The sequence below is a fragment of the Streptomyces sp. SLBN-118 genome (genome assembly GCF_006715635.1).
Classification (GTDB): Bacteria; Actinomycetota; Actinomycetes; order Streptomycetales; family Streptomycetaceae; genus Streptomyces.
In genome coordinates this window covers 3,152,071-3,380,418 of the sequence record NZ_VFNP01000001.1, presented here as the reverse complement: position 1 = coordinate 3,380,418, position 228,348 = coordinate 3,152,071, and the positions used below count along the sequence as shown (strand labels likewise).

215 protein-coding genes, 4 tRNA genes and 9 pseudogenes (1 of these 228 only partly in view) are annotated in these 228,348 nt (G+C 68.9%); 164 read left to right on the top strand and 64 right to left on the bottom strand.

Annotated features, from left to right (window positions below; genetic code table 11):
• Positions 1-124, top strand: the end of a protein-coding gene (locus FBY35_RS15310; RefSeq protein ID WP_142214323.1) for a TIGR03086 family metal-binding protein. Its footprint begins 443 nt before the window's first position; the window shows 124 of its 567 coding nt (coding positions 444-567); its start codon lies beyond the left edge, outside the window; the stop codon is at positions 122-124.
• A 197-nt stretch (positions 125-321) separates the two neighbouring features.
• On the opposite strand, the gene FBY35_RS15305 is transcribed toward FBY35_RS15310, so the two are convergent.
• The gene (locus tag FBY35_RS15305) at positions 322-882 is read right to left on the bottom strand and encodes a hypothetical protein (RefSeq protein WP_186356942.1); all 561 of its coding nucleotides are present in this window, start codon (positions 880-882) and stop codon (positions 322-324) included.
• Positions 883-1,155: 273 nt separating this feature from the next.
• Between FBY35_RS15305 and hemL the strand changes: the two genes are divergently transcribed.
• From hemL to FBY35_RS15265, 8 genes are all read left to right on the top strand, one after another.
• On the top strand, positions 1,156-2,472 hold the full coding sequence (gene hemL, locus FBY35_RS15300; RefSeq protein ID WP_142214321.1) for a glutamate-1-semialdehyde 2,1-aminomutase: 1,317 nt from the start codon (positions 1,156-1,158) through the stop codon (positions 2,470-2,472).
• Positions 2,469-3,170, top strand: coding sequence for a histidine phosphatase family protein (locus FBY35_RS15295; RefSeq protein ID WP_142214320.1), 702 nt, complete (start codon positions 2,469-2,471; stop codon positions 3,168-3,170). The genes hemL and FBY35_RS15295 overlap by 4 nt, the downstream gene beginning before the upstream one ends.
• 135 nt (positions 3,171-3,305) lie before the next feature.
• The gene (locus FBY35_RS15290; RefSeq protein WP_142215088.1) at positions 3,306-4,544 is read left to right on the top strand and encodes a hypothetical protein; all 1,239 of its coding nucleotides are present in this window, start codon (positions 3,306-3,308) and stop codon (positions 4,542-4,544) included.
• Between the two features lie 68 nt (positions 4,545-4,612).
• On the top strand, positions 4,613-5,218 hold the full coding sequence (locus FBY35_RS15285) for a TlpA disulfide reductase family protein (protein ID WP_142214319.1): 606 nt from the start codon (positions 4,613-4,615) through the stop codon (positions 5,216-5,218).
• 29 nt (positions 5,219-5,247) lie between these two features.
• A complete protein-coding gene (locus FBY35_RS15280; protein WP_142215087.1) occupies positions 5,248-5,985 on the top strand; it encodes a cytochrome c biogenesis CcdA family protein in 738 nt (245 codons plus the stop codon).
• 5 nt (positions 5,986-5,990) lie between these two features.
• Positions 5,991-7,688, top strand: a complete 1,698-nt coding sequence (locus tag FBY35_RS15275; RefSeq protein ID WP_142214318.1) for a cytochrome c biogenesis protein ResB — start codon at positions 5,991-5,993, stop codon at positions 7,686-7,688.
• Complete coding sequence (ccsB, locus tag FBY35_RS15270; protein WP_142214317.1) at positions 7,685-8,767, top strand: c-type cytochrome biogenesis protein CcsB; 1,083 nt, start codon at positions 7,685-7,687, stop codon at positions 8,765-8,767. The genes FBY35_RS15275 and ccsB overlap by 4 nt, the downstream gene beginning before the upstream one ends.
• A 37-nt stretch (positions 8,768-8,804) precedes the next feature.
• On the top strand, positions 8,805-9,314 hold the full coding sequence (locus FBY35_RS15265; RefSeq protein WP_142214316.1) for an SRPBCC domain-containing protein: 510 nt from the start codon (positions 8,805-8,807) through the stop codon (positions 9,312-9,314).
• On the opposite strand, the gene FBY35_RS15260 is transcribed toward FBY35_RS15265, so the two are convergent.
• Both FBY35_RS15260 and FBY35_RS15255 read right to left on the bottom strand, forming a co-directional pair.
• The gene (locus tag FBY35_RS15260; protein ID WP_186356941.1) at positions 9,301-10,230 is read right to left on the bottom strand and encodes an isopenicillin N synthase family oxygenase; all 930 of its coding nucleotides are present in this window, start codon (positions 10,228-10,230) and stop codon (positions 9,301-9,303) included. The genes FBY35_RS15265 and FBY35_RS15260 overlap by 14 nt on opposite strands.
• Positions 10,223-10,672, bottom strand: coding sequence for a nucleoside deaminase (locus FBY35_RS15255; RefSeq protein WP_186356940.1), 450 nt, complete (start codon positions 10,670-10,672; stop codon positions 10,223-10,225). The genes FBY35_RS15260 and FBY35_RS15255 overlap by 8 nt, the downstream gene beginning before the upstream one ends.
• A gap of 108 nt (positions 10,673-10,780) precedes the next feature.
• On the opposite strand from FBY35_RS15255, the gene FBY35_RS15250 reads away from it, so the two are divergent.
• A complete protein-coding gene (locus FBY35_RS15250; protein WP_142214313.1) occupies positions 10,781-11,725 on the top strand; it encodes a DMT family transporter in 945 nt (314 codons plus the stop codon).
• On the opposite strand, the gene FBY35_RS15245 is transcribed toward FBY35_RS15250, so the two are convergent.
• Together FBY35_RS15245 and FBY35_RS15240 are read right to left on the bottom strand one after the other, a co-directional pair.
• Positions 11,655-12,575, bottom strand: a complete 921-nt coding sequence (locus FBY35_RS15245; RefSeq protein ID WP_142214312.1) for a LysR family transcriptional regulator — start codon at positions 12,573-12,575, stop codon at positions 11,655-11,657. The genes FBY35_RS15250 and FBY35_RS15245 overlap by 71 nt on opposite strands.
• Positions 12,576-12,596: 21 nt before the next feature.
• Positions 12,597-13,007: a PLD nuclease N-terminal domain-containing protein gene (locus tag FBY35_RS15240; protein WP_142214311.1), complete on the bottom strand. Its 411-nt coding sequence runs from the start codon at positions 13,005-13,007 to the stop codon at positions 12,597-12,599.
• Between the two features lie 87 nt (positions 13,008-13,094).
• Between FBY35_RS15240 and FBY35_RS15235 the strand changes: the two genes are divergently transcribed.
• The 7 genes from FBY35_RS15235 to FBY35_RS15205 all read left to right on the top strand — a co-directional run bounded on the left by FBY35_RS15235 (position 13,095) and on the right by FBY35_RS15205 (position 20,029).
• On the top strand, positions 13,095-14,546 hold the full coding sequence (locus tag FBY35_RS15235; protein ID WP_142214310.1) for a menaquinone biosynthesis decarboxylase: 1,452 nt from the start codon (positions 13,095-13,097) through the stop codon (positions 14,544-14,546).
• On the top strand, positions 14,543-15,445 hold the full coding sequence (gene mqnP / locus FBY35_RS15230; protein WP_142214309.1) for a menaquinone biosynthesis prenyltransferase MqnP: 903 nt from the start codon (positions 14,543-14,545) through the stop codon (positions 15,443-15,445). The genes FBY35_RS15235 and mqnP overlap by 4 nt, the downstream gene beginning before the upstream one ends.
• 21 nt (positions 15,446-15,466) lie before the next feature.
• Positions 15,467-16,132 carry a UbiX family flavin prenyltransferase gene (locus FBY35_RS15225; protein WP_142214308.1) on the top strand — a complete coding sequence of 222 codons (666 nt, stop codon included), beginning with the start codon at positions 15,467-15,469 and terminating at the stop codon, positions 16,130-16,132.
• 105 nt (positions 16,133-16,237) lie between these two features.
• On the top strand, positions 16,238-16,687 hold the full coding sequence (locus FBY35_RS15220; RefSeq protein WP_142214307.1) for an Lrp/AsnC family transcriptional regulator: 450 nt from the start codon (positions 16,238-16,240) through the stop codon (positions 16,685-16,687).
• 57 nt (positions 16,688-16,744) lie between these two features.
• Positions 16,745-17,923, top strand: a complete 1,179-nt coding sequence (mqnE, locus tag FBY35_RS15215; protein WP_142214306.1) for an aminofutalosine synthase MqnE — start codon at positions 16,745-16,747, stop codon at positions 17,921-17,923.
• Positions 17,924-18,085: 162 nt separating this feature from the next.
• A complete protein-coding gene (locus FBY35_RS15210) occupies positions 18,086-19,609 on the top strand; it encodes a DUF2079 domain-containing protein (RefSeq protein ID WP_142214305.1) in 1,524 nt (507 codons plus the stop codon).
• Positions 19,610-19,735: 126 nt separating this feature from the next.
• On the top strand, positions 19,736-20,029 hold the full coding sequence (locus FBY35_RS15205) for a DUF4229 domain-containing protein (RefSeq protein WP_142214304.1): 294 nt from the start codon (positions 19,736-19,738) through the stop codon (positions 20,027-20,029).
• Between the two features lie 17 nt (positions 20,030-20,046).
• On the opposite strand, the gene FBY35_RS15200 is transcribed toward FBY35_RS15205, so the two are convergent.
• Positions 20,047-21,171, bottom strand: coding sequence for a glycosyltransferase (locus tag FBY35_RS15200; protein ID WP_399208258.1), 1,125 nt, complete (start codon positions 21,169-21,171; stop codon positions 20,047-20,049).
• 250 nt (positions 21,172-21,421) lie between these two features.
• Here FBY35_RS15200 and FBY35_RS15195 point away from each other — a divergent pair, with 250 nt between their 5' ends.
• The 4 genes from FBY35_RS15195 (at position 21,422) to FBY35_RS15180 (ending at position 28,638) form a co-directional block, all read left to right on the top strand.
• Positions 21,422-22,111: a hypothetical protein gene (locus FBY35_RS15195; RefSeq protein WP_142214302.1), complete on the top strand. Its 690-nt coding sequence runs from the start codon at positions 21,422-21,424 to the stop codon at positions 22,109-22,111.
• A gap of 171 nt (positions 22,112-22,282) precedes the next feature.
• The gene (locus FBY35_RS15190) at positions 22,283-22,933 is read left to right on the top strand and encodes a TetR/AcrR family transcriptional regulator (RefSeq protein WP_260848621.1); all 651 of its coding nucleotides are present in this window, start codon (positions 22,283-22,285) and stop codon (positions 22,931-22,933) included.
• A 355-nt stretch (positions 22,934-23,288) separates the two neighbouring features.
• Complete coding sequence (locus FBY35_RS15185) at positions 23,289-27,275, top strand: Pls/PosA family non-ribosomal peptide synthetase (protein ID WP_142214301.1); 3,987 nt, start codon at positions 23,289-23,291, stop codon at positions 27,273-27,275.
• A gap of 55 nt (positions 27,276-27,330) precedes the next feature.
• Positions 27,331-28,638 (top strand): M1 family metallopeptidase, encoded by a 1,308-nt coding sequence (locus tag FBY35_RS15180; protein WP_142214300.1) that lies wholly within the window; start codon positions 27,331-27,333, stop codon positions 28,636-28,638.
• 324 nt (positions 28,639-28,962) lie between these two features.
• Here the strand turns inward: FBY35_RS15180 and FBY35_RS15175 are convergent, their stop codons facing one another.
• The 4 genes and pseudogenes from FBY35_RS15175 to FBY35_RS15160 form a co-directional block, all read right to left on the bottom strand.
• Positions 28,963-29,364 carry a DUF1992 domain-containing protein gene (locus tag FBY35_RS15175; RefSeq protein ID WP_142214299.1) on the bottom strand — a complete coding sequence of 134 codons (402 nt, stop codon included), beginning with the start codon at positions 29,362-29,364 and terminating at the stop codon, positions 28,963-28,965.
• Between the two features lie 59 nt (positions 29,365-29,423).
• On the bottom strand, positions 29,424-32,291 hold the full coding sequence (locus tag FBY35_RS15170) for a poly(A) polymerase (RefSeq protein ID WP_142214298.1): 2,868 nt from the start codon (positions 32,289-32,291) through the stop codon (positions 29,424-29,426).
• A pseudogene (locus FBY35_RS15165) lies at positions 32,292-33,985 on the bottom strand (RNA ligase family protein).
• A gap of 148 nt (positions 33,986-34,133) precedes the next feature.
• Positions 34,134-34,337 (bottom strand): cold-shock protein, encoded by a 204-nt coding sequence (locus FBY35_RS15160; protein ID WP_017948713.1) that lies wholly within the window; start codon positions 34,335-34,337, stop codon positions 34,134-34,136.
• Positions 34,338-34,619: 282 nt separating this feature from the next.
• Between FBY35_RS15160 and FBY35_RS15150 the strand changes: the two genes are divergently transcribed.
• A complete protein-coding gene (locus tag FBY35_RS15150) occupies positions 34,620-35,555 on the top strand; it encodes a menaquinone biosynthetic enzyme MqnA/MqnD family protein (protein ID WP_142214297.1) in 936 nt (311 codons plus the stop codon).
• Here FBY35_RS15150 and FBY35_RS15145 read toward each other — a convergent pair.
• Positions 35,518-36,576 carry an esterase family protein gene (locus FBY35_RS15145; RefSeq protein WP_142214296.1) on the bottom strand — a complete coding sequence of 353 codons (1,059 nt, stop codon included), beginning with the start codon at positions 36,574-36,576 and terminating at the stop codon, positions 35,518-35,520. The two genes, FBY35_RS15150 and FBY35_RS15145, sit on opposite strands and share 38 nt — an antisense overlap.
• 209 nt (positions 36,577-36,785) lie before the next feature.
• Between FBY35_RS15145 and FBY35_RS15140 the strand changes: the two genes are divergently transcribed.
• The 6 genes from FBY35_RS15140 to FBY35_RS15115 all read left to right on the top strand — a co-directional run bounded on the left by FBY35_RS15140 (position 36,786) and on the right by FBY35_RS15115 (position 44,384).
• Positions 36,786-38,375: a serine/threonine-protein kinase gene (locus FBY35_RS15140; RefSeq protein ID WP_142214295.1), complete on the top strand. Its 1,590-nt coding sequence runs from the start codon at positions 36,786-36,788 to the stop codon at positions 38,373-38,375.
• Between the two features lie 92 nt (positions 38,376-38,467).
• On the top strand, positions 38,468-39,667 hold the full coding sequence (gene mqnC, locus FBY35_RS15135; RefSeq protein ID WP_142214294.1) for a cyclic dehypoxanthinyl futalosine synthase: 1,200 nt from the start codon (positions 38,468-38,470) through the stop codon (positions 39,665-39,667).
• Between the two features lie 7 nt (positions 39,668-39,674).
• On the top strand, positions 39,675-40,187 hold the full coding sequence (locus FBY35_RS15130; protein ID WP_142214293.1) for an imidazolonepropionase-like domain-containing protein: 513 nt from the start codon (positions 39,675-39,677) through the stop codon (positions 40,185-40,187).
• A 66-nt stretch (positions 40,188-40,253) separates the two neighbouring features.
• Positions 40,254-40,949 carry a demethylmenaquinone methyltransferase gene (locus tag FBY35_RS15125; RefSeq protein WP_142214292.1) on the top strand — a complete coding sequence of 232 codons (696 nt, stop codon included), beginning with the start codon at positions 40,254-40,256 and terminating at the stop codon, positions 40,947-40,949.
• A 10-nt stretch (positions 40,950-40,959) separates the two neighbouring features.
• Positions 40,960-41,871 carry a glutaminase gene (locus tag FBY35_RS15120; RefSeq protein WP_142214291.1) on the top strand — a complete coding sequence of 304 codons (912 nt, stop codon included), beginning with the start codon at positions 40,960-40,962 and terminating at the stop codon, positions 41,869-41,871.
• 287 nt (positions 41,872-42,158) lie between these two features.
• On the top strand, positions 42,159-44,384 hold the full coding sequence (locus FBY35_RS15115) for a hypothetical protein (RefSeq protein ID WP_222123131.1): 2,226 nt from the start codon (positions 42,159-42,161) through the stop codon (positions 44,382-44,384).
• On the opposite strand, the gene FBY35_RS15110 is transcribed toward FBY35_RS15115, so the two are convergent.
• Positions 44,371-44,889: a GNAT family N-acetyltransferase gene (locus tag FBY35_RS15110; protein WP_142214290.1), complete on the bottom strand. Its 519-nt coding sequence runs from the start codon at positions 44,887-44,889 to the stop codon at positions 44,371-44,373. The genes FBY35_RS15115 and FBY35_RS15110 overlap by 14 nt on opposite strands.
• A gap of 98 nt (positions 44,890-44,987) precedes the next feature.
• On the opposite strand from FBY35_RS15110, the gene FBY35_RS15105 reads away from it, so the two are divergent.
• Entirely contained in the window at positions 44,988-46,274 is a 1,287-nt protein-coding gene (locus FBY35_RS15105) for a geranylgeranyl reductase family protein (protein ID WP_142214289.1), read from the top strand.
• 84 nt (positions 46,275-46,358) lie between these two features.
• On the opposite strand, the gene FBY35_RS15100 is transcribed toward FBY35_RS15105, so the two are convergent.
• A complete protein-coding gene (locus FBY35_RS15100; RefSeq protein ID WP_142214288.1) occupies positions 46,359-47,150 on the bottom strand; it encodes a C40 family peptidase in 792 nt (263 codons plus the stop codon).
• 692 nt (positions 47,151-47,842) lie between these two features.
• On the opposite strand from FBY35_RS15100, the gene FBY35_RS15095 reads away from it, so the two are divergent.
• From FBY35_RS15095 to nuoN, 14 genes are read left to right on the top strand one after another with little or no spacing between them, the layout of a single operon-like run.
• The gene (locus FBY35_RS15095; RefSeq protein ID WP_003992243.1) at positions 47,843-48,202 is read left to right on the top strand and encodes an NADH-quinone oxidoreductase subunit A; all 360 of its coding nucleotides are present in this window, start codon (positions 47,843-47,845) and stop codon (positions 48,200-48,202) included.
• Positions 48,203-48,221: 19 nt separating this feature from the next.
• Positions 48,222-48,776 (top strand): NADH-quinone oxidoreductase subunit B family protein, encoded by a 555-nt coding sequence (locus FBY35_RS15090; RefSeq protein ID WP_108151339.1) that lies wholly within the window; start codon positions 48,222-48,224, stop codon positions 48,774-48,776.
• Positions 48,773-49,489: an NADH-quinone oxidoreductase subunit C gene (locus FBY35_RS15085; RefSeq protein WP_142214287.1), complete on the top strand. Its 717-nt coding sequence runs from the start codon at positions 48,773-48,775 to the stop codon at positions 49,487-49,489. The genes FBY35_RS15090 and FBY35_RS15085 overlap by 4 nt, the downstream gene beginning before the upstream one ends.
• Positions 49,486-50,808 (top strand): NADH-quinone oxidoreductase subunit D, encoded by a 1,323-nt coding sequence (locus FBY35_RS15080; RefSeq protein ID WP_142214286.1) that lies wholly within the window; start codon positions 49,486-49,488, stop codon positions 50,806-50,808. The genes FBY35_RS15085 and FBY35_RS15080 overlap by 4 nt, the downstream gene beginning before the upstream one ends.
• A 17-nt stretch (positions 50,809-50,825) precedes the next feature.
• A complete protein-coding gene (nuoE, locus tag FBY35_RS15075; RefSeq protein WP_186356993.1) occupies positions 50,826-51,638 on the top strand; it encodes an NADH-quinone oxidoreductase subunit NuoE in 813 nt (270 codons plus the stop codon).
• Positions 51,638-53,014, top strand: a complete 1,377-nt coding sequence (nuoF, locus tag FBY35_RS15070) for an NADH-quinone oxidoreductase subunit NuoF (RefSeq protein ID WP_142214284.1) — start codon at positions 51,638-51,640, stop codon at positions 53,012-53,014. Before nuoE ends, nuoF begins: the two co-directional genes overlap by 1 nt.
• Positions 53,011-55,515, top strand: a complete 2,505-nt coding sequence (locus FBY35_RS15065) for an NADH-quinone oxidoreductase subunit G (RefSeq protein ID WP_142214283.1) — start codon at positions 53,011-53,013, stop codon at positions 55,513-55,515. Before nuoF ends, FBY35_RS15065 begins: the two co-directional genes overlap by 4 nt.
• Before the next feature lie 32 nt (positions 55,516-55,547).
• A complete protein-coding gene (gene nuoH / locus FBY35_RS15060) occupies positions 55,548-56,882 on the top strand; it encodes an NADH-quinone oxidoreductase subunit NuoH (protein WP_260848693.1) in 1,335 nt (444 codons plus the stop codon).
• Positions 56,875-57,471, top strand: a complete 597-nt coding sequence (gene nuoI, locus FBY35_RS15055; protein ID WP_142214281.1) for an NADH-quinone oxidoreductase subunit NuoI — start codon at positions 56,875-56,877, stop codon at positions 57,469-57,471. Before nuoH ends, nuoI begins: the two co-directional genes overlap by 8 nt.
• Positions 57,468-58,304: an NADH-quinone oxidoreductase subunit J gene (locus FBY35_RS15050; RefSeq protein ID WP_142214280.1), complete on the top strand. Its 837-nt coding sequence runs from the start codon at positions 57,468-57,470 to the stop codon at positions 58,302-58,304. Before nuoI ends, FBY35_RS15050 begins: the two co-directional genes overlap by 4 nt.
• Positions 58,301-58,600, top strand: a complete 300-nt coding sequence (gene nuoK, locus FBY35_RS15045; RefSeq protein ID WP_142214279.1) for an NADH-quinone oxidoreductase subunit NuoK — start codon at positions 58,301-58,303, stop codon at positions 58,598-58,600. The genes FBY35_RS15050 and nuoK (FBY35_RS15045) overlap by 4 nt, the downstream gene beginning before the upstream one ends.
• Before the next feature lie 14 nt (positions 58,601-58,614).
• Positions 58,615-60,555: an NADH-quinone oxidoreductase subunit L gene (nuoL, locus tag FBY35_RS15040; protein ID WP_142214278.1), complete on the top strand. Its 1,941-nt coding sequence runs from the start codon at positions 58,615-58,617 to the stop codon at positions 60,553-60,555.
• A gap of 1 nt (position 60,556) precedes the next feature.
• Positions 60,557-62,167 carry an NADH-quinone oxidoreductase subunit M gene (locus FBY35_RS15035; RefSeq protein WP_142214277.1) on the top strand — a complete coding sequence of 537 codons (1,611 nt, stop codon included), beginning with the start codon at positions 60,557-60,559 and terminating at the stop codon, positions 62,165-62,167.
• Positions 62,164-63,813, top strand: coding sequence for an NADH-quinone oxidoreductase subunit NuoN (gene nuoN, locus FBY35_RS15030; protein ID WP_142214276.1), 1,650 nt, complete (start codon positions 62,164-62,166; stop codon positions 63,811-63,813). The genes FBY35_RS15035 and nuoN overlap by 4 nt, the downstream gene beginning before the upstream one ends.
• 125 nt (positions 63,814-63,938) lie before the next feature.
• On the opposite strand, the gene FBY35_RS15025 is transcribed toward nuoN, so the two are convergent.
• The 3 genes from FBY35_RS15025 to FBY35_RS15015 are packed head-to-tail and all read right to left on the bottom strand — an operon-like array spanning position 63,939 to position 65,196.
• The gene (locus FBY35_RS15025) at positions 63,939-64,307 is read right to left on the bottom strand and encodes a helix-turn-helix domain-containing protein (RefSeq protein ID WP_142214275.1); all 369 of its coding nucleotides are present in this window, start codon (positions 64,305-64,307) and stop codon (positions 63,939-63,941) included.
• On the bottom strand, positions 64,304-64,678 hold the full coding sequence (locus FBY35_RS15020) for a type II toxin-antitoxin system RelE/ParE family toxin (protein ID WP_142215085.1): 375 nt from the start codon (positions 64,676-64,678) through the stop codon (positions 64,304-64,306). The genes FBY35_RS15025 and FBY35_RS15020 overlap by 4 nt, the downstream gene beginning before the upstream one ends.
• An 8-nt stretch (positions 64,679-64,686) precedes the next feature.
• The gene (locus tag FBY35_RS15015; protein ID WP_260848692.1) at positions 64,687-65,196 is read right to left on the bottom strand and encodes an ATP-binding protein; all 510 of its coding nucleotides are present in this window, start codon (positions 65,194-65,196) and stop codon (positions 64,687-64,689) included.
• A 173-nt stretch (positions 65,197-65,369) separates the two neighbouring features.
• On the opposite strand from FBY35_RS15015, the pseudogene FBY35_RS15010 reads away from it, so the two are divergent.
• Both FBY35_RS15010 and FBY35_RS15005 read left to right on the top strand, forming a co-directional pair.
• Positions 65,370-66,244: pseudogene (locus FBY35_RS15010) on the top strand (helix-turn-helix domain-containing protein).
• Positions 66,241-66,449, top strand: a pseudogene (locus tag FBY35_RS15005) (DUF397 domain-containing protein). The pseudogenes FBY35_RS15010 and FBY35_RS15005 overlap by 4 nt, the downstream one beginning before the upstream one ends.
• 365 nt (positions 66,450-66,814) lie before the next feature.
• On the opposite strand, the gene FBY35_RS14995 reads toward FBY35_RS15005, so the two are convergent.
• From FBY35_RS14995 to FBY35_RS14985, 3 genes are all read right to left on the bottom strand, one after another.
• Positions 66,815-67,561 carry a trans-aconitate 2-methyltransferase gene (locus FBY35_RS14995; RefSeq protein WP_186356938.1) on the bottom strand — a complete coding sequence of 249 codons (747 nt, stop codon included), beginning with the start codon at positions 67,559-67,561 and terminating at the stop codon, positions 66,815-66,817.
• Positions 67,558-69,030 (bottom strand): asparagine synthase-related protein, encoded by a 1,473-nt coding sequence (locus FBY35_RS14990; protein ID WP_186356937.1) that lies wholly within the window; start codon positions 69,028-69,030, stop codon positions 67,558-67,560. The genes FBY35_RS14995 and FBY35_RS14990 overlap by 4 nt, the downstream gene beginning before the upstream one ends.
• A 473-nt stretch (positions 69,031-69,503) precedes the next feature.
• Positions 69,504-69,731 (bottom strand): hypothetical protein, encoded by a 228-nt coding sequence (locus FBY35_RS14985; RefSeq protein ID WP_260848620.1) that lies wholly within the window; start codon positions 69,729-69,731, stop codon positions 69,504-69,506.
• Between the two features lie 149 nt (positions 69,732-69,880).
• On the opposite strand from FBY35_RS14985, the gene FBY35_RS14980 reads away from it, so the two are divergent.
• From FBY35_RS14980 to FBY35_RS14950, 7 genes and pseudogenes are all read left to right on the top strand, one after another.
• The gene (locus FBY35_RS14980) at positions 69,881-71,221 is read left to right on the top strand and encodes a tetratricopeptide repeat protein (protein WP_260848619.1); all 1,341 of its coding nucleotides are present in this window, start codon (positions 69,881-69,883) and stop codon (positions 71,219-71,221) included.
• Between the two features lie 494 nt (positions 71,222-71,715).
• The gene (locus FBY35_RS37730; RefSeq protein ID WP_313904656.1) at positions 71,716-71,898 is read left to right on the top strand and encodes a hypothetical protein; all 183 of its coding nucleotides are present in this window, start codon (positions 71,716-71,718) and stop codon (positions 71,896-71,898) included.
• Positions 71,899-71,993: 95 nt separating this feature from the next.
• Positions 71,994-72,575: pseudogene (locus FBY35_RS14970) on the top strand (cell division protein FtsK); the annotation flags it as partial.
• Positions 72,576-72,640: 65 nt separating this feature from the next.
• Entirely contained in the window at positions 72,641-73,333 is a 693-nt protein-coding gene (locus tag FBY35_RS14965) for a DUF2637 domain-containing protein (RefSeq protein WP_142214272.1), read from the top strand.
• Positions 73,334-73,484: 151 nt separating this feature from the next.
• Entirely contained in the window at positions 73,485-74,930 is a 1,446-nt protein-coding gene (locus FBY35_RS14960) for a replication initiator (RefSeq protein WP_142214271.1), read from the top strand.
• Positions 74,930-75,157 carry a helix-turn-helix domain-containing protein gene (locus FBY35_RS14955; RefSeq protein WP_142214270.1) on the top strand — a complete coding sequence of 76 codons (228 nt, stop codon included), beginning with the start codon at positions 74,930-74,932 and terminating at the stop codon, positions 75,155-75,157. The genes FBY35_RS14960 and FBY35_RS14955 overlap by 1 nt, the downstream gene beginning before the upstream one ends.
• Positions 75,157-76,463 (top strand): annotated as a pseudogene (locus FBY35_RS14950) (tyrosine-type recombinase/integrase). The gene FBY35_RS14955 and the pseudogene FBY35_RS14950 overlap by 1 nt, the downstream one beginning before the upstream one ends.
• Positions 76,464-76,611: 148 nt before the next feature.
• Here the strand turns inward: FBY35_RS14950 and FBY35_RS14945 are convergent.
• On the bottom strand, positions 76,612-76,869 hold the full coding sequence (locus FBY35_RS14945) for a MafI family immunity protein (protein WP_142214269.1): 258 nt from the start codon (positions 76,867-76,869) through the stop codon (positions 76,612-76,614).
• Between the two features lie 10 nt (positions 76,870-76,879).
• Entirely contained in the window at positions 76,880-83,833 is a 6,954-nt protein-coding gene (locus FBY35_RS14940) for a polymorphic toxin-type HINT domain-containing protein (protein ID WP_160159270.1), read from the bottom strand.
• A 721-nt stretch (positions 83,834-84,554) separates the two neighbouring features.
• On the opposite strand from FBY35_RS14940, the gene FBY35_RS14935 reads away from it, so the two are divergent.
• Positions 84,555-87,728, top strand: a complete 3,174-nt coding sequence (locus FBY35_RS14935) for a DNRLRE domain-containing protein (protein ID WP_160159269.1) — start codon at positions 84,555-84,557, stop codon at positions 87,726-87,728.
• Positions 87,729-87,777: 49 nt separating this feature from the next.
• On the opposite strand, the gene FBY35_RS14930 is transcribed toward FBY35_RS14935, so the two are convergent.
• From FBY35_RS14930 to FBY35_RS14915, 4 genes are all read right to left on the bottom strand, one after another.
• Positions 87,778-88,386 (bottom strand): Uma2 family endonuclease, encoded by a 609-nt coding sequence (locus FBY35_RS14930; RefSeq protein ID WP_142214266.1) that lies wholly within the window; start codon positions 88,384-88,386, stop codon positions 87,778-87,780.
• A 287-nt stretch (positions 88,387-88,673) separates the two neighbouring features.
• Entirely contained in the window at positions 88,674-89,381 is a 708-nt protein-coding gene (locus FBY35_RS14925) for a GPP34 family phosphoprotein (RefSeq protein ID WP_142214265.1), read from the bottom strand.
• Positions 89,381-90,610, bottom strand: coding sequence for a fumarylacetoacetase (fahA, locus tag FBY35_RS14920; RefSeq protein WP_142214264.1), 1,230 nt, complete (start codon positions 90,608-90,610; stop codon positions 89,381-89,383). Before fahA ends, FBY35_RS14925 begins: the two co-directional genes overlap by 1 nt.
• 84 nt (positions 90,611-90,694) lie before the next feature.
• A complete protein-coding gene (locus FBY35_RS14915) occupies positions 90,695-92,695 on the bottom strand; it encodes a CocE/NonD family hydrolase (protein WP_142214263.1) in 2,001 nt (666 codons plus the stop codon).
• Between the two features lie 175 nt (positions 92,696-92,870).
• Between FBY35_RS14915 and FBY35_RS14910 the strand changes: the two genes are divergently transcribed.
• The 5 genes from FBY35_RS14910 to FBY35_RS14890 all read left to right on the top strand — a co-directional run bounded on the left by FBY35_RS14910 (position 92,871) and on the right by FBY35_RS14890 (position 97,629).
• Complete coding sequence (locus FBY35_RS14910) at positions 92,871-93,881, top strand: polyprenyl synthetase family protein (protein WP_142214262.1); 1,011 nt, start codon at positions 92,871-92,873, stop codon at positions 93,879-93,881.
• 75 nt (positions 93,882-93,956) lie between these two features.
• On the top strand, positions 93,957-94,433 hold the full coding sequence (locus FBY35_RS14905; protein WP_260848618.1) for a DUF3455 domain-containing protein: 477 nt from the start codon (positions 93,957-93,959) through the stop codon (positions 94,431-94,433).
• Between the two features lie 8 nt (positions 94,434-94,441).
• Positions 94,442-95,716 (top strand): outer membrane lipoprotein carrier protein LolA, encoded by a 1,275-nt coding sequence (locus FBY35_RS14900; protein ID WP_142214261.1) that lies wholly within the window; start codon positions 94,442-94,444, stop codon positions 95,714-95,716.
• A gap of 106 nt (positions 95,717-95,822) precedes the next feature.
• Complete coding sequence (locus tag FBY35_RS14895) at positions 95,823-96,755, top strand: ABC transporter ATP-binding protein (RefSeq protein WP_142214260.1); 933 nt, start codon at positions 95,823-95,825, stop codon at positions 96,753-96,755.
• Positions 96,742-97,629 (top strand): ABC transporter permease, encoded by an 888-nt coding sequence (locus FBY35_RS14890; protein WP_142214259.1) that lies wholly within the window; start codon positions 96,742-96,744, stop codon positions 97,627-97,629. Before FBY35_RS14895 ends, FBY35_RS14890 begins: the two co-directional genes overlap by 14 nt.
• 5 nt (positions 97,630-97,634) lie before the next feature.
• Here the strand turns inward: FBY35_RS14890 and FBY35_RS14885 are convergent, their stop codons facing one another.
• Both FBY35_RS14885 and FBY35_RS14880 read right to left on the bottom strand, forming a co-directional pair.
• Entirely contained in the window at positions 97,635-98,183 is a 549-nt protein-coding gene (locus FBY35_RS14885; RefSeq protein WP_142214258.1) for a flavodoxin family protein, read from the bottom strand.
• A gap of 137 nt (positions 98,184-98,320) precedes the next feature.
• Positions 98,321-99,640, bottom strand: coding sequence for a M28 family metallopeptidase (locus tag FBY35_RS14880; RefSeq protein ID WP_142214257.1), 1,320 nt, complete (start codon positions 99,638-99,640; stop codon positions 98,321-98,323).
• A gap of 315 nt (positions 99,641-99,955) precedes the next feature.
• Between FBY35_RS14880 and FBY35_RS14875 the strand changes: the two genes are divergently transcribed.
• On the top strand, positions 99,956-100,162 hold the full coding sequence (locus FBY35_RS14875) for a hypothetical protein (RefSeq protein WP_142214256.1): 207 nt from the start codon (positions 99,956-99,958) through the stop codon (positions 100,160-100,162).
• A 23-nt stretch (positions 100,163-100,185) separates the two neighbouring features.
• Here the strand turns inward: FBY35_RS14875 and FBY35_RS14870 are convergent, their stop codons facing one another.
• Positions 100,186-100,635, bottom strand: a complete 450-nt coding sequence (locus FBY35_RS14870) for a VOC family protein (RefSeq protein WP_186356936.1) — start codon at positions 100,633-100,635, stop codon at positions 100,186-100,188.
• Between FBY35_RS14870 and FBY35_RS37125 the strand changes: the two are divergent.
• Positions 100,634-101,239 (top strand): annotated as a pseudogene (locus FBY35_RS37125) (CGNR zinc finger domain-containing protein); the annotation flags it as partial. The gene FBY35_RS14870 and the pseudogene FBY35_RS37125 overlap by 2 nt on opposite strands.
• Before the next feature lie 18 nt (positions 101,240-101,257).
• Positions 101,258-101,650, top strand: coding sequence for an SRPBCC domain-containing protein (locus tag FBY35_RS37120; RefSeq protein WP_142215078.1), 393 nt, complete (start codon positions 101,258-101,260; stop codon positions 101,648-101,650).
• A 3-nt stretch (positions 101,651-101,653) separates the two neighbouring features.
• On the opposite strand, the gene rarD is transcribed toward FBY35_RS37120, so the two are convergent.
• Positions 101,654-102,670: an EamA family transporter RarD gene (gene rarD / locus FBY35_RS14855; RefSeq protein WP_142214255.1), complete on the bottom strand. Its 1,017-nt coding sequence runs from the start codon at positions 102,668-102,670 to the stop codon at positions 101,654-101,656.
• Between the two features lie 102 nt (positions 102,671-102,772).
• Complete coding sequence (locus tag FBY35_RS14850; RefSeq protein WP_142214254.1) at positions 102,773-103,633, bottom strand: SDR family oxidoreductase; 861 nt, start codon at positions 103,631-103,633, stop codon at positions 102,773-102,775.
• A 120-nt stretch (positions 103,634-103,753) separates the two neighbouring features.
• Between FBY35_RS14850 and FBY35_RS14845 the strand changes: the two genes are divergently transcribed.
• A complete protein-coding gene (locus FBY35_RS14845) occupies positions 103,754-104,128 on the top strand; it encodes a helix-turn-helix domain-containing protein (RefSeq protein ID WP_142214253.1) in 375 nt (124 codons plus the stop codon).
• A 37-nt stretch (positions 104,129-104,165) separates the two neighbouring features.
• On the opposite strand, the gene FBY35_RS14840 is transcribed toward FBY35_RS14845, so the two are convergent.
• From FBY35_RS14840 to FBY35_RS14820, 5 genes are all read right to left on the bottom strand, one after another.
• A complete protein-coding gene (locus FBY35_RS14840; protein WP_142214252.1) occupies positions 104,166-105,215 on the bottom strand; it encodes a 2-oxoacid:ferredoxin oxidoreductase subunit beta in 1,050 nt (349 codons plus the stop codon).
• Positions 105,208-107,157, bottom strand: coding sequence for a 2-oxoacid:acceptor oxidoreductase subunit alpha (locus tag FBY35_RS14835; protein ID WP_142214251.1), 1,950 nt, complete (start codon positions 107,155-107,157; stop codon positions 105,208-105,210). Before FBY35_RS14835 ends, FBY35_RS14840 begins: the two co-directional genes overlap by 8 nt.
• Before the next feature lie 249 nt (positions 107,158-107,406).
• The gene (locus FBY35_RS14830; protein WP_142215077.1) at positions 107,407-108,066 is read right to left on the bottom strand and encodes a response regulator transcription factor; all 660 of its coding nucleotides are present in this window, start codon (positions 108,064-108,066) and stop codon (positions 107,407-107,409) included.
• A 128-nt stretch (positions 108,067-108,194) separates the two neighbouring features.
• Positions 108,195-109,508 carry a sensor histidine kinase gene (locus FBY35_RS14825; protein WP_260848691.1) on the bottom strand — a complete coding sequence of 438 codons (1,314 nt, stop codon included), beginning with the start codon at positions 109,506-109,508 and terminating at the stop codon, positions 108,195-108,197.
• A 275-nt stretch (positions 109,509-109,783) separates the two neighbouring features.
• A complete protein-coding gene (locus FBY35_RS14820; RefSeq protein ID WP_142214249.1) occupies positions 109,784-110,959 on the bottom strand; it encodes a sensor histidine kinase in 1,176 nt (391 codons plus the stop codon).
• Positions 110,960-111,154: 195 nt separating this feature from the next.
• On the opposite strand from FBY35_RS14820, the gene FBY35_RS14815 reads away from it, so the two are divergent.
• The 12 genes from FBY35_RS14815 (at position 111,155) to FBY35_RS14760 (ending at position 122,434) form a co-directional block, all read left to right on the top strand.
• On the top strand, positions 111,155-111,553 hold the full coding sequence (locus FBY35_RS14815) for an NADH-quinone oxidoreductase subunit A (RefSeq protein ID WP_142214248.1): 399 nt from the start codon (positions 111,155-111,157) through the stop codon (positions 111,551-111,553).
• The gene (locus tag FBY35_RS14810; RefSeq protein ID WP_186356935.1) at positions 111,544-112,149 is read left to right on the top strand and encodes an NADH-quinone oxidoreductase subunit B; all 606 of its coding nucleotides are present in this window, start codon (positions 111,544-111,546) and stop codon (positions 112,147-112,149) included. Before FBY35_RS14815 ends, FBY35_RS14810 begins: the two co-directional genes overlap by 10 nt.
• Positions 112,146-113,402, top strand: a complete 1,257-nt coding sequence (locus FBY35_RS14805; protein WP_142214246.1) for an NADH-quinone oxidoreductase subunit C — start codon at positions 112,146-112,148, stop codon at positions 113,400-113,402. The genes FBY35_RS14810 and FBY35_RS14805 overlap by 4 nt, the downstream gene beginning before the upstream one ends.
• Entirely contained in the window at positions 113,399-114,367 is a 969-nt protein-coding gene (locus tag FBY35_RS14800; protein WP_142214245.1) for a complex I subunit 1 family protein, read from the top strand. The genes FBY35_RS14805 and FBY35_RS14800 overlap by 4 nt, the downstream gene beginning before the upstream one ends.
• A complete protein-coding gene (locus FBY35_RS14795; RefSeq protein WP_142214244.1) occupies positions 114,367-114,927 on the top strand; it encodes an NADH-quinone oxidoreductase subunit I in 561 nt (186 codons plus the stop codon). Before FBY35_RS14800 ends, FBY35_RS14795 begins: the two co-directional genes overlap by 1 nt.
• A complete protein-coding gene (locus FBY35_RS14790) occupies positions 114,924-115,511 on the top strand; it encodes an NADH-quinone oxidoreductase subunit J (protein WP_142214243.1) in 588 nt (195 codons plus the stop codon). The genes FBY35_RS14795 and FBY35_RS14790 overlap by 4 nt, the downstream gene beginning before the upstream one ends.
• Positions 115,511-115,888, top strand: a complete 378-nt coding sequence (gene nuoK / locus FBY35_RS14785) for an NADH-quinone oxidoreductase subunit NuoK (RefSeq protein WP_142214242.1) — start codon at positions 115,511-115,513, stop codon at positions 115,886-115,888. The genes FBY35_RS14790 and nuoK (FBY35_RS14785) overlap by 1 nt, the downstream gene beginning before the upstream one ends.
• A complete protein-coding gene (locus FBY35_RS14780) occupies positions 115,885-117,897 on the top strand; it encodes an NADH-quinone oxidoreductase subunit L (protein WP_142214241.1) in 2,013 nt (670 codons plus the stop codon). Before nuoK (FBY35_RS14785) ends, FBY35_RS14780 begins: the two co-directional genes overlap by 4 nt.
• A gap of 27 nt (positions 117,898-117,924) precedes the next feature.
• Complete coding sequence (locus tag FBY35_RS14775; protein ID WP_142215076.1) at positions 117,925-119,496, top strand: NADH-quinone oxidoreductase subunit M; 1,572 nt, start codon at positions 117,925-117,927, stop codon at positions 119,494-119,496.
• Positions 119,493-121,037 carry an NADH-quinone oxidoreductase subunit N gene (locus tag FBY35_RS14770; protein WP_142214240.1) on the top strand — a complete coding sequence of 515 codons (1,545 nt, stop codon included), beginning with the start codon at positions 119,493-119,495 and terminating at the stop codon, positions 121,035-121,037. Before FBY35_RS14775 ends, FBY35_RS14770 begins: the two co-directional genes overlap by 4 nt.
• 147 nt (positions 121,038-121,184) lie before the next feature.
• On the top strand, positions 121,185-122,048 hold the full coding sequence (gene htpX, locus FBY35_RS14765; RefSeq protein WP_142214239.1) for a zinc metalloprotease HtpX: 864 nt from the start codon (positions 121,185-121,187) through the stop codon (positions 122,046-122,048).
• Positions 122,045-122,434, top strand: a complete 390-nt coding sequence (locus FBY35_RS14760; RefSeq protein ID WP_142214238.1) for a YccF domain-containing protein — start codon at positions 122,045-122,047, stop codon at positions 122,432-122,434. Before htpX ends, FBY35_RS14760 begins: the two co-directional genes overlap by 4 nt.
• 9 nt (positions 122,435-122,443) lie before the next feature.
• Here FBY35_RS14760 and FBY35_RS14755 read toward each other — a convergent pair whose 3' ends face one another.
• Positions 122,444-123,712, bottom strand: a complete 1,269-nt coding sequence (locus FBY35_RS14755) for an APC family permease (protein WP_142214237.1) — start codon at positions 123,710-123,712, stop codon at positions 122,444-122,446.
• Between the two features lie 85 nt (positions 123,713-123,797).
• Here FBY35_RS14755 and FBY35_RS14750 point away from each other — a divergent pair, with 85 nt between their 5' ends.
• On the top strand, positions 123,798-124,067 hold the full coding sequence (locus FBY35_RS14750; RefSeq protein ID WP_142214236.1) for a GlsB/YeaQ/YmgE family stress response membrane protein: 270 nt from the start codon (positions 123,798-123,800) through the stop codon (positions 124,065-124,067).
• A gap of 32 nt (positions 124,068-124,099) precedes the next feature.
• On the opposite strand, the pseudogene FBY35_RS37115 reads toward FBY35_RS14750, so the two are convergent.
• From FBY35_RS37115 to FBY35_RS14730, 3 genes and pseudogenes are all read right to left on the bottom strand, one after another.
• Positions 124,100-124,228 (bottom strand): annotated as a pseudogene (locus FBY35_RS37115) (alpha-ketoglutarate-dependent dioxygenase AlkB); the annotation flags it as partial.
• Positions 124,225-124,773, bottom strand: a complete 549-nt coding sequence (locus FBY35_RS14740; RefSeq protein ID WP_142214235.1) for a methylated-DNA--[protein]-cysteine S-methyltransferase — start codon at positions 124,771-124,773, stop codon at positions 124,225-124,227. The pseudogene FBY35_RS37115 and the gene FBY35_RS14740, both read right to left, overlap by 4 nt.
• Before the next feature lie 438 nt (positions 124,774-125,211).
• Positions 125,212-125,700 carry a YajQ family cyclic di-GMP-binding protein gene (locus FBY35_RS14730; protein WP_142214233.1) on the bottom strand — a complete coding sequence of 163 codons (489 nt, stop codon included), beginning with the start codon at positions 125,698-125,700 and terminating at the stop codon, positions 125,212-125,214.
• Between the two features lie 195 nt (positions 125,701-125,895).
• Between FBY35_RS14730 and FBY35_RS14725 the strand changes: the two genes are divergently transcribed.
• Positions 125,896-125,977 (top strand) — tRNA-Tyr (locus FBY35_RS14725).
• Between the two features lie 89 nt (positions 125,978-126,066).
• Here the strand turns inward: FBY35_RS14725 and FBY35_RS37110 are convergent.
• From FBY35_RS37110 to FBY35_RS14710, 3 genes are all read right to left on the bottom strand, one after another.
• The gene (locus FBY35_RS37110; protein WP_260848617.1) at positions 126,067-126,273 is read right to left on the bottom strand and encodes a hypothetical protein; all 207 of its coding nucleotides are present in this window, start codon (positions 126,271-126,273) and stop codon (positions 126,067-126,069) included.
• 426 nt (positions 126,274-126,699) lie between these two features.
• Positions 126,700-127,356, bottom strand: coding sequence for an NAD(P)H-binding protein (locus FBY35_RS14715; protein ID WP_142214232.1), 657 nt, complete (start codon positions 127,354-127,356; stop codon positions 126,700-126,702).
• A 91-nt stretch (positions 127,357-127,447) separates the two neighbouring features.
• Positions 127,448-128,680 carry an amidohydrolase family protein gene (locus tag FBY35_RS14710; RefSeq protein WP_142214231.1) on the bottom strand — a complete coding sequence of 411 codons (1,233 nt, stop codon included), beginning with the start codon at positions 128,678-128,680 and terminating at the stop codon, positions 127,448-127,450.
• 239 nt (positions 128,681-128,919) lie between these two features.
• Between FBY35_RS14710 and FBY35_RS14705 the strand changes: the two genes are divergently transcribed.
• The 8 genes from FBY35_RS14705 to FBY35_RS14670 all read left to right on the top strand — a co-directional run bounded on the left by FBY35_RS14705 (position 128,920) and on the right by FBY35_RS14670 (position 133,743).
• Positions 128,920-128,992 (top strand) — tRNA-Thr (locus FBY35_RS14705).
• 46 nt (positions 128,993-129,038) lie between these two features.
• Positions 129,039-129,111, top strand: a tRNA-Met gene (locus FBY35_RS14700).
• 89 nt (positions 129,112-129,200) lie between these two features.
• Complete coding sequence (rpmG, locus tag FBY35_RS14695; protein WP_003956487.1) at positions 129,201-129,365, top strand: 50S ribosomal protein L33; 165 nt, start codon at positions 129,201-129,203, stop codon at positions 129,363-129,365.
• 85 nt (positions 129,366-129,450) lie between these two features.
• Positions 129,451-129,903: a MaoC family dehydratase N-terminal domain-containing protein gene (locus FBY35_RS14690; protein ID WP_142214229.1), complete on the top strand. Its 453-nt coding sequence runs from the start codon at positions 129,451-129,453 to the stop codon at positions 129,901-129,903.
• Entirely contained in the window at positions 129,903-130,331 is a 429-nt protein-coding gene (locus tag FBY35_RS14685; protein ID WP_142214228.1) for a MaoC family dehydratase, read from the top strand. Before FBY35_RS14690 ends, FBY35_RS14685 begins: the two co-directional genes overlap by 1 nt.
• A 148-nt stretch (positions 130,332-130,479) precedes the next feature.
• Complete coding sequence (locus FBY35_RS14680; protein ID WP_186356934.1) at positions 130,480-131,040, top strand: TetR/AcrR family transcriptional regulator; 561 nt, start codon at positions 130,480-130,482, stop codon at positions 131,038-131,040.
• Positions 131,041-131,118: 78 nt separating this feature from the next.
• Positions 131,119-132,561: an MFS transporter gene (locus FBY35_RS14675; RefSeq protein ID WP_142214227.1), complete on the top strand. Its 1,443-nt coding sequence runs from the start codon at positions 131,119-131,121 to the stop codon at positions 132,559-132,561.
• A gap of 126 nt (positions 132,562-132,687) precedes the next feature.
• Positions 132,688-133,743 (top strand): UDP-N-acetylmuramate dehydrogenase, encoded by a 1,056-nt coding sequence (locus FBY35_RS14670; protein ID WP_142214226.1) that lies wholly within the window; start codon positions 132,688-132,690, stop codon positions 133,741-133,743.
• Between the two features lie 21 nt (positions 133,744-133,764).
• Here FBY35_RS14670 and FBY35_RS14665 read toward each other — a convergent pair whose 3' ends face one another.
• Complete coding sequence (locus FBY35_RS14665; RefSeq protein ID WP_142214225.1) at positions 133,765-134,397, bottom strand: NAD(P)-dependent oxidoreductase; 633 nt, start codon at positions 134,395-134,397, stop codon at positions 133,765-133,767.
• 89 nt (positions 134,398-134,486) lie between these two features.
• Here FBY35_RS14665 and FBY35_RS14660 point away from each other — a divergent pair, with 89 nt between their 5' ends.
• Positions 134,487-135,083, top strand: a complete 597-nt coding sequence (locus tag FBY35_RS14660) for a TetR/AcrR family transcriptional regulator (RefSeq protein WP_142214224.1) — start codon at positions 134,487-134,489, stop codon at positions 135,081-135,083.
• Here the strand turns inward: FBY35_RS14660 and FBY35_RS14655 are convergent.
• The gene (locus FBY35_RS14655) at positions 135,073-136,128 is read right to left on the bottom strand and encodes an adenosine deaminase (protein ID WP_142214223.1); all 1,056 of its coding nucleotides are present in this window, start codon (positions 136,126-136,128) and stop codon (positions 135,073-135,075) included. The genes FBY35_RS14660 and FBY35_RS14655 overlap by 11 nt on opposite strands.
• 134 nt (positions 136,129-136,262) lie before the next feature.
• Positions 136,263-137,489: a pyridoxal phosphate-dependent aminotransferase gene (locus tag FBY35_RS14650; RefSeq protein ID WP_142214222.1), complete on the bottom strand. Its 1,227-nt coding sequence runs from the start codon at positions 137,487-137,489 to the stop codon at positions 136,263-136,265.
• 169 nt (positions 137,490-137,658) lie between these two features.
• Between FBY35_RS14650 and FBY35_RS14645 the strand changes: the two genes are divergently transcribed.
• The 14 genes from FBY35_RS14645 (at position 137,659) to tuf (ending at position 154,981) form a co-directional block, all read left to right on the top strand.
• Positions 137,659-137,731, top strand: a tRNA-Trp gene (locus tag FBY35_RS14645).
• Positions 137,732-137,840: 109 nt separating this feature from the next.
• Positions 137,841-138,128, top strand: coding sequence for a preprotein translocase subunit SecE (secE, locus tag FBY35_RS14640; protein ID WP_142214221.1), 288 nt, complete (start codon positions 137,841-137,843; stop codon positions 138,126-138,128).
• Between the two features lie 75 nt (positions 138,129-138,203).
• Positions 138,204-139,091, top strand: coding sequence for a transcription termination/antitermination protein NusG (gene nusG, locus FBY35_RS14635; RefSeq protein WP_142214220.1), 888 nt, complete (start codon positions 138,204-138,206; stop codon positions 139,089-139,091).
• A gap of 162 nt (positions 139,092-139,253) precedes the next feature.
• Positions 139,254-139,688 carry a 50S ribosomal protein L11 gene (gene rplK, locus FBY35_RS14630; protein ID WP_142214219.1) on the top strand — a complete coding sequence of 145 codons (435 nt, stop codon included), beginning with the start codon at positions 139,254-139,256 and terminating at the stop codon, positions 139,686-139,688.
• An 80-nt stretch (positions 139,689-139,768) separates the two neighbouring features.
• On the top strand, positions 139,769-140,491 hold the full coding sequence (rplA, locus tag FBY35_RS14625; protein ID WP_142214218.1) for a 50S ribosomal protein L1: 723 nt from the start codon (positions 139,769-139,771) through the stop codon (positions 140,489-140,491).
• Between the two features lie 168 nt (positions 140,492-140,659).
• Positions 140,660-140,842, top strand: a complete 183-nt coding sequence (locus FBY35_RS14620) for a hypothetical protein (protein WP_142214217.1) — start codon at positions 140,660-140,662, stop codon at positions 140,840-140,842.
• 295 nt (positions 140,843-141,137) lie between these two features.
• Positions 141,138-141,668: a 50S ribosomal protein L10 gene (gene rplJ, locus FBY35_RS14615; RefSeq protein WP_142214216.1), complete on the top strand. Its 531-nt coding sequence runs from the start codon at positions 141,138-141,140 to the stop codon at positions 141,666-141,668.
• A gap of 113 nt (positions 141,669-141,781) precedes the next feature.
• Complete coding sequence (gene rplL / locus FBY35_RS14610) at positions 141,782-142,165, top strand: 50S ribosomal protein L7/L12 (RefSeq protein WP_142214215.1); 384 nt, start codon at positions 141,782-141,784, stop codon at positions 142,163-142,165.
• A gap of 571 nt (positions 142,166-142,736) precedes the next feature.
• Positions 142,737-146,222, top strand: coding sequence for a DNA-directed RNA polymerase subunit beta (gene rpoB / locus FBY35_RS14600; RefSeq protein WP_142214214.1), 3,486 nt, complete (start codon positions 142,737-142,739; stop codon positions 146,220-146,222).
• 133 nt (positions 146,223-146,355) lie between these two features.
• Positions 146,356-150,267, top strand: a complete 3,912-nt coding sequence (locus tag FBY35_RS14595; protein WP_142214213.1) for a DNA-directed RNA polymerase subunit beta' — start codon at positions 146,356-146,358, stop codon at positions 150,265-150,267.
• A 348-nt stretch (positions 150,268-150,615) separates the two neighbouring features.
• Positions 150,616-150,987 carry a 30S ribosomal protein S12 gene (gene rpsL, locus FBY35_RS14590; RefSeq protein ID WP_003948652.1) on the top strand — a complete coding sequence of 124 codons (372 nt, stop codon included), beginning with the start codon at positions 150,616-150,618 and terminating at the stop codon, positions 150,985-150,987.
• A 2-nt stretch (positions 150,988-150,989) separates the two neighbouring features.
• Positions 150,990-151,460 carry a 30S ribosomal protein S7 gene (rpsG, locus tag FBY35_RS14585; protein ID WP_142214212.1) on the top strand — a complete coding sequence of 157 codons (471 nt, stop codon included), beginning with the start codon at positions 150,990-150,992 and terminating at the stop codon, positions 151,458-151,460.
• A gap of 38 nt (positions 151,461-151,498) precedes the next feature.
• The gene (gene fusA, locus FBY35_RS14580) at positions 151,499-153,625 is read left to right on the top strand and encodes an elongation factor G (protein ID WP_142214211.1); all 2,127 of its coding nucleotides are present in this window, start codon (positions 151,499-151,501) and stop codon (positions 153,623-153,625) included.
• Between the two features lie 162 nt (positions 153,626-153,787).
• A complete protein-coding gene (tuf, locus tag FBY35_RS14575) occupies positions 153,788-154,981 on the top strand; it encodes an elongation factor Tu (protein WP_142214210.1) in 1,194 nt (397 codons plus the stop codon).
• Between the two features lie 109 nt (positions 154,982-155,090).
• Here tuf and FBY35_RS14570 read toward each other — a convergent pair whose 3' ends face one another.
• A complete protein-coding gene (locus FBY35_RS14570; RefSeq protein ID WP_142214209.1) occupies positions 155,091-157,187 on the bottom strand; it encodes a PIG-L family deacetylase in 2,097 nt (698 codons plus the stop codon).
• Between the two features lie 559 nt (positions 157,188-157,746).
• On the opposite strand from FBY35_RS14570, the gene rpsJ reads away from it, so the two are divergent.
• The 31 genes from rpsJ to truA all read left to right on the top strand — a co-directional run bounded on the left by rpsJ (position 157,747) and on the right by truA (position 175,158).
• Positions 157,747-158,055, top strand: coding sequence for a 30S ribosomal protein S10 (rpsJ, locus tag FBY35_RS14565; protein WP_003948644.1), 309 nt, complete (start codon positions 157,747-157,749; stop codon positions 158,053-158,055).
• Between the two features lie 14 nt (positions 158,056-158,069).
• Positions 158,070-158,714: a 50S ribosomal protein L3 gene (gene rplC / locus FBY35_RS14560; protein WP_142214208.1), complete on the top strand. Its 645-nt coding sequence runs from the start codon at positions 158,070-158,072 to the stop codon at positions 158,712-158,714.
• Positions 158,715-158,719: 5 nt separating this feature from the next.
• Positions 158,720-159,370, top strand: coding sequence for a 50S ribosomal protein L4 (rplD, locus tag FBY35_RS14555; RefSeq protein ID WP_142214207.1), 651 nt, complete (start codon positions 158,720-158,722; stop codon positions 159,368-159,370).
• Positions 159,370-159,693, top strand: coding sequence for a 50S ribosomal protein L23 (rplW, locus tag FBY35_RS14550; protein WP_005313587.1), 324 nt, complete (start codon positions 159,370-159,372; stop codon positions 159,691-159,693). The genes rplD and rplW overlap by 1 nt, the downstream gene beginning before the upstream one ends.
• 40 nt (positions 159,694-159,733) lie before the next feature.
• Positions 159,734-160,570, top strand: coding sequence for a 50S ribosomal protein L2 (gene rplB, locus FBY35_RS14545; protein ID WP_142214206.1), 837 nt, complete (start codon positions 159,734-159,736; stop codon positions 160,568-160,570).
• A 12-nt stretch (positions 160,571-160,582) separates the two neighbouring features.
• Positions 160,583-160,864 carry a 30S ribosomal protein S19 gene (gene rpsS, locus FBY35_RS14540; protein WP_142214205.1) on the top strand — a complete coding sequence of 94 codons (282 nt, stop codon included), beginning with the start codon at positions 160,583-160,585 and terminating at the stop codon, positions 160,862-160,864.
• A 41-nt stretch (positions 160,865-160,905) separates the two neighbouring features.
• Positions 160,906-161,253, top strand: a complete 348-nt coding sequence (gene rplV, locus FBY35_RS14535) for a 50S ribosomal protein L22 (RefSeq protein WP_004571827.1) — start codon at positions 160,906-160,908, stop codon at positions 161,251-161,253.
• Complete coding sequence (rpsC, locus tag FBY35_RS14530) at positions 161,253-162,089, top strand: 30S ribosomal protein S3 (RefSeq protein ID WP_142214204.1); 837 nt, start codon at positions 161,253-161,255, stop codon at positions 162,087-162,089. Before rplV ends, rpsC begins: the two co-directional genes overlap by 1 nt.
• A gap of 5 nt (positions 162,090-162,094) precedes the next feature.
• Positions 162,095-162,514, top strand: coding sequence for a 50S ribosomal protein L16 (gene rplP / locus FBY35_RS14525; RefSeq protein ID WP_055698227.1), 420 nt, complete (start codon positions 162,095-162,097; stop codon positions 162,512-162,514).
• Positions 162,514-162,738, top strand: a complete 225-nt coding sequence (gene rpmC, locus FBY35_RS14520; protein ID WP_142214203.1) for a 50S ribosomal protein L29 — start codon at positions 162,514-162,516, stop codon at positions 162,736-162,738. The genes rplP and rpmC overlap by 1 nt, the downstream gene beginning before the upstream one ends.
• Positions 162,738-163,022 (top strand): 30S ribosomal protein S17, encoded by a 285-nt coding sequence (gene rpsQ / locus FBY35_RS14515; RefSeq protein WP_142214202.1) that lies wholly within the window; start codon positions 162,738-162,740, stop codon positions 163,020-163,022. The genes rpmC and rpsQ overlap by 1 nt, the downstream gene beginning before the upstream one ends.
• 131 nt (positions 163,023-163,153) lie before the next feature.
• On the top strand, positions 163,154-163,522 hold the full coding sequence (rplN, locus tag FBY35_RS14510) for a 50S ribosomal protein L14 (protein ID WP_003956455.1): 369 nt from the start codon (positions 163,154-163,156) through the stop codon (positions 163,520-163,522).
• Between the two features lie 2 nt (positions 163,523-163,524).
• On the top strand, positions 163,525-163,848 hold the full coding sequence (gene rplX / locus FBY35_RS14505; RefSeq protein ID WP_142214201.1) for a 50S ribosomal protein L24: 324 nt from the start codon (positions 163,525-163,527) through the stop codon (positions 163,846-163,848).
• Positions 163,848-164,405 (top strand): 50S ribosomal protein L5, encoded by a 558-nt coding sequence (gene rplE, locus FBY35_RS14500; RefSeq protein WP_142214200.1) that lies wholly within the window; start codon positions 163,848-163,850, stop codon positions 164,403-164,405. Before rplX ends, rplE begins: the two co-directional genes overlap by 1 nt.
• Before the next feature lie 5 nt (positions 164,406-164,410).
• Positions 164,411-164,596, top strand: a complete 186-nt coding sequence (locus FBY35_RS14495; protein ID WP_003956452.1) for a type Z 30S ribosomal protein S14 — start codon at positions 164,411-164,413, stop codon at positions 164,594-164,596.
• A 210-nt stretch (positions 164,597-164,806) separates the two neighbouring features.
• On the top strand, positions 164,807-165,205 hold the full coding sequence (gene rpsH / locus FBY35_RS14485; protein ID WP_067163170.1) for a 30S ribosomal protein S8: 399 nt from the start codon (positions 164,807-164,809) through the stop codon (positions 165,203-165,205).
• Between the two features lie 21 nt (positions 165,206-165,226).
• Positions 165,227-165,766 carry a 50S ribosomal protein L6 gene (gene rplF, locus FBY35_RS14480; RefSeq protein WP_142214199.1) on the top strand — a complete coding sequence of 180 codons (540 nt, stop codon included), beginning with the start codon at positions 165,227-165,229 and terminating at the stop codon, positions 165,764-165,766.
• A gap of 3 nt (positions 165,767-165,769) precedes the next feature.
• Positions 165,770-166,153, top strand: coding sequence for a 50S ribosomal protein L18 (rplR, locus tag FBY35_RS14475; RefSeq protein WP_142214198.1), 384 nt, complete (start codon positions 165,770-165,772; stop codon positions 166,151-166,153).
• Between the two features lie 46 nt (positions 166,154-166,199).
• Positions 166,200-166,805, top strand: coding sequence for a 30S ribosomal protein S5 (gene rpsE, locus FBY35_RS14470; RefSeq protein ID WP_006376045.1), 606 nt, complete (start codon positions 166,200-166,202; stop codon positions 166,803-166,805).
• A complete protein-coding gene (gene rpmD, locus FBY35_RS14465; RefSeq protein WP_005313525.1) occupies positions 166,805-166,987 on the top strand; it encodes a 50S ribosomal protein L30 in 183 nt (60 codons plus the stop codon). Before rpsE ends, rpmD begins: the two co-directional genes overlap by 1 nt.
• A gap of 1 nt (position 166,988) precedes the next feature.
• A complete protein-coding gene (gene rplO / locus FBY35_RS14460; protein ID WP_142214197.1) occupies positions 166,989-167,444 on the top strand; it encodes a 50S ribosomal protein L15 in 456 nt (151 codons plus the stop codon).
• Between the two features lie 250 nt (positions 167,445-167,694).
• Positions 167,695-169,014, top strand: a complete 1,320-nt coding sequence (gene secY, locus FBY35_RS14455) for a preprotein translocase subunit SecY (RefSeq protein ID WP_142214196.1) — start codon at positions 167,695-167,697, stop codon at positions 169,012-169,014.
• On the top strand, positions 169,014-169,673 hold the full coding sequence (locus FBY35_RS14450) for an adenylate kinase (RefSeq protein WP_142214195.1): 660 nt from the start codon (positions 169,014-169,016) through the stop codon (positions 169,671-169,673). The genes secY and FBY35_RS14450 overlap by 1 nt, the downstream gene beginning before the upstream one ends.
• Positions 169,674-169,771: 98 nt before the next feature.
• A complete protein-coding gene (gene map / locus FBY35_RS14445) occupies positions 169,772-170,611 on the top strand; it encodes a type I methionyl aminopeptidase (protein WP_142214194.1) in 840 nt (279 codons plus the stop codon).
• A 434-nt stretch (positions 170,612-171,045) separates the two neighbouring features.
• Entirely contained in the window at positions 171,046-171,267 is a 222-nt protein-coding gene (gene infA / locus FBY35_RS14440) for a translation initiation factor IF-1 (protein ID WP_003956442.1), read from the top strand.
• A 61-nt stretch (positions 171,268-171,328) separates the two neighbouring features.
• Positions 171,329-171,442 carry a 50S ribosomal protein L36 gene (rpmJ, locus tag FBY35_RS14435; protein WP_003956441.1) on the top strand — a complete coding sequence of 38 codons (114 nt, stop codon included), beginning with the start codon at positions 171,329-171,331 and terminating at the stop codon, positions 171,440-171,442.
• A gap of 204 nt (positions 171,443-171,646) precedes the next feature.
• A complete protein-coding gene (gene rpsM, locus FBY35_RS14430; protein ID WP_142214193.1) occupies positions 171,647-172,027 on the top strand; it encodes a 30S ribosomal protein S13 in 381 nt (126 codons plus the stop codon).
• A gap of 64 nt (positions 172,028-172,091) precedes the next feature.
• Positions 172,092-172,496 carry a 30S ribosomal protein S11 gene (rpsK, locus tag FBY35_RS14425; protein WP_003956432.1) on the top strand — a complete coding sequence of 135 codons (405 nt, stop codon included), beginning with the start codon at positions 172,092-172,094 and terminating at the stop codon, positions 172,494-172,496.
• Between the two features lie 107 nt (positions 172,497-172,603).
• A complete protein-coding gene (locus FBY35_RS14420; protein WP_003956430.1) occupies positions 172,604-173,626 on the top strand; it encodes a DNA-directed RNA polymerase subunit alpha in 1,023 nt (340 codons plus the stop codon).
• 96 nt (positions 173,627-173,722) lie between these two features.
• Positions 173,723-174,211 carry a 50S ribosomal protein L17 gene (rplQ, locus tag FBY35_RS14415; protein WP_142214192.1) on the top strand — a complete coding sequence of 163 codons (489 nt, stop codon included), beginning with the start codon at positions 173,723-173,725 and terminating at the stop codon, positions 174,209-174,211.
• Positions 174,212-174,288: 77 nt separating this feature from the next.
• The gene (gene truA / locus FBY35_RS14410; protein ID WP_142214191.1) at positions 174,289-175,158 is read left to right on the top strand and encodes a tRNA pseudouridine(38-40) synthase TruA; all 870 of its coding nucleotides are present in this window, start codon (positions 174,289-174,291) and stop codon (positions 175,156-175,158) included.
• Here the strand turns inward: truA and FBY35_RS14405 are convergent.
• Entirely contained in the window at positions 175,129-176,112 is a 984-nt protein-coding gene (locus FBY35_RS14405; protein ID WP_260848616.1) for a hypothetical protein, read from the bottom strand. The two genes, truA and FBY35_RS14405, sit on opposite strands and share 30 nt — an antisense overlap.
• 55 nt (positions 176,113-176,167) lie before the next feature.
• On the opposite strand from FBY35_RS14405, the gene FBY35_RS14400 reads away from it, so the two are divergent.
• The 4 genes from FBY35_RS14400 (at position 176,168) to glmM (ending at position 180,716) form a co-directional block, all read left to right on the top strand.
• Complete coding sequence (locus FBY35_RS14400) at positions 176,168-177,790, top strand: ABC-F family ATP-binding cassette domain-containing protein (RefSeq protein ID WP_142214190.1); 1,623 nt, start codon at positions 176,168-176,170, stop codon at positions 177,788-177,790.
• A gap of 422 nt (positions 177,791-178,212) precedes the next feature.
• Positions 178,213-178,656: a 50S ribosomal protein L13 gene (gene rplM / locus FBY35_RS14395; RefSeq protein ID WP_142214189.1), complete on the top strand. Its 444-nt coding sequence runs from the start codon at positions 178,213-178,215 to the stop codon at positions 178,654-178,656.
• A 42-nt stretch (positions 178,657-178,698) separates the two neighbouring features.
• The gene (gene rpsI / locus FBY35_RS14390; RefSeq protein WP_142214188.1) at positions 178,699-179,217 is read left to right on the top strand and encodes a 30S ribosomal protein S9; all 519 of its coding nucleotides are present in this window, start codon (positions 178,699-178,701) and stop codon (positions 179,215-179,217) included.
• 140 nt (positions 179,218-179,357) lie between these two features.
• A complete protein-coding gene (gene glmM, locus FBY35_RS14385) occupies positions 179,358-180,716 on the top strand; it encodes a phosphoglucosamine mutase (protein WP_142214187.1) in 1,359 nt (452 codons plus the stop codon).
• 40 nt (positions 180,717-180,756) lie between these two features.
• On the opposite strand, the gene FBY35_RS14380 is transcribed toward glmM, so the two are convergent.
• Both FBY35_RS14380 and coaA read right to left on the bottom strand, forming a co-directional pair.
• Positions 180,757-181,707, bottom strand: coding sequence for a DUF389 domain-containing protein (locus tag FBY35_RS14380; protein ID WP_142214186.1), 951 nt, complete (start codon positions 181,705-181,707; stop codon positions 180,757-180,759).
• 2 nt (positions 181,708-181,709) lie between these two features.
• Positions 181,710-182,705 (bottom strand): type I pantothenate kinase, encoded by a 996-nt coding sequence (gene coaA, locus FBY35_RS14375; RefSeq protein WP_142214185.1) that lies wholly within the window; start codon positions 182,703-182,705, stop codon positions 181,710-181,712.
• A 150-nt stretch (positions 182,706-182,855) separates the two neighbouring features.
• On the opposite strand from coaA, the pseudogene FBY35_RS37105 reads away from it, so the two are divergent.
• From FBY35_RS37105 to FBY35_RS14330, 9 genes and pseudogenes are all read left to right on the top strand, one after another.
• A pseudogene (locus FBY35_RS37105) lies at positions 182,856-182,975 on the top strand (daunorubicin/doxorubicin resistance ABC transporter ATP-binding protein DrrA); the annotation flags it as partial.
• Position 182,976: 1 nt separating this feature from the next.
• Positions 182,977-183,225: pseudogene (locus tag FBY35_RS14365) on the top strand (ABC transporter permease); the annotation flags it as partial.
• Between the two features lie 59 nt (positions 183,226-183,284).
• Positions 183,285-185,132, top strand: coding sequence for a glutamine--fructose-6-phosphate transaminase (isomerizing) (gene glmS / locus FBY35_RS14360; protein WP_142214184.1), 1,848 nt, complete (start codon positions 183,285-183,287; stop codon positions 185,130-185,132).
• A complete protein-coding gene (locus tag FBY35_RS14355; RefSeq protein ID WP_142214183.1) occupies positions 185,129-185,497 on the top strand; it encodes a holo-ACP synthase in 369 nt (122 codons plus the stop codon). Before glmS ends, FBY35_RS14355 begins: the two co-directional genes overlap by 4 nt.
• A gap of 4 nt (positions 185,498-185,501) precedes the next feature.
• Positions 185,502-186,947 carry an NAD(P)H-hydrate dehydratase gene (locus tag FBY35_RS14350; RefSeq protein ID WP_142214182.1) on the top strand — a complete coding sequence of 482 codons (1,446 nt, stop codon included), beginning with the start codon at positions 185,502-185,504 and terminating at the stop codon, positions 186,945-186,947.
• A 105-nt stretch (positions 186,948-187,052) separates the two neighbouring features.
• Positions 187,053-188,210, top strand: a complete 1,158-nt coding sequence (gene alr / locus FBY35_RS14345; RefSeq protein ID WP_142214181.1) for an alanine racemase — start codon at positions 187,053-187,055, stop codon at positions 188,208-188,210.
• A 10-nt stretch (positions 188,211-188,220) separates the two neighbouring features.
• Positions 188,221-189,447, top strand: coding sequence for an alpha/beta fold hydrolase (locus FBY35_RS14340; RefSeq protein WP_142214180.1), 1,227 nt, complete (start codon positions 188,221-188,223; stop codon positions 189,445-189,447).
• Positions 189,419-189,934, top strand: a complete 516-nt coding sequence (tsaE, locus tag FBY35_RS14335; protein ID WP_142214179.1) for a tRNA (adenosine(37)-N6)-threonylcarbamoyltransferase complex ATPase subunit type 1 TsaE — start codon at positions 189,419-189,421, stop codon at positions 189,932-189,934. Before FBY35_RS14340 ends, tsaE begins: the two co-directional genes overlap by 29 nt.
• Before the next feature lie 167 nt (positions 189,935-190,101).
• Complete coding sequence (locus tag FBY35_RS14330; RefSeq protein WP_142214178.1) at positions 190,102-190,287, top strand: hypothetical protein; 186 nt, start codon at positions 190,102-190,104, stop codon at positions 190,285-190,287.
• A gap of 39 nt (positions 190,288-190,326) precedes the next feature.
• On the opposite strand, the gene FBY35_RS14325 is transcribed toward FBY35_RS14330, so the two are convergent.
• Positions 190,327-190,863 carry a L,D-transpeptidase gene (locus tag FBY35_RS14325; protein ID WP_142215072.1) on the bottom strand — a complete coding sequence of 179 codons (537 nt, stop codon included), beginning with the start codon at positions 190,861-190,863 and terminating at the stop codon, positions 190,327-190,329.
• A gap of 127 nt (positions 190,864-190,990) precedes the next feature.
• Between FBY35_RS14325 and tsaB the strand changes: the two genes are divergently transcribed.
• The 7 genes from tsaB to FBY35_RS14290 all read left to right on the top strand — a co-directional run bounded on the left by tsaB (position 190,991) and on the right by FBY35_RS14290 (position 195,986).
• Positions 190,991-191,665 carry a tRNA (adenosine(37)-N6)-threonylcarbamoyltransferase complex dimerization subunit type 1 TsaB gene (tsaB, locus tag FBY35_RS14320; protein ID WP_142214177.1) on the top strand — a complete coding sequence of 225 codons (675 nt, stop codon included), beginning with the start codon at positions 190,991-190,993 and terminating at the stop codon, positions 191,663-191,665.
• Between the two features lie 29 nt (positions 191,666-191,694).
• On the top strand, positions 191,695-192,147 hold the full coding sequence (gene rimI / locus FBY35_RS14315; RefSeq protein ID WP_142215071.1) for a ribosomal protein S18-alanine N-acetyltransferase: 453 nt from the start codon (positions 191,695-191,697) through the stop codon (positions 192,145-192,147).
• Positions 192,148-192,150: 3 nt separating this feature from the next.
• Complete coding sequence (tsaD, locus tag FBY35_RS14310) at positions 192,151-193,242, top strand: tRNA (adenosine(37)-N6)-threonylcarbamoyltransferase complex transferase subunit TsaD (protein WP_142214176.1); 1,092 nt, start codon at positions 192,151-192,153, stop codon at positions 193,240-193,242.
• Positions 193,239-193,502, top strand: coding sequence for a hypothetical protein (locus FBY35_RS14305; protein WP_142214175.1), 264 nt, complete (start codon positions 193,239-193,241; stop codon positions 193,500-193,502). The genes tsaD and FBY35_RS14305 overlap by 4 nt, the downstream gene beginning before the upstream one ends.
• Positions 193,503-193,639: 137 nt before the next feature.
• A complete protein-coding gene (locus tag FBY35_RS14300; protein WP_142214174.1) occupies positions 193,640-193,996 on the top strand; it encodes a YciI family protein in 357 nt (118 codons plus the stop codon).
• 42 nt (positions 193,997-194,038) lie between these two features.
• Positions 194,039-195,295 (top strand): RNA polymerase sigma factor, encoded by a 1,257-nt coding sequence (locus FBY35_RS14295; protein ID WP_142214173.1) that lies wholly within the window; start codon positions 194,039-194,041, stop codon positions 195,293-195,295.
• Between the two features lie 67 nt (positions 195,296-195,362).
• Positions 195,363-195,986: a hypothetical protein gene (locus FBY35_RS14290; protein ID WP_142214172.1), complete on the top strand. Its 624-nt coding sequence runs from the start codon at positions 195,363-195,365 to the stop codon at positions 195,984-195,986.
• On the opposite strand, the gene FBY35_RS14285 is transcribed toward FBY35_RS14290, so the two are convergent.
• The 7 genes from FBY35_RS14285 to FBY35_RS14255 form a co-directional block, all read right to left on the bottom strand.
• The gene (locus FBY35_RS14285; protein WP_142214171.1) at positions 195,972-196,613 is read right to left on the bottom strand and encodes a contact-dependent growth inhibition system immunity protein; all 642 of its coding nucleotides are present in this window, start codon (positions 196,611-196,613) and stop codon (positions 195,972-195,974) included. The two genes, FBY35_RS14290 and FBY35_RS14285, sit on opposite strands and share 15 nt — an antisense overlap.
• An 11-nt stretch (positions 196,614-196,624) precedes the next feature.
• Positions 196,625-196,936, bottom strand: a complete 312-nt coding sequence (locus FBY35_RS14280) for an RNase A-like domain-containing protein (RefSeq protein ID WP_142214170.1) — start codon at positions 196,934-196,936, stop codon at positions 196,625-196,627.
• Positions 196,933-197,586: a hypothetical protein gene (locus FBY35_RS14275; RefSeq protein ID WP_142214169.1), complete on the bottom strand. Its 654-nt coding sequence runs from the start codon at positions 197,584-197,586 to the stop codon at positions 196,933-196,935. Before FBY35_RS14275 ends, FBY35_RS14280 begins: the two co-directional genes overlap by 4 nt.
• Positions 197,587-197,600: 14 nt before the next feature.
• Positions 197,601-199,340 (bottom strand): RNase A-like domain-containing protein, encoded by a 1,740-nt coding sequence (locus FBY35_RS14270; RefSeq protein ID WP_160159268.1) that lies wholly within the window; start codon positions 199,338-199,340, stop codon positions 197,601-197,603.
• Positions 199,340-199,639 carry a WXG100 family type VII secretion target gene (locus tag FBY35_RS14265; RefSeq protein ID WP_142214168.1) on the bottom strand — a complete coding sequence of 100 codons (300 nt, stop codon included), beginning with the start codon at positions 199,637-199,639 and terminating at the stop codon, positions 199,340-199,342. The genes FBY35_RS14270 and FBY35_RS14265 overlap by 1 nt, the downstream gene beginning before the upstream one ends.
• 29 nt (positions 199,640-199,668) lie before the next feature.
• Complete coding sequence (locus FBY35_RS14260) at positions 199,669-200,058, bottom strand: WXG100 family type VII secretion target (RefSeq protein ID WP_142214167.1); 390 nt, start codon at positions 200,056-200,058, stop codon at positions 199,669-199,671.
• 83 nt (positions 200,059-200,141) lie between these two features.
• Positions 200,142-201,329: a class I SAM-dependent methyltransferase gene (locus FBY35_RS14255; RefSeq protein WP_142215069.1), complete on the bottom strand. Its 1,188-nt coding sequence runs from the start codon at positions 201,327-201,329 to the stop codon at positions 200,142-200,144.
• A gap of 130 nt (positions 201,330-201,459) precedes the next feature.
• On the opposite strand from FBY35_RS14255, the gene FBY35_RS14250 reads away from it, so the two are divergent.
• From FBY35_RS14250 to groL, 4 genes are all read left to right on the top strand, one after another.
• The gene (locus FBY35_RS14250; RefSeq protein ID WP_260848615.1) at positions 201,460-202,326 is read left to right on the top strand and encodes a polysaccharide deacetylase family protein; all 867 of its coding nucleotides are present in this window, start codon (positions 201,460-201,462) and stop codon (positions 202,324-202,326) included.
• Positions 202,323-202,976 carry a hypothetical protein gene (locus FBY35_RS14245; RefSeq protein WP_142214166.1) on the top strand — a complete coding sequence of 218 codons (654 nt, stop codon included), beginning with the start codon at positions 202,323-202,325 and terminating at the stop codon, positions 202,974-202,976. The genes FBY35_RS14250 and FBY35_RS14245 overlap by 4 nt, the downstream gene beginning before the upstream one ends.
• A gap of 258 nt (positions 202,977-203,234) precedes the next feature.
• On the top strand, positions 203,235-203,543 hold the full coding sequence (gene groES, locus FBY35_RS14240; protein WP_119103562.1) for a co-chaperone GroES: 309 nt from the start codon (positions 203,235-203,237) through the stop codon (positions 203,541-203,543).
• Between the two features lie 94 nt (positions 203,544-203,637).
• The gene (gene groL / locus FBY35_RS14235) at positions 203,638-205,266 is read left to right on the top strand and encodes a chaperonin GroEL (RefSeq protein WP_142214165.1); all 1,629 of its coding nucleotides are present in this window, start codon (positions 203,638-203,640) and stop codon (positions 205,264-205,266) included.
• Between the two features lie 98 nt (positions 205,267-205,364).
• Here the strand turns inward: groL and FBY35_RS14230 are convergent, their stop codons facing one another.
• From FBY35_RS14230 to FBY35_RS14215, 4 genes are all read right to left on the bottom strand, one after another.
• On the bottom strand, positions 205,365-206,060 hold the full coding sequence (locus FBY35_RS14230) for an ester cyclase (RefSeq protein WP_142214164.1): 696 nt from the start codon (positions 206,058-206,060) through the stop codon (positions 205,365-205,367).
• A 68-nt stretch (positions 206,061-206,128) separates the two neighbouring features.
• Complete coding sequence (locus FBY35_RS14225; RefSeq protein ID WP_142214163.1) at positions 206,129-207,151, bottom strand: hydroxyacid dehydrogenase; 1,023 nt, start codon at positions 207,149-207,151, stop codon at positions 206,129-206,131.
• A gap of 178 nt (positions 207,152-207,329) precedes the next feature.
• A complete protein-coding gene (locus FBY35_RS14220) occupies positions 207,330-208,103 on the bottom strand; it encodes an SDR family oxidoreductase (RefSeq protein WP_142214162.1) in 774 nt (257 codons plus the stop codon).
• A 74-nt stretch (positions 208,104-208,177) separates the two neighbouring features.
• Positions 208,178-208,846 carry an MOSC domain-containing protein gene (locus FBY35_RS14215; protein WP_142214161.1) on the bottom strand — a complete coding sequence of 223 codons (669 nt, stop codon included), beginning with the start codon at positions 208,844-208,846 and terminating at the stop codon, positions 208,178-208,180.
• A 79-nt stretch (positions 208,847-208,925) separates the two neighbouring features.
• Between FBY35_RS14215 and FBY35_RS14210 the strand changes: the two genes are divergently transcribed.
• On the top strand, positions 208,926-209,816 hold the full coding sequence (locus tag FBY35_RS14210) for a LysR family transcriptional regulator (protein WP_142214160.1): 891 nt from the start codon (positions 208,926-208,928) through the stop codon (positions 209,814-209,816).
• Between the two features lie 75 nt (positions 209,817-209,891).
• Here the strand turns inward: FBY35_RS14210 and FBY35_RS14205 are convergent, their stop codons facing one another.
• Entirely contained in the window at positions 209,892-210,215 is a 324-nt protein-coding gene (locus FBY35_RS14205) for a WhiB family transcriptional regulator (protein ID WP_142214159.1), read from the bottom strand.
• 465 nt (positions 210,216-210,680) lie between these two features.
• Between FBY35_RS14205 and FBY35_RS14200 the strand changes: the two genes are divergently transcribed.
• The 4 genes from FBY35_RS14200 to FBY35_RS14185 all read left to right on the top strand — a co-directional run bounded on the left by FBY35_RS14200 (position 210,681) and on the right by FBY35_RS14185 (position 215,317).
• Positions 210,681-211,292, top strand: coding sequence for a response regulator transcription factor (locus FBY35_RS14200; protein ID WP_003948568.1), 612 nt, complete (start codon positions 210,681-210,683; stop codon positions 211,290-211,292).
• Positions 211,293-211,842: 550 nt separating this feature from the next.
• On the top strand, positions 211,843-212,418 hold the full coding sequence (locus tag FBY35_RS14195) for a sigma-70 family RNA polymerase sigma factor (protein WP_142214158.1): 576 nt from the start codon (positions 211,843-211,845) through the stop codon (positions 212,416-212,418).
• A gap of 172 nt (positions 212,419-212,590) precedes the next feature.
• Positions 212,591-214,090, top strand: coding sequence for an IMP dehydrogenase (gene guaB, locus FBY35_RS14190; RefSeq protein WP_142214157.1), 1,500 nt, complete (start codon positions 212,591-212,593; stop codon positions 214,088-214,090).
• A 102-nt stretch (positions 214,091-214,192) separates the two neighbouring features.
• The gene (locus tag FBY35_RS14185) at positions 214,193-215,317 is read left to right on the top strand and encodes a GuaB3 family IMP dehydrogenase-related protein (protein ID WP_142214156.1); all 1,125 of its coding nucleotides are present in this window, start codon (positions 214,193-214,195) and stop codon (positions 215,315-215,317) included.
• 119 nt (positions 215,318-215,436) lie between these two features.
• Here FBY35_RS14185 and FBY35_RS14180 read toward each other — a convergent pair whose 3' ends face one another.
• Both FBY35_RS14180 and FBY35_RS14175 read right to left on the bottom strand, forming a co-directional pair.
• A complete protein-coding gene (locus tag FBY35_RS14180) occupies positions 215,437-215,925 on the bottom strand; it encodes a hypothetical protein (protein WP_142214155.1) in 489 nt (162 codons plus the stop codon).
• 121 nt (positions 215,926-216,046) lie between these two features.
• Complete coding sequence (locus tag FBY35_RS14175; RefSeq protein ID WP_142214154.1) at positions 216,047-217,288, bottom strand: nucleotide sugar dehydrogenase; 1,242 nt, start codon at positions 217,286-217,288, stop codon at positions 216,047-216,049.
• Positions 217,289-217,518: 230 nt separating this feature from the next.
• Between FBY35_RS14175 and FBY35_RS14170 the strand changes: the two genes are divergently transcribed.
• The 5 genes from FBY35_RS14170 to FBY35_RS14150 all read left to right on the top strand — a co-directional run bounded on the left by FBY35_RS14170 (position 217,519) and on the right by FBY35_RS14150 (position 228,183).
• Complete coding sequence (locus FBY35_RS14170; protein ID WP_142214153.1) at positions 217,519-219,225, top strand: glycerol-3-phosphate dehydrogenase/oxidase; 1,707 nt, start codon at positions 217,519-217,521, stop codon at positions 219,223-219,225.
• Positions 219,226-219,607: 382 nt separating this feature from the next.
• Positions 219,608-222,058: a serine/threonine protein kinase gene (locus tag FBY35_RS14165; RefSeq protein WP_142214152.1), complete on the top strand. Its 2,451-nt coding sequence runs from the start codon at positions 219,608-219,610 to the stop codon at positions 222,056-222,058.
• Positions 222,059-222,196: 138 nt separating this feature from the next.
• A complete protein-coding gene (locus tag FBY35_RS14160; RefSeq protein WP_142214151.1) occupies positions 222,197-224,803 on the top strand; it encodes a protein kinase in 2,607 nt (868 codons plus the stop codon).
• A gap of 90 nt (positions 224,804-224,893) precedes the next feature.
• Positions 224,894-226,492, top strand: a complete 1,599-nt coding sequence (locus FBY35_RS14155; protein ID WP_142214150.1) for a serine/threonine-protein kinase — start codon at positions 224,894-224,896, stop codon at positions 226,490-226,492.
• Between the two features lie 95 nt (positions 226,493-226,587).
• The gene (locus tag FBY35_RS14150) at positions 226,588-228,183 is read left to right on the top strand and encodes a serine/threonine-protein kinase (protein WP_142215068.1); all 1,596 of its coding nucleotides are present in this window, start codon (positions 226,588-226,590) and stop codon (positions 228,181-228,183) included.
• Positions 228,184-228,348: the final 165 nt, after the last annotated feature.

The following is a 228,348-nucleotide window of genomic DNA, read 5'->3' as shown; positions in this document are numbered from 1 at the left end:
GGAGCTGGCACCGATGGCCCGCAAGGGCGGCGTGTACGGCGAGCCCGTCGAGGTGGGGGAGGACGCGTCCGCGCTCGAGCGGGTGCTTGCCCTGACCGGCCGCGATCCGCACTGGCGGCCGTAGGGCACGACTTGTGAACCCAGGACGCCAGGACATTCAAGGGCAGGACGTGCGAGGCCGGCACTCGTCAGGGCAGGACATGTGACGGACAAGCCCGCAGCCGGTCATGTCCTGGAGGGTTGAGACCTGCCCGATCCGAAGTGCCGATCCGGACTCCTGATCCGGACTGCACGATCCGGACACGATCCGGAAAGAAAACCTCAGGGCCACACCAGGCAGTACGGCTGGTGCCCCGCCTCATGGAGACGTACCGAGAAGTCCTGCCACTCGTGCAGCAGTTGGTACACGTTGAACGCGTCGCGCGGACCGCCCCGGTCCGGGACCGTCGACCATATGAAGGCCGCCGCGCCCACCGACTCCTCGCCGATGCCGCGCAGGGGGTCGACCACCGTCATCGGAAGCTTGACCACCGCATAGTCGGGGTGGAGCACCACCAGCTCCAGCGGCGGGACCTTGTTGAGAGGCATGCCCTGGATGCCGGTCAGCACCATCGCGGCTATGGTCTCCGGCTTGATCTTGGCAAACATTCCGCCCATGCCGAGCTCGTCGCCGCCCAGCTCCTCCGGGCGCATCGAGATCGGCACTCGTGCGGCCGTGGCACCGTCAGGCGCGCCGAAGTACTTGTAGGTCACCCCCACTCGGCCGCTCCTGCTTCCCAAGGGCTCGTCCGCGCCAGATTCGCCTCGCCGGTGTTTTCCCCGCCGGGCAGGCTCAGGACCCAGGTCGTCGGTCCCCTCGCCCAGTCCGCCACCGCGATGCATATCTCCACCCGACCACTCGCAGCCCCCGCCGCGCAACCCGATCATCGTGACAGTGACCTCCCCCACGAACGTGCCGCGAAACACCCGTCGGCAAGAACGTCAGGGGCTCTGACACCATGGATTCCGTGAGCCTTCCCTATGTCGCCCCAGTTTCGCAGACGCGAGCGTGGTGACGCCGTTTCGTAATACGAGGAGACCGCGCTCCCTGCTCACCGGTGGCCGAGATCCGTCCCCCGGCACCACCGAACACCCGAATCGCAGATCAGGACCAAAGTGGCGTATTCATACGAAGCCCCAGTTTCGCAGTCGCTTTTCGACCGCGCGTCCCTCGTGACGCCCGGCGGCGTCAACTCTCCCGTCCGGGCCTTCCGAGCCGTGGGTGGTACGCCCCGGTTCATGGTGTCCGGTACGGGTCCGTACCTCACCGATGCCGACGGGCGCGAATACGTCGACCTCGTCTGCTCCTGGGGGCCGATGATCCTTGGGCACTCGCACCCGGCCGTCATCGAGGCGGTGCAGTCCGCCGTGGCCCGCGGAACCTCCTTCGGCACGCCCGGCGAGGGTGAGGTCGCCCTCGCCGAGGAGATCGTGGCCCGCATCGAGCCGGTCGAGCAGGTACGGCTCGTTTCCAGCGGTACGGAAGCGACGATGTCCGCGATCCGGCTGGCCCGCGGCTTCACCGGCCGGGCCAAGGTCGTGAAGTTCGCCGGCTGCTACCACGGCCATGTGGACGCGCTGCTCGCCGCCGCGGGCTCGGGCGTGGCGACCTTCGGGCTGCCCGACACCCCCGGCGTCACGGGCGCGCAGGCGGGCGACACCATCGTGCTGCCCTACAACGACCTTCAGGCGGTGCGCGAGGCCTTCCAGGCGCACCCGGGCGAGATCGCGTGTGTGATCACCGAGGCGTCGCCGGGCAACATGGGCGTGGTCCCGCCGCAGCCGGGCTTCAACGAGGGCCTCAAGGCGGCCTGCTCCGAGAACGGCGCTCTGTACATCTCCGACGAGGTCATGACCGGCTTCCGTACGTCCAGGGCCGGCTGGTACGGCGTGGACGGCGTCACGCCCGACCTGATGACCTTCGGCAAGGTCATGGGCGGCGGTTTCCCCGCCGCGGCCTTCGGCGGGCGGCAGGACGTCATGGCGCATCTCGCCCCGGCCGGCCCGGTCTACCAGGCGGGCACCCTCTCCGGTAACCCGGTGGCCACCGCCGCCGGGCTCGCGCAGCTCCGGCTGCTCGACAACGCCGCGTACGAGAAGATCAACGCCGTCTCGGCGGAGATCCGGTCGCTGGTGACCGATGCGCTGTCCAAGGAGGGCGTGGCCCACCGGCTGCAGACGGCAAGCAACATGTTCTCCGTCTTCTTCACCGGCTCGGACGTCAGGAACTACGAGGACGCCAAGAAGCAGGAGTCCTTCCGCTTCACCGCCTTCTTCCACTCGATGCTCTCCCAGGGTGTCTATCTGCCGCCGTCCGCCTTCGAGTCCTGGTTCGTCTCCACGGCCCACGACGAGCGGGCGATAGAGCGGATCGCCGCCGCGCTGCCCGCTGCCGCCCGTGCCGCGGCCGAGGCGACGGAGGTGTCTGCATGAGCGCGGAGAAGGACATCAGCGCGGAGAAGGACATCACCGTCGTCCACCTGGTGCGCCACGGCGAGGTCGAGAACCCCGACGGTGTGCTCTACGGCCGCCGCGCCGGGTACCACCTCTCCGAGCTCGGCCGGCAGATGGCCGACCGGGTCGCCGAGCATCTCGCGGACCGCGACATCACTCATGTCGTCGCCTCCCCGCTGGAGCGCGCCCAGGAGACCGCGGCGCCCGTCGCCAAGGGCCACAGCCTCACCCTCGACACCGACGAGCGGCTGATCGAGGCGGGCAATGTCTTCGAGGGCAAGACCTTCGGCGTCGGCGACGGCGCGCTGCGCAAGCCGTCCAACTGGAAGCATCTGACCAACCCGTTCCGCCCGTCGTGGGGCGAGCCGTACGTCGATCAGGTCGTACGGATGATGGGCGCCCTCGACGCGGCGCGGGACGCGGCCCGTGGGCACGAGGCCGTGTGTGTCAGTCATCAGCTGCCGATCTGGATCGTTCGCAGCTTTGTGGAGCGGCGCCGTCTGTGGCACGACCCGCGCCGCCGGCAGTGCACGCTCGCGTCGTTGACCACATTCACGTACCAAGGAGACCGGATTGTCTCCGTCGGTTACAGCGAGCCCGCCCGTGATCTTGTTCCGGCTCATCTTCTCGCCGGTGCAAAACCTGTGAAGGGCAAGGCCAAGGCATTCGGCGCGTGAGTGGAGCGCAGTTCTTCACAAACCTTTACCCAAAGAGGCAGTAGTCCCCGGAACCCCCCTCTCCGGAAGTCCATCTAGACCATTGCCGGTTTGGATGTGCTCTCTCCGACCGGGAGGGCGTGGATGGGGGACGACATGCGCGACATCAGTCGAAGGGGCGTGCTGGGGGCGGGACTTGGAGCCGCAGCCGCGATCGGAATCGCCGGCTGCGGCTCCTTCAATCAGGACAAAGGGGGACGTGCCGGACCTGGCGGGGACGGCAAGGGCGGCAAGCCATCCCCCTCCAAGAGTCAGGGCCGGCTCATAGGTGACGGCTCGACGTCCGACACTGGCAAGCAGCCGAACCAGCCGCCCAAGCCTGTCCGGCTCGAACCGGGCCAGACACCGCCGCAGTTCGTGATCTTTTCCTGGGACGGTGCGGGCGAGGTCGGCAACGGCCTCTTCCCGCGTTTCCTCGAACTCGCCAGGAATCATGACGCGGCGATGACCTTCTTCCTCTCCGGGCTCTATCTGCTCCCCGAGTCGAAGAAGACGATCTACCGTCCGCCGAACAATGGCATCGGCGCATCCGACATCGGCTATCTCTCCGACGGTCACATCAAGGAGACGCTGAAGTACGTACGCCAGGCGTGGCTCGACGGCCATGAGATAGGCACGCATTTCAACGGGCATTTCTGCGGTGGTTCGGGATCGGTCGGCAACTGGTCGCCCGCCGACTGGCAGAACGAGATAGACCAGGCTGTGAAGTTCGTCACCGAGTGGCGTACGAACACGGGCTGGAAGGACATGGATCCGCTGCCCTTCGACTACCGCAAGGAACTCGTCGGCGCCCGCACCCCCTGCCTGCTCGGCCAGGACAAGCTGCTGCCCACCGCGAAGAAGCTCGGCTGGCGCTACGACGCGAGCTCGCCCGGCGGCCGCCAGATGTGGCCCGAGAAGCGTCAGGGCCTGTGGGATCTGCCGCTCCAGCAGATTCCGTTCCCCGGGCACTCCTTCGAGGTGCTCTCGATGGACTACAACATCCTCGCCAATCAGTCGAACAATTCGACCAAGGGCATGCCCGAGCGCTATCCCGGGTGGAAGAAGCAGGCCACCGAGGCGTACCTCGCCGGATTCAACCGGGCCTACGAGAGCAACCGCGCGCCCTTCTACATAGGCAACCACTTCGAGCGGTGGAACGGCGGCATCTACATGGACGCCGTAGAAGAGGCGCTCAAGGGCATGACCGGCAAGAAGGACGTACGGCTGGTCTCCTTCCGGCAGTTCTGCGACTGGCTCGATGTGCAGGACCCGCAGGTGCTCGCCAAGCTCCGTACGCTCGAAGTCGGTCAGTCCCCGGCCGGCGGCTGGAACACTTTCTTCAAGGCGGCCTGACAAGGGGCTTTACGGGCACCCAGGGGGGCGCGGAATGATCCCCGGAACCGCCATGCGAAACTTTTCACATGAGCCTTAGCCGTGCCCCCCGCGCCGCCCTGCTGACCGCCGTGGTCGCTGTCGGCGCACTCACCCTGTCGGCATGCAGCGGTGACACCAACGGCAAGTCCGGCGGTGGCGGCGACACCAACTTCGTCACTGGCACCGGCGGCATCTCCACCGTCGCCAAGGGCAAGCGCGCCACGCCCCACCAGCTCGCGGGCGAGACCCTCGACGGCAAGCAGCTCGACGTCGCCGACCTCAAGGGCAAGGTCGTCGTACTGAACGTCTGGGGCTCCTGGTGCGCGCCCTGCCGCGCCGAGGCCCCGCATTTCGCCAAGGTCTCCAAGGAGACCAAGGCGAAGGGTGTGGAGTTCGTCGGGCTCAACACACGCGACCCCAACAAGGGACCGGCTCTCGCCTTCGAGAAGGATTTCGCGCTCGGCTATCCGAGCCTGTACGACCCGATGAGCAAGCTGATCGTCAATGGCTTCCCCAAGGGCAGCCTCAATCCGCAGTCGATTCCCTCCACGATCGTGCTCGACCGAGAGGGAAAGATCGCGGCGCGCTCGCTCATGGCCCTCGACAGTGACGGACTCCACAAGATCATCGATCCGCTGATCGCGGAGAAGTGATCGTGCAGGTTCTCGCCGCCTCCACGGGCATGAACGAGACGGTCTTCAGCGGTGCGCTGATGCTCGCGCTGCCGATCGCGGTCCTCGGCGGACTCGTCTCCTTCTTCTCTCCCTGTGTACTGCCGCTCGTCCCCGGTTATCTCTCGTACGTCACGGGAGTCAGCGGCACCGATCTCGCCGATGCCAAGCGCGGCCGGATGGTCGCGGGAGCCTCCCTCTTCGTCCTCGGCTTCACCGCCGTCTTCGTGTCCGGCGGCGCGCTCTTCGGCTACTTCGGCGCGACCCTGCAGGGCGAGAGGGAGACGCTCTCCAAGGTTCTCGGCGTGCTGATGATCCTGCTGGGCGTGTTCTTCATGGGGCTGATGCCCTGGCTCACCCAGCGCGAATTCCGTATCCACAAGCGCCCGGTGACCGGGCTCGTCGGCGCCCCGCTGCTCGGCGCGCTCTTCGGGGTCGGCTGGACGCCGTGCATCGGTCCGACCCTCGCGTCCGTGAACGCCCTTGCCGCCGAGCAGGCGAGCGCGGGCCGGGGGGCCATACTGACCGTCGCGTACTGCATCGGTCTCGGGGTGCCCTTCGTCCTCGCGGCGGTGGCGTTCCGCAAGGCGCTCGGCGCGTTCGGCTGGGTCAAGCGCCATTACGCCTGGGTGATGCGGATCGGCGGCATCATGATGATCGCGACCGGTCTGCTGCTGCTGACCGGCGTCTGGGACAGCCTGGTGCAGGACATGCAGGGCTGGGCCAACGGCTTCACGGTGGGGATCTGAGTTCCATGAGCAAGACGGAGACCGAAGAGCAGCGGGACGGCGGCGACGCCACGGAAGGCAAGGACCTCGGCGCGGCCGGTGCCCAGCTGTCCACCGCTCCCCGCGAGGAGCTCATCGGCGGGCCCTCCCTCTCGGTCGTCGGCTGGGCCCGCTGGTTCTGGCGGCAGCTGACGTCCATGCGGGTCGCGCTGATCCTTCTCTTCCTGCTCTCGCTCGGCGCGATCCCGGGCTCGCTGATCCCGCAGAACAGCGTGGACGAGCTGAAGGTGCAGACCTTCAAGCAAGCCCACAAGACGGTCTCGCCGGTCTACCAGAAGCTGCAGTTCTTCGACGTCTACAGCTCCGTGTGGTTCTCGGCGATCTACATCCTGCTGTTCGTCTCGCTCATCGGCTGCATCGTGCCGCGCTCCTGGCAGTTCGTCGGGCAGCTCCGCGGCCGGCCGCCGGGCGCGCCCGGACGGCTGACCAGGCTGCCCGCGTACACGACCTGGCGCACGCGGGCCGAGCCCGAGCAGGTGCGTGAGGCCGCGCTCGCGATACTGAAGAAGCGCCGCTTCCGTGCCCACACCGTCGGTGACGCGGTCGCCGCGGAGAAGGGCTATCTGCGCGAGGCCGGCAACCTGATCTTCCATATCGCGCTGATCGTGATGCTGGTGGCCTTCGCCGCGGGCCAGCTCTTCAAGTCCGAGGGCGGCAAGCTGATCGTCGAGGGCGACGGTTTCTCCAACACGCTCACCCAGTACGACGACTTCAAGTCCGGCTCGCTGTTCAGCACGGACGACCTCGTGCCGTTCACCTTCAAGCTGGACAGCTTCACGGGTGCGTACGAGAAGACCGGGCCGCAGCGCGGCACACCGCGCACCTACGAGGCCGGCGTCACGTACTCCAAGGGCGGCGGCCCGGACAAGAAGTCCGTGATCCGCGTCAACGAGCCCCTGGTGGTCGACGGCACCAAGGTCTATCTCAACGGGCACGGGTACGCCCCCGTCGTCACCGTCCGGGACGGCCGGGGCAAGGTCGTCTTCAACGGCGCCGTCCCGCTGCTGCCGATCGACAACAACGTCACCTCGACCGGTGCGATCAAGGTGATGGACGGCTACCGCGACAAGAACGGCAAGAAGGACCAGCTGGGCTTCCAGGCCTTCTTCGTGCCGACGTTCGGCGGCGCCGGCAAGGGCACGATGTTCTCGCAGTTCCCGGGTCTCGAGTTCCCGGTGATCGCGCTGACCGCCTACCACGGAAGCCTGGGCGTGGACGCGGGCCTGCCGCAGAACGTGTACCAGCTCGACACCTCCAAGCTGACCCAGTTCAAGGACGCCAAGGGCGAGATCCTCAAGGCGCGGCTGCTGCCCGGCGAGAAGATGACGCTCCCCGGCGGCGCCGGCTCCATCACCTTCGAGAAGGAAGTGAGGGAGTGGGCGACCTTCCAGATCTCGCGGCAGCCTGCCTCGGGCTGGGCGCTGACCGGTGCCGTCGCGGCCATCGTGGGCCTCGTCGGCTCGCTGTTCATCCAGCGCCGCCGGGTCTGGGTGCGGGCCGTGACCGGTGAGGACGGCATCACCGTCGTCGAAATGGCGGGACTCGGCCGCAGTGAGTCCCCGAAGCTTCCCGAAGAGCTGGGCGATCTGGCCCTGACCCTCAACGCCGAGGCGCCGACGGCGCCCGATTCCTCAGACGTACCTGCCGAAGGGGCTGAGAAGTGACTCTCGCCGCCGCAACCAACGAGAATTTCGCGCACATCAGCAATGTGCTGGTCTATTCGTCGATGGCCGTCTACACGCTGGCCTTTTTCGCGCACATCGCGGAATGGGTCTTCGGCAGCCGAAGCAAGGTCGGCCGCACGGCCGCCGCGCTCACCGGCGCAGGGTCCGCCGCCGCCCCTTCGGTCACGGTCCGGGTCAAGCAGGCCGGGGGCACCGCCGTACTGGACACGCCCAAGGTCATCACCCGCTCCGCGACCGGCACCCGCGACGTCCCGGACGGTCCCGGCGCGGCCGGCGGCACCGAGAGGGGTGACCTGTACGGACGGATCGCCGTCTCGCTGACGGTCCTGGCCTTCCTCATCGAGGCGGGTGGCGTCGTCGCGCGCGCGATGTCGGTGCAGCGGGCCCCCTGGGGCAACATGTACGAGTTCTCCCTCACCTTCTCCACGGTGGCGGTCGGCGCGTACCTCGGCTTCCTGCTGGCGAGGAAGAACGTCCGCTGGATGGGCCTGCTGCTGGTCACCACGGTCCTCCTCGACCTCGGCATCGCCACCACCTGGCTCTACACCGACAGCGACCAGCTGGTCCCGGCCCTGCACTCGTACTGGCTGTGGATCCATGTCTCCACCGCGATCCTCTGCGGCGCGGTCTTCTACCTGGGCGCGGTCGGCACGCTGCTCTACCTGTTCCGCGACAGCTACGAGAACAAGCTGGCCCGCGGCGTGAGGCCCGGCTCCTTCGCCGCCTCGGTCCTGGAACGCCTGCCCTCGGCCGCCTCGCTCGACAAGTTCTCCTACCGCGTCAACGCCGCGGTCTTCCCGCTGTGGACCTTCACGATCATCGCGGGCGCGATCTGGGCGGGCGACGCCTGGGGCCGCTACTGGGGCTGGGACCCCAAGGAGGTCTGGTCCTTCATCACGTGGGTCGCGTACGCCTGCTACCTGCACGCACGCGCCACCGCCGGCTGGAAGGGCCGCAAGGCGGCCACCCTGGCACTCATCGCCTTCGGCTGCTGGCTCTTCAACTACTACGGCGTGAACATCTTCGTCACGGGCAAGCACTCCTACGCCGGGGTCTGAGGTAGCGGCCCGGCCGCCCGGGCGTGAGGCTGGTGCCATGGGAGCGATCCGCCACGGCACCAGCGAGACCCGGGACGGCAGCATTCAGCTGCTGCACTTCGGGCTCCGGCTGCCGCATCCGGTGGTGCGGGTCTGGGCCGCCGTTGCCACGCCTGAGGGGCTGCCCACCTGGCTCGCCGCCGCGGAAGTACTCGAACCGAGGATCGGCGGGGCCGTCAGGCTGAGACGGCTCACCACCGAGGACGCGCCGGTGGCCGTGGGCAGCGTCACCGCCTGGGACATGGAGCGGGTCGTCGAGTACACCTTGGACCCTTTTCACGGCCGGATCCGCTTTCATCTGGAGGCGGGGGGCGAGAGCGTCACCGTGCTCCGGTTCACCCATGAGTTCCGGGGTACGGACGAGCACCGTCTCGACCGTCTGGCCGACTGGCACCAGCACTTCGAGCTGCTCGCGGACGCCCTGGACGGGCGGCCGGTGACGGACTGGTCGACCTGGACACCAGAGCGTCGGCAGGAGTTGCGCGAGGAATACGTCAGCCGGCCGTGATCGCGTCGAGCTGAGACCGCAGATAGGTGTGCGAGTCGATGCCCAGGACGTCCGTGCCCGGGTCGCACTCGTAGAAGTAGACCAGCGAGATCAGCTCCTCCGCGGGCGCGTCCGCGGGCGGCGGCAGGACCCGGTGGCGGCCCGAGCGCCAGCGGTCGCCCGTCCAGCGGGCCATCAGATCGCCGATGTTGACGGTGAATGCCTCGGGGTCGTACGGCGCGTCCTCCCACCCGCCCTCGTCGGTGAAGACCTGGAGCCCGCCCCTGCCGACCTGCCGGTCCAGGACCGTGACCGTGCCGAAGTCGGTGTGCGGGCCGATGCGGAACTGGCCCGGCTGCGGATCCCCGAGCCGGTCCCGGCCCGGGTACCAGTTGATGTTGAAGCCCCAGGTGGGGTGCCCGGTGTGCTGGGTGAAAAAGGTCCCCGGCTCGCCCAGCGCGACGCCGAGGAGTTCCAGGAGCCGGTCCGACAGTTCCCGCATCTGCGCGACATACGTCTCGACCAGGTCCTTGAGCCGGGGCACCTCGTCCGGCCAGGTGTTGGGCAGGAACCACTCGGCGTCCACCGCCGGGGCGCCGGTCGGCTCGTCCGCCGCGAAGGACAGCGACTCCTTCAGATCCGGGGGAGTCTCGGTGCCTTCCGCATAGGCATTGGCCTCCGCGCCCGGGCCCAGCCAGCCGCGTCCGCCGACCCGCACGGCGTACTGCTCCTTCGCAGCCTCGGGCAGCCGGAAGAACTCCCCCGCCGCCCCCCGGATCCGTGCGCGCAGTCCCGGATCGACTCCATGGCCCGTGACCAGGAGGAATCCGGCGCTCCGCAGGGCCTTGTCGACCCGTGCCGCGACGGCGGCGCGGGCGGCCGGGTTCCCAGAGGACCAGGGGCGCAGGTCGATGGTGGGAATCCTGGGTTCAGTCACCGATGTCCTCACTCCACAGGTCGGGATGGTCCTTGATGAAGTCCTCCATCAGGGTCCTGCACTCGGCGTCGTCCAGCAGCACGATCTCCACGCCACCTTCCGCCAGCCAGTCGTGCCCGCCGTGGAAGGTCGCCGCCTCGCCGATCACCACCCGGGAGATCCCGAACTGCCGGACCAGGCCGCTGCAGTACCAGCAGGGCGAGAGCGTCGTCACCATGGTCGTGCCCCGGTACGAGCGCTGCCGCCCGGCAGCCCGGAAGGCCGCCGTTTCCGCGTGCATCGACGGATCGCCGTCCTGCACCCGCCGGTTGTGGCCGCGCCCCAGCAGGCTCCCGTCCGGGCCGTACAGCGCGGCCCCGATCGGGATCCCGCCTTCCGAGAGGCCGGTCCTGGCCTCCTCGACGGCTGTCCGCAGCCATGCCGTGTACTGCGCGTACTCCATGACGCTCACCTTCCGAAGCTACGTCATCGGCGGCGCCGATCGGCCCATCGGCAGGACGCCCCACTGGCTGGTGGAACGGGTCCGGCCCCCACTCGTAGCGTCGTGGTCATGAACACAGAGAGCAAGGGCACCCTGCAACTGACCGCGGCCATGGTCCTGTCCGGCACCCTCGGAATCTTCGTCGTCGAGTCCGGCGCCTCCGCCTTCAACGTCGTCTTCTTTCGCGTACTGTTCGGCGCGCTCGCCCTTGGGGGCTACGCACTGGCCCGCGGCTACTTCCGTGACCACGGCCTCACCCCGAAGAAGCTCGGACTGGCCGCGCTCGGTGGGCTGTTCATCGTCTTCAACTGGGTGTTGCTCTTCGAGTCGTACGAGAACACGTCGATCTCCGTGGCGACCGTCGTCTACCACACGCAGCCCTTCTACGTGGTGCTGCTGGGCGCCCTGCTCTTCCGTGAGCGCCTCACCGCGGCGAAGGCCGGCTGGATCGTCCTCGCCTTCGCGGGGCTGATCCTCGTCTCCGGTGTCACGCCGGGCGACTTCACGGGCGGCGACAGCACCTATCTGCTCGGCATCGGCCAGGCGCTCGCCGCCGCGCTCCTCTACGGCCTGTCGACCCTCGTCACCAAGCGCATCACGGGGGTACGCCCGCACCTGATAGCACTCGTCCAGGTCCTCGTCGGCATCCCGCTGCTGCTGCCCCTCGCCGACTTCGGCGCCATGAGCGGGACCGGCGCCGACTGGGGCTGGCTGATCGGCCTCGGTCTCATCCACACCGGCCTGATGTACGTCCTGATGTACGCCGCGTACCAGCAGCTGCCCACCGCGAAGATCGCCGTGCTCGCCTTCACCTACCCGGCCGTCGCGATGGTCGCCGACTGGGCGGTGTACGGGCACCACATCGGCCTCGTCCAGGCGCTCGGCGTCCCGCTGATCGTGCTCGCCAGCCTGAAGGTCAGCCTCGCCAAGCCGGCCCGCACGGTTACCGGTTCGGCTCCTCGGACCGGCCGGCCGACTCCTGCTCCCGTACCAGCCGCATCGTCTCGTCGATGAACAGCCGCACATGGCGCGGCAGCCGCTTCCCCTCCCGCCATGCCACCTGCGTGTAGAGCTGGAACGGCGGCTCCCACGGCAGCGCGAGGAGCGTCCCCGACGCCAGCTCCTCGCGCACCGCCATGCGTGGCAGCAGCGCGACCCCGAGGCCGCCGGCCACACCCCGCTTGGTCGCCTCGATCGTGCCGAACTCCATGAAGGGCGGGGGAGCGCCGTTGCGTTCGCGTAGCTCCTTTTCGAAGAGGTCGCGGTACGGGCAGCCCGGCTCCGTACCCACCAGCTGGATGTCCGCGAGATCGATGGTCGCGAGCCCGGTCGCGTCGGCGAGCGGGTGGTTCGGCGCGCAGACGAGGACGAGTGGTTCGGCGGTGAGCACCTCGCTCTCCAGGCCCGCGTGCTCGGTCTCCCGTTCCATCAGAAAGCCGATGTCGTACACGCCCTGGCGCAGCGCCTGGCGGGTCTCGTCCCCCAGCGTCGGGCGCAGCGACAGCCTCACCCGAGGATAGCGGTGGTGGAACAGTTCGAGCAGGGCGGGCAGCCGGTAGGAGGTCAGCGACTCCATGGTGCCGACGTTGATCGCCCCGGCGGGTTCGTCGGCGCCGGCGACGGCGTCCCTGGCCTCCTCGGATAGCTCGATGATCCGGCGGGCGTAGGGCAGCAGCCGCTCGCCCGCCTCGGTGAGCCGGATACGGCTGCCGAGCCGGTCGAAGAGCTCCGTGCCCAAAGAGGTCTCCAGCGAGCGGATCTGGCTGGTGACGCTGGACTGGGCGTAGCTCAGTTCGGCCGCCGCCTGAGTGAAGCTGAGGACAGTGGCGACCTTCTCGAAGGTGACCAGCAGGCGCAGTTCCATGTCAGGGCTCGCAGTTCCACATCAGGGCTGCTGGGGATCGTCGCCGTTCTCACGGCGCTTGAGCTCCTCCTCGCGGCGGCGCAGGTCCGCCTCCCAGTCCTTGAGGAGCGCCTCGTCCTTCGCATCTTCTGAAGGCACAGCCTCGTCCTTGAGGGACTTCAGGAACTCCGGGTTGTCGTCCGGCGCCACAAACTCGGTGCGGCGGTTGCGGTGCCATTCGGACGGTGTGCTGCCGTCGGCGGACACCCCGCGTCCCTTGCCCGCGACGAGCCACGCGATCGGGCCTATCAGGACCTCGCCGAAGAGCAGCACGATGATGACCCAGACCACCTTGGGGAGGTGCTTGACCTCCTGCTCGGGGGTGTTGAGGCAGTCGATGAAGGCGTAGATCCACAGCGCCAGAACCAGTAGGAAGGGCAGATACCGGAGCATGTGGCGCGTTCCCCCAGGGAGCGGTGGCGGGGCTGCCTACGGCCCCGGTGACGGGTCCAGGGTAGTGCGTGCCGGATACTGGACCGCATGGCTTACGACGATCTTCGCTCCCTGCTCCGGGCGCTGGAGCGCGAGGGTGACCTCAAGCGCATCAAGGCCGAGGTCGACCCGTATCTGGAGGTCGGGGAGATCGTCGACCGGGTGAACAAGGCGGGCGGCCCGGCGCTCCTCTTCGAGAACGTCCGCGGGTCGGCGATGCCGCTCGCGATGAACGTCTTCGGAACCGACCGCCGGCTGCTCAAGGCCCTCGGCCTGAAGTCCTATTCCGAGATCAGCGACAAGATCGGCGGGCTGCTCAAGCCCGAGCTGCCGCACGGCTTCGTCGGGGTCCGTGAGGCGTTCGGCAAGCTCGGCACGATGGTGCACGTACCGCCGAAGAAGGTGAAGGACGCGCCGGTGCAGGAGGTGGTCCTGCGCGGTGACGACGTCGACCTGGACGAACTGCCCGCACTGTTCACCTGGCCCAAGGACGGCGGCTCCTTCTTCAACCTGGGTCTGACGCACACCAAGCACCCGGAGACGGGCGTGCGCAACCTCGGTCTGTACCGCCTTCAGCGGCACGACCGGAACACCATCGGCATGCACTGGCAGATCCACAAGGACAGCCGCAATCACTACCAGGTGGCGGCCAAGCGCGGTGAACGACTGCCCGTCGCGATCGCCTTCGGCTGCCCGCCCGCGGTGACGTACGCGTCGACCGCGCCGCTGCCCGGTGACATCGACGAGTACCTCTTCGCGGGCTTCGTGGCGGGCAGGCGGACCGAGATGGTCGACTGCAAGACGGTGCCGCTCCAGGTCCCGGCGAACGCCGAAGTGGTCCTGGAAGGCTGGCTGGAGCCGGGCGAGATGCTCCCGGAGGGTCCCTTCGGCGACCACACGGGTTTCTACACACCGCAGGAACCCTTCCCGGCGCTGACCATCGACTGTGTGACCATGCGCCGGCGGCCTCTGCTCCAGTCGATCGTGGTGGGCCGCCCGCCTACGGAGGACGGTCCGCTCGGCCGCGCCACGGAGCGCTTCTTCCTGCCCCTGCTCAAGATCATCGTGCCGGACATCGTGGACTACCACCTGCCCGAGTCGGGCGGCTTCCACAACTGCGCGATCGTCTCGATCGACAAGAAGTACCCGAAGCACGCGCAGAAGGTCATGCACGCGATCTGGGGCGCGCACATGATGTCCCTGACCAAGCTGATCGTCGTGGTCGACGCCGACTGCGACGTGCACGATCTGCACGAGGTCTCCTGGCGCGCGCTCGGCAACACCGACTACGCCCGCGATCTGACCGTCGTGGAAGGCCCGGTCGACCATCTCGACCATGCCTCGTACCAGCAGTTCTGGGGCGGCAAGGCGGGCATCGACGCGACGAAGAAGCTCCCCGAGGAGGGGTACGTCCGGGACGGCGGCTGGCCCGACATGGTCGAGTCCGACCCGGAGACGGCGGCGAAGGTCGACCGCCGGTGGAAGGAGTACGGCCTGTGAGCAGCGCTGCCGCAGCAGTCCCGCAACCCGGCAGGACCAAGGCGTTTCTGCGGCTCGTCATGATCGAGCACTCGGTCTTCGCGCTGCCCTTCGCGTACATCGCCTCGCTGACCGCGATGTTCCAGCTCGACAGGAACATCCACTGGGGGCGGCTGCTGCTGGTCACCCTCGCCATGGTCGGGCTGCGGACCTTCGCGATGGCCTGCAACCGGATCATCGACCGCGAGATCGACGCCCGCAATCCGCGCACCGAGAACCGTGAACTGGTGACCGGCGCCGTGTCGGTGCGGTCCGCCTGGACCGGCGCTCTGATCGCCGTCGTCGTCTTCCTGGGAGCGGCGGCCGCGCTCAATCCGCTGTGCCTCGCCCTCGCGCCGATCGCCGTGATCCCGATGGTGGTCTATCCGTACGGCAAGAGGTTCACGAACTTCCCGCATGCCATCCTCGGCCTCGCCCAGGCCATGGGCCCGGTCGGCGCGTGGATCGCCATCACCGGCGCGTGGTCCTGGGACGCGGTGATCCTCGGTCTCGCCGTCGGCGTCTGGATCGGAGGCTTCGACCTGATCTTCGCCTGCCAGGACGTCCAGGCGGACCGCGCGCACGGCGTGATGTCGGTCCCGGCCCGCTTCGGCGTCCCGGCCGCGCTGTACGGGGCCCGGGCCGCGCATGTCGTGACGACCGTCCTCCTGGTCTGGTACGCGCTGGTCACGCAGGCGGGCGGCTTCTTCTGGACGGGCCTGCTGATCGTCGGCGCCGCGTTCCTCTACGAGCACACCATCGTGAAGCCGCACGACCTGTCCCGCCTCGACCGCGCCTTCTTCACCGTCAACGGCTTCATCGGCATGGCCCTCTTCGGCTGCGCACTGCTGGATCTGCTGGTGCGCGGCCTCACCGTGTGACCGGCGGATAGGCTCAGCAGCATGAAAGAGGCCAAGCGCACCCCCTGGTTGGTGGGTGTCTCCGGCGCGTCCGGGACGCCGTACGCCGCCGCCGTGCTGCGCGGTCTGCTCGCCGCGGGCGAGAGCGTGGACCTGGTGGTCAGCCGAGCCTCACGGCTGACGCTGCTCGACGAGACGGGGATCGCTTTCCGGGACGCGCACTGGCGTGACGATCTGCGGGAGTGGCTGGCGCGCGGGGCGGACGGAAAGCCGGGCACCTTCCGGGTGGACGTCGACGGCGTACGGCACTGGGCGGCCGGGGATCTGGCCGCCGGGCCTTCGTCCGGTTCGTATCCCGTGAAGGGCATGCTCATCGTCCCGGCGTCCACGGCGTGCGTGGCCGGAGTGGCGCTCGGGCTCTCGAAGGATCTGCTGCAGCGGGCCGCGAGCGTGACGCTCAAGGAGCGGCGGAAGCTGGTGGTCGCGGTGCGCGAGACCCCGCTGAACGGGCAGACCCTCAAGCATCTGGTGACACTGGACGAGGCGGGTGCGGTGGTGCTCCCGGCCTCCCCGGCGTTCTACGCGGGGGCGACGCACATCCAGGATCTGGTGGACTTCGTGGCGGGACGGGTGCTGGACGCGGCGGGGGTGCCGCATCGGCTGTACCGCCGCTGGGAGGGGGAGCTGGGTGGCCCTCGTGCGGATTAGCCTGGATTTCTTGTTGATGTTTAATTCGTAGGAATTTTGCCCTGCGTGCCTTAGATTCTTATGGTAGACTTGCGGTATCGCTGAATAATGGAAGGGTCCAGGCATATGGACGCGGTGGACAGGCAGCTCATCCAGGCCCTCAGGGAGAACGGCAGAGCTTCGTACGCGGAGCTGGGCCGGCTCGTCGGGCTCTCGGGGCCCTCCGTCACCGATCGCATCAACCGCCTCGAGGCGGCGGGCGTCATCACCGGCTATCGCGCCACCGTCGACGCCAGGTCGCTGGGCCTCGGCGTCACGGCTCTCATCGGCCTCTCGCTCTCGGACGCGGCCGACCACGAGGACGTGGCACGCCGGCTGAAGGACCTGGCGGAGATCGAGGACCTCTGGTTCATCGCGGGCGACGACTCGTACATGCTCAAGGTGCGGGCGAACGACGTGGACGGTCTGGAGAAGACGATCCGCCGGCTCTCCGGTACGAGGGGTGTGTCGCGTACGCGGACGACCATCGTGCTCTCCACGAAGTGGGAGAACCGGGTCGGAGATCTGCCGGAGTAGTCGGGGGCGTACCTTGGGTGGGGCCTGTTGACGAATACGTATAGGAGGCGGCCGTACATGGCTGCATCTATTAAAGACGTGGGGCTCAAGCGCGAGCTGGAGGAGAAGGTCCGTTCCGGGGAGCGGCTGACCCGCGAGGACGGCATCGCCCTCTACGAGTCGGACGACCTGGCATGGCTCGGCGGCCTCGCGCACGAGGTGCGGACGCGCAAGAACGGTGACGTCGTCCACTTCAACGTCAACCGGCACCTCAACATGACCAACGTGTGCACGGCGTCGTGCGCGTACTGCTCCTTCCAGCGCAAGCCGGGCGAGAAGGACGCGTACACCATGCGCATCGAGGAGGCCGTCCGCCTCGCCAAGTCGATGGAGGCGGAGAACCTCACCGAACTGCACATCGTCAACGGGCTCCACCCCAACCTGCCGTGGCGCTACTACCCGCGGTCGCTCAGCGAGCTGAAGAAGGCCCTCCCGAACGTCTCGCTGAAGGCATTCACGGCCACTGAGATCCACCACTTCGAGACGATCTCCGGACTGTCCGCCTCCGAGATCCTCGACGAGCTGATCGAGGCCGGTCTGGAGTCGCTGACCGGCGGCGGCGCCGAGATCTTCGACTGGGAGGTCCGCCAGCACATCGTCGACCACCGCACGCACTGGGAGGACTGGTCGCGCATCCACCGGCTCGCGCACCAGAAGGGTCTCAAGACCCCCTGCACGATGCTGTACGGCCACATCGAGGAGCCCAGGCACCGGGTCGACCACGTACTGCGTCTGCGTGAACTCCAGGACGAGACCGGCGGCTTCCAGGTCTTCATCCCCCTGCGCTACCAGCACGACTTCGTGGACATGCAGGACGGCAAGGTCCGCAACCGCCTTCAGGCGCGTACCACCATGGCGACCGGCGCCGAGGCACTGAAGACCTTCGCGGTCTCGCGGCTGCTGTTCGACAACGTCCAGCACGTGAAGGTCTTCTGGGTGATGCACGGTGTGCAGACCGCTCAGCTGGCGCTGCAGCACGGCGCGGACGACATGGACGGCTCGGTCGTCGAGTACAAGATCACGCACGACGCGGACAACTACGGCACGCCCAACAAGCTGACGCGTGACGACCTGCTCGACCTGATCCGCGACGCGGGTTTCCGCCCGGTGGAGCGGAACACGCGGTACGAGGTCATCCGGGAGTACCCGGGGCCCGACGCGGACCGCCGCGAGTCGCCGCAGCCGATGCGGCTCTGACACAGGACCGAGGAGCACCCCCGGCGCGTACGTTTCCGAATACGCCCGGGGGCACGGCCATTCGGGGGATTTCGACCACACAGCAGTTTGCTCAGACTCAAGTCTTCCTGGTTGCTGGCATCTTGATGGCCACTCAGCCTCAGGTTTTTGGAAGGCATGGTCATGCACGCATCCCCCACCAGCGGCACCACCCTCCCACCGCAGCATTCGGAATTCGACAGACAATCGCCTGCGGAGACGGTTCAGACAGGTCGCCCCGGCGTCGCACGGTGGATGTGGGTCCTGGCGGGAGCTCTGTTTCTCCTTTATGCGGCGCTGTCCCTGCGCATCCATCAGCGGATGCTCTCCAACAGCTACGACCTGGGAATCTTCGAGCAGGTCGTCCAGTCCTACGCACACGGGCACCTGCCCGTCTCCGAACTGAAGGGTCCGGACTTTCCCGTCCTGGGGGACCACTTCTCACCCATCCTGGCCCTGGTGGCACCGCTCTACTGGATGTGGCCGTCGCCGAACGCCCTGCTCGTGGCACAGGCGGTGCTGGTCGCCGCGAGCGTTCTGCCGCTGACCGTCTGGGCCAACCGGACTCTGGGCTCCCTGGCCGCCGCGGTCATCGGCGTCGCCTACGGCCTTTCCTGGGGTGTCGCGAGCGCGGTCGGCTTCGACTTCCATGAAGTGGCCTTCGCCGTCCCTCTTCTCTCCCTTTCACTGACGGCTCTCGCGAACGACCGGCTGCGCGCGGCGGCCCTCTGGGCTCTTCCCCTGCTGCTGGTGAAGGAAGACCTCGGGCTCACGGTGGCCGTGATCGGTCTCCTCATCGCCCGGCGCGGCGACCGAAGGCTCGGGATCATGACCGCGTCGGCCGGCGCGGCCGGGGTCGTACTGGCGCTGCTGGTGGTTCTGCCGGCTGTCAATCCGAGTGGGTCCTTCGCCTATTGGTTCTACCTGGACAGCCCGGGAGGAAGTGAAGGCGGACCGGGAGACCTGCTGTACAAGTACACGGTCGGTCTCTTCACCCCCCAGCCCAAGATGTCGACCCTTGTGCTCGTACTGGCACCGACCCTGTTCCTGGCTGTGCGATCCCCGCTGCTGTGGATCGCGCTGCCGACTCTGATCTGGCGCGGCGCCTCCAGCAACACGGTTCACTGGGACACCGGGTTCCACTATTCGCTGGTGCTGATGCCGATCGTCTTCGCGGCCTTCGTCGACGCTCTGGTCCGACGCCGCTCCAGCGCGAGCAGTCTGCGCCGCTATCTCGCGGGCTCCGTGGCGATCACCGTCCTGCTGCTGCCGCAGTTTCCGCTGTGGCAGCTGGTCCAGCCGGCCACATGGCGGACCGATCCCCGCATCGCTGTCGCCCACCGTTTGATGGACCGGATCCCTCAGGGCGCCACGGTCCAGGCGTCCAGCCATCTGGTGCCCCAGCTCACCAGCCGCACGAGGGTCAGCCTGTTCGGCTGGTACTCCAGCCGCCCCTTTCCTCAGTGGATCATGGTGGACACCCGGGTGCCCCAGGATCGGCGATGGCCTCTGACGGTCGCAGAGGAGAAATTCAAACTGGACAGCGCCCGCCGCAAGGGATACCGCACCGTGGCTGCCCGGGACGGCTTCGTACTGCTCAAGAGCACGGACGGACCCAAGGCCTCGGGGAGCTGGACCGAATTGAACGGCCTTCCGAATCATGAATAGGCGATACGGGCCGCAGGGGGAGAGGACCGCGACGGCATCATGATGCCGCTCCCGCTGAATTGATCCCATAGCGGACGTGCTTCACTGGACGGGCAGCACCTGTCGTACGAAGAAAGAAGGCCTGCCGTGTCCGCCAAGTCGAGCGCCGCGATCCGGTACACCACCCTGCGCCTGGCCATCTTCATCGGCTGCTTTGTCGTCGTGGGCGGCCTGGTCCAGGTCGGCGCCCTGCCCAAGGGGCTCGGCGACTCGAACTTCGTCTGGGTCGTCCTGCTCGCGCTCGTGCTGTCCGCGCCGCTGAGCTTCGTACTGCTGCGCAAGCAGCGCGACGCCATGTCCGAGCAGATCGCCGGCACGGTCGACAGGACCAAGGCCCGTCTTGAAGCCAACCGGTCGCAGGAGGACGGCGCCGTTCAGTAGGCGCCGCTCAAGTGCCGTCACACGCGCCGGCGGGAGCCTCGCGCCCGGGCGGGTCGCTGGCGTCCCACCGCTGCTCCCGGCCCCAGGCGCCGCTCGGAGAATCCCCGGTTCGTGACGGTCTGCTCCCGATGGCGCTCGGGCAGGTCGGACATCGACAGCAGACGGTCGCAGGCCTGGAGCGAGCCGGCCACGTCGCCCACCCAGTAGGCCGAGATCGAGTACTCGAACAGCAGTCCCCAGCGGTACACCCACGGCTGGATGAACAGGATGTCGTCGGGCTGCTTCCTGCCGAGCACGGCACGGACGATCGCGTGCGCCGAGTGATGGCGGCCCTGTCTGCGCAGCCGTGAGGCCAGTTCGTAACACGCTTCGAGCCGTTGCGGGCGCGACTCCCAGGCACGGGAGAGGGCGTCCATACCCGACGGCCAGTCGCCGGAATCCGCCCGGAGGATCCCGGACTGCAGGAGCGAGTAGTACACCTCCTCGCCCCAGCCCCCCATCTCGGCGCGGCGCTCGTACAGGGTGATCGCCTCGGCGGTCTCGCCCATGTCGCGCATGGTCTGGGCGAGATAGAAGACCGTACGTGTGTTGGCGGGGTCGCGCTCGAGTTCGGCACTCAACAGGCGCGCGTCCCGCTCGAACTTGTCGTGCCGCGAGCCGCCGTCGGCGTAGTCCTCGATGACGAGTGCGTCGAGATTCTGCTGAGTGACCTCGCTGTCGGCCGTGAGGTATTCGTGGGTGACACCCTCATATCGCCACGGGATGTCTCCCCGGACCAGGCGCTTGATGCGGTACTCCAACGCCCCTTCGTGCCGCAGCATGTACGAATCGGCGGTCAGCCTGGGAAGTCGGCCCTTCTGCCGGACCACGTGGTCGGCGTCGAGGAGAAGCAGATAGTCGGCCTTGCCCAGGGCGTGCCTGATGTTCTGGCTCCGGTTGTGGCCGAAGTCGACCCAGGGCTCCTCGTGAAGTTCGCCGGGAATGCCGTCCAGTGCCGTACGGATCAGCTTCTGGGTTCCGTCGGTCGAGCCGGTGTCGGAGATCACCCAGGTGTCCACCAGGTCACGCACGGAGGCGAGGCATCGCTCGATGACGTTCGCCTCGTTCTTGACGATCATGCACAGGCACACGGACGGCTTCACGGCATCACCACTTCCGGCGGGTCGGTCCGGCCGCGACCTTAGGCACCCCGTCCGGCGGCGCGCTGACGGCACGCCGACGGCCATGCCGTTCCCTTCTGCGTACGCCCCCATTGGTGTGTATCTCGTACGCCATTGCGTTGATAGCTCCGCGAGGTACTCAAGGGCATTGCGTCCGCGAACCGATGATTCCGAAGGAGGCTCGAACTGGCTTCCAGAGTCTCACTCGAACTGGTTCAAGAAGGAGCACTGTATGAGTCCTGAGAACAGGACCAAGTCCACTCTGGGTCCGCTTCCGAAGCGGCGTGCTTGGATGATCGGCAGCTCGTTCGCGTCCCTCGCCCTCGTGGTTGCGGGGCTCGCAACTCCCGCGATCGCCCTGCAGAGTGCCACCCCGAGCTCAGGTTCAGTCGTCGCCGGCCCGTCGGGCGTGGACTGTGATGACATCACGTCGAAGGTCATGTCGCAGATGGGTGGTGGCGGCGGCAACCACGACCACTGCGGGTTCACCGGGCCCACGGGACCGACCGGCCCCCGCGGTGAGACTGGCCCGTGCAACGACATCGACAGCTACAACCCCCTCGTGGTCACTCCAGTCGTCACCACCCACCAAATCAGCGCCGCGCTCTTCGACCCGGACGGCGAGGGCCCGCTCGAGGTCGAGGCATTCGCGGGCATCCGGACCGTCCCCGGCGGCACCTACACCTGGACGGACATCAGCAACAACGAGGACTTCCCGGACGACGCCTGCTCCATCTCGGTGTCCAGCAACGGGCTGGCGGCCGGGTTGCCGACCACCACCTCGGTCCAGGTGCTGACCAGGTACGGGGTCGTGTGGGAGACCTCGTGCACCCAGGACTTCCTGGTGCCTACGGACCCGGTGGGGACGCTCCCGGCCCTTACGTGCGCCGAAGGCTGGACTCAGGTAGTGGACCAGCCCTAGCGCTCCAGCGCTCGACTCGGATTCGCTTCTGGTCGGGTTGCGTCCTGACCCGGCCCGGATCGTGGCGCGGCCCCTCTTCCATGGAAGGGGGGCCGTTCCGCGTGCCTGGGCTCCTCCCGGGGGTCGTAGGCTTGCCGCGGAGTTGGGGTGTGGGGCGGGAGGATGTTTGACATGGGTGCTGTGAAGGGCGCGAAGGCCACACGCATGCCGCGTGCCGTCCGAGAGCGGCAGATGATGGACGCGGCCGTGCAGACCTTCGGACAGCGCGGCTACCGCGCGGCCTCCATGGATGAGATCGCGGAACTCGCCGGGGTCTCCAAGCCCCTGGTCTATCTGTACCTGAACTCCAAGGAAGAGCTCTTCACTGCATGCATCAGGCGTGAGGCGGAGGCGCTGGTCGCCGCCGTGCAGGCGGCCGTCGAGCCGGGGCTCGCGGCCGACCGGCAACTCTGGACCGGGCTCGCGGCGTTCTTCACGCACACCGCCGACAATCCGTACGGCTGGGCGGTGCTGCACCGTCAGGCGCGTACGCACGGGGAGCCTTTCGCCGCCGAGGTGGCGGTGATGCGGGAAGCCATCGTGGCGGTGGTGACCGGACTGATCGGCGCCGCGGCCCGTGAGGCGCACCGGGATCACGAGCTCGCGGACCGGGATGTCGCCGGGTTCGCTCAGGCGCTGGTGGGCGCGGCCGAATCGCTCGCCGGGTGGGCGAACGAATCGGAGGACGTCTCGGCGAAGGAAGCGGCCGGGACGCTGATGAACTTCGCCTGGATGGGGCTGGAGAATCTCATGCACGGGGAGAGCTGGCCGCACACCCGCTGAATCGTGCTCTCTCACCGTGAACACGCGGTGACTGGGGAGTGCCTTTGGCCACACACGGGCGTCCGTGACCGGACTGGACATCCGCCGACGGTGCTATGGCAGCACCCGCAGTGAGCAGGAGCTATGCCCTCGCGGCGGCTCCAGGGCGGGCACGTGGGGTCGGGTCGCCTCGTGCCCGTACATCAGGCGAGTCGGGTGAACAAGGGATAAACTCCTCGTTTGCCGTGCGCGGAATGGGGATTCGCAGCGCACTCGACACGACCTACGGAGAGTGAGAGATGCGTACGAACCTGTGTGACATCCACCGGATCGGTCCTGCACTGAGCGTCCTGTCGGCCGGCGATCGGTGCGCTGCATGACCGTGGCCCCGGAGTCGCCGGCTCTTCTCGATCCGCTGCTCGACGATGCGCCCCCGCCCGCGCTGTTCACCGCCGGCGCCGCCGCCAGTGAGCGCACCCTCCTCGACATTCTCGACGAGAGCGCACGCCGTCACCCGGATGCACTCGCCGTCGACGACGGTGAAGCGCCCCTCAGCTACCGCACCCTCCTCGACGAGGTCGATGCGCTGCGAGCCCGCCTGTGCGAGGCCGGAATAGGCATCGGCGACCGCGTCGGTGTACGCGTTCCGTCCGGCACCGCCGACCTGTACGTCTCGATCCTCGCCGTCCTCGCGGCCGGCGCGGCCTATGTCCCGGTCGACGCCGAGGACCCCGACGAGCGGGCAGAGCTCGTCTTCACCGAGGCCGCCGTGAGCGCCGTCATCGGCACGGGCCGGGAGATCACGCCGCTCGGGGCCTGCGGCGGCGACACCGGCCGCCGGCCGGGGCCCGACGACGACGCGTGGATCATCTTCACCTCCGGCTCCACCGGCAAGCCCAAGGGCGTCGCCGTCACCCACCGCAACGCCGCCGCGTTCGTCGACGCCGAGGCCCGCCTCTTCCTGGCCCAGGAGCCGCTCGCCCCCGGCGACCGTGTGCTCGCGGGGCTCTCCGTCGCCTTCGACGCCTCCTGCGAGGAGATGTGGCTCGCCTGGCGGCACGGCGCCTGCCTCGTTTCCTCCCCCCGCTCCCTCGTACGCACCGGCCTCGACCTCGGCCCCTGGCTGGTCGAGCAGCGCATCACCGTCGTGTCGACGGTGCCCACTCTCGCGGCGCTCTGGCCCGCCGAGGCGCTCGACGACGTACGTCTGCTGATCTTCGGCGGCGAGGCCTGCCCGCTCGAGCTGGCCGAGCGGATGGCTGTCCCGGGCCGTGAGGTCTGGAACACCTACGGCCCGACCGAGGCCACCGTCGTCGCCTGCGCGGCACCGCTGACCGGCGAGGGGCCGGTACGGATCGGGCTGCCGCTCGACGGCTGGGAGCTCGCCGTCGTGGACGCCCGCGGCGAGGTCGTGCCCCTGGGCGAGAGTGGCGAACTGGTCATCGGCGGCGTGGGCCTCGCCCGCTACCTGGATGCCAAGAAGGACGCAGAGAAGTACGCCCCCCTGCCCGCCCTCGGATGGGACCGCGCCTACCGCAGCGGCGACCTGGTCAAGGCGGAGGCGGAGGGCCTGCTGTTCATGGGCCGCGCGGACGAGCAGATCAAGCTCGGCGGGCGCCGTATCGAACTCGGCGAGATCGACGCGGCGCTGCAGTCGCTCCCCGGCGTCCGGGGCGCGGCGGCGGCGGTCCGGACGACCGGCGCGGGGCATCAGCTACTGGTGGGATACGTGGTCCCGAGCGGGCCGGCGGAGGACGCCGCCCCTGACGCGGTCGACGTGGCCGGTGACGCCCTGCCTCTCGACACCGTGCCTCGCGACAGCGGGCCCCTCGACGCCCTGCCCCTCGACACCGTGGCCTTCGACCCCGCCGACGCCATTGCACGGCTCCGCAAGGAGCTGCCCGCCGCGCTCGTGCCGCTGGTCGCCGTCGTGGACACCCTTCCCACCCGGACCTCGGGCAAGGTCGACAGGGCCGCACTGCCCTGGCCGCTGCCCGCCGTCGAGAGCCCGGACACGGAAGCGGCCGAGTTCACCGAGACCGAGGCCTGGCTGGCCGAGCAGTGGACCGAGCTGCTCGGAGCGCCGGTGAGCGGGCCCGACGCCGACTTCTTCGCGAGCGGGGGCGGCAGTCTCGCCGCCGCCCAGCTCGTGTCGCGGATCCGGGAGCGGTTCGCCGCCGGCTCGGTCGGCGACATCTACCAGAACCCGACCCTCGGCGCGCTCGCCCGGACGCTGGAGGCATCCTCCGCGGGCGCGGCCGAAGCCCGTGACATCCAGCCGGTGCCGCGCCGCACCGCAGTCGCGCAGACACTGCTCATGCTGCCGCTGTTCGCGGTGGCCGGGCTGCGCTGGGGCGTGGTCGCCGCCGCGGTGAGCGATCTGATCGGCGGGCCCTGGGCCCCGACCGTTTCCTGGTGGTGGGTGGCGCTCGGCTGGCTGCTCTTCGTCAGCCCGGCAGGCCGGATCGTGATCGCCGCGGGCGGTGCCCGGCTGCTGCTGCGGGGCCTGCGCCCGGGTACGTATCCGCGCGGCGGCAGTGTCCACCTGCGCCTTTGGACCGCGGAACGGCTCGCCGAGATGAGCGGCGCGACCGGCCTCGCGGGAACCTGGCTCACCTACTACGCACGCGCTCTCGGCGTCCGGATCGGCGAGGACGTCGATCTGCACGCCCTTCCGCCGGTGACCGGCATGCTGCGGCTCGGCAAGGGCGCCGCGGTCGAGCCCGAGGTCGATCTGTCCGGCCACTGGCTCGACGGCGACCGGCTGCACATCGGCCCCGTCCGGATCGGCGCGGGAGCCACGGTCGGCGCCCGCAGCACGCTCTTCCCCGGCGCACGCATCGGCAAGCGGGCCGAGATCGCGCCCGGGTCGGGCGTGACCGGCGCGGTCCCCGCGGGCGAGCGCTGGTCGGGCGTACCCGCCTCCCGCAAGGGCAAGGCCAACCGCGGTCTCCCCGACGGCCGCCCGCCCCGCAGGCGCCGCTGGATCGGGCTCTACTCGCTGACCTCGCTGCTGCTCGGGCTGCTGCCCGCGATCGCGGCGCTTCCCGGCCTGCTCGTCATCGGCCTGTTCGCGCGGGGCAGCGCGGACCTCGGGCAGGCGCTGACCGCGGCACTGATCGCCGTCCCGCTCGCGACCGTAGTCGCCATGGCCACGTATGCACTGATCGTCCTGGCCGGTGTGCGGCTGCTCAGCATCGGCCTGCGCGAGGGCCATCACCCTGTCCACGGCAGGGTCGCCTGGCAGGCGTGGGCGACGGAACGGCTGATGGACATGGCCAGGGTGCATCTCTTCCCGCTGTACGCGAGCCTGTTCACGCCCGTGTGGCTGCGGGCGCTGGGTATGAAGGTGGGCCGCCGCGTCGAGGCGTCGACCGTGCTGGCGCTGCCCGCGATGACGACGGTCGGTGACGGGGCGTTCCTCGCCGACGACACGATGGTCGCCTCGTACGAACTGGGCGGCGGCTGGCTGCGGATCGCCGAGGCGCGGATCGGCAAGAAGGCCTTCCTCGGCAACTCCGGGATGACGGCCGCCGGCCGCTCCGTGCCCAAGCGGGGCCTGGTCGGCGTGCTGTCGTCGACCCCGAAGCGCGCCAAGGCGGGCAGTTCCTGGCTCGGCATGCCGCCGATGAAGCTGCCCCGGGCGGCGGAAGTGGGCGACCAGAGCCGTACGTTCGACCCGCCGAAGCGGCTGATGTGGGCGCGCGCGGCCGTCGAGCTCTGCCGGATCGTGCCGGTCATGTGCGGCGCGGCGCTGGCCGTACTCGCGCTGGCGGCCTTCGTGCTGCTGGCCTCCCGCGTCGGCGTCGGCCTCGCGGTGCTGTCCACCGGCGGGCTGCTGCTCGCCGGCGGCCTGGTGGCCTGCCTGGTCGCCATCGCGGCGAAGTGGCTGCTGGTGGGCCGTTTCAAGGCGGTCGAGCACCCGCTGTGGTCCTGGTTCGTATGGCGCAACGAGCTCGCGGACACCTTTGTCGAGGTGCTCGCGGTGCCGTGGCTGGTCGGCGCGACCGGCGGCACGCCGCTGATGAATCTGTGGCTGCGTCTCCTCGGCGCCCGCGTCGGCCGGGGCGCCTGGTGCGAGACGTACTGGCTGCCGGAGGCCGACCTGGTCACCGTCGGCGGCGGTGCCAGTGTGAATCGTGGCTGTGTTGTTCAGACGCACCTCTTCCATGACCGGATCATGCGTATGGACAATGTCGTCCTCGGAGCCGGCGCGACGCTGGGTCCGCACGGCATCGTGCTGCCCGGCGCGGTCGTCGGCGACCGCGCCGCGGTCGGTCCGGCGTCGCTGGTGATGCGTGGGGAGCGGGTGCCCGCGGGCACCCGCTGGCTGGGCAATCCGATCGAGGCCTGGAAGCCGTAGCCCGGACTCGGGCACACGCACACGCACGACAGCAAGAAACGCGAGGCGCACCACGGTGAGGGATTCGTACCTGCCGCAGCACGGTGACAGCGGCTACCGCACCACGGAGTACGACCTGGAGGTGGACTATCGTCCGCACACCGGCCGCCTGTCCGGCCGGGCCAGGATCAGCGCCGTCGCCCAGCGAAACCTGGCCGAAGTGGCCCTGGACCTCGGCCAGTTCCGCATCAACCGCGTCCTCGTCGACGGCGGCCGCCCGGCGCGGTACACCCACCGCGCCGACAAACTGCGCATCCGGCCCGCCAAGCCGCTGCGCGCCGGGTCCGCGTTCACGGTCGAGGTGCGCTACACCGGCGTCCCCCATCCCGTCCGCACCCGGGACTGGGGGGACCTCGGCTGGGAGCAGCTGGAGGAGGGCGCGCTGGTGGCCTCCCAGCCCAGTGGCGCGCGCTCCTGGTTCCCGTGCAACGACCGGCCCAGCGACAAGGCCGTCTACCGGATCGCTGTGACCGCCCCCTCGCCGTACACCGTGGTCGCCAACGGGACCCTGACCTCCCGCTCGATCAGCGCCTCCACGACGACCTGGGTGTACGAACAGTCCGCGCCGATGGCGACGTATCTGGCGACCGTCCAGATCGGTCCGTACGAACTGGTCGATGTCGCCCACGCCGGACGCGTGCCGCAACCCGCTGCCGTGCCGCGCGAACTGCTCCGGCGCTTCGAGCACGACTTCGCCCGGCAGCCCCAGATGATGGCTGCCTTCACGGACCTCTTCGGCCCGTACCCCTTCGACGACTACGCCGTCGTCGTGGTCGACGAAGAACTCGACGTGCCCGTCGAGGCGCAGGGCCTGTCGATCTTCGGGTCCAACCATGTCGACGGGCGGCGCGGCAGCGAGCGCCTGATCGCGCACGAACTGGCCCACCAGTGGTTCGGCAACAGCCTGACGGTCGCTGACTGGCGGCACATCTGGCTCAACGAGGGCTTCGCGAAATACGCGGAATGGCTCTGGTCCGAGGTCTCTGGCGGGCCCTCGGCCGCGGCACTCGCGGCCAAGTCCCGTGCCAGGCTCGCCATGATGCGGCAGGACATCAGGATCGGCGACCCCGGGCTGCGGCGGCTGTTCGACGACCGGCTCTACGAGCGGGGCGGGCTCACGATGCATGCGCTGCGGACGGTGATCGGGCATGCGGCGTTCGTGGCGGTGCTGCGGGAGTGGACGACGACGCGGCGGTACGGGGTGGTGACGACGGAGGAGTTCATCGCGCTCGCGCAGAGGTACTCGGAGCATCCGCTCGACGGGCTGTTCCGTATGTGGCTGTACGACGAGAAGCTGCCGGCGTTGCCGCAGGCGCGGCGCTGAGGCGTGGCCGGTTGCCGGGGCGGTGCGGGTCGACCGGGGTGCGGGGTGCCGCTGCGCGGGGCTGTTCCCCTACCGCCCTCCCCCATCCCGAACTGGGGCTCCGCCCCAGACCCCGCGCCTCAAACGCCGGCGGGGCTGAATGTGCGGCCGAGCCACGCACTTCAGCCAGTCCGGCGTTTGAGGACATGCGGCCGAAGGTCGCATTCGGAGGTCTGGGGGCTTGCCCCCAGTTCGGGATGGGGGTACCTCCCACGGCCGCCAGGCCGTAGGGGGAGGGCGGGTAGGGGACAGGGCCAGCCGCAGGCGACGCCCATCCCGCACCGCCTAACCCGAACGGCCCGCCCGCCACTCGTGGACGACCGCCTCCACGTCGAACGGCGCAAGCCCCGGCGGCGGCCCCGCCGGTGGTCTGCGGATCGCCGCCTCGATCTTCTCGTTGATCTCAGTGAGAATGTGCCGCACCCGGGACTCCGTCGCCGCCCGCCCCGCCGCCTCGCGCGCGTCCTCCGCCTCCTTGCGCAGGGCCAGCGTCGGCGGCAGGACGGAGACGCCCTCGCGGTGCATCTTGCCCTTGACCCACCACAGTTCGTCGTACGGAGCCGTGTCGTCGGGGAGCGGCTTTCCGAAGCCGGGCAGATCCTTGAAGTCCCCGCGCTCCGAAGCGTCCCGGATCTGCTTGTCGACCCACGATTCGAAGCTGACACCTGGGGGTTTGCGTTCGGTCACGGCCGCTCCTCCCGTCTCGTAGGTCCATGGTGGGCGGGGCCCGGGAACAGCTTCCGGGGTCAGCGCAGGGTCGGCACCGCTCCGCACTCCGCCCATGCCACCTCGACCCCGTGCAGGCCCCGGCCCCACCCGTCGGCGATCCGGGTGAGCCGGGCCGCGTCCACAGGCGCCCGGCCGAGGCCGATCGCGTAGCGCGCGATCGCCGGGCCGGTCTCGTACGGGCGGGGCCAGGCGTGCGCGTCGACCGCCCCCGCGTCCTCCAGGGCGGTGAGCAGCGCGCGCAGGCGGCCCCGGACGCGGCCCAGGGTCTCCTCGAACTCCCCGTCCGGGCCCGGGCGTACGGTCACCGTCGCCCACGCCGCGTGCCGCCGGTGCAGGGGCGGCGGTGACAGCAGTTCGGGCCAGGGGTCCGCGCCGGTGTCCGCGGCCGTGTCCAGGATGGTCCAGGCCCTATAGAGCTCGTCGGTGAGCAGGTTCCGAAAGCCGGCGGTGACCTGCCCGGTGCAGGTACGGACGGGAGCGGTGGGAGTAAGGACGGTCAGGGCCCCCTGTGGTCCCGTACCGGCATCCGCCAGGGCGACCGGGTCACGCCAGTCCCATGCGGCCCAGGTGCCGAAGAAGTCGCGCAGCCGGTCGGCGTCGGCGGAGCCGGCCGACTCGCGTGTCGTACGGGCCGCGAGCACCGACCAGGCCAGGCCCGGCAGTCCGCCGAAGGGGGCCGAGTCGAGGCCGCGGGCCCTCGCCCACGCCTTCACCTGCCTGGCCAGCCGGGCGAACGCGGCTTGATCGGCGCCGACTTCGGCCCGTACCGTGTCCGCGTCGCTCACCGCGCTCAGAGCGATCGCGGCCGCCTCGCCCAACTCGGCGCGGCGGGCCACCGATTCGTCCGGATCGAGCGCCCCTGTGGCGACGACCACCAGGTCCACGTCGATGTCACCGACGCGCAGCCGCAGGCCCCGTACCCGGGCGCCGGTCACCTCCCGTACCCGGGTGGCCTCCGGCAGTGCGGCCGTCACCCGCTCCCGGACGTCCGCCATGTCGACGGAGCCCGGCAGGGCCGCCACCAGGTCCAGGTCCGCTCCGGCCGGGGCGCAGCCCATGCGCCGCGATCCGACGACGTGGACGACTCCGTCGGCCAGCGCTTCGGAGAGGCGCCTGGCGGTCCCGTCGTCCGTGACGGGCTCGGCGGTGACGGCCTCCAGGGATGCGGGGGATCCGGGGGAGTCCGGCAGCCAGCGCACTTCGCCCGTTCCGAGGGCGATCGTGGCCCGTGGCCGCATCGGCCCGTCGCCCCGCCGCGAGAGCAGCACCAGTTCGCTCACGTGCGCCGACATGCCGTCGAGCAGGGCGGCGCAGTGCGTGGCGAGCGTGTGCGGATCCCGGGTCCGGCCCAGGGAGAGATGGGGGGTGAAGCGCGGGGCCCGGCCCCCGCAGCGGGGAAATCGCCGCGCCAGGGCGCGGTGCAGCTCTGCCCAGGGCGCCGGGCCGGCCGCCGCCGGGTCGAGCCAGACGGTGGAGTCCTCCCGGTGCCGGAAGGAGCGCACTCCCTCCAGCCGGGCGGTGAACGCCGCCGTCCCGGCCGTCTCCGCGGCGAGCAGCGGGGCCGCCCGTTCGAAGTCCGACTCCGGTACGAAACCGAAGAGCAGGTTCACGTGCGGCGGCCATCGGTGGATCTGCCGGTCGTGTTCCCGGCGGATGTGCTGGATCGAGGGCCACAGCTCCTGGGGCGGGATCCAGGCCAGGGCGGTGCGCGGCGAGGGCGCGACGGCGAGGACGTCTGGGAGGTCCTCTTCGGCGAGGTCGTCGGCGGGTTCTCTCCCGCCGAGGGTCAGGTCCGCTTCCACACCGTAATGATCCGATATGTACAGCCCTTCCGGGGTGGGAACGTCTCCTCGGAGGGCCGCCCGGGTCGCCTCCGGCCTCCCGGCCCGCAGGAAGATCCGGTCGAGACGGGAAGCCCTGCCGGACAGCGAGGACACCGCGGCCAGCGGATTGACGCGGGGGTCGAAGGTGGGGGTCCGGTCGTCCGGCCCGTGCACCTGCATCCAGGCGTCCCGCAGCCCGAGCGTTCGGGCCGGTCCTTCGCCGCCGTCGTTGAAGTCGCCGAGCAGGATCAGTTCGCCCTCGACCCCGCCGAGTCCCTCGGCGAGAGCGGCCAGTTCGGCTTTCCGCCGGGCCGGGCCGTCTTCGGAGTGGTCGCTGCTCAGATGGGTCGCTGCCACGACGAGCGGGCCGGAGCCGGTCTTCAGGGTGACGGCGGTGACGGCCTTGTGCGGTCCGAACTCGTGGCGTCCCGCCTCCCGTACGGGCAGCCGGCTGAGCAGCAGCAGCCCGCAGTCGTCGACGTCCTTGCCGTGCGGGTCGCAGCCCAGCGTGTAGCCTGCGCGGACCCACGGCGCCCGCAGAAGCAGGGCCAGCAGGCCGGGTTCGACCTCCTGGAGTGCGATGACGTCCGCGTCCGCTTCTTCCAGGGCCGCGAGCAGCAGGGGCCTGCGCCGGGCGGTGTCGATGCGGTCGCTGTCGTAGCGGTCCCACAGCGTGTTCCACGTCAGTACGCGCAGGCTCCTCCCGGTCGGTGCGGAAGCCCGGGACGCTTCGTCCGCGGGCCGCCACCTCTCCGTGGCCGGGTCCCATGCGTGCGGTGTCCCGGCCGTGAAGAACGGCGCGTGCAGGAGCCGCGGATCCCGCGCCCGGCCCGCGTCCGAGGCGTCGATCCGGTCCACCCCGGTCGCCCGGTCCCAGACCACCTCGCCGTCCGCTTCGAAGAACAGCACCCGGTGCCACGGAATCTCGCCCCCGGGCACGAAGGAGGGCAGCGGGACCCGCTTGGGGGTGGCGCCCCGCTGGTTGATCCCCATCACGAACCTGGCCGGATCCAAGCGAGGGTCCCAGCGGACCCGGTGATAGATCTCGTCGCTCGTACGCAACTAGACCGCCTCCTCGACGGTTCCGCCCGGCCCGATGTACCAGGTGCGGTGCGCCTGACCGGGGTAGGGCGGCACGAACCGGTGCAGCTGTGAGGCGAGCACGTCCGGCGGCACGGGATGCGGCCGTACCGCGTTGCGCCGGACGAGTTCGTCCTCGTCGACCAGCACCACCGCGTGCGTGGTCAGCGCGTCGCGACGGTGCGCGAGCGAGTGCACCAGGGAACGCTGGTGCGGGTTGAGTGATGTGGCGTCCCATACGACGGTCCCGCCGGAGGCCAGTGCGGTGTCGAGAAGGGCGAGCCCCGCGCGCAGCACGTCTGCGCCTGCGCGCTGGTCCGCGCGCGAGCCGCGCGCCTCGCGCAGGTCGTCGAGGGACACGTACGCGTCGACTCCTCGCAGCCCGCGAGCAAAGGTGCTCTTCCCACTGCCCGAAGGGCCGACCAGGTGGATCAGCCGCGGGAAGTCCCCGTTGCGCCACCGCCAGGTCGCCGCGACGGCCTCGCCCACGGTGCGGATCCGCCCCTGCGCATACGCTTCCCTGGCCTCGGCCAGGCAGCGGTCGGCGGGCTCCGGGTCCAGGTCGGCGAATGCCTCCCGCAGTCCCGCTAGTACCCCTGCCCCGCCCAGGAGTCCGGCGTCCTCGGCGTACAGCGCCGACCAGTCGACCTGCTCGCGCGCCTCGGAGTCGGACGCCACCGCTCCGGCGACGGCGTGCAGCACGCCCAGGTCGGCCGCGAACGACATCCGTACCAGGCCGGTCCGGCGGTCCTCATCCGGATACGGCCGGTGCAGGTTCGGGTACAGCCCCACCAGGTCGGCGACCTGCCGCGCGAGCGGCATGCCGAGCGGGGTGACCAGCCGGCCGGCGAGCGACCCGCGGCGTGCGGCGCTCAGCAGCGTGGCGAGGACCCCCGCCAGCCGCGTGTCCCCGGACCTGCCCGGCGCATCGAGCCTCGCGGCAACCTCGATGACGGCGGCCCGTGCCCCCGCCGGGTCCGGCGGAGCTACGCCGACCGCCGCCGACAGTGACTCCACATCGGCACTCGCCCCCGAACGCACGGCCCACAGCGCGGCCTTCGGGCTCAGCCCGTTCTCCACGACCGCGGCATGCATCCAGTGCGCATCGGTCTGCACATGGCCCCCGCGCACCCACTTGGCCACCCGCTGCCCGAACTCGTCCGGGCCAAAGCCCCCGGCGGTCCGTACGACGTAGCCCTCCTGCCGGGTGGTGTCCAGCCGCAGCGCGCGCAGAGCCCGCTCGTCGAAGACGCCCCGCCACAGCACCCGCGGCACGGGCACGCCCAGCCGCCGCAGAAAGCGGACGGTCCGGTCCCAGTCCAGGCAATGGCCTTCGCCGTTCCAGACGGAGAAGCCGTAGAACCAGCTCTCCAGGTCCTCGTACGTGATCGAGTGCCGCGCGTACAGATTCTCGCCGCACACTCTCCACCCCTGCGGGATCCGGCTCCCGACCCGGCCCTGAAGGCCCTTGACCCAGGCCCGGGAGGGATGGTGCGCCGAGTCCAGCGAGCGGGCGTGCAGGCCGTCGGCGTAGAGGGTGGTGTTCTCCCCGTCGAGCTTCTCGGTGACCACGACCTCGCGGCCGTGCAGACCCGAGAGATCACCGGCTCGTACGTCGTCCGACGCGGCCCCCGGCGACCACGGGGATGTGGTGTGCGGGGGTAGTGAATGCGCATGACCGCTCTCCGTGACGACATCGGGTCCGGTCACTGTAGGAGGCGGGAGCAGGGCGTCTCCAGGGAAATAAAGGCAGGAGCCCCGGTCCATGCGGAACGGGGCTCCTTGGTACTGCTAAGTCGTGCGCGATCGCCGACCCGGGGCTGACTAGGCCGGGGTGACGTTCTCCGCCTGCGGGCCCTTCGGGCCCTGAGTGACGTCGAAGTTCACGACCTGGTTCTCCTCGAGGGAGCGGAAGCCGGTCGCATTGATCGCGGAGTAGTGGACGAAGACATCCGGGCCGCCGCCGTCCTGGGCGATGAAGCCGAAGCCCTTTTCAGCGTTGAACCACTTGACGGTTCCGGTAGCCATAAGCCCTCCTTGGGCCAAAGGGTTGCCCTGCTCCAGAACCTGCAAGAAGTCTGAAAACTACAAAAGCCTGCGGGTTACATGCTCCGCAGGCTCTGTACTGCAAGGGAAACCAAACTGCAACTTGCGTTGAGCCTAGCACGCAGCGTGTGCGCAGCGGTAGAGGTAAAGATCACGTCACCCGGACGTTTGAAAGGATCATGATTCGCTGACGAATTGCAGCTCGGGAGGGGCGCGCGCCGCCCCAGCGGGGTGCCACGTACGCCACGGGTCTAGCCTCGCGATGTGGACAGTCTTGGAGAAACAACTACCGACCACCGTCGCAGCCGGCCCCGTGTCGGGCACATCCAGTTCCTGAACTGCCTCCCCCTGTACTGGGGGCTGGCCCGTACCGGAACTCTCCTCGATCTCGAGCTGACGAAGGACACCCCGGAGAAGCTCAGCGAGCGGCTGGTGCGCGGCGAACTCGACATCGCGCCAATCACCCTCGTCGAATTCCTGCGCAATGCCGATCAGCTCGTGGCTTTCCCCGATCTCGCGGTCGGCTGCGACGGCCCGGTCATGTCCTGCGTGATCGTGTCCCAGGTCCCGCTGGACCGGCTGGACGGCGCGAGGGTCGCGCTCGGGTCCACCTCACGTACGTCGGTGCGGCTGGCTCAGCTGCTGCTCGCCGAGCAGTACAAGGTGGCCCCCGAGTACTACACCTGCCCGCCCGATCTCGGCCTGATGATGCAGGAGGCGGAGGCGGCCGTACTGATCGGGGACGCCGCGCTGCGCGCCTCGCTGCACGACGCCCCCCGGCTCGGCCTCCAGGTCCACGATCTGGGGCTGATGTGGAAGGACTGGACAGGGCTGCCCTTCGTCTTCGCCGTGTGGGCGGCGCGCAAGGACTATCTGGAGCGTGAGCCCCTCGTCGTGCGCAAGGTGCACGAGGCATTCCTCGCCTCGCGGGACCTCTCGCTGGAGGAGGTCTCCAAGGTCGCCGAGCAGGCCGCGCGCTGGGAGACCTTCGACAAGGACCTCCTGGAGCGGTACTTCAGGACCCTGGACTTCCGCTTCGGTGCCGAGCAGCTCGCGGGTGTACGGGAGTTCGCGCGCCGGACCGGGCCGACGACCGGGTTCCCGGCGGACGTACGCGTGGAGCTGCTCGGTTCCCGAGAGCGCATGCAAGATACGACCGGCCCTAGGACGCCGGGATGGGGGCCTGCATGTGCTCGCTGATCCACTGGATGGATCCGTCGCCCATGCCCTTCACGTACGTCTTGCCGTTGTGCTCGCCGTCCTGGATGACCTGCAGGCGGCTCTTGACCGGGCCCTTGCAGTAGTCCCGGATGAAGTTCTTGAGGCTCTTGACCCCGCGCTCCTTGGTGCCTATCTGGAAGGCCAGATAGACGTCGTTGTCCTTGGTGTCGGGCTTGGTGCCCAGGACCTTGGCGAGCTTCTCCGGGTTGTTGGCCTGCCGCTGCGTCTCGTGGCCCGCCCACAGCGGCGAGTCCGGGACCGTGTCGGGACCGGAGGCGATCACGGCCTTGAACTTCTCCGGGTGCTTGAGCACCGACTTCAGGCCGACGAACGCCCCGGACGACGAGCCCATGAAGGCCCAGCCGTCACGGGACTTGAAGGTCCGGAAGTTGGCCTTCACGAAGTCGGGGACGTCCTCGGTCATCCAGGTGCCCATCTTCGGCTGCCCCGGTATGTCACTGCCGTCGTAGTAGTACTTCGCGTCGGGGTTGAGCACCGGCATGACCACGATGAAGGGCAGGCTCTTGCCCTCCTTCGACCACTTGCTGATGCTGCTCTGCAGCTTGAGGTCGGTGCCCATCCAGTAGTTCTTGGGGTAGCCGTTGCCGCCGGGGAGCGCGATCAGCACCGGGAAACCGCTGTTGGCGTACTTGGGGTCGAAGTACTCCTTGGGAGCCCAGACCCACACCTTGCCCTCGAAGCCGGACTTCTTGCCCTGCAGCGTGGTGACGCCGATCTTGGTGCCGTCGTCCAGGCTGTTCGCGGTGGTGAACGAGGCCTTCGGGCCGGTGGGCATCAGCGTCTTCGCGGCGGCCTCGTCGCCCGCCTTGCCGTCCGTGGTGTCCTGCGCGCCGCCCTGCCGGGCGGGGGCGGCGGCGGTGGGGCCGTCGAAGGTGAGCGGCTCACCCTCCTCCCACCAGCCTGCGCCGAGCGCATAGGAGCCGAGCGCGACAGAGCCGAGGGCGACGGCGGCTATGAGGGCTTTGGGCAGGCGATTCATGGACGGACTCCGGGGGATTCTGGCCGAGGCGTTGCGGCAGAGGCGGCTTTCCGACAAGCGGTGTGATGTACGCATGGGGAGATGGCGGCGGGCGGGGTTCGGTTGGCTGCCGGGCGCGGGAATCCTCGTGATGCGGGCCACGGCGCGCCTACGCTGAGGAGCAGGCGCAGGCAAAGACCGTCAGGACAAGGGCAATCGGGGGAGAACAGATGCAGCCGCTGGATCCGGGCGAGCCGCAGAGCATCGGGGCGTACCGGCTGCTCGGCCGGCTCGGCGCGGGCGGAATGGGCCGCGTCTATCTCGGGCGCAGCGCCGGTGGCCGCACGGTCGCCGTGAAGGTGGTCCATCCGCACTTCGCCCTCGACGAGGAGTTCCGGGCGCGGTTCCGGCGTGAGGTGGAGGCGGCCCGCCGGGTCGGCGGCGAGTGGACGGCGCCGGTCCTCGACGCCGACCCGGAGGCCACCGTGCCCTGGGTGGCCACGGGTTATGTGGCCGGTCCCCCGCTGTCGCAGGCGATCGCCGAGCACGGTCCGCTGCCCGCGCACTCGGTACGGGTGCTGGGCGCGGGGCTCGCCGAGGCGCTGGCGGCCGTGCACCGTCTGGATCTGGTGCACCGGGACGTGAAGCCGTCCAATGTGCTGCTCACGCTGGACGGACCGCGGCTGATCGACTTCGGGATCGCCCGGGCCACCGACGGCACCGCCTCGCTGACTTCCACCGGGGTCTCGGTCGGTTCGCCCGGCTACATGTCGCCGGAGCAGATCCTCGGCAGGGGCGTCACGGGCGCGGCCGACGTGTTCTCGCTGGGCGCGGTACTGGCGTACGCGGCGACGGGCGCGGCGCCCTTCCCGGGCGACTCGTCGGCCGCGCTGCTCTACAAGGTGGTGCACGAGGAGCCCGAACTGGGCTTCCTGGAAGGTGAGTTGCGGGAGCTGGTCGCCGACTGCCTGGCCAAGGACCCGTCCGCGCGGCCCGCCCCCGCGCAGATCGCGAAGAGGCTGGCCCCGGGCGGGGCGGCCTCGCTGGTCGGCGTGGGCTGGCTGCCCGGTCCGCTGGTCGAGCAGGTCAGCCGGTCGGCGGTGAGCCTGCTGAACCTGGAGCCGGCACCCGCGGACCCGGCCGCTTCGGGGCCGGTCGCGTTCAGCAGCCCGGCGATCGGGACGTTCGGGCCGCCGATCGAGCCGGTGACGCCGCCCGCCTCGGTGGCGGCGCCCCAGGACGCGCCGCCGCACACCCAGGGGAGAGCGCTGGAGAGCCCGTCGCCCGGGCGGGGCCGCAGGAAGGTGAGCTGCACGGTGACCCTGACGGTGGCCGCGGCACTGGTCGCGGTCACGGTGGGCGGCGGATTCCTGCTCGACCTGTGGCCGGGCACGGGCACCGGCGGCGACACGGGCAACGACACGGCGGGCGGCGCGCCGTCGGCGAACAAAAAGCTCAACAAGGTGCCGAAGGCCTTCATCGGCACCTGGGAGGGCCCCTTCAAAGTCAGCCTCGCCGGCAGCGAACTGGAGGCCGGGACCTTCTCGGTCGCCATCAGAGCGGGGAAGACGGGCGCGAAGTTCGCCACGGTCAGCCAGTTCGACGCACTGGGGAACCTCTCCTGCGAGGACAGTCTCGTGCTGCGCGGCGCGACCCCGAAGGAGCTGGTCGCCGACGGTAGGTCCAGCGGCAAGCCGGGCAACACATGCACCCCCGGCACTCACACGGTGAAGCTGCGACTCGAGGGATCCCGCGTCCAGTACACCTCCAAGGAGCCACGGGCGGGCGACCCGCGCGCCACGCTGGAGCGCAAGGGCTGACCCGCCGACCGCGCCCGCGAGCGGCGAAGGCGGCTGGCGTAGGCTGGATCGGCCCGCTGATGCTCTGAAACACCGCCGAAAGGTGACACCCGGTGACCGAGAAGGCCGACCTTCAGTCCGTGCTGGACCGTGCTGCCGAGGGTGGGCGGATCACGCCCGAAGAGGCGCTCGACCTCTACCGCTCCGCGCCGCTGCACGCGCTCGGCGTGGCCGCGGACGCCGTACGCAAGCGGCGCTACGCCGGTACGGAGCACATCGCGACGTACATCATCGAGCGCAACATCAACTACACCAACGTGTGCGTCACCGCCTGCAAGTTCTGTGCCTTCTACGCCCCGCCCAAGGACACCGCCAAGGGCTGGACGCGCGACCTCGACGACATCCTGCGGCGCTGCGCCGAGACCGTCGAGCTCGGCGGCACCCAGATCATGTTCCAGGGCGGGCACCATCCGGACTACGGCGTCGAGTACTACGAGAAGCACTTCGCGGCGATCAAGAAGGAGTTCCCGCAGCTGGTCATCCACTCGCTGGGAGCCTCCGAGGTCGAGCACATGGCGCGGATCTCCAATGTCCCGGTGGAGGAGGCCGTCTCCCGTATCCACGCGGCCGGTCTCGACTCCTTCGCGGGCGCGGGCGCCGAACTGCTGCCCGAGCGGCCGCGCAAGGCGATCGCCCCGCTCAAGGAGAGCGGCGAGCGGTGGCTGGAGATCATGGAGATCGCGCACGGTCTCGGAGTCGAATCGACGTCGACGATGCTGATGGGCACCGGCGAGACCAACGCCGAACGGATCGAGCACCTGCGGATGATCCGCGACGTGCAGGACCGGACGGGTGGCTTCCGGGCCTTCATCCCGTACACGTACCAGCCCGAGAACAACCACCTCAAGGGCCGGACGCAGGCCACCCTCTTCGAGTACCTGCGGATGATCGCGATCGCGCGGCTCTTCCTCGACAACGTCGCCCACATCCAGGGCTCGTGGCTGACCACCGGCAAGGAGGTCGGCCAGCTGTCGCTGCACTACGGCGCGGACGACCTGGGCTCGATCATGCTGGAGGAGAACGTGGTGTCCTCCGCGGGCGCCAAGCACCGCTCGAACCGGCTGGAGATCATCGACCTGATCCGCAAGGCGGGCCGGGTCCCGGCGCAGCGGACGACGACGTACGAGCACATCGTCGTCCACGACGACCCGGCGAACGACCCGGTCGACGAGCGAGTGGCCTCACACATCTCGTCGACGGCGATCGAGGGCGGCACGGCGCACCCCGAGCTGAAGCTGCTCAGCGCCAACTGAGCCTGACGTGCTGACACTTCACCGGGCGGCCGAGGGACACTCGCTCGTCGTCGAGGGCGCGTGGATCGCGGCGATCGGCCCGTACGAGGAGCTGCTCGCCGCGTACGGGGAGCGGGCCCGGGTGCGTGAGTGGGACGGGGTCATCGGCCCGGGCCGCCACGAGCAGGACGCCGTCGCCCTGCTGGAGCACGCGTACTGGCCCGACCCGCGTGAGGCGGACGAGCTGGGTACCGGACCGCTCACGGGGGACGCCCTGGCCGCGCTCACGATGACCGACACCCGGTGGGGCGCGAGCGCCCGGCGCGGGGTGCAGCGACTCCTGGCGTCCGGCACGACCACCCTGGCCGGGTCCCTCACGCGGCCGTCGGTACGCCTCGCCGTCGAGCGCTCCGGCCTGCGGTACGCCGAAGGGCCCCGCCCCCTCGCCCCCGGCGGGCCGGCCTCCTTCGCCGTCTTCGCCGACGACGGCACCTGCCTGGTCACCGCCCTCGACGGGCGGCTGGTCCACCGCCGGCGTTGACCGGGCGCCTGAGACAATGACGTCCACCACGCCACCCGCCCACCACGCAAGCGAGGCCGAACACCAGTGACCCGCGCAACCCTGGACAAGCAGCCGCACGAAGTCGCCTCGATGTTCGACGACGTGGCGGCGAACTACGACCTCACCAACGACGTGCTCTCGCTCGGCCAGGACCGGCGTTGGCGCAAGGAGGTCGCCAAGGCGGTGGACGCCCGCCCGGCACAGAAGGTCCTGGATCTGGCCGCGGGCACCGGCACGTCCTCGCTCCCCTTCACCACCACCGGCGCCTATGTCGTGCCCTGTGACTTCTCCCTCGGCATGCTGCGCGAGGGCAAGAAGCGCCACCCGTGGCTGCCACTGACCGCGGGCGACGCGACGAAGCTGCCTTTCCGGGACGATGTCTTCGACGCCGTGACGATCTCCTTCGGGCTGCGCAACGTCCAGGACACCGAGGCGGCGCTGCGCGAGCTGTACCGGGTCACCAAGCCGGGCGGGCGGGTCGTGATCTGCGAGTTCTCGCAGCCGACCTGGGCGCCGCTGCGGACCGTCTACACCGAGTACCTGATGCGGGCGCTGCCGCCGGTGGCGCGGGCGGTCTCCTCCAACCCCGACGCGTACGTCTATCTCGCCGAGTCCATCCGTGCCTGGCCCGACCAGGCGGGCCTCGCGCAGCTGCTTCAGCGAGCGGGCTGGACCCAGGTCGCCTGGCGCAATCTGAGCGGCGGGATCGTGGCCCTGCACCGCGGCACCAAGCGCCGCTGAGCCGCCCGCCATGGACTACCAGGCGGTCCTCGAACAGATCGCGCAGGACATCGCACCGCAGGTCGGCAGCGGCACGCCCGCCGAGTACATCCCGGCGCTCGCCGCCGTCGACCCGCACCGCTTCGGCATGGCCGTCGCCGACGTGGACGGCACGGTGTACGGAGTGGGGGACTGGCAACGGCCCTTCTCCACCCAGTCGATCACCAAGGTCTTCACGCTCGCCCTGGCACTCGCCCACGGCGGCGACAGCCTCTGGGAGCGCGTCGGGCGTGAGCCGTCCGGCAACCCCTTCAACTCGCTGGTGCAGCTGGAGTACGAGAACGGGATCCCGCGCAATCCGTTCATCAACGCGGGCGCGCTCGTCGTGACCGACCGGCTGCTGACCCTGACCGGCGACGCGAGCAGCGAACTCCTCGAATTCCTGCGGCAGGAGAGCGGCAATGCGGAGCTGGCCTTCGACCCCGACGTCGCCGAGTCGGAGTCCGCGTTCGGGGACCGCAACGCCGCGCTGGCCCACTTCATGGCCTCGTACGGCAATATCGCCAACCCCGTCCCCACCCTCCTCGACCACTACTTCTGGCAGTGCTCGATCGAGATGAGCTGCGCCGATCTGACCCTCGCCGCGCTCTTCCTGGCCCGCCACGGGCTGCGCGCGGACGACTCGCGGCTGCTCACCCGCAGCGAGGCCAAGCAGATCAACGCCGTGATGATGACCTGCGGTACGTACGACGCGGCCGGCGAGTTCGCCTACCGGGTCGGGCTGCCGGGCAAGAGCGGTGTGGGCGGCGGGATCGTGGCGGTCGTGCCGGGGCGCTGCACGCTGTGCGTCTGGAGCCCCGGGCTCGACGCACGGGGCAACTCGGTGGCGGGAGTTGCGGCGCTGGACCGCTTCACGACCCTGACCGGGCTCTCCGTTTTCTAAAACGCCCTGGGTGAACGGGTGGTTGCAGAGGGCGAGTTGAGGGAACCGGCGGCCGGGGAAGATGTGTCAGTTGAGTACGAGCCTGTTTACGCGGTTCTTATCTCCCCGCCCGTTCCCGCGTCTCACCCCGGAGTCTCCCCATGGCGTCGTTCTGCCCGCACTGCAGCAACCCATCCCCGGATGAGGCTCGCTTCTGCATGACATGCGGGCGCGAGAGGCTGCCCGTCGCCGCTGCGCCGCCGCCGCCACCGCCGCCCGCGTACGGTCCCGGCAGCGTCCCGGGGCCCGTGCAGCCCTCGCCCCTGGGGGCGTTCTTCGGGCGGGTGTTCCGCGGCGACTGGCTGTCCTCGGCGAAGGCGGCGGCCTGGCCGGCCGGGCTGCTGCTGGTGATGGCGGTGGCGCTCGCCATCCCCTCGTACGGCCAGGACGACGAGGTCGTCGTCGGCTGGAGCGACCGGCTGCGGATCGCACTGGCGATGCTGCTGCAAGGCGTCGGCGGCGGCTTCGAGATGAAGGCGAGCGGTGGTTCCTCGCCGTTCGGCTCCGATTACGACACCTCGGGCGGTGGTCCCTCGGGCTTCGGCGCCCCCGGCACGGACGCGATGGGCGCGGCCTCGCTCTCCCTCGTGCCGCTGACGGTGACCCTGCTGTGGATCGGCGCGCTCTGCCTGGGTGCGCGGATGCTGCGTACGCGCGGTGCCGGACTGGAAGCCGCCGTACGGCTCTCACTGCTGGTCACCGGACTGGTACTGGCCCTGGCGCTCTTCGCGCAGCCCGAGATCCAGGGGGTCGAGATCTCCTCGTCCCCGCTGCTCGCCGCGCTCGGCGCGCTGGCGATCTCGCTCGTGGTGAGCTGCGGGGTGCTCCAGCGCGACGACCTCGCGGACTGGCTGGCGCAGCGGCCGGGTGCCAGGTCGGCGGTGCGTGCCTTCGGGACAGCGGTGCGTGCGCTGGGCGCTGTGGTGGCGCTCTGCTCGCTGGTGGGCTTCGTCGCATACGCGGGCGCGGACGACGTGGACGGCACGGCCCTGCTGATCGCGCTGCCGATTCTGCCCAATATCGGCTTCGCGGTGCTGGGGCTGAGCTGGGGCGTGCCGGTGAAGTTCGACGTCCAGGGGCAGTTCGGCATGGTCGGCTCCCGCGCGGAGAGCGGCAGCTTCGGGCTGTCCGAGATCCGCGACGTATGGGGCAACGGCGCGGTCGCGGGGGCGCTGAGCATCGGCGTCGTCTGCGCCCTCACGTTCGGCGTCGGGGCGGCGCGCCGCTCGGCGGACCGGCGCGAGCAACTGGCCGCCGGGGGCTTCTCGTTGGGACTCGTCCTGCTGTTCACGGGCGTCAGCGGGGTCTCGGCGAAGATCGAGGGCGGCCTGGCGGACTGGGGCGGCCGGGGCACGTCGGAGTTCGCTCCGAGCGTTCCGGACGCGCTGCTGTTCGGTCTGCTGTGGGTCGGGGCCGCGATCTTCCTGGGCCCGTACGTGCTGCGACTGGTGGGGCAGCAGGCACTGATCCCGCCTGCCCCGCCCGCCGTGCCGATGCCTCCGGCGTACGGCCCGGGGGCCGGGTACGCGCCGGGCGTCGCGGCTGCGGCGGAACCTGCGCTGCCCGGCGTTCCGCCGGGAGGCCCGGCCGCGCCTCCGGCGCCCGCCGACGTCCCCGATCACCCGGCCACCGTCGCCGCCGCGCCGTCCGCTCCGTACGCCGTCGGCCCCCACACCATGCACCTCGGCGCGGCACCGGCGCCCGTGTCGCCCGGCGTGGCCCCCGTGCCCGGCGCGGCCGAGCGGAAGCGGAAGGTCCTCGTCTGGACCGCCACCCTCACCGCCGCGTTCGTGATCGGTGGCGGCGCGACGGCCGGAGCCCTGCTGCTGAAGAACAACAACGACGAGTCCGGCCCGGCACAGAACAAGCCGCCTGCCGCCTCGCAGTCAGCCACCCCCGATCAGGACGGGCAGAACCAGCCGAACCAGCAGCCCTCGGCGTCCGCGGCCCCGGCCATCAGCCCCTCCTCCCCGTCCGCCTCCCTGTTCGCCTCGCCGTCCGCCTCGCAGGGCAGCGGAACCCTCCCCGCGGGCTTCGTGCTCAAGCAGGACCCCGCCGGATTCGCTGTCGGCGTGATGGACGGCTGGCAGCGCCGCCAGTCGGGCACCCAGATCTTCTACGAGGCGCCGACCGGCGGCGCGTACCTCCAGATCGGCATCATCAGGAACACGCCTACCAGCTCGTACGAGAACTTCCTCGGACTGGAGGCGAAGCACGCTCAGACCCCGGGAACGGACTACCGGCGCAGTCGGCTGATCCAGAACACTTATCAGGGACGGCCGGGCGCGCTCTGGGAGTTCACCCACATCCCCGAGCCCGACGAGAGCAGCCTGCGGCGGCATGTGATCGACCAGGCCTTCGTCGCCGCGGACGGCACGGAGTACGCGATCCTCGCCGCCGGCCGCGCCGACCTGTGGGACGCGAGCAAGGACGTGGTCTTCTCGACCGCGACCAGCACGTTCACACTGAACTGAGCTCCAGCCGGAAGCAGTACCCCTTCTGCTCGGACACCGGCGTGGTGAAGGTCTCGGCCAGCTCCATCCCGAGCCGCCGGATCACCGCGATCGAGCGCTCGTTGCGGGCGTTCACCATCGCCACCACCCGCTCGACGCCTGCCGCCCGTACTCGCTCCAGCGTGGTGCGGGCGGCGGCCGTCGCGTACCCCTTGCCCCACGCGTCGCGCGCCAGCCGCCAGCCGATCTCGATCTCTCCCACCGGGCCGAAGGTCTTGTGCGGCCACGGTTGCGCCCCGGTGAAACCGATGACCCTGCCTTCCTCGTCGAGCATCGTCCAGAAGCAGAAGCCGCGTTCGGCGTCGTGTCTGCGCTGCCGGGCGGTCAACTCCTCGTAGAGCGAGAGCTCCGCTGCTTTTCCGCCGTGGAATTCCATCACCTCGGGGTCGTCGAAGATCCGGTGCCAGGCCACGGCGTCCTCGTCGGTGGGCACGCGCAGCTGTACGGCGGGGAGCGGCCTGCTCATAGAGGGTGCCCTTCAGTTTGTGGATCAGTACGCCCCCATAGACTGCACACGTCCAGTGCCCTTCGGTACGCAATATCGAGTCTTCGGGAGAACCCGCCGTGACCGAGCCCCTCTCCGAAAACACCGCCGATGTGATCGTCGTCGGGGCAGGCCCGGCCGGCTCCACGACCGCGTACTACCTGGCCAAGGCCGGACTGGACGTCCTGCTCCTGGAGAAGACGGCCTTCCCGCGCGAGAAGGTGTGCGGCGACGGCCTGACCCCGCGCGCCACCAAGCAGCTGGTCGCCATGGGCATCGACGTCTCCGAGGAAGCGGGCTGGCTGCGCAACAAGGGCCTGCGGATCATCGGCGGCGGTGTGCGGCTGCAGCTCGACTGGCCGGATCTCGCCTCTTACCCGGACTACGGACTCGTCCGCAAGCGCGACGACTTCGACGAGCAGCTGGCCCGGCAGGCGCAGAAGGCGGGCGCCCGGCTGTACGAGCGGTGCAATGTCGGCGCTCCGGTCATCGACGACCGTACGGGCCGTATCACCGGCGTGAATGCCAAGCTGGGCGAGGAGAAGACCCCGGTCACCTTCCACGCCCCGCTCGTCGTCGCCGCCGACGGCAACTCCTCCCGGATCTCCCTCGCCATGGGACTGCACCGGCGCGAGGACCGCCCGATGGGCGTGGCCGTACGGACGTATTTCACCTCCCCCCGCCACGACGACGATTACCTGGAGTCCTGGCTGGAGCTGTGGGACCGGCGCGGCCCGGGCGAGGACCGGCTGCTGCCCGGCTACGGCTGGATCTTCGGCATGGGCGACGGCACCTCCAACGTCGGCCTCGGTGTGCTCAACACCTCCGCCTCCTTCAAGGAGCTGGACTGGCGCGAGGTGCTGAAGGCCTGGTGCGCCTCGATGCCCGAGGACTGGGGGTACACCGAGGAGAACATGACGATGCCGATCCGCGGCGCCGCGCTCCCGATGGCCTTCAACCGCCAGCCGCACTACACGCGCGGTCTCCTGCTGGTGGGCGACGCGGGCGGCCTGGTCAACCCGTTCAACGGCGAGGGCATCGCCTACGCCATGGAGTCCGGGCAGCTCGTCGCGGATGTGATCGTCCAGGCGCACGCCCGGCAGACCCCGGCGCAGCGCGAGCTGGCGCTGCACCGCTACCCGAAGGTCCTTAAGGACACCTACGGCGGTTACTACACGCTGGGCCGCGCGTTCGTGAAGCTCATCGGCAACCCGAAGGTCATGAAGATCGCGTCCCAGCGCGGACTGACCCACCCGCTGCTGATGAAGTTCACGCTGAAGATGCTGGCCAACCTCACCGACCCCACGGGCGGCGACGCGATGGACCGGATCATCAACGGGCTGAGCAAGGTGGCCCCTAAGGCCTGACCCGGCTCCCATACGACGAACGGCCGAAGGGCCGCGGCTCCGCCCCCGAGCGGGGGAGCCGCGGCCCTTCGGACGTGAAGGCGATCAGAGAACGCGGACCGCGCCGCTCGCCGGGTAGCCCGACAGGTCCTGGATCACGACGCCCTTGCTGGGGTTGGCGGCGTCGAGGTACTGGCCGTCGCCGATGTAGACGGCGACGTGGTACGCGCTGCCGGCGCCGCCCCAGTAGAGGATGTCGCCGATCTGGAGGTTGCTGGTGCCCACCTGGGTGCCGGCGACCGACTGGTCCTGCGAAACGCGGGGGAGGTCGATGCCGACCTGGCGGAACGCGGCCTGGACGAGGCTGGAGCAGTCCCAGGAGTTGGGGCCGGTGGCGCCCATGACGTAGGCGTCGCCGAGCTGCGCCTTCAGGAAGGCGACAACGGTCGCTGCGGAGCCCGTGGCGTTGGAGGAGCTGCTGGGCGCGGAGAGCGTGGTGCGCTCGGAGGAGCGGGAGGCGCGCTCCTTCGCCTCGGCCTCGGCGCGCTTCTTCGCTTCGGCCTTCTCCTTGGCCTCGGCCTTGCGCTCGGCCTCCGCCTTGGCCTTCTTCGCGGTCTGTGCGGCCTTGGCGGCCGCGGCGTCTTCCTGGGCCTGCAGCTCGAGGTCGAGGGCGACCTGCTGAGTGGCCTCGGCGGATTGCGTCACGGCGGCCGAGAGGCCGGACGAGAGCGTGGGCATCTCAATGGTCTCGGTCACCGGGTCGGCGGTCGCCGCCCCGGCACCTGAAGCCACTGCGATGGTGCTGAGGACGCCACCGGCAACTCCGGCCCGCAGCGCGAGCTTCGAGCTGCTGCGGCGGGGCTTCCGGTGGCTGGGTATGTGAGCGGTGTGGGACATGAGTACTAGCGCTATCAGGGGCTTGCGGTTCCCATCAAGAAACGTGTGTTGCGCCACAGTTACGTTCGGAACGCCTGAATCCGCTTATGTTGCGCCCTTATTGACGCCGTAACGGGCAAACCGGGCACTCGTGATCAGGGCTGTGATCACGGCCTATCCATGAAAGGTCCGAATTGCCTGGCGCTTACCATCGCTTCACACCCGTGGCCAAGCCCGCTTTTGTTGAGCTCGGGAACGAGTGGCGCAGGTCACAGAAAGGTCACCGCCCGGGGAGGGCGGGAGCTCGTGAACGTGTGCACGCGTCCACCTCAATCCGCCCTGACCCTCGCCCGGGTGAGGGTGCGTCCACTATCACCCGATGCGGTCCATCGCCAATTTGCCTGTACTGGCCACCCCTTGATAGGGCGCCACCTCTCCGACCAGCGGTAACACGGCCAGATGTCACGTCTGGTGATCACTCGGGCGCTTCGCGTATGAAGATCACCGCTCATCCGACTTCATGATCGTTCGCCGGGTGGTGGAGATCACAAAGACGTTGGCCCACCCCGTGTCGCAGATCACAGACCAGCAGGCATAGGATGCGGAGCAGTCGGGCTTGTGAACTGCCTCACATGTGCACGATCTTCGCGAGGCGGCGAGACGGATGCCCGGTGCGGTCCAACGGTCAAGGACGACTGGAAGGAGCGGGGAGGGTGAATGCTTACGCGCCCATCCTTGTGCTCGGCGCCCTCGGGGCAGGGTTTGCGATCTTCTCCGTGGTCATGGCCACGCTTATCGGCCCAAAGCGGTACAACCGCGCAAAACTGGAAGCGTACGAGTGCGGCATCGAGCCCACTCCCACGCCCGCCGGAGGCGGCCGCTTTCCCATCAAGTACTACCTGACGGCGATGCTCTTCATCGTCTTCGACATCGAGATCGTCTTCCTCTATCCCTGGGCGGTCACCTTCGACGCCCTGGGGATTTTCGGGCTCGTGGAGATGCTGCTCTTCGTGCTCACCGTCTTCGTCGCCTACGCCTATGTATGGCGGCGCGGCGGCCTGGAATGGGACTGAGGGGCTGAGGGGCACACCAATGGGAATCGAAGAGAAGCTGCCGAGCGGTTTCCTGCTGACCACGGTCGAACAGGCCTCGGGCTGGGTGCGCAAGTCATCCGTCTTCCCGGCCACCTTCGGTCTGGCCTGCTGCGCCATCGAAATGATGACCACGGGCGCCGGACGGTACGACCTGGCCCGCTTCGGCATGGAGGTCTTCCGCGGCTCGCCGCGCCAGGCCGACCTGATGATCGTCGCCGGACGCGTCAGCCAGAAGATGGCGCCCGTCCTGCGGCAGGTCTACGACCAGATGCCCAACCCCAAGTGGGTCATCTCCATGGGTGTTTGTGCGTCATCGGGCGGAATGTTCAACAATTATGCGATTGTGCAGGGTGTTGACCATGTTGTTCCCGTTGACATCTATTTGCCGGGCTGCCCCCCGCGTCCGGAGATGCTGATGGACGCGATTCTCAAGCTCCACCAGAAGATCCAGAGCTCCAAGCTCGGTGTGAACGCGGAGGAAGCGGCCCGCGAGGCGGAGGAAGCGGCCCTCAAGGCGCTCCCCACCATCGAGATGAAGGGGCTGCTCCGGTGAGTGACGGCGACCACACCAACGGTAACAACGTTCCCGCGCCTCGCGACGAGTCCCCCGAAGTCATCGGCGTACGCAAGGGCATGTTCGGCGCCGCCGACGGCGGCGACACGAGCGGCTACGGCGGGCTCATCAGAACCGTGACCCTGCCGGGGGCCTCGCACCGCCCCTATGGCGGCTACTTCGACGAGGTGGCCGACGAACTCGAAGGCGCACTGGAAGAGCAGGGACTCGTTCCCGAGAACGCTATCGAGAAGACGGTCGTCGACCGCGGCGAGCTCACCTTCCACATCGCGCGCGAGCACCTGCTCCAGGTGGCCCGCACCCTGCGGGACGACCCCGCACTGCGCTTCGAGCTCTGTACGGGCGTCAGCGGTGTCCACTACCCGCACGACAAGGGCCGCGAGCTGCACGCCGTCCACCACCTGCGCTCGATCACCCACGGGCGGCTCGTCCGCCTCGAAGTCTCGGCCCCGGACAGCGACCCGCACGTCCCGTCCCTGGTCGAGGTCTATCCGACCAACGACTGGCACGAGCGCGAGACGTACGACTTCTTCGGGATCGTCTTCGACGGCCACCCCGCCCTCACCCGGATCATGATGCCGGACGACTGGCAGGGCTTCCCGCAGCGCAAGGACTATCCGCTCGGCGGCATCGCCGTCGAGTACAAGGGCGCCCAGATCCCGGCTCCGGACCAGCGGAGGTCGTACTCGTGACTACCCCATCTGCAAGCGCCCGCGAGACCACCGAGGGGACTGTCTACACAGTCACCGGCGGCGACTGGGACGAGGTCGTCCAGTCCGCGGCCAAGGCCGACGACGAGCGCATCGTCGTCAACATGGGCCCGCAGCACCCCTCCACGCACGGCGTGCTCCGCCTCATCCTGGAGATCGACGGCGAGACGGTCACCGAGGCCCGCTGCGGCATCGGCTACCTCCACACCGGCATCGAGAAGAACCTCGAGTACCGGACCTGGACGCAGGGCACCACGTTCGTCACGCGCATGGACTACCTCACCTCGTTCTACAACGAGACGGCGTACTGCCTGGGCGTGGAGAAGCTGCTCGGCATCACCGACCAGATCCCGGACCGGGCGAGCATCATCCGCGTCCTGCTGATGGAACTCAACCGGCTCTCGTCCCATCTGGTCTGCATCGCCACCGGCGGCATGGAGCTCGGTGCCACCACGATCATGATCTACGGCTTCCGGGACCGCGAGATGATCCTGGACCTGTACGAGCTGATCACCGGCCTGCGGATGAACCACGCGTTCATCCGGCCCGGGGGACTGGCCCAGGACCTGCCGCCCGGCGCGGTCGACGCCGTGCGTGAGTTCGTCAAGAAGATGACCAAGAACATGCCGGAGTACGACAAGCTCGCCACCGGCAACCCCATCTTCAAGGGCCGCATGCAGGACATCGGCTATCTCGACCTGACCGGCTGCATGGCGCTCGGCGCGACCGGCCCGATCCTGCGCTCCGCGGGCCTCGCCCACGACCTGCGCAAGACCGACCCCTATTGCGGCTACGAGACGTACGACTTCGACGTCCCGACCGCCGACACCTGTGACGCGTACGGCCGCTTCCTCGTCCGGCTGGAGGAGATGCGGCAGTCGCTGCGGATCATCGAGCAGTGCCTGGACCGCCTCGCCCCCGGACCGGTCATGGTCGCCGACAAGAAGATCGCCTGGCCCGCGCAGCTCGCGCTCGGGCCCGACGGACTCGGCAACTCCCTCGACCACATCAAGAAGATCATGGGCACCTCCATGGAGGCCCTGATCCACCACTTCAAGCTGGTGACCGAGGGCTTCCGCGTACCGGCCGGACAGGCCTACGCGGCCGTCGAGTCGCCCAAGGGCGAACTCGGCGTCCATGTCGTCTCCGACGGCGGCACACGCCCCTACCGGGTCCACTTCCGCGATCCGTCCTTCACCAATCTGCAGGCCATGGCGGCGATGTGCGAAGGCGGCCAGGTCGCCGACGTCATCGTCGCCGTCGCGTCCATCGACCCCGTGATGGGAGGCGTCGACCGGTGACAGACATCAGCTTGGGGATGCCACAGCTCCCCGCCCCCGACTACCCGGCCGATGTGCGGACCCGGCTCGAAGCGGACGCCAAGGAGATCATCGCCCGCTACCCGGACAGCCGGTCGGCCCTGCTGCCGCTGCTGCACCTGGTGCAGGCGGAGGAGGGCCATGTGACGCGCACCGGCGTCCGGTTCTGCGCCGAGATGCTGGAGCTGACCACGGCCGAGGTCACCGCTGTCTCGACCTTCTACTCCATGTACCGCCGCAAGCCGGGCGGCGACTACCAGGTGGGCGTCTGCACCAACACCCTGTGCGCGGTGATGGGAGGGGACGCCATCTTCGAGGGACTCAAGGAGCACCTCGGCGTCGGCAACAACGAGACGACCGAGGACGGCAAGGTCACCCTCGAACACATCGAGTGCAACGCGGCCTGCGACTTCGCTCCCGTGGTGATGGTCAACTGGGAGTTCTTCGACAACCAGACCGTCGAATCCGCCAAGCGGCTGGTGGACGACCTCCGGGCCGGGGAACAGGTGACTCCCACCCGCGGAGCCCCGCTGTGCACGTACCAGGAGACCGCCCGGATCCTCGCCGGCTTCCCCGACGAGCGCCCGGGCGCGGTCGAGGCCGGCGGCGGCGCGGGCCCCGCCTCGCTGGTGGGACTGCGGCTCGCCAAGGGCGAGATGACGGCGGCCCGAGTCGTCTCGCCGCGCGGCGAGTTCCCCCAGAAGCCTCCACAGCCCGGTTCCGAGCACCTCAGCTCGCACGACGCACCGCAGCCGACATCGTCCTCCGACCCCGACCACCCGGCCGGTCCCGTCGCCGAGGAGGGGGAGTGATGACCTTGTCCACTGAATATGGAGGCACCTCACAGCCGGACGCCGGGGGAGAGGCCAGCCCCGAGAAGCTTCTCGCCCCCGTCCTGTCGGCGTTCTGGGACGAGGCCAAGTCGTGGACTCTCGACACCTACAAGCGGCACGACGGCTACGAGGGGCTCCGCAAGGCGCTCGCCATGTCGCCCGACGACCTCATCGCCTACGTCAAGGACTCCGGTCTGCGCGGCCGCGGCGGCGCGGGCTTCCCCACCGGAATGAAGTGGCAGTTCATTCCGCAGGGCGACGGCAAGCCTCACTATCTTGTTGTCAACGCCGACGAGTCGGAGCCCGGGACCTGCAAGGACATCCCGCTCCTGTTCGCCAACCCGCATTCGCTCATCGAAGGCATCGTGATCGCCTGCTATGCGATCCGTTCGTCTCACGCGTTCATCTATCTGCGCGGTGAAGTCGTCCCCGTACTGCGGCGGCTGCACGAAGCCGTACGCGAGGCGTACGAGGCGGGCTTCCTCGGCAAGAACATTCTCGGCAGCGGACTCGACCTCGAACTCACCGTGCACGCGGGCGCGGGCGCGTACATCTGCGGTGAGGAGACCGCGCTGCTGGACTCACTGGAGGGCCGTCGCGGTCAGCCCCGGCTGCGTCCCCCCTTCCCCGCGGTCGCCGGTCTGTACGCGTGCCCCACTGTGGTGAACAACGTCGAGTCCATCGCCTCGGTTCCCGCGATCCTCCAGCGGGGCAAGGACTGGTTCAAGTCGATGGGCAGCGAGAAGTCCCCGGGCTTCACGCTCTACTCGCTCAGCGGTCATGTCGCCCGCCCCGGCCAGTACGAGGCACCCCTCGGCATCACCCTGCGCCAGCTGCTCGACATGAGCGGCGGCATGCGCCCCGGCCACCGGCTCAAGTTCTGGACACCGGGCGGCTCCTCGACCCCGATGTTCACCGACGAGCACCTCGATGTCCCGCTGGACTACGAGGGTGTGGGCGCCGCCGGTTCGATGCTCGGCACCAAGGCGCTGCAGTGCTTCGACGAGACGACCTGCGTGGTGCGGGCCGTCACCCGGTGGACCGAGTTCTACGCCCACGAGTCCTGCGGCAAATGCACCCCCTGCCGCGAAGGCACCTACTGGCTGGTGCAGTTGCTGCGCGACATCGAGGCGGGTATGGGCGTCATGTCCGACCTCGACAAGCTGAACGACATCGCCGACAACATCAACGGCAAGTCGTTCTGCGCGCTCGGCGACGGCGCCGCCTCCCCGATCTTCTCCTCGCTCAAGTACTTCCGCGAGGAGTACGAGCAGCACATCAGCGGCAAGGGCTGCCCCTTCGACCCCGCCAAGTCGACCGCCTGGGCCGACAAGCACCTGGAGGTGAACGCATGACGGTCACGACAAACAGCGCTCCCTCCGGGGGCGGGGAGGCGGCTCTTCCGCCGGAAGACCTCGTCACGCTGACGATCGACGGCATCGAGATCAGCGTGCCCAAGGGCACCCTGGTCATCCGGGCCGCCGAGCTGCTCGGTATCGAGATCCCGCGGTTCTGCGACCACCCCCTCCTCGACCCGGCCGGCGCCTGCCGCCAGTGCATCGTCGAGGTCGAGGGCCAGCGCAAGCCGATGGCGTCCTGCACCATCACCTGCACCGACGGCATGGTCGTCAAGTCGCAGCTCACCTCGCCGGTCGCCGAGAAGGCCCAGCGCGGCGTGATGGAGCTGCTGCTGATCAACCACCCGCTGGACTGTCCGGTCTGCGACAAGGGCGGCGAGTGCCCCCTGCAGAACCAGGCCATGCAGGTCGGCGACCCGGACACCCGCTTCGAGGGCAAGAAGCGCACGTACGAGAAGCCTGTTCCGATCTCCACACAGGTGTTGCTCGACCGTGAGCGGTGCGTGCTCTGCGCCCGCTGCACCCGCTTCTCCAACCAGATCGCGGGCGACCCCATGATCGAGCTGCTCGAGCGGGGCGCACTGCAGCAGGTCGGCACCGGCGAGGGCGACCCCTTCGAGTCGTACTTCTCCGGGAACACCATCCAGATCTGCCCGGTGGGCGCGCTCACCTCGGCCGCGTACCGCTTCCGCTCCCGCCCCTTCGACCTGGTGTCCTCGCCCTCGGTGTGCGAGCACTGCGCGGGCGGCTGCGCGACGCGTACGGACCACCGGCGCGGCAAGGTCATGCGGCGCCTCGCCGCCGAGGACCCAGAGGTCAACGAGGAGTGGATCTGCGACAAGGGCCGCTTCGGCTTCCGTTACGCGCAGAAGCCGGACCGGCTCACGACCCCGCTCGTACGCAACGAGGCGGGCGTCCTGGAAGCGGCGAGCTGGCCCGAGGCGCTTGAGGCGGCGGCCCGGGGACTGAGCGCGGCCCGTGGCCGTGCCGGTGTCCTGGTGGGCGGCCGGCTCACCGTCGAGGACTCCTATGCGTATGCCAAGTTCGCCCGGGTCGCACTCGACACCAACGACGTCGACTTCCGCGCGCGCGTGCACAGCAGTGAGGAGGCCGACTTCCTGGCCGCCCGCGTCGCGGGGCGCGGCCGGGACCTGGACGGCGAGGGCGTCACCTACACCTCGCTGGAGAAGGCACCGGCGGTCCTGCTCGTGGGGCTGGAGTCGGAGGAGGAGGCACCCGGCGTCTTCCTGCGGCTGCGCAAGGCGAACCGCGGGCACGGCCAGCGCACCTTCGCCGTGGCCACCCACGCCACCCGGGGCCTGACGAAGGCGGGCGGCACGCTGCTGCCCGCGGCGCCCGGGACCGAGACCGAGTGGCTGGACGCGCTGGCCTCCGGCACCGGTCTGGACGGCGAGGGTGCGAAGGCGGCCGAATCGCTGCGCACCGAAGGCGCGGTGATCCTGGTCGGCGAGCGGCTGGCGGGCGTGCCCGGCGGCCTGACCGCGGCCGCACGGGCCGCGACCGCCACGGGCGCACAGCTGGTGTGGATCCCGCGCAGGGCGGGCGAACGCGGCGCGATCGAGGCGGGGGCGATCTGCTCGCTGCTGCCCGGCGGACGTCCGGCCACCGACCCGCGGGCCCGCGAGGAGACCGCGGCGGCCTGGCGGGTACGCGAACTCCCGCACCGCTACGGCCGCGACACCGGCCAGATCCTCGAGGCCGCGGCCACCGGCGAACTGGGCGCGCTGCTGGTGGCGGGCGTCGAGGTCACGGACCTTCCCGACCCCCAGCGCGCGCGTGAAGCACTCGACGCGGTCGGCTTCCTGGTCTCCCTGGAGCTGCGGCCGAGCGAGGTCACCGAGCGGGCGGACGTGGTCTTCCCGGTCGCCGCCGTCGCGGAGAAGCCCGGCACCTTCCTCAACTGGGAGGGCAGGGCGAGGCTGTTCGAGGCCGCGCTCAAGCCCGAGCACATGACCCGCCGCCTCGCGCCGACCGATGCGCGGGTGCTGCACATGCTCGCGGACGCGCTCGATGTCAGTTTCGGGCTGCCGGACCTCAAGTCCGTACGCAGGGAGCTGGACCGGCTCGGCGCCTGGGACGGCACCCGGGCCACCGGACCGCTGGAGTCCTCCCAGTCCCTGCCCCGTCCGGGCGAGGGGGAGGCGGTCCTCGCGGGCCACCGGCTGCTCCTCGACCAGGGCCTGCTCCAGCAGGGCGACGAGGCACTGGCGGGCACTCGCCATGCCGCGGTCGCCAGGCTCTCCGCGGCCACGGCGGCCGAGACGGGCGTGAAGGACGGCGACGTCCTGGCCGTCAGCGGGCCCGCCGGCGAGGTGCGGCTGCCGCTCCAGGTGAGCGAGATGCCCGACAAGGTGGTGTGGCTTCCGCTGAACTCCGTGGGCGGCGGTGTCACTTCGGACACCGGAGCCGTCCCCGGACAGCTGGTCCGCATCGGCCCGGCGCCCGCCGCCACTGACGAAGGGGAGGTGCGAGCGTGAACCCGACCGTCCTCGCCGCTGAGGATCTCTCGATGTTCGGGACCGACCCCTGGTGGCTCGTCGTCATCAAGGCCGTGTTCTGCTTCGCCTTCCTGATGATCACCGTGCTGTTCTCCATCGTGTGGGAGCGCAAGGTCGTCGCCTGGATGCAGCTGCGCATCGGCCCCAACCGGCACGGCCCCTGGGGCATGCTCCAGTCGCTCGCCGACGGCATCAAGCTGATGCTCAAGGAAGACGTGATCGTCAAGCGCGCGGACAAGGTCGTCTATGTCCTCGCGCCCATCGTCGCCGCGATCCCGGCCTTCATGGCGATCGCCGTGATCCCCTTCGGGCCGGCCGGCGACGAGGTCTCGATCTTCGGGCAGCGCACCACGATGCAGCTCACCGACCTGCCGATCGCGATGCTCTACATTCTCGCCGTCGCCTCCGTCGGCATCTACGGCATCGTGCTCGCGGGCTGGTCGTCCGGGTCGACCTATCCGCTGCTGGGCGGACTCCGCTCCTGCGCGCAGATGATCTCGTACGAGATCGCCATGGGCGCGGCCTTCGCCTCCGTCTTCCTCTACTCCGGCTCGATGTCGACCTCGGCGATCGTCGAGGCCCAGGCGGACCGCTGGTTCATCATCCTGCTGCCGGTCTCCTTCATCATCTACGTCGTCACGATGGTGGGCGAGACCAACCGCGCACCCTTCGACATGCCGGAGTCCGAGGGAGACCTCGTCGGCGGCTTCAACACCGAGTACAGCTCGATCAAGTTCGCGATGTTCATGCTGGCCGAGTACGTCAACATGGTCACCGTCTCCGCGGTCTCGGCCACTCTCTTCCTCGGCGGATGGCGGGCTCCGTATCCCGTCTCCACGTTCTGGGAGGGCGCGAACCACGGCTGGTGGCCGATGCTCTGGTTCGTCATCAAGGTCCAGCTGCTGCTCTTCTTCTTCATCTGGCTGAGGGGCACGCTGCCGCGCGTCCGCTACGACCAGTTGATGAAGCTCGGCTGGAAGGTCCTCATTCCGGTCTCCGTGGTCTGGCTGATGCTGGTCGCGACCGTACGGGCGCTGCGGAACGAGAACTACGACTTCCAGCAGATCGTGCTCTACGTCGGCGGCGCGGTCATCGCGTTGCTGCTGCTCTCCTTCGTCGCCGACATGTTCCGCGGCAAGAAGGAGAAGGAGGCCGAAGCCGCCAAGGGCGAGCCCCCGGCCTTCGACCCGATGGCGGGCGGGTTCCCCGTACCGCCGCTGCCGGGGCAGGAGTTGCCGCCGGTGCCGCGCAGGCGGCCGCGCCGTGAGCGCGAGTTGATTGTCAGTGGTGGCCCGGATACTACGAGTGACGGTTCCGGTGACGGAAAGGAGGCTGACGGTGTCTGAGGGATCCGAGGACAAGTTCCAGAATCCGGTTGCCGGCTTCGGCGTGACCTTCAAGGCCATGTTCAAGAAGCGGCTGACCGAGCAGTACCCGGAGCAGCAGAAGGTCACCGCGCCGCGCTTCCACGGCCGGCACCAGCTGAACCGTCATCCGGACGGGCTCGAGAAGTGCGTCGGCTGCGAGCTGTGCGCCTGGGCCTGCCCGGCGGACGCGATCTATGTGGAGGGCGCGGACAACACCGACGAGGAGCGCTACTCCCCGGGTGAGAGGTACGGCCGGGTCTACCAGATCAACTACGCACGCTGCATTCTGTGCGGGCTGTGCATCGAGGCCTGTCCGACGCGGGCGCTGACCATGACCAATGAGTTCGAACTGGCCGACAGCTCCCGCGAGAACCTCATCTATACGAAGGAGCAGCTCCTCGCCGGTCTCGAGGAGGGCATGGTCGACTCCCCGCACGCGATCTACCCGGGCATGGACGAGCAGGACTACTACCGGGGCCTTGTCACCGAGGCCGCTCCCGGCACGGTCCAGCAGGCCGCCCTCTCCAAGGACGAGAAGGCCCACAAGAGCGAGGAGGTGGACGTATGAACACCCTCGCGGCCACCGCCACGTCGACGGGTGAGGCCATCCAGTTCTGGCTGCTCGGCACCGTCGCCGTGCTCGGCGCGCTCGGCACGATCCTGATGAAGCGGGCCGTGCACAGCGCGCTCAGCCTCGCCGGGACCATGATCGTCCTGGCGGTCTTCTATCTCGCCAACGGGGCGTACTTCCTCGGCGTCGTCCAGATCATCGTCTACACCGGCGCGATCATGATGCTGTTCCTCTTCGTCGTCATGCTGGTCGGCGTCACCGCCGCCGACTCGCTCAAGGAGACGCTGAAGGGCCAGCGCTGGCTCGCCGCGGCCTGCGGTCTCGGCTTCGGTGTGCTGCTGATCGCCGGCATTGCCAATGCCTCGCTGAAGAACTTCAACGGAGTGGGGACGGCCAACGGCGCCTACGGCGGCAACGTCGAAGGCATTGCGGCCCTGTTGTTCACCAAGTACGTCTACGCCTTCGAAATCACCGGCGCGCTGCTGATCACCGCGGCCGTCGGCGCGATGGTGCTCACCCACCGGGAGCGCACCGAGCGGGCCAGGACCCAGCGGGAGCTGGCCGACCAGCGCGTACGGGAAGGCAAGCAACTGCCCCCGCTGCCCGCACCCGGTGTCTATGCCCGGCACAACGCCGTGGACATCCCCGGCCTGCTGCCGGACGGCACACCCTCCCAGCTCACCGTCAGCAAGACGCTGCGCGAGCGCGGCCAGATCCGGGATGTGTCGAGCGAGGCGCTGAACGACCTCAAGGCGCTGGAGCAGCGCGCGCAGGAGCGGCTCGGCCGTGACCACGATTCGCAGGAACACGAAGAGGGGGTCGCGAAGTGAATCCCGTCAACTATCTCTATCTCGCGGCGCTGTTGTTCACCATCGGCGCCGCCGGGGTGCTGATCCGGCGGAACGCGATCGTCGTCTTCATGTGCGTCGAGCTGATGCTCAACGCCTGCAACCTCGCGTTCGTCACCTTCTCCCGGATGCACGGCAATCTCGACGGCCAGATCGTCGCCTTCTTCACGATGGTCGTCGCCGCCGCGGAAGTCGTGGTCGGCCTCGCGATCATCGTGTCGGTCTTCCGCTCACGCCACTCGGCCTCGGTCGACGACGCCAGCCTGATGAAGCTGTAAGGGGTCGCTGAATCGTGGAGAACTTGATTGCGCTGCTCGTCGCGGCGCCCTTGCTCGGAGCGGCGGTCCTGCTGTGCGGCGGGCGGCGGCTCGACCGCAGCGGCCATGTGATCGGCACGCTGCTCGCGGCCTCGTCCTTCGTTATGGGCGTGGTGCTCTTCGTCAACATGCTCGGCAAGGCCGCGGACGACCGCGCGCTGAACGTCAAGCTGTACACCTGGATCCCCGTCGAGAGCTTCCAGGCGGACGTCGCCTTCCAGCTGGACCAGCTGTCGATGACGTTCGTCCTGCTGATCACCGGTGTGGGCTCACTGATCCACCTGTACTCCATCGGGTACATGGAGCACGACGAGCGGCGCCGCCGCTTCTTCGGCTATCTGAACCTCTTCCTCGCGGCGATGCTGCTGCTCGTCCTCGCCGACAACTACCTGCTCCTGTACGTCGGCTGGGAGGGCGTCGGTCTCGCCTCGTACCTCCTGATCGGCTTCTGGCAGCACAAGCCCAGCGCGGCGACGGCGGCGAAGAAGGCCTTCATCGTCAACCGTGTCGGCGACATGGGCCTGTCCATCGCGATCATGCTGATGTTCGCCACGTTCGGGACCTTCGCCTTCGGGCCGGTCCTGGCGTCGACGGGTGAGACGAGCGAGGGCAAGCTGACGGCCATCGGGCTGATGCTGCTGTTGGCCGCCTGTGGCAAGTCCGCCCAGGTACCGCTGCAGTCCTGGCTCGGGGACGCCATGGAGGGCCCGACTCCGGTCTCGGCCCTCATCCACGCGGCGACCATGGTGACGGCCGGCGTGTATCTCATCGTCCGGTCCGGGGCGATCTTCAACGCCGCGCCCGACGCCCAGTTGGTGGTCGTGGTCGTCGGCGGCGTCACGCTCCTCTTCGGTGCGATCGTCGGTTGCGCGAAGGACGACATCAAGAAGGCGCTCGCCGGTTCGACGATGTCGCAGATCGGCTACATGGTCCTGGCGGCCGGCCTCGGCCCGATCGGCTACGTCTGGGCGATCATGCACCTGGTGACGCACGGCTTCTTCAAGGCCGGGCTCTTCCTCGGCGCCGGCTCGGTCATGCACGGCATGAACGACGAGGTCGACATGCGCAAGTACGGCGGCCTGCGGAAGTACATGCCGGTCACCTTCGTCACCTTCGGCCTCGGCTACCTGGCCATCATCGGCTTCCCGGGTCTGTCCGGCTTCTTCTCCAAGGACAAGATCATCGAGGCGGCGTTCGCCAAGGGCGGCACCGAGGGCTGGATCCTCGGCGGCGTGGCTCTGCTGGGCGCGGCCATCACCGCGTTCTACATGACCCGCGTGATGCTGCTGACCTTCTTCGGCGAGAAGCGCTGGCAGCCCGCCCCCGACCCGGACAAGACGCCCGGCATCGAGCCCGGCATCGAGGTGCACCCCGGCGAGCTGCCCCACCCGCACGAGTCCCCCAAGTCGATGACGATCCCCATGATCGCCCTCGCCTTCGGGTCCGTCTTCGCCGGTGCGTTCTTCAGCATCGGCGACCGGTTCCTCGACTGGCTGGAGCCCGTCACCGGGCACGCGCACGGGGACTCACCGCTCAGCGTGGCCACCATCACCGGGGCGACCATGGTCTGCCTGGTCGTAGGCGTCGCCATCGCCTGGGTGATGTACGGACGCAGGCCGGTGCCGGTCACCGCGCCGCGCGGTTCGGTGCTCACCCGGGCCGCCCGCCGCGATCTCCTCCAGGACGACTTCAACCATGTCGTCCTGGTGCGCGGCGGCGAGCACCTCACCCGCTCCCTGGTCTACGTCGACCACACCCTGGTCGACGGCGTGGTCAACGGCACGGCTGCCTCGTTCGGCGGGCTCTCCGGCCGGCTGCGCAAGCTGCAGAACGGCTACGCCCGCACGTACGCGGTCTCGATGTTCGGCGGTACGGCGATCCTGATCGCCGCGACCCTGCTGATGAGGGGGGTCTGAGATGTCCTTTCCACTCCTGACGGCGACGGCGGCGCTTCCGGCGGTCGGCGCCATCGCCACCGCCGCCGTCCCGGCCGCGAGGCAGACCGCCGCCAAGTGGCTGGCGCTGCTCGTCTCCCTCGCCACGCTGGTGCTGGCCGCGATCGTGCTCGTACGGTTCGAGCCCGGTGGCGCCCGGTATCAACTGACCGAGTCCCACGCCTGGATCAAGGACTTCGGGGTCCGGTACGAACTGGGCGTGGACGGCATCGCGGTCGCGCTGCTGGCGCTGACCGCGCTGCTGATCCCCTTTGTGATCCTCGCGGGCTGGCACGACGCCGACCCGCTGGCTGAGTCCAATAGCGGCTCCGCCGCGGGCAAGTCCTACAGCTGGCGCCCGACTCAGGGCTTCTTCGCCATGATCCTCGCGGTCGAGGCGATGGTGATCCTCTCCTTCGAGGCCACCGACGTCTTCCTCTTCTACATCCTCTTCGAAGCCATGCTCATCCCGATGTACTTCCTCATCGGCGGCTTCGGAGACCGGGCCCACTCGGGCAGCGAGGAGAACGCCGCGGCGCAACGGTCGTACGCGGCCGTGAAGTTCCTGCTCTACAACCTGGTCGGCGGACTGATCATGCTGGCCGCGGTCATCGGGCTCTATGTCATCGCGGGGAGCTTCTCGCTCACCGAGATCGCCGAGGCCCGGACGAACGGCTCGCTGGACATGGCGACCAGCACCGAACGGCTGCTGTTCCTCGGCTTCTTCTTCGCCTTCGCGGTCAAGGCGCCACTGTGGCCGCTGCACACCTGGCTGCCCAATGCCATGGGCGAGGCGACCGCCCCCGTCGCCGTGCTGATCACCGCGGTCGTCGACAAGGTCGGCACCTTCGCGATGCTGCGCTTCTGCCTCCAGCTCTTCCCGGAGGCGTCCAAGTGGGCCACGCCCGTGATCCTCGTACTGGCGCTGATCAGCATCGTCTACGGCGCGCTGCTCGCCGTCGGCCAGCGCGACATCAAGCGACTGATCGCCTACGCCTCGATCTCGCACTTCGGCTTCATCATCCTGGGCATCTTCGCGATGACCACCCAGGGCCAGTCGGGCGCGACGCTCTACATGGTCAACCACGGAATCTCGACCGCCGCCCTGATGCTGGTGGCCGGATTCCTGATCACCCGGCGCGGCTCGCGGCTCATCGCGGACTACGGCGGAGTGCAGAAGGTCGCCCCCGTGCTCGCCGGCACCTTCCTGATCGGCGGCCTGGCCACACTCTCCCTGCCGGGCCTCGCGCCCTTCATCAGTGAGTTCCTGGTCCTGGTCGGCACGTTCACGCGCTATCCGGCGGCCGGAATCATCGCGACCTTCGGCATCGTGCTCGCCGCGCTCTACACCCTCGTCCTCTACCAGCGGACGATGACGGGCCCGGTGAAGGCCGAGGTGTCGAAGCTGCCCGACCTCAGGGCGCGTGAACTGGTGGTGGTCGCACCGCTGATCGCGCTGCTGCTCTTCCTCGGCGTCTTCCCGAAGCCGCTGACGGAGATCATCAACCCGGCGGTGGAGCAAACGATGTCCGACGTACACCAGAAGGACCCCCAGCCCACGGTGCCTATTCAAAACGCGGAGGCGGCCAAGTGAGCGCTATGGCTGTCCACAGCCTGTGGACGACGGCCGCCGAGCCGATCGACAAGATTCCTTCCCCGACCATCGAGTACGCCCAGCTGGCACCCGCGCTGATCGTGGTGGGCGCCGCCGTCGTGGGTGTGCTGGTCGAGGCATTCGTCCCGCGCAGGGCGCGCTACTACACCCAGGTGTTCCTGACCGTCGTCGCGCTCACGGCCTCCTTCGCGGCGGTCGTGGCACTCGCGGCCGGCGGATACGGCACCACCAAGGCGCATGTCGCGGCAATGGGCGCCATCGCGGTCGACGGCCCGGCACTCTTCCTTCAGGGCACGATCCTGCTGGCCTCGCTGGTCGCCGTCTTCACCTTCGCCGAACGCCGGCTCGACCCCGCGGCGCACGGCAACCGCATCGACTCGTTCGCCGCGCAGGCCGCGTCCGTGCCCGGCAGCGACAGCGAAAAGGCCGCGGTCAAGGCCGGGTTCACCACCACCGAGGTCTTCCCGCTGGTGCTCTTCGCGATCACCGGCATGCTGCTCTTCCCGGCCGCCAACGATCTGCTGATGCTGTTCATCGCGCTGGAAGTCTTCTCGCTCCCGCTCTACCTCCTGTGCGCCGTCGCCCGCCGCAAGCGGCTGATGTCCCAGGAGGCGGCGGTGAAGTACTTCCTGCTCGGTGCCTTCTCCTCCGCCTTCCTGCTCTTCGGCATCGCGCTGCTGTACGGCTACGCGGGCTCGCTCTCGTACGCCAGGATCGCGGACGTCGTCGACGGCAGCGTCCGCACGATCGACCCGGCGCTCGCCGACACCATGGGCAACGACGCGCTGCTGCTGATCGGTGGCGCGATGATCCTGATGGGCCTCCTCTTCAAGGTCGGTGCGGTGCCGTTCCACATGTGGACACCGGACGTCTACCAGGGCGCGCCGACCCCGGTCACGGGCTTCATGGCGGCCGCGACGAAGGTGGCCGCGTTCGGCGCGCTGCTGCGCCTGCTGTACGTGGTCCTGCCCGGCCTGCGCTGGGACTGGCGGCCGGTCATGTGGGCCGTCGCGATCGTCACGATGCTCGGCGGCGCGATCGTCGCGATCACGCAGACCGACATCAAGCGGCTGCTGGCGTACTCCTCGATCGCGCACGCGGGCTTCATCCTGGCCGGTGTCATCGCGTCCACGCCCGACGGCATCTCGTCGGTCCTGTTCTACCTGGCGGCCTATTCCTTCGTGACGATCGGCGCGTTCGCGGTCGTCACCCTGGTACGGGACGCGGGCGGCGAGGCGACGCACCTGTCCAAGTGGGCGGGCCTGGGCCGCCGTTCACCCCTGGTCGCGGCGGTCTTCGCGGTCTTCCTGCTGGCCTTCGCGGGTATCCCGCTGACCTCGGGCTTCACCGGAAAGTTCGCGGTCTTCTCGGCGGCGGCACATGGCGGCGCGGGCGCGCTGGTCGTGATCGGTGTGATCTCCTCGGCGATCGCGGCGTTCTTCTACATCCGGGTGATCGTCCTGATGTTCTTCAGCGAGCCGAAGGAGGGCGGCCCGACGGTCGCCGTGCCGTCGCCGCTGACGATGACGACGATCGGGGTGGGCGTGGCGGTGACGCTGGTGCTGGGTGTGGCGCCGCAGTACTTCCTGGACCTGGCGAGCCAGGCGGGAGTGTTCGTTCGGTAGCCCGGCTTCCAGGCGGCTATTGAGCGCTCGCCGTGGTGTCTTTGACGACGCCGCGGCGAGCGCTTTTTTCGTGCGGCTCCTGCCGTGAGGAGCGCGCCGGGTGCGGCGGTTGCGGCGCAGCCCCGTCAGGCCGCCGATGTACCCCCATCCGGCGATGCTTCATCAGGCTGCCGGCTTTTGTGCGCGGTGAAGGCAAACGCCGAGGTGTCGCCGTCCAGGTCAATCGTCAGCGACGCGTCCAGGGCCTTGGCCAGGCGAGTCAGCAGCGGCAGGGTCGGTACGGAGTCGCCGCCCTCGATGTTGGAGATCTGCGGCTGTGTCATCTCGGCACGCCGGGCCAGTTCGGTCTGTGACAGGCCGAGTTCAGTTCTCCGGTCGTAGACGGCCTGGCCGAGTGCGAACGCATATCCGGCCTCGACGTAGGCCGGTGACTCCTCGACCGACTCACCCATGAGCTTCCTGCTCCGGCGGGTCGTCCACTGGGAGTGGTTCATGGGCTCTCCTCCTTGATCCGGTCGTAGCTGTGCTCGGCGGGGCCGTGGTCCGCTTGACACACCTTCTGGGCCTGCTGGGCGCGCTCGACCTCAGCGGCCTCGCGCTGTCTGGTCTTGCGGAACACTGTCAGTAACACGATGCGCTGACCGGGGGCGAGCCAGTACGTGATGCGCACAGCATTGCCGTCCATGGTGAACCGGAGTTCGCGTACTTTGCCACCAAGGTGACGAGAGTACGGCTCACTCAGAGTGGTTGGCCCTGCTGCGAGCATGTCAGCCGCCCGTTCGGCTTTGTCGTACTGGCTGTCTGACAGCAGTTCCAGCCACTGCCGGACCTCCGGCTCGACCTCAATCTGCCAGGGTTTGCTCACGCACACGACTATACAGAAATCGATATAGTCCTGCACGATCTTGAGCGTGCCATCCGAGCACATGCCGACTCCTCGGGCAGGCAGGCCCTCGATCGGGATCGCTCGTCCCGGCCGAGGGCCGACGTGCCGCACCGCGTTCCGATGGCGCCCGGGCAGGGCGCAAAATCAATCTCGGCCCATGTGGTCTTGCGGGGCGCCGGGCCGGGAATGACGCCCCAGCGGTCGGCGAAGGCGTCGACGAGGATGAGGCCGCGCCCGGACTCGTCGTCTCCGGGCCGCTGGGCGACGGGGAGACGGTCACCGCGAGTGTCGGTCACCTCGATACGGAGAGTGTCGTCGGTGACGGCGAGTGCGAGGCGGAAGTCGCGTCCTGGCACGCGGCCGTGCAGCGCGGCATTCGAAGCCAGCTCTGCGACCACCTGAGCCGCTGTCTCGAACGGGAGCCCCCAGGAGCGGAGTTGCTCGGTCGCGAGCAGACGGGCGAGACGGGCACCTCTGCGGGTGGCGGAGAGCTGCACGCTGAACTGGCGGACGGTGGCGCTGGCTTGGGTGATTTCTGGATTCACATAACTCAGCGTGGCCGGGCGTGCGTAGCCTGAACAGTGATGAAGCCGATGCGTACGGTGACTGTCTGGCGGCTGTCCAGGCCTGTACAGGCTGTCCACCGTGACACTTCCGGAGGTGGGCTCGGATGAGCGTGGACGGGGAACGTGCGGAGCACGCGGCGGAAGGGGCGGACGAGCCCGGCTGGGACGTCGATCCTGAGAACGACTCGGCGGCGGTGGTAGCGGCACTCGGCCACCAGCTCAAACTCTGGCGCGAGGCGGCGGGGCTGCGGCCGGCCGAGTTTGGGGCGGCGATCGGGTACGGCGAGAACTTGATCTACAAGGTGGAGGGCGGAAAACGCATCCCCAGGCCTGAGTTCCTGGACAAGGTGGACGAAGTGCTGGGCGCGGGCGGCAAGATCGCCGCGATGAAGAAGGACATCGCGGAGGCGCGGTACCCGAAGAAGGTCCGGGACCTGGCGAAGCTGGAGGCGCAGGCGGTCGAGGTCGGGGCGTACGGCAACCACAACCTGCACGGGCTGTTGCAGACCGAGGAGTACGCGCGAGCACTGATCGAGACCTGGCGGCCCGCGTACTCGGAGGACGAGGTGGAGCGCATGGTCGCCGCGCGCATGGCCCGGCGGCCGATCTTTGACCGGTCCCCGGCCCCCGCGCTCACATTCGTCCAAGAAGAGGTGACCCTCGCCGTCCCATCGGAGGCAGAATGGTCCTGCGCAAGCAGCTTGAACGCCTGTTGGAGGTAGGACAGTTGCGGAACGTCGAAATCCAGGTGATGCCGACCGACCGTGACGACCACGCCGGAATGGGCGGTCGGATCCAGGTGCTGAAGTTCAAGGACGGCTCGGCGGTGGGCCACGACGAAGGCCAGCTCACCAGCCGTCCGATCACCGACCCGAGGGAGCTCCGGATCCTTGAGCTGCGCTATGGGATCATCCGGGCCCAGGCTCTCACCCCGAGGGAGTCACTGGCCTTCATCGAGAAAGCGCTGGGAGACACATGACCGACAAGCCCTTCGCTGCGGACGGCACCGGGCTGGACTGGTTCAAGAGCAGCTACAGCGACAGCAGTAACGGCAACGATTGCGTCGAGGTCGCAGCCACCCCCGGCACGGTCCACGTTCGCGACTCCAAGAACACCCAGGGCCCCCAACTCGCCTTCACCGAACCCAGTGGGCGACCTTCGTGACATCCACGTCCAAGCCCTGACGCCCCCACCACCCACGCCCCGTCAGACGGACGGCTCGGCGGGGGGCGTCAAACGTTCCCGGATCGCGCCGTGATGATGGCTGAGGCATGCCTTCTCGGTTGGCGCGTTGAATGCGGCACCCGCATCCGCCGCCGACAGGTGGCGTCTTAGCAGTGGAACCTCGACCACATCGGCGCGGCGGCTGGCGTCTACGCCAACGCCCGACTTCGCCTCCAGCGCCAGGTCGTCGGCACCCTGAACGACGCTCTCAGCGGCGAGGCCGACGACCGTGACGACCTACCCGCCGCAGCTCCGTGGTTGTTGCCGTCGCTACTGCCGTCAGGGGCCGGGCGGCTGGTGCTGGTGCCGTTGCTCGTCCCGCTGGTCACCGCGGAGTTTGTCGGGCCACCGTGTATGCGGTGGGGCCGGTAAGCCCTGTCCCTGTGCCGTCGAGCATGTCCAGGACCTCGAAGCCGGCGCCCTCCGCGTAGCGTTCCAGCTCGCGGGGGAACAGGACGCGCCGGCGGATCTCGTCTCGGGCCTCGTCGCCCGAGGGGAGACTCCAGTGCCGGTGCATGGTGTTGATCTGGGTCCGCAGGTCCCACGTGTGGCGGATGGTGACCGTCGCGGGTCCCGTCGGGGTGTCCACCGTGGCTGTGGTCGGCACGGTCCGGGTGATCGGGGCAACGGGGGAACACAGCACGAGCAGCGCGCCCGGCCGGGCGTGGGCGGCGAAGGTGGCGAAGACCTGGCCGATCGCCTCGTTGTCGTGCACGTAGGCGAGGCTGTTGCCCATGCAGGTCACCACGTCCATGCGGCTGCCGAGTCGTGCGGTGCGCATGTCGCCGGTGCGGATGTCCAACTCGGGCCGGGCTTGGTGGGCGTAGTCGACCATGCCGGGCTGAAGGTCCACGCCGATGCACTCGAAGCGCTTGGCGAGGATCTCCAGGTCACGGCCGGTACCGCATCCGAAGTCGACCAGGGTCCGGGCGTCCGGCCTGTGCAGTTCGATCAGGGTCTGGCACATTCCGGCGCTCGTGCTGTCGGACTGGACCACGTCGTAGAGTGCCGGATCGCGGTACAGGAGGTTGGTGGCTTCCACGTGCTCGGCTTCCGTGTCGGGGCTGGTCACATGAGGCTTCGCAGTCCGACTTCCAGGGCGAGCACATCGCACAGCAGGTCGGGGACGCCCGGCGCAGCGTCGGCGTCCCTCCGCGCCTTGGCGAGAGCCTTCCCATCAACGTAGCCGAGGTCCACCAGGATGGACTCTTTCAGCATGTCGTCCAGTACGGGCAGACCGTAGGACCGCAGGCCCTTCTCCAGGACGGCCAGGAAGTTCTCCGGTTCGGCCGGCGCGGCTACCCACTCGGGTACCCCGGCCCGTCTGATCCGTTCGCGGAACAGCGCTTTGCCGCGCTTGTGTTCGTGCGGTAGCTGCTCCATGAACCGCACGATCCGCGGGTGCGCGAGCGGGCTCACCGGCCAGATTCCGGCCCGGAGGAATCCGGGGTTGTGCATCCCGAACGCCATCAGGGTCGGTACGGGCAGTACCGGGATGGGCGCCAGATGCTCGTTCACCTCGGCGAGTGCTCGGGCTGCCTTGACTCCTAGCCACGGTACGGGTTCGGGTGTCGGCAGTTCGGCCTGTGTCCTTGAGTGGTGGGCGTTGATCTCGTCGCCGCCGCTGCCGGTGAACATGATCTCGCACCGCCGGGCGGCTGCCTGCTCGCGTACTACGTCGAACGCCTCCTGGTAGAAGGCTCCCGCCGGGTCGTGCGGCTTGCGCAGAGCGCGTACGCCTCCAGCGCAGAAGGGTGGGTGCTGCATGGCGGGGGTGGCCGTGTCTCGGAAGCCGCAGTGCTCCACAAGGGTCCGGCGCCGCTCGCTCTGTTGCCTGCCGGTGCTTCCTCCCACCAGCAGGCCGAAGCTGTACACCTCGAGGAAGCGGGCCGCCTTGATGGCCAGGGCGACGTTCCCGGAGTCCGCGCCGCCGGACAGTTCGACGCCCACGCATCCGGTTGCCGTCGGCGCCTGGCGTATTACGTCGGTCAGCAACTCGTCCAGAGCGGCGAGTGGATCAACGCCAGCACGCAGCCGGCGTGGCTCAAGTACGTGTTCGGCGGGGTCGGGGTAGTGGATGCTGAGTCCCGAGGGGGTAAACGTGGCCGCTGCCCGTTCGGTGAGGCGGTAGACGCCTTCGAAGAGCGTCTCGGACGTGTAGCGGTGCTGCCTCGTCAGCGTTCGAGCGACAACGCGCGGCACCAGGCGATCGGCCTGTATATACGGTCGCAGTAGTGTCAGGTCCCACGAGGCGTGCAGCTCCTCGGCCTTCCCTGTCAGATAGAGCGGGGCTGTGCCGAAGACGCCCGCCGCCAGGCGGGCTTGTCCGGGCTCCATGGTGAGTTCGACGAAGTCGGCCTCGTCCCGCTTGCACTCCTTCACCCGGACCCGTACGCGCGGCGCTTGGTCGTCGGCGACCTCCATGACCAGAGTGGACACGTTTACGGGCTCGATCCAGCTCTCGCCGTTGATCCAACGGCCGCCCTGCGATCTCCACTTGGGCTCCTGGAGATCAGCCAGGCGCAGACGCATCGACAGCATGTCGTCCCTTTCCGATGTCGTGCGGCGGGGCGGGGCCGCGAACGGCCCCGCCCCGCCCGGCGTCAGCCCTGGATCACTTGCTGCAGTGGTCGCCGTTGTTGTCGCCACCGCCCGGCATCTTGTCGAGCAGCGCGGCCTCGACGGCCGGGACGCCAGTGATCAGGTCGCCGGTGAACAGCTCGTCCACGTTCATCGTTTTCTCCCTTACGGTTTTCAGTGGACTCCGCGGCGACTGCTGCGGAGTTGGACCCGTCCGGCTGCCGGACCCTTGCGAAGAAGGCAGCCGGACGGGGTGCCCACCGCTTCCGGCGGCGGGCCCTCCCTCATCACAGGTGGGGAGCCTGGATGCGTGACGGGGAGGAGTCAGGCGGGTGTGGATGCGGCGGCGACGCCCAGGACGAAGCCGACCGATCCCGAGATGGTGGTGATCAGGAGTGGTCCGGCGTAGCGGTCGACGGCTGCGGCTAACCGGTTCACAGCCGCTCTCCGCGGCTGCGCTGGTTGGCCTCGCGTACTGCGACGCTCAGCTTCTCCGCGCCGTACTCGGGCGTGGCACTGCGGTGCTGCGGGCAGCGGCACGGCGAGAACCGGTTCGAACCCGGCGGCAGGTCCGCGCCCTCGTAGGTGTCGATCCTCAACACCCCGTCCATGCCCTGCTCCTCGGTCATCTGGGCCAGACGGGTCCGTGCTTCGCTTCTCATCCCTCAGCCCTTCAGACGACGGCTGCGGCGAGGCCTCGCCGTTCCCTGCTGCCTCTACGCAACTGCACGACCACGCTCAGCGGTACCGTTGCCGTATCACCAGGACTTGAAAGCCTTGAAAGTTCGCAAGGTCACGGGGAGTTGAGGGGATGGCCAAGCGTGAACCGAACGTGGCGCTCGGGCGCCTGCTCACCGAGAGCCGCTGGACTCACCGCCAGTTCGCGCGGGCGGTGAACCGCGTCGGCACTGAGACCGGAATCCCCCTGCGCTACGACGAGTCGGCAGTGAGTCACTGGCTCGGAGGCACCGTCCCTCGCGGTGCGGTGCGCGGATGCATCCTCGAAGCTCTCTCCCGCCGCCTCAGCCGCCCCGTCACCCATGCCGAGGCCGGGCTGCCGGTTCCACGCGATCGCTCCTCCGCGGCTGCGGATACCGTGGAAGGGGTGATCGACCTGGGGAGGCTGGATATGGACCCGTCCCGCCGCAGTGTCCTGGGTGCCGGCCTGTTCTCCGTGGCCGTCACCATTCCCGGCTGGCCTGATGTGGTCGGGCGTGCCGATGCCATTCGGTCCGGCCGCACAGCACGCATCGGCATGAACGAAGTGGACATGGTCGTTGCCATGACCGAGCGTGTCTCGGAGCTGGACGACGAGTTCGGCGGCCGTCACGCACGTCCCATGGCGGCCTCGTTCATGGTCAACACCGTGGCCTCCTACCTGCGCGCCGACGCGCCCGAGGATGTTCGCAAGGCGATGCTGTCAGCGGCCTCGGACCTGCTCTACCTGACCGGTTATATGGCCGTGGACGAAGGGCTGCACGGTCTCGCACAGCGGTACTACGTCATGGCTCTGGAGCTGGCGGGCGCTGCCGAAGACCACCTGACGTACTGCACCACCCTGCGGGGCATGAGCGTCCAGGCAGTCGACCTCCGTCATGGGGCGAAGGCCATGGAGCTGGCCGACGCCGCTGCCGCCGCCTCCCCGAAAGCCGGCCCCCGTATGCTGGCCTTCCTCGCCGGCCAGCAGGCGCACGCCGCCGCGCAGACCGGCGACCGTACGGGTGCGCTGCGCCACATCCGGGAAGCTGAGGCGGCCATGGACCGCGCCGAGTCACGGGGAAAGGCGTTCGGCTCGTACGACCCGTCGTCGCTCAACTACCACGTCAGCCAGGTACGTTACGAACTCGACGACAAGGCCGGAGCCGTCGAGGCCATGCAACAAGCGGACCGGCTTCGCCCCAGCGTGTACCAGCGCACGCGAGTACACCGTCGTGGCCTGTTGGCTGAGCGGCAGATGGAACTCGGCCACCTGGAAGCAGCCTGCGCCACCTGGCACCAGGCCCTCGACGACTACCCCAAGGTGCAGTCCGGCCGCGCCGACGACCGCGTGAAGGCGATGTTCGGCCTCTTGCGCCCTCATCTGAAGAACGCGACGGCGCTCGACCTGTACGACCGGGCACGGACGATCGCACCACCGTCACTGGTCACCTGATCCCCGTCGCACCTTCAAGCTCAGCCACAGAAAGTCAGCCACGACGGCGGGTGCGCCGAGAGATCACCCGCCACGTGTGCTTCCAGCAACCCGCGCCGGCCTCAGCCACGCCTCATTGTTCCGCCACGGCATTTGCCCCCTCCGGCGTGGCCGTTTGGCAGCGGGCTGGGTTGCTCGATCTGCGGCCCACGCGTCGGCGACGATCGCGGCCTTGGCTGCCGCAGCCTGACCTGACGCTGCGCGGCGTTCAGCAGAGTCGGCCTGCGGCGCTGCTGTGGGTGCTGAGTTGCTTCCTTGACCGGTTCGGCTCGCTTGCCTGACGACTGCGCGCCGAGTGGTCGGCGGCCGTCGCCAGGGGGGCGGCAGACAGGAGCGGGCGGCGGGCACCGACCGCCGGCGCGCGGCGGCCTGCGTCCGGCCGGCCCGCCGCCGCGTCCGGGCGTCGAGCCGGTGCGGGTGCAGCGTCGGGTCAGTGCGGGTGCAGCGTCGGGTCAGTGCGGGTGCAGCGTCGGGTCAGTGCGACGGGCACGGCCATGGTCTGCCGGCAGGTCATCTCGCTCGGGCGGACCTACGCGGGACAGACCGTGACCGTGTATGTCGCGGACTCGACGATCACCGTCGAGCTGGACAGGCCCGCGTCATCCAGCGCACCACCGACATCCCGGTCCGCAACGTGAAAGCGAACAAACCCTACGAAGCTTCCGATGTTGTCTAGGCCCACCGTCAAGCATCACCTGGGACCAGAACGCCAGCCATCACCTGGGACTCGACACTGGCGGACGCCTGGCGGTGCACGCGGGTGTCCGTGCTGCCGGACGGCCCCGGCAGGGTGGTGATCCGGGGCGTGCGCTCCGACCCCCTGACCACGCCGACCACGCACCGGCCCACCCGCCGCCCGCCCACGGACCTGACCCGCTGGGAGCCGGGCATCGATGAGTACGCCGCGAAGGTGTGGGTGTCCCTGGCCAACGTGCCCGGGGTGACGGTGGCCGGCGTCCCGGGTGCGGGCAAGACCTCGGGGGTCAACAAGTTCGTCTGCGACTTCGCGCCGTCTCCGTCCGTGCAGATCGCGGGTGCGGACGGCAAGGTGTCGCAGGCCTCGGAGGGCGACTACGCCGACCTGGTCAAGCGGATGTTCGCGTTCTGCGGGGATGACCTCGATGAGGCGAACGCGCTGTTCAAGCGGTTGGTGGAGCTGCGTAAGCGGCGCTCGGCGACCATCCGGGACGTGCTGGGTGTGAAGAACCTGTGGCACGTCGGCCCCTCACCGGAGTGGCCGCTCACGGTCCTGATCATCGATGAGGCGCACGGTTACTTCCGCGAGTACAAGGGCAGCGACCCGACGACGAAACGCCCACACCAGAAGGGAGGTTGAGAACATGGCGGAGACGGTTCACCCGGCGCACCGTGACCGTGGTCATGGCAGTCATCGCGGCCCTGGCCTTCGTCTTCTCCTTCGGCAACGTCTGGGCGCTCGCCCTGCGGCTCGGCGTCCCCCGTCCGATCGCGCCGCTGATCGCCCCCATGGTGGATCTGTCCGTCGTCGGTCTCCTGGTCGCTCTGCGGTTCCTGGCTCTGCGCGGGGTGTCCAAGGCGGAGTTGCGGGCCGGTACGCGGCTGCCGCACCTGTGCGGGGTGCTCACCCTTGCCCTGAACACCGCCGAGCCACTGCTGACCGGGCGCTACGGCCGGGCCTGCCTCGACACCGTCGCCCCGCTCCTGCTCCTCGGCTGGGGCCACGTCGGCCCCGCCTTCCTCGCCCAGTTCCACACCCCCACGGCCCCCACCCCGCATCTGGAGGACGCCACCACTCCCATCTCCGCGCCGGTGCCAGACGAAGCACCCGCACCCGAACCAGCACCCCCGGCCCCCGTCCCGGTCACTGTCGCGTCGCCGACCGAGGAACCGCCGACCGCCCCGGCTCCCGTCGCCATCACCCCGACGGCCCGACCCGCCTCCGGCCCGGCCCTGCCCGCTGCCTTGCTGGACGCGGCCCGGCGCATCGCGGACACCCACCGTGCCGAGCACGGGACCCCGATCACCGCCGCCCACCTGGGCGCGCGCATGGGCATCGCCCTGCCGGTGGCCACCGCCGCACTTGCTCAGCTCTGAGCCCCGGCCCTCACCGGCCGCGTCACCCTCGCTCCACCCCACGCCCACCCGATGGGCCTGGTTCGTCATGCCCCGAGCAGCACCAACACGCCTTCCTGCCTGGCTGGGTGCTGCTCGGGGCCACCCACCCGACAGAAGGGACACGCCCCGAATGGTCACCCTGGACCTGCGCCACGTGGCAAGCCCCGCCGTGCGGGACCTGCTCCACCTCGTCAACCACCCCAACTTCGACCGCGCGCAACAGCAGATCGAACGCCTCGGCGGCTGCAGCGAGCCCGTGCGCCTGACCGGCCACACCACCACCGTCGATTCCGCGACGGGTGAGGTGCTGCGCTCCTACACATCCTCCGCCGAACCGACGGGCAGCCTGCTCACCACCTGCGGCAACCGCCGCGCCTCCCGCTGCCCAACCTGCTCCCGCATCTATGCCGCCGACACCTACCACCTCATCCGCGCCGGCCTCTCCGGCGGCAAGACCGTGCCCGACACCGTCCGCACCCACCCCCGGGTCTTCGCCACTCTCACCCCGCCGTCCTTCGGCCCCGTCCACAACCGCCTCACCACCCCCGGCGGCGACATCCGGCCCTGCCGCTGCCGCAAGCTCCACGAACCCACGGACGCCCTGATCGGGACGCCGCTGAACCCGGCGACGTACGACTACGCGGGCGCAGTCCTCTTCAACGCCCACGCCGGAGCCTTGTGGGCCCGCTTCACCATCTACCTGCGCCGCGAGCTCGCCGCCCGACTCGGCCTCACCCAGAAAGCCGCCCGCGCCGTACTGCGGATCTCCTTCGCCAAGGTCGCCGAGTACCAAAAGCGCGGCCTGGTCCACTTCCACGCCGTCATCCGGCTCGACGGCCCCGACGGCAACGCCATGCCTCCGCCACCGTCGGCGACCGTCGCCGTGCTCACGGACGCCATCCGAGCCGCAGCCCTCCGGGTCCGAGTGGCCGTCGCCTCGGACGCGATCGGGGAGCGCGAACTCGCCTGGGGCACACAGCTCGACGTGCGCGAGATCGCCGCCTTCGGCACCGACGCCGAACTCACCGACCAGGCCGTAGCCGCCTACGTGGCGAAGTACGCCACCAAGTCCGCCAACGCCTCCGGCACCCTCGACCACACCCTCCTCTGCCGCCCCTGCCAGGGACGCGGCGCCAACCTCCTGCCCCACGGAACGCCGCTCCCGTGCACCGCCTGCGACGGCACCGGACAGGCCCGCCCGCTGACCCGGCTCCCCGTCGCCCGGCACGTCCGGCAGATGATCCGCACCTGCTGGGAGCTTGGAGAGCTGCCGGAGTTCGCCCACCTCAAGCTCCGGAAGTGGGCCCACATGCTCGGCTTCCGGGGCCACTTCTCCACCAAGTCCCGCAGCTACTCCACCACCCTCGGCGCACTGCGCGACGCCCGCCGCACCTGGCGCACCGAACAGGCCCGCGCCCACGCCGGACTGCCCGAGTCCGACCCGACGACCACGCTCGTCGTCGGTCGCTGGGACTACCTCGGCTCGGGTTACAGCCCCGGCGGCGCACTCCTCGCAGCCCACATCTGGCACCGCAAGGAACTGGAACGGCAGTTCGCGGCCGAAGGGGGCTGTTGATGACCTCGCCCCCGCTCGCTGGCCTCCACGCGGAGGCGGCACCGGCGCTGGATCTGCTCACGGTGCCCCAGGTCATGGCCCGCCTCCAGCTCGGCCGCTCCGCCGTCTACGACCTGCTCCGCACCCGACAGCTCGCCTCGATCACCCTCGGCCGCGCCCGCCGCATCCCCACCCACGCGCTGGCCGACTTCATCCGCACCCGCCTCGAACAGGAAGCCGCCGCCTGATGACCACGCCCCGCGACACCCCCGCCTCCCGTCGCGTCCGCGCCAACGGCGACGGAACCGTCTACCAGCGCAAGGACAGCCGCTGGGAAGCCGCCGGATACGTCCTCGCCCCCGGCAACACCCGCAAGCGCATCCGCGTCTACGGCACGACCCGCAAGGAAGCCCTGGCCAAGCTCACCGAGAAGATCGCCGCCAGCAACCGCGGCCTTCCCGTCCCCTCCGCGCAGGGCAGCCTGGCCGCGTACCTGACGTACTGGCTGGAGAACGTCGCCGTCCACCACCTCCGCGAGAACACTCACACGCGGTACGCCGCCTGCATCGACCGGTACCTGATCCCCGGCCTGGGCAAGAAGAAGCTCACCAAGCTCACCGCCAAGGACGTCCGCACCTGGCTCAATCAGCTCCGCGCCACCTGCCAGTGCTGCTCGCGTGGTATCGATGCCCGGCGTGATGAGCCCCGCTGCTGTGCCAGTGGCCGGTGCTGCCGCAAGCTGCTCTCCCCGCTGACGCTCACCTATATCCACTCGGTGCTCAAGTCTGCCCTGGAGCACGCCGTCCGCGAGGAAGAGATCCCGCGCAACATCGCCCGCAACGTCCGCACCGGCACCCCACGGCCTCGGCGCTTCGAACCCCTCACCGCCGACGAAGCCCGCCAGTTCCTCGCGGCCACGCGCGGACACCGGTTGCACGCGGCGAACTCGCTCTTCACACTGGGCTCCGCAAGGGCGAACTCCTCGGCCTGCGCTGGGGGGACCTCGACCTCAGCGCGGGCACCGCTGCCGTCCGCCGAACCTTGCAGCGCACCAGCAGGGGCGGACTCACCACGCTGCCCACCAAGACGCGGGCCTCCGAACGCCGCATCGCCCTCCCCGCCCGCTGCGTCCAATCGCTGAAGCTCCACCACGAACAGCAGCAGCGTGAGCGCAAGGCCGCAGGCACCGCATGGCAGCACAGCAGGCACGTGTTCACCACCGTGCAGGGCGGATCGATTCGACCCGACCAACCTCACCCGCGCCTTCACCACGCTCCTCCGCAAGGCCGGCCTCCGCCGCATCCGCTTCCACGACCTCCGGCACTCGACCGCCACGCTGCTCCTGGAACAGGGCGTCGAACTCGTCGTGATCAAGGAACTTCTCGGCCACGCCCACATCGGCGTCACCGCCACCGTCTACGCCCACGTCCGACTCCGCCTCCAGCGAGACGCCATCGACGCCCTCGGCACCGCGCTCGATACGGCATAACGAACACCAAGGCCAACCGAACTGACGGCGATGATCCACCTCCGCTCACCGTCCTCGTCCGCTGACGTTGCCGTCAACTACTGCCGTCACCCCACGCAAAAGCCCCGCCAGGATGCACCTGGCGGGGCTTCAGATTTGCGGTTGCTCACTCCGATTCGACCCACATCAGACGATCGCGACGCGGCCCAATCGAAGTGGCGGGAACACACTCAGCTATCCCGTTACCAGCTCACGCATTCGCGCGATCAGATCGTGAGACCCAAGATCTTCCGACATCCGGACAAGCCGCTCGTAATACTCTTCGCTAATCGACAACTCGTCCTCATATATCCATGAGCACATGGTGTCGAAAGCTAGGGCGAACTCTCCGGCCGTCAGAAGGTCGCGCACATCGACTGCGACCGAAGGCGCAGTGATGGGAGATTCCTCTAGCAGTTCTTCGATCTTGGCGGCGTACTCTACAGCTTTCACTGCACCTCCATCAGGGCCGGTACGGGAAACCGGTCACAACTCGGCCCGTTGCAGGTTCATAAATGACCCTGATGTTCACGCCGTCCACTACTCCTTCAACCTTCCACCGCGACGGATCCCCGTTCCTCGTGTACGGGGCTCCAGCTCGGCCTGTCTGCTGCGTCCTAACGCTGCTGGGACTGGTCGCGACATCGGCAATACTGTCGAGGATCTTGTCAGTGTCCCAGCCGCGCGGAAACACGGTCTTCCCAGGCTGTCCCGGCCACTTATGGCCACCACCCGTTCTGTCACCGTGAATGATATGGAACTGCTCTTGCCCGCCAATCAAATCACGGCCGACACCGGGGCAGTTGCTGTTGTGAACGAGTACCGGAGTCTCGCCCGCCAGCACATAGTACGTGTGAAGGTCGTCAACCGTGAGGTTGTAGGTGCGGGCGTGCTTCGTAAAGGCGCGGTTGGCTGTGACGATCACAGTTGTGCCGTCGTCCGTGAGCAGCGTCGTGCCCGGCTGGAGCTCACCGGCTTCGACCCAGTTGTCCTCGGACGGAGACCAGAAGGGGTGCTCGAAAGTCGCCGTGAGTTCTTCGATGCCGTCCTCGGTGGCGATGGACAGCTCGTTGAAGTGCTTGTCGTCCTCAGTGACTATGAGGCGAGTTACCTCACGGGCCCCTGACTCACCGGTATCTGGGTCGGTGGCTTGGACTCTGTCGCCGAGCTCGACTTCCTCAATATTCTTGGTGGTGCCGTCCGCCATGAGGACATCTGTGCCAGCCAGGAAGCACTGGGTACAGTCTCCTCGCTGCCCCTTTACGCCCGGGCTACGCGAATAACCGTTGTCCAGCCCCAAGACAAGGGCGCCAGAAATCGCCTTGCTAAGGTTAAAGCCCCCTGGACAGGATCCACCGTAGACCTCGCGGCAGGCGTAGTTCTTCGTTGACTCCAGCGTGCTCTTAACATAGGGATTGTCCGTCTGTGAAAAGCAGTCGCTAAGGTCGTCGTAGTGACAATTAGAATCGAGCTTCGCCATATAGACCTGGGCGAATTTCGGCGTGTCTTTCCACGATGCCGGTATTTCGGCACCGGGAAGCATCGTGATCTTGCCGTCGTCATCGAGATCGACGCCATGAGATTCGTCACAACCGCCGTTGCATGGACCGCCCGGCGTGGTCTCCGTGTGGTCGACGCCTTCATTCGGGCGACCGTTCCCGTACCCATAGTCGTCGTCCGGCCTCAATGGGCAGCCGTCACCCGACGGTCCACAAGCCAGCTTGAGACCTGTGGGGTCGGAGTACGACACCGGGTTGGCGTTTGAGTACGTGTACCCGTTCATCTGGAGCGGGTCGGCGATGTCGATGATCGGGTCGGCTGAGATGAAGCGGCCGGTCGATGCCTCGTATTCACGCGCGCCGATGTGGGTCAGGCCCGTCAACGGGTCATCGATTCCCGTGCCCAGGAACGTGTGGCGGTCGGGCCAGTTCGACGGTTCGGTGCCGCGGGGGTTGCCGTACGGGTCGTACTTGCGGCGGATGATGGCCTGGCCGGCCGTCTGCTCGATCGCGTTGCTCGCGGTGTTGTGGTGGTCGGCGAGCAGGACCGTGAGCTTATGGCCCGTTGTCTTCCCGCCCGTCGAGCGGACCGTGGTCGGGGCGCCGGGGTGGGTGTAGTAGCGCTGAGCCTCGATCGCCTGGCCGGCGGTGTTGACCGTGATCTCGGCTTCGCCGAGAAACAGGGTGCGGGTGGTTCCGTTGTCCTCGATCAGGCGCTGACCGGCCGCGTCGTACAGGTACTTGACGTTGGCCGTGCCGTTGTTGTCGGTGTCGACCGATGTCAGCTTGTTGCGGCGGTCCCAGTCCAGAGCCTGGGTGTCGCCGCCGAGCACTCGTTGGGTGGTGTTGCCCGAGGAGTCGTACACGTACGTCGACTGCGAGGTGACCGTCGAACCCGGAGTGCGTTCGGTCGAGTCGACCTTCGCGAGCGTGTGGGGCTGCGCAATGGTCGGGGGCTGTGTGCCGTTCCCGGTGACCGTCTTGCCGTAGGTGTAGTCGTGGACGTCGTCCAGCGCCGGGTCGGTCAGGTCATGCACCGTCATCCGGGTGCGGTTGCCGATGGCGTCGAACTCGTACTGCTGCCAGTAACCGTTCCCGTCGAAGCCCGGGTCGACTTCGGCGAGGCTGGGGCCCGCGCCCTGAGCGCTCGACGCCGCAGGGCAGTTCACGGTGCGGCCGGTCCAGGCGTGTACCAGGCGGCCCATCGGGTCGTACGAGAAGCACTGCCGTTCGGTCTGTGCTCCCGACTTGGTGTCGGTGATCGAGGTGACGTTGCCGACCGTGTCGTAGCCGTACGCCAGCGAGGAGATCAGGTTCGGGTTGGCCGTTTCCCGGTGCCTGTACGACTTTTCCACCCGGCCGGTGTTCTCGTCGTACAGGTTCGTCGTCCACACGCGGCGCGGCGCCTCACCGGATGCCGTGCGGAGTACCTCACCAAAAGAGCTGTAGCGGGTGTCGGCGGTGTACCAGGACAAACCCGAGGTCGTGACCGGGGAGCCTTCGCTGTCGTACCGGGTGATCAGCTTCTCGGAGGCGAGCCCTCCCGGGGTCGCGGGGAGCTGTACGCTCTGGGGTTTGCCGGTTGCCGTGTATGTGTTGGTGTATGCGTACGTGCCGGCGAGCCCTGCGGTGACCGACGTGTTCGGGATCGTGATCTTCGAGCCGGTCGGGCGGTACTCGGTGTCGTAACCGGTCACCTCACTCGTGAACGCGGCGCCGTCGTTGTAGCGCGTGGAGGCGACAGGGTGTCCCTTCGCGCCCGGCAGTGAGTCGTATGTCCACTTCGCCACCAGCGGACCCGAAGCCGAGTCGTCGCGCAGTTCGGTCTGGCGGCCCAGGACGTCATACAGCGTGTGCTGCGTACGGCCCACGGCGTCCGTGGACCGGATCTGCTGATCGAGCGAGTTGTAGCCGAAGGACGCCGAACCCATGTCCGGGTCCGTCGACGCCGTCAGACGGCCTCGCGCGTCGTAGGTGTAGGTCCAGTGGTTGTCCGCCGCATCCGTGACCTGAGCAAGCTTGCCGCGCGGGTCGTAGACGTACGAGGTGTCGGTCTTCGTCGTGAGGTCGGTGGCTGTGAAGTGCTGGATCAGCGAGGTGCGGCCCAGCGTGTCCGTCCACGTCTTCACCGCGCGACTGCCTGACAGCGGGGTTGTGCCGTCCGCCGACATACCGGTGCGGGCAAGCGTCCAGTCACCGGCGTACTGGGACGTCGTCGAGTGCTGCGGATCGCCCTCGTACAGGGTCGTCGAGCGAACCGCACGCCCCAGCCCGTCGTACTGGGTCTGCGTGGAGTTCTTGACCTCGGTGAGCGACTCCGGCACGAAGAGCTCGTCCTTGGTCGGTTCACCCTTGGCGTAGTAGCCGTTGCGTGCTTCGACGGCGGCTCCGTTGTCGTCGTAGAGCGTTTCCGCGACGATCCGGCCGCCGCCGAGCGCCTCCGTCTGTGTCTGACGCGGGCGCAGGAGGCCGTCGTAGATCGCGACGGAGTCCTCGTACGTGCCGTTGTCGCGCAGGGTGCGCGTGGTGACGACAGGGGTCTTGCTTGCCTCGATCTGGTACTCGAAGAGCGCTGACGCCTTGTCCGTGCCCTGGGTACGGGAAGGTGACCAGACACCGGTGACGCGGCCGAGGTCGTCGTAACTGCTCGTCACCTTCCGGCCGTTGGGGTCGGTCACGGACAGCACCGTGCCCCGCGCCGGGTCGGTTGCGGACTTCGAGGTGTGGCCGAGGGCGTTGGTGGCCGTGACCTCGAATGCGGGCCCAGTGGTGGGTGTGAAGTCGGTGGTCGTGGCGTTGCCCGCCGCATCGGTGACCTTGGTGGTGCGGCCCAGCGCGTCGTACGTCGTGCGCGCCGATGTGATCCATCCCGAGCCGTCGCCGTCGACCGTGTCGATCTGGTAGGGCAGGCCCTTGACGGGTGCCGTGCCGAAGGCGTCCAGCGCGTCGTACGAGGTGCGGGTGTCGGAGATGACCTGGTCGCCCGTCGCCGTGGCCGCCTGGGCGCAGTCGCCGACGGTCGTACGGACCCGCTGGGGCAGGCCGATGAGGTAGGCGCTCGTGTTGTGGACGTAACTTGTCGTGGTGCACGACTCGTTGCCGGTGACCTGCGCTCCCGACGCGTCGGGCGTGAGTGTGAGCGTGTGGCCCGTCAGGGGCAGGCCGTAGGTGGCGTCGAAGGTGGTGGCCGTGCGGGCCGTGCGCACCCTGCCGCCGCTGATGCTTTGGATCGCGTCCGTGCGGGTTGTGCCCGTCCGGTAAGCATCCAGCGCCGGGAGGCCCTCACGTGCCCGCGACGCAGTCTTCTTGCTGTACGGCCAGGTCAGCTCCCGCGAGGCGACGCTGCCGCCCGCCTTGGTGTACGTAAGGGTCTCGGCAGGCCGGCCCTGGTAGGCGAGCAGGTCCTCGCCCAGGTCCTCGGCGCCCGTGGAGTCCTTGACTGTGATCGTGGGGCGGCCTGCATCCCCCGACATGCCACGGAAGTAGCGCGTACGGGCCTGGGACTGCTCGCTCGCGTCCGGGATCCCGGCCTCGGCGGGTTTGCCCTTCTTCACCACAACGCTGCCGTAGCCGCGCCACTGGTCGTACGTGCGCAGCTCCGGCTTGGAGAACTCGTCGGTGCCCTTGGCCCAGGCGGCACCGCCCTCGTATGTGTACGAGGTGACGACGTCGGGCTGACGGGCCACCCGGTCCTTCTCGACGACGCTGTCGACGACGTACTTGTTGAACCACTCCAGCGGCGGCGTTTCGAGGTCCGGATCGGGCGACCAGTGGACAGGGAAGCACCGGCTGGTGTTCTCCGCCGGAGCGGGGTGAGTGCCTCCAACCGGGCAGGGGTCGGAGTAGTCGACGTATATCTCGCCGCCGGTCTCCGTACGGATGGTCTCGACGCGCAGACGGTCGAAGTCCGGCGTCTGGTCACCCGAACCCGTCGAGACGCGGTTCGGCATGTCGACGATGTTCGGGAGGAACGCCACCTCCGGAAGCGGGGTGCTGAGTTGGTTGCCTGCGCTGTCCGTGTCGGTGCCGAAGCCGGTACGGGTGATCGACTCCAGCCACAGCGGCGGGTGGGTGTCGCTGCGCTGCCTGGGGAACGACTGCTTGAGGTTCCAGCGGTCGACCAGGGAGAGGGAGGTCGTGCCCGGCGTGCGCTGGCCGTACGTGGTGACCTGCGTCAGCCGCATCCGGCTCCAGAAGGTGGGAGCGGAGACGTAGCAGTTGGTGGCGGTCGCCTTGCAGTGCAGCGTGGAGGGGGTGTCCCACCAGGGCTGCTTGTCCTCGTAGTTCTTGGACTCGAATTCGGTGTCCGAGCAGGAGGTGGTGCCTTCCTTGATGCAGCGCTCGTCGACACCGAAAATCACCTTTCCGGCCGGGGTGCCGGTCAGGCTGCCGGCGCGCAGGCCGTAGAGGATCTGGGTCGGGTAGCCGCCGCGGTCGTAGGAGACCTTGGCATTGAACTTCTGGTTCTTCGCGTAGTAGTTGGTCTCCTTGTCCCAGTCGATGATCATCGCGTTGCCGTGGACGTCTTCGACATAGTCGAGGTTCCAGCGCCAGGCCTGGGTGCAGGAGGATGCGGCGTATGTGGTCGCGTGGCAGGGCTCGCCGGTGTGGTTGCCGAAGACCGGGACGGTGAAGGCGGAATCGGTCGCCGTGGACCGGCCGGGGAGGTTGTTCCTTCCGAACCAGTAGCGCGTCCCGTCCCGAGTGGTGACGACCCAGTACTCGCTGTCGTACGCGTCGGTCTGCGCGGCCTTGTTCGTGCCGTCCTTGGCCTTGTACTCGACCCTGGTGCCGTCATCGTTGAGAGGGACCCACTTGCCGGTGGCGTCGTCGTGGACGAGTTCCGTGGACGAACCGCCGAGCGACATCACGAGGTTGTCGCTCGCCCAGCACAGGTCGGCCTTCTTCTTGTCCGTGGCGTTGTCGTTGTTGGGGCTGTTCTTGCGGTCGTCCGAGCAGGAGCGGTAGCGGCGCTCGACGAAGCCGGGGTTGTAGTCCCAGCCGTCACCGATCCAGGAGGCCTGGCCGTTCGCCACCGACGTCTTGCCGTCCACGGCCTGCGACGAGTACGAGAACGAGACCTTCGGCGCGGGGCCGGCCGGAGGTGCGGGGACTGTGAGCGGGTACGACCAGGAGAAGCCGCCGCCGCTGCCGCCCGCGGTCCAGCTGCCGGTCGCCGAGAGGGGGGTCGCTTTGTACGTGCCGCCCGCGCCGGACGCCGAGTCGGAGGCCGCGAGGACGACCGGGCCGCCGCCCGCCTGAACGGTCAGGCCCTGAGTCTGGCTCGCGGCGGGGTCGACGGTTGCGCGGATGGTCTCGGACGAGGGGTCGTTCTCGCTCGGCACGTCGACCGACGTCGTGCACTCCTCCAGCTCCGGCGTGGTCAGGAAGCACTCGGGAAGCTGGGTGAGCTGGAGGCGGGAGGACCACTCGTTGCCGTACAGGTCCTCGAACGCTCCGTAGTCCAGCTCCACATCGACGGGTGTGGACCCGGTGGACGGGGGCGTGACCTTGATGATCGCACCGTCGACGTCCGCCGCCTCGGTACTTGTACGGGGCTCGACGGCGACGTCCCACGTGCCGCTGGGGGCAGGCGGGTTGGGCTCGGCTTCGGTGGGGGATGCCTGGCCGATACGCACCGGGAGCCCGCTGACCTGGACGAGCTGCTCACCCGCGCCGTCGAGGGCCACGGGGGCGGTGCCGCCGGCCGGGGGTGCGACATCGGTCGGCTCGTACTCGGCCGGGGGCTCGACCGGCGCACCCGACCAGCTGCTCAGCTCATCGATCTTCGCCTCGTCGGGATCCACGGGGGTGTCCTGCTGGATCGCGGGCAGGCTGACGCCGTTGCGGGGGTCCCCAGGCGGAATGGCCCACGCCTCGGCCGGAAGCAGAGTCGCCACGAGAAACGCGGAGAGCATGGCTCCGACGGCGCCCGCACGGACACGGGCGCGGCTGTGCCCTGCCCGACCTTTCCGCGCAGACCGTGTACGCCAGATCCCGTTTCCGGGCAGGCGGAAAGAACGCCTCGAATTGGACGAGGACATGAGACCCCCCACTTCCACTGCCGGACGGAACAGCACGACCGCAGGGAATCGACAAATAGCGTGGTGATTGTGCAGGTGGACTGCACGCGAAATCCACAACGGACTTACAGGTGTGACGTCAATCACGATCATGAAACAACTGATCGCGCCAAAAAGGGAATTGACCGGCTATTAGTGACCGAATCGCCACTACGTGGCATTGGGGATCACATCTCGGGCGGAGTGGCGGAAGTAACCGCAGCGTCGCCCAAAAGCGGGGACATGAAGTCCCAAATATCCCGTTCAGGCCGTGGGGGTCGGTGAGGTTGGCTGCCCAGGGATGCGCCGGTGCCTATTTGGACGCGTCCGTCCCGCGAATGGTTCCTCAACCTCATGCGCCCGGGCGACGGGTGACGAAAACGTGAAGATGAGCCATGCTCTGCTCGCGCACATCTGCGTGGAGCAGAAATTCCGAGGGCAGCTCAGCATCCAGGCGCCCGCGGGGGGAAAGGGAGTCATGGACGCCTCGAAGAGCGTGGAAACCACGGAGAATTCGCCGCCCGTAGAGCCTGCAGTGGCAGTGTCGGATGGTCAACTGCCCGCATTTGCAAAGGAATTGAAGCGAACGCGCAGGCGGCGCGGATATGCCGCACTGGCCGCTCTTCTGGCCGTGGTGATCGCTGTGCCCGTGGGCGTACACCTCTCCGGCGAGCGGAGTCCGAAGCCGTCTCCTCGGGCCGGGGACGACCGCGCTCGGAAGCGGCCCGTCGATGCTCCCGAAGCCATCCGGCAGGCGCGGCAGACCGGCAAGGACGTCCAGGTCACCGCTCAGCACACCGCCAACTCGACCACTTGGGCCCGGCCGGACGGGCTGCTCCGGACCCGTACCTACAGCGCCACGATCCGGGCGAAAGTCGGCGATGAGTGGAAGCCGATCGACACCACTCTGCAGCGCGTCGAAGGGGGTTACGCGCCCAAGGCGGTCAACGACCCGCTGCTGTTCAGCGCGGGCAGCGCAGGCGGTCCGGCGAAGCGTGCCTCCCGCGCGACCCTTCGCTCCTCCCTGGCGCAAACCTCCGCCGGTGCCTCAGAGGAAGGCACCTGGAGCGAGCTGGTGCGCCTGAACAGCGATGGCCACGAGCTCGTCGTGAGCTGGCCCGGTCCCCTGCCGCAGCCGGTCGTGGACGGGTCCCGCGCGCTGTACGAGAACGTGCGCCCCGGCATCGATCTGCTGCTCACCGCCCGCGACAGCGGATACTCACACATCCTGATCCTGCACACCCGTGAAGCGGCCTCCGACCCGCTGCTCAGCGAGCTGAACTACCGGCTCTCCTCACCGGACCTGAAGTTTCGCCTAGATGCGGACTCCGATGTCGTCAGCGCCATCGACAGCAACGGCGAGGAGGTCGCCTCCGCCCCGACCCCGTACGCCTGGGACTCTGCCGGCGAGATCCGGGCAACCATCGGTGAGCCAGCTCCCAGCCCTGCCCCGGACGTCAGCGACACCGCGATTGGCCTGCCCGGTCTCGCCGGGCCGCAGCCGGGCAGCCACGACAGCGTCCTCAATGCCAGTCTCGACGGGAACAACACCCTCGGTCTGGCCGTGAACAAGAAGCTTCTGACCGAGCCGGAGATGGTGTATCCGGTCTTCATCGACCCGTCCTTCACGGGACACAAGAAGAACTGGACGCTGCTCTACGCCAAGTACCCGAGCTCCAGCTTCTACAACGGTCTGAACTTCAACGACGGCACCAACGACGCCCGTGTCGGCTACGAGTCAGACTCCGGTGGCCTGTCCCGCTCGGTCTTCACCTTCGAGTTCGACAGCAAACTGCACGGCGCCAACGTCAAGTCGGCAACCTTCAGAGCGCTCCAGACCTACTCCTGGGGCTGCGCGGCACGCCAGTACAACCTGCATCTCACCAGCGCCATCTCCAGTGCCAGCACCTGGAACAATCAGCCCTCCTGGGGTTCTGCAATCAACAGCGCAACGACCGGCTACGGGTACAAAGCAACGACGTGCCCGGACAACTGGGTCGCCCTCGACATCAAGCCCGAGGCTCAGCAGGCGGCCACCAGCAAGTGGACCGCGATAACACTGGGTCTGCGAGCCGCCAATGAGAGCAGCGCTGAGTACTGGAAGAAGTTCCTGGCCAACGGCGAGAGCTCCCCGTCTATCGAGGTTGTCTACAACCGGGCGCCGAACGAGCCGACCGGTTCGCTCATGAAGACCTTCCCCGGTGGTACCTGCGACTACACGTCGCCGTACATCTCCATCGGCAAGAGTGACATCACCTTCACCGCCTCCGCCTCGGACGCCGACGGAAACCTCAAGTACCTGCACCTGAAGGTGTGGCGTACAGGCTATGCGAGCACGCCGCTCCATGACGCGGACCATGCCACGAACAGCACTGGCGCGATGACTGCCTTCACCATGCCGTGGGCGAGCTTCACCCACGGGGTCACATACTCCTGGTCGGTGTACTCCAAGGACGCCGAGGGAGCGACTTCCGCATGGGGGCCGCCCTACACGACGGCGATCTGCCAGTTCACCGTCGACCACACCGCGCCGAGCACACCCGAGGTCGAATCCGCCAGCTTCCCGCCGTCGGGCGACGACAGCGATGTCTGGAGCACGGTCACCTTCGGCACCGCAGGGCAGTTCACCTTCAAGCCCAACGGCACGGCAACGGAGGTGAAGGAGTACCAGTACAGCTTCAACACGGCTTTCGACAAGAAGGCTCTGCCCGATCCAGCCAAGGGTGGTGACGCTGTCGTCACGCTCAAGCCTCCGCACGCCGGCCCCTCAGTGCTGTACGTGCGTAGCGCCGACAGCTCCGGGAACATCTCCGGGGTCAGGAAGTACCAGTTCAACGTGAAGCCGGACCCGGACCCGGACGCCGCGGGTGACGTCACTGGTGACGGGGTGCCCGACGTCTACACGATCGACCCCACGGGCAATCTCGCGCTGTACGCCAAAACCCTCGGCACCGACCGCCTCCACTTCTCGATGCCTGCCGCGTACACGACCGCCGACGGGCCGGCCAAGGCGGTGGCCGACGGCTACTGGAGCGGAGCGTTGATCACGCACAACGGCGACTGGCTGCCCGGCGACGGTATTCAGGACCTGGTTGCGCGCATCGACGGCGAGATCTACGTGTATCCCGGAGACGGCTACGGCGGCTTCGACGTCAATGAACGCCGCAAGGTTCTGCTGCCGACGGGTGCGCCTGCGGCCTCCTCGCTCAGCCAGATCCTGTCCGTGGGAGACGTCACCGGTGACGGGCGCCCCGACATGCTGGCGACGGCGGGCAGCGCTCTGTGGGCATTCACGGGGTACACGGGTGTCAGTTTCCAGACCGCCACACAGCTCAGCGGCGATGACTGGACGCTCCGTGACCTCGTGTACGTCGGCCAGGTTGCCGGTGACGCCGCTGCGGATCTCGTCTATCGCACGGACACCACCGGCAGGGTCTTCCTCCGTAAGGGGAAGATCCATTCGAGCGGGACAGGTACGAACCTGTTCTCCTTCGCGGTCCAGACGGCATCCGCCGATGGCATCGACTTCATCTACGGAAGCTCCGGCTGGCATGTCGCCGACATACCCATCGTCATTGGCAGTCCGGATGTCACAGGGGACTCCATCCCCGATGTCTGGGCCCTGCGATCCGACGGCAACGCCGTGATCTACCTGGGGAGCAGCACCGTGGCGCTCAGCACCACCAATATGTTCAACATCATCAACAGCAGCGTCGGCACGACCTGGACCGGCTACACAGCCATCGGATGACCCTCGGCCCGGCACCTCGGTGAGGTGCCGGGCCCTTCGGCTGATACGGCTACTGCTCTCGGGTTCGCTTCCGGCGGACTGCGATCCCGTTCAGATCCAGGTCGACGGGGAAGGGGACAGAGAGCTTCATTCGGTCGTGGAAGATGCCGGTGCTGGTGTAGGCGCCGGTGGCCGGCTCGAGCTCAAAGACGTAGACGACAGCCTTGCCCTCGTTGTCCTCCACCCGCCAGTAGTGCGGGATCTTGGCGCGTGCGTACTTCACCGGCTTGGTCTCGCGGTCGCGGGTCCGGGATTCGGCGGAGACGACCTCAATGGCCAGCACTACGGATTCGGCCGGGAACCGGGTCTGGCGTGCGTCCTCCACGACATCCTCGCGTACGACGATCACGTCGGGCTCGGGCCTGTTCTGCCAGTCGATGTCGATGGTGAACTCCCGGACCACATCCAGGTCCTCGGGGGCCACAGATTGCAACTGCCAGTTGAAGAAGTCGACCGCCCGCAAATGAAAAAGCGTCTGCGGACTCACGAAGATCAGGCTCCCGTCGATCAGCTCCGTGTGCGGAGGCAGGTTCGGAAGCCGGTCGAGGTCGTCGGCAGTCCAGCCACCCACGGGCGGGGTTGGCCAGCTGGGCTCGGGGGCCTCGGGTTCGACGCTCATCAGTGCTCCCATGGGACGGAGTCTCGCGGGTCTGTCCAGCGTATCCGGCGGGAATGCGATCAGGCTCCCGCACACGGGTGAAGGCGTCACGTCGCATTGACGCGCCCTGCGGGTGGGCTAGCGTCGGCGAGCATGGACGACAGCCGGCAGTTGCTGGAATGCGTACACGCGCCCGTCTACTTCGCGCCCGAGACGGGGCCCGCCTACTCCGCCGCCCGGTCCGGGCTCAAGGGCTTCTGGATGGGGTCTCAGGCCGGAGTAGCCGACGATCTGCCACCCTGGGGACGTCAGTCGCCGCCGCCCCCGCCGCCCCCGCCGTCGCCCCCGCCCCCGCCGTCGGACCCGTCCCCGATGCTGATGCTGCTGTTGCTCGACCGCTTGTCCTGCTTGACGGCGCGGTGCACCGCGTACGGGGCCCACTCCTCCCGTACGAGAGCGCGCAGCACGCCGCTCTCCCGCCAGGACCTGTCCGGATGCAGCACCCGGGAAAGACCGATTGCCGTGGTGAAGCCGGCCAGCAGCCGGCCGCGGCGGTCCGGGAAGCCGGCCGCCATCGACCGGGCATAGCGGCCCCGAGCCGGTGACGACCAGTCCTCGGTCGCCGCGGGGTAGCGGTGGTACGGGAAGAGCCCCAGGAAGCGGCGGCTCTCCACGCGCAGCGCACCGCGCCCCACCAAGTGGTGCAGGCACAGCTCTTCGACCTGACGTCCGGTGCGCCTGACCCAGCGCCGGGCGTGGACGCCGTCGCCGAACCGGCTGCCGCGCGGGGCCGGGAGGCTTGCCAGGATCTGCGCCGACAACCGGTCCCGCGGCGGCAGCGGATTGATCACCGTCACCCGGCCGCGCGCCTCGGCGACCCTGCCCTGGAGTTCCAGTTCGGCGAGGGCGGCGCCCGCCAGTCCGTACTGGAGGTAGCTCCTGCTGCAGTGCCGACGGCCCGTCGCCGGGTCGAGGGCAAGCAGCAACAGCTCCTCGGGCAGGGTCGGTTCGCCCATCAGCCGGTGCTCGGGACGATCCGGCCCGTCACTTCGCCGAGGCCCACCCGGGTGCCGTCCGGGCCGGGCGCCCACGCGGTCATCGTCACCACGTCGCCGTCCTCCAGGAAGGTCCGCTTGCCCTCGGGGAGTTCGAGGACGTCCCGGCCGTTCCAGGTGAGTTCGAGGAGCGAGCCGCGCATATGGACCTCGGGGCCGCTGACCGTGCCGGAGCCGAAGAGGTCGCCCGTACGCAGGGACGCGCCGTTGACCGTCATATGGGCCAGCTGCTGGGCGGCCGTCCAGTACATCGTGGCGAACGGCGGCTCGGAGATCACATGGCCGTTGATCGCCACCGTGATGCGCACATCGAAGCCGCCCGGCTCCTCCTCGCCCGAATCGTCGAGGTAGGGCAGCAGATCGAAGTCGCGGGCGGGCGGGGCCGTCCGTGCCGTGTCCAGGGCCTCCAGGGGGGTCACCCAGGCGGAGACGGACGTCGCGAAGGACTTGCCGAGGAACGGGCCGAGCGGGACGTACTCCCAGGCCTGGATGTCGCGCGCCGACCAGTCGTTGAGCAGCGAGAGGCCGAAGACATGCTCGCGGAAGTCACTCAGCGGCACCGGAGTGCCCAGCTCGGAGGGGGTGCCGACGAGGAAGCCGACCTCCGCCTCGATGTCGAGCTTGACCGAGGGGCCGAAGACGGGGGCGGCGTCCGCGGGCGTCTTGCGCTGGCCGCGGGGGCGCACCACATCCGTGCCGGAGACGACGACCGTGCCGGACCGGCCGTGGTAACCGATGGGCAGGTGCTTCCAGTTGGGGGTCAGTGCGTCCCCGTCCGGCCGGAAGATCTTGCCGACGTTGGTGGCGTGGTGCTCGCTCGCGTAGAAATCGACATAGTCGGCGACCTCGTACGGGAGGTGCAGCGTGACCGAGTCGAGCGGGTGCAGCAGCGGCTCTATGTCCGGGCGGTGGGCGGGCACCGTGACCCAGGCGGTGAGTGCGCGGCGCACATCGCGCCAGGCGGTGCGGCCCGCGGCGAGCAGCGGATTGAGGCTCGGCTGTGCCAGCAGCGCGGCATAGGGGGAGCCGAGGGTGTGGGCCGCGGCCCCGGCGTCGAGCACATGGCTGCCGATGCGGACGCCGAGCCGCCGGCGGCCGGGCTCGTCGGCCGTGCTGAAAACGCCGTACGGCAGGTTGTGCGGGCCGAAGGGATCGCCCTCGGCCAGATCGAGCGGGCTCTGCTCGGGCATCGGTGCTTGCCTCGCTTTCCACGGGTGTGGGTCCCACGTTACGTGGATGTTGCTCTGCTGCGGCAGGCCACCCTGCCGACGCTCTCACCCGGTCAAACGGGGGATCCGCCGCTCCCAGGTGCGGTGGAAGACGATCTCGTGGCCGTCGCGGCAGACCACCTCGTCGAAGGTGATGAAGTCGGCGGCGTCGCAGCCGACTTCGGAGCGGGTCTCGATTCTGACGTCCCAGGCCAGCTCCGGCCGGTGCAGCCGGATCGTCCAGGTGCAGCGGGTGTGTGCGGAGTGCGGGTCGCGCTCGCGGATCGTGTAGGTCTCCAGCGGGTCCGCCGTGTATTCGAGGCCGTCCGGATGAACGAGCGTGGCGCCGTGGCGCGGGTCGATCTCGACGCGCCATTCGCCCTTGGCGACGTCCCGGGTCACCAGCCGCCCGGGCCGCGGCTCGTCGAGCGTCACGGGCGAGCTGACGCCGAGCGGCGCGGACTGTTCCGGCTCCTCGAAGACAATCTTGTACTCGGCGCCCGCACCGGGATCGCGTACGGGCAGCTCCAGACGAGAGCCCGCCGGGTCGAGGGTGAAGCCGGCGGAACCGCTGTGGGGCCAGATCCATGGCCAGTACGCGGAGGAGACGGCGAGCCGGATGCGGTGGCCCACAGGGAAGGCGTGGCCGATGCCGTTCAGCTCGAAAGCCACGTCCTCACTCGTGCCGGGAGGCCAGGCGCGTGCGCGTTCGCGGCCGTGGCGGGCGGACAGGCTCAGCGCACCGCGGGTGACCAGGGTGGCGGAGCCGTCGGGGGAGACGTCGCAGAGGCGGGCGATCACCTGGCCGTAGGGAACGTCCGGGCGCAGCCGCAGGGTGACCCGGGGGCGGCCCAGGATCTCGACCGGCTCGTCGGTGACCGGGAAGTCGAAACAGGCCGAGCGGGCGTCCTCGTCACGCTGGTCGGGCGGCAGATCGGCGTCGTTGCCGCTGGGAAGGAAGCGTCCGGCGTCCAGGCCGGTGTACTGGGGGGAGTCGACGACGACCGGCTCGCCCGTCAGTGTGTACGGGACGGAGGCGATGTGCGGCGAGGGCCAGGCGGGATCGCCGACCCAGCGGCCGGGCAGCTCGCAGTAGACCGTCGCGGGCCGATGGGACTCGCTGATCCAGGAGCGCAGCAGGGGCTCGGCCATGACCCCGGTGGCCCTGCCTTTCAGCCAGTGGTCCCACCAGCGCAGCGTCTCCTGAAGGAAGCCGATGGCGGGTCCCGGCGGGCGGCCGCGGTCGGGGTACTCGTGCGGCCAGGGGCCGATCAGGCCCCGTACCCGGTCGGGCGGCAACTGCTCGACCAGGCGCAGCACGGTGTCCCGGTAGGGATCGTGCCAGCCGCCGACCGCCAGGACTGCCGCTTCGACGGCCGTGTAGTTCTCGCGGACGCTGCTCTGCTTCCAGTAGTCGTCGCGCATCTGATGGGACAGCCAGGTGTGGATGAAGGGGTTAAGGGCCTCCAGCCGGTTCAGCCACTGCTCGCGCCAGGCATCGCCGACGTGGAGCGGGTCGGGCGGCCGGGCGGTGAAGGCGAGGAGGGTAGCGGCCCAGGCGGGCATCCCGCCGGCGAGGACCGAACCGCCCATGTAGTGCGCGTCGTTGTCGTAGCGATCGTCCGTGGAGCAGACGGTGACGACCGCCTTGAGCGGCTCGGGTGCGAGGGCGGCGATCCGCAGGGCGTCGGTGCCGCCCCAGGAGATGCCGAACATGCCGACGCGGCCCGTGCACCAGGGCTGCCCGGCCAGCCAGTTGATCACCTCGACCCCGTCGGCGGCCTCGGTCGCGTCGTAGGCGTCGCCGGGCAGGCCCTCGCTGTTGCCGTGTCCGCGCACATCGACCCGTACGGAGGCGTAGCCGTGGCCCGCGTACCAGGGGTGGCGCTGGTAGTCGCGCGGCGCGGTCCAGTCGGTCAGCCGGAAGGGCACATACTCGAGCAGGGCGGGGACGGGTTCGCCGGTCAGCGGCCGCCAGAGGCGCGCGTACAGTCGCGTGCCGTCCTTGAGGGCGATTCGGACGTCCTCGTGGGCGGTCTCGTACGGGAAATCGGTGCGGATGCGCATGGCAGGAGCTTCCTGGCAAATGGGTCACTCGATGTCGTACCAGCTGATCACGAACATACCGGTGGTGGCGGGAAGGCGCCCATGGTGATCGAAAGGCGACCGGATACGCTGACTTGAGTGCATCCAGCGACACATCGACAATCCGTGTGACCGTCAGCAGACAGGAGATCCCCTCGTGACCGTCGTCGGGCCGTTCGGGCTGAGCGTGCGGGACCAGGCTCTTGAGGCCGATGTCCAGACCGGATTGGCGGCTGTCGAGGCGGGTCTGCTCGATGCCACCAAGAGCGAGGTGCCCTTCATCACGGAGGCCGCACAGCATCTCGTACGCGCGGGAGGCAAGCGCTTCCGGCCGCTGCTGGTGATGCTGGCGGCCCAGTTCGGTGATCCGTACGCGCCGGGTGTCGTGCCCTCGGCCGTGGTCGTCGAGCTCACCCATCTCGCGACGCTGTACCACGACGACGTGATGGACGAGGCCGATGTGCGGCGCGGCGTGGACAGCGCCAACGCCCGCTGGGGCAACTCCGTGGCCGTGCTGACCGGCGACTTCCTGTTCGCGAGGGCGTCGCACATACTGGCCGACCTGGGCCCCGAGGCCGTACGCATCCAGGCCGAGGCCTTCGAGCGGCTGGTCACCGGCCAGATTCTGGAGACGGCGGGGCCGCGCGACGGCCGCGACCCGGTCGAGCACTACCTCGATGTCATCGGTGGCAAGACGGGCTCGTTGATCGCGGTCTCCGGCCGGTTCGGCGCGATGATGTCCGGCGCCGACGAGGGTGTCGTGGACATCCTCACCCAGTACGGAGAGCGGCTCGGCGTGGCCTTCCAGCTCGCCGACGACGTACTCGACATCGCGAGCGACTCGCACGAGTCGGGCAAGACGCCCGGCACGGATCTGCGCGAGGGCATCCCGACACTCCCGGTGCTGCGTCTGCGCGCGGAGGCGGAGGCGCACGGCCGGCCCGAGGATCTGGAGCTCGTCGCCCTGCTGGACAGTGATCTGACGGACGACGCCCGGCACGGCGAGGCGCTGCGGCGGCTGCGTGTCCACCCCGCGCTGGAGCAGGCCAGGCGTGACACCGTGCGGTACGCGGAGGAGGCGCGGGCGATGCTCGCCCCGCTGCCCGAGTGCTATGCGAAGGCAGCCCTGGAGGAGCTCTGCGACGCGGTGGTCCACCGCGCGGGCTGACGCCGATGACTGTCAGCCCGCGGACTGACAAACCCATTACCACGGCACCGCGATCTGCTTCGGGATCAACCCGAGGTGTGTGGTACGGGTCACATTCTTGGGTTGAGTCCAATCTCGGATCCACTCCGTACTGATGCCCGGAAGTCGACGCACGGGGCGTTGGCATTACGCCAACCTGCACACCGCAGCGTTCCCGGGAACATCGCCGAGCTGGACCTGAAGGCGACCCAGTCGGGCAAGAAGCGGGGCCTGTTGGCGAACACCCAGGAGACGTTCCGGCTGAACACCGTGGGCGGCGTCGCCCCGGCCGGCGGCTGCGAGCAGGGAGCCGTCGTCGGCGTCCCCTACGGGGCCGATTACGTCTTCATCCAGAACCAACCCCTCCTCAACTGGGCATGCGGCGCTTCCCCTACTGGTTGGGGGAGGCGCCGCGTCCTACTGTCATCCCATAGCAGTACGCCAAGTTGCTCCCGCGGACTGACGCTTCTGTTCGCCCGATTTGGTCAGATGGAGTCAGTTGAACAGCGCCACCCTGACCAACCACGGAGGTAGGGCACACCATGGCACCGAACGACAGCGCACAGACCACCGAAGAGGCCGAGGACCTCGCAGCGGGCCGCGGCAGGGCGGCGCGCTACTTCGTCCCGGTCGCGGTGGCCGGGGTGGCGGCGGCGACCATCGGGCTCGTCCCGGCGCTCGCTGCCTCCGGTGACCCCGATCTGCCGAAGATCACCGCGCAGGAACTCATCGAGAAGATGGCCGCTTCGGACACCCAGCAGCTGTCCGGCACCGTGAAGATCAACACGGACCTCGGCCTCCCGCTGGGCGGCCTCGCCGGGCTGGGCGGCGGCTCCTTCAGCCCCAAGGGCCAGGGCGGCGGCTCGTCCGCCGCTCCCGAGAGCAAGCTGATGGAACTGGCGTCCGGCTCGCACACCCTGCGCGTCGCGGCCGACGGCCCGGACAAGGCGAAGGTCTCCATCCTGGAGGACGCCGCCGAGTACAGCCTGATCCACAACGGCGGCGAGGTCTGGGCGTACGACAGTGCCTCGAACGAGGCCTTCCACGCCAAGGACGACGGCTCCGGTCACAAGGGCAAGAAGCACGAGGCCCTGCCGAAGGACCTCCCGACCACGCCGAAGCAGTTCGCCGACGAGGCGCTGAAGGCCGCGGACGACACCACGTCGGTCACTGTCGGGGGTACGGCACGGGTGGCAGGCCGCGATGCGTACCAGCTGGTCATCAAGCCCAAGCAGAGCGGTTCGACGATCGGCTCGATCAAGATCGCGGTGGACGCGGAGAAGGGCGTGCCGCTGAAGTTCACGCTCACGCCGACCAGCGGCGGCAAGGCCGTGGTCGACGCGGGCTTCACCAAGGTCGACTTCTCCAAGCCGGCCGCCTCCACCTTCGACTTCACCCCGCCCAAGGGGGCGAAGGTCACCGAGGCCGACGAGCTGGAGAAGGGCAAGGGCGCCGGGAACCACGAGGAGTTCAAGGGTCCGAAGGACTTCAAGGGCCCCAAGGAGTTCAAGGGTCACGAGGGCGTCGAGGGCGCCGAGGACTTCAAGGGCCTGAACGTCATCGGTGAGGGCTGGACCTCCATCGCGAAGATCGAGACGCCCGGCGGCAAGGCCTCCGGCGCGCCGAAGGACGGCGATGTGCCGCCGGAGGCGAGCAAGCTCCTTGACGCGCTCGGCGACAAGGTCGAGGGGAAGTTCGGCTCGGGCACGGTCTTCAAGACCCGCCTGGTCAACGCCCTGATGACGGACGACGGCACGTTCTATGTCGGCGCCGTGACCAAGGACGCGCTCGTGAAGGCCGCCAACGAGGGCAAGTAGCGCCAGCAGCACCACATCGGGTAGCACGACACGCGTTGACCGTCCGCCCCGCCGTACGCTCCATACGGCGGGGCGGACCGCTGACCGAGTGAACGGGGGGACCGGAATGACAGCCGTCATCGAGACGCGCGGGCTCACCAAGCGGTACCGGGGCGGACAGTTGGCCGTCGACGGACTGGATCTGAGCGTGCCCGACGGCAGCGTCTTCGGGTTCCTCGGCCCCAACGGCTCCGGCAAGACCACCACCATCCGGATGCTGATGGGGCTCATCGAACCGACCGCGGGCAGTGCCACGGTCCTCGGCAGACCCATGCCCCGCGCGGTGCGCACCGTACTGCCGCAGGTGGGCGCGCTGATCGAAGGGCCCGCGCTGTACGGGTTCCTGAGTGGCCGGGACAATCTGCTGCGCTACGACTCCGCCGACCCCAGCGCCGATCCGCGCACCCGGCGCACCCGCGTCGGCGCGGCGCTTGACCGGGTCGGGCTCACCTCGGCCGCGGGCAAGAAGGCCAAGGCGTACTCCCTCGGCATGAAGCAGCGGCTGGGACTCGCGGCCGCGCTGCTGCAACCGCGGAAACTGCTGGTGCTCGACGAGCCGACCAACGGTCTGGATCCGCAGGGCATGCGGGAGATCCGTTCGCTGGTACGGCAGTTGGCGGCCGACGGGACCACGGTCTTTCTCTCCTCGCATCTCCTCGACGAGATCGAACAGGTCTGTACGCATGCGGCGGTGATGGCCCAGGGGCGGCTGATCATCCAGGGTCCGGTCGCCGATCTCGCGGCCGGCGCGCGCGGGCGGCTGGTGGTCACCACCCCCGACCCGGCCGATGCCGCGCGCATTCTCAAGGAGCAGGGGGTGACCGATCTGGCCGTCACCGAGGAGAAGGTGAGTGGCGAGCCGCCGGTGAAGGACCTCGCGGAGCTCAACGCGGCGCTGGTCCAGGCGGGCGTACGGGTACGGGGCTTCGGGATCGAGCGGGCCTCGCTCGAGGACGCCTTCGTCGCGCTGACCGGGGAGGGTTTCGATGTCGCAGGCTGACACGCTCGCAGGGGCCGCACGGGAAAGGACGAGCAGCCCGGTGTGGACGCTCGGCCTCTTCCGCTCCGAGCTGACCACCACACTGCGGCGCTGGCGCACGCTCGCCCTGCTGGGTGTGCTGGCCGGCGTTCCCGTACTGATCGGCATCGCCGTCAAGATCGAGACGAGCGACGGAGGGCAGGCCGGCGGCGGCAGTGGTGAGGGGCCCGCGTTCATCGGGCAGATCACCAACAACGGCCTGTTCCTGGTCTTCGCCGCGCTCGCAGCGACCCTGCCCGTCTTCCTCCCGATGGCGATCGGCGTCGTCGCGGGCGATGCGATCGCGGGCGAGGCGAACGCCGGAACACTGCGCTATCTGCTGGTCGCCCCGGCGGGCCGGACCCGGCTGCTGCTCGCCAAGTACGCCACGGCCTGCGCCTTCTGCCTTGTCGCGACTCTGGTCGTGGCGGCATCCGCGTTCGCCGTCGGGGCGCTGCTCTTTCCGCTCGGCGATGTCACGACGATCTCCGGCACCCGGATCTCGTTCGGAAACGGGCTGCTGCGGGCCGGGCTGATCGTCGTCGTCGTTGCGGCGTCGCTGGCCGGGATCGCGGCACTCGGCCTGTTCGTCTCGACCCTGACGGGCAGCGGCATCGCGGCGATGGCGACGACGGTCGGACTGCTGATCACGGTGCAGATCCTGGACGCGATCCCGCAGTTGCACGGAATCCACCCGTATCTCTTCCCGCACTACTGGCTGTCGTTCGCCGACCTGCTGCGAGAGCCGGTGTACTGGGACGAGGTGGTCAAGAACCTCGAGCTGCAGGGCCTCTACGCGGCGGTCTTCGGATCGGCGGCATGGGCGCGCTTCACGACGAAGGACGTCACGGCCTGAAGGCGTCAGCGCGTGAAGAACTCCTTGGCGCGGGCGGTCGCGTCCGCGTCGTTCTCCACCTGGCCCGGCCGGGTGCCGTTGCCGAGCAGGACGCCGCCGAAGCGCATGCCCATGAAGTCGGCGGTGTTGCGCAGGGTGCCGATCAGCGGCTCGGCCTTGTCGGCAGTGCTCGCGTACGAGGTGACGCCCCACAGCGTCCGCCCGGCCATCCGCGCCCTGAAGTCCGTGCCCGGCACCCGCAGCCAGCCCGACCAGTGGTCCAGATAGCGCTTGACCGAGGTCGAGACGCTGTACCAGTACAGCGGGGACGCGATGACGAGGTCGGTCGCCTCCAGCGTGGCGTCCAGCAGCGTCGCGGCATGCCCCTCGGGTGCGGGGTAGCTGCCGTCGCCCTCGTGGCGCAGGTCCTCGAACTCCGCGAGGGGGAACTCGGACAGCCGCAGCCAGCGCTGCTCGGCCCAGGCCGGGAGCTGTTCGGCGGCCAGGCGGGCCAGCGTCTCGGTGTTGCCGCCGGTGCGGCTGCTGCCCAGCAGGAACAGGAACGTCCGGGTCATGGGCCTTTCCCCTTGCGCGTACTCCGAAGATGACTGCATGCGTGCGCAAGTATATGCACACGCATGCAGTCGGTGGGGGGTGGCGGTCGTGGGACCTCCCGGAAGCTCGGGGACGGAGTCGGGGACCTCTCAGTGGCTCAGAAGGTGAGCCTGAAGCTGTTGATGTAGCCGGTGTCGTAGGCGGCCTTGTCCTGGACGCGGAGCTTCCAGGTGCCGTTGGCGACCTCGGAGGAGGCGTTGACGGTGTAGGTCTCCTGGACGTTGTCGGCGGAGTCGGAGCCGCTGAACGACTTGAGGTTGTAGACCGATCCGTCCGGTGCGACCAGGTCGACCACGAGGTCGCCGCGCCAGGTGTGGATGATGTCCACGCCGACCTTGAGGGTGCTGGAGGCGTTGCCGGTGCGGCCGGTGACGGTGACCGGCGAGGTCACCGCGGCGCCGTTGTCGGGGATGGCCACGTCAGTCGTGGACTCGTACACATCACCCGGCGTGGTCGTCCCGGCGGACAGCGTCCAGATCGCGTGCGCGATCGCGTCGCCGTTGCGGTCCAGCGCGGTGTCGTTGATGTTCGCGCTGGTGTCGCACGAGGAGTGGTAGCAGCGGTCGAAGGCCTGACCGGCCGTGCCGCCCCACTTCTGTGCCTGGGCCGCCGTCTTGGTGTAGTCGGCGCCGGTGAACAGGCCTCCGACCGGGACGCCCGCGTTCTTGAACGGCGCGTGGTCGGAACGGCCGTCGCCCTCGGTCTCGATCTCCGTGGGGACGCTCAGACCGGCGAAGTAGTCCTTGAAGGTCTTCTCGATCGCCGGGTCGTCGTCGTAGACGAAGTAGCCCGGGTTCGGGGAGCCGATCATGTCGAAGTTGAGATAGCCCGAGATCTTCGAACGCTCCGCGGAGGGAAGGTTGTTGACGTAGTACTTCGACCCGACCAGGCCCAGCTCTTCGGCGCCCCACCAGCCGAAGCGCAGATGCTTCTGAGGTGTGAACTGGGCGCGGGAGACCGCGAGCGCGGTCTCAAGGACGGCCGCCGAGCCGGAGCCGTTGTCGTTGATGCCTGGCCCGGCCGATACGGAGTCGAGGTGGGAGCCCGCCATCAGCACCTGATTGGGATCGCCGCCGGGCCAGTCGGCTATCAGGTTGTAGCCGGTGGCGCCGCTGGAGGTGAACTGCTGGAGGGATGTGGTGAATCCGGCCGCGTCCAGCTTCGCCTTCACGTAGTCGATCGACGCCTTGTAGCCGGTACGGCCGTGGGCACGGTTGCCGCCGTTGGCGGTGGCGATCGACTGGAGCTGGGTGAGGTGCGCCTTGACGTTGGCGAGGGGTATGTCGGGGGCGGCGAGCACGGGCGCCGGGGCCGCGGTCGCCGCGGGCGCGGCGGATGCGAGCAGTCCGGCGAGGGCGAGCGCGGCGGCCGCGGCCGCGCGTCCGGGCAGGGACCGTCTGGGTATGGACAGTGGCATGTGTGGGGGCTCCGAATTCCGAACGGGGACAGGACGGAACGTGCGAGACGCCCCGGGATGGCGGGTCCCAGGGCGCTGGAGCTGTTGGTACATGGAGCTGTTGGTGCGCAGTACGTGCTGAGAGTTCAGCGAGAGTTTGACTGACCGTCAAGGGCGAAAACCGGTCAGCGGTGTTCGCATGCCGGACAACGCGGGGGGTGGAGCGGTGTTGAAGCAGGTCGATGCAGGTTACGGAACGGCCAATTCCGGGGCGCGGTTCAAGGACGGGGCCGCAGGCCGGGAGCGGAAGGCGCCGCCGAGCCGCAAGCTGACGGAATGAACCTGGATCCGTTCGTCATCCTGACGACCCTGGGCGGACTGGCTCTGCGCACCGGAGTGATGACCGCCTTCATCACCGTGGGCGTGATGGGCCTGCTCGTCGGCCTGATCGCGCTGGCAACACGGCGTGCCCGGGGCCGGTGGACGGATGCCGAGGTGGAGTGCGCGGGGCTGGAGTCCTTCACCTGGAACGACCCGGAGTAGTCGGCCGCCCCGCACCGCACCCCCTACTCCACGCAGAACTCGTTGCCCTCCGGGTCGGCCATCGTCGTCCACACGCCCTCCGGCTGGTCCGCGTGGTAGAGGACGCGCGCCCCCAGGCCCTCCAGCCGTGCCACCTCCGCCTCGCGCTGCTCCGCGCCGACGTGCAGGTCGAGATGCAGCCGGTTCTTGGTCGTCTTCGCCTCCGGGACGCGCTGGAAGAGCAGCCTGCGTCCGCGTCCCATCCCGGTGTCCTTGTCGAAGGGATCGTCCGGATGCCGGATGGCGACGTAGTCGCGAAAGGCATCCCGGCCGTGCGACCGGACCGTCGATCCCTCCGGCAACTGCCCGTATCCGCGCAGCCGCTCGATGAGTGCGCTGTTGTCCTCGACCTCGTAGCCGAGGGCCGCGGCCCAGAAGTCGGCCTGGGCGTGCGGGTCGGACGTATCGACGACCAGTTTCCAGTGCAGGGTCATGCTAACCACTTATAGTGGTTACGTGAGCGAAGCTGCAAGAGGACTGACCCTGCGTAAGCCGGACGGGCGTTCCTTTCGTTTCGACCCCGGCGCGCTCTGCCTTGAACTGCTGACGACCGGCGGCCCCGGCGACTTCGCGTACTTCGAGGTGCTGCACGAGCCCGCCGACCTGGTCCGCTGGGCGGACGAGAGCCGGCTGCCGGACGGTCTTGAGCCGATCGTCGCGCCGGACGAGGTGTGGGCCGCGCGGGCACTGCGGGACGCCCTGTGGCGGCTGACCTCGGCCCGGGCGCAGGGCCGCGCCCTGAACCCCGCCGATCTGGCCGTGGTCAACGAGGCCGCGGCGCAGATCCCGCTCGCGCCCCGGATCACAGGCCGGGGCGGCCGCGACTGGGCGCCCGGGGCCACCGGCACCCAGCTGCTGTCGGTCGTGGCGCGCGATGCGGTGGACCTCCTCACCGGTCCGTACGCACACCGCATCCGCGAATGCGGCTCGCACGACTGCCGGTTGCTCTTCGTCGACACCTCCCGCCCGGGCCGACGGCGCTGGTGCGCCATGGAACGGTGCGGCAACCGCAGCAAGGTCCGGGCCCACCGCGTCCGCCACGAAGGAGGCCGAACCATGCCAGAAGGACTGACGAAGGACGCCGGCTGGGAGATCGGCGTCTCCAGGACCCTGCCCCTTCCGGTGGCCGCCGTATGGGAGTTCGTCGCGAGCCAGGAAGGTGTCGCCCTCTGGCTCGGCGATGGTGTCCGGCTGCCCACCGAGAAGGGCGAGTCGTACGAGACGGGGGACGGGATCGCCGGTGAGGTGCGCAGTTACCGGCCCGGTGACCGTGTCCGGCTCACCTACGGCACGAGCACCCTCCAGATCGCAGTCTCGGCGTCAGGGGAGGGCCGGACCGTGCTCCGCATCCACCAGGAGCGGCTCGCGAACGCGGAGGAGCGCGTGCGTCAGCGGGCGCACTGGAAGGCCGTGATGGGCGAGATCACCGACGCCCTGGGCGTGGCCTGAGGGTCAGGCCGTCGGTTCCGCCTGCGGCTGCGAAGACTGGGGTGCCGGAGACTGCGGTGCCGGTGACTGGGGTTCCGGGACCTGCGCCGCCCGGGACCGGGCCGTCGCCGCGGCGAGCCGCAGCGCCTCCGCCTTCGTACGCCGTGCCGTCCGCAGCGCGTCCCAGGTCAGGCACGTCAGCGCCAGCCACACCAGCGCGAAGCCCGCCCACCGCTCGGCCGGCATCGCCTCGTGGAAGTACAGGATCCCGAGCAGGAACTGGAAGACCGGCGCCAGATATTGCAGGAGCCCCAAGGTGGAGAGCGGCACGCGGATCGCCGCCGCGCCGAAGCAGACCAGCGGCGCCGCCGTCACGACGCCCGTCGCGGCGAGCAGCGCCGCATGACCCACGCCGTGCGACCCGAACGAGGCCGAGCCGTCGGCGCCCAGCCAGAGCAGAAAGCCGAGGGCAGGGAAGAACTGGATCGCGGTCTCGGCCGCGAGCGATTCCAGACCGCCGATGTTGACCTTCTTCTTGACCAGGCCGTACGTGGCGAAGGAGAAGGCCAGCGTCAGGGAGATCCAGGGCGGCCGCCCGTAGCCGATGGCCAGCACGAGCACCGCCGCGAAGCCTGTTCCTACCGCCAGCCACTGCGCAGGACGCAGCCGCTCCTTGAGCAGCAGGACGCCCATCGCGATGGTGACCAGCGGGTTGATGAAGTAGCCGAGTGAGGCCTCGACGACATGGCCGGAGTTCACGGCCCAGATGTAGATGCCCCAGTTGACGGTGATCACCGACGCGGCGACCGTGATGAGCGCCAGCTTGCGGGGGTTGCGTATCAGCTCGCGTATCCAGCCCCACCGTCTCAGGGCCACGAGGGCGATGCCGACGACGGCCAGCGACCAGACCATCCGGTGGGCGAGGATCTCCATCGCTCCGGCCGGTTTGAGCAGTGGCCAGAAGAGCGGGACCAGGCCCCACATTCCGTAGGCCCCGATCCCGTACAGCAGTCCTGCCCGCTGTTCACCGTCCGGCTTCACTGGCCCCTCCCGTCCCGCGCGCGATATCTCGTCGAAGGTACGCTGCGCAAGGCCGGATTGTCATGTCCGTATTGCCATACGGTCATGACGGATCATGGGGGGTCACGACGCGGTCAGTGCCGCCGCGACCGAGTCGGCGAGCAAGGTCGTGGGGCGCCCGGCCAGCCGCGCCAGGTCGCCCGACGTGCCCTCCAGCAGTCCCCGCCCGACCGCCGCGTCGACGTCGACGAAGATCTCGGCGAGAGGCGCGGGCAGCCCGGCGCCCGTCAGGATCTCCAGGTGCGCGTCGGCGGGGATGTTGTTGTACGTGATCGTCCGGCCCGTCTGCCGGGAGAGTTCGGCGGCGTACTCCGCGAAGGACCAGGCGACGTCGCCGCTCAGTTCGTACGCCGCGCCCAGGTGGCCCTCGCCGGTCAGCGCGGCGGCCGCGGCCGCCGCGTAGTCGGCGCGCGAGGCGGAGGCGATCCGGCCCTCGCCGGCGCTGGCGACGACGGCGCCGTGCTCGAGTACGGGGGCCAGGTGCTCGGTGTAGTTCTCGGTGTACCAGCCGTTGCGCAGGAAGGTGTACGGCAGGCCGGAGTCCAGGATCGCCTGCTCGGTGACCTGGTGCTCGGTGGCCAGCCGGAAGTCGGCCGCGGGCCCGCCGAGCACGCTCGTGTACGCGAGCTGAGCGACGCCCGCCGCCTTCGCCGCTTCGATGACGGCGGTGTGCTGCGGCACCCTTCGGCCGATCTCGCTGCCGGATATCAGCAGTACGCGGTCACCGGTCCGGAAGGCCCCGGTCAGCGTCTCGGGCTCGCTGTAGTCGGCGATCCGCAGCTCGATGCCGCGCGCCGCGAGATCCGCGGCCTTCTCCCGGTTGCGGACGACGACGGCGAGCTGCTCCGCGGAGACCGTGGCGAGCAGCTCGTCGATGACGAGACGGCCAAGGGCTCCGCTGGCTCCGCAGACGACGATGCTCATGGGTGATTTCTCCTTGTTCGGCCTGTTCAGCCTGTTCGGCTTGTTCGGCGCGGTTCCAGAGCTCACCCTAGGGTGGACACTAACTAGAGGAAAGTACCCACTTTGAAGTAAGGTACTGGCATGGCCGTAAGGAGAGACCCCGACGTCAATCACGCGATGTGCCCCTCGCGTCTGATCCTCGAACACGTCACCAGCCGCTGGGGCGTGCTCGTTCTCGCCGCTCTGCTGGAGCGCTCGTACCGCTTCAGCGAGCTGCGCCGTGAGGTCGGCGGCGTCAGCGAGAAGATGCTCGCGCAGACCCTCCAGACCCTGGAGCGCGACGGCTTTGTGCACCGCGACGCCAAGCCGGTGATCCCGCCGCGCGTCGACTATTCGCTGACCGGGCTCGGCAAGGAGGCCGCCGAGCAGGTGTGGGGTCTGGCCCGCTGGACGGAGAAGCGGACCGACGAGGTCCTTGCGGCGCGTACCGCGTACGACGAGGCCCGGACCTCCTGACGGGAGATCCGGGCCTCGGGTGGCTTGTCGGCGATCGTCAGCCGACGACGGTCCAGGTGTCGTTGCCGGCGAGGAGGGCGGCGAGGTCGCCCTTGCCGTTCTGTTCGATGGCGGTGTCGAGCTGGTCGGACATCTGGATGTCGTAGACGGGCCGCTCGACGCTGCGCAGGACGCCGATGGGGGTGTGGTGCAGGGTGTCGGGGTCGGCGAGGCGGGAGAGTGCGAAGGCGGTGGTGGGGCTGGGGTTGTGTGCGTCGTGGACGAGGATGTGCGACTCGTTGTCGGCGGTGATGCGGACGGCCTTGAGGTCCCCGGTGCCCGGGTCGCGGATGACGCCCTTGTCGTTCTGGGTGCCGAAGCGGATCGGCTGTCCGTGTTCGAGGCGGATAACGGCCTCTTCGGCCTGCTGTTTGTCCTTGAGGGCCTCGAAGGCGCCGTCGTTGAAGATGTTGCAGTTCTGGTAGATCTCGATCAGAGCGGTGCCCTGGTGGTCGGCGGCCTGGCGCAGTACGTCGGTGAGGTGTTTGCGGTCGGAGTCGATGGTGCGGGCGACGAAGGATGCCTCGGCGCCGAGTGCCAGGGAGACGGGGTTGAACGGGGCGTCGAGGGAGCCCATCGGGGTCGACTTGGTGATCTTGCCGACTTCGGAGGTGGGGGAGTACTGGCCCTTGGTGAGGCCGTAGATCCGGTTGTTGAACAGCAGGATCTTCAGGTTCACGTTGCGGCGCAGGGCGTGGATGAGGTGGTTGCCGCCGATGGACAGGGCGTCGCCGTCGCCGGTGACGACCCAGACCGACAGGTCGCGGCGGGAGGAGGCAAGGCCGGTCGCGATGGCAGGGGCGCGGCCGTGGATGGAGTGCATCCCGTAGGTGTTCATGTAGTACGGGAAGCGGGAGGAGCAGCCGATCCCGGAGACGAAGACGATGTTCTCCTTCGCCAGCCCCAGTTCGGGCATGAAGCCCTGCACGGCGGCGAGGATCGCGTAGTCACCGCAGCCGGGACACCATCGGACCTCCTGGTCGGACTTGAAGTCCTTCATGGACTGCTTGGCCTCGGCCTTGGGCACCAGCGAGAGCGCCTCAGTCATTGATGGCCTCCTTGAGAGCCGCGGCCAGCTGCTCGGCCTTGAACGGCATGCCATTGACCTGGTTGTAGCTGTGCGCGTCGACCAGATATCTCGCCCGGATCAGGGTGGCGAGCTGGCCGAGGTTCATCTCCGGCACCACTACCTTCTTGTAACGCCCCAGAACCTCTCCGAGATTCCTTGGGAAGGGGTTGAGGTGGCGGAGGTGGGCCTGGGCGATGGGCAGTCCGGCGGCGCGCAGGCGGCGGACGGCGGCGGTGATCGGGCCGTAGGTGGAGCCCCAGCCGAGGACCAGGGTGCGGGCCGAGTCGGGGTCGTCGACGTCCAGGTCCGGGATCTCGATGCCGTCGATCTTGGCCTGGCGGATGCGGACCATGAAGTCGTGGTTGGCCGGGTCGTAGGAGATGTTGCCGGTGCCGTCCTGTTTCTCGATCCCGCCGATCCGGTGCTCCAGCCCAGGGGTGCCGGGCACCGCCCACGGCCGGGCCAGCGTCTTCGGGTCGCGCTTGTAGGGCCAGAAGACCTCACTGCCGTCGGGCAGGGTGTGGTTGGGGCCGGTGGCGAACTGCACCCGCAGATCGGGCAGCTCGTCCACGTCGGGGATCCGCCACGGCTCGGAGCCGTTGGCCAGATAGCCGTCCGACAGCAGCATCACCGGGGTGCGGTAGGCCAGCGCGATCCGGGCCGCCTCCAGGGCGGCGTCGAAACAGTCAGCCGGGGTCCGCGGCGCCACGATCGGCACCGGCGCCTCACCATTGCGGCCGAACATCGCCTGCAGCAGGTCGGCCTGCTCGGTCTTGGTCGGCAGACCGGTCGAGGGCCCGCCGCGCTGGATGTCCACCACCAGCAGCGGCAGCTCCAGCGAGATCGCCAGCCCGATCGTCTCCGACTTCAGGGCCACACCGGGCCCGGAAGTGGTGGTCACCCCCAGCGCCCCGCCGAACGCCGCACCCAGCGCCGCACCGATCCCGGCGATCTCGTCCTCGGCCTGGAAGGTACGCACACCGAAGTTCTTGTGCCTGGAGAGCTCGTGCAGGATGTCGGAGGCCGGCGTGATCGGATACGAGCCCAGATACAGCGGCAGATCCGCCTGCTTGGAGGCGGCGATCAGCCCGTAGGACAGGGCCAGGTTCCCCGAAATATTGCGGTAGGTGCCCGCCGGGAAGGCCGTGCTGGCCGGGGCGACCTCGTAGGACACCGCGAAGTCCTCGGTCGTCTCGCCGAAGTTCCAGCCCGCCCTGAACGCGGCAATGTTCGCCTCCGCGATGGCCGGCTTCTTGGCGAACTTCGACCGCAGGAACGTCTCCGTACCCTCGGTGGGCCGGTGATACATCCACGACAGCAGACCCAGCGCGAACATGTTCTTGCTGCGCTCGGCCTCCTTGCGGGACAGCCCCAGGTCCTTGAGTGCCTCGATGGTCAGCGTCGTCAGCGGGACGGGGTGGACGTGGTAGGCGTCCAGCGAGCCGTCCTCCAGCGGGGAGGTGTCGTAGCCGACCTTGGCCATCGCCCGCTTGGCGAACTCGTCGGTGTTGACGATGATCTCGCCGCCGCGCGGTACATCGCCGATGTTGGCCTTCAGCGCGGCCGGGTTCATCGCCACCAGCACGTTCGGCGCGTCACCGGGGGTGAGGATGTCGTGGTCGGCGAAGTGCAGCTGGAAGCTGGAAACCCCGGGAAGGGTACCGGCCGGGGCCCGGATCTCGGCTGGGAAGTTCGGCAGCGTGGACAGGTCGTTCCCGAACGACGCCGTCTCCGAGGTGAACCGGTCACCCGTCAGCTGCATACCGTCACCGGAATCACCCGCAAAACGAATGATCACCCGGTCCAGACGGCGGATCTCCTTGTCGCCGGCGGGCCCGCGCTGCTCCCCGACAAGAGCCTCATTGGCCTCGTCATCGGCCTCATCGGCCTGCTCGGCTGGGCTACTGACCTGGCTGGTCACTGAACTGGACCTCCCTCGAGGCGGCTGCTCGGGCCCGGTCGGCCCTCCGGCCGTCCCATTAGCCACCTTACGTCCGTAAGGGTGGCCTTCCCTGGACCGCTCATCTGCCGGATATCCTCGTGAGACACCCCGGCGCCCTGGTTTGCCATGTTTTGTTCGCCCCCGGGTCCTTTCTTGAAAGACGCTCCCCATGCATATTTTGGTTCTGGGACTGACGGCCGGCTCGATATCTGACAGAGTGTCAGCTACTCACGAGTTCAGGTAGGTCAACACCGCCAGTACACGCCGGTGATCCCCGTCACTGGGGGACAGGCCGAGCTTCAGAAAAATGTTGCTGACATGCTTCTCCACCGCACCGTCGCTCACCACCAGCTGCTTGGCGATCGCAGAATTCGTACGCCCCTCGGCCATCAGGCCCAGGACCTCACGCTCCCGCGGGGTGAGATTGGCCAGCACATCCTGCTTACGGCTGCGGCCCAGCAGCTGCGCCACGACCTCGGGATCCAGCGCGGTGCCGCCGCGGGCGACGCGCACCACGGCGTCCACGAACTCACGCACCTCGGCCACCCGGTCCTTGAGCAGATAGCCCACGCCGCGGCTGCTGCCCGCCAGCAGCTCGGTGGCGTACTGCTCCTCGACGTACTGCGAAAGGACCAGCACCCCGATCCCCGGATGCTCCCGGCGCAGCCGCACCGCCGCCCTTACACCCTCGTCCGTATGTGTGGGCGGCATCCGCACGTCGGCGACGACCACATCGGGCAGCGACTCCTGCGCGGCGAGGTCACCGATCGTCTTGATCAGCGCCTCCGCGTCCCCCACGCCGGCCACCACATCGTGCCCGCGGTCCGTCAGCAGCCGGGTCAGGCCCTCTCGAAGCAGCACTGAGTCCTCGGCGATGACCACCCGCACCCTGTCGTTCACAACTCTGAAGCCCCCATGTCGATCTGCCACCCCTGCACCTACCAGCATCCCAGTATGGGACCCGGCTGTGCCCTGGCTGGGGGAATCGACGGGATCGGGCGGAGTGGGCGGGCAGGTCAGCCACGCCAGGGAAGCTCGGCGGTCACTGTCGTCGGACCGCCCGCCGGGGAGTCCAGGGCCAGGATTCCGTCCACCGCGTCCAGCCGCTCGGCCAGGCCCGCGAGACCGCTGCCGGCGGTGAGGTCGGCGCCGCCGCGGCCATTGTCGGTGACCTGCAGCATCAGGCGGTCCCGGGAACGCCAGACGTCGACCGTGGCGCGGCTCGCCCGCGCGTGCTTGCTGACGTTCTGCAGCAGCTCGGAGACGGTGAAATAGGCGATCCCCTCGATGGCGGGGGCGGGCCTGGAGGGCAGGTCCACCTCCACCGTCACCGGGACCGTGCAGCGGGAGGCGACGGCGGAGAGGGCTGCGTCCAGCCCGCGGTCGGTCAGTACGGCGGGATGGATGCCGCGCGCCAGATCGCGCAGTTCCTGCAAGGCCACCTTCACCTCGCCGTGCGCCTCGTCCACCATGCGCGCGGCGGTGTCCGGATCCTCCGCCAGCTTCTCCTTGGCGAGCCCCAGATCCATGGCCAGCGCGACAAGGCGGGCCTGGGCCCCGTCGTGCAGGTCGCGCTCGATGCGCCGCAGATCGGCGGCCGCCGTGTCGACGACCACGCCGCGGTCCGATTCCAGCTCCACGACGCGGGTGGCCAGCGTGGAGGGGCCGAGCAGCCCGGTGACCATCACCCGGTCGAAGGAGACCAGACCACGGATCAGCCAAGGGGTCACGAGGACGAGCACCAGGCCGAGGGCGGCGGTGGAGCCTATCTCGAAGGGTGTGTCCAGATAGAATTGCGTGCCGTCGCTGTGGCTGAAGACCGCGAGGCCCGACTGGTCGGAGTAACGCGAGAAGGTCCAGTGCCACAGCGGATACGTCAGCATGGCCCAGGCGTTCACCCAGAAGGTGACCGAGACGACGAAGGCGAAGATCGCCCACGGGAAGTGCAGCAGCGCGTAGAGGAGATGCCGCCAGGACGCCCCGCTCTTGAGGACGGCACCGACCCAGGACATCAGCCCGCCCGTCCCGGCCCGGATCGGCTCCGGATCCCCGACCTCGAGCCCCAACAACCCCCGCGCCCGCGCCCGCTCCATCGCCCCGAACCCCCGGCAGCCGGCCAGTCCGGCGGCCAGGACCGGAATCCCGAGAAAGGTGATGAGCAGGCCGGCGCCGAGCGAGACGGTGGCTACGGCGAACGCGAAGAGCACGATGCTGATCGGCAGACTCAGCAGCAGATAGCCGAACTCCCGCCATGTCCGCCCTTCGAGCGGCGCGCGCAGAGCGGCGGGGAGGAGGTGCTCCCGGCGCTGGGATCCGTATTCGGTGGCCATCGGGGTCGTCCGTTCTGCGATGCGGGCTGTCATGGGTCCAGCGTGGGCCCGGGGGATCGGGGGGCGCCATGAGGAGGGACACCGTGTTGGGCGGGGGGTTTTCCCCACCGTGGGGGCCGCCAGCGAAACCATCCACCGGGCAGCAACGACCAACGCCCCCTGGCCCACGCGCACCACGGACGCCGGAAACGTGGGTGCGTCCCGCCCGGCGGCGCGATGCTGCCGCAAGCGGGGGTGGGGGCGCAGCCCCAGTTCAGGGCAGGGGCACCCCCGCCTCAGCCCTCCGCCCGCCTCCTCCACGGGAGCTCCGCCGTCACCACCGTCGGCCCCCCCACCGGCGAGTCCAGCACGAACAGCCCGTCCACCGCCCCCAGCCTCTCCGCCAGGCCGGACATGCCCGTGCCGCCGTCCAGCCGCGCGCCCCCGCGCCCGTCGTCGGTGACCTGGATCAGCAGCCGGTCCTTCGCCCGCCACACGTCCACAGCGACGTTCTTCGCCTGCGCGTGCTTGCTGACGTTCTGCAGGAGCTCCGAGACCGTGAAGTAGGCGATGCCCTCGATCGCCGCGGCGGGCCGTTCCGCCAGGTCGACGGTCACCTTGACGGGCGCCGTGCAGCGGGAGGCGACGGAGGAGAGCGCCGCGTCGAGCCCGCGGTCGGTCAGTACGGCGGGATGGATCCCGCGCGCCAGATCACGCAGCTCCTGCAGCGCGAGCTTCACTTCCCCGTGCGCCTCGTCCACCATCGCCGCCGCCGAGTCGGGGTCCTCCAGCAGCTTCTCCTTCGCGAGGCCGAGCCCCATCGCCAGGGCGACGAGCCGCGCCTGCGCCCCGTCGTGCAGGTCGCGCTCGATACGCCGCAGATCGGCGGCCGCCGTGTCGACGACGACCCCCCGGTCCGACTCCAGCTCCGCGATGCGCCGCTCCAGTTCGTCGGAGGGGGAGAGCAGCCCACGCACCATCGCCCGGTCCGCGTTGGTCAGCCCGCGCGCGATGAAGGGGAGTACGGGCCAGAGCACGAACAGGCTCACCAGCGTCACGCTGAAGGTCAGTACTCCCCACGGCAGCCGTATGAAGGAGTACAGCACCGACCGCCAGGCCACCGGGTCCTTGAGGCCCGCCCACAGCCAGGGGAACAGCCCGTCGCGGCGGTGCGGGCCGTGCAGGGGGCTCGGCTCGTCGATCCGTACGCCGAGCAGTGCCCGCGCCCTGCCCCGTTCCGACCGGCCGAGCAGCCGCGCACCCCCGAGCCCGAGGGCGAGAAGCGGCAGACCGATCACGGTCACCGACAGCCCCGCACCGGTGGAGATCATGACTGCCACGTACACAAAGCCGATCAGCGCGGCGGGCAGATTGGCGAGGAGATGGGCGATCTCCTTCCAGGTGTGGCGGTCGAAGGCGAAGCGCGCGGCCGGTGGCCGGTCGTCGTGGGGTGCGGTGATACTCGCGGTCATGGCGCCCAGCCTGCCGGGCCCGGTCGCCGCACGCCATGGGGCTCCTGGGTGGGGTGTAGTAGGGATAACCCCACCTGATGTGCGACTCGACTGCTTACGGTCCCTTTAGCAGGGCCTAGACTCCCGTGCGTAGAGATAGATCGTCGAACAGATCGAACAGATCGCCAACGAGGTTCTAGGGAGCGAGGGGCAGACGTGCCGGAACCGACCGTGGCCGTGCTCGCGGCGGACTATTTCGAGAGCTATTCGGTTGTCGGACTGCTCGCGTTGATCGGCGTGCTGTTCGTGGGCGTGGCCTTCGGGGCGGGCCGGCTGCTGCGGCCCGTGGTGCCCACGCGGGAGAAGATGCTGACTTACGAGTGCGGCGTCGACCCCGTCGGTGAGGGCTGGGCGCACACCCAGGTCCGCTACTACGTGTACGCGTTTCTGTACGTCATCTTCGCCGTCGACTCGATCTTCCTCTTCCCGTGGGCCACGGTCTTCGCCGCCGCGGGATACGGCGCGACGACACTCGTGGAGATGTTCATCTTCCTCGGCTTCCTGGCCGTGGGACTGCTCTACGCATGGAAGAAGGGCGTCCTGGCATGGACGTGACCCGGCCCGAGGCCCAGCCCGTGCTCCTGCCGGAGCCGAAACGCCTGGGCGTGCTGTCGCGCCTGGCCCCGGAGCCCATGAAGGTGGTCCTCAACTGGGGGCGCCGCTACAGCCTCTGGGTCTTCAACTTCGGGCTCGCCTGCTGCGCGATCGAGTTCATCGCGGCCTCGATGGCGCGCCACGACTTCATCCGGCTCGGTGTGATCCCCTTCGCGCCCGGCCCGCGCCAGGCCGACCTGATGGTCGTCTCGGGCACGGTGACGGACAAGATGGCGCCGGCGGTCAAGCGTTTGTACGAGCAGATGCCCGAGCCCAAGTACGTGATCTCCTTCGGGGCCTGCTCCAACTGCGGTGGCCCGTACTGGGATTCGTACTCCGTGACCAAGGGCGTCGACCAGATCATCCCCGTCGATGTCTATGTGCCCGGCTGCCCGCCCCGGCCCGAGGCGCTGCTCCAGGGCATCTTGAAGCTCCAGGAGAAGATCGCGCGCGAGTCGCTCGGCGAACGGTACGGACACGGTGTCGGGCAGGCGTCCGTCGATCAGCTGCGCAGCGGTCTGGTCACCCCGCCGCCGGTGCCGGGAGGTGACCGGTGAGCGTCTACGACCGACTGCCCGAGGCCGTTACGGAGATCTTCGGCGAGGAAGCCACGGCCGAGCGGACCTACGACCTGCTCACGGTCGATGTTCCCGCCGGCTCCTGGACCGCCGCGCTGGAGATCGCCCGCGACAGGCTGGGCTGCACGTATTTCGACTGGCTGAGCGCGGTCGACGAACCGGGCACGGGCTTCCGGGTCTGCGCCCATGTCGTCGCCCTGGGCGGCGGCACGGTCCGTCGCCTGCTGGTCCGCACGACCGTTCCGCACACCGCTCCCTCCCTCCCCTCCGCGGTCGGGATCTACGCGGGCGCCGCCTGGCACGAGCGTGAGACGTACGAGATGTTCGGCGTCACGTTCACCGATCACCCGCACCTTGTCCCGCTGCTCCTCCCGGAGGGCTTCGAGGGGCACCCGCTGCGCAAGGACTTCGTACTGGCGGCCCGGGTCGCGAAGGCGTGGCCGGGCGCGAAGGAGCCGGGGGAGTCGGAGCACGGAGGCCCCAAGCGCCGCCAGATGCTGCCGCCAGGCGTCCCGGACCCGAACGAATGGGGGCCCCTCAAGGGACAGCTTCCCCCTGCCCCGGCCCGCCCCGCGAGGGCGGCCCGCACGGCCGGAGGGCCCGCCGCGGCCGGCGAACGCCCGCCCCGCCGCGCCCGCAGCGTCGCCGAGGGCTCGGCCTCGCAGGAGGCCGCACCGGTCGCACCGGTCGAACGCCCGCCCCGCCGCGCCCGCAGCGCTTCGGAAGGCTCGGTGTCGCAGGCCGCGGCTGCGCCTGAGGCGACGGGGGCCACCGAGGCCACCGAGGCTCCGGCCAACCCGCCGCGCCGCGCACGCACCGCTTCCGAGGGCTCGGCCTCCCAACAGCCACCCGCCGCAGCCCGCCCAGGCACCCCGGACGCTCCCTGGCACCACGCGCGCCCGGCCTTCGACGAGTCGGCCCCGGCTGAGCCCGGACCGACGGAGGGCCGCCCGACGCCCGCGCCGGAGGCGAAGCCGGAGCCCGGGCCGGAGCCGGAGCGGAAGCCGGAGCCCGGTCCGGAGCCGGAGCAGCCTTCCCCGGCGGCCGGTACCGAAGCGGCCCCGGGACGGGAGCAGACCGTCGCCGAGGAGCCCTCGGCCCCCGCGCCGCAGGCCGCTTCCGCCGACGAGCCGGCCCTGTCCGAACCAACCCCCGACACCGAGCGGCCCGAGGCCGACGAAGCCCCGGCCGACTCGGCCGACTCGGCCGAACGCCCCGGAGGAGACGCGTGAACGACGCTCTCGACGTCGCCCTCCGGCTGGTCGTCATCCTCGCCGTATTCCTTGTCCTGCCCCTCGTCATCGGGCAGACCGAGCACAAGGTGATGGCCCATATGCAGGGCCGCCTCGGCCCCATGTACGCGGGTGGCTTCCACGGCTGGGCCCAGCTCGTCGCGGACGGCGTGAAGTTCGCGCAGAAGGAGGACGTGGTCCCGGCCGGTGCCGATCGCCGCATCTTCCAGCTCGCGCCCGCCGTCGCCCTTCTCCCGTACCTCCTCGTGCTGGTCGCGATCCCGATCGGCCCGAGCGAGGGCGCGGTCGGCCAGGTCGTCGACGCGGGCATCTTCTTCGTACTCGCCGTGATGGGCGTCGGGGTCCTGGGCTCGCTCATGGCGGGCTGGGCATCGGCCAATAAGTTCTCCCTCCTGGGCGGACTGCGCACCGCCGCGCAGCTGCTGGCGTACGAACTGCCGATGCTGCTGGCCGCCGCCTCCGTCGCCATGGCGGCCGGCACGGTCTCGCTGCCCGGCATCCTGAACGCCTTCGAGTGGTGGTGGCTGCCCTGGCAGATCGTGGGCGCCCTGGTCTTCTTCACCGCGGGCCTCGCCGAACTCCAGCGCCCGCCCTTCGACATGCCGGTCGCCGACTCCGAGATCATCTTCGGTGCGTACACCGAGTACACCGGCCTGCGTTTTGCGCTGTTCCTCCTCGCCGAGTACGCGGGGATCGTCGTCCTGTGCGGTCTGACCACCGTCCTCTTCCTGGGCGGCTGGCACGGTCCGTTCGGTGCAGAGGGTCTCGGCTGGGTCTGGACCCTGCTCAAGACGGCCGTGCTGGCCTTTGTCGTCATCTGGCTGCGCGTGAGCTATCCACGGATGCGCGAGGACCAGTTGCAGAAACTCGCCTGGACCACGCTCATCCCGCTCGCCCTCGCCCAGATCGCCCTCACCGGCATCGTGAAGGTGGTGATGCAGTAATGCCTCCGATCCCCGGATCCGGCCTCGCGAAGGGCCTCGCCGTCACCCTGCGGACGATGACGAAGAAGACCGTCACTCAGCAGTACCCGGACGCCCAGCCCGAACTCCCGCCCCGCAGCCGAGGCGTGATCGGCCTGTTCGAGGAGAACTGCACGGTCTGCATGCTCTGCGCCCGTGAGTGCCCCGACTGGTGCATTTACATCGACTCCCACAAGGAGACGATGCCCGCTGCCGCCCCCGGCGGCCGCGAGCGCAGCCGCAACGTCCTCGACCGGTTCGCCATCGACTTCTCGCTCTGTATGTACTGCGGTATCTGCATCGAGGTATGCCCTTTCGACGCGCTGTTCTGGTCACCGGAGTTCGAGTACGCGGAGACGGACATCCGCGAACTCACCCATGAGCGGGACAAGCTCCGCGAGTGGATGTGGACGGTGCCCGCGCCGCCCGCGCTCGACCCGGGCGCCGAGGAGCCCAAAGAGATCGCCGCGGCACACAAGGCAGTCGAGAAGCTCGCGGCGGCCCAGGCCGAACCGCCCGCGGACGAGGGAGGCACCGCATGATGCTCGCCGCAGCCCAAGTGCACGGCTTCCTCTCCCCGACCGGCGTCGAGATCGCCTTTCTGCTCGTAGGTCTCGTCACCCTGGGCGCGGCTGCCATAACGGTCACGACCAAGCAGCTGGTGCACGCCGCCCTCTGGCTGGTCGTTGCCCTCGGCGGCCTCGCCGTCGAATATCTGCTGCTGACGGCAGAGTTCATCGCCTGGGTGCAGGTCCTGATCTACGTCGGTTCCGTGGTCGTCCTCCTCCTCTTCGGGCTGATGCTCACCAAGGCCCCCATCGGCCGCTCCCCGGACGCCGACTCCCGCAACGGCTGGGTCGCACTCGCAGTGGCGCTCGCCGCCGCGGGCGCCCTGGTGTGGGTGGTCGTGGACGCGTTCCGCACGACCTGGATCGATCTCGACGGACCCTCCCAGGGCTCCACCCAGGTGTCCGGTGAGATCCTCTTCCGGCACTGGGTGCTGCCGTTCGAGGCGCTCTCGGTCCTCCTGCTCGCCGCCCTCGTCGGGGCGATCGTCCTGTCCCGCAAGGACCCCAAGGCTTCCCAGAACGCCAAGGGTGCCAAGGCTCCCGAGGGGAAGAGCTGATGCACCTCGCCTATCCCGCCGTCCTCGCCGTCCTCCTTTTCTGCGTCGGGCTGTACGGAGTGCTCGCACGCCGCAACGCGATCCTGGTCCTCATGTCCGTCGAGCTGATGCTCAACGCGGTCAACCTCAACCTCGTTGCCTTCGACGTCTGGATGCGCGACACCCTGCACGCAGGCCAGGCGCTCACCCTGTTCACCATCGCCATCGCCGCCGCGGAGATCGGCATCGGCCTGGCGATCGTCCTGATGGTCTACCGCAACAGCGGAAGCTCGGACGTCGACAGGCTTCGCGACACCGCCGAGGGCCCCGACGGCGAGCCCCACGAACCTGACGCCGAGGCAGCCGCCCGGGCGCAGAAGGCCGAGGCCCCCGCGTGACCACCACGACCCTCGCCGTCCTCGTCCCCCTCCTTCCTTTTCTGGGCGCCGCTGCCGGACTGCTCCTCGGCCGCACCGCCCCCGGTTTCGTTCGGCCCCTGGCCGTCCTGCCGACCCTCGCCGCGGCCGCCATCGCCGTCCTCGTCGCCGTCCGCCAGGGCGGGGGCAAGCCGATCGTCGCCTCGACCGAGCTGACACCCACCGGGTCGGTCCCCATCGACCTCGCCCTGTACCTCGACGGCTTCGCGGTCCTCGTCGCCGTCCTGGTCGGCGTCGTCGCGTCGTGCGTGCAGATCTACTCCACGGGTTATCTGCGCAACGACCCGCGCTACCCCTCGTACGCGGCTCTCGTCTCCCTCTTCACCTCCGCGATGCTGCTCGTCGTCTACTCCGGCGACCTGATGGTGCTCATGGTCGGCTGGGAGATCATGGGCATCTGCTCGTACTTCCTTGTCGGCCACTACTGGGAGACGCCCGAGGCGCGCGCCGCCTCCCTCAAGGCCTTCCTGGTCACCAAGCTCGGCGATGTCCCCTTCCTCTTCGGTCTGTTCGCGCTCGCCATCGACGCCGGGACCTTCCAGATCACCGGAATCCTCGGGTCCGTCGCGGCGGGCGGAATCGATCACCCGACGTTGATTGCCCTGCTGCTGCTTGCGGGTGTGGCGGGCAAGTCGGCGCAGTTTCCGCTGCACACCTGGCTTCCCGACGCGATGGCGGGCCCCACCCCCGTCTCCGCGCTGATCCACGCGGCGACGATGGTCGCCGCCGGTGTCTATTTCGTGGCCCGGCTCCTTCCCGTCTTCGCAACCTCCGCGGCAGCGCTCATCGTCCTCGCCGTCATGGCCGCCGTCACGATGGTCGGCTCGGGCCTCGCCGCCCTCGCCCAGGACGACATCAAGCGTGTCCTCGCCTACTCGACCATCGGCCAGCTCGGTTATATGTCGGGCGCGCTGGCCGTCGGCAACCGTGGCGCCGCCGTCTTCCATCTCCTCGCGCACGGTGCGTTCAAGGCGCTCCTCTTCCTCGCCGCGGGCGTGATCATCCATGCCGCGGGCACCAACTCGCTGGCCGCCATGTCCCGGATGAGCGGCCTTGCCAAGCGCATCCCTGACGCGTACTGGACGATGACCGTCGCGCTGCTCGCGCTCGCCGCCATCCCTCCCTTCGCGGGCTTCTTCTCCAAGGAAGCCATCCTGGTCGCCGCTGAGCACACGGCACTCGGCGAAACCGACATCGCCCCCGTCGCCGCGGGCTGGACGGTACTGGTCTCCGGCCTGATCACCGCCCTTCTCACCGCCGCGTACGCGATGCGCATGTGGCTGCTCGCCTTCCGCGGGCGCGGGGCCGAGGCCCCGGACCACGGCCGCGAGCCGCTCGCCATGAACGCCGTTCTCTGGGCGCTCGCCATCCCCTCCCTCGGCATCGGCCTGACCGTGGGTTATCTCGACGACTGGTTCGACGGCCAGAGCCTCACCCCGACCGTAACCACCGCCGTCCTCGGCACGGGTGTAGCGCTCGTCGGCGGACTCATCACCTACGGCACCTGGCGCGCCCTGCAGTTTCGCGCGGGAGCAGCTCTCGCCGGGGGGCCGATGGGCGCCGTCGCCGCCCACCCGGAGGCGCCGCCGTCGGTCACCGAGGCCGAGGCCATCGCGACCCACGCCCCCGCGTACGGCGACATCGCGGCAGCCCCCGACCCGTCGGACCCCGGCCGTCTCCTGCTCGGCCCGCTGCACCGCCACGCCGCCGCCGGTTTCCACGTCGACGCGGGCTACTCCGCCCTGTTCGTACGCCCGGTTCGGGCCGCCGCCCAGCTGGTCAGTTTCCTGGACCGCGAGGTCGTCGAGACGTACGTACGCGGATCGGGCACGGGAGCCCGCTGGCTGGGTGCCGCCGTCCGACGAGCCCAGACCGGCAATGTGCAGACCTACCTGAGCGCGCTGCTGGCCGGCTCCGTCGTCCTGGCGATCGCCGCCGTCGTCCTTTCCAACGTCAACGCGGGATCGTGAGCCGTGATCGATATCAGCGAGTCCGTGATGCAGTTCCTTCTCGCGTTCATCGTCGTCGGCCCGCTCATCGGGGCCGGGGCCGCACTCCTGCCCGCCCCGCCCGGGCTGAAGAGCCCGGACCAGGCTGTCCTGCGCCACGGCGTGACCATCACCGGCGCGATCCTCGCCGCGGCGATCGTGCTCGCCATCGGCTTCGACCACGACCACCCGTCGAAGATGCAGGCCACGACCGACATCAACTGGATCCCGGCACTCGATGTGCGGATCCACCTCGGCGTCGACGGCATTTCCCTCCCCCTTCTGGTCCTTACGGCGCTGCTGACCTTCCTGTGCGCGCTGTACAGCTACTTCAAGATGCCTGCGGGCCCGTCCCCGAAGGGCTTCGTCGCACTGCTGCTCGTCCTGGAATCCGGGACTCTCGCGACCTTCGCCGTCCTCGACCTGCTGCTCTTCTTCCTGGCCTTCGAGATGGTGCTCATCCCGATGTACTTCCTCATCGCCCGCTGGGGCGGCGAGGAGCGGCAGTCCGCCGCCTGGAGGTTCATCCTCTACACGCTGCTCGGCTCTGTGGTCATGCTGCTCGGCCTGCTGCTGATCGGGCTGAAGACCGGCACATTCGACATGGTGGCACTCGCCACTGACAACGGCCGTGGACTGACCGCATCCACGCAGGTCATCGCAGTTTTGGCGATCGGGATCGGGCTGGCCGTGAAGACCCCGATGTGGCCGTTGCACAGCTGGTTGCCGGACGCGCACACCGCCGCACCGACCGTCGGCTCCGTCCTCCTCGCCGGCGTCCTGCTGAAGATGGGTACGTACGGGTTTGTCCGCATCGTGCTGCCGATTGCGCCCGACGGCATGCAGACCTTCGCGCCGTATCTCGCCGCCTTCGCCGTCGCCGGCATCATCTACGGATCCCTCGCCTGCCTCGCCCTCGCCAGGCAGGGCGCGGGCGGCGACCTCAAGCGCCTGATCGCGTACTCCTCCGTCGGGCACATGGGCTTCGTGCTCCTGGGCATCGCGACGATGACCCCCACCGGTGTCAACGGTGCGCTCTTCGCCAACATCGCGCACGGCCTGATCACCGGCCTGCTCTTCTTCCTGGTCGGCGCCCTGAAGGACCGCTACGGCACCGCCGACCTCGACACTCTTTCCGGTGCCACCGGGGCGGCCCTCTACGGCCGGGCCCCGCGCCTCGGCGGCCTCCTCGCCTTCGCCGCCGTCGCCTCGCTCGGCCTGCCCGGCCTCGCAGGGTTCTGGGGTGAAATGCTGGCGCTGTTCGGCGCGTTCGATCCCGCCGAGGGGCTGAACCGTGCCGCCTTCCTCACGTTCATGGCGATCGCCGGCTTCGGCACCCTGCTCACCGCGGCGTACCTCCTCGTCGTCGTACGCCGCGTCTGCATGGGCGCGCTGCGACCTGAGGGGCAGACGGGGCAGGAGGAGCGGTTCGGGATGCCGCTCGCCGATGTCCAGAGCTACGAATTCGCCGCCTGGTCCCCGCTCGTGGCCCTCACCGTCCTTGCCGGACTGTGGCCGGCCGTCCTCCTCGGCCTCACCGATCCGGCCGTGCAGAAGCTCCTCGCAGGAGGCAAGTCGTGACCGTGGCAGCCGAAAGCGTCACCAGCCTCGTCCAGTCCGTCGACTGGCTCACGATCGCGCCGCCCACCATCACGGCGACAGTGGCCATGATCGTCCTGGTCGCCGACCTGTTCGTGTCCGAGAAGCGCAAGCCGCTGCTCGGGGCCGTCTCGATCGCCGGTCTTGCCGCCGCGCTGATCACCCTCGTGCCGCTGCGCAAGGGCAACCGCGCGACGTTCTGCCTCACGACCGATGCCGACGCGTGCAGCTACACCGCCGACCGCTTCACTCTGGTGATCCAGCTCCTTGTGCTCGGCGGCGCCCTGCTCACCGCCCTGCTCTCGCTTCATGACACCCGCAAGAAGCTGCCCGCGGGGGAGTTCTGGTTCCTGCTGCTCTCCTCGGCGGCCGGTGCTGCTCTGCTGCCCGCCTCGCGCGACCTGGCCACCCTGGTCGTCGCCCTCGAGGTCGCATCGCTGCCGGCCTTCGCGCTCGTCGGCCTCAGGCGAGGCGACCGGCTGTCCAGCGAAGCGGCCCTGAAGTTCTTCCTCTCCTCGGTCACCGCGACCGCCGTAATGCTGCTGGGCGTCAGCTTTGTGTATGCCACGACCGGCACTCTGCACCTCACCCAGATCGCCACCGAACTCGACAAGGTCCCCGGCCAGCTGGACAGTCTGGCCAAGGCGGGCGTCGCGCTGACCCTTGTCGGCTTCGCCTTCAAGACAGCCGCGGTTCCATTCCACTTCTGGGTCCCCGACACCTATGTCGGCGCCCCGCTGCCCGTCGCCGCGTATCTCTCCGTGGTCGGCAAGGCCGTTGGTTTCTCCGGCCTCATCCTGGTGACCGTCATCGGCTTCCCCGGATACGCGGATGTCTGGGGCCCGGCCATGGCTGTGCTGGCGGGTCTCACCATGACCGCGGGCAATGTCGCGGCGCTGCGCCAGTCGGCCACGCGCGCGTGGAGCGCGGTACGCCTGCTGGCCTGGTCCTCCGTGGCGCAGGCCGGTTATCTCCTGGTGCCGATCGCGGCCGCCGCGTACTCCAGCGACGACCAGATCGGCGCGACCGTCGCGTACGCCCTGATGTACGGAATCGTGAACCTCGGGGCCTTCGCGGTGGCCGCGGTCGTCGCCCGTACCCGGCCGCTCAACCGCATCTCCGACTACCGCGGGCTCTACGCCACCCGCCCGCTCACCGCCCTCGCCATGGGCTTTTTCCTGCTCTGTCTGGCCGGCCTGCCGCCCGGCATCGTCGGCCTGTTCGCCAAGGTGACCGTCTTCTCCTCGGCCGTCGACGCGGGCCTGGGCTGGCTGGCCGTCGTCATGGCCATCAATGTCGTGATCGCCCTCTACTACTACCTGCAGTGGACCGCGATCCTCTTCCGTGCCCCCGAAGGGGCCGCAGTGGAGAGTGTCGAGGGTGGCGCCGAGGCGGCAGCGGCGGCCAGAAGGCGAGCCCCCGCCCCGGTCACCGTGGCCATCGTCCTCACCGCCGTCGTCGGCGTCGTCCTCTCCGGCTATCCCCAACTGGTGCTCCGCTTCGCGGCGACCAACCTGTTCTGAGCGAGACCCGATCGGCCCACTCCAAGGGCCGCAGCACAAGGGAACTAGCCTCCCTCGCCTGGCGTTGACCTGTACAGAAGGGTCCACTGGTGAGTGGAGCACCACCACGCGAAGGGTTCCCCTGGGGCACCACTTGGAGGGCGTACCGTGCACCGCCGGCACAACGGGCTGAAGACCGCCGTACTCCTCGGGGGACTGTCCGCTCTCATCCTCGTCATCGGCAGTTTCTTCGGCCGCACGGGCCTGATCGTCGCACTCGTCGTGGCGCTCGGAACCAACGCGTACGCCTACTGGAACAGCGACAAGCTGGCACTGCGGGCCATGCGCGCCCGTCCTGTCAGCGAATTCGAGGCGCCCGCGCTGTACCGCCTGGTCCGTGAGCTCTCCACGGCCGCCCGTCAGCCCATGCCCCGTCTGTACATCTCGCCGACCCAGGCACCCAACGCCTTCGCCACCGGACGGAACCCACGCAGCGCCGCGGTGTGCTGCACCGAAGGAATTCTGCAGATTCTCGACGAGCGCGAGCTGCGCGGCGTCATCGGCCACGAGCTGAGCCATGTCTACAACCGCGACATCCTCATCTCTTCCGTCGCGGGCGCGCTCGCCTCGGTGGTGATGTTCCTGGTGAACTTCGCCTGGCTGATCCCCATAGGCCGCTCGGACGACGACGAGGGCCCGGGCCTCATCGGCCTGCTGCTGGTCATGATTCTCGGTCCGCTGGCCGCCTCGGTGATCCAGCTGGCCGTCAGCCGTTCGCGGGAATACGAGGCGGACGCCTCGGGCGCCCAGCTCACCGGTGATCCGCTTGCCCTCGCGAGCGCTTTGCGCAAATTGGACGCCGGTACGAAGCAGTTGCCGCTGCCGCCCGAGCCGCGCCTCGAGACCACCAGTCATATGATGATCGCGAATCCGTTTCGCCCGGGACCAGGCCTCTCCAGGATGTTCTCGACACACCCGCCCATGGCGGAGCGCATCGCCCGACTCGAGCAAATGGCAGGTCGTCGCCCGTGAAAACTATCCTGAACGTCATCTGGCTCGTCCTGTGCGGCTTCTGGATGTTCCTCAGCTACCTGGTTGCGGGACTCGTGCTGTGCATCACGATCATCGGTATCCCGTTCGGCCTGGCCGCCTTCCGTATCGGTGTCTACGCGCTCTGGCCCTTCGGCTACACCGTCGTCGAACGCCATGACGCCGGAGCGCCGTCCTGCGTCGGCAATGTGCTGTGGCTGGTCCTCGCTGGCTGGTGGCTGGCGCTCGGCCATGTCGTCACCGGCATCGTTCTGTGCATCACGATCATCGGCATCCCGCTGGGCATCGCCAACTTCAAGCTGATCCCGGTCTCGCTGATGCCTTTCGGCAAGGAGATCGTCCGCACGGACGAGCCGTTCGTGTCGTAGCAGGCGGAGCTAACCTCTCCGGCGTACCGCGTACACGACCACGCCCACGGCCAGCACTGCCGCGCCTGCGGCCACAGAGAGTGCCGGCAGAGCGAAGGCCAGCACGAGGCACCCGGCCAGGCCGAGGCCTGCGGTCACCCGCACCGTCGTCGCTCGTGCCTGCGTAACTCGAACGGGTGTATCCCGATCCGAGTCGGAACTCAGCGTCCACGCCGAGGCGTTGGCAATTGCGTAGTACACCAGCACTCCGAACGACGAGAAGCCGATCGCCCCGCGCACATCAGCTGTCGCCGCCACCACGGCGACGACAGCGCCCACCGCGAGCTCCGCGCGGTGCGGCACCTGGAAACGGGGGTGAACGGCTGCCAGCGCGCTCGGCAGGTGACCGTCCCGGGCCATCGCCAGCGTCGTCCGTGAGACGCCGAGAATCAGCGAGAGCAAAGATCCGAGCGCCGCCACCGCGGCCCCCACCCGCACCACGGGCGCGAGCCACGGGGCGCCCGCAGCTCGCACGGCTTCGGCCAGCGGTGCCGTCGCCCTGCCCAACTCCCCGGCCCCCAGCACAGAAAGGACCGAGACCGCGACGCACACATAGACCACCAGCGCGATGCCCAGCGCCAGCGGCACGGCCCGCGGGATCGTACGAGCGGGATCCTTCACCTCCTCGCCCAGCGTGGCGATCCGGGCGTACCCCGCGAACGCGAAGAAGAGCAGCCCCGCCGCCTGGAGCACGCCGCCTTCCCATGTGTCAGGGCCCACATTCAGCCGTTCGAAGTCCGCCGAGTCCGACCCGAGGGAGACCACCACGACCGCAGCCAGAACCGCCAGCACCACCGCCACGATCGCCCGCGTCAGCCACGCCGACTTCTGAACACCGCCATAGTTCACGGCAGTCAGCGCCACCACCGCGGCGACCGCCACCGCGTGCGCCTGGTCCGGCCAGGCGTAGGCCCCGACCGTCAACGCCATCGCCGCGCACGAAGCGGTCTTCCCGACGACGAACGCCCAGCCCGCCAGATAGCCCCAGAACTCGCCGAGCCGCTCCCGCCCGTACACATATGTCCCGCCGGAAGCCGGATAGCGGGCGGCCAGCCGTGCCGACGACATGGCATTGCAGTACGCGATCACGGCCGCCAGAGCCAGCCCCAGCAGCAGCCCCGACCCGGCGGCCCGGGCGGCGGGACCGAGTGCCGCAAAGATGCCGGCCCCGATCATCGCCCCCAGCCCGATCACGACCGCGTCGAAGACTCCCAGGGACCGCCGCAGTTCCGGTGTCATGCCACGACCCTACTGATCCCCGCAACCGCGCCCAGTCCCCCCGACGTCCTGAAGAGCGACACCGTACGAAAGGCAGGTTCACGGCATGGGCATCATCAGCTGGATCATTCTCGGGCTGCTCGCAGGCGCCATAGCCAAGATCCTGCTCCCGGGCCGCGACCCGGGGGGCCTGATCGGCACCACGCTGATCGGTGTGGCTGGCGCTTTCATCGGTGGCTGGATATCCGCCCGGTATCTGGATCGGCCCATCACCAATGAGTTCTACGACGGAGCCACTTGGGTCGCGGCCATCGGCGGCGCGCTCGTGCTACTGATCGTCTACCGGATCCTGTTCGGCCACTCACGCTCACGCTGACGCCCACGGCACCACGGCACCCGTCGGCCCCTGCCGTGCCGCTCAGCCCGGCAGGCCTCCGCCAACTCCCGCTGCCGGTCCACCGCCAGCCACTCGGGGACATGCACCGCCCCAGGGGCGATCACCGCCCGCTCCCTGGGGAACAGTGCCGCCCCCCTCACGGTGTCGGCACGCCCTCGAGCGTGCCCGGCAGAGTACCCTCGAATACGCCCTCGATCCCGAGGAGCCGCTGCTTGCGCTCCAGTCCGCCCGCGTAACCGCGAAGGGTGCCGTCCGCCCCGATCACCCGGTGGCACGGCCGCACCACGAGCAGCGGGTTGCGCCCGATCGCGGTCCCCACCGCGCGTACCCCGGCGGCCGAAGTGCCAACCTGCTGGGCGATCTGCCCATACGTTGCCGTGTCCCCATAGGGAATCTCTTCCAGCGCCTGCCAGACCCGGCGCTGGAAATCCGTCCCGCTGTTCATGTACTCGATCTCGAAGTGGGTCAGCCGGCCTTCGAAGTACATGCCGAGTTGCCTGCCGATCTCCTCGAAGGCCGCCGGATCGGGCCGCCAGCCGTCGCGCACGACGGCCGCGCCCTTCTGGCCGGGCAGCGAGAGCGAGGCGAGCGCGGTGCCGCCCTTGGCCGTGGGGGACTCCGCGCCCACGAGCAGAAGTTCGCCCAGCGGGCTGTCGATGGTCGTGAAGACCGTCCTGGCGGTCATGGCCCGTTCCTTTCCTCGCAGCGTGTCCTGCGCCGTACGCCTACGAGTCTGTGGCCCTCGCTCCACCGAAGCTGGCGGTATTCGGACATCACGCCCGGCAGGTACCGCCTGTAGGGGAATGCCTTTCGGATCAGCCCCTCAGGGCATCAGGGCGGCCGCCCCCAGGAAGTCGGCACATCGTCTCTCCTCGCACGACGTACGCGGCCGTGATTAAAGTTCACGCCCCGGACTGCGCACCGCCCCCGACCCAGGATGTCCATGGCCGCCGCCGGCGTGGTTGCCCGAGCGCCCGCTCCTTGGCCCGATGGGGAGGGCACAACGAGGGCGGCGGTCGAGGCCGTCCTCGGTGAAGTGCCCCCGTTGTGCCCTGTGAAGTCCGCCCAGGCCCTGTCCGGTCGATCAGGCCCTAGCCGCGTCCGTGCAGGTCAGGCCACCTGATCAGCGGTAGTTCACAAACTGCAGCGCGAATTCGAAGTCCTGCCCCTTCAGCAGCGCCTGCACGGCCTGCAGGTCGTCCCGGCTCTTCGAGCTGACCCGCAGCTCGTCGCCCTGGACCTGTGCCTTGACGCCCTTCGGGCCTTCGTCGCGGATGATCTTCGCAACCTTCTTGGCGTTTTCCTGGGAGATGCCCTCCTCGATCGAGGCGAAGATCTTGTACTCCTTGCCGGACAGCTGGGGCTCGCCCGCGTCCAGCGCCTTCAGCGAGATCCCGCGCTTGACCAGCTTGGTCTGGAAGACATCGAGGATGGCGGCGACGCGCTCCTCGGAGTTGGCCTGCATAAGGATCTTCTCGCCGGACCAGGCGATCGAAGCTCCGACGTTCTTGAAGTCGTAGCGCTGGGAGATCTCCTTCGCGGCCTGGTTGAGGGCGTTGTCGACCTCCTGCCGCTCGACCTTCGAGACGATGTCGAAACTGGAGTCGGCCATGTCCTGTGGCTCCTTGTATCGGGTGCGTGGAGTCGCGGCCGGAAGACCCCGGCCCGCACCCGCAAGCCTAGCCACCCACACCGGCCCGGAGGGCTGATCAATCCGGTGGTGGAGCACCCCTGGGCATCGGGTATCGTTTACGTCGTTGCCACGGAGCACCGCCCAACAGCGGTCCCTCCCGAGGCGACATCCCATGGCGGTGTGCCCGAGTGGCCAATGGGAGCGGACTGTAAATCCGTCGGCTTAGCCTACCCAGGTTCGAATCCTGGCGCCGCCACGCGATAAAACGACCCCTGATCTGCGGAAACGCGGATCAGGGGCCGTTGTCGTGTGCGCCGCTTCAGGGGGCCACTGTCTCGCTCTGGCTCACCCACTGGTGAAGAACTGCCTGTCCGCCGTGACGCGGGAACGGCCGGACTCAGCCCGGAACGCCGGAACGAGCAGCGGCGCCCTCAGTCGGCCGGCCGGAACGCGAGCTCGATCTCCCTTGGACGGGTCCGGCTCGACGCGGGGGTCGGTCAGATACGACTCCAGGCGGCAGGCCCACCGCTCAGCGCCGTCGACCACCGTCATGTCCCACTCCAGACCCTCCCGGTCAGCCCAATCCCGTACCGCTGTGACGACCCCGAACAGCTGGTCGGGGATGACCGGTATGGGCGACCGTCACATAGCGGCCGGGCGGCAGCACAGCCATGCCGATGTCGCCTTCCGGCTCCGGCATGGACACGACCGGTACACCTGCCTCGACCTCCGACTCCCCTTCCATGTCGATGCTGTTGAAGCGGAAGAAGGGGGCTTCCGGTCAGTTCCACGCCGCGGCTGGTCAGCCAGCCGTACAGTTCCGGCAGCCGGTCGGCGATCGCAGCGAAGGCCTCCATCCGTACGGTTCCGCGGACGAACGCGTAGAGCTGTTCTCCGCGCTCCCTCAACGTGGGGTGAATCGCTGGCGTGTGTTCCTCATGAATTCAGAACGGACCTGCGGACCACATCGCACCTGACTCAGTTTCCGGCGACGTCCTTCACCGCGACCGTCACCGGAACCGAGCCGCTGATCAGCTCCAGCGTCAGCCCCGCCGTGGCTGTTGTCTCCACCAACTCCGCGAGCACCGCCGCCACATCGTCACGCGGCACCATCCCGCGCCCGGTCGACGCCTTCAGCTGTACGAGACCGGTACCCGCGTCATTCGTCAGTGAGCCCGGCCGCAGAATCGTCCAGTCGAGGCGCCGCCTGGACCGTACGTCCTCGTCCGCCGCGCCCTTGGCCCGCAGGTACACGTCGAACTCGCTGTCGCCCGCGTGCTGGGCGTCCGCGCCCATGGAGGAGACCACGATGTACCGCCGTACTCCTGCTCGTTCGGCCGCATCGGCGAACAGCACCGCCGCGCCCAGGTCCACCGTGTCCTTGCGCGCCTTGCCGCTGCCCGGACCCGCGCCCGCCGCGAAGACGGCGGCGCCGGCGCCCTGAAGCACCGCGGCGACCTCCTCGGCCGAGGCCGCCTCCAGGTCGAGCAGGACCGGTTCGGCACCGGCTTCACGCAGGTCGTCGCCCTGCTCGGGTCTGCGGATGATGCCCGCGACCTCGTGCCCGCCCGCCGACAGCAGCCGTTCGAGACGGCGTGCGATCTGACCGTGTCCTCCAGCGATGACGATGCGCATGACTACGACGGTACGTCCGAAGCGCCCGGCTTGCTCAGGGACTCCTGTTGTTACGACGTCGAATGCAGCTGTCAGAGGGGCATGGGAGACGTCAGGGGCAGGTGTCCGGCCGCCCCTGGCGGGGCAGTTCGAGTGCGACAGCGGCCGCCGAGTCGCAGTACTCCCGTACCGCGCTGGTCCGCGCCACCACCCGGCCGCGGTGAATCACGATCCGGCTGTACGCCAGTGAGAGGACCCCCGAGATCCGCTCGCCGCGCACCGCAAGCAGCTCGGCCGGGAAGCCTGCCTCCACCCGTACCTCCGGCAGCCCCATGGCCTGCCGAGCCACGCCCGCCACCGTCCCGTACGCCTCACGTGCCGCCATCCCGCCCTGCGAGGCCAGCAGATAGGCGGCCTCCAGCGGATCGCCCCGGCCCACCGGATTCGAGACGTCCCGCAGCGCTCCGCTGCCCGCCGCGACCCGAACCCCGGCGGCGCGGAGCAGGCGCACCGGTGCGTTGCCCTGCAGCTCGACGGCACCGCAGCCACCCTGGGGCACGCAGATCACCGTGACCCCGGCCGCGGCCAGCTGGTCGGCCGCCCTCGACGCCACATCGCGCGGCAGCCGGGCGAGCCCCGCGCACGGCCCGATCGCGACGCCGGGCCGCAGCCCGCCCGCCATCGCCGCGAGCCGGGCGAGCCGGGCCGGGTCGTCGCCGTGGGTGTGCAGATCGACGGGGCAGCCGTGTTCGGCGGCGACTTCGAGCACGGCCTCCGCGTACCCGGTCGGATCGGGGTCCGAGTCCGGGCAGCCGCCCACTACCCCGGCGCCCATCTTCACCGCGTCCCGCAGCATCGCCAGGCCGTCGGCGCCCGCGATTCCCGTGAGCAGTCGGGGCACCGCCACGGCCGTCAGATCCGCGAGCCCGCGCAGCGAGCGCCGCGCCTGGAGCACCGCCTCGAGCGGGCCGAGCGCGTGCACGTCCCCGATCCGTACGTGCGAGCGCAGCGCGGTCGCCCCGTGTCCCAACTGAAGCAGCGCGGCCTCGGTGGCACGCCGTTGGACGTCCTCGGTGGCGTACGAAACCGGCCCCAGGGAGTCGGCGGTCAGTGCAGTGTCCCCATGGGTGTGCGGGTCGGCCGGTGCGGGCAGCAGCAGGTAGCCGCTGAGGTCGACGCGGGTGGTGTACGGGGTGAGGCTGCCCGCCGTGCCGACGGCCTCGATGCGTCCGCCGCTGAGCCGTACGTCCACGGTGCGGCCGTCGGTGAGCCGGGCGTCGCAGAGCAGCAGAGCGGTGGTGTCCGCAGTGGCGCCGTCGGGTGGCTGCGGCTGGCTGTCGGGCATCGCGCTCCTGGGTGGGGCGGTGGGGCTCGGGCGGCGTGACGGAAACAAGATCACAAAGACAAGATCACGCAGCGTGAGTCGAGCCTAGGGGCGCGCCGAGCGCGCTTCGGGGAGGAGCGCAATAGTCGTACCGGTGTGGTCACGAGTGGCGTACGGGACGGACGGGACTCAGGCCGTGCGGAGGGCACCGAAACGGATTTGGGCGATCGGCGAGGGACCGTGTAATGTCTTCATCGCTCGCCCCAATAGCTCAGTCGGTAGAGCGTCTCCATGGTAAGGAGAAGGTCTACGGTTCGATTCCGTATTGGGGCTCTGATGTCGGGGATCCTCACCTCCCGGTGAGGAGATCCGGTATCGCAGCGGTGTAGCTCAGTCGGTAGAGCAAGCGGCTCATAATCGCTGTGTCACCGGTTCAAGTCCGGTCACCGCTACACACAGTAGCCGATTGCGGGGTCGGTCCTCCGATCGGCTACTCTTTTATGCGTTCATCCGTTCATCCGTCCGTCCAAGGAGCACTCACGTGGCTGCCACCGACGTCCGCCCGAAGATCACGCTGGCCTGCGTGGAGTGCAAGGAGCGGAACTACATCACCAAGAAGAACCGGCGCAACAATCCGGACCGTCTTGAGATGAAGAAGCACTGCCCGCGCTGCAACTCGCACACGGCGCACCGCGAAACGCGCTAATCAGGCTCGTATACGAGGCCGCCCCCGACCCGGGGGCGGCCTCGTGTCGTTTGTTGAGGTCCATCTGTCAGGAGGGAGCCAGTCCATGGCGCTCGACCAGTCCTTCGTGGGGCGGACTTATCCGCCCACCTCGCCCTATGAGGTAGGCCGGGAAAAGATCCGCGAGTTCGCCGAGGCGGTGGGCGACGCCAATCCCGTATACACCGACCCTGATGCCGCCAGGGCACTCGGCCACTCCGATGTGATCGCGCCGCCGACTTTCGCCTTCGCGATCACTTTCAAGGCGGCGGAACAGGTCATTCAGGACCCGCAGTTGGGGCTCGACTACGACCGCGTGGTGCATCGAGAGCAGAAGTTCGCGTACACCCGGCCCGTCGGCGCGGGGGACCGGCTCTCCGTCACCTCGACCATTGAGTCCATCAAGTCCCTTGCGGGCAACGACGTTGTCGACATCCGTGGCGAGGTGCGCGACGAGGCCGGCGCGCATGTGGTGACCGCGTGGACCAAGCTGGTGGCGCGCGCCGCCGAGGAGGCGTGATGGCTGCGAAGATCTCTTACGCGGACGTCGAGGTCGGCACCGAGCTCCCGGCGCAGAGCTTTCCGGTGACGCGGGCCACGCTGGTGCAGTACGCCGGAGCCTCGGGCGACTTCAATCCGATCCACTGGAACGAGAAGTTCGCCACGGAGGTAGGACTTCCCGATGTGATCGCGCACGGCATGTTCACCATGGCCGAGGCGGTACGCGTCGTCACGGACTGGGCCGGCGACCCGGGCGCGGTTGTCGAGTACGGCGTCCGCTTCACCAAGCCGGTCGTGGTGCCGAACGACGAGAAGGGCGCGCTGATCGAGGTCGGCGGCAAGGTCGCGGCGAAGCTGGACGACAACCGCGTCCAGGTCGACGTGACGGTGATGAGCGAGGGGCAGAAGGTGCTGAGCATGTCCCGCGCCGTGGTGCAGCTCTCCTGAGAGGCCGCGCACCGAGCGCACGGAGACGAGTCCCGAGCGCACGGAGATGCGTAAGGGGCACCCCTCCCTTGGGTGTGCCCCTTACCTGCCCCGCCGGACCTGCTCTCAGCTGTTGACTAATTAGTGATTGGCCACTAACTTAGTCCGCATGGTCAGGATGAGCGCAGAAGAGCGACGCGAGAGCGTCATCCGCGCCGCGATCACCGAGTTCGCGCGAGGCGGCTACGAAGGCACCTCCACCGAGGCGATCGCCAAGCGGGTCGGGGTGTCGCAGCCGTACCTCTTCCGGCTGTTCAAGAACAAGCAGGAAGTCTTCCTCGCGGCGGCGACCCGCTGCCTGGAGCAGACCCGCGATGCGATGGCGGATGCCGCGCGCGGCGTGGCGCCGGAGGATGTGCATCTCGCGATGGGAACCGCGTACAAGCGGCTCCTGGCCGAGGACCCCGACAGGCTGCTCATGCAGATGCAGGTGTACGTCGCCGTGGCCTCGGCCGAGGCGGCCGGGGACCACGAGTTCGGCGAGGCGATCCGGGCCGAGTGGGAGAAGCTCTGGGACTTCTCGCATCTGGCACTGGGCGCCGATGTGCAGGAGACCACGTACTTCCTGTCCTACGGAATGCTCATCAACGTCCTTGCCTCGCTCGGCTTCCCGAAGAGGCATCGGGTCTGGTCGGCCTTCGACATGTCCAAGATTCCGGTGGCGGAGTAGGCGTTCGGGCGATCATGGGTGAGCGCGTCTCTCTGCCCACGAAAGTTAGTCATCGATAACTAACATCAGGGGAAAGTCATGGAACAGAGCACGGCCCGCCGCGGCAGCGCCGCCTGGGCACTCGTCATCACCAGCGTCGCCGGTTTCATGGCGGCCCTCGACAACCTCGTCGTCACCACCGCCCTTCCCTCCATCCGCAAGGACCTCGGAGGCGCGCTGGAGGACCTCGAATGGACGGTGAGCGCGTACACGCTCACCTTCGCCGTACTGCTGATGCTCGGTGCCGCACTCGGCGACCGCTTCGGCCGCCGCAGGCTCTTCATCGCCGGCCTGGCCGTCTTCACCGGCGCGTCCGCCGCCGCGGCGCTCGCACCCGGAATCGACGCCCTCATCGCGGCCCGTGCCGTCCAGGGCGTCGGCGCGGCGATCATGATGCCGCTGACCCTGACCCTGCTCACGGCTGCCGTCCCGGTCGCCCGGCGCGGTGCGGCTCTGGGCATCTTCAGCGCCGTCACCGGCCTCGCCGTCGCCAGTGGACCCCTCATCGGCGGCAGTCTGACCGAGCACATCTCCTGGCAGTGGATCTTCTGGCTGAACGTGCCGATAGGCCTGGCGCTCCTGCCGCTGGCCCGGCTGCGCCTCGCGGAGTCGCACGCCCCCAACGCCCGGCTCGACATCCCCGGCACCCTGCTCGTCAGCGGCGGCCTCTTCGGCATCGTCTACGCCCTGGTCAACGGCCAGGCCGACGGTTGGGGCAGCACCCCGATCCTGGCCGGTCTGATTCTGGGCACCCTGCTGCTGGCCGCCTTCGTACGGCACGGTCTGACGAGCAAGAACCCCATGCTGCCCATGCGGCTCTTCCGGCAGCGAGCCTTCTTCGGCATCAATGCCGCGAGCCTGCTGATGTTCCTCGGCATGTTCGGTTCGATCTTCCTCCTCAGCCAGTTCATGCAGGGAGTCGCCGGGTACTCGCCCACCGAGGCGGGTCTGCGCATGCTCCCCTGGACCGGTATGCCGCTGATCGTCGCGCCCATCGCCGGATTCCTCTCCGACAAGATCGGCGGCCGACCGGTCGTCGCCACCGGGCTCGCCCTACAGGCCGTGGGCCTGGCGCTCTTCGCGCTGGTGCTGGAGCCGGGTGTGTCGTACACCGCGCAGCTGCCCGGCCTGATCCTCGGCGGCATCGGCATGGCGCTGTACTTCGCCCCCGCGGCCAGCGTGGTCATGTCCAGCGTCCGCCCGGCCGAACAGGGAATCGCGTCCGGCGCGAACAACGCCCTGCGGGAGGTCGGCGGAGCGCTCGGTGTCGCGGTCCTCGGCGCGGTCTTCGCCGCCCAGGGCAGCTACGAGTCGCCCCAGGCCTTCACCGACGGCACCATTCCGGCCCTGTGGATCGGTGCGGGCGCGGTGGCCGTCGCGGCCCTGGTCGCCCTGCTGATCCCCGGCCGCCGCCATCTGACACCGGCCGACGCCCCGGTGAGCGCCGAGGCCGTCGAGAAGCCCGCGCCCGTCGCCGTGTGATGCCGCGCGCGTGATCCGTCGCCGTGTGACGCGTAGGGCAGCGGTGTGACGCGTACGGCAGCGGTGTACGCATACGGTCCGTGGCCCCGCCCGAGCGGTGGCGCCACGGACCGTACCCTTGTCCCCGTGCAGGAACTCCACGACGCTCCCCTGGCCCCCCTGACCACCTTCCGGCTCGGCGGCCCCGCGACCCGCCTCGTCACGGCGACCACCGACGACGAGGTAGTCGCGGTCGTACGCGAGGCGGACGCAACCGGCACCCCGCTGCTGATCATCGGCGGCGGCAGCAACCTGGTCATCGGCGACAAGGGCTTCGACGGCACCGCGCTGCGCATCGCCACCTGCGGCTTCGAACTGTCCGGCACCACGCTGGAGTTGGCCGCCGGCGAGGTTTGGACCGACGCCGTCGCGCGAACCGTGGAAGCCGGCCTCGCGGGCATCGAGTGCCTGGCGGGCATCCCGGGCTCGGCCGGTGCCACGCCGATCCAGAACGTCGGCGCGTACGGCCAGGAAGTCTCCAGCACCATCACCGAAGTCGTCGCCTACGACCGCCGCACCGGCGCGACGGTCACCGTCCCGAACGCCGACTGCGACTTCTCGTACCGCCACAGCCGCTTCAAGCAGGACCCCGAGCGCTATGTCGTCCTGCGGGTCCGCTTCGAGCTGGAGGACGCGGGCGGCCTGTCGGCGCCCCTCAAGTACGCCGAGACGGCGCGCGCGCTCGGCGTCGAGGCGGGCGAGCGCGTCCCGGCGGCCGCCGCCCGCGAGACCGTACTGAAGCTGCGTGCGGGCAAGGGCATGGTGCTGGACCCCGAGGACCACGACACCTGGTCGGCGGGCTCCTTCTTCACCAACCCGATCCTCGACCAGGACGCGTACGAGAGCTTTCTCACCCGGGTCCTGGAGCGCCTCGGCCCCGACGCCGCGCCGCCCGCCTTCCCGGCGGGCCAGGGGCGCACCAAGACCTCGGCGGCCTGGCTGATCGACAAGGCCGGCTTCACCAAGGGGTACGGCACCGGCCCGGCCCGGATCTCCAGCAAGCACACGCTCGCGCTCACCAACCGGGGCGAGGCCACCACCGAGGACCTGCTCGCGCTCGCCCGCGAGGTGGTGACGGGCGTGCGCGAGGCCTTCGGCATCACGCTCGTCAACGAGCCGGTGACGGTCGGCGTCAGCCTCTGATCCAAGCCGCCCGGGCTCTTCCTAGTACGCCACGCCCACACCCTGCTTTACCGTCGCGGGATTCTCGACCATTCCCAGCATCGCGTGGGCCACATCTGCACGGCCGATCGTCCTGCCGCTGCTCGGAGTGCCGCCCACAGCCGTCCGGTACGAGCCCGTCAGCGGCTTGTTCAGCAGCCGCGGCGGGCGGACGGCGGTCCAGTCCGTCGTGCTGCGAGCCAATTCGCCCTCCATGGAACGGAGGTCGTCGTACACGGGCTTCAGCAAGGTGTTGATCACCGCGAGCATCGTGCGGTCCAGCACCGGCCGACGCTCGGGAACCGGGCCGAGCGGGGCCGCGCTCACCACCAGCAACCGGCGCGTGCCCTCCGCCTCCATCGCCCAGAGCACCGAGCGCGTCAGCGCCGCAGCGACCCCGGCGTCCGCGCGCCTGCGGGCGCCGAGACCCGAGAGGACCGCATCACGCCCGGCGACCGCCGTGCGCAGCGACTCGCCCTCCTTCAGGTCCGCCCGGAACACCTGGAGGCCGGGACCCGTGATCCCGAATCGTGCCGGATCGCGCACCACTGCCGTCACCTCGTGCCCCGCCGCCAGTGCCTGAGTGACGATCTCCTGGCCGATTCCGCCGGTCGCACCGAAAACCGTGAGTTTCATGGCGCACCCTCCTCGGGTGGTGGGTAAGTATTCACTCACCACTAGAGTGGTAAGTACTCACTCACTCGTCAAGCCCTGCCGGAGGATCCATGCAGAAACCGGCCCGCGCCCGCATCGTCGACGCCGCCCACGAGCTGATGCTCACCCTTGGCCTCGCCCGCACCACCACCAAGGAGATCGCCAAGGCGGCCGGCTGCTCCGAGGCCGCGCTCTACAAGAACTTCGCAAGCAAGGAGGAACTGTTCGTCGCCGTCCTCAGCGAACGGCTGCCCAGGCTGAGCCCGCTGCTGGCCGGCCTCGCCGCCGAGCCGGGGGAGCACTCCGTCGAGGAGAACCTGACGGCGATCGCCCACGAGGCCGCGCTCTTCTACGAGCAGACCTTCCCCATCGCGGCCTCGCTCTACGCCGAGCCGCAGCTCAAACGACGCCACGAGCAGGCCATGCGGGAGATGGGCGCGGGCCCCCACAGGCCGATCCAGGGCCTGGACGCCTATCTGCGGACCGAGCAACAGGCGGGCCGCATCAGCGCCGAGGCGGACACCTACGCCGCCGCCTCACTGCTTCTCGGTGCCTGCGCCCAGCGCGCCTTCGCCTACGACATGACGCAGGGCGGCAAGCCACCCCAGCCCCTCGACGAGTTCGCCGCGGGCATCGCACGCACCCTGCTGCGCGGAATCAGCCGGTAGCCAGCCAGTCGTCGATCCCCGCCAGCATCTTGTCCTTCACCTCGGCAGGAGCCGCCGACGCCCGCACCGACTGGCGTGCCAGTTCGGCCAGTTCGGCGTCCGTGAAGCCGTGGTGCCTGCGTGCCAGTTCGTACTGAGCGGCCAGCCGCAAGCCGAAGAGCAGCGGGTCGTCAGCGCCCAGAGCCATCGGCACCCCCGCCTCGTACAGGGCGCGCAGCGGCACATCGGCGGGCTTCTCGTACACGCCGAGCGCCACATTCGACGAGGGGCACACCTCGCAGGTCACCCCGCGCTCCGCAAGCTTCCGCAGCAGCCGCGGGTCCTCCGCCGCCCGCACCCCGTGCCCGATCCGCGAGGCGTGCAGATCGTCGAGGCAGTCGCGTACGGACGCGGGACCCGTCAGCTCGCCGCCGTGGGGCGCGGCAAGCAGCCCGCCCTCCCGCGCGATGGAGAAGGCGCGGTCGAAGTCCCGTGCCATGCCCCGGCGTTCGTCGTTGGAGAGGCCGAAGCCGACCACCCCGCGGTCCGCATAGCGCACCGCCAGCCGCGCCAGTGTGCGCGCGTCCAGGGGGTGCTTCATACGGTTGGCCGCGACCAGCACCCGCATCCCGAGGCCGGTCTCCCGCGAGGCGCGTTCCACGGCGTCCAGAATGATCTCCAGCGCCGGGATCAGCCCGCCCAGCATGGGCGCGTACGAGGTCGGATCGACCTGGATCTCCAGCCAGCCGGAACCGTCCCGGACATCCTCCTCGGCCGCCTCGCGCACCAGCCGCTGGATGTCCTCAGGGGAGCGCAGACAGGACCGCGCGATGTCGTAGAGCCGCTGGAAGCGGAACCAGCCGCGCTCGTCGGTCGCCCGCAGTTTGGGCGGTTCGCCGCCGGTCAGGGCATCGGGCAGATGGACGCCGTACTTGTCGGCGAGTTCCAGCAGGGTGGCGGGCCGCATCGACCCGGTGAAGTGCAGATGCAGATGAGCCTTGGGCAGCAGGCCAACGTCACGTACACACGGGGGGTTCGGGGGATGTCCCGATGAACTGCGCTCCATTCCAGGATCTTGCCGCAACACGCCGCCCAGGGACAGCCGCTTTCCCCGATCGGGTTCTTGCCCGAACGAAGAAACGGAGCCCACCGACTCCGTCGAGTCGGTGGGCTCCGCGGTCGCAGGACGGGCACAGGACGTCAGTCGCGCGCCTCGGCCAGCAGCTTCTGCAGCCGCGACACACCCTCGACCAGGTCCTCGTCGCCCAGCGCGTACGAGAGACGCAGATAGCCGGGCGTACCGAAGGCCTCGCCCGGTACGACAGCCACCTCGGCCTCGTCCAGGATCAGCGCCGCCAGCTCCACCGAACTCTGTGGACGCTTGCCGCGGATCTCCTTGCCCAGCAGCCCCTTCACCGACGGGTACGCGTAGAAGGCACCCTCCGGCTCCGGGCACAGCACACCGTCGATCTCGTTGAGCATGCGCACGATCGTCTGGCGGCGGCGGTCGAAGGCGGTCCGCATCTCGGCGACCGCGTCCAGCGAACCGGAGACGGCAGCAAGCGCCGCGACCTGCGCCACGTTGGACACGTTGGACGTGGCGTGCGACTGCAGGTTGGTCGCGGCCTTCACCACGTCCTTCGGGCCGATGATCCATCCCACGCGCCAGCCGGTCATCGCATACGTCTTGGCCACACCGTTGACCACGATGCACTTGTCGCGCAGCTCGGGCACCAGGGCGGGCAGCGAGGTGAACTTCGCGTCGCCGTAGACCAGGTGCTCGTAGATCTCGTCGGTCAGCACCCACAGCCCGTGCTCGAGCGCCCAGCGCCCGATCGCCTCGGCGTCGGCCTCGCTGTACACCGCGCCCGTCGGGTTGGACGGGGAGACGAAGAGCACGACCTTCGTACGCTCCGTGCGTGCCGCCTCCAGCTGCTCGACGGAGACCCGGTAGCCGGTGGTCTCGTCCGCCACCACGTCGACCGGGACGCCGCCCGCGAGGCGGATCGACTCGGGGTAGGTGGTCCAGTACGGAGCCGGGACGATGACCTCGTCACCCGGGTCGAGGATCGCCGCGAACGCCTCGTAGATCGCCTGCTTGCCGCCGTTGGTGACCAGGATCTGCGAGGCCTCGACCTCGTAACCGGAGTCGCGCAGCGTCTTCGCGGCGATGGCGGCCTTGAGCTCGGGGAGCCCGCCCGCCGGCGTGTAGCGGTGGTACTTCGGGTTCTTGCAGGCCTCGATCGCGGCCTCGACGATGTAGTCCGGTGTCGGGAAGTCGGGCTCACCCGCGCCGAAGCCGATCACCGGACGTCCGGCGGCCTTGAGGGCCTTGGCCTTGGCGTCGACGGCGAGGGTCGCGGACTCGGAGATCGCGCCGATGCGGGCGGAGACCCGGCGCTCGGTGGGAGAGGTTGCAGCGCTCATACGGCCATCGTCCCAGACGGCCATCCCGCCCGGCACACATGTTTCGAGTTGCGGACAGGAACCGGCTCGAAGCTATCTGTTCGACGGCGGGCCCCCGACCACGTACACTCACTCGTCGTTGGCCCTCACCAACCGCATCTTCGGATGGGGTAGGTTGGGGAAACCACAAAGGGTCGTAGCTCAATTGGTAGAGCACTGGTCTCCAAAACCAGCGGTTGGGGGTTCAAGTCCCTCCGGCCCTGCTACACACACCTTCGCCAGGATGTGTGCGCATGTACGTACATTCAATGAACCGGCCGTGCGGCTCCACCGGGCGCGGCGCGGCCACGACCCGGAATCAGGTGAAAGATCGTGACGGACGCCGTGGGCTCCATCGACATGCCTGATGCCGAGGACGAGGCGCCTGAGTCGAAGAAGAAGGCCCGCAAGGGCGGTAAGCGCGGCAAGAAGGGGCCCCTCGGTCGTCTGGCGCTCTTCTACCGACAGATCATCGCCGAGCTGCGCAAGGTTGTCTGGCCCACTCGAAGCCAGCTGTCGACGTACACCACAGTGGTGATTGTCTTCGTAGTCGTCATGATTGGTCTGGTGACCGTGATTGACTATGGGTTCCAGGAAGCCGTCAAGTACGTCTTCGGCTGATCCCGCGGAGGGCGCCGGCAGCGGCGCCCCTTTCGCATGTTCCACCCCATCTGTATCCAGGAAGAAGCAGCCACCGTGTCTGACCCGAACCTGAACGACGCCATCGAGTCGGCCGAGTCCGTGAAGGACGAGCTCGACATCGTCGAGGCGGCGGACGCTGTGGAGCCGGACCAGGCCGAGGCTGCCGACGCCACCGCCGGTGAGCCGGCCGAGGAGGCCGCGGTGCACGTCGAGGAAGCCGCCACCGCCGTGGCCGAGGTCGACGAGGACGAGGCCGCCGCAGCCGCCGACGAGGAAGCCGCCGACGAGGCCGCCGACATCGTGGAGGAAGAGCCCGCCGCCCCGGTCGACCCCGTTGCCGCGCTCCGTGAGGAGCTGCGCGGTCTGCCCGGCGAGTGGTACGTCATCCACACGTACGCCGGCTACGAGAAGCGCGTGAAGGCCAACCTTGAGCAGCGCGCCGTCTCTCTGAACGTCGAGGACTTCATCTACCAGGCCGAAGTGCCCGAGGAAGAGATCGTCCAGATCAAGAACGGCGAGCGCAAGAACGTCCGCCAGAACAAGCTCCCCGGATACGTCCTGGTCCGCATGGACCTGACGAACGAGTCCTGGGGCGTCGTCCGCAACACCCCCGGCGTCACCGGGTTCGTGGGCAACGCCTACGACCCCTACCCGCTGACCCTGGACGAGATCGTCAAGATGCTCGCCCCGGAGGCCGAGGAGAAGGCCGCTCGCGAGGCGGCCGAGGCCGAGGGCAAGCCGGCTCCTGCCCGCAAGGTCGAGGTCCAGGTGCTGGACTTCGAGGTCGGCGACTCGGTCACCGTCACCGACGGCCCGTTCGCGACGCTGCAGGCGACGATCAACGAGATCAACGCCGACTCGAAGAAGGTCAAGGGCCTCGTCGAGATCTTCGGCCGCGAGACCCCGGTCGAGCTGAGCTTCGACCAGATCCAGAAGAACTAGCTCCTTCAGGGAGTCTTCTGGAACATACGCCTCCGAACAGGTCAGACCGGCTCTCGCGGCCGCTCTGACCTGCTCGGTTTTTGGCCGCACAGCCCCAGCAGTTATCGTTGTGCGGTTGCCCCTTGGGCAGCAGGAAAGACATGAATAGGAAGAGGACCCGGAATGCCTCCCAAGAAGAAGAAGGTCACGGGGCTGATCAAGCTCCAGATCCAGGCCGGCGCGGCCAACCCGGCTCCGCCGGTCGGCCCCGCGCTGGGTCAGCACGGCGTCAACATCATGGAGTTCTGCAAGGCCTACAACGCCGCGACCGAGTCGCAGCGTGGCATGGTCGTGCCGGTGGAGATCACGGTCTACGAGGACCGTTCCTTCACCTTCATCACCAAGACTCCGCCGGCCGCCAAGCTGATCCTCAAGGCCGCGGGTGTGGACAAGGGCTCCGGCGAGCCGCACAAGACCAAGGTTGCCAAGCTCACCGGCGCCCAGGTCCGCGAGATCGCCTCGGTCAAGATGCCCGACCTGAACGCCAACGACCTGGACGCCGCGTCGAAGATCATCGCCGGCACCGCCCGTTCGATGGGCATCACGGTCGAGGGCTGACAGCCCCCGAAAACCTCAGTGGCAGGACCAAGCGCTGGTCCGCACCACGACTCCATACCTGAACCAACACAGGAGCAGAAGTGAAGCGCAGCAAGACTCTCCGCGCTGCGGACGCCAAGATCGACCGGGAGAAGCTGTACGCCCCGCTCGAGGCCGTCCGTCTCGCCAAGGACACCACCTCCACCAAGTTCGACGGCACCGTCGAGGTCGCCATGCGTCTGGGCGTTGACCCGCGCAAGGCCGACCAGATGGTCCGCGGCACCGTGAACCTTCCGCACGGCACCGGCAAGACCGCCCGGGTCCTGGTCTTCGCGACCGGTGACCGTGCTGCGGCCGCGGAAGCCGCTGGCGCCGACATTGTCGGCTCCGACGAACTGATCGACGAGGTTGCGAAGGGCCGTCTGGACTTCGACGCCGTCGTCGCCACCCCGGACCTCATGGGCAAGGTCGGCCGCCTCGGCCGCGTGCTCGGTCCGCGTGGTCTGATGCCGAACCCGAAGACCGGCACCGTCACCCCCGATGTCACCAAGGCTGTCAACGACATCAAGGGCGGCAAGATCGAGTTCCGCGTCGACAAGCACTCGAACCTGCACTTCATCATCGGCAAGGTCTCCTTCGACGACACGAAGCTGGTCGAGAACTACGCCGCGGCGCTGGAGGAGATCCTCCGTCTCAAGCCGTCCGCCGCGAAGGGCCGCTACATCAAGAAGGCGACCCTGACCACGACGATGGGCCCCGGCATCCCGCTGGACTCCAACCGCACCCGCAACCTCCTCGTCGAGGAGGACCCGGCCGCGGTCTGAGCCTGACGGCTCACTCGATCTACGAAACCGGCCCCCGCACCTCGACAGAGGCGCGGGGGCCGGTTTCTGTGCACGGGCGCTTTATTCGCTGGCGGTGTCGGAGTCGAACGGTAGTGTCGCGGGGGTTTGCGGAGCATCACGTACACCTGTGGGGGGATCATGCATCCGATGTACCGGAAGGCGGCCGGGGGCCTGGTCGCCGGAGCGCTGCTGTGCGGCTCCGCTGCCTGTTCGGCGAGCACCACGCCGCAGCCGGACCGCACGGCCGCGCAGAAGCCCCTGCGCGTCGCCCTGGCCGCGGCGGTCAAGCGCGCGGGCCCCGCCGGTCTCCGCGACGGCGGACCTGGCTGAGATGTTCAAGGGCATCGGGAGGGGCCGGGAGTGAGCCGCACGGCCCGATTTGCCGGACCGGGATCCGGTCCCGTACTCTTCCACAGAAGCCAAAGACCGCTGGTCGTTGCCGTGCTCTCGTAAGAGCGCCTGGCAGCCGAAGGATCCGCTAGCTGCGGACGTCCTGCGCAGGTGACTGTGGACAGCTCCCGGATTCCATTCGGTTGAGCTACGCCCCGTGCGCCTGCGCCGGGGCGTTTCGTTTTGTTCAGCCCCTTCTGAGCGGTCCTCATCACCCGGAAGGAGGCCGACGCTCATGGCAAGGCCCGACAAGGCTGCCGCGGTAGCCGAGCTCGCGGACCAGTTCCGCAGCTCGAACGCCGCCGTGCTGACCGAGTACCGGGGTCTCACCGTGGCTCAGCTCAAGGAGCTGCGCCGTTCGCTCGGTGAGAACGCCCAGTACGCCGTGGTGAAGAACACGCTGACCAAGATTGCGGCCAACGAGGCCGGGATCAACACGCTCGACGACCTGTTCAACGGTCCGACAGCGGTTGCCTTCGTCACCGGTGACCCGGTGGAGTCGGCGAAGGGTCTTCGTGACTTCGCCAAGGACAACCCCAACCTCATCATCAAGGGCGGTGTCCTTGACGGTAAGGCGCTGTCCGCCGATGAGATCAAGAAGCTTGCGGACCTCGAGTCCCGCGAGGTTCTGCTCGCCAAGCTGGCGGGCGCCATGAAGGGCAAGCAGTCCCAGGCTGCCGCGCTCTTCCAGGCGCTTCCCTCGAAGTTCGTCCGCACCGCGGAGGCGCTTCGTGCCAAGAAGGCCGAGCAGGGCGGTGCCGAGTAATTCGGCTCGCGCATTGATCAGCGCCGCCTGACGGCGCGCTGGTCGCAGCGGGCCGAACGCCCGCCGACATATACATCCCGGCACCAGCCGATTTAGTGGAAGGATCGCCCATCATGGCGAAGCTCAGCCAGGACGACCTGCTTGCGCAGTTCGAGGAGATGACCCTCATCGAGCTCTCCGAGTTCGTGAAGGCCTTCGAGGAGAAGTTCGACGTCACCGCCGCCGCTCCGGTCGCCGTTGCCGCTGGTGGCGCCGCTGCCGCCCCGGCCGAGGCCGAGGCCGAGCAGGACGAGTTCGACGTCATCCTCACCGGCGCCGGTGAGAAGAAGATCCAGGTCATCAAGGTCGTGCGCGAGCTGACCTCCCTGGGTCTGAAGGAGGCCAAGGACCTCGTCGACGGCACCCCGAAGCCGGTCCTCGAGAAGGTCGCCAAGGAGGCCGCCGAGAAGGCTGCCGAGTCCCTCAAGGCCGCCGGCGCGTCCGTCGAGGTCAAGTAACCCTTTGAGTCTCTGACTCGTGGCTCCTCACGGGAGCCGCAAGGGCATGGCGAAGGGCGATCACCCATCCGGGTGGTCGCCCTTCGGCGTGTGCGAGGCCTGCCTTGCTCTTCCGGATGCGGTGAGTATCGTGATCTTCGCCGTGCGCGCCCCTGATGCTGGTCAGTGACGATCTCAGCAGCCAGTTCGGGTTGGGGGGCCTTGACGAACCGCACGCAGCGCGCAATTCTCAGGACGCGTCGTCACAAGGATCCGGATCCGAGGCATGGATCGACGACCGAACGGGCAGTATCGAGGTGCGCCTCCTGGCGCGAGGGCAAGCCGCGGAGTTGAGAACAACGAGGGTCTCGAAAACCCGCACTGGACATCAGTGTGCCAAGTGGCTACACTGACCCTTTGCGCTGCCTGTTAGCTGCCTCCTGCCCGTCACCAGGGGCATCCCCACGTGTGAGCATCGTTGACCGAAGCATCCCTGACCTGGCCATTTTGACCAATCAGGAGCGTCTGTCTCCGTGCCCATGGTGGGACCGGTACGCGCGTAGTGAGTCCGAGCCCTCGGAAGGACCCCCTCTTGGCCGCCTCGCGCAACGCCTCGACCGCGAATACGAACAACGGCGCCAGCACCGCCCCGCTGCGCATTTCCTTTGCAAAGATCAAGGAGCCCCTCGAGGTTCCGAACCTCCTCGCGCTGCAGACCGAGAGCTTTGACTGGCTGCTCGGCAATGCCGCATGGAAGGCTCGTGTCGAGGCGGCTCTGGACAGCGGACAGGACGTCCCCACCAAGTCCGGTCTGGAGGAGATCTTCGAGGAGATCTCCCCGATCGAGGACTTCTCCGGGTCGATGTCGCTGACCTTCCGCGACCACCGTTTCGAGCCTCCGAAGAACTCCATCGACGAGTGCAAGGAGCGCGACTTCACGTACGCGGCCCCGCTCTTCGTCACGGCCGAGTTCACCAACAACGAGACCGGCGAGATCAAGTCCCAGACGGTCTTCATGGGCGACTTCCCGCTCATGACCAACAAGGGCACCTTCGTCATCAACGGCACCGAGCGTGTCGTCGTGTCGCAGCTGGTCCGCTCGCCGGGTGTCTACTTCGACTCCAACATCGACAAGACGTCCGACAAGGACATCTTCACGGCCAAGATCATCCCGTCCCGGGGTGCCTGGCTGGAGATGGAGATCGACAAGCGCGACATGGTCGGTGTCCGTATCGACCGCAAGCGCAAGCAGTCCGTCACCGTCCTCCTCAAGGCTCTCGGCTGGACCACCGAGCAGATCCTCGAGGAGTTCGGCGAGTACGAGTCCATGCGCGCCACCCTGGAGAAGGACCACACCCAGGGCCAGGACGACGCGCTGCTCGACATCTACCGCAAGCTGCGCCCGGGCGAGCCGCCGACCCGTGAGGCCGCTCAGACGCTGCTCGAGAACCTCTACTTCAACCCGAAGCGTTACGACCTCGCCAAGGTCGGCCGCTACAAGGTGAACAAGAAGCTCGGCGCCGACGAGCCGCTGGACGCCGGCGTGCTCACCACCGACGACGTCATCGCGACCATCAAGTACCTGGTCAAGCTGCACGCCGGTGAGACCGAGACCGTGGGCGAGAGCGGCACCCAGATCGTCGTCGAGACCGACGACATCGACCACTTCGGCAACCGTCGTCTGCGCAACGTCGGCGAGCTCATCCAGAACCAGGTCCGCACGGGTCTGGCTCGTATGGAGCGCGTCGTGCGCGAGCGCATGACGACCCAGGACGTCGAGGCGATCACGCCGCAGACCCTGATCAACATCCGGCCGGTCGTCGCCTCCATCAAGGAGTTCTTCGGCACCAGCCAGCTGTCGCAGTTCATGGACCAGAACAACCCGCTGTCGGGTCTCACCCACAAGCGCCGCCTCTCGGCGCTCGGTCCGGGTGGTCTGTCCCGTGAGCGGGCCGGCTTCGAGGTCCGTGACGTGCACCCGTCGCACTACGGCCGCATGTGCCCGATCGAGACCCCTGAAGGACCGAACATCGGTCTGATCGGCTCGCTCGCCTCCTACGGCCGGGTCAACGCGTTCGGCTTCGTCGAGACGCCGTACCGCAAGGTCGTCGACGACCAGGTGACCGACGAGGTCGACTACCTGACCGCCGACGAGGAAGACCGGTTCGTCATCGCGCAGGCCAACGCCGCGCTGACCGACGACATGCGCTTCGCCGAAGCCCGTGTCCTGGTCCGCCGTCGTGGCGGCGAGGTCGACTACGTCCCGGGCTCCGACGTGGACTACATGGACGTCTCGCCGCGCCAGATGGTGTCGGTCGCGACCGCCATGATCCCGTTCCTGGAGCACGACGACGCCAACCGTGCCCTCATGGGCGCGAACATGATGCGTCAGGCCGTTCCGCTCATCACGGCCGAGGCGCCGCTGGTCGGCACCGGCATGGAGTACCGCTGCGCGGTCGACGCCGGTGACGTCATCAAGGCGGAGAAGGAAGGTGTTGTCCAGGAGGTCTCCGCGGACTACATCACCGTCGCCAACGACGACGGCACGTACACCACGTACCGCATCGCCAAGTTCTCCCGGTCGAACCAGGGCACCTCGGTCAACCAGAAGGTTGTCGTGGACGAGGGCGCCCGGGTCGTCGAGGGCCAGGTCCTCGCCGACGGTCCGGCCACCGAACAGGGCGAGATGGCGCTCGGCAAGAACCTGCTGGTCGCCTTCATGCCGTGGGAGGGTCACAACTACGAGGACGCGATCATCCTGTCGCAGCGCCTCGTGCAGGACGACGTCCTCTCCTCGATCCACATCGAGGAGCACGAGGTCGACGCCCGTGACACCAAGCTCGGCCCCGAGGAGATCACCCGGGACATCCCGAACGTCTCCGAGGAGGTCCTCGCGGACCTCGACGAGCGCGGCATCATCCGTATCGGTGCCGAGGTCGTCGCCGGCGACATCCTGGTCGGCAAGGTCACGCCCAAGGGTGAGACCGAGCTGACCCCGGAGGAGCGTCTGCTCCGCGCGATCTTCGGGGAGAAGGCGCGTGAGGTCCGTGACACCTCGCTGAAGGTGCCGCACGGCGAGACCGGCAAGGTCATCGGCGTCCGCGTCTTCGACCGCGAGGAGGGCGACGAGCTGCCGCCGGGCGTGAACCAGCTGGTTCGCGTGTACGTCGCGCAGAAGCGCAAGATCACCGATGGTGACAAGCTCGCCGGCCGTCACGGCAACAAGGGCGTCATCTCCAAGATCCTGCCGATCGAGGACATGCCGTTCCTGGAGGACGGCACCCCGGTCGACATCATCCTCAACCCACTCGGTGTCCCGTCCCGAATGAACCCGGGACAGGTCCTCGAGATCCACCTCGGCTGGCTCGCCAGCCGCGGCTGGGACGTCTCCGGTCTCGCCGACGACTGGGCTCAGCGACTGCAGGCCATCGGCGCCGACCAGGTCGAGCCGGGCACCAACGTCGCGACCCCGGTCTTCGACGGTGCGCGCGAGGACGAGATCGCCGGTCTCTTCGAGGCGACGATCCCGAACCGCGACGGTGACCGGCTGGTCCAGCCGTCCGGCAAGGCCAACCTGTTCGACGGCCGCTCCGGCGAGCCGTTCCCGGACCCGATCTCGGTCGGGTACATGTACATCCTCAAGCTCCACCACCTGGTCGACGACAAGCTGCACGCCCGCTCGACCGGTCCGTACTCGATGATCACCCAGCAGCCGCTGGGTGGTAAGGCCCAGTTCGGTGGCCAGCGATTCGGTGAGATGGAGGTGTGGGCGCTGGAGGCTTACGGCGCCGCGTACGCCCTCCAGGAGCTGCTGACCATCAAGTCCGACGACGTCACCGGTCGCGTGAAGGTCTACGAGGCCATCGTCAAGGGCGAGAACATCCCCGAGCCCGGCATTCCCGAGTCCTTCAAGGTGCTCATCAAGGAAATGCAGTCGCTCTGCCTCAACGTGGAGGTGCTGTCCTCGGACGGCATGTCCATCGAGATGCGCGACACGGACGAGGACGTCTTCCGCGCTGCGGAGGAGCTCGGTATCGACCTGTCCCGGCGCGAGCCGAGCAGCGTCGAAGAGGTCTGACGGGTCTGGCCGGGACCTCCTCGTGAGGTCCCGGCCCTGCCCCGGACCCTCCCCCTACGCCCTGGCGGGCGCGGGTGGGACCCCCATCAGACCATTGATTGAGACACGACCCCGAAAGAGGGATTGACGACAAGTGCTCGACGTCAACTTCTTCGACGAGCTGCGGATCGGCCTGGCCACCGCGGACGACATCCGACAGTGGTCGCACGGCGAGGTCAAGAAGCCGGAGACCATCAACTACCGCACGCTCAAGCCCGAGAAGGACGGACTCTTCTGCGAGAAGATCTTCGGTCCGACCCGGGACTGGGAGTGCTACTGCGGCAAGTACAAGCGCGTCCGCTTCAAGGGCATCATCTGTGAGCGCTGTGGCGTGGAGGTCACCCGCGCCAAGGTGCGCCGTGAGCGGATGGGCCACATTGAGCTGGCCGCGCCCGTCACCCACATCTGGTACTTCAAGGGCGTCCCGTCGCGCCTCGGCTACCTGCTCGACCTCGCGCCGAAGGACCTCGAGAAGGTCATCTACTTCGCCGCGTACATGATCACGTTCGTGGACGAGGAGCGCCGTACGCGCGACCTGCCCTCGCTGGAGGCGCATGTCTCCGTCGAGCGCCAGCAGGTCGAGAACCGTCGCGACGCCGACCTCGAGGCCCGCGCCAAGAAGCTCGAGACCGACCTGGCCGAGCTCGAGGCCGAGGGTGCCAAGGCCGACGTGCGCCGCAAGGTGCGCGAAGGTGCCGAACGTGAGATGAAGCAGCTGCGCGACCGTGCGCAGCGCGAGATCGACCGTCTCGACGAGGTGTGGAACCGCTTCAAGAACCTCAAGGTCCAGGACCTGGAGGGTGACGAGCTGCTCTACCGCGAGCTGCGTGACCGCTTCGGCACGTACTTCGACGGCTCGATGGGTGCCGCGGCGCTGCAGAAGCGCCTGGAGTCCTTCGACCTCGAGGAGGAGGCCGAGCGTCTCCGCGAGATCATCCGTACCGGCAAGGGCCAGAAGAAGACCCGTGCGCTCAAGCGCCTCAAGGTCGTCTCCGCGTTCCTGCAGACCAGCAACAGCCCCAAGGGCATGGTGCTCGACTGCGTGCCGGTCATCCCGCCGGACCTGCGTCCGATGGTGCAGCTGGACGGTGGCCGCTTCGCGACCTCCGACCTGAACGACCTGTACCGCCGTGTGATCAACCGCAACAACCGCCTCAAGCGTCTCCTTGACCTCGGTGCCCCCGAGATCATCGTGAACAACGAGAAGCGGATGCTGCAGGAGGCCGTCGACGCGCTGTTCGACAACGGCCGCCGTGGTCGCCCGGTGACCGGTCCCGGTAACCGCCCGCTGAAGTCCCTGAGCGACATGCTCAAGGGCAAGCAGGGCCGTTTCCGTCAGAACCTGCTCGGCAAGCGTGTGGACTACTCCGCGCGTTCCGTCATCGTCGTCGGTCCGCAGCTGAAGCTGCACCAGTGCGGTCTGCCCAAGGCCATGGCGCTGGAGCTCTTCAAGCCGTTCGTGATGAAGCGTCTGGTCGACCTGAACCACGCGCAGAACATCAAGAGCGCCAAGCGCATGGTCGAGCGCGGCCGCACGGTCGTGTACGACGTGCTGGAAGAGGTCATCGCCGAGCACCCGGTTCTGCTGAACCGTGCGCCCACGCTGCACCGACTCGGCATCCAGGCCTTCGAGCCGCAGCTGGTCGAGGGCAAGGCCATCCAGATCCACCCGCTCGTCTGCACCGCGTTCAACGCGGACTTCGACGGTGACCAGATGGCCGTGCACCTGCCGCTGTCCGCGGAGGCGCAGGCCGAGGCCCGCATCCTGATGCTGTCCTCGAACAACATCCTCAAGCCGGCCGACGGCCGTCCCGTCACGATGCCCACCCAGGACATGGTGCTCGGCCTCTTCTTCCTCACCACGGACGAGGAGGAGCGCGAGGTGCGCGGCGAGGGCCGTGCGTTCAACTCCACCGCCGAGGCGATCATGGCCTTCGACGCCCGGGAGCTCTCGCTCCAGGCGAAGATCGACATCCGCTTCCCGGTCGGCACGATCCCGCCCCGTGGCTGGACTCCGCCGGTCTCGGAGGAGGGCTCGGACATCGCCGCGGGCGAGTGGCAGCAGGGTGACAGCTTCCGGCTGCGTACGACCCTCGGCCGCGCGCTCTTCAACGAGTTGCTGCCCGAGGACTACCCCTTCGTCGACTACTCCGTCGGCAAGAAGCAGCTCTCCGAGATCGTCAACGACCTCGCCGAGCGCTACCCGAAGGTCATCGTGGCGGCGACGCTCGACAACCTGAAGGCGGCGGGCTTCTACTGGGCCACCCGTTCCGGTGTCACGGTCGCCATCTCCGACGTCGTCGTTCCCGAGGCGAAGAAGGAGATCGTCAAGGGCTACGAGGCGCAGGACGAGAAGGTCCAGAAGCAGTACGAGCGCGGTCTGATCACCAAGCAGGAGCGCACGCAGGAACTCATCACCATCTGGACCAAGGCGACCAACGAGGTTGCCGAGGCGATGAACGCGAACTTCCCGAAGACCAACCCCATCTTCATGATGGTCAACTCGGGTGCTCGCGGAAACATGATGCAGATGCGTCAGATCGCCGGTATGCGTGGTCTGGTGTCCAACGCCAAGAACGAGACCATCCCGCGGCCCATCAAGGCGTCGTTCCGTGAGGGTCTGTCCGTGCTGGAGTACTTCATCTCCACGCACGGTGCCCGTAAGGGTCTGGCGGACACCGCCCTGCGTACCGCCGACTCGGGTTACCTGACCCGTCGTCTGGTCGACGTCTCGCAGGACGTCATCATCCGCGAGGAGGACTGTGGCACCGACCGCGGTCTGAAGCTCAAGATCGCGGAGCGCGGCGCCGACGGTGTCCTGCGCAAGACCGAGGACGTCGAGACCTCCGTGTACGCGCGGATGCTCGCCGAGGACGTCGTCGTCGACGGCAAGGTCATCGCGCCGGCCAATGTCGACCTGGGTGACGTGCTCATCGACGCCCTGGTGGGCGCCGGTGTCGAGGAGGTCAAGACCCGCTCGGTGCTGACCTGTGAGTCGGCGGTCGGCACCTGTGCCTTCTGCTACGGCCGCTCGCTGGCCACCGGCAAGCTGGTCGACATCGGTGAGGCGGTCGGCATCATCGCCGCCCAGTCCATCGGTGAGCCCGGTACCCAGCTGACGATGCGTACCTTCCACACCGGTGGTGTGGCCGGTGACGACATCACCCAGGGTCTGCCCCGTGTCGTCGAGCTCTTCGAGGCCCGTACGCCCAAGGGTGTGGCCCCGATCTCGGAGGCGGCAGGCCGCATCCGTATCGAGGAGACCGAGAAGACCAAGAAGATCGTCGTCACCCCCGACGACGGCAGCGACGAGACGGCGTTCCCGATCTCGAAGCGTGCCCGTCTGCTGGTGGGCGAGGGCGACCACGTCGAGGTGGGCCAGAAGCTCACCGTGGGTGCCACCAACCCGCACGACGTGCTGCGGATCCTCGGTCAGCGCGCGGTCCAGGTCCACCTGGTCGGCGAGGTCCAGAAGGTCTACAACTCGCAGGGTGTGTCGATCCACGACAAGCACATCGAGATCATCATCCGGCAGATGCTGCGCCGTGTGACGATCATCGAGTCCGGCGACGCGGAACTGCTGCCGGGCGAGCTCGTCGAGCGCTCGAAGTTCGAGACCGAGAACCGTCGTGTGGTCACCGAGGGCGGTCACCCCGCCTCCGGCCGTCCGCAGCTGATGGGTATCACCAAGGCCTCGCTGGCGACCGAGTCGTGGCTGTCCGCGGCGTCCTTCCAGGAGACGACCAGGGTTCTGACCGACGCGGCGATCAACGCCAAGTCGGACTCCCTGATCGGTCTCAAGGAGAACGTCATCATCGGTAAGCTCATCCCGGCCGGAACGGGCCTGTCCCGTTACCGCAACATCCGGGTGGAGCCGACCGAGGAGGCCAAGGCCGCGATGTACTCGGCCGTCGGCTACGACGACATCGACTACTCGCCGTTCGGCACCGGCTCCGGCCAGGCCGTTCCGCTGGAGGACTACGACTACGGTCCGTACAACCAGTAAGAGCCGGCGGTTCCGGGGGCGTCCCCCGGAATGAGGCAGCGTACGCACACAGGGCGGTCATCCTTCGCGGATGGCCGTCCTGTGTCGTACATTGCAGGCTGGTGTGTCCTGCGCGTGTGCATTTGTTTTGACCGGAGCCGATGCGGTAGGTACGCTCTGACCTTGTGCCTGGGGTGTGCCTGGGCTCGTGTGCGTGTCCTCAACCGCATGGCGAGTCCGCGAAAGGCCACCGTAATCTGCGCTCTCTTCCCTTTGCGGGGGAGCCTGCAGCATTCGACACACCCGACCGCGTGGGTCGGCGACGTTCCAGGTTAGTTTCACATACGGCACACAGAAACCGGAGAAGTAGTGCCTACGATCCAGCAGCTGGTCCGGAAGGGCCGGCAGGACAAGGTCGAGAAGAACAAGACGCCCGCACTCGAGGGTTCTCCTCAGCGCCGCGGCGTCTGCACGCGTGTGTTCACGACCACCCCGAAGAAGCCGAACTCGGCCCTGCGGAAGGTCGCGCGTGTGCGTCTGACCTCCGGCATCGAGGTCACGGCCTACATTCCGGGTGAGGGACACAACCTGCAGGAGCACTCCATCGTGCTCGTGCGTGGTGGCCGTGTGAAGGACCTGCCGGGTGTTCGTTACAAGATCATCCGCGGCTCCCTCGACACCCAGGGTGTCAAGAACCGCAAGCAGGCCCGCAGCCGCTACGGCGCCAAGAAGGAGAAGTAAGAATGCCTCGTAAGGGCCCCGCCCCGAAGCGCCCGGTCATCATCGACCCGGTTTACGGTTCTCCTCTGGTGACCTCGCTCATCAACAAGATTCTGCTGAACGGCAAGCGTTCCACTGCCGAGCGGATCGTCTACGGCGCCATGGAAGGCCTCCGCGAGAAGACCGGCAACGACCCGGTCATCACGCTGAAGCGCGCCCTCGAGAACGTCAAGCCGACGCTCGAGGTCAAGTCCCGTCGCGTCGGTGGCGCCACCTACCAGGTGCCGATCGAGGTCAAGCCCGGTCGCGCCTCCACCCTCGCGCTCCGCTGGGTCGTGGGTTACTCCCGCGCCCGTCGTGAGAAGACCATGACCGAGCGCCTCATGAACGAGCTGATGGACGCTTCCAACGGTCTTGGCGCTTCGGTCAAGAAGCGTGAGGACACGCACAAGATGGCCGAGTCCAACAAGGCCTTCGCGCACTACCGCTGGTAGTCGCTACCCACATCGAGACCGAGAGAAGATTGAGCCTAATGGCCACCACTTCGCTTGACCTGGCCAAGGTCCGCAATATTGGGATCATGGCCCACATCGACGCGGGCAAGACGACGACCACCGAGCGCATCCTGTTTTACACCGGTGTGAGCTACAAGATCGGTGAGGTCCACGACGGCGCTGCCACGATGGACTGGATGGAGCAGGAGCAGGAGCGCGGCATCACGATCACGTCCGCCGCGACGACCTGTCACTGGCCGCTCGAGGACGTCGATCACACCATCAACATCATCGACACCCCGGGCCACGTCGACTTCACGGTCGAGGTGGAGCGTTCGCTCCGTGTGCTCGACGGTGCCGTCACGGTGTTCGACGGTGTCGCCGGCGTTGAGCCGCAGTCCGAGACCGTCTGGCGTCAGGCGGACCGCTACGGCGTTCCGCGTATCTGCTTCGTCAACAAGCTCGACCGCACCGGCGCCGAGTTCCACCGCTGCGTCGACATGATCGTGGACCGCCTCGGCGCGACCCCGATCGTGATGCAGCTGCCGATCGGTGCCGAGGCCGACTTCAAGGGCGTTGTCGACCTCGTTCGTATGAAGGCTCTTGTCTGGTCCGCCGAGGCCACCAAGGGCGAGATGTACGACGTCGTCGACATCCCGGCCACGCACACCGAGGCCGCCGAGGAGTGGCGCGGCAAGCTGGTCGAGACCGTCGCGGAGAACGACGAAGAGATCATGGAGCTGTACCTGGAGGGCGTCGAGCCCACCGAGGAGCAGCTGTATGCCGCGATCCGTCGTATCACCATCGCGTCCGGCAAGGGCGGCGGCACCACCGTCACCCCGGTGTTCTGCGGTACCGCCTTCAAGAACAAGGGTGTCCAGCCGCTGCTCGACGCGGTCGTGCGCTACCTGCCTTCTCCCCTGGACGTCGAGGCCATCGAGGGCCACGACGTGAAGGACCCGGAGACGGTCGTCAAGCGCAAGCCGTCCGACGACGAGCCGCTGTCCGCCCTCGCCTTCAAGATCGCGAGCGACCCGCACCTGGGCAAGCTCACCTTCATCCGGGTCTACTCGGGTCGCCTGGAGTCCGGCACCGCTGTGCTGAACCCCACCAAGGGCAAGAAGGAGCGCATCGGCAAGATCTACCGTATGCACGCGAACAAGCGTGAGGAGATCGAGTCGGTGGGCGCCGGCGACATCGTCGCCGTGATGGGCCTGAAGCAGACCACCACCGGTGAGACGCTGTGCGACGACAAGAACCCGGTGATCCTGGAGTCCATGGACTTCCCGGCTCCGGTCATTCAGGTCGCGATCGAGCCCAAGTCCAAGGGTGACCAGGAGAAGCTGGGTGTCGCCATCCAGCGTCTCGCGGAGGAGGACCCCTCCTTCCAGGTCCACTCCGACGAGGAGACCGGCCAGACCATCATCGGTGGTATGGGCGAGCTTCACCTCGAGGTGCTCGTCGACCGCATGCGGCGCGAGTTCCGCGTCGAGGCGAACGTCGGCAAGCCCCAGGTCGCGTACCGCGAGACGATCCGCAAGGCCGTCGAGCGTATCGACTACACGCACAAGAAGCAGACCGGCGGTACCGGTCAGTTCGCGAAGGTGCAGATCGCGCTGGAGCCCATCGAGGGCGGCGACGCGACCTACGAGTTCGTGAACAAGGTCACCGGTGGCCGCATCCCCCGTGAGTACATCCCCTCGGTGGACGCTGGTGCGCAGGAAGCCATGCAGTTCGGCATCCTGGCCGGCTACGAGATGGTGGGCGTCCGCGTCACCCTGATCGACGGTGGTTACCACGAGGTCGACTCCTCCGAACTCGCGTTCAAGATCGCTGGTTCGCAGGCGTTCAAGGAGGGTGCCCGCAAGGCGTCCCCCGTGCTCCTCGAGCCGATGATGGCCGTCGAGGTCACCACGCCCGAGGACTACATGGGCGATGTCATCGGCGACCTCAACTCCCGCCGTGGCCAGATCCAGGCCATGGAGGAGCGCAGCGGTGCCCGGGTCGTCAAGGGCCTGGTTCCGCTGTCGGAGATGTTCGGCTACGTCGGAGACCTCCGCAGCAAGACCTCGGGTCGCGCAAGCTACTCGATGCAGTTCGACTCCTACGCCGAGGTTCCGCGGAACGTCGCCGAGGAGATCATCGCGAAGGCCAAGGGCGAGTAACTCTCACGAGTACACGCTTTAGGCTTGTCACCGGAGCCTGTTGGGGACATTCCAGTCGTTACGCAAGTATTCGGCCGGAATGTCCCGGGCCCCGGCCATCCAGCAAAGATCACCTGGCGCCGATGAGTAAGGCGTACAGAACCACTCCACAGGAGGACCCCAGTGGCGAAGGCGAAGTTCGAGCGGACTAAGCCGCACGTCAACATCGGCACCATCGGTCACATTGACCACGGTAAGACGACCCTCACGGCCGCCATTACCAAGGTGCTGCATGACGCGTACCCGGACCTGAACGAGGCCTCGGCCTTCGACCAGATCGACAAGGCTCCTGAGGAGCGCCAGCGCGGTATCACGATCTCGATCGCGCACGTCGAGTACCAGACGGAGTCGCGTCACTACGCGCACGTCGACTGCCCCGGTCACGCGGACTACATCAAGAACATGATCACGGGTGCGGCGCAGATGGACGGCGCCATCCTCGTGGTCGCCGCGACCGACGGCCCGATGCCGCAGACCAAGGAGCACGTGCTCCTGGCCCGCCAGGTCGGCGTTCCGTACATCGTTGTCGCCCTGAACAAGGCCGACATGGTGGACGACGAGGAGATCCTGGAGCTCGTCGAGCTCGAGGTCCGCGAGCTGCTCTCCGAGTACGAGTTCCCGGGCGACGACCTTCCGGTCGTCAAGGTCTCGGCGCTCAAGGCGCTCGAGGGTGACAAGGAGTGGGGCCAGACCGTCCTCGACCTGATGAAGGCCGTCGACGAGTCGATCCCGCAGCCCGAGCGCGACGTCGACAAGCCGTTCCTGATGCCGATCGAGGACGTCTTCACGATCACCGGTCGTGGCACCGTCGTCACCGGTCGTATCGAGCGTGGTGTCCTGAAGGTCAACGAGACCGTCGACATCGTCGGTATCAAGCAGGAGAAGACCACCACCACGGTCACCGGCATCGAGATGTTCCGCAAGCTGCTCGACGAGGGCCAGGCCGGTGAGAACGTCGGTCTGCTCCTCCGTGGCATCAAGCGCGAGGACGTCGAGCGCGGCCAGGTCATCATCAAGCCCGGTTCGGTCACGCCGCACACCGAGTTCGAGGCCCAGGCCTACATCCTGTCGAAGGACGAGGGTGGTCGTCACACCCCCTTCTTCAACAACTACCGCCCGCAGTTCTACTTCCGTACCACGGACGTGACCGGCGTTGTGACCCTCCCCGAGGGCACCGAGATGGTCATGCCGGGCGACAACACCACCATGACGGTCAACCTGATTCAGCCGGTCGCCATGGAGGAGGGCCTCAAGTTCGCCATCCGTGAGGGTGGCCGGACCGTCGGCGCCGGCCAGGTCACCAAGATCAACAAGTAATTGCTGATCTGACCTGGTTGCTCCTGGAGCATCAGCAAGGGCCCCGCACTTCGGTGCGGGGCCCTTTGCCGTGTGCCTGTGCGCTGCGGCTGAGTGCGCTGCGGCCGGGTCAGCCGGCGGTTCCTGCCTCGGGCAGCCAGGCCCAGGGGTGCGCGTCTGCCCCCAGGCCCACGACGGTGGCGCCCGAGCTGCCCATGTGAAGGGCGGGCGCGTCCAGTGCCGCCAGGCCACGAGTGCGCGTCAGAAGCCTTCTGCCCGTGCGGAGTTGGAGCCGCCCGCGGGTGTCCTTGCCGAGCAGCACCCGGCCGCCGGGTGCCGCGGCCACGCTCACCGGGCCGTAGCCGTCGAAGCCCTCCTTCCGGGGACGCGCCGGGGCACCTCCGGCGTGTACGGCCATCACCGCGGGGGCCGTCGGCCTGCGGTAGTACAGCTCTATGCCACCGTCGTCGGTCAGTACCGGAGCGATCGCGTCCCCCGGCACGGGCAGGCCGCCATCCGCGCGGTACGTGAGCGGCAGGCCCATCGTGTCCTGCGTCCAGTGGTGTACGCCCTCGCGTCCCGCGGCGAAAACATGCACCCGGCCGGCGCGGTCCACCACCGTCGACAGGCCGTCCTGGATCTCCTCGCCGCCGAGGTCGCGCCAGCGGTCCCAGTTGCCTGTGGCGTCGCGGACTCGTGTGCTGATGCCCTTGTCGGCGTTGCGGACGAAGAGATGGACCCGGCCGTCGGGGGCCGCGACCGCGACCGGGACACCGATGCGGCGGCCGCGGTCGTCGCCCCGCTCGGGGTTGCCGAGTCCCTTCCAGGCCAGGAACGCGCCGTCGGGGGAGCCGTGCTCCAGCAGGACGACCTCGCGCCGGTTGGGCCCGCCGTGGCCGCCGAGTTCGGCGAAGCGCAGCGCGAACAGCAACTGACGGCCGTCCTTCAGCGTGACGCCGCCGAGCGCGGGCGCGAGCGGGCCGCCGCCGAGGTCGTCCGGATTGCCCCACTGCCCGCTGCCCAGCCCGGTCTCCCGCCAGCGGACCGCCCGCAGCCCGAGAACCCCATAGGCGACCATCCGTCCGGACGGCTCGGTCGCGACCACGGTGCGGGCGCCGGGGTGGCGGTGGTGGGTGGAGCGGACCCAGCCCTTCTTGTTCGTGAGCGGACGGATGCCGCCGACGCTGTAGTCGCCGCAGCCGGACGGGTTGCCGCAGTCCCACCGCGGGTCGCCGCCGTACGGGACGAGGTTTCGGGCCTTCTCCCTGAGCACCGCCACCGGGAGGTTCTTGGGCCAGTGGCGGTTGTAGTAGCCGCGGAAGGCGGTGGCGACGAAGGCGGGCACATGGCCCTCGTCCTTCGCCGCGCGGGCGACCCAGCGGACCATGGCGGCCCAGCTGAAGGAGGCGACCGCGGTGTGGTCGGCGTGATCCGAGTAGCCGCGCTGCTCGCTGTCCTTCTTGCGGGTCGCCTCGTCGCTGTGCTGGATGTCAGGGTCGGGGTCCAGGGTCTGGATCACGGTCGGCCGGTACTGCTCCATCAGCCCGGCCAGTACGTCGACGAGCGTGTCGTAGTCGTACGAGACGGCTTTGCGCAGCGGAGAGTCCGCAGCGACGACGGTGGTCAGGCCCAGCGCGCGGTCCCGCCACAGGCTGGGCAGGGCCATGTACCGGCGCGTGGTGTGCATGGGAAGGTTGAGGAAGATCAGCTCGACCCTGCGATAGCCGTTGCTCAGGGTGTTGATCTCGGCCAGGCGGCCGCCCTTCAGCGGGGCGACGTCCTTGGCCCACTCGGTGAACCTGCCGAGCCCGAGCAGGGAAGCGTAGGCCTGGCGCAGGCCCTGGTGGCGGGCGGAGGCGTAGGCGGCCTTGTCCGCCTGGGCGTATGTGCTGCCGGGTATGTGGTTGATGCCGTCGTGCTCGCCCGCGGTGACGTACACACAGACCAGCGGAACCCCGGCGTCCAGCGTCCGCTGGGTGTCAGGGTTCATGAAGTACAGATCGTCGTCGGGGTGGGCGAGTATCGCCATCAGCTGCGCCCGCCGGGAGCTCGCGATGGGCATGCCGGGCTCGGGGTTCGCGGCGGGGTGGGAGCGCCGCTGGGCCGGGACGGAGCAGGAGCTGAGAGCGGCGGCCGCGGCGACGGCCGCTGTGGCGCTGAACACTTTCCGTCTGCTCGGGCCGCTCGGGCCCGCGCCAGCCGCCCCCCGGGCATGCGCGATGTTCATCTGTCCCGCTCCGTCCGCTTCCCCCGCAGCGGGCAGGCAGGCCCCCTTGCTGCGTACTGTGACCCTCAGGCAATGGCGGACGGGCTGGTCACAGGCCGTCCGCGCTCAACAAGACGGCCGATCGACACGCCAGGTTGCCTCGCGTCGCAAGCGCGTGGGTGAGGAGCGGATCAGTGGGGTACCCTCTCCGGCCGCGATTGGCCAGGGGTCTGCCCCATATGGCACACTAGCCAGGTTGCTCGGTTGAGTGCCGATGCTGCGCGTCTCCCGCCGGGAGGACCGGAAGCGAGTCCCACAGTACTCGTCGCCCCATCTGTCGTAAGGCAGCGCTGGAGCGGACGTACGGGAATCTTCCGGGAAGTGTCAGCGGGGTACCGGCCAGGCACTCGGTGGGTGTTCTTCCCCCGATGCGCGGCTGCGGCCCGCACCCCCTTGGTTGGGAAATCCTTCGGGAGATCTTCGTAGAGGGAGTGCGACACGCCCGACCGCGTGGGTCGGAGAAGAATGCAGGACCCGCCGAGTTCCAGAGCGTTACGAGAGACAGGACTACTGAGTAGCCATGGCGGGACAGAAGATCCGCATCCGGCTCAAGGCCTACGACCACGAGGTCATCGACTCCTCGGCGAAGAAGATCGTCGAGACGGTGACCCGCACTGGTGCGTCGGTTGCAGGCCCGGTGCCGCTGCCCACTGAGAAGAACGTGTACTGCGTCATCAAGTCGCCGCACAAGTACAAGGACTCGCGCGAGCACTTCGAGATGCGCACGCACAAGCGCCTGATCGACATCCTCGACCCGACGCCCAAGACCGTTGACTCGCTGATGCGCCTGGACCTTCCGGCCGGCGTTGACATCGAGATCAAGCTCTGAGAGGCGCGGAAGAGATGGCTAAGCAGATCAAGGGCGTCCTGGGCGAGAAGCTCGGCATGACCCAGGTCTGGGACGAGAACAACCGTGTCGTCCCGGTCACTGTCGTCAAGGCCGGGCCCTGTGTCGTTACCCAGGTCCGTACGAATGACTCCGACGGCTACGAGTCGGTCCAGATCGCCTTCGGCGAGATCGACCCGCGCAAGGTGAACAAGCCCCTCAAGGGCCACTTCGCCAAGGCCGACGTGACCCCGCGCCGCCACCTGGTGGAGCTCCGCACCTCCGACGCCGGCGAGTACACGCTCGGCCAGGAGATCACTGCCGAGGTGTTCGAGTCCGGCGTCAAGGTCGACGTCACGGGCAAGAGCAAGGGCAAGGGCTTCGCCGGTGTCATGAAGCGTCACAACTTCAAGGGCCTCGGCGCCGGTCACGGCACCCAGCGCAAGCACCGCTCTCCCGGTTCCATCGGTGGCTGCGCCACCCCGGGCCGTGTGTTCAAGGGCCTCCGCATGGCGGGCCGTATGGGCAACGAGCGGGTCACCACCCAGAACCTGACCGTTCACGCCGTTGACGCGGAGAAGGGCCTGCTCCTGATCAAGGGCGCGGTTCCTGGTCCGAACGGCGGCCTGGTCCTGGTCCGCACTGCGGCCAAGGGGGCCTGAGGACTATGAGCACCATTGACATTCTGTCGCCCGCGGGCGACAAGTCCGGGACCGTCGAGCTCCCGGCCGAGATCTTCGACGCCAAGGTCAGCATCCCGCTGATCCACCAGGTCGTCGTCGCGCAGCTGGCCGCCGCCCGTCAGGGCACACACAAGGTCAAGACGCGTGGCGAGGTCCGTGGTGGTGGCAAGAAGCCTTACCGCCAGAAGGGCACCGGCCGCGCCCGTCAGGGTTCGACCCGTGCGCCGCAGTTCGCCGGCGGTGGCGTTGTCCACGGCCCCGTGCCGCGTGACTACTCGCAGCGGACCCCGAAGAAGATGAAGGCCGCCGCCCTGCGCGGTGCCCTCTCCGACCGGGCCCGTCACTCCCGTATCCACGTCGTCTCCGGCGTGGTCGAGGGCGAGGTCTCCACCAAGGCCGCGAAGACGCTGTTCGGCAAGATCAGTGAGCGCAAGAACCTGCTCCTGGTCGTCGAGCGCGCCGACGAGGCCGCGTGGCTCTCCGCCCGCAACCTGCCCCAGGTGCACATCCTGGAGCCGGGCCAGCTGAACACGTACGACGTGCTCGTCTCCGACGACGTGGTCTTCACCAAGGCCGCCTTCGAGTCCTTCGTGTCTGGCCCCAAGGCCGCTGAGACCGAAGGGAGCGACGCCTGATGTCCGAGGCGACCGTAACCAGCAAGACCTTCACGGACCCGCGCGACGTTCTCGTCAAGCCGGTTGTTTCCGAGAAGAGCTACGCCCTGCTCGACGAGAACAAGTACACGTTCATCGTCGCGCCCGGCTCCAACAAGACCCAGATCAAGCAGGCCGTCGAGGCGGTCTTCTCGGTCAAGGTCACCGGGGTCAACACGATCAACCGTCAGGGCAAGCGCAAGCGCACCCGCACCGGTTTCGGCAAGCGCGCCAACACCAAGCGCGCCATCGTGACCCTCGCTGAGGGCGACCGTATCGACATCTTCGGCGGTCCGACCGCCTAACGGCGGTCTGGATCGTCCGGAATCGGACGAGGACTGAGAAATGGGAATCCGCAAGTACAAGCCGACGACGCCGGGCCGCCGTGGCTCCTCCGTCGCCGACTTTGTCGAGATCACGCGGTCCACGCCGGAGAAGTCGCTGGTCCGCCCGCTGCACAGCAAGGGCGGCCGTAACAACACCGGTCGTGTGACCGTCCGTCACCAGGGCGGTGGCCACAAGCGCGCCTACCGCGTGATCGACTTCCGTCGTCACGACAAGGACGGCGTGCCGGCCAAGGTCGCTCACATCGAGTACGACCCGAACCGCACCGCGCGCATCGCGCTTCTGCACTACGCAGACGGCGAGAAGCGCTACATCATCGCACCGCGTGGCCTGTCGCAGGGTGACCGTGTCGAGAACGGCCCGGCCGCCGACATCAAGCCCGGCAACAACCTGGCGCTGCGCAACATCCCGGTCGGTACGACCATCCACGCCATCGAGCTGCGGCCCGGCGGCGGCGCGAAGTTCGCCCGCTCCGCGGGTGCCTCCGTGCAGCTGCTGGCGAAGGAGGGCCAGATGGCCCACCTGCGTATGCCGTCCGGCGAGATTCGCCTGGTCGACGTCCGCTGCCGCGCCACCATCGGCGAGGTCGGCAACGCCGAGCAGTCGAACATCAACTGGGGCAAGGCCGGCCGTCTGCGCTGGAAGGGCGTCCGCCCGACCGTCCGCGGTGTCGCCATGAACCCGGTCGACCACCCGCACGGTGGTGGTGAGGGCAAGACCTCCGGTGGTCGCCACCCGGTCAGCCCGTGGGGTCAGAAGGAGGGTCGTACTCGTTCTCCCAAGAAGGCGAGCAACAAGTACATCGTCCGCCGCCGCAAGACGAACAAGAAGCGCTAGGAGCGGGTTTAGATGCCGCGCAGTCTCAAGAAGGGGCCCTTCGTCGACGACCACCTCATCAAGAAGGTGGACGTACAGAACGAAGCAGGCACCAAGAACGTCATCAAGACCTGGTCCCGTCGCTCGATGATCATCCCGGCCATGCTCGGCCACACGATCGCGGTGCACAACGGCAAGACCCACGTCCCGGTGTTCGTCACCGAGTCGATGGTCGGCCACAAGCTCGGCGAGTTCTCGCCGACTCGCACCTTCCGCGGCCACGTCAAGGACGACCGGAAGTCGAAGCGCCGCTAACGCGGGGTGGAACGACTATGACTTACACCGAAGGGACAACCATGGAAGCCAGGGCCCAGGCGCGGTACATCCGCGTCACGCCCATGAAGGCCCGCCGCGTGGTGGACCTCATCCGTGGCATGGATGCCACGGAGGCTCAGGCGGTCCTGCGTTTCGCCCCGCAGGCCGCGAGCGTGCCGGTTGGCAAGGTGCTTGACAGTGCCATTGCCAACGCTGCACACAACTACGACCACACCGACGCCTCTTCGCTGGTCATCAGCGAGGCGTACGTGGACGAGGGCCCGACCCTGAAGCGGTTCCGTCCGCGTGCTCAGGGCCGTGCCTACCGGATCCGTAAGCGGACCAGCCACATCACCGTGGTCGTCAGCAGCAAGGAAGGAACCCGGTAATGGGCCAGAAGGTTAACCCGCATGGGTTCCGGCTCGGCATCACCACGGACTTCAAGTCCCGCTGGTACGCCGACAAGCTGTACAAGGACTACGTCAAGGAAGACGTCGCCATCCGTCGGATGATGACGTCCGGCATGGAGCGCGCCGGTATCTCGAAGGTTGAGATCGAGCGCACCCGTGACCGCGTGCGGGTGGACATCCACACCGCGCGTCCCGGCATCGTCATCGGCCGCCGTGGTGCCGAGGCCGACCGCATCCGCGGCGACCTCGAGAAGCTCACGGGCAAGCAGGTCCAGCTGAACATCCTCGAGGTCAAGAACCCCGAGGTCGACGCTCAGCTGGTCGCGCAGGCCGTTGCCGAGCAGCTGTCCTCCCGCGTCTCCTTCCGTCGGGCCATGCGTAAGAGCATGCAGTCCGCCATGAAGGCCGGCGCCAAGGGCATCAAGATCCAGTGTGGCGGCCGTCTCGGCGGCGCCGAGATGTCCCGCTCGGAGTTCTACCGCGAGGGTCGTGTGCCGCTGCACACGCTGCGCGCGAACGTCGAGTACGGCTTCTTCGAGGCCAAGACCACCTTCGGCCGTATCGGTGTGAAGGTCTGGATCTACAAGGGCGACGTCAAGAACATCGCCGAGGTTCGCGCCGAGAACGCTGCCGCTCGTGCCGGCAACCGTCCGGCCCGTGGCGGCGCTGACCGCCCGGCCGGCCGCGGTGGCCGTGGTGGCGAGCGTGGCGGTCGCGGCCGCAAGCCGCAGCAGTCCGCTCCGGCGGCCGAGGCCCCCAAGGCCGAGGCTCCCGCTGCCGCTGCTCCGGCTGAGAGCACCGGAACGGAGGCCTGACCGACATGCTGATCCCCCGTAGGGTCAAGCACCGCAAGCAGCACCACCCGAAGCGCAGCGGTATGTCCAAGGGTGGTACGCAGGTTGCGTTCGGCGAGTACGGCATTCAGGCCCTCACTCCGGCGTACGTGACCAACCGCCAGATCGAGGCGGCTCGTATCGCGATGACCCGCCACATCAAGCGTGGCGGCAAGGTCTGGATCAACATCTACCCGGACCGCCCGCTGACCAAGAAGCCCGCCGAGACCCGCATGGGTTCCGGTAAGGGCTCCCCGGAGTGGTGGGTCGCGAACGTCAAGCCCGGTCGGGTGATGTTCGAGCTGTCCTACCCGAACGAGAAGATTGCGCGTGAGGCGCTTACCCGCGCTGCTCACAAGCTTCCGATGAAGTGCCGGATCGTTCGGCGCGAGGCAGGTGAGTCGTGATGTCTACCGGTACCAAGGCGTCCGAGCTGCGCGAGCTGGGCAACGAGGAGCTTGTTGCCAAGCTCCGCGAGGCCAAGGAAGAGCTGTTCAACCTCCGCTTTCAGGCGGCGACCGGTCAGCTCGAAAACCACGGTCGGCTGAAGGCCGTCCGCAAGGACATCGCGCGGATCTACACCCTGATGCGTGAGCGCGAGCTGGGCATCGAGACGGTGGAGAGCGCCTGATGAGCGAGAGCAACGTGACTGAGAACAAGACCGACCGCGGATTCCGCAAGACCCGTGAGGGTCTGGTCGTCAGCGACAAGATGGACAAGACCGTCGTCGTCGCTGTCGAGGACCGCGTGAAGCACGCGCTGTACGGCAAGGTCATCCGCCGTACCAACAAGCTCAAGGCGCACGACGAGCAGAACGCTGCCGGCGTCGGCGACCGCGTCATCATCATGGAGACGCGTCCGCTGTCGGCGACCAAGCGCTGGCGCATCGTCGAGATCCTCGAGAAGGCCAAGTAAGGAATTTCGCGTAAGCGAAATCCAAAAGACACAGCTTGAAGGGGTAACCCTTCGAGTCAGTTCCGCCAGGCTCGGCCGGGGCCGTCCAGTACAGCCCCGGCCGGGAACCGGCAGACAAACAGGAGATAGACGTGATCCAGCAGGAGTCGCGACTGCGTGTCGCCGACAACACTGGTGCCAAGGAGATCCTTTGCATCCGTGTTCTCGGTGGCTCCGGTCGCCGCTACGCGGGCATCGGTGACGTCATTGTCGCCACCGTCAAGGACGCGATCCCCGGTGGCAACGTGAAGAAGGGTGACGTCGTCAAGGCGGTCATCGTTCGCACCGTCAAGGAGCGCCGCCGCCAGGACGGCTCGTACATCCGCTTCGACGAGAACGCCGCTGTCATTCTGAAGAACGACGGCGACCCTCGCGGCACCCGTATCTTCGGCCCCGTGGGCCGTGAGCTGCGCGAGAAGAAGTTCATGAAGATCATCTCGCTCGCGCCGGAGGTGCTGTAAGCATGAAGATCAAGAAGGGTGACCTGGTTCAGGTCATCACCGGCAAGGACAAGGGCAAGCAGGGCAAGGTCATCGCGGCCTTCCCCCGCGAGGACCGCGTCCTGGTCGAGGGTGTCAACCGGGTCAAGAAGCACACCAAGGCCGGCCAGACCGCTCGCGGTTCGCAGACCGGTGGCATCGTCACGACCGAGGCCCCCGTCCACGTGAGCAACGTTCAGCTCGTCGTGGAGAAGGACGGCAACAAGGTCGTCACGCGCGTCGGTTACCGCTTCGACGACGAGGGCAACAAGATCCGCGTTGCCAAGCGGACGGGTGAGGACATCTGATGGCTACCACCACCACTCCGCGTCTGAAGACGAAGTACCGCGAGGAGATCGCGGGCAAGCTGCGTGAGGAGTTCTCGTTCGAGAACGTCATGCAGGTGCCCGGCCTCGTCAAGATCGTGGTCAACATGGGTGTGGGCGACGCCGCCCGCGACTCCAAGCTGATCGACGGCGCGATTCGCGACCTCACCACGATCACCGGCCAGAAGCCGGCCGTCACCAAGGCCCGTAAGTCCATCGCGCAGTTCAAGCTGCGTGAGGGCCAGCCGATCGGTGCCCACGTCACGCTTCGTGGCGACCGCATGTGGGAGTTCCTGGACCGCACCCTGTCGCTCGCGCTTCCGCGCATCCGCGACTTCCGTGGCCTGTCCCCCAAGCAGTTCGACGGCCGTGGCAACTACACCTTCGGTCTCACGGAGCAGGTCATGTTCCACGAGATCGACCAGGACAAGATCGACCGCGTCCGGGGTATGGACATCACCGTGGTCACCACGGCGACCAACGACGCTGAGGGCCGCGCGCTCCTTCGTCACCTCGGCTTCCCGTTCAAGGAGGCGTAAGCGAGATGGCGAAGAAGGCTCTTATTGCCAAGGCTGCTCGTAAGCCCAAGTTCGGCGTGCGCGCCTACACCCGCTGCCAGCGCTGTGGTCGTCCGCACTCCGTGTACCGCAAGTTCGGCCTGTGCCGCGTGTGCCTTCGTGAGATGGCTCACCGTGGCGAGCTGCCGGGCGTGACCAAGAGCTCCTGGTAATTCCCTAGTTGGGAATCACCGGAGGCTCTCGGTAAGCATCTGGTCGGCGGGGGCCCGCCTTCACATGCCGTAGGCTTGTGGGGTTGGGCGCCCGCCGCCCTGACCGACTTACTACGCCGTAGGTCCCCGCACCGCACCCGTCCCGCCACTGAGTGGGGAGAGGGATGGCGCATACAGGAAACCCCGGCGAGAGAGGCCGAAGGCCAATTCATGACCATGACTGATCCCATCGCAGACATGCTCACGCGTCTGCGTAACGCGAACTCGGCGTACCACGACACCGTCGTGATGCCGCACAGCAAGATCAAGTCGCACATCGCGGAGATCCTCCAGCAGGAGGGCTTCATCACCGGCTGGAAGGTCGAGGACGCCGAGGTCGGCAAGAACCTCGTCCTGGAGCTGAAGTTCGGCCCGAACCGCGAGCGTTCGATCGCCGGCATCAAGCGCATCTCCAAGCCGGGTCTGCGCGTGTACGCGAAGTCCACCAATCTGCCGAAGGTTCTCGGCGGCCTGGGCGTGGCGATCATCTCCACGTCCCACGGTCTCCTGACCGGTCAGCAGGCAGGCAAGAAGGGCGTAGGTGGGGAAGTCCTCGCCTACGTCTGGTAGTAGGGAACGGAGGAAAAGCCAATGTCGCGAATCGGCAAGCTCCCCATCCAGGTTCCCGCCGGTGTGGACGTCACCATCGATGGCCGTACGGTCGCCGTGAAGGGCCCCAAGGGTTCCCTCTCCCACACCGTTGCCGCGCCGATCGATGTCACCAAGGGCGAGGACGGCACCCTGCTGGTGCTGCGCCCGAACGACGAGCGTCAGAACAAGGCCCTGCACGGCCTGTCCCGCACGCTGGTGGCGAACATGATCACCGGCGTGACCCAGGGTTACGCCAAGGCGCTCGAGATCAGCGGTGTCGGTTACCGCGTCGCAGCGAAGGGCTCCAACCTGGAGTTCCAGCTCGGCTACAGCCACCCGATCCTGGTGGAGGCGCCCGAGGGCATCTCCTTCAAGGTCGAGTCGCCGACCAAGTTCTCGGTCGAGGGCATCGACAAGCAGAAGGTCGGCGAGGTCGCCGCGAACATCCGCAAGCTGCGTAAGCCCGACCCGTACAAGGCCAAGGGCGTCAAGTACGCGGGCGAGGTCATCCGCCGCAAGGTCGGAAAGGCGGGTAAGTAAGCCATGGCATACGGTGTAAAGATCGCCAAGGGTGACGCGTACAAGCGCGCCGCCATCAAGCGTCGCCACATCCGCGTCCGCAAGCACATCTCCGGTACGCCGGAGCGTCCGCGCCTCGTCGTGACGCGCTCCAACCGCAACATCGTTGCGCAGGTCATCGACGACATCGCGGGCCACACGCTCGCTTCGGCGTCGACCCTGGACACCTCGATCCGCGGCGGCGAGGGCGACAAGAGCGCCCAGGCCAAGCAGGTCGGCGCGCTTGTCGCCGAACGTGCTAAGGCTGCCGGCGTCGAGGCTGTCGTGTTCGACCGTGGTGGCAACAGGTACGCCGGGCGCATTGCCGCTCTGGCTGACGCCGCCCGCGAAGCCGGGCTGAAGTTCTAGGCCCCGGTTCCGGGACTAACGGACGTAACAGAGAGAGGTAAATCCAATGGCTGGACCCCAGCGCCGCGGAAGCGGTGCCGGTGGCGGCGAGCGGCGGGACCGGAAGGGTCGCGACGGTGGCGCTGCTGCCGCCGAGAAGACCGCCTACGTTGAGCGCGTTGTCGCGATCAACCGCGTTGCCAAGGTTGTGAAGGGTGGTCGTCGCTTCAGCTTCACCGCGCTCGTCGTGGTGGGTGACGGTGACGGCACCGTAGGTGTCGGTTACGGCAAGGCCAAGGAGGTGCCGGCCGCCATCGCCAAGGGTGTTGAGGAGGCCAAGAAGCACTTCTTCAAGGTCCCCCGTATCCAGGGCACCATCCCGCACCCGATCACGGGCGAGAAGGCTGCGGGCGTCGTCCTGCTCAAGCCTGCTTCCCCCGGTACCGGCGTTATCGCCGGTGGCCCGGTGCGTGCCGTCCTGGAGTGCGCCGGCGTTCACGACATCCTGTCGAAGTCGCTCGGCTCGTCCAACGCGATCAACATCGTGCACGCGACCGTGGCGGCCCTCAAGGGCCTGCAGCGTCCCGAGGAGATCGCGGCTCGCCGTGGTCTGCCCCTCGAGGACGTCGCCCCCGCGGCTCTGCTCCGTGCGCGTGCGGGAGCGGGTGCGTAATGGCCCGCCTCAAGATCACGCAGACGAAGTCGTACATCGGAAGCAAGCAGAACCACCGCGACACCCTGCGTTCGCTCGGGCTCAAGCGCCTGAACGACGTGGTTGTCAAGGAGGACCGTCCCGAGTTCCGCGGCATGGTGCACACCGTCCGCCACCTCGTCACGGTTGAGGAGGTCGACTGACATGGCGGAGAACAACCCGCTGAAGGTCCACAACCTCCGGCCCGCCCCGGGCGCCAAGACCGCCAAGACCCGTGTGGGTCGTGGTGAGGCGTCCAAGGGTAAGACCGCTGGTCGTGGCACCAAGGGCACCAAGGCCCGCTACCAGGTTCCGGAGCGCTTCGAGGGTGGGCAGATGCCCCTCCACATGCGTCTCCCGAAGCTCAAGGGCTTCAAGAACCCGTTCCGCACCGAGTACCAGGTCGTGAACCTGGACAAGCTCGGCGCCCTCTACCCGGAGGGTGGCGAGGTCACCGTTGCCGACCTGGTCGCCAAGGGTGCGGTGCGCAAGAACAGCCTCGTCAAGGTCCTGGGCCAGGGCGAGATCTCCGTGGCGCTGCAGGTGACGGTTGACGCCGTCTCCGGCTCCGCCAAGGAGAAGATTGCCGCTGCCGGCGGCACCGTCACCGAGCTCGTCTGAGACGAGTTCAGTGGCTGAAAGCTGAAAATCGACCGGGGATGCCTCTCAAATGGGGCATCCCCGGTTGGTCGTTCCTAGGGGGGCACATCCGCCGGTAAGGTGGCGTGCACTGTTGCTGTAAACACAAGGGGGTTCTGCCCCCGGACCGCGTGGTCTGTCCACCTGGACCAAGCGGAATGTCTGATACGTATTCGTCGATCTTCAATACCGTCACCTCTGACGCAGTAGCGCGGGGGTCGCAGGAGGCACCGTGCTCACCGCGTTCGCCCGGGCGTTCAAGACGCCCGACCTGCGCAAGAAGCTGCTCTTCACGCTCGCCATCATCGTGCTGTACCGGCTGGGCTCACACATCCCGGTCCCGGGCGTCGATTACCAGAACGTACAGACCTGTGTCGATGCGGCCCAGAAGGGCAACAACAGCCTGTTCGGCCTGGTGAACATGTTCAGTGGCGGAGCGCTGCTGCAGATCACCATCTTTGCGCTGGGCATCATGCCGTACATCACGGCGAGCATCATCCTGCAGCTGCTGACCGTGGTCATCCCGCGGCTGGAGGCCCTCAAGAAGGAGGGCCAGTCCGGCACCGCGAAGATCACGCAGTACACCCGTTATCTGACCGTCGCCCTCGCCGTGCTCCAGGGCACCGGCCTGGTGGCGACGGCCCGCAGCGGTGCGCTCTTCAGCGGCTGCCAGGTCGCCGACCAGATCGTTCCCGACCGTTCGATCTTCACCACCATCGTGATGGTCGTCACCATGACCGCGGGTACCGCGGCCGTCATGTGGCTCGGTGAGCTCATCACCGACCGCGGCATCGGCAACGGCATGTCGATCCTGATGTTCATCTCGATCGCCGCCGGCTTCCCGGGCGCCCTGTGGGCCATCAAGCAGAGCGGCAAGCTCGCCAAGGGCTGGATCGAGTTCGGGACCGTCATCCTGATCGGTTTCGTGATGGTCGCGCTCGTCGTCTTCGTCGAGCAGGCTCAGCGCCGTATCCCGGTTCAGTACGCGAAGCGCATGATCGGGCGGCGTTCGTACGGCGGGACGTCGACGTACATCCCGCTGAAGGTGAACCAGGCGGGTGTGATTCCCGTCATCTTCGCCTCGTCGCTGCTCTACATTCCGGCGCTGGTCGCGCAGTTCTCCAACTCCCAGGCGGGCTGGAAGACATGGATTGAACAGCACTTCGTCAAGGGTGACCACCCGTACTACATCGCGACGTACTTCCTGTTGATCGTGTTCTTCGCCTTCTTCTATGTGGCGATCTCGTTCAACCCCGAGGAAGTCGCGGACAACATGAAGAAGTATGGTGGCTTCATCCCGGGAATCCGGGCAGGTCGACCTACTGCCGAGTACCTGAGCTACGTGCTCAACAGGATCACTTGGCCGGGCTCGCTGTACCTGGGTCTGATTGCTCTTGTCCCGACGATGGCGTTGGCAGGCTTCGGAGGCGCGAACCAGAACTTCCCGTTCGGCGGGACGAGCATCCTCATCATCGTGGGTGTGGGTCTGGAGACCGTGAAGCAGATCGAGAGCCAGCTCCAGCAGCGCAATTACGAAGGGTTCCTCCGCTGATGCGAATCGTCCTCGTCGGGCCGCCCGGTGCCGGCAAGGGAACGCAGGCTGCGTACCTTGCCAAGAACCTGTCGATCCCGCACATCTCCACGGGCGACCTCTTCCGCGCCAACATCAGCCAGGGCACGGAGCTCGGTCTCCAGGCCAAGGCCTACATGGACGCGGGAGAGCTGGTGCCCGACGAGGTCACCATCGGCATGGCCAAGGACCGGATGGAGCAGCCGGACGCCGCGAGCGGCTTTCTGCTGGACGGCTTCCCGCGCAATGTCTCCCAGGCCGAGGCTCTCGACGCGATGCTGAAGTCCGAGGGCATGACGCTGGACGCGGTGCTCGACCTGGAGGTCCCCGAGGACGAGGTCGTGAAGCGGATCGCGGGTCGCCGTATCTGCCGCAACGACTCCGGCCATGTCTTCCATGTCACGTACTCGCCGTCGACGCAGGAGGGTGTCTGCGACATCTGCGGCGGTGATCTCTACCAGCGCGACGACGACTCCGAGGAGACCGTGCGCCGGCGCCTCGAGGTCTACCACACGCAGACCGAGCCGATCATCGACTATTACCGGGCGCAGAGCCTGGTGGTCACGATCTCCGCGCTCGGCAAGGTCACGGACGTGACCCAGCGGGCGATGGACGCGCTGAAAAAGTCCGCGAAGAGCTGAGCAGTACCCCGTAGTAACTCCTGGTACGGCCGCGGTGTCCGACGGACGCCGCGGCCTTACTGTTGAGCAGAGACACGTCAGAGGTGGAAGGCAACGCCATGGTGCAGATCAAGACCCCGGAGCAGATCGCCAAGATGCGCGAGGCGGGGCTGGTCGTCGCCGCGATCCACGCGGCGACACGCGAAGCGGCCGTACCGGGCGCCACCACGAAGGATCTGGACGAGGTCGCCCGCAAGGTGATCGCCGACCATGGTGCGAAGTCGAACTTCCTCGGGTACGGCGGCTTCCCCGCGACCATCTGCACCTCGGTCAACGAAGTGGTCGTGCACGGCATCCCGGACGAGAAGACCGTCCTCAAGGACGGCGACATCATCTCGGTCGACGCCGGCGCGATCATTGACGGCTGGCACGGTGACGCGGCCTACACGGTCTTCGTCGGCAGCGGTCACGCTCCGGAGCTGATCGAGCTCTCCCGGGTCACCGAGGAGTCGATGTGGGCCGGTATCGCGGCGATGAAGAACGGCAACCGGCTGGTGGACGTCTCCCGTGCGATCGAGACCTATATCCGCCGCCAGCCGAAGCCGGGCGGCGGTCGGTACGGGATCATCGAGGAGTACGGTGGCCACGGCATCGGCACCGAGATGCACATGGACCCGCACCTGCTGAACTATGTCTCGCGCAAGCGCGGCAAGGGCCCGAAGCTGGTCCCCGGCTTCTGCCTCGCGATCGAGCCGATGGTCTCGCTGGGTACTCCGCACACCGAGGTGCTCCAGGACGACTGGACGGTCATCACGACGGATGGCACCTGGTCCTCTCACTGGGAGCACTCGGTTGCCCTGACGGAGGAGGGCCCGCTGGTGCTGACGGCCCCCGACGGCGGCAGGGCGAAGCTGGCGGAGCTCGGCATCACGACGGCCCCGGACCCGCTGGCCCCCTGAGGGCCAGGCCCTGTCCGGCCGATCTTGCCGGGCTCGCGTGCCCTGGCACGCTCCCCCACAGCCTTCGGCGTGGGAGGGACCCCCACCCCCGCAGCCCTTCGGGCACGGGCGGTGCCCCCACGCTGCGTTGTCGTCAGTCGCCTACGCTCCGCGTGGGCTCTCCCCCTGCCTTCGGCGGGGGGACCCCCATCCTCCGCCTTGCAGCTGCACGCACCGCGGTGACATCAGCCGCTCCGCGGCGGGCCGCTCACTGATCCGGCCTCATCGACCGGACAGGACCAGCAGCCGCTTAACGATCACCGCCCGTGGGCAGACTTGCCGGATTCGTCATTTCGGATGGCCTGTCGTAGACTGATGCGTCGGCTCTCGTGTACTCGTGTGTCTGCATGCGGTGAGCGTGAGTCGATCAAGGTAGCCGATTCGAAGGGCGAAGCGTGGCCAAGAAGCAAGGTGCCATCGAAATTGAGGGCACCGTGATCGAGTCCCTCCCGAACGCCATGTTCAAGGTGGAGCTCCAGAACGGTCACAAGGTCCTCGCGCACATCTCCGGCAAGATGCGGATGCACTACATCCGTATTCTCCCGGACGACCGGGTCGTCGTGGAGCTCTCTCCGTACGACCTGACGCGTGGGCGGATCGTCTACCGATACAAGTAGATCTTGCCCGCACCCCGCTCCGGCGCGGGTGGTGGCACTGACCCGGAGAACCTCACATCCCATGAAGGTCAAGCCGAGCGTCAAGAAGATCTGCGACAAGTGCAAGGTGATCCGCCGTCACGGTCGGGTCATGGTCATCTGCGACAACCTGCGCCACAAGCAGCGCCAGGGCTGAAGCACGACCTGCACCTCGCAGTTCTTCGCGCGACGCACGTAATACGTACATACGCAGAGCCCGTCCAAGCCAAGGCTTGCAAGCCACGGCTGACGACACCTCCGGCGGGGGCCGGGGACCCGGGCCGTACCACTTCTCATACCTGAGAGGTCGGCGGTCGGGAGCGGTTCTGCGGAAGACCCCCGAAACAACTGGAGCCATTGAATGGCACGCGTTTCAGGTGTTGACATCCCGCGCGACAAGCGTGTGGAAGTTGCCCTCACCTACGTCTTCGGCATCGGGCGCACCCGGTCCAAGGAGATCCTCGCCACCACCGGCGTGAACCCGAACACCCGCGTTCGTGACCTGGCCGAAGAGGACCTCGTCAAGATCCGCGAGTACGTCGACGCCAACCTCCGCACCGAGGGTGACCTCCGCCGTGAGGTTCAGGCCGACATCCGCCGCAAGGTCGAGATCGGCTGCTACCAGGGTCTGCGGCACCGCCGTGGCCTGCCGGTCCACGGTCAGCGCACCAGCACGAACGCTCGTACCCGCAAGGGCCCGCGTCGCGCCATCGCCGGCAAGAAGAAGCCGGGCAAGAAGTAGTCCTCAGCGGACGCTCATCAGCGGTCTTCGCTGTAGGACCGACCACCTCCCGTAGGAGATATAGATGCCCCCCAAGGGTCGTCAGGGCGCTGCCAAGAAGGTGCGCCGCAAGGAAAAGAAGAACGTCGCTCACGGGCACGCCCACATCAAGAGCACGTTCAACAACACGATCGTCTCGATCACGGACCCCTCGGGCAACGTGATCTCCTGGGCCTCCGCCGGCCACGTCGGCTTCAAGGGCTCGCGCAAGTCCACCCCCTTCGCCGCGCAGATGGCCGCCGAGTCGGCCGCCCGCCGCGCGCAGGAGCACGGCATGCGCAAGGTCGACGTCTTCGTCAAGGGTCCCGGCTCCGGCCGCGAGACCGCGATCCGCTCCCTCCAGGCCACCGGCCTCGAGGTCGGCTCGATCCAGGACGTCACCCCCACCCCGCACAACGGCTGCCGCCCCCCGAAGCGTCGCCGCGTCTGACCCCGTAGGGGCCCGACTTCGGGCGGTATGGCGCTTCGGTGCCGTACCGCCCGTACCCTTGTTCCGTTGGCATCAAATAGTGGGTGCCAAGACTGGAGGCATTTCTCATGCTTATCGCTCAGCGTCCCTCGCTGACCGAAGAGGTCGTCGACGAGTACCGCTCACGGTTCGTGATCGAGCCGCTGGAGCCGGGCTTCGGCTACACCCTCGGTAACTCGCTCCGCCGCACGCTCCTCTCCTCGATCCCCGGCGCTGCTGTCACCAGCATCCGGATCGACGGTGTCCTGCACGAGTTCACCACCGTGCCGGGCGTCAAGGAGGACGTCACCGACCTCATCCTCAACATCAAGCAGCTGGTCGTCTCCTCGGAGCACGACGAGCCGGTCGTGATGTACCTGCGCAAGCAGGGTCCCGGCCTGGTCACCGCTGCTGACATCGCCCCGCCGGCCGGCGTCGAGGTCCACAACCCGGACCTCGTTCTGGCGACGCTGAACGGCAAGGGCAAGCTGGAGATGGAGCTGACCGTCGAGCGCGGTCGCGGCTATGTCTCCGCCGTGCAGAACAAGCAGGTGGGCCAGGAGATCGGCCGTATCCCGGTCGACTCCATCTACTCGCCGGTGCTCAAGGTCACGTACAAGGTCGAGGCGACCCGTGTCGAGCAGCGCACCGACTTCGACAAGCTGATCGTCGATGTCGAGACCAAGCAGGCCATGCGTCCGCGTGACGCCATGGCGTCGGCCGGCAAGACCCTGGTCGAGCTGTTCGGTCTGGCGCGCGAGCTCAACATCGACGCCGAGGGCATCGACATGGGTCCGTCCCCGACGGACGCCGCGCTCGCTGCCGACCTGGCGCTGCCGATCGAGGAGCTCGAGCTCACCGTTCGTTCGTACAACTGCCTCAAGCGCGAGGGCATCCACTCCGTGGGTGAGCTCGTCGCCCGTTCCGAGGCCGACCTGCTCGACATCCGCAACTTCGGTGCGAAGTCGATCGACGAGGTCAAGGCGAAGCTGGCCGGCATGGGCCTGGCCCTGAAGGACAGCCCGCCCGGATTCGACCCGACCGCCGCCGCCGACGCCTTCGGTGCCGACGACGACGCGGACGCGGGCTTCGTGGAGACCGAGCAGTACTGAGCCCGACGGCCCAGGGAAACTTCCGGTGGGCGGCCGCCCACCGGTAACTGACACCGGTACCTGATACGGCCGGTGCAGATCACAAGGAGAAACACCATGCCGCGTCCCACCAAGGGAGCCCGTTTCGGCGGCAGCGCCGCGCACGAGCGTCTGCTTCTCGCGAACCTCGCGAAGTCGCTGTTCGAGCACGGCCGCATCACCACGACCGAGGCCAAGGCCCGCCGCCTGCGTCCGGTCGCCGAGCGCCTGATCACCAAGGCGAAGAAGGGCGACATCCACAACCGTCGTCTGGTGCTGCAGACGATCACGGACAAGGGCGTCGTGCACACGCTCTTCACCGAGATCGCTCCTCGCTACGCCGAGCGCCCGGGTGGCTACACCCGCATCACCAAGATCGGCAACCGTCGTGGCGACAACGCCCCGATGGCTGTGATCGAGCTGGTCGAGGGTGAGATCGCCAAGAAGGCGACCGTCGCCGAGGCCGAGGCCGCCACCAAGCGTGCGGTCAAGGAGTCCGAGACCAAGGCCGCCGAGGCCGAGGTCGTCGAGGACGCCGAGCCGGCCGACGAGGCCAAGGACGCCTGAGCGTTCTGACCTGGCTGTGCGAGCGGGCCCGTTCCCTCCGGGGAGCGGGCCCGCTCCGCTTTGAGAGGATCTGATACGTGAGTGACGAGGTGGAGCCCGGACATGTCCGGGTGCGGCTGGACCTGTCGTACGACGGCAAGGACTTCTCCGGCTGGGCCAAGCAGGCCCGCGGGCAGCGGACCGTCCAGGGTGACATCCAGGACGCGTTGCGTACGGTGACGCGGTCCTCGCAGACGTACGAACTGACCGTCGCCGGGCGGACGGACGCCGGCGTGCACGCCCGTGGGCAGGTCGCGCATGTGGATCTTCCGCAGGACGTGTGGGCCGAGCACCGGGAGAAGCTGCTGAAGCGGCTGGCCGGGCGGCTCGCGCGCGATGTGCGGATCTGGCGGGTCGAGGAGGCTCCGGCGGGGTTCAACGCGCGCTTCTCGGCGATCTGGCGGCGGTACGCGTACCGGGTGACCGACAACCCCGGTGGCGTCGATCCGCTGTTGCGGGGTCATGTGCTGTGGCACGACTGGCCGTTGGACGTCGACGCCATGAACGCCGCCGCCGAAAAGCTGGTCGGCGAACACGACTTCGCGGCGTACTGCAAGAAGCGCGAGGGCGCCACGACCATCCGTACGCTTCAGCAGCTCTCGTGGGAGCGGGATACGGCCGGGGTCATCACGGCGACTGTGAAGGCCGATGCCTTCTGCCACAACATGGTGCGCTCGCTGGTGGGCGCGCTCCTGTTCGTGGGGGACGGGCACCGGCCGGTGGAATGGCCCGGGAAGGTACTGGCCGCGGGCGTACGGGATTCGGCCGTCCATGTGGTGCGGCCGCACGGGCTCACGCTGGAGGAAGTCGGCTACCCCGCCGACGAGTTGCTGGCCGCCCGGAACCGGGAGGCCCGCAACAAGCGCTCGCTGCCGGGGTCAGCCGGCGGGCTCGGCGGCTGCTGCTGAGGCCTGGGCCTCGCCGCGCCTGCGAATCTGACGGAAGGTGAACTCCCCCAGGTCGTCGCCGATCTGGAAGGCCTTGGTGTCTCCCTTGGTGACGGACTTGGCCTTGGTGTAGCCGGTGAATGTGATGTAGGCGTACCGGCCGTAGGAGTTGTACGTGGACCGGCAGACGGGGCCGCCCTTGCAGAAGGCGGGGACGCCGTCTCCGGACAGCGGCACGATGTTGCCCGACGCCTGCCCCACGGCCTTCTTGGCCTTGGCCTCGTTCGCGAAGGTGGCCACGCCGACGGTGACCGCGATGTCGCCTGCGCTGTAGGTGACCCGGAAGACCTGTTCGCAGCCGTTGCTTTCGAGGGCCGCGCCGAGGGCGCCCTTGGTGACGGACGCACAGTCACCCGTGCGGGCCGTGGCGCCCTTGTCGTAGACGCGTTCACCCATCGTCAGTTTCCTGCCCGGGAAGAGGGACTCCGCGCTGAGCGGGGCCGTGTCCTTCCTCCGGTCCGAGATGAAGTCCTTGGGGTCCGGCGGGGGCAGCGGCGCGACCGACGAGAAGGACGGCTCGGGCTGGGTGGTGTCGCTGGGCAGCTCGGGGGCCGCGGGCAGCTGGCTCGCGTTCTTGTCCGAAGACTGGTTGCTGCCATCGCTGTTGGAGGACACGATCGCGGACGCCACGATGCCCGCGACCGCGGCGGTGGCGAGCGCGCCGCCCCCGATCAGCAGCCAGCGCCTGCGGCGGGTGCGGGCCGCGGAGGCGTCGGCGAGCGCGGCCCAGTCCGGTGTGTTGTCCGCCGCCGCCGCTCTGGCCCTCAGGCCGAACGGGTCGGGCGTGGCTTGCCCCGCGCCGTACGGGTCCTGCGTGCCGTACGCGTTCTGCCCCCGGTACGGTTCCTGCCCTCCGTACGGGTCCTGGTTCTGTCCACCGGACCCCCACTGAGGTCCCCCCTGCCCAAAGCTCATGCCGCGCATCCTAAACCTGTTGGGCCCGAGCGACGTCGGCGGTGAGAATCGGAGCATGGGACATCTTGAGGCGGCGCATCTGGAGTACTACCTACCGGACGGGCGGGTCCTGCTCGGCGACGCGTCGTTCCGCGTGGGTGAAGGCGCGGTGGTCGCCCTGGTCGGGGCGAACGGCGCGGGCAAGACGACCCTGCTGCGGCTGATGGCAGGTGAGCTGCAGCCGCACGGCGGGACGGTGTCCTCCAGCGGCGGGCTCGGCGTGATGCGGCAGTTCGTGGGATCGGTACGGGACGAGCGGACCGTACGCGACCTGCTGGTGTCGGTGGCCCAGCCGAGGATCAGGGAAGCGGCCGCGGCGGTGGATGCCGCGGAACACCTGATCATGACGGTCGACGACGAGGCCGCGCAGATGAAGTACGCGCAGGCGCTGAGCGACTGGGCGGAGGCGCGGGGGTACGAGGCCGAGACGGTCTGGGACATGTGCACGACGGCCGCGCTGGGTGTCCCGTACGAGAGCGCGCAGTGGCGGCTGGTGCGCACCCTCAGCGGCGGCGAGCAGAAGCGGCTGGTGCTGGAGGCGCTGCTGCGCGGGCCCGACGAGGTGCTGCTGCTGGACGAGCCGGACAACTATCTGGACGTGCCGGGGAAGCGGTGGCTGGAGGACCGGCTGAAGGAGACCCGTAAGACGGTCCTCTTCGTCTCCCACGACCGGGAGCTGCTGTCGCGGACGGCCGAGAAGATCGTGAGCGTGGAGCCGGGGCCCGCGGGTTCGGACGTGTGGGTGCACGGCGGAGGTTTCGGTACGTATCACGAGGCGCGGCGGGAGAGGTTCGCGCGCTTCGAGGAGCTGAAGCGGCGCTGGGACGAGGAGCACGCGCGCCTGCGCGCGCTCGTCCTGCGACTGCGGCAGCAGGCGGCGATCAGCCCCGACATGGCGTCGCGGTACCGCGCGATGCAGACGCGCTTCAAGAAGTTCGAGGAGGCGGGGCCGCCGGCCGAGCCGCCGCGCGAGCAGGACATCACGATGCGGCTGCGCGGCGGGCGCACGGGGGTGCGGGCTGTGACCTGCACCGGCCTTGAGCTCACCGGGCTGATGAAACCGTTCTCGCTGGAGATCTTCTACGGGGAGCGGGTCGCTGTGCTCGGCTCGAACGGGTCCGGGAAGTCGCACTTCCTGCGGCTGCTGGCGGGAGACGCGTCCGTGGCGCACAAGGGGGAGTGGAAGCTCGGGGCGCGGGTGGTGCCCGGGCACTTCGCCCAGACCCACGCGCACCCGGAACTGCTCGGCCGGACGCTGGTCGACATCCTGTGGACGGAGCACGCGAAGGACCGGGGCGGGGCGATGTCGGTCCTGCGGCGCTACGAACTGGAGCGGCAGGGGGACCAGCGCTTCGAGAAGCTGTCGGGCGGACAGCAGGCGCGGTTCCAGATCCTGCTCCTCGAGCTGGCAGGCACGACCGCGCTGCTGCTGGACGAGCCGACGGACAACCTGGACCTGGAGTCGGCGGAGGCGCTGCAGGAGGGCCTGGAGGCGTACGAGGGGACGGTACTGGCGGTGACGCACGACAGGTGGTTCGCGAAGACGTTCGACCGGTATCTGGTGTTCGGAGCGGACGGGATCGTACGGGAGGCGGGGGAGCCGGTCTGGGACGAGGGAAGGGTGGCGCGGGTGCGGTGAGGCGGGGCGCGGGCGCCTGCGCCGTGGTGAGCCGGCAGGTCGGGGCGCCTGCGGCGCGGTGAGGCCGGGGGCGCCTGCGGTGGACATTTCGCCGCACCCGGCCCCACGGCGGGACGGAGTCCGGGCCGACCCGGCCGCGGGCGGGGCGGGAACCGGCCATGGGCCCGGCGCGCGCATTTTGACCCAGGTGGGGGACGGCGGGTATTCTTCTGGTTCGTTATGCGTATTGGCTTGCTCTATCTCACGTGAGGGGCCCTTACGCCGGTCCACCGGGCCGATGACCAGCGGCAGGCACTCGGGTTGCGTCCCCGTAGCGCCGCCAAGGCTGTCGTGATCGTCCGGGTGGCCTTGTCAGGACCCGTCCCCTCGGCCCTAGCGGGCTTGGGGAGACCCCATCACTGAAGAAGCGAAGGCATACGACCGTGCGTACGTACAGCCCCAAGCCCGGCGATGTGACGCGCCAGTGGCACATCATCGACGCGCAGGACATCGTCCTGGGCCGTCTGGCGACCACCGCCGCCACCCTTCTGCGGGGCAAGCACAAGCCGATCTACGCGCCGCACGTTGACGCTGGTGACTTCGTCATCATCATCAACGCCGAGAAGGTGCACCTCTCCGGCAACAAGCGGACCCAGAAGATGGCGTACCGCCACTCCGGCTACCCGGGTGGTCTGCGTTCCGTCCGCTACGACGAGCTGCTCGCCAAGAGCCCCGAGAAGGCCATCGAGAAGGCCGTCAAGGGCATGCTCCCCAAGAACACCCTGGGCCGTCAGATGCTCTCGAAGCTGAAGGTCTACGCGGGCGAGAACCACCCGCACGCTGCTCAGCAGCCGGTCCCGTTCGAGATCACCCAGGTCGCGCAGTAGTTCCGGCCACCCCCTAAGACGAAAAGAAATCTGAGGAGAATCGTGGCCGAGACCACTGCAGAGACCCCGCTCGAGGGCGAAGAGACCTTCGCCGAGGTGACGACCTTCGAGTCGGAAGCCCCCGTCGAGGGCGAGTACACCTCCGAGTCCATGGCGTCCCGCTTCGGCGACCCGCAGCCGGCTGCCGGCCTGGGCCGTCGCAAGAACGCCATCGCCCGCGTCCGGATCGTTCCGGGCACCGGCAAGTGGAAGATCAACGGTCGCACCCTTGAGGAGTACTTCCCCAACAAGGTGCACCAGCAGGAAGTCAACGAGCCCTTCAAGGTGCTCGAGCTCGACAACCGCTACGACGTCATCGCCCGTATCTCGGGTGGCGGCGTTTCCGGCCAGGCCGGCGCCCTGCGCCTCGGTGTGGCCCGCGCGCTGAACGAGGCGGACGTGGACAACAACCGCCCGGCGCTCAAGAAGGCCGGCTTCCTCTCCCGCGACGACCGTGCGGTCGAGCGCAAGAAGGCCGGTCTCAAGAAGGCCCGCAAGGCCCCGCAGTACAGCAAGCGCTAAATCGCTCGCTGGCCTGTACGGCTCTCGTTCGCCCCGGCGGCACTCCGTGCTGCCGGGGCGTTCGTTTATCAACTACCTCTGGCGTAGAACGGGCCAGGCGCTCAGAGGCTTGCATTCTCGGAGTATTTCGGAGGACAGCTGTGGGACGACTCTTCGGCACGGACGGCGTGCGCGGTGTCGCAAATGCGGATCTGACGGCGGAGCTCGCGCTCGGCCTCTCAGTCGCTGCGGCGCACGTGCTCGCCGAAGCGGGGACCTTTGAAGGGCATCGGCCGACCGCCGTGGTCGGCCGTGATCCGCGGGCGTCGGGAGAGTTCCTGGAGGCCGCCGTCGTGGCGGGTCTCGCGAGCGCGGGCGTCGACGTCCTGCGCGTCGGTGTGCTGCCAACCCCCGCCGTGGCGTATCTCACCGGCGCCCTCGGCGCCGACCTCGGTGTGATGCTCTCCGCGAGCCACAACGCCATGCCGGACAACGGCATCAAGTTCTTCGCGCGCGGTGGGCACAAGCTCGCCGACGAGCTCGAGGGCCGGATCGAGGCGGTCTATGAGCAGCACCGCACCGGCGAGCCCTGGGAGCGGCCCACCGGCGCGGGCGTCGGCCGGGTCACCGACTACGACGAGGGCTTCGACAGGTACGTCGCCCACCTGATCGCGGTGCTGCCGAACCGCCTCGACGGCCTCAAGGTCGTCCTCGACGAGGCGCACGGCGCCGCCGCCCGCGTTTCGCCCGAGGCGTTCGCGCGGGCCGGTGCGGAGGTCGTCACCATCGGCGCCGACCCCGACGGGCTCAACATCAACGACGGCTGCGGGTCGACGCACCTCGGCCTGCTGAAGGCCGCCGTCGTCGAGCACGGCGCCGACTTCGGCATCGCGCACGACGGCGACGCGGACCGCTGCCTGGCCGTCGACGGCTCGGGTGAGGAAGTCGACGGGGACCAGATTCTGGCCGTGCTCGCCCTGGCGATGCGCGAAGCCGGGACGCTGCGCAAGGACACCGTCGTCGCCACCGTCATGTCCAACCTCGGCTTCAAGCTGGCCATGGAGCGCGAGGGCGTACAGCTGGTGCAGACCGCGGTCGGCGACCGGTACGTACTGGAGTCGATGAAGGCCGAGGGCTACGCCCTGGGCGGCGAGCAGTCCGGGCACGTCATCGTCCTCGACCACGCGACGACCGGCGACGGCACGCTCACCGGCCTGATGCTGGCGGCCCGGGTCGCCGCGACCGGCCGTTCGCTGGCCGAGCTGGCCGCCGTGATGGACCGGCTGCCGCAGGTGCTCATCAATGTCCCGGACGTGGACAAGTCACGGGTGAAGACCTCCGCCGAGCTGGCCGGCGCCGTCGCGGAGGCGGAGCGCGAGCTGGGCGCCACCGGCCGCGTACTGCTGCGTCCCTCGGGCACCGAGCCGCTTGTACGGGTCATGGTCGAGGCCGCCGACATCGAGCAGGCCCGCACGGTGGCGGGGCGTCTCGCGGACGCGGTCAAGTCCGCGCTCGGCTGACCGTCCCGGATCCCACGCCGATGTCCGGAGGGGTCTGACGTCAGGCCCCTCCGGACCTCGCCGCCATACGCTCCCGCTGCCTGTCCCACACGAACTTCTGGGTCAGCAGCGTCAGCGTGCCCGCCAGCACGACGCCCAGCAGATTCAGCAGCAGCTGCTCCGTCGAGCCCCACGCCTGCTTGTACTCCTGATAGCTGAAGGCCACCGCCGCGTTCGCCGCGGCCGGGACCGTCGTGACCGAGATCGCGACGCCCACCAGCGCCCCCGACTTCGCCGAGGTCAGCGAGAGCATGCCCGCCGCGCCCGCGAGCACCGCGACCACGAACGAGAACGCGTCCGGGCGGTAGATGAAATTGGTGTTGGGGCGTTCGGCGTCCAGCTTCACCACCTCGAAGAGGCTCACCGCGTCCATGAAGTAGCTGAACGCCACCGTCACCAGCAGAGCCACGGCAAAGCCCACGATCAGTGCCTGGAACGAGCGCCACGCCAGGCGCGGGGCGCGCTGGACCAGGGCCGTGCAGATGCCCGCCAGCGGTCCGAACTCGGGCCCCACCGCCATCGCGCCCACGATCAGGATCGCGTTGTCGAGCACCACACCGCACGCCGCGATCATCGTCGCCAGAGTCAGGAAGGCGATGTAGGTGACCGAGAGCGTCGACTCCTCATGGGTGGCGTCCGTCAGGTGCTCCCAGAGCACCGCGTCCGCGCCCTCGCCCGGCGCCTCGGCCTCCGCCCCCTCGGCGCGGCTGGAGAGCGACAGCTCGATGTTCTCGACGGCGATCGAGCCGGTCTTGTCGATGCCCAGGGCGCGCAGGCTGCCGATGAGTTCGTCGCCCGCCTCGCGCGCCACGTCGCACAGGACCAGGTCGCCCTGGGGATTGCGGGCGACGCCGGGGACAACGGCCAGGTGGGTGGTGCCAACCGTCCCCTCCACGGTCCGTACGACCTCGTCGGTACGGTCGGCAGGAACGATCAGGCGCAGATGCAGCATGCTCAGAGCTTACGGAGGGACAGGCGCTGGACCTTGTGGTCGGGTCCCTTGCGGAGCACGAGCGTGGCACGGCCGCGCGTCGGCGCCACATTCTCCAGCAGATTGGGCTTGTTGATGGTGCGCCACATCGTCCGGGCGTAGTCCAGAGCCTCCTCCTCGGAGACCTGGGTGTACTTCCTGAAGTACGAGAAGGGGTTCTGGAAGGCCGTCTCGCGCAGCTTGCGGAAGCGGTTGAGGTACCAGGTCTCGATGTCCTCGGTCCGCGCGTCCACGTACACACTGAAGTCGAAGTAGTCGGCGAGGCCGACGCGGGTGCGGCCGTCCTTGCCGGGAAGGGCCGGCTGGAGCACGTTGAGACCCTCGACGATCAGGATGTCGGGGCGGCGGACCGTGAGGCGCTCGTCCGGAACGATGTCGTAGATCAGGTGGGAGTAGACGGGGGCGGTGACCTCGTCCTTGCCCGCCTTGATGTCGGCGACGAAACGGGTCAGCGCACGGCGGTCGTACGACTCGGGGAAGCCCTTACGCGACATCAGGCCGCGGGACTCCAGATCCTTCATCGGCAGCAGGAAGCCGTCGGTGGTGACCAGCTCGACCCGCGGGTGCTCCGGCCAGCGGGCCAGCATCGCCTGGAGGACACGCGCGACGGTGGACTTGCCGACCGCGACGGATCCGGCGACGCCTATGACGAAGGGGGTGCCGCGCTGCTCGCCGTGCCCGTTGCCGGCGTCCCCCAGGAAGGTGTTGAGCGCGCCCCGCAGACCGGCCGTGGCCTGCACGTACAGGTTCAGCAGCTGCGACAGCGGGAGGTAGACGTCCCGTACCTCGTCCAGGTCGATGACATCGCCCAGACCGCGCAGCCGCTCGACCTCGTCGGCAGTGAGGGGGAGCGGGGTTTTGTCGCGCAGGGCGCTCCACTCCGCACGGGTGAGGTCGACATACGGCGTCGACGCAGGCTCTGCCCGGCGGGTGGCACTTCGTGGCGGCGAAGAGATCACATGGCCATTGTCGGGTGTGGCGGGCCTGTGCGGCGGGTGGGATCCATCACGCGAGGGGGCCGGGGGCCCGGCGGAATGTCAGTGGCATACGTCACAGTTATGGAAAAGATGGACGCCTGCCGACGTCCGCGAACCCCGAGGGGTGGACCCATGACGTATGCGATTCAGGCGGAAGGCCTGGCCAAGCGGTTCAAGGAGACCGAGGCCCTGGCGGGAGTGGATCTGGCGGCCCGTACGGGCACGGTGCTGGGTCTGCTCGGGCCCAATGGCGGCGTTCGCCTTCACGATCATCTTCCCGATCACCTTCACCAGCAGCGCGTTCGTGATGGTCGACACGATGCCGGGCTGGCTCCAGGCGTGGAGCGACGTCAACCCGGTCACTCATCTGTCGGACGCGTACCGCGGTCTGCTGCTCGGCGGTCCGGTCGCGGGGCCGGTGCTGTGGTCGCTGGCGTGGGCTGCCGGGATAGCCGCTGTGTTCTACCCGTTGGCGATGCGGGCGTACCGGGCGAAAGCGTGACCCGGCCGGTGCACGCCTGCTGTCTGGGACGTGACGGGCGCGGGCCGTAGGCTGCCGACATGTGCGGAATCGTGGGTTACGTCGGCGGACAGTCGGCGCTTGATGTGGTCATCGCGGGCCTCAAGCGGCTCGAGTACCGGGGCTACGACTCGGCCGGTGTGGCGGTACTCGCCGACGGTGGGCTTGCCGCGGCGAAGAAGGCGGGCAAGCTCGTCAATCTGGAGAAGGAGCTGGTGGGCAGACCGCTGCCGAGCGGCTCCACCGGCATCGGGCACACCCGGTGGGCCACCCATGGCGGGCCCACCGACACCAACGCCCACCCTCATCTGGACAACGCGGGACGCGTCGCCGTCGTACACAACGGGATCATCGAGAACTTCGCCGCCCTGCGGGCCGAGTTGACCGACCGCGGGCACGAGTTGGCGTCGGAGACCGACACCGAGGTCGTGGCGCATCTGCTTGCCGAGTCCTTCTCGTCGTGCGGCGACCTGGCCGAGTCGATGCGCCAGGTGTGCCGGCAGCTTCAGGGAGCCTTCACGCTGGTCGCCGTGCACGCGGACGAGCCGGACGTCGTGGTGGGCGCTCGGCGGAACTCCCCGCTGGTCGTCGGCGTCGGTGAGGGCGAGTCCTTCCTCGCCTCCGACGTGGCCGCCTTCATCGCGCACACACGCTCGGCCATCGAGCTGGGGCAGGACCAGGTGGTGGAGCTGCGCCGGGAGGGTGTGAGCGTCACCGACTTCGACGGGGCGCCCGCACAGGTGCGCACGTACCACGTGGACTGGGACGCGTCGGCCGCCGAGAAGGGCGGTTACGACTACTTCATGCTGAAGGAGATCGCCGAGCAGCCGAAGGCGGTCGCCGACACCCTGCTCGGCCGGATCGACATGGAGGGCTCCCTCAGCCTCGACGAGGTGCGGATCCCGGTTTCGGTGCTGCGCGAGGCGAACAAGGTCGTCATCGTGGCCTGCGGTACGGCCTTTCACGCCGGGATGATCGCCAAGTACGCCATCGAGCACTGGACCCGTGTCCCCTGTGAGGTGGAGCTGGCGAGCGAATTCCGCTACCGGGACCCGATCCTGGACCAGCGCACGCTGGTGATCGCGATCTCACAGTCCGGCGAGACGATGGACACCCTGATGGCCGTGCGGCACGCGCGCGAGCAGGGCGCGACGGTGCTGGCCATCTGCAATACGAACGGCTCGACCATCCCGCGGGAGTCCGACGCGGTGCTCTACACGCACGCCGGTCCCGAGGTCGCGGTCGCCTCCACGAAGGCGTTTCTGACGCAGTTGGTGGCCTGTTATCTGGTGGCGCTGTACCTGGGCCAGCTGCGCGGCACCAAGTGGGGCGACGAGATCCAGGCCGTCATCCGGGACCTGGCGCAGGTCTCCGGCGAGGTCGACAGGGTCCTGGACACGATGGAGCCGGTACGGGAGCTGGCACGCTCCCTCGCCGACAAGGACACGGTGCTGTTCCTGGGGCGTCATGTGGGCTACCCGGTGGCGCTGGAGGGCGCACTCAAGCTCAAGGAGCTCGCGTACATGCACGCGGAGGGCTTTGCGGCCGGTGAGCTCAAACACGGGCCGATCGCTCTGATCGAGGAGGATCTGCCGGTGGTGGTCGTGGTGCCCTCACCTCGCGGGCGCTCCGTTCTGCACGACAAGATCGTCTCGAATATCCAGGAGATCCGGGCGCGCGGGGCCCGCACGATCGTGATCGCCGAGGAGGGGGACGAGACGGTCGTGCCGTACGCGGACCATCTCATCCGGATCCCGGCGACGCCGACGCTGCTGCAACCGCTGGTGGCGACCGTGCCCCTGCAGGTCTTCGCCTGCGAGCTGGCGACGGCGCGCGGCAACGACGTCGACCAGCCCCGCAACCTCGCGAAGTCTGTCACCGTCGAATGATCATCGGGGTGGGGATCGACGTCGCCGAGATCGACAGGTTCGCCGCATCGCTGAGGCGTACGCCCGGGATGGCCGAACGGGTCTTCCTGGAACGGGAGTTGCTGCTGCCGAGTGGCGAGCAGCGCGGTTACGCCTCCCTCGCGGCCCGGTTCGCCGCCAAGGAGGCCGTCGCCAAGGCGCTCGGCGCGCCCGGGGGACTGCACTGGACGGACGCCGAGGTGTACGTCGAGGACAGCGGGCAGCCGCGGCTGCGGGTGCGCGGGACGGTCGCGGCGCGGGCGGCCGAGCTCGGTGTGCAGTCCTGGCATGTGTCGCTCAGTCATGATGCGGGGGTGGCGTCGGCCGTGGTGATCGCGGAGGGTTGAGCGTATGCGTACCGCTTACAGCGTGGAGACCGTCCGGGCTGCCGAGGCAGAGCTGATGGCCCGCCTGCCTCGGGGCGCGCTCATGCAACGCGCGGCCGCCGGACTGGCCGCCGCCTGCGCGGATCTGCTGGGCCGGGTGTACGGAGCCAGAGTCGTGCTGCTCGTCGGCAGCGGGGACAACGGGGGCGACGCGCTGTACGCGGGGGCGCGCCTTGCCCGGCGCGGGGCGGGCGTCACGGCCGTGCTGCTCGGCTCGCGCGCCCACGAGGGCGGCCTGGCGGCGCTGCTCGGCGCGGGCGGACGGGTCGCTGACGACCCCTTCGAGGTGCTGGCCGCCGCCGACTTGGTGCTGGACGGAGTGACCGGGATCGGCGGCCACGGCGGACTGCGCCCGGACGCGGTGCCCGTGGTCCGGGCCGCGCGCGGGTCCGACGCGGTCCTCGTCGCGGTCGATCTCCCGAGCGGGGTCGAGGCGGACAGCGGCGAGGTGCACGGCGAGGCCCTGCACGCCGATGCGACGGTGACGTTCGGCACGTACAAGCCGGCGCTGCTGATCGATCCGGCACGGGAGTACGCGGGGACGGTGCGGCTGGTCGGCATCGGTCTCGAGGACCACCTGCCGTCCGTGCCCGATGTCGAGGCGCTCCAACACATCGATGTGGCGCAGTTGTTGCCGGCCCCGGCCGCCGAGAGCGACAAGTACCGGCGGGGCGTCGTCGGCGTGGTCGCCGGGTCCGCGCGCTACCCGGGCGCCGCCGTGCTCGCCGTCGCGGGCGCACTGCGCGGCGGGGCGGGCGCCGTGCGGTATGTCGGGCCCGCGGCCGACGCCGTGATCGCCCGTTTCCCCGAGGCCCTGGTGCACGGCGGGCCGCCGTCGAAGGCGGGCCGCGTGCAGGCGTGGGTGGTCGGCCCGGGTCTCGGCGACGGGGTCGATGCGGTGGATGCGGTACGGGACGTGCTCGACTCCGACGTTCCGGTGCTGGTCGACGCGGACGGGCTGCGGCTGGTGGACGCGGCGGTGGTGCGGGGAAGGAGCGCGCCCACGCTGCTGACCCCGCACGCGGGGGAGGCGGCCGCGCTGCTGGGCGTACCCCGCGAGGACGTCGAGTCCGCCCGGCTCGCCTCCGTACGGGACCTGGCCGATCGCTACGGGGCGACGGTGCTGCTCAAGGGCTCGACCACGCTGGTCGCCGCGCCGGACGGCGGCCGGTCGCCGGTCCGCGTGAACCCCATGGGCACGCCGTGGCTGGCCACGGCAGGAAGCGGCGACGTCCTGTCCGGCCTGGCGGGCTCGCTGCTGGCCACGGGCCTGGACGCGCGGGACGCGGGGTCGGTGGCGGCGTATCTGCACGGCCTGGCGGCGCGACACGCGGCGTCGCGGGGCACGCCGATCACGTCGTACGAGGTGGCGGACGCGCTGCCGTACGCGTGGCGCGACGTCCAGGATTGAGGAACCCCCCACCCGGCTCCTTCTCCGCCTCAGGCGGAGATCCCGTGAGGAACCGCACAACAGTTGCACGAGCGCTGTCGTACGGCTCTGAGACACTGGGGCGCGATGAGCCAGACACCGTCACTGAGAGCCCGTGCCGAGATCGACCTCGCGGCCCTGCGCGCCAACGTCCGCGCGCTTCGTGCCCGCGCACCCCGTGCTGCCCTGATGACCGTCGTGAAGTCGGACGCGTACGGACACGGAATGGTGCCCTGCGCGAAGGCCGCGCTCAAGGCGGGCGCCACCTGGCTCGGCACCGCCACACCCCACGAGGCTCTCGCCCTGCGCGCAGCGGGTATCCAGGGGCGCGTGATGTGCTGGCTGTGGACACCGGGCGGGCCCTGGCGTGAGGGCATCGAAGCCGACCTCGACATGTCGGTGAGCGGTCTGTGGGCCCTTCGGGAGGTCACCGCCGCCGCCCGTGAGGTGGGACGCCCGGCCATGATCCAGCTCAAGGCCGACACCGGCCTCGGGCGCAACGGCTGCCAGCCGGCCGACTGGCCCGAACTGGTCGCCGCCGCGCTCGCCGCCGAGGCCGAGGGCACGGTCGAGGTCACCGGCCTGTGGTCGCACCTCGCCTGTGCCGACGAGCCCGGACACCCCTCGATCAACGCCCAGCTGGGCATGTTCCGTGACCTGGTGGCGTACGCCGAGAAGGCGGGCATCACCCCCGAAGTCCGGCACCTCGCCAACTCCCCGGCCACGCTGACCCTTCCCGAGACGCACTTCGACCTCGTCCGGACCGGCATCGCCACATACGGCATCTCGCCCAGCCCAGAGCTGGGCACGCCGGCGGACTTCGGGCTGCGGCCCGTGATGACGCTCGCCGCGTCCATGGCCCTGGTCAAGCAGGTCCCGGCCGGTCACGGCGTCAGCTACGGGCATCACTACGTCACGGCGGACGAGACGACGCTCGGCCTCGTCCCCCTCGGCTACGCGGACGGCATACCGCGCCATGCCTCGGGCCGGGGACCGGTTCTGGTGGGCGGCAGGTGGCGCCGGGTCGCGGGCCGGGTAGCCATGGACCAGTTCGTGGTCGACCTCGGACCGGACGGCGGGGCGGTCGCCGAGGGCGCCGAAGCGGTGCTGTTCGGCCCGGGCGACCGGGGCGAGCCGACCGCCGAGGACTGGGCCGAGGCGGCCGGCACCATCGCGTACGAGATCGTCACCCGCATCGGAACGAGGGTTCCGCGCGTCTACCTGAACGAGGACTCCGACGAGTAGGAGCGGCACGGTGAGCGAGACCAGCACGGGGGACGTCGTGGCGGCCGCGGCGACGGTCGCCACGACGGGCAACTGGCGCAAGGCGGGCATCGCCGGCGCCGCGATAGGTGTGATCGCGGCCGGCGCGGCCGCGGGCGTCGCGGTCGAGCGCCTCACGGTCGGCCGCGGCATGCGCAAGAAGGCCCGGCTCGCGCTGGACGCCTCGGGGCCGTACGGCTCCCTGCGCGGCCTGCCGGGCACGGCGGCTGCCGGCGACGGCACCCAGCTCTACTACGAGGCGGACGAGCTGGATCCGGAGGCGGGCGCCCCCCGCCGCCGCCGGCTCTTCGGCCGCAAGGTGCCCGCGCCCGTCACCGTCGTCTTCAGCCACGGCTACTGCCTGAGCCAGGACTCCTGGCACTTCCAGCGCGCCGCACTGCGCGGCCTCGTGCGCACGGTGCACTGGGACCAGCGCAGCCACGGCCGCTCGGACCGGGGCGCATCCCAGTCGGGACCGGACAGCGTTCCGGTCACCATCGACCAGCTGGGCCGCGACCTCAAGGCGGTCATCGACACGGCCGCCCCCGACGGCCCGCTGGTCCTGATCGGGCATTCCATGGGCGGGATGACGGTGATGGCGCTCGCCGAGCAGTTCCCGGAGCTCGTACGGGAGCGGGTCGTCGGGGTCGCCTTCGTCGGCACCTCGGCCGGGCAGCTCGGCGAGGTCAACTACGGGCTGCCGGTCGCGGGGGTGAACGCCGTACGGCGCGTGCTGCCCGGCGTCCTCAAGGCGCTCGGCTCGCAGGCCGAACTGGTCGAGCGGGGCCGGCGGGCCACCGCGGATCTCTTCGCCGGCCTGATCAAGCGGTATTCGTTCTCGTCCAAGGACGTGGACCCGGCCGTCGCGCGGTTCGCGGAGCGGCTCATCGAGTCGACCCCGATCGATGTGGTCGCGGAGTTCTATCCGGCCTTCGTCGAGCACGACAAGGCCGGGGCGCTGGAGATCTTCCAGGAAGTCCCGGTTCTCGTTCTGGCCGGTGACAAGGATCTGGTGACGCCGAGCTCGCACAGCGAGGCGATCGCGGACCTGCTGCCGGACTCGGAGCTGGTGATCGTGCCGGACGCCGGGCACCTGGTGATGCTGGAGCACCCGGAGGTCGTCACCGACCGGCTGGCGGACCTGCTGGCCCGGGTCGGCGCGGTCCCGGCACCGGCTAACGTTGGCCCGTATGGAAGCACCGCACAGCCCGGCGGCTGAGTCTGCCGCCGCCCGTCTCCTTGTCGAGTCCCCCGAGCAGATGCAGGAGTTGGGGCGCAGCCTCGCGAAGCTGCTGCGCCCCGGCGATCTGGTGATGCTCACCGGCGAGCTCGGCGCGGGCAAGACGACGCTGACCCGGGGCCTGGGCGAGGGCCTCGGGGTCCGCGGCGCCGTCACCTCCCCGACCTTTGTCATCGCGCGCGTCCACCCCTCGCTGACCGGAGGCCCGGCCCTGGTCCATGTCGACGCGTACCGCCTGGGCGGCGGGCTCGACGAGATGGAGGACCTCGATCTCGACGTCTCGCTGCCGGAGTCGGTGGTGGTCGTGGAGTGGGGCGTCGGCAAGGTCGAGGACCTGTCGGAGGACCGGCTGCATGTGCTGATCCACCGGATGGTCGGCGACACGGTGGACGACCACCGCGAGGTCACCCTGACGGCCTTCGGCGCCCGCTGGGCGCAGGTGGACCTGGCGGCCCTGGGGGTCTGAGCCGGGCCCGGGCCCGTCCGGGCGCGCGACGCGCGCAGAAAGCGTTGGTCGTTCCGACAAGACGTCGGCAAAATGTTGCGCGGGCCGTACCGGGCGTGGTCACATGGTACTGAGACCTGGTTAGGTCTACCTAACCAAGCCTGCCCCCGGAGCCCCAGGAGGCATCCATGTCGGCATCCGAGCGCGAGTCCAAGCCGCGGCAGCAGCAGTCGGCGCCGCCGGTGCCGATGTCACCGTCGGCCCTGTCGATGCGTGATCTGCTGGCGTCGTGTGCGGCGGCCAGCGCGGTCTCCACCCCGCCCCGCGACGAGCGGCACCCCGGGGAGCGTGGACTACGCCGCGACGCGGCGTAGTCCGTTCGGGTCAAGTGCGCCGACGCACGGGACGCCGCGCTACGGGACGACGACGACCTTCGAGCCGATCGCCGCGAATGTCCACATCGCGTCGCCGTCCGCGCGCTTCATCCGTACGCCGCCGGTCTTCTTGTCCGGGTCCGGGCTCGCCATCGACCCGTCCACCGCGGCACTGAAGCCGATCGCCACATGATCGACGCTCGCGAAGCGCACCACATGCTCGATGCGCACGCCGTCCGAGCCGGGCACGCTCCCGGAGCGCGAGGTCACGGTGTACACCCCGGGCGCCGGGCTGACCGTCGACGGCATGACCGCGAACGTCCGCTCCGGCTTGCCGCCCCGCCCCACCAGCCACACGCGCCGCTCGCCGAGCGCGTACACCACACGCATGCCCTTGCCCGATTTCGCGGGCAGTGCCAGCGGGTTCCTGGGCTTCTGCCCCGCGCCGCCGGAGGCCTGCGCCGAGGGGACCGCACTGGGCGTCGCGGCCCCGCCGAACTGGTCGGGGGCGCTTGCCGACGCCTGGTAGGCGAGGAATCCGACGACGGCCAGCGCAGCCGCCGTGAGCCCGGCCACGAGACCCGAGCTGCTCCGTGCCACCGTGCCCACCTTTCTGATGTACGTATCCGCATGCGACGTTAGCAGCAGCCGCAGGCTCGGACGGGGCACCGTGGCCAGGCCGCCGGAGCCGTAGGCTGTTTGCGTGCTCTTGCTCGCCGTTGATACCGCCACCCCCGCCGTCACCGCCGCTCTCCACGACGGCACCTCCGTCGTCGCCGAGTCCTCGTCCGTCGACTCGCGCCGCCATGGGGAGCTGCTGCTGCCCGCCGTCGACCGCGTCCTCGCCGAGGCGGGGGTGAAACTCGACGCCGTCACGGCGGTGGTGGCCGGGGTCGGTCCGGGTCCGTACACCGGACTGCGAGTCGGCCTGGTGACGGCCGCGACCTTCGGCTCCGCGCTGGGGGTGCCGGTGTACGGGCTGTGCACGCTGGACGGACTCGCCTACGCCTGCGGCCTCGACGAGCCGTTCGTGGTGGCGACGGACGCCCGCCGCAAGGAGGTGTACTGGGCGCGGTACGAGTCCGCGCGCGCCCGCGTGGGCGAGCCGTCCGTCGACCGGCCCGCCGACATCGCCGAACAACTCGCGGGCCTGCCCGCCGTCGGCGCCGGTGCGCTGCTCTACCCCGAGACGTTCCCGGACGCCCGGGGGCCCGAGCATGTCTCGGCCGGGGCGCTCGCCTCGCTGGCGGCCGAGAAACTGGCAGCGGGTGAGGCCGAGTTCTTCGAGAATCAAGGAGGCCTGCCGCCGGTGCCGATGTATCTGCGCAGGCCGGACGCCCAGGTGCCGAAGAACTACAAGGTGGTCACCCCCAAGTGACCGTCACCGCCGCTGTCGTGCTGCGTGAGATGCGCTGGTGGGACCTGGAACCGGTGCTCGCGCTCGAACACGCCCTCTTCCCCGAGGACGCCTGGTCGGCCGGGATGTTCTGGTCCGAACTCGCCCATGCGCGCGGGCCGCAGGCCACCCGACGCTATGTCGTGGCCGAGGCCGACGGGCAGATCGTCGGCTACGCGGGCCTCGCGGCGGCCGGTGGCCTCGGTGACGTACAGACCATCGCTGTCGCCCGCGGGCAGTGGGGCACGGGACTCGGGTCCCGGCTCCTGACCGATCTGCTGCAGCACGCCACCGCCTTCGAGTGCGACGAGGTGCTCCTCGAAGTGCGCGTGGACAACACCAGGGCCCAGAAGCTGTACGAACGCTTCGGCTTCGAGCCCATCGGATTCCGCCGCGGCTACTACCAGCCGGGCAATGTCGACGCCCTCGTCATGCGGCTCCACGTACAAGGAACAGAGACTTAAACGATGGCTGACGAACCGCTCGTACTGGGCATCGAGACCTCCTGCGACGAGACCGGTGTCGGCATTGTCCGCGGCACGACCCTGCTCGCGGACGCCGTCGCCTCCAGCGTGGACACGCACGCCCGCTTCGGCGGCGTGGTGCCCGAGATCGCCTCGCGCGCGCATCTGGAGGCGATGGTGCCGACCATCGAGCGCGCCCTGAAGGAGGCGGGCGTCTCGGCGCGTGACCTCGACGGCATCGCGGTGACGGCAGGGCCGGGACTCGCGGGCGCGCTGCTGGTCGGTGTCTCGGCGGCGAAGGCGTACGCCTACGCACTGAACAAGCCGCTGTACGGCGTGAACCATCTGGCATCGCACATCTGCGTCGACCAGCTGGAGCACGGGCCGCTGCCCGAGCCGACGATGGCGCTGCTGGTCAGCGGCGGCCACTCGTCGCTGCTGCTCGCGCCCGACATCACCGCGGACGTACGGCCGCTCGGCGCGACGATCGACGACGCGGCGGGCGAGGCCTTCGACAAGATCGCCCGGGTGCTCGACCTGGGATTCCCCGGCGGTCCGGTGATCGACCGCCTCGCGAAGGAGGGAGACCCGGCGGCGATCGCGTTCCCGCGCGGACTGACCGGCTCGCGCGACGCGGCGTACGACTTCTCCTTCTCGGGGCTCAAGACCTCGGTGGCCCGCTGGATCGAGGCCAAGCGGGCCGCGGGCGAGGAGGTGCCCGTACGGGATGTGGCGGCGTCCTTCCAGGAGGCGGTCGTCGATGTGCTGACCCGCAAGGCCGTACGCGCCTGTCAGGACCAGGGTGTGGACCACCTGATGATCGGCGGGGGAGTGGCCGCCAACTCGCGGCTGCGGGCGCTGGCCGAGGAGCGCTGTGAGCGGGCCGGGATCAGGCTGCGGGTGCCCCGGCCGAAGCTGTGCACCGACAACGGCGCGATGGTGGCGGCGCTGGGCGCGGAGATGGTGGCGCGGGGCAGGCCGGCATCCGACCTGGAGCTGTCGGCGGACTCGTCGCTGCCGGTGACCGATCCCCATGTTCCCGGTCGCGGCCACGACCATGTGCACGAGGTCAGCAAGGAGAACTTGTACAAGTGACCGTCGCGCTGATGTGGGAGGCCCGGGCGGTCCAGGGCCGGGCCGCCGAGCTGGTGGAGTGGGCGCGGACCCAGGAGCTGGCGCGGGAGCCGCAGCGCCGCGAGACCTTCCGCGCCCCGCAGGACCGGGTCCTCGTCATCACCTGGTGGGACGCGGACGACGTGGGCGCCGAACTGCCCGAACTCCCTGAGCCCGACGCTCACCTGATCACGAGGCCGGTCCACCGCTGGCGCTTCGAGTCGGTGGAGACACAGCCGTAGGCCGGTCCGGGCCGCGGTGGTGGCCGCCGGAGAAATCCCGGAAGAATTCCGTGGAGGCTGTCGATCCGGCCGTCTGCCGTTCGACGCATGGGTGAGAGGCGGGGAACGGCCCCGCTCTCCCGAACCGAGGAGTCACCATGCCGCGCTTCCTGTCCATGGTCCGTGTCAACGAGAACGAGCTCGCCGGGGAGGACTTCCCCGAGGACTTCAACGAGCGCATGGGCAACCTGCTGGAGGAGATCACCAAGGCCGGGGTCATGCTCGACACGGCGGGGCTCACCCCGACCTCCGACGGTACCCGCGTGAGCTGGTCCGGCGGCAAGCTGAGCTACACCGACGGGCCCTTCACCGAGAGCAAGGAGGTCATCGGCGGCTACGCCATCATGCAGTGCAAGGACAAGGCGGAGGCGCTCGAATGGGCCAAGCGCTTCCTGGAGATCCACCCGAAGCAGTGGGCGGTCACCTGCGAAGTCCGCCAGATCGCCGAGGGCTGATCCGGCCGCGCTTGCCCCGCCCCACCACGGCTGCTCTGATGGATGGCCGTGAGGGCAGCAAGTGCGACCGAAACGGTCGAAGCGGTATTCAGGATCGAGTCGGCGCGGATCATCGCCGGTGTCACCCGCATCGTGAGGGACGTGGGCATCGCCGAGGAACTCGCGCAGGACGCCCTGGTCGCCGCGCTGGAACAGTGGCCGGAGTCGGGTGTCCCGGACAAGCCGGGCGCCTGGCTCATGGCCACCGCCAAACACCGGGCGATCGATCTCGTACGCCGCAAGGAGACGTACGCCCGCAAGCTGGCGGAGGTCGGGCGGGACCTGGAGGACGTACCGCCGCCCGAGCCGCCCGACGCCGACGACATCGACGACGACCTGCTGCGGCTGATCTTCACCGCCTGCCATCCGGTGCTCGGCACCGAGGCACGGATCGCGCTCACGCTGCGGCTGCTGGGCGGGCTGACCACCGAGGAGATCGCCCGGGCCTTCCTGGCCGCGGAGCCGACGGTGGCCCAGCGCATCGTCCGCGCGAAACGCGCCCTCGCCAAGGCGGGCGTCGCCTTCGAGGTGCCCGACGGCCCCGAGCGTGCCGTACGCCTGTCTTCGGTGCTCGAAGTCATCTACCTCATCTTCAACGAGGGTTACTCCGCCACCGTGGGCGACGACTGGGTGCGCCCCGCGCTGTGCGAGGACGCGCTCCGGCTCGCCCGGGTGCTGGCGGGACTGATGCCCAAGGAGCCCGAAGTCCACGGCCTGGTCGCGCTGTTGGAGATCCAGGCCTCGCGCACCGCGGCCAGGACCGGCCCCGACGGCGAACCGGTGCTGCTCGCCGAGCAGAACCGGACCCGCTGGAACCAGCTGCTGATCCGCCGCGGCTTCGCGGCGCTGGGCCGCGCGAACGCGACAAGCGGCGGCGCCGCCCCCGGCCCGTACGCCCTCCAGGCGGCGATCGCCGCCTGCCACGCCCAGGCAGTGCGCTACGAGGAGACGGACTGGTCCTCGATCGCCGCCCTCTACGCCCGCCTCGCGGTGCTCACGCCGTCCCCGGTCGTCGAACTGAACCGCGCGGTCGCGGTCTCGATGACCAGCGGCCCGGAGGCGGGCCTGGCCCTGGTGGACGGCCTCGCGACGGAGCCGGCGCTGAAGGAGTACCACCTGCTGCCGAGCGTGCGGGGGGACCTGCTGGCGCGGCTCGGGCGATTCGACGAGGCACGGGCGGAGTTCGAGCGTGCGGCGTCCCTGACGCGCAACGAGCGGGAGCGGGACCTGCTGCTGAAACGGGCCCGGGAATCCGGCTGACCTGGGCGGTCACCGCTCCGATACGGTCGGGGAGTTGACGTTTCCCCGCGCCCTCTGAAGGAACCGCATGCCCAGCCGTCCGCTGCCACCGCCTCCACCGCCCGAGTCCGTACGGGCCTGGCCCGACCGCGAGTCGCTGCTCGCGGACCGCGCCCGGGCGATGGGCGAGTTGAGCCGCCTGAGCATGGGGGCGTCGCGACTGATGCTGCTGTGGCTGATGGCGACGGGCTTCGCCGCAGGCTGGGGTCTGGTCGGCGGGGCGCTGAAGACTTTCGAAGAACGCCCCGACGTGCTCAGCGCCATGTTCGGCGTGATCCTGGCGTGCATGGGCGCCGGGTTCCTGCTGCCGACGGGGATCGTGATCGGTCTGGGTATCCGGCGCGACAAGGTCGTACGTGAACGGCTCCTCCAGTGGTCGTCCCTGGACCGCGACCCGACGACCGACGCCCGCTTCCGCTCACCGGGCCTGAGCCTGTGCTGGTTCGTACCGTCGTTCCTGCTGTGCGCGCTGGGCCTGTGGCTGTCGATCGTGGCCCCGGCGCAGGCCGAGCCCGGCAGGGAGACCTATACGCACGTAGCGGTGATGATGGGCCTGGGTCTGATCCTTTGGCTGACGGGCCTGCTGGGCGCAGCGAAGGCGGTGAGCCACTACCGGTGGGCGGTGCGGTTGCTGCCGTCATCCACGGCGTAGCCGACCTGCCAACTCCTCGAGCCAGCCTCCGGGGGCGAGCGGTTCGGGCGGGTCGACCTCCATGCCCAGTTCGGCCAGGGCGAGGGCGTAGTCGGACTCGTCCAGCGGAAGGGTGAGCAGGTCGTGAAGCTCGCCCGTGAGTTGGGCGATCAGGCCCGGGTCGGTGGTGTCCAGGTAATCCTGAAGCGCTGCGTCGTGGTCCTCGAACTCGTCCGGCATGTCCTGGGAGAACCAGCCGCCGAGAAACTGTGCGAGCTCGGGGAAGCGGGCGTGCCACTCCCAGTGGGTCTGCGGAGTCGCGGGCGGCGGGGCCTGGCCGGTCTCGACGCTCTCCTTGAGGCGGTCCGCGAGGCCGACGAGCCAGGCCTGGATCTCGGAGTCGGGCAGGCCGACGTCCGGTACGGGATAGAACTCGCCGAGGCGCAGCCGGAGCCGGCCGGGCGGGTTGTCGGCGTACTCGCGCAGCTGGTGCTCGGCGACGGCGATGGCCCAGGGGCGGGTGCGCCACGTGTGCCGGAGGTAGGCCGTCAGCGGCTCGTCGTCGTCGGCGGTACGGCCGACATGGGCGCGGATCACCTGATCCAACTCGCCGTATTTGCGGTCGTGTTCACGCGGCTTCAGGGACACGGGTGCTGCCTCTAGAGGTAGATCGGGAAGGTGGCGTGGACGGTGAAGCCGTGCGGGCTCGCGGTGTCGCGCTTGAGGACCACACGTGCTGCGCGTACGTCGACGGCGTCGCGGCCGGCGAGCATCATCGCCTGCAGCAGGACGCGCCCGACCGGCTCGGACCGGGAGGGCCAGGCGGCCTCGATGGTGAGGCGCTGCCGGGTCGACTGCGCGAGCCAGCGGTGAATGACCTGCTCATTGCTGGTCACGACGTGCTGAGTGGCCCACTGCGCGGTCTCCCGGTCGGGATACGTGGCGGCCAAGTTCGCGCGGACTGCGGTCATGAGTGCTCTCGCTGCATGTGGTCGTTGACGGTGTCGATGAGTTCTTGGAGCCGGTCGCGCGTGGCCCAGGAGAGGTGTGGCCTGAGCCCGTCCGCTCCGGGGAAGAGCGTGAGGGCGCGCTGCGCCTCGGTGGTGTAGGCGGCCGCCCGCTCGTGGCAGTACGGGTGTTCATTGCTCACCACTGAGCGGACGGTGTCCGGGAAGGACCCGTCACCCTCGTCCATGAGGACGGCATCGAAACCGAAGAGATAAGGAAAGATCTGCAAGAATTCCCAGCCGGCCATGGGAAGTTCCGAGTATTCGGGTGCACCCTGGCGGTCGAGGATCCGCACCAATTCGGCCAGCATGTGCAGATATTCGGCGGGCTCCATATCGCCGGCCGCACGCGCCGCCTTCTCCCGGAACTCCGGCGGAAAGGAGTCGAGCGCACCCAGTCGCGAGACGGAATCGGCGGCGAAGTCCAGCACTCCCGCGGCGGCATAGACCGAGCAGTTCCAGTTCGCGATCCAGTCGCCCCGGACCACGCGAACGTACCGCTGGATCTCCTCGTCCAGGGACAGCTTTCCACCCGACTCCTGCGCCGCGATGGCGAGATCGAGGAGTCGCAGCGCCGGACCGTCGGAGAACAGCGACACAGGGGACGGCTGCACGTGACGTACCTTTCTCATGGGCCCTTGTGCGGCATGGCGGTGAGCACGATGAAGGGCGGCTCAAGGCCCTCCTTGTAGATCAGACGCACCTGGACCCAGCTCTTGGTCTCGACCTTGGCGTTCATGCCGTTTGCAGCATAGTCGTCGCGCGAGACGCTGGTACCGGTGGTCTGACCGGGGAATTCCAGATAGACCGGCGGCTGGATCTCCGACCTGTTCGGATCGTAGTTGGGATTGTTCTGCTGCCTCTTCTTGACGCCGTCGATCCAGTCAGCGATCCGGTTTTCGTTGGCGTCATTCTGGAGGGCAGCCTGGGTGAACCGCTGGGCAGAGGCCAGGTCCTTGAAGGTTGAGGCGGCTGGCGCGCCCGGCTGGTCCCGCAGCCGCATTCTCAGCTGGTCGTCGGTCAGACCGACGTGCTTGTCGATGGGGTGGCTGTCATAAAGCCCCTCCTGGTTCGCCAGGTCCATCGGGTAGTAGATGTGATCGGGGTCCTGGCCGGGAACAGTGAAGTGATGCTTCCTCTTGAAGTCGTTCAGCGCGCGGGCGCCGAACGCCTGCGCGCGCGCATCCTCCGCCTGAAAGGTCGGTGCGGCGCGGAACGCCTCGTCCAGCGGCGGTATCAGCGCATTGAGCTTGGGCACCAGGGCGTTGACCCGGGTGTTGTACGCCTCGACCACGGCGTTCAGCGCGGGTGTGTCGATGTTGAGCGTGATCTCCACACTGAGCTCGGCCGCGCCAGTGGCGACGCCCTTCATGAAACGCCCGATGTTCTTGACGGCGCTCTTGGCGCCTTCCTTGACGTCGTCCATGTCGAGGCCGTCGCTGAGGTCGATCTTGCCGACCGCCTCGCGTACTGCCTCCATGTAGATGTCCCAGACCTTGCCGTTCAGATCGACAGCCGCCTGCGCGAACTCGTACAGCTGGTCGCTGACCTCTTTGGCCGTGTCGAACAGCACGGTCATCACGGGGTGGGTGGCACCCGTCGAGGCCGAGGAGGCAGTGTCGTGCTTCCACTCGTACCCGGCGGTGGATGTTCCCCAGGCCGTCGTGCCCCACAGCGAACTGCAGAACTGCCGCATGGCGTCGTGCCATTCGCTGTTGCTCTGTTGGGTGATGCTGCTGACCAGTCCGGTCAGCCCGCTCTCGGTGATCGAGAGCGACATGTTCATGTTGCGCCATGCCTTGGACAGATCGTTGAGGTAGTGCTGCTGGGGGTACGGGTAGACATCCGCGACCTTGCCCCACCTGAAGGCGTCCTTGAGTACCGGCCGGATAAGGTCCCATACGATCTCTGGGATGCACTCCAGGATGCTGCGCAGCCAGCCGTCGCCCCCGTCGTCATCACCCCACTTCAGATCGGTGACCGCGCCGTAGCTGGGTGCCTTGTCGATGACGTTCGGCACGGGCTGGACGACGGGCTGCTTCTTGCCGGAAGGGTCGGCTGCGGCCTCGGCCTTCGAGTAGTTGTTGGCTGTGGTGGTGAAGCCGACGGCGGCACCGCCAATGCTCTCCACGCTCCTGGCCCAGACGTCGAGGAAGCGGTTGCCGACTTTGACGTAGGCGGATGCGAACGCCTGGGCAGCCGTCCCGTACCCGCCTGCGTCGGGGTGCTTCTGCAGATCCGTGAGCAGGGTTTTCGCGGCCTGGTTGTGCAGCGGCTGCTGGCTCGCGAACCCGCCGGAAACACGGTGCAGATCGGATGGCTTGACGTCGATGGTGCCGTTCTGTGACGGCGGGGGAGGCGTACCCATCAGGCGCCGCCCCAGCCGCGCAGCACGGCGCGGTGGGCCGCCGCGTAGTTGGCGTGGCCGGTGGTGACGACCTCATGGAGCCAGGCCTGGGTGGCCTGGAGGTCCTCCATCTGCTTGTCCCACTGGTCGAGTTCCTCGACGAAGGCCTCGCGCGCATCGCCCTTCCAGGTCAGTACGACCTTTTCCGTACGGTTGTAGAGGGTTTCGAGCCGTTGGTTGAGCTGCTTGAGTATGTCCTCCAGCTCGCCCGCGGCCTCCCGGAGCGTCGCGAAGTTCACGCCTATGTAGTCGTCTGCCATGAGTGAATCCCCCGTGTGTGTAACGACCCTCAGATGTCGAGTATTCGGCTGGTGGGCGCAAGGGGGGCTGTTCCATCGGAGAGCTTCTCCGCCTCGTGCTCCACATCCACCTGGCTCTGCGCCTTGCGCATCCGCCGGAGGTTGTCGAGTTCCTGCTGGCTGAAGCCGTCCCGGCCCGCCCGCATGGCTTCCTCGAGGACGACGAGGATCTCCCGGATCCGTACGGCGTCCTCCGCCGCTCCTCGGTGCAGCGCCCGATATCCCTTGGCCGCCTCGCCCTTCCAGCCCGCCTCGATACGGTCGACGATCGCGTCCATCCGGCGCACCTGGCTGTCGAGATGGCGCTGCATGTCGTCGAGATCCCCGGCGAGTCGGGTCAGGTCGTCGTCCGAGACGTCGAGATCGGCTTGATCCACCATGGCTCCCCCTCCGTGTGGCCAGAAAGGAGCCTAACAACCGGCCCTGACAGCAGAGTAGTTGCACGATGCGGAGGTGACCTGGATTACGCAGGCCGGCCGATCAGCATCGTCGGCGCCCCCGCCACCCGCGTCAGGAACACCGTCGCCGCGTTCGGCCCGTGCGGCTTCACCTTGCGGCGCAGCTCCTCCGGTTCCACCGCCGAGCCGCGTTTCTTCACCGTCAGTACGCCGACGCCGCGTTCACGCAGCAGCGCCTTCAACTTCTTCAGATTGAAGTGGAGTACATCGGTGATCTCGTACGCGGTCGCGTACGGCGTCGGGCGGAGCTCGTCAGCCGTGATGTACGCGATCGTCTCGTCGATCAGTCCGCCGTCCAGCTGCTCGGCCGCCTCGGCGACCAGATGCGCACGGATGACCGCGCCGTCCGGCTCGTACAGATAGCGGCCGACCTTCCTCACCCCGGGGTCGGGAAGGCCGCGGCCGGTGAGGGAGTGCGGGCCCGGCAGCAGGGTCGCGCCGAGTGTGGAGGGCCGGGTGCCGAACCAGAGCACCGCCTCCTTCACGTCGCCGCCGTCCGAGATCCACTCCGCCTCGGCGTCCTCGGGGATCGCCTCGTGCGGAATGCCGGGGGCGATCTTGAGGGCCGCGAGCGGGCGGGTGCGGGCCGTGGCGATCGCCCAGGACAGGGGTGGGGAGTAGGCCTCGGGGTCGAAGATCCTTCCCCTGCCGCCCCGCCGCCCCGGGTCCACGAACACCGCGTCGTACGGCGCCGTGTCGATCTCCGTGACATCGGCGCACCGGACCTCGATCAGCTCGGCCAGCCCCAGCGCCCGGGCGTTCGCCCGTACGACCTGCGCCGTCAGCGGGTCGCGGTCCACTGCCAGTACGGAGATGCCCTCGCGGGCGAGCGCGATGGCGTCGCCGCCGATTCCGCTGCACAGGTCCGCCACGCTGCGCACGCCGAGAGAGGCGAAGCGCCCGGCGCGGTACGAGGCGACGGAGCGGCGGGTCGCCTGCTCGACGCCGTTCGGTGTGAAGAACATCCGCCGTGCGTCCTCGGGCCCGAACTTCGCTGCCGCGCGCTGCCGCAGCCGCGCCTGCCCGAGTGCCGCCGAGACCAGGTCCGCCGGGTGCTCGCGGCGCAGTCGGGTGGCCGTGGCCAGCTCCGTCGCCGGGTCGTAGTCGACCAGGGCGCCGAGCAGGGCCCGTCCCTCCTCGGTGAGCAGTGCGGCGAAGGAGGCGAGGGGATCGAGGTCGTTCACGCGGCCCATTGTGGGCCAGGCGGGGGATGGTGCGCCTGCGGCGGCGGTGTCGGCCGGGCCGTACGGATTCCTGATGACAGGATTCAGCGCCATGCAGCCAGTACGACAAGACGAATATAAGGATTCAAAGAGGGTCAGAATGGCCCTCGTCGTGCTCCTTGTCGCCGTTATCGGCTCCGGATGTGTGGCCGGGTCGGCCGAGGACTCCGACGGCTCACGACCCGCCCCCGGTCAGCAGGCCAAGCAGCACGGCGCGCTCTCGGCGTACGTGGAGAAGGTGAAGCGCGCCCAGGCTGCACGTGCCGTCGCCGCCAAGAGGTGGGGCCTGGCCAAGACGCCGCTCGCCGCTCCCCGGCCGCCCGCCGTCAAGCCGAAGATCACCACCCGCAAGGGCTTCGAGGTCGAGGGAGGCGAGTCCTTGCCACCGGTCTTCACGACCGTGCCGGTGAAGGAGAAGATTGTCTTCCTGACCATCGACGACGGCGCCGAGAAGGACCCCGCCTTTCTGCGGATGATGAGCGATCTTCAGATCCCGTACAGCGCCTTCCTCAGCGACTACCTGATCAGCGACAACTACGGCTACTTCAAGCAGATGCAGGACCGAGGCGTCTCGCTGCACAATCACACCCTCAACCACCCCTATCTGCGCGGCCTTTCGTACGCCGAGCAGAAGCACGAGATCTGCGACCAGCAGACCAAACTCGAGAAGCGGTACGGCAAGAGGTCCCCGCTCTTCCGCCCGCCGTACGGCAGCTACAACAAGGACACGCTGCGCGTCGCCCAGTCGTGCGGAACCAAGGCCGTGCCCCTGTGGGCGGCCGAGGCGTTTCCCGATCACATGGAGTGGCGGGAGCGGGACCGGGACCTGCACCCCGGCGACATCATCCTCACCCACTTCCGTGGCCACCGGGCGTGGAAGGGCACCATGCCGGACATGATCCGGCGGGTGATGAAGACGGTCAGCGACAAGGGCTACGCCGTGGCCAAGCTGGAGGACTACGTATGAGGGCGGCGCACCGGCTGCTGGCCGGACTGCTGGCGGCCGGTGCGCTTGTCACCGCTGGGTGCGCTCACTCGGTCGACCCGATCGAGCGCCTCGGGCGCAGGGCCGCGCGGCAGGTCACGCCGGGCGCGGATACGCCGGCGGCAGCGGCTCGCAAGCGGTGGGGACTGACCGGACCGCTCGCCCGCGCGCCCGAGCCGCCCGCCCACAGGTTCTCGGCGGCGTATGTCGTGGACCATGTGCCGACCCACGACAAGGTCGTCTTTCTTGCCGTCGACGAGGGCGCGGCGCGTGATCCGCGGTTTGTGCGGATAACGGGCGAACTGAAGCTGCCGGTCAGCCTGTTCCCCGCCGAGGGGCGGCCCGATCTCCCCACGCTCTCCTACGAGGGGCAGCGCGCCGAGATCTGCGGGCAGCGCCGGAGCCGCCTGTTCCACCCGCCGCACGGCGCGTACAACGCCGACACGCTGCGGGCAGCCGCCGACTGCGGGGTCCGCGCGCTGGTGCTCGGCCGGGAGTTCCGCGAGTACGCGCAGGGCGAACGGCTGCGGCCCGGCGACATCGTCCGGGCGGACGCGAGCGCGACGGCGCCGCTGCTGCGCCGTATCCAGGAGCAGGGGTACGCGGTGGCCCGCCTGGAGGACTACATCTGACCCCGCGCCGCAGCCGCGAGGGCGGAACCCTGGCATCCGCGGCGGCGTTGTCCCTACCGGGAGCGAACGGCGGCGCACCGGTGAATTGGCACTCCGCTTGACCGAGTGCTAATCGCAGTCATAGTCTCAGGGCTGGCACTCCCCACTGGAGAGTGCCAACACAGCGACGGGCAGGTCCGGCACCCGCGACGACGGATCCACCTGGTCGCCACCCCAGACAGTTAACCCCGTGAGATCTCCGAAGGGGGAGGTCGGATCGTGACGACCGCCAGCTCCAAGGTTGCCATCAAGCCGCTCGAGGACCGCATTGTGGTCCAGCCGCTCGACGCCGAGCAGACCACGGCCTCTGGCCTGGTCATCCCGGACACCGCGAAGGAGAAGCCCCAGGAGGGCGTCGTCCTTGCCGTGGGCCCGGGCCGCTTCGAGAACGGCGAGCGTCTTCCGCTCGACGTCAAGACCGGCGACGTCGTGCTGTACAGCAAGTACGGCGGCACCGAGGTGAAGTACAGCGGCGAGGAGTACCTCGTCCTCTCGGCTCGCGACGTGCTCGCGATCGTCGAGAAGTAATTCACCCACGTTTTTGATCTGCGCCCCTGGCCCCCGCACTCATGTAGCCGGGTGCCCAGGGGCGCAGTTCGTTTGAGAGGACAGAGAAGCTCCCATGGCGAAGATTCTGAAGTTCGACGAGGACGCCCGTCGCGCCCTCGAGCGCGGCGTCAACAAGCTTGCCGACACGGTCAAGGTGACGATCGGCCCCCGCGGCCGCAATGTCGTCATCGACAAGAAGTTCGGCGCCCCCACCATCACCAACGACGGTGTCACGATCGCCCGCGAGGTCGAGATCGAGGACCCGTACGAGAACCTCGGCGCCCAGCTGGTGAAGGAGGTGGCGACCAAGACCAACGACATCGCGGGTGACGGCACCACCACCGCCACCGTGCTGGCCCAGGCGCTGGTCCGCGAGGGCCTGCGCAATGTCGCCGCCGGCGCTTCCCCGGCCGCCCTGAAGAAGGGCATCGACGCCGCGGTCAAGGCAGTCTGCGACGAGCTGCTGGCGACCGCCCGCCCGATCGACGACAAGGCCGACATCGCCGCTGTCGCCGCGCTCTCCGCGCAGGACCAGCAGGTCGGCGAGCTCATCGCCGAGGCCATGGACAAGGTCGGCAAGGACGGTGTCATCACCGTCGAGGAGTCCAACACCTTCGGTCTGGAGCTCGACTTCACCGAGGGCATGGCCTTCGACAAGGGTTACCTGTCCCCGTACATGGTGACCGACCAGGAGCGTATGGAGGCCGTCCTCGACGACCCGTACATCCTGATCAACCAGGGCAAGATCTCCTCGATCCAGGACCTGCTGCCCCTCCTGGAGAAGGTCATCCAGGCCGGTGGCTCCAAGCCGCTCCTGATCATCGCCGAGGACGTCGAGGGCGAGGCCCTGTCGACCCTGGTCGTGAACAAGATCCGTGGCACCTTCAACGCCGTGGCCGTCAAGGCTCCCGGCTTCGGTGACCGCCGCAAGGCGATGCTCCAGGACATGGCCACCCTCACCGGTGCCACCGTCATCGCCGAGGAGGTCGGCCTCAAGCTCGACCAGGCCGGTCTGGACGTGCTGGGCAGCGCCCGCCGCGTGACGATCTCCAAGGACGACACCACCGTCGTCGACGGTGGCGGTAACCACGAGGACGTCGTCGGCCGCATCAACCAGATCAAGGCCGAGATCGAGTCCACGGACTCCGACTGGGACCGCGAGAAGCTCCAGGAGCGCCTCGCGAAGCTGGCCGGCGGCGTGTGCGTGATCAAGGTCGGCGCCGCCACCGAGGTGGAGCTGAAGGAGAAGAAGCACCGTCTCGAGGACGCCATCTCCGCGACCCGCGCCGCGGTCGAGGAGGGCATCGTCTCCGGTGGTGGCTCCGCGCTCGTCCACGCCGCCAAGGTGCTCGAGGGTGGCCTGGGCAAGGACGGCGACGAGGCCACCGGTGTCGCGGTCGTCCGCCGCGCCGTCGTCGAGCCGCTGCGCTGGATCGCCGAGAACGCCGGTCTCGAGGGCTACGTCATCACCGCCAAGGTGGCGGAGCTGGAGGCCGGCCACGGCTTCAACGCCGCGACGGGTGAGTACGGCGACCTGGTGAAGGCCGGCGTCATCGACCCGGTCAAGGTCACGCGCTCCGCTCTGGAGAACGCCGCGTCCATCGCCTCGCTGCTGCTCACGACCGAGACCCTGGTCGTCGAGAAGCCGGCCGAGGAGGAGTCCGACGCGGGTCACGGGCACGGCCACGGCCACAGCCACTGACGTGTGACGTCGTACGAGGTGAAGGCCCCTGTTCCCGCCACTGGCGGCAACAGGGGCCTTCCCCGTTCTGGTGTGCGTCGTCCGGCGTCCGTGTGGTTTCAGCCGATGGCGCCGAGCTGGCGCATCAGGCCCATGAGGTCCTCGTGCCACCAGCCTTCCTGGATCTTGTCGTTCTTGAACCGGAAGATCGTGGTGCCGGTCATCGTGCATTGCCTGCCCGTGGGTGCGATCCCCATGAATTCGCCCTTGTGGGTGCCGGTCCAGGTCCACAGGGTCACGACGTCGTCGCCCTCGCAGATCTGCCGGTCGAGGTCGAAGGTGAAGTCGAAGGCGGCCCTCCACTGGCTGACATCGCGGCGGATTACGTCGGACCCGACCACGGTTTCCTCTTCCTTGGCGATGTCGTGGTCGGCGTAGTCGGACGCGAACAGCTCGTCGATGGCGTCGAGGTTGCCCCCGACGGCAATCTCGTGGAAGAACCGGCGGGAAGTTGACTGGTTCAACTGCTCGTCGCGGACCACGTCGAGGTCGGTGAAGGTGGGCATCGCGTCGCAGAGCGCCACCATCTCCTGGAAGATCTGGTCGGTCTCGGGAAGCTTGGAGTTGGCCATCGCCTCTTCATACGAAGGAAATTCGACGATCTCGACGAGGTGGGAGCCATCGGTGCGGTCCTTGCCGATCAAGCTGTGCGTTGCGGTCCGCTTGCCCTTGGTCTGTGCGACCCACTTGTCCATGAGCCGGTCCATCTCGTCCAACCGCTCGGTCTTGCAGTCGATTATCTGTACGAATTTCATCGCGTCTCCCGGTTCCACGGTTTGGGTGGGATACGTCCAGTTTAGTGAGATTCAGGGATGGCGCCGGTTCAGGCAGAGAGATCCAGGGTCTCCGGACGCACCGGGTCCGCGAAGGGCAGTCCGGCCGCGAAACGCTCCAGTTCGTCGAGGGCCCGGTCCGCCAGTCGGTGGAGTTCATTGCCCAGGGAGCCCGCGATGTGTGGCGTCAGCAGGACGTTCGGCAGCGTGTACAACGGCGAGTCGGCGGGCGGGACTTCGGGGTCCGTGACGTCGAGTACGGCATGCAGTCGGCCCGACACCAGCTCCGCGAGCAGCGCCTGCTCGTCGATCAGTGAGCCGCGCGCGGTGTTGATCACGGTCGCCCCGTCCGGCAGCAGTGCGAGCCGGCGCGCGTCGAGCATATGGCGGGTGGCCGGGAGCTGCGGGGCGTGGATCGTGACGATGAGGCTGCGGCTGCACAGCTCGTCGAGGCCGGTGGGGACGACGCCCAGCCCGGCTGCCTCGGCGGCGGTGACGTACGGGTCGTAGAGCAGGATCTCCAGATCGTAGGGACGCAGCAGCTCGATGACGCGGCGGCCGATCCTCGATGCTCCGACAATACCCACCGTGCGGCGGTAGTTCCCCGCGCTGTCTAGTTCACGCCACCAGTCGTAGCCGGTGCGCAGTTCCTCGTAGCGCTGCGCCGAGCGCAGAACCTGCTTGCCGGCGAAGAGGATCGCGGCGAGCGCGAACTCGGCGACGGGGAGGGCATTGGCGGCGGCGGCCGAGCTGACCGCGATGCCGCGCTCCCAGCAGGCGTCGGTGATGTGGTGCTTGACGGAGCCCGCAGCGTGCACGACCGCGCGCAGGCGGGGTGCCCGCTCGAGGACTTCGGACGTCAAGGGGGTGGCGCCCCAGCAGGTGAGCAGGACATCGGCCTCGGCGAGCGCGGCGGCGACGGCGGGCGTGGGGGCGGCCAGGTCATGGGCGATCAGCCGCGGATCGGTGCGGGCGAGCGTGGTGAGGCGGTCGCGGTGCCGGTCGGCGAACAGGCGCTCGGCGATGCCTGGGCCCATGGCGAGCAGGACGGCGGGGCGCTGTGCGTGGTCCATGGTGGAACTCGAGCTCCTTGTATGTCGCTTGAGGTCACTTGGCGGGCGGCTCGGCTCCGGGTAAGAGCGCACAACGGCTCGCTTCCGACGCGACTTCGGAGGCATCTGTCGCGACTCACGAGGCCGCCGTCCGCATCCGCGGGCCGGACGGCAGCCGCCACATCCCTGCCATGGGGCCCTACTGCGGACCGTACTTCCGGCCGGTCCTGGACGAAAGCCCGCCGATCAGCCCACGCGGCGCCAGCTTCACCACACCCATCAGCGCCTTGTAGCGCGGGTCCGGAATCGACAGCGACTTGCCGCGTGCCAGATCCGCCAGCGCGGCCGCCGCCAGCTTGTCCGCGTCGAGCCACATCCACCCGGGGATGTTTTCCGTGCCCATTCCGGCGCGCTCATGGAACTCGGTACGTACGAAACCGGGGCAGAGGGCCATCAGCCGCACCCCGGACCCCGCCAGATCCCGTGCGGCGCCCTGCGTGAACTGCACGACCCACGCCTTCGACGCGCCGTAAGTACCGCGCGGCACGAACGCTGCCACCGACGCCACATTCACCACGCCGCCCCGCCCGCGCTCGCGCATCGCCCCGGTCGCCGCCGACGTGAGCCGCAGCACCGCCTCGCAGTGCACCTTGAGCATCGTCAACTCGTCGGCCATGGACACTTCCAGGAAGCGCCCCTTGTTCCCGAAACCGGCGTTGTTGACCAGCAGATCCACCGGATTCCTGCGGTCGGCGAGCCGCTTCTCGACCGCCGAGATGCCCTCGTCCTGCGAAAGATCGGCGGTCAGTACCTCCGCCTCGATGCCGTGCCGGTCGTGCAGTTCGGTGGCCTGCTCCTCCAGCCGCTTGATGTCGCGGGCCACCAGCACCAGGTTGTGTCCGTCGGCCGCGAGCCGCCGCGCGAACGCGGCGCCGATCCCCGCGGTCGCTCCCGTAATCAGTGCAGTCGTCATAGGCGGCACGTTAGTGCCCCGTGTGCGGGCGCGGGGCACGTGTCCACCGGGGCCGCAGCGCCAGGAAACCGGCGCTACGCGTCGTGCTTGGCGACGTACTCCCGCGCGGTCCTCAGCAGTTCGGGGTGGAGCGTGTCGCCGGCCGCGAGCACCTTGGGCAGCAGCGTCCGTTCGGTGGTCTCGGCGCGGAAGGCCATCTCCACCGTCACCTCGTGGTCCGGCCGGTGAAGGATCTCGATCAGGTCGCCCGCGCGGATCCCGCCGGGCTCGACGACCCGCAGATAGGCGCCGGGAGCGCCCTGCTGGGTGAAGCGCTTGACCCAGCCCTTCTCACCCAGCCAGCTTGCGAACGTACGGCACGGAATGCGGCCGCTCGTCACTTCGAGCACCAGCTCGTCGCCGATCCGCCAGCGCTCGCCGATCTTCGCCCCGCTCACGTCGAGCCCGCTCGTGGTGAGGTTCTCCCCGAACGCGCCACTGCCCAGGGGCCGCCCCAACTCCCGCTCCCAGAAGTCGAGATCCTCACGCGCGAACGCGTACACCGCCTGGTCGGTGCCGCCGTGGTGGCGCAGATCGCAGACCGCGTCCCCCGCGACACCGCCGGCGCCCTGGCCCTTGGGACCGGGGTCGCTCACCCGGACGACCCCATCCACCGGCTGTTTGTCGATGCCGGTCGCGCCGCCCGCCGCGTCGGTGTACTCGACGGTCTTCGGCCGGCCCACATTCACGGTCAGAAGCTTCATGGACGACACGCTAACTCCCGCTCCCAAAGGATCCAATCGAAAGGAAGGATCCTCTCCAAGCCACCCTTATATTCAAGGGGTGATCGAAGCCCGTCATCTGAGAGTGCTGCGCGCCGTGGCCGCCACCGGCTCGTTCTCCGCGGCCGCGCGTCGGCTGGGGTGCACCCAGCCGGCGGTCAGCCAGCAGATGAAGGCACTCGAAGCAAGCGCGGGCACCCCGCTGCTGGTCCGTACGGGGCGCGAGATGCGGCTGACCCAGGCGGGTGACGTTCTCGTACGCCACGCCTCCGGCATCCTCGCCGGGCTGACCGCCGCAGAGGAGGAGATCGCCGCCATCGTGGGTCTGCGGGCGGGGCGGGTACGGCTCGTGTCGTTCCCGAGCGGCAGTTCCACGCTCGTACCGGCCGCGCTCGCGGCGCTGCGAGCGGCCCATCCCGGCACCCGGGTCTCGCTCGTCGAGGCGGAGCCGCCGCGTTCGGTTCAGATGCTGCGCGAGGGCGACTGCGATGTGGCGCTCGCCTTCCGGTACGGCTCCGCGGCCGCGGAATGGGACGACCTCGTCGTCCGCCCCCTGCTCGCCGATCGCCTTGTCGGCCTTGTCCCCACGGGCCACCGGCTGGCCGGTGCCGGTTCTGTGACCATCGCCGACCTTGCCGACGAGCCCTGGATCGCGGGCTGCCCCCGCTGTCGCCGGCAGCTCGTCGAGGTCTGTGAGGAGGCCGGATTCACGCCCCGGATCGACTTCGCCACCGATGACTATCCGGCCGTGATCGGCCTGGTGGGCGCGGGTCTGGGCGTGGCGGTGCTGCCCGAACTCGCGATGGAGTCCGTACGGCCCAAGGGTGCACGCACCGTGACCGTGGAGCCTCCCCTGAGGCGCGAGATCGTCGCGCTCACGCTGCCGGACCTGGCTCAGGTGCCGGCGGTCGCCGCCACGCTGCATCAGCTCGCCCTCGCCGCACCCCGCTGACCGGACCACCCCCGCCGGAGCGTCGGACGGGGGTGGTGCAGGAACGTTTCTTCGTCGTTCTCCCAAGCGCGGGCGTCAGCTCCGCGCCGGTCCTCCCAGGCTGGTCGCCGGGATCAGGCGATGTCGCGCACGCCCCATCAGCTCCTCCCGCTCGTCCTCCGTCAGACCGCCCCACACGCCGTACGGCTCCCGCACCGCCAGCGCGTGCGCCGCGCACTCCGCTCGTACCGGGCACCTCATGCAGACCTCTTTCGCCGAGTTCTCGCGCGCACTTCGTGCGGCTCCCCGCTCGCCCTCGGGGTGGAAGAAGAGCGAACTGTCCACCCCGCGGCAGGCTGCGAGGAGCTGCCAGTCCCACAAATCGGCGTTGGGTCCGGGAAGGCGGGAGAAATCTGCCATAGCGCATGTCCCCTTGAAACCGTGCTGAGTGGATACAGGTCAGGTGGCGCACGAGCGGGATACGGTCAGGATCCGGAGCGGGATCCGAGCCATGTCCGGCACCCGTCCGGCACCCGCTGTGCCTCACGACCGTACATCTACTGTCTAAGTAGATGTAAATATGACTCATTGCGAATCTAGCTACAGACACTGCAAAAAGGGAAGAAAAGAAGCTAAATGGGGCATGCCTTCCAGGTGAAAGGCTCATCCACCTGCAGTGCTCTCCTCCGCGCACGGCTCCTCACGTAGAGTGCCGAAGGCGGGAGTCCGACCCGTAACTCTTTCGAGTGACCGTCGTTGAGAGTGCGGAGGCGGTTGAAAGAACAAGCGCTCGGGCACATGTCCGAAAGCGTTCAACCGCACAGGTGACGAAACGTACCCAGCCTGGAGGCTCAAGGTGACGCGCATCAGCTGCGGAGGGCGGCCATGACATCCGTCCTCGTCTGCGACGACTCCCCGCTTGCCCGAGAGGCGCTCCGCCGGGCGGTTGCGACCGTGCCCGGCGTCGAGCGCGTGACGACCGCGGCCAACGGCGAGGAAGTGCTCCGCCGCTGGGGCGCCGACCGCTCGGACCTGATTCTGATGGACGTACGCATGCCCGGACTCGGCGGTGTCGAGACCGTCCGCCGGCTGCTGTCCGCGGACCCGGGCGCCCGGATCATCATGCTCACGGTCGCCGAGGACCTGGACGGTGTCGCGCTCGCGGTCGCCGCCGGTGCCCGCGGCTATCTGCACAAGGACGCGTCGCGGGCCGAACTGCGGGCGACGGTCACCCAGGCGCTCGCCGACCCGACCTGGCGGCTCGCCCCACGACGGCTGCGCTCGGCCGAAATGGGTGCGGCACCCACCCTCACAGCGCGTGAGATCCAGGTCCTCGAAGGCATGAGCCACGGCCGGTCGAACGCCGAGATCGGCCGGGAGCTCTTCCTCTCCGAGGACACCGTGAAGACCCACGCCAGGCGGCTTTTCAAGAAGCTCGGCGCCTCGGACCGGGCGCACGCCGTCGCGCTCGGATTCCGCTGGGGCCTGGTGCGCTAGAGGGTGGCTTTTGGATCAAGCCGGGTCAGCGAGCGGCCCGCCGCGGAGCGGCTGATGTCTCCGCGGTGCGTGCGATTGTCACCGCGGTGCGGGCGATCGCAGGACGGAGGATGGGGGTCCCCCCGCCGAAGGCAGGGGGAGAACCCATGCGGAGCGTCGGCGACTGACGACAACGCGGCGTGGGGGCACCTCCCGTGCCCGAAGGGCTACGGGGGTGGGGCCCCTCCCACGCCGAAGGCTGTGGGGGAGCGTGCCGGGGCACGCGAGCCCGTCACGATCCGAAAGACACTCCCCGCGGCCCGACGGAAGGCCTGTCGCGGGGGCGTGACGAACCCCGCCCGCCGCCGGTGGGCGGGGCGGCGGATGACCGAGGGCATCCGTTTCCCTCGCGATGCCGCATCCTTGAGGGGTGGAGTTCCTCGGGGACAAGTCGGTCGAGCGGGACGGGAGGGCGCAGGAGATGAGTTCCGGCGCACCTGCTCATAACGCTTCGGTGCACAACATTGGACGCAGTGCCACGGACGCTCAGCCGCCAAGGCACGATGGACCGATGCGCGACGACGAGACCACGGTGATCGGTGCACTCGTTCACCGTGCCGTCGAAGGCGATGAGCAGGCTACGCACGATCTCCTGGCATGCGTCCATCCGCTCGCGCTTCGCTATTGCCGCACCCGGCTCAGCCGGCTGCCGGGCGACGCGCGTCATTTCGTCGAGGACCTCGCCCAGGAGGTCTGTGTCGCGGTACTGATGGCACTGCCGCGCTACAAGGACACCGGAAGGCCCTTCGAGGCCTTCGTTTTCGCCATCGCGTCGCACAAGGTCGCCGATCTGCAGCGGGCCGCCATGCGGCATCCGGGATCGACGGCCGTGCCCTCCGACGAGATGCCCGAGCGGCCGGACGACTCCCTCGGTCCCGAGGAGCGCGCACTGCTCAGCGACGACGCCGAGTGGGCGAAGAGGCTCCTGGCCAACCTTCCGGAGAACCAGCGCGAGCTGCTGGTGCTGCGGGTCGCGGTCGGGCTGACCGCCGAGGAGACGGGCCAGATGCTGGGCATGTCTCCCGGCGCGGTACGGGTCGCGCAGCACCGCGCTCTCAGCCGGTTGCGCGCCCTGGCCGAGCAGTGAGCCGACGGTGAGCCGGACATTGACGACAGTGAGCCGGGCATTGAGTCGTACGGCTTCTCACGCACGTATGAACACACAAAGCTGCTCGACGATCTTGATCGTGGAATGAGACGGCTTCCGGGCCCGTTAGCATGGACATCCGCACCGATCAAGGCCATTTGGGGAAGGTGTCATGACCAACGTCGACGGAGTGCCCGATAAATTCGCGACACTCGGGCTGACCTACGACGATGTGCTGCTGTTGCCGGGTGCTTCGGAAGTGCTTCCGAACGCGGTCGACACCTCGTCCCGTGTCTCGAGGAACGTCCGGGTGAACATCCCGCTGCTCTCCGCGGCGATGGACAAGGTCACCGAGTCGCGGATGGCGATCGCCATGGCGCGCCAGGGCGGCGTGGGCGTACTGCACCGCAATCTGTCCATCGAGGACCAGGTCAACCAGGTCGACCTGGTCAAGCGTTCCGAGTCCGGAATGGTCACCGACCCGATCACGGTGCATCCCGATGCCACGCTCGCCGAGGCGGACGCCTTGTGCGCCAAGTTCCGTATCAGCGGAGTGCCGGTCACGGACGCCGCGGGCAAGCTGCTCGGCATCGTCACCAACCGCGACATGGCTTTCGAGACGGTCCGCACGCGCCAGGTGCGCGAGGTCATGACCCCGATGCCGCTGGTCACCGGCAAGGTCGGCATCTCCGGCGTGGACGCCATGGAGCTGCTGCGCCGCCACAAGATCGAGAAGCTTCCGCTGGTCGACGACGCGGGCAGCCTCAAGGGCCTGATCACGGTCAAGGACTTCGTCAAGGCCGAGCAGTATCCCCATGCGGCAAAGGACTCCGAGGGCCGTCTGCTCGTGGGCGCGGCGGTCGGTGCCAGCCCGGAGGCCCTGGAGCGGGCCCAGGCGCTGGCCGGTGCGGGCGTCGACTTCCTCATCGTCGACACCTCGCACGGGCACAACAGCAACGCCCTCAACTGGATGGCGAAGATCAAGTCGAGCGTGGGCGTCGACATCATCGGCGGCAATGTGGCGACCCGTGACGGTGCCCAGGCCCTGATCGACGCCGGTGTGGACGGCGTCAAGGTCGGTGTCGGCCCCGGCTCCATCTGTACGACCCGAGTGGTTGCCGGCATCGGCGTTCCGCAGGTCACGGCGATCTACGAGGCGGCACTGGCCGCGCGGGCGGCGGGCGTTCCGGTCATCGGTGACGGCGGTCTGCAGTACTCCGGCGACATCGGCAAGGCGCTCGCCGCCGGCGCGGACACGGTCATGCTGGGCAGTCTCCTCGCGGGCTGCGAGGAGTCCCCTGGCGAGTTGCTCTTCATCAACGGCAAGCAGTTCAAGTCCTACCGTGGCATGGGCTCGCTCGGCGCCATGCAGTCGCGCGGCCAGGGCCGTTCGTACTCCAAGGACCGCTACTTCCAGGCCGAGGTGGCCTCCGACGACAAGCTCGTCCCCGAGGGCATCGAGGGCCAGGTGCCCTACCGCGGCCCGCTGTCGGCGGTGCTCCACCAGCTGGTCGGCGGTCTGCGCCAGACCATGGGCTACGTCGGGGCGGCCGCCATCGACGAGATGGAGAGCAAGGGCCGCTTCGTGCGGATCACGTCGGCGGGGCTCAAGGAGAGCCACCCGCACGACATCCAGATGACGGTCGAGGCGCCGAACTACAGCAGGAAGTAGTCCACGCGTGCTCAGGGGCGGTCCCGGGGATTCCCGGGACCGCCCCTGACGTGTGCGTCGGGGATACTGGTAGCGCAGACGTAGAGGGAGAGGCCACACATCGTGACTGAGATCGAGATCGGGCGCGGCAAGCGCGGCCGCCGGGCGTACGCGTTCGATGACATCGCCGTCGTACCGAGCCGGCGTACCCGGGACCCGAAGGAGGTCTCGATCGCCTGGCAGATCGACGCCTACCGCTTCGAGCTGCCCTTCCTGGCCGCTCCGATGGACTCGGTGGTCTCCCCGGGGACCGCGATCCGGATCGGTGAGATGGGCGGTCTGGGCGTACTGAACCTCGAAGGCCTCTGGACCCGCTACGAGGACCCGCAGCCCCTGCTCGACGAGATCTCCGAGCTGGACGAGGGGGCAGCGACCCGCCGTCTGCAGGAGATCTACGCCGCCCCGATCAAGGAGGAGCTGATCGGGCAGCGGATCAAGGAGGTCCGCGACTCGGGTGTGGTGACCGCCGCCGCGCTCTCGCCGCAGCGCACCGCGCAGTTCTCCAAGGCCGTTGTCGACGCCGGTGTGGACATCTTCGTCATCCGCGGTACGACGGTCTCGGCCGAGCACGTCTCGGGCGCTGCCGAACCGCTGAACCTGAAGCAGTTCATCTACGAGCTCGACGTGCCGGTCATCGTGGGCGGCTGCGCCACCTACACGGCTGCGCTGCATCTGATGCGTACGGGCGCCGCGGGCGTCCTGGTCGGCTTCGGCGGCGGCGCCGCGCACACCACGCGCAATGTGCTGGGCATCCAGGTCCCGATGGCGACGGCGGTGGCCGATGTGGCCGCGGCCCGCCGGGACTACATGGACGAGTCCGGTGGCCGGTATGTGCATGTCATCGCCGATGGTGGCGTCGGCTGGTCCGGCGACCTGCCGAAGGCGATCGCGTGCGGCGCCGACGCGGTGATGATCGGCTCCCCGCTCGCCCGCGCGACGGACGCGCCGGGCCGCGGCCACCACTGGGGCATGGAGGCGGTCCACGAGGACGTGCCGCGCGGCAAGCTGGTGGACCTGGGCATTGTCGGCACGACCGAGGAAGTTCTCACCGGTCCCTCGCACAGCCCCGACGGCTCGATGAACTTCTTCGGCGCCCTGCGCCGCGCGATGGCGACGACGGGCTACAGCGAGCTCAAGGAGTTCCAGCGCGTCGAGGTGACGGTGGCGGACTCGCAGCACCGCCGCTGAATCCGACCGCGTACGGAGGCACGTACGAAGTCACATACGAGTGACATACGAAGGGGCCCGGCACCGGGCGGCGCACGGTGCCGGGCCCCTTCGCGTTTGTCCCGATCAGCCAGTGGCTCTTAGCCGTTGGCCTTCTTGGCGCCACCGAAAGCGGCGACGGCGCCGACGGCGAGGAAGAGGTACGTCATACCGTCCGCCGATTCGCTCCATGCATCGGTCAGCACATCGAACCTGTCGAAGAAGATGTCCAGGAAGGCGCCGTTCGTGAGCTTGGCCAGGACGACTGCGCCGCCGATCAGCTGGCCCAGGTACACGGCGGGGAGCGCCAGCAGCGCGCTGATGACGGGCAGCACGGGGTTGCGGCCGCCGACCTTGGCGGCGGCGAAGCCGATGAGGAAGCCGACGCCGATGGCCGCGTAGCCGATCTCGCGCTCGATGGCGCCGCTGAGGGCGCCGTACGCACCTGCGCCGATCAGTGCGGCGACGACGGCGACGACGATGCCGAGGCCGATGTTGTCACGGACCGGCGCCGCAGGCGGAGTTGGGGCGTACGGGGCGTCGCCGCCGGCGAACGGGTTGCCGGACGACGGTGAAACAGGCTGGCTCATCTGGAATCCCCCAGGAACGAATGCATCGCACGAGCGTGCGAGCGAGATCCCCGGACACTAGCAGTCCGGTACGACAGTGAGGCACCGCGTTATCGAGCTGTTGGATACGGCTGTTGGGGGCTCAGAGGCGGTGTGCGGCCCCGGCCGGGGTGGCTCCCCTTGTATCCAGGAGGAGTTGGGCCTTCACGGCCAGGCCCTGCATGTCGTACGTGCGGTGGTGCTGGAGCAGCACGGTCAGATCCGCGCTGGCGGCGGCGTCGTAGAGCGAGTCCGCACGGGGAACCGGGAGTTCGTGGACCCGCCAGTCGGGGACGTACGGGTCGTGGTAGCTGACGGCCGCGCCCAGGTCCATCAGGCGGCGGGCGACCTCGGTGGCAGGGGACGCCTCCAGGTCGGGGAGGTCCGGCTTGTAGGTGATGCCGAGGAGCAGCACACGCGCCCCGCGGGCCGATTTGCCGTGTTCGTTGAGGAGCGTGGCGCAGCGCTGGATGACGTATTGCGGCATCCGGGTGTTGATTTCCTCCGCGAGGCCGACCATCCGCAGGGGGTGGGCGGAGCCGCGGCCGGACGGCGCGACAGGTCCTGGGTCCAGGGGGACGCCGTGGCCGCCGACGCCCGGGCCCGGGCGGAAGGCATGGAAGCCGAAGGGCTTGGTCTCGGCGCAGCGGATGACGTCCCAGAGGTCGACGCCCAGGTCGTGGCAGAGCACTGCCATCTCGTTGACCAGGGCGATGTTGACGTGGCGGAAGTTCGTTTCGAGGACCTTGACGGTCTCGGCCTCGCGCGGTCCGCGCGCGCGGACGACCTTGTCGGTGAGGCGTCCGTAGAAGGCGGCGGCCGATTCGGTGCACGCGGGGGTGAGGCCGCCGATGACTTTGGGGGTGTTGGCGTAGCCGTGGGTGCGGCTGCCGGGGTCCACCCGGCTCGGGGAGTACGCGAGATGGAAGTCGCGGCCGGCGCGCAGCCCGGAGCCCCCTTCGAGGATCGGGCGGAGGAACGTCTCCGTGGTGCCGGGCTGGACGGCCGATTCGAGCAGCACGGTGGTGTGCGGGCGCAGCCGCGCGGCGAGTGTCCGGGCGGACTCGGCGAGGGCGGTGAGATCGAGCGCCCCGTCGGCTCCGAGAGGGGTGGGAGCGCAGATGACGGCGGTTCGTACGCGTCCGAGTTCGGCCGGGTCCGTGACGGTCCTGAAGCCACCGGCGAGCATGCGGCGGATGTCGGCCGGAGTGCATCCCGCCGCCGGTTCGGGCAACTGGCGTGGCTCGGTGTCATAGCCGATGGTCTCGATGCCGGCGGCTACGGCGGCCTGGGCGAGGGGCAGGCCGAGATGACCGAGTCCGATGACGGCGAGATCTGCGGGCATGGCGTTGGCCGTCCTTCCCTATAAGCCGCGGGGACAGTGAGCGCAAGCCCTGTGGGCAGAACAGGCAGGCGCAATGTCAGACTAGGCGTAAATATGAACGATATGTCGCATTGCGAGCTTGTGGCTGTCCGAGTGTTATCCACAGGCGGTGGCTGAAGTCCTCGACTGCGGACAGAATCGACGTTGTGAGCCCGATCGCAGGGGCCGTACGGGGGCGACGGGAGGCAGCAGTGAGGACAGCGACACTGGGACCTAAGGAGCGTGCCGAGGCGCTCGCCGGGATGGCCGAGCGTGAACTGGACGTGCTGGTGGTCGGCGCGGGCGTGGTGGGAGCAGGGACCGCGCTGGACGCCGCGACAAGAGGACTCTCCACCGGGCTTGTCGAGGCGAGGGACTGGGCGTCGGGCACATCGAGCAGGTCGAGCAAGATGATCCACGGCGGGCTGCGCTATCTGGAGATGCTGGACTTCGCACTCGTCCGGGAGGCGCTGAAGGAGCGCGGGCTGCTGCTGGAGCGGCTGGCCCCGCATCTGGTCAAGCCGGTGCCCTTCCTCTATCCGCTCCAGCACAAGGGCTGGGAGCGCCTCTACGCCGGATCGGGCGTCGCGCTGTACGACGCGATGTCGGTGTCGTCGGGGCATGGGCGCGGCCTGCCCGTCCACCGGCATCTGTCGCGGCGGCAAGCGCTGCGGGTCGCACCCTGCCTGAAGAAGGATGCCCTGGTCGGGGCGTTGCAGTATTACGACGCACAGATGGACGACGCCCGCTATGTGGCGACCTTGGTACGGACGGCCGCGAGCTATGGCGCCCATGCCGCCAGCCGGGCGCGGGTGGTCGGCTTTCTGCGGGAGGGTGAGCGGGTCGTCGGCGCGCGGGTGCAGGACGTCGAGTCCGGCGGGGAGTACGAGATCCGGGCCAAGCAGGTCGTCAACGCGACCGGGGTGTGGACGGACGACACCCAGGCGCTGATCGGGGAGCGCGGGCAGTTCCATGTGCGGGCCTCCAAGGGCATCCATCTGGTGGTGCCCAAGGACCGGATCCACTCGTCGACCGGGCTGATCCTGCGGACCGAGAAGTCCGTGCTGTTCGTCATCCCCTGGGGGCGGCACTGGATCGTGGGGACGACGGACACGGACTGGGATCTCGACAAGGCCCATCCGGCCGCGTCCAGTGCGGACATCGACTATCTCATTGAGCACGTCAACTCCGTGCTGGCGGTGCCTCTGACCCGCGACGACGTCCAGGGGGTGTACGCCGGCCTGCGTCCGCTGCTCGCCGGGGAGTCGGACGCGACCAGCAAGCTGTCGCGCGAGCACACGGTGGCGCATCCGGTGCCCGGGCTGGTGGTTGTGGCGGGCGGCAAGTACACGACGTACCGGGTGATGGCGAAGGATGCGGTGGACGAGGCGGTGCACGCGCTCGACCAGCGGGTGGCCGCATGCGTCACGGAGAACGTCCCGCTCGTCGGAGCCGAGGGCTATGCCGCGCTGTGGAACGCGCGGGCGAGGATCGCGGCGCGGACAGGGCTTCATGTGGTGCGCGTGGAGCATCTGCTGAACCGGTACGGCTCGATGATCGAGGATCTGCTGACGCTGATCGCCGACAACCCGAAGCTCGGGGAGCCGCTGGAAGGCGCGGATGACTATCTGCGGGCCGAGGTCGTCTATGCCGCGTCACACGAAGGGGCGCGGCATCTCGATGACGTACTGACGCGGCGGACCAGGATCTCGATCGAGACCTTCGACCGGGGGACGCGCTGCGCGCGGGAGTGTGCGGAGCTGATGGCGCCGGTGCTGGGCTGGGACAAGGAGCACATCGAGAAGGAGATCGAGCACTACGACAAGCGGGTGGAGGCGGAGCGGGAGTCGCAGCGGCAGCCGGACGACCTGACGGCGGACGCTGCGCGGCTGGGGGCGCCGGACATCGTGCCGCTCTGATCCCATCGCCCGGGCCCGGGCCCGGTCCCGGCTCGCCCAGCCCGGCCCCCGGCCCGCCCGTCGCCCGGCCCGCCCGCGGGCCTTCGGCCCCGACCCGGTGGAAATCGGCCGTCCGGAGGGCCGGTTCGGGGTGGCGTGTGCTCCGGAGGGGTGCGTTCCGCTTGGCTGGACAGGGCCCCCGACCAGCCAAGCGGTGAGCTTCACCGCGAGCAGTGGCATGGTGATTGCCTTCCTGCTTCTGGACCCGTCCTGGCTGACTGCGGACCCGGGAGAAACGCCGGTCCCCGAGTGAGGGACAATGGGGGCTCTGCCAGGGAGGGTTACCGCATCGCAGCGGGAAACGGCAGGCGCGGGCGAAGATCAGGGATCGCAGAGGGGACGCATGTCGGAGGCGGAGCAGTCGCGGGAGCCCCAGCGGGAAACGGCCGAGGAGCCCCAGCGGGATGCCGGGCAGGATTCCCGGGCGGAGCTCAAGGCGGAGTCTCGGGACCCCGAGCCGGAGTCCCAGGGTCCCGAGGAGAAGCTCGACACGGAGCCGGAGGCCACTGCGGTGCCCGCACCGGAGGCCGAACCGGCGTCCGGCGCCGAGCCGGAGAAGCCTGCGCAGACTTCCGGGCGGGGCGCCACGGCGCGGGGCTCAGGACCGGGGTCCGTCCCGGGCCGCGGGGACGCGATGAGCCCTGGCCGCGGTGACGGAGCCGTGTCGGGGGCCGACGCGTCCGGGGCACCCCAGGCAGCGTCCCCCAAGTCGACGTCCCCCGAGCCCAAGGCGCCCGAGCCCAAGGCGCCCGAGTCGACGTCCCCCGAGTCCAAGGCGCCCGAGCCCAAGGTGCCTGAGCCCAAGGCGCCCGAGTCGACGTCCCCCGAGTCCAAGGCGCCCGAGCCCAAGGTGCCTGAGCCCAAGGCGCCCGAGTCCAAGGTGCCCCAGCCGAAGACGCCCGAGCCCAAGACGGCAGCCGCGTCCGTCAAGGCGGGTGCGGTCGCGCGGAGTTCCGGGCGGGAGACCCAGGGGCGGCTGCTCGCCGGGCGGTACCGGCTGGGAGGCGTCCTCGGGCGCGGCGGCATGGGCACCGTGTGGAGAGCCGTCGACGAGACTCTCGGCCGTACCGTCGCGGTGAAGGAACTGCGCTTCCCCAACAGCATCGACGAGGAAGAAAAGCGCCGCCTCATCACGCGCACCCTGCGCGAGGCCAAGGCGATCGCCCGTATCCGCAACAACAGCGCGGTGACGGTCTACGACGTCGTCGACGAGGACGACCGCCCGTGGATCGTCATGGAACTCGTCGAGGGCAAGTCGCTGGCCGAAGCCGTACGCGAGGACGGCACGCTGACGCCCCGGCGGGCCGCCGAGGTCGGACTCGCGATCCTCGACGTACTGCGTTCCGCGCACCGTGAGGGCATCCTGCACCGCGATGTGAAGCCGTCCAATGTGCTGATCGCCGAGGACGGGCGCGTCGTGCTCACCGACTTCGGAATCGCGCAGGTCGAGGGCGACCCGTCGATCACGTCGACCGGCATGCTCGTCGGCGCGCCTTCCTACATCTCGCCGGAGCGCGCCCGCGGCCACAAGCCCGGGCCGGCCGCGGACCTGTGGTCGCTGGGCGGGCTGTTGTACGCGAGCGTCGAGGGCTGCCCGCCGTACGACAAGGGCTCCGCGATCGCGACGCTGACCGCCGTGATGACCGAGCCGCTGGACCCTCCGAAGAACGCGGGCCCACTGGAGGAGGTCATCTACGGCCTGCTCGCCAAGGACCCGGATCAGCGTCTCGACGACGCGGGCGCACGGGCGTTGCTCACCCGAGTGCTGCACGCCCCCGAGGCGCCGGAGCGGCCCGCCGAGCCCGAGCCGTCGCCGGAAGCCACCCGCGTCGTTCCGCTGCCCCCGCTTCCCCCACCGCCGCCGGAAGCCAGGCCGAAGGACCCGTCGGCCGACCGGGTGCGCGGTGCGCTGCGCTCCGTGCGCAACGCCGCCGCGGCGGCCGCGAAGCAGGAACCGAAGCAGGAACAGAAGCCGCAGCCCGTGCCGCAGGCTTCCGCCGCGCCGCCCGTGCCGGCACGGGCGCCGCTCACCGATGCCGTGCCCCGCCGCACCCTGGTGGCCATCGCGGCCGTCGTCGCGCTCGCCGTGCTGGCGACCGTGCTCTACCTCACGCTCGGCGGTGGCGACACGGGCGGCAAGAACAAGTCCGGGAGCGGCAAGGCCACTTCGGCCGGGGCGAACGGCGGCAAGGACAAGGGCGGCGCCGCGACCGGCGGCAAGGGCAAGGACACGGCCAAGGACGGCCCCAAGGACAACACCGGGACCGGCGACGGCCAGGGCGGGCAGCCGTCCGGCGGGCCCAAGACCGACGGCCCCGCGAGCGGGAACGGAATCCCGGCCGGGTATGTGATGGTCTCGAACGACCAGTTCCACTTCACCATGGCGATGCCCAAGGGCTTCAAAATGACCGGCATCGCGGGTGAGAACTCCGGCGGGATCTTCAACCTGCGGACGGGTGGATTCCCGCGCATTCAGGTCGACTTCGGCGCCAGCCCCAAGGACGACGCCGCCGCTGCCTGGAACGCGGCGAGGCTGGCGACCGCCGCCAGCAGCGACGGCTACAAGCACCTCGGAATCCGGCCGGTCCAGTACAAGGGCTATCCGACCGCCGCCGACTGGCAGTTCGAGCGCAATCAGGGCGGCGAGCGGGTACGAGTCCTCAACAGGGGCTTCAAGGTGGATGCCGGGCGCGGCTACTCGATCATGATCACGTGCAAGGCGAGCGAGTGGCAAAGCACCGAGTGCGAGACCCTGCGCAAGACGGCGTTCGCCACATTCAAGCCCAAGGACTGACTCAGGACACGTATCGTGAGAACTCGCGGACGGTACGGAGCCGCAAGGGGTCGCAACAGCCCGTCAAACGACCGGAATTGACGGTTTGGGGCGATCCTTGAGGCCGTCCGGGGGACAGCACGCGCGTGGGGAGGCGACGTGGACGACTATGCGGGAAGGGTGCTCGCCGACCGCTACCGCCTGCCGCTGCCGCCCTCCGACGCGTACGAACTGGTGGAGACCCGCGCGTTCGACACCTACAGCGGGCAAGAAGTCCTGGTGCGGCAGGTGCCGTTGCCGGAGGTCGTGGACGCCGAGGTCGTCGAGACGGACGGCATTGGCGGGTCGGTGCCGAGCAGAACACAGGGGCGTACGACACGGCGGCCCACGGACCCGGCGGTGCGGCGGGCCATCGAGGCCGCGCAGGCTGCCGCGCAGATACCTGACCATCCGCGCCTGGACCAGGTCTTCGACGTTTTCGCAGAGGGCGGTTCTCTCTGGATAGTGAGCGAACGGGTCGCCGCGCGGCCGCTCGCGGCGCTTCTGGCGGAGCATCCGCTCAGTCCCTACCGGGCGGCCGAAGTCGCCTCCGACGTACTGACCGCGCTGCGGGTGCTGCACGCGCACGGCTGGACGCATCGCAACATCACCTCCCGTACGGTCCTCGTCTGCGACGACGGGCGCGTCGTCCTGACGGGACTGGCGTCGGGAGCGGCGGAGGAGGCGCTGTGCGGGTACGCCCCGGTGCCGGGCCCTCCGGACGACGAGTTGGCAGGAATACCCGGGCCGCCCGAGGCGGCGGAGCAGGGGGAAGCTGCGCCCCTGGAGGCGGGGACGTACGCGGATCCGGACGACGAGGACCCGGAGGACGAGGACACCGACGCAGACGGGGACGACGGTCCGTACGGGGCTTCGCCCGGCGCCCGGGTTGCCCTGCCGCGGCCCGGAAGCGGGGTGCCGGATGCCCGGGCCGCGAGGGCGGGTGCGATCGCTGCCTACCGCGCGGGGGCACGGGCCGCGGCGCGCGCCGACGAGAACGAGCGCGAGGGTGATCGTCCGGTCCAGGCGGGCTTCGACCCCGACTGGTGGGCCCGGCGGCCGGGTGAGCCGGGCCCGCCCCTCGACATTGACGTAGACGACATCGACGACGACATCGACGACGAGGAAGAGGACGGCGGTTGGTCCGGCCCCGGCCGCGTCAGGCTGGCCGGTAGGTGGCACGACGCCTCCTTCCCGGCCCAGGACGGCCCGCGCCCCCTCCCGGCGGGTGGCAGCCCCGGCGCCGGCCGTCCCGCAGCACGCGGCCACAACGACCCCTACGGCGCCCGCCCGGCCCTTCCCGGCCCCCGCCCCGGCAGCCTGCCCGCCCCCTCCCGTCCTGGCGGTAGCGCCCAGGATGCGCTGCGGGCCGATGCCCAGCGCGCCGATGCCCAGCGCAGGCCCGTCGTCGCCGAGGTCCGGGCGCCCACCGGGCACTGGGACGAGATCGTCGCGGGCGGCACCATCCCCGCCTACCGCGGCCCCGCCACGCCCCTGGCCGCCGAGCGCGCCCGGCAGGCGCGGATCGCGGTCGTCGGCGCGGTCACCGAGCGATGGGCCCCCGAGCAGGCCGGACCCGTCCATGAGAACTGGCAGTTGGCCGCCCCCGTCGGCCCCGCAACCGACCTCTGGGCGCTGGGCGCCCTGCTCTACCGGGCCGTTCAGGGTCATGCCCCCTACCCCGAGGAGAGCGCAGTCGAGCTGGTCCAGCTCGTCTGCTCCGAGCCGCCCGCCTTCGCCGAGGAGTGCGGCCCGCTGCGCCCGGTCGTCGAGTCGCTGCTGCGTCAGGACCCCACGGAGCGCCCGGACTTCGAGGAATTGCGAGGCTGGCTGCGTTCGCTCGTGCGGTCCGCGCCCGAGCCCGAGGCGGGGATGGATGTCGTGCCGGTCCCGTCGGCCCCGGCCGACGGCTCCCGACTGCCTGTCGTGCGCCGCCGGGGCGAGCTGGTGCGCAAACGCCGCGGCTCGGCCGAAGTGGTGCACGGCCGCCATCGCCACAAGAAGTCCAGGCGTGAGCGGCGCGGCCCCCGGTCCCTCGGTCGCACCCTCCTGCTGCTGGTGCTGCTCCTTCTGGTGGCTGCCGTCGCGTACGCCGTGGTGTTCATGCCGAAGGCCGACTCGCAGCAGCGGGACGGTTCCCACGGCAAGAACGGCGGGCGTCCGACGGCGACCGGTCCCGGCCCCGATGCCTCAGCCCCCGACAACCGGCCCTCGACTCCCGCCACCAGCCCCGGTGCCCAGCAGCCCCAGACATCCGCACCCGCCGGGAACATCCCCTACGGCTACGCGCTGCGCAAGGACCCGGAAGGTTTCCAGATCGCCGTCCAGAAGTCCTGGCAGCGCCACCCGATCAACGACGTCGGCCAAGTCCGCTATACGGACGGAGATTTCATTCTGATCGTCGTGCCGGGCCGTGACACCGTGAAGGCGAACGGCGACGATCCGCTGACATACCAGCGCGACAAGGAGCGCGAACTCCAGCCGTGGCGCGACTCGTCGTGGGCCGGGGCGTCCGGGCTGCGCCGTATCGAGGTGGGGCAGCAAGCCATGGCCGAGGGGCAGTTCACCTGGCAGGACAGCAACGGCCGAGAGGTGTACGTACGCAATCTCGCCCTCGTCATCGGCGGCGCCTACCACGTCGTCCAGGTGATCGGACCGGAGGACCAGCGGGACAAGGTGGCCGAGGTCCACCAGGAGGCCACGAAGGCCTATCGGACCACTCGCTAGCATCACGGCGAGGTCACTTGAGGCATCCGGGGTTCCCCGGCCGTACTTCCCCTCCGTAACCTGTCATCCCAAGGAAACTGGGCGGGGGACGTGGAACACAGTCAAAGCACGGGCGCGGGTCTACTGCTCGCCGGACGCTACCGGCTGAGCGAGACCATCGGCAGCGGCGGCATGGGCAAGGTGTGGCGCGCGCACGACGAGGTGCTGCACCGGGTCGTCGCGGTCAAGGAGCTGACCGCCGGGCGGTACGTCTCCGAGGCGGACCGCATCGTTCTGCATGCCCGCACCCAGAAGGAGGCCCGGGCCGCGGCCAGGATCAGCCATCCTGGTGTCGTCACCGTCCACGACGTCCTCGAACACGACGCCCGTCCCTGGATCGTGATGCAGTACGTCGACGGGCCCTCTCTCGCCGACGCGGCCAAGGAGAGCGGGCGCATCCCGGCCGCTGAGGGAGCCCGTATCGGGCTGCACGTGCTGCGCGCGCTCGGCGCCGCACACGCGGCCGGAGTGCTCCACCGGGACGTCAAACCCGCCAACGTCCTGCTCAGCCGCGACGGCCGGGTGCTCATCACCGACTTCGGGATCGCCGCGATCGAGGGCGACTCGACGATCACCCGGACCGGGGAAATCGTCGGGTCCATCGACTACTTGGCTCCTGAGCGGGTACGTGGCGCCGACCCCGGACCCGCCTCCGACCTCTGGTCGCTCGGCGCGACGCTGTACACGGCGGTGGAGGGCGAGTCGCCCTTCCGGCGCTCGTCGCCACTGGCCAGCATGCAGGCGGTCGTGGGCGAGGAGCCGGGTCAGCCCGAGTGGGCCGGGCCGCTCGCGCCCGTCATCATGGCGCTGCTGCGCAAGGATCCCGCTGCCCGCCCCTCGGCCGCCGAGGCCGAGCAGATGCTGGTGGAAGCGATGGGAGAGCGGCGGGCCACCCCGCGGAAGCCGCAGGTGCCCGCGCAGCGGGCGACGGAGCGGCACACCCGGCCCGTGACGACGCAGGTTCCGGCGCCGACGCCCGCTGCTCCGGCGCCTGTTCCGGGTCCCGGACCTGGCACGACGGCCCGGGCCGAGCGGCCCCGGCGCGGCGGCAGGCTGCGCAGGGCCGCGATCGTCGTCGTACTCGCGGCGGTTGTCGGCGGCGGCGCGGGACTTGCCGCCATGCAGTACGCGGGCGGTGACAACGATGGCGGGCGTACGGGCAACCGGCCGACGGCCCAGCCGGCCACCTCCCCGGCCGAGCCGGCCGGATGGCATCGCGTGAACGACCCGGAAGGCTTCAGCCTGCTCGTACCGAAGGGCTGGACCCGCCAGGCGGACGGCGACCAGATCGACTACACGCCCGACGACGGCAAGCACCGCATCCGGATCAGCAGTAACGCTTCGCCTGAATTCGAGACCTCGTACATGCACATGCTGGACATGGAGAGAGGTCTGGCGAAGCGGCTTCCTCAGTACAAGAGGCTGAAGCTGGGCCAGAACACCTACCGTGACCAGGAGAACTCCGCGCGCTGGGAGTTCACCTGGAACGAGAAGAACACCTTCGCCGGTCCGCGCCGTGCCATCGACCAGCTGTACGTCGAGGAGAACGGCACGGAGTACGCGCTCTACATGTCCGGCCCAGCCGAGGACTGGGCGACGACGCGTCAGCAGTTCGACACCATGCTCCGTGGCTGGCGGCCTCCGGCATGATGGACGCAGGCTGATCGAGGGGGAGTTGCGTGTCCGAGGAAACGCGGCTGATCGCGGGCCGCTACCGGCTTGTGGACCGGCTGGGACGCGGAGGCATGGGCACCGTGTGGCGGGCGGACGACGAGCTGCTCGGCCGTCGGGTAGCCGTCAAGGAGCTCCATCCGGAGGATGCGAGGGGCGGCCGTTCGGCGTCCCCGTACACATCCGCGGCCGCGCCGCTGCGGGAGGCCCGCGCCGTTGCCCGGGTCAAGCATCCGCATGTGATCGTCGTCCATGACGTGGTCGTCGACGACGGACTTCCGTACATCGTCATGGAACTGGTCGACGGCGGCTCGCTCGCCGAACGGATCACCCGCGGCGGACCCGTCGACGTGGCGGAGGCGGCGCGGATCGGGCTCGCGCTGCTCGGCGCACTGCGGGCCGCGCATCAACTGGGTGTGCTGCACCGTGATCTGAAGCCCGCCAATGTCCTCATCGAGGAGTCCACGGGGCGGGTCGTCCTGACCGATTTCGGTATCGCACAGCTCGCCGGGTCCACGACGATCACCGATTCGGGGTCGTTCGTCGGATCGCCCGAGTACACCGCGCCGGAGCGGATGCAGGGCGAGACAGCCGGCCCCGAGTCGGATCTGTGGTCGCTGGGAGTGCTCCTCTGCGCGGCGGTGAGCGGCGAATCGCCGTTCCGCCGCGACTCGTTGGGCGGCATTCTGCACGCGGTCGTCGAGGACGAGATCCGCCCGCCCGCCCAGGCCGCTCCGCTGCTGCCGGTCGTGCTGGGGCTGCTCGACCGGGACCCGGAGCGCAGGCTCGGCGCGACGGAGGCGGAGGAACTGCTGCGTACGTACGTCACGACGGGGGCCGTACCGGTGCCCGCCGGGCTGAACGTCCCCACCCGCCGCGACGCCCGGGCGGACTCCCGCCGCGACACGGGCCGCGACAGTACTCCGACGCCACGCGCGCCCGCGCCGCAGCAGCCCGTGACCCCTGCGCCCGCGCGTGCTGGACGCCGGCATGCGCCGCTGCTGGCCGTGGCGGCGCTCGTCGCCGCGCTGGCCGGGGCGGGAGGGGCGGCAGCGGTCCTGTTCCAGGGCGACGGAGGTGGCGGCGCCGCCGCGGGTCCGAGCAGTACCAAGGAGACCAGTTCGCCTTCGGTGAGTGCGGCACAGTCGCCCGCCGCGAAAGCCGAGCCGAATCCCACGGTGACCGTGACCAGGTCGCCCACGCCGCCACCCGCCAAGAAGCCCGTCGCGCCCGAGGGATATCTCTCGGTCTCCGACCCGGACGGCTTCGCGCTCGTCGTCCCCGAGGGCTTCGTACGCTCCCAGGACGACAAGCGCGTCTACTACATGGCGCCGGACAAGGACATCAGGATCGGCATCCGGGTACAGAGCCCGGCTCCCGACGGGCCGCTCGGATCGATGCGCCGCTCGGACGCGGACGGACCGAACACCAACCCCGGCTACCGCGACGGCAAGGTCACCCCGACCACGCACAACGGGCTGACCGCCGCGCTCTGGGAGTTCTCCTGGGACGGCTTCTCCAAGGCCGAGGGGGACCGGCACACGTTCGACATCTGCTGGGACGAGAACGGCACGATGTACGACGTGTGGGTCTCGGCCCCGGTCGGCAGGACGGACGAGGCGCGACGGCACTTCGACACCGCGCTGGACTCCTTCACACCCGCGGGGTGACATCGGGCGGGCGGCACGACGCGGGCCGAGGTCACGGCTCTGCATCCGGTGCTGAAGCCCAGAAAGCCGGGGCAAGCCCCCTGATCAGGGCTTATCTGCCAGTGATCGCTGGCGCGATGGTGAGGGCCCGGTGAAAAGCCGTTACTGACGGGTACCCAAACTGCG

Coding starts and splice junctions, on each gene's coding strand:
- FBY35_RS15305 (WP_186356942.1), bottom strand. CDS start 882: ATGCATCGCGGTGGCGGACTGGGCGAGGGGACCGACGACCTGGGTCCT.
- FBY35_RS15295 (WP_142214320.1), top strand. CDS start 2,469: ATGAGCGCGGAGAAGGACATCAGCGCGGAGAAGGACATCACCGTCGTC.
- FBY35_RS15290 (WP_142215088.1), top strand. CDS start 3,306: ATGCGCGACATCAGTCGAAGGGGCGTGCTGGGGGCGGGACTTGGAGCC.
- FBY35_RS15285 (WP_142214319.1), top strand. CDS start 4,613: ATGAGCCTTAGCCGTGCCCCCCGCGCCGCCCTGCTGACCGCCGTGGTC.
- FBY35_RS15280 (WP_142215087.1), top strand. CDS start 5,248: ATGAACGAGACGGTCTTCAGCGGTGCGCTGATGCTCGCGCTGCCGATC.
- FBY35_RS15275 (WP_142214318.1), top strand. CDS start 5,991: ATGAGCAAGACGGAGACCGAAGAGCAGCGGGACGGCGGCGACGCCACG.
- FBY35_RS15265 (WP_142214316.1), top strand. CDS start 8,805: ATGGGAGCGATCCGCCACGGCACCAGCGAGACCCGGGACGGCAGCATT.
- FBY35_RS15255 (WP_186356940.1), bottom strand. CDS start 10,672: ATGGAGTACGCGCAGTACACGGCATGGCTGCGGACAGCCGTCGAGGAG.
- FBY35_RS15250 (WP_142214313.1), top strand. CDS start 10,781: ATGAACACAGAGAGCAAGGGCACCCTGCAACTGACCGCGGCCATGGTC.
- FBY35_RS15245 (WP_142214312.1), bottom strand. CDS start 12,575: ATGGAACTGCGCCTGCTGGTCACCTTCGAGAAGGTCGCCACTGTCCTC.
- FBY35_RS15240 (WP_142214311.1), bottom strand. CDS start 13,007: ATGCTCCGGTATCTGCCCTTCCTACTGGTTCTGGCGCTGTGGATCTAC.
- FBY35_RS15235 (WP_142214310.1), top strand. CDS start 13,095: ATGGCTTACGACGATCTTCGCTCCCTGCTCCGGGCGCTGGAGCGCGAG.
- FBY35_RS15225 (WP_142214308.1), top strand. CDS start 15,467: ATGAAAGAGGCCAAGCGCACCCCCTGGTTGGTGGGTGTCTCCGGCGCG.
- FBY35_RS15220 (WP_142214307.1), top strand. CDS start 16,238: ATGGACGCGGTGGACAGGCAGCTCATCCAGGCCCTCAGGGAGAACGGC.
- mqnE (WP_142214306.1), top strand. CDS start 16,745: ATGGCTGCATCTATTAAAGACGTGGGGCTCAAGCGCGAGCTGGAGGAG.
- FBY35_RS15210 (WP_142214305.1), top strand. CDS start 18,086: ATGCACGCATCCCCCACCAGCGGCACCACCCTCCCACCGCAGCATTCG.
- FBY35_RS15195 (WP_142214302.1), top strand. CDS start 21,422: ATGAGTCCTGAGAACAGGACCAAGTCCACTCTGGGTCCGCTTCCGAAG.
- FBY35_RS15190 (WP_260848621.1), top strand. CDS start 22,283: ATGGGTGCTGTGAAGGGCGCGAAGGCCACACGCATGCCGCGTGCCGTC.
- FBY35_RS15185 (WP_142214301.1), top strand. CDS start 23,289: ATGACCGTGGCCCCGGAGTCGCCGGCTCTTCTCGATCCGCTGCTCGAC.
- FBY35_RS15160 (WP_017948713.1), bottom strand. CDS start 34,337: ATGGCTACCGGAACCGTCAAGTGGTTCAACGCTGAAAAGGGCTTCGGC.
- FBY35_RS15145 (WP_142214296.1), bottom strand. CDS start 36,576: ATGAATCGCCTGCCCAAAGCCCTCATAGCCGCCGTCGCCCTCGGCTCT.
- FBY35_RS15140 (WP_142214295.1), top strand. CDS start 36,786: ATGCAGCCGCTGGATCCGGGCGAGCCGCAGAGCATCGGGGCGTACCGG.
- FBY35_RS15120 (WP_142214291.1), top strand. CDS start 40,960: ATGGACTACCAGGCGGTCCTCGAACAGATCGCGCAGGACATCGCACCG.
- FBY35_RS15110 (WP_142214290.1), bottom strand. CDS start 44,889: ATGAGCAGGCCGCTCCCCGCCGTACAGCTGCGCGTGCCCACCGACGAG.
- FBY35_RS15100 (WP_142214288.1), bottom strand. CDS start 47,150: ATGTCCCACACCGCTCACATACCCAGCCACCGGAAGCCCCGCCGCAGC.
- FBY35_RS15090 (WP_108151339.1), top strand. CDS start 48,222: ATGGGAATCGAAGAGAAGCTGCCGAGCGGTTTCCTGCTGACCACGGTC.
- nuoE (WP_186356993.1), top strand. CDS start 50,826: ATGCCACAGCTCCCCGCCCCCGACTACCCGGCCGATGTGCGGACCCGG.
- nuoF (WP_142214284.1), top strand. CDS start 51,638: ATGACCTTGTCCACTGAATATGGAGGCACCTCACAGCCGGACGCCGGG.
- FBY35_RS15065 (WP_142214283.1), top strand. CDS start 53,011: ATGACGGTCACGACAAACAGCGCTCCCTCCGGGGGCGGGGAGGCGGCT.
- nuoH (WP_260848693.1), top strand. CDS start 55,548: ATGTTCGGGACCGACCCCTGGTGGCTCGTCGTCATCAAGGCCGTGTTC.
- FBY35_RS15050 (WP_142214280.1), top strand. CDS start 57,468: ATGAACACCCTCGCGGCCACCGCCACGTCGACGGGTGAGGCCATCCAG.
- FBY35_RS15035 (WP_142214277.1), top strand. CDS start 60,557: ATGTCCTTTCCACTCCTGACGGCGACGGCGGCGCTTCCGGCGGTCGGC.
- FBY35_RS15025 (WP_142214275.1), bottom strand. CDS start 64,307: ATGAACCACTCCCAGTGGACGACCCGCCGGAGCAGGAAGCTCATGGGT.
- FBY35_RS14990 (WP_186356937.1), bottom strand. CDS start 69,030: ATGCTGTCGATGCGTCTGCGCCTGGCTGATCTCCAGGAGCCCAAGTGG.
- FBY35_RS14985 (WP_260848620.1), bottom strand. CDS start 69,731: ATGAGAAGCGAAGCACGGACCCGTCTGGCCCAGATGACCGAGGAGCAG.
- FBY35_RS14980 (WP_260848619.1), top strand. CDS start 69,881: ATGGCCAAGCGTGAACCGAACGTGGCGCTCGGGCGCCTGCTCACCGAG.
- FBY35_RS14965 (WP_142214272.1), top strand. CDS start 72,641: ATGGCAGTCATCGCGGCCCTGGCCTTCGTCTTCTCCTTCGGCAACGTC.
- FBY35_RS14960 (WP_142214271.1), top strand. CDS start 73,485: ATGGTCACCCTGGACCTGCGCCACGTGGCAAGCCCCGCCGTGCGGGAC.
- FBY35_RS14955 (WP_142214270.1), top strand. CDS start 74,930: ATGACCTCGCCCCCGCTCGCTGGCCTCCACGCGGAGGCGGCACCGGCG.
- FBY35_RS14940 (WP_160159270.1), bottom strand. CDS start 83,833: ATGCTCTCCGCGTTTCTCGTGGCGACTCTGCTTCCGGCCGAGGCGTGG.
- FBY35_RS14930 (WP_142214266.1), bottom strand. CDS start 88,386: ATGAGCGTCGAACCCGAGGCCCCCGAGCCCAGCTGGCCAACCCCGCCC.
- FBY35_RS14925 (WP_142214265.1), bottom strand. CDS start 89,381: ATGGGCGAACCGACCCTGCCCGAGGAGCTGTTGCTGCTTGCCCTCGAC.
- fahA (WP_142214264.1), bottom strand. CDS start 90,610: ATGCCCGAGCAGAGCCCGCTCGATCTGGCCGAGGGCGATCCCTTCGGC.
- FBY35_RS14915 (WP_142214263.1), bottom strand. CDS start 92,695: ATGCGCATCCGCACCGATTTCCCGTACGAGACCGCCCACGAGGACGTC.
- FBY35_RS14900 (WP_142214261.1), top strand. CDS start 94,442: ATGGCACCGAACGACAGCGCACAGACCACCGAAGAGGCCGAGGACCTC.
- FBY35_RS14895 (WP_142214260.1), top strand. CDS start 95,823: ATGACAGCCGTCATCGAGACGCGCGGGCTCACCAAGCGGTACCGGGGC.
- FBY35_RS14890 (WP_142214259.1), top strand. CDS start 96,742: ATGTCGCAGGCTGACACGCTCGCAGGGGCCGCACGGGAAAGGACGAGC.
- FBY35_RS14885 (WP_142214258.1), bottom strand. CDS start 98,183: ATGACCCGGACGTTCCTGTTCCTGCTGGGCAGCAGCCGCACCGGCGGC.
- FBY35_RS14880 (WP_142214257.1), bottom strand. CDS start 99,640: ATGCCACTGTCCATACCCAGACGGTCCCTGCCCGGACGCGCGGCCGCG.
- FBY35_RS14875 (WP_142214256.1), top strand. CDS start 99,956: ATGAACCTGGATCCGTTCGTCATCCTGACGACCCTGGGCGGACTGGCT.
- FBY35_RS14870 (WP_186356936.1), bottom strand. CDS start 100,635: ATGACCCTGCACTGGAAACTGGTCGTCGATACGTCCGACCCGCACGCC.
- FBY35_RS37120 (WP_142215078.1), top strand. CDS start 101,258: ATGCCAGAAGGACTGACGAAGGACGCCGGCTGGGAGATCGGCGTCTCC.
- FBY35_RS14850 (WP_142214254.1), bottom strand. CDS start 103,633: ATGAGCATCGTCGTCTGCGGAGCCAGCGGAGCCCTTGGCCGTCTCGTC.
- FBY35_RS14845 (WP_142214253.1), top strand. CDS start 103,754: ATGGCCGTAAGGAGAGACCCCGACGTCAATCACGCGATGTGCCCCTCG.
- FBY35_RS14840 (WP_142214252.1), bottom strand. CDS start 105,215: ATGACTGAGGCGCTCTCGCTGGTGCCCAAGGCCGAGGCCAAGCAGTCC.
- FBY35_RS14825 (WP_260848691.1), bottom strand. CDS start 109,508: ATGGCCACCGAATACGGATCCCAGCGCCGGGAGCACCTCCTCCCCGCC.
- FBY35_RS14820 (WP_142214249.1), bottom strand. CDS start 110,959: ATGACCGCGAGTATCACCGCACCCCACGACGACCGGCCACCGGCCGCG.
- FBY35_RS14810 (WP_186356935.1), top strand. CDS start 111,544: ATGGACGTGACCCGGCCCGAGGCCCAGCCCGTGCTCCTGCCGGAGCCG.
- FBY35_RS14795 (WP_142214244.1), top strand. CDS start 114,367: ATGCCTCCGATCCCCGGATCCGGCCTCGCGAAGGGCCTCGCCGTCACC.
- FBY35_RS14790 (WP_142214243.1), top strand. CDS start 114,924: ATGATGCTCGCCGCAGCCCAAGTGCACGGCTTCCTCTCCCCGACCGGC.
- nuoK (WP_142214242.1), top strand. CDS start 115,511: ATGCACCTCGCCTATCCCGCCGTCCTCGCCGTCCTCCTTTTCTGCGTC.
- FBY35_RS14775 (WP_142215076.1), top strand. CDS start 117,925: ATGCAGTTCCTTCTCGCGTTCATCGTCGTCGGCCCGCTCATCGGGGCC.
- FBY35_RS14755 (WP_142214237.1), bottom strand. CDS start 123,712: ATGACACCGGAACTGCGGCGGTCCCTGGGAGTCTTCGACGCGGTCGTG.
- FBY35_RS14750 (WP_142214236.1), top strand. CDS start 123,798: ATGGGCATCATCAGCTGGATCATTCTCGGGCTGCTCGCAGGCGCCATA.
- FBY35_RS14740 (WP_142214235.1), bottom strand. CDS start 124,773: ATGACCGCCAGGACGGTCTTCACGACCATCGACAGCCCGCTGGGCGAA.
- FBY35_RS14730 (WP_142214233.1), bottom strand. CDS start 125,700: ATGGCCGACTCCAGTTTCGACATCGTCTCGAAGGTCGAGCGGCAGGAG.
- FBY35_RS37110 (WP_260848617.1), bottom strand. CDS start 126,273: ATGACGGTGGTCGACGGCGCTGAGCGGTGGGCCTGCCGCCTGGAGTCG.
- FBY35_RS14715 (WP_142214232.1), bottom strand. CDS start 127,356: ATGCGCATCGTCATCGCTGGAGGACACGGTCAGATCGCACGCCGTCTC.
- FBY35_RS14710 (WP_142214231.1), bottom strand. CDS start 128,680: ATGCCCGACAGCCAGCCGCAGCCACCCGACGGCGCCACTGCGGACACC.
- FBY35_RS14690 (WP_142214229.1), top strand. CDS start 129,451: ATGGCGCTCGACCAGTCCTTCGTGGGGCGGACTTATCCGCCCACCTCG.
- FBY35_RS14685 (WP_142214228.1), top strand. CDS start 129,903: ATGGCTGCGAAGATCTCTTACGCGGACGTCGAGGTCGGCACCGAGCTC.
- FBY35_RS14680 (WP_186356934.1), top strand. CDS start 130,480: ATGGTCAGGATGAGCGCAGAAGAGCGACGCGAGAGCGTCATCCGCGCC.
- FBY35_RS14675 (WP_142214227.1), top strand. CDS start 131,119: ATGGAACAGAGCACGGCCCGCCGCGGCAGCGCCGCCTGGGCACTCGTC.
- FBY35_RS14665 (WP_142214225.1), bottom strand. CDS start 134,397: ATGAAACTCACGGTTTTCGGTGCGACCGGCGGAATCGGCCAGGAGATC.
- FBY35_RS14660 (WP_142214224.1), top strand. CDS start 134,487: ATGCAGAAACCGGCCCGCGCCCGCATCGTCGACGCCGCCCACGAGCTG.
- FBY35_RS14655 (WP_142214223.1), bottom strand. CDS start 136,128: ATGGAGCGCAGTTCATCGGGACATCCCCCGAACCCCCCGTGTGTACGT.
- FBY35_RS14650 (WP_142214222.1), bottom strand. CDS start 137,489: ATGAGCGCTGCAACCTCTCCCACCGAGCGCCGGGTCTCCGCCCGCATC.
- rplK (WP_142214219.1), top strand. CDS start 139,254: ATGCCTCCCAAGAAGAAGAAGGTCACGGGGCTGATCAAGCTCCAGATC.
- FBY35_RS14620 (WP_142214217.1), top strand. CDS start 140,660: ATGTACCGGAAGGCGGCCGGGGGCCTGGTCGCCGGAGCGCTGCTGTGC.
- rplJ (WP_142214216.1), top strand. CDS start 141,138: ATGGCAAGGCCCGACAAGGCTGCCGCGGTAGCCGAGCTCGCGGACCAG.
- rplL (WP_142214215.1), top strand. CDS start 141,782: ATGGCGAAGCTCAGCCAGGACGACCTGCTTGCGCAGTTCGAGGAGATG.
- rpsG (WP_142214212.1), top strand. CDS start 150,990: ATGCCTCGTAAGGGCCCCGCCCCGAAGCGCCCGGTCATCATCGACCCG.
- fusA (WP_142214211.1), top strand. CDS start 151,499: ATGGCCACCACTTCGCTTGACCTGGCCAAGGTCCGCAATATTGGGATC.
- FBY35_RS14570 (WP_142214209.1), bottom strand. CDS start 157,187: ATGAACATCGCGCATGCCCGGGGGGCGGCTGGCGCGGGCCCGAGCGGC.
- rpsJ (WP_003948644.1), top strand. CDS start 157,747: ATGGCGGGACAGAAGATCCGCATCCGGCTCAAGGCCTACGACCACGAG.
- rplC (WP_142214208.1), top strand. CDS start 158,070: ATGGCTAAGCAGATCAAGGGCGTCCTGGGCGAGAAGCTCGGCATGACC.
- rplD (WP_142214207.1), top strand. CDS start 158,720: ATGAGCACCATTGACATTCTGTCGCCCGCGGGCGACAAGTCCGGGACC.
- rplW (WP_005313587.1), top strand. CDS start 159,370: ATGTCCGAGGCGACCGTAACCAGCAAGACCTTCACGGACCCGCGCGAC.
- rplB (WP_142214206.1), top strand. CDS start 159,734: ATGGGAATCCGCAAGTACAAGCCGACGACGCCGGGCCGCCGTGGCTCC.
- rpsS (WP_142214205.1), top strand. CDS start 160,583: ATGCCGCGCAGTCTCAAGAAGGGGCCCTTCGTCGACGACCACCTCATC.
- rplV (WP_004571827.1), top strand. CDS start 160,906: ATGGAAGCCAGGGCCCAGGCGCGGTACATCCGCGTCACGCCCATGAAG.
- rpsC (WP_142214204.1), top strand. CDS start 161,253: ATGGGCCAGAAGGTTAACCCGCATGGGTTCCGGCTCGGCATCACCACG.
- rplP (WP_055698227.1), top strand. CDS start 162,095: ATGCTGATCCCCCGTAGGGTCAAGCACCGCAAGCAGCACCACCCGAAG.
- rpmC (WP_142214203.1), top strand. CDS start 162,514: ATGTCTACCGGTACCAAGGCGTCCGAGCTGCGCGAGCTGGGCAACGAG.
- rpsQ (WP_142214202.1), top strand. CDS start 162,738: ATGAGCGAGAGCAACGTGACTGAGAACAAGACCGACCGCGGATTCCGC.
- rplX (WP_142214201.1), top strand. CDS start 163,525: ATGAAGATCAAGAAGGGTGACCTGGTTCAGGTCATCACCGGCAAGGAC.
- rplE (WP_142214200.1), top strand. CDS start 163,848: ATGGCTACCACCACCACTCCGCGTCTGAAGACGAAGTACCGCGAGGAG.
- FBY35_RS14495 (WP_003956452.1), top strand. CDS start 164,411: ATGGCGAAGAAGGCTCTTATTGCCAAGGCTGCTCGTAAGCCCAAGTTC.
- rpsH (WP_067163170.1), top strand. CDS start 164,807: ATGACCATGACTGATCCCATCGCAGACATGCTCACGCGTCTGCGTAAC.
- rplF (WP_142214199.1), top strand. CDS start 165,227: ATGTCGCGAATCGGCAAGCTCCCCATCCAGGTTCCCGCCGGTGTGGAC.
- rplR (WP_142214198.1), top strand. CDS start 165,770: ATGGCATACGGTGTAAAGATCGCCAAGGGTGACGCGTACAAGCGCGCC.
- rpsE (WP_006376045.1), top strand. CDS start 166,200: ATGGCTGGACCCCAGCGCCGCGGAAGCGGTGCCGGTGGCGGCGAGCGG.
- rpmD (WP_005313525.1), top strand. CDS start 166,805: ATGGCCCGCCTCAAGATCACGCAGACGAAGTCGTACATCGGAAGCAAG.
- rplO (WP_142214197.1), top strand. CDS start 166,989: ATGGCGGAGAACAACCCGCTGAAGGTCCACAACCTCCGGCCCGCCCCG.
- FBY35_RS14450 (WP_142214195.1), top strand. CDS start 169,014: ATGCGAATCGTCCTCGTCGGGCCGCCCGGTGCCGGCAAGGGAACGCAG.
- map (WP_142214194.1), top strand. CDS start 169,772: ATGGTGCAGATCAAGACCCCGGAGCAGATCGCCAAGATGCGCGAGGCG.
- rpmJ (WP_003956441.1), top strand. CDS start 171,329: ATGAAGGTCAAGCCGAGCGTCAAGAAGATCTGCGACAAGTGCAAGGTG.
- rpsM (WP_142214193.1), top strand. CDS start 171,647: ATGGCACGCGTTTCAGGTGTTGACATCCCGCGCGACAAGCGTGTGGAA.
- rpsK (WP_003956432.1), top strand. CDS start 172,092: ATGCCCCCCAAGGGTCGTCAGGGCGCTGCCAAGAAGGTGCGCCGCAAG.
- FBY35_RS14420 (WP_003956430.1), top strand. CDS start 172,604: ATGCTTATCGCTCAGCGTCCCTCGCTGACCGAAGAGGTCGTCGACGAG.
- rplQ (WP_142214192.1), top strand. CDS start 173,723: ATGCCGCGTCCCACCAAGGGAGCCCGTTTCGGCGGCAGCGCCGCGCAC.
- FBY35_RS14405 (WP_260848616.1), bottom strand. CDS start 176,112: ATGAGCTTTGGGCAGGGGGGACCTCAGTGGGGGTCCGGTGGACAGAAC.
- FBY35_RS14400 (WP_142214190.1), top strand. CDS start 176,168: ATGGGACATCTTGAGGCGGCGCATCTGGAGTACTACCTACCGGACGGG.
- FBY35_RS14380 (WP_142214186.1), bottom strand. CDS start 181,707: ATGCTGCATCTGCGCCTGATCGTTCCTGCCGACCGTACCGACGAGGTC.
- glmS (WP_142214184.1), top strand. CDS start 183,285: ATGTGCGGAATCGTGGGTTACGTCGGCGGACAGTCGGCGCTTGATGTG.
- FBY35_RS14355 (WP_142214183.1), top strand. CDS start 185,129: ATGATCATCGGGGTGGGGATCGACGTCGCCGAGATCGACAGGTTCGCC.
- FBY35_RS14350 (WP_142214182.1), top strand. CDS start 185,502: ATGCGTACCGCTTACAGCGTGGAGACCGTCCGGGCTGCCGAGGCAGAG.
- alr (WP_142214181.1), top strand. CDS start 187,053: ATGAGCCAGACACCGTCACTGAGAGCCCGTGCCGAGATCGACCTCGCG.
- tsaE (WP_142214179.1), top strand. CDS start 189,419: ATGGAAGCACCGCACAGCCCGGCGGCTGAGTCTGCCGCCGCCCGTCTC.
- FBY35_RS14330 (WP_142214178.1), top strand. CDS start 190,102: ATGTCGGCATCCGAGCGCGAGTCCAAGCCGCGGCAGCAGCAGTCGGCG.
- rimI (WP_142215071.1), top strand. CDS start 191,695: ATGCGCTGGTGGGACCTGGAACCGGTGCTCGCGCTCGAACACGCCCTC.
- tsaD (WP_142214176.1), top strand. CDS start 192,151: ATGGCTGACGAACCGCTCGTACTGGGCATCGAGACCTCCTGCGACGAG.
- FBY35_RS14300 (WP_142214174.1), top strand. CDS start 193,640: ATGCCGCGCTTCCTGTCCATGGTCCGTGTCAACGAGAACGAGCTCGCC.
- FBY35_RS14295 (WP_142214173.1), top strand. CDS start 194,039: ATGGCCGTGAGGGCAGCAAGTGCGACCGAAACGGTCGAAGCGGTATTC.
- FBY35_RS14290 (WP_142214172.1), top strand. CDS start 195,363: ATGCCCAGCCGTCCGCTGCCACCGCCTCCACCGCCCGAGTCCGTACGG.
- FBY35_RS14280 (WP_142214170.1), bottom strand. CDS start 196,936: ATGACCGCAGTCCGCGCGAACTTGGCCGCCACGTATCCCGACCGGGAG.
- FBY35_RS14270 (WP_160159268.1), bottom strand. CDS start 199,340: ATGGGTACGCCTCCCCCGCCGTCACAGAACGGCACCATCGACGTCAAG.
- FBY35_RS14265 (WP_142214168.1), bottom strand. CDS start 199,639: ATGGCAGACGACTACATAGGCGTGAACTTCGCGACGCTCCGGGAGGCC.
- FBY35_RS14260 (WP_142214167.1), bottom strand. CDS start 200,058: ATGGTGGATCAAGCCGATCTCGACGTCTCGGACGACGACCTGACCCGA.
- FBY35_RS14255 (WP_142215069.1), bottom strand. CDS start 201,329: ATGGGCCGCGTGAACGACCTCGATCCCCTCGCCTCCTTCGCCGCACTG.
- FBY35_RS14250 (WP_260848615.1), top strand. CDS start 201,460: ATGGCCCTCGTCGTGCTCCTTGTCGCCGTTATCGGCTCCGGATGTGTG.
- FBY35_RS14245 (WP_142214166.1), top strand. CDS start 202,323: ATGAGGGCGGCGCACCGGCTGCTGGCCGGACTGCTGGCGGCCGGTGCG.
- groL (WP_142214165.1), top strand. CDS start 203,638: ATGGCGAAGATTCTGAAGTTCGACGAGGACGCCCGTCGCGCCCTCGAG.
- FBY35_RS14230 (WP_142214164.1), bottom strand. CDS start 206,060: ATGAAATTCGTACAGATAATCGACTGCAAGACCGAGCGGTTGGACGAG.
- FBY35_RS14225 (WP_142214163.1), bottom strand. CDS start 207,151: ATGGACCACGCACAGCGCCCCGCCGTCCTGCTCGCCATGGGCCCAGGC.
- FBY35_RS14220 (WP_142214162.1), bottom strand. CDS start 208,103: ATGACGACTGCACTGATTACGGGAGCGACCGCGGGGATCGGCGCCGCG.
- FBY35_RS14215 (WP_142214161.1), bottom strand. CDS start 208,846: ATGAAGCTTCTGACCGTGAATGTGGGCCGGCCGAAGACCGTCGAGTAC.
- FBY35_RS14205 (WP_142214159.1), bottom strand. CDS start 210,215: ATGGCAGATTTCTCCCGCCTTCCCGGACCCAACGCCGATTTGTGGGAC.
- FBY35_RS14200 (WP_003948568.1), top strand. CDS start 210,681: ATGACATCCGTCCTCGTCTGCGACGACTCCCCGCTTGCCCGAGAGGCG.
- FBY35_RS14195 (WP_142214158.1), top strand. CDS start 211,843: ATGCGCGACGACGAGACCACGGTGATCGGTGCACTCGTTCACCGTGCC.
- guaB (WP_142214157.1), top strand. CDS start 212,591: ATGACCAACGTCGACGGAGTGCCCGATAAATTCGCGACACTCGGGCTG.
- FBY35_RS14180 (WP_142214155.1), bottom strand. CDS start 215,925: ATGAGCCAGCCTGTTTCACCGTCGTCCGGCAACCCGTTCGCCGGCGGC.
- FBY35_RS14175 (WP_142214154.1), bottom strand. CDS start 217,288: ATGCCCGCAGATCTCGCCGTCATCGGACTCGGTCATCTCGGCCTGCCC.
- FBY35_RS14165 (WP_142214152.1), top strand. CDS start 219,608: ATGTCGGAGGCGGAGCAGTCGCGGGAGCCCCAGCGGGAAACGGCCGAG.
- FBY35_RS14150 (WP_142215068.1), top strand. CDS start 226,588: ATGGGCACCGTGTGGCGGGCGGACGACGAGCTGCTCGGCCGTCGGGTA.